The sequence below is a fragment of the Moorella humiferrea genome, assembly GCF_039233145.1.
Classification (GTDB): domain Bacteria; phylum Bacillota; class DSM-521; order Neomoorellales; family Neomoorellaceae; genus Neomoorella; species Neomoorella humiferrea.
In genome coordinates this window covers 2,437,965-2,665,457 of sequence record NZ_CP136419.1, presented here as the reverse complement: position 1 = coordinate 2,665,457, position 227,493 = coordinate 2,437,965, and the positions used below count along the sequence as shown (strand labels likewise).

General features: G+C 56.1%; 243 protein-coding genes, 8 tRNA genes, 1 pseudogene and 3 other annotated features (2 of these 255 running past the window's edge). Of the genes and pseudogenes, 212 read left to right on the top strand and 40 right to left on the bottom strand.

What is annotated here, in order from left to right; translation table 11 throughout:
• The 4 genes in view from MHFGQ_RS13840 to MHFGQ_RS13825 are tightly spaced (at most 27 nt apart) and all read left to right on the top strand, a layout consistent with a single transcriptional unit that may run on beyond the window.
• Positions 1–760, top strand: partial view of a ParA family protein gene (locus MHFGQ_RS13840; protein WP_106005313.1) — the 3' portion only. It extends 2 nt beyond the left edge of the window; only the last 760 of its 762 coding nucleotides appear in the window; only part of the start codon is in view: it crosses the left edge, with 1 base visible at position 1; it ends in the stop codon at positions 758–760.
• Positions 753–1,634, top strand: a complete 882-nt coding sequence (locus MHFGQ_RS13835; protein WP_106005312.1) for a ParB/RepB/Spo0J family partition protein — start codon at positions 753–755, stop codon at positions 1,632–1,634. The genes MHFGQ_RS13840 and MHFGQ_RS13835 overlap by 8 nt, the downstream gene beginning before the upstream one ends.
• 27 nt (positions 1,635–1,661) lie before the next feature.
• Entirely contained in the window at positions 1,662–2,216 is a 555-nt protein-coding gene (locus MHFGQ_RS13830) for a pyruvate kinase alpha/beta domain-containing protein (RefSeq protein ID WP_106005311.1), read from the top strand.
• A gap of 5 nt (positions 2,217–2,221) precedes the next feature.
• On the top strand, positions 2,222–2,908 hold the full coding sequence (locus MHFGQ_RS13825; protein WP_245907829.1) for a DUF554 domain-containing protein: 687 nt from the start codon (positions 2,222–2,224) through the stop codon (positions 2,906–2,908).
• A gap of 15 nt (positions 2,909–2,923) precedes the next feature.
• Here the strand turns inward: MHFGQ_RS13825 and larC are convergent, their stop codons facing one another.
• Both larC and larE read right to left on the bottom strand, forming a co-directional pair.
• Entirely contained in the window at positions 2,924–4,114 is a 1,191-nt protein-coding gene (larC, locus tag MHFGQ_RS13820; RefSeq protein ID WP_106005310.1) for a nickel pincer cofactor biosynthesis protein LarC, read from the bottom strand.
• Between the two features lie 26 nt (positions 4,115–4,140).
• Positions 4,141–5,022, bottom strand: a complete 882-nt coding sequence (gene larE, locus MHFGQ_RS13815; RefSeq protein WP_245907828.1) for an ATP-dependent sacrificial sulfur transferase LarE — start codon at positions 5,020–5,022, stop codon at positions 4,141–4,143.
• A gap of 143 nt (positions 5,023–5,165) precedes the next feature.
• Between larE and MHFGQ_RS13810 the strand changes: the two genes are divergently transcribed.
• Together MHFGQ_RS13810 and MHFGQ_RS13805 are read left to right on the top strand one after the other, a co-directional pair.
• Positions 5,166–5,684: a DUF4446 family protein gene (locus MHFGQ_RS13810; protein ID WP_170066256.1), complete on the top strand. Its 519-nt coding sequence runs from the start codon at positions 5,166–5,168 to the stop codon at positions 5,682–5,684.
• Between the two features lie 67 nt (positions 5,685–5,751).
• A complete protein-coding gene (locus MHFGQ_RS13805) occupies positions 5,752–6,390 on the top strand; it encodes a phosphoribosyltransferase (RefSeq protein ID WP_106005309.1) in 639 nt (212 codons plus the stop codon).
• Between the two features lie 21 nt (positions 6,391–6,411).
• On the opposite strand, the gene yyaC is transcribed toward MHFGQ_RS13805, so the two are convergent.
• Positions 6,412–7,038, bottom strand: coding sequence for a spore protease YyaC (gene yyaC, locus MHFGQ_RS13800; RefSeq protein WP_106005308.1), 627 nt, complete (start codon positions 7,036–7,038; stop codon positions 6,412–6,414).
• Positions 7,039–7,168: 130 nt separating this feature from the next.
• Between yyaC and MHFGQ_RS13795 the strand changes: the two genes are divergently transcribed.
• Entirely contained in the window at positions 7,169–8,170 is a 1,002-nt protein-coding gene (locus MHFGQ_RS13795; RefSeq protein ID WP_170066255.1) for a hypothetical protein, read from the top strand.
• A gap of 203 nt (positions 8,171–8,373) precedes the next feature.
• Positions 8,374–9,258, top strand: coding sequence for a GerMN domain-containing protein (locus MHFGQ_RS13790; RefSeq protein ID WP_170066254.1), 885 nt, complete (start codon positions 8,374–8,376; stop codon positions 9,256–9,258).
• Here the strand turns inward: MHFGQ_RS13790 and MHFGQ_RS13785 are convergent.
• Positions 9,255–9,671 carry an Hsp20/alpha crystallin family protein gene (locus tag MHFGQ_RS13785; RefSeq protein ID WP_106005306.1) on the bottom strand — a complete coding sequence of 139 codons (417 nt, stop codon included), beginning with the start codon at positions 9,669–9,671 and terminating at the stop codon, positions 9,255–9,257. The two genes, MHFGQ_RS13790 and MHFGQ_RS13785, sit on opposite strands and share 4 nt — an antisense overlap.
• Before the next feature lie 82 nt (positions 9,672–9,753).
• Here MHFGQ_RS13785 and selA point away from each other — a divergent pair, with 82 nt between their 5' ends.
• The 27 genes from selA (at position 9,754) to ychF (ending at position 32,711) form a co-directional block, all read left to right on the top strand.
• Positions 9,754–11,178, top strand: a complete 1,425-nt coding sequence (gene selA, locus MHFGQ_RS13780; RefSeq protein ID WP_106005305.1) for an L-seryl-tRNA(Sec) selenium transferase — start codon at positions 9,754–9,756, stop codon at positions 11,176–11,178.
• 12 nt (positions 11,179–11,190) lie between these two features.
• Positions 11,191–13,095 carry a selenocysteine-specific translation elongation factor gene (gene selB / locus MHFGQ_RS13775; protein WP_106005304.1) on the top strand — a complete coding sequence of 635 codons (1,905 nt, stop codon included), beginning with the start codon at positions 11,191–11,193 and terminating at the stop codon, positions 13,093–13,095.
• 76 nt (positions 13,096–13,171) lie between these two features.
• Complete coding sequence (locus MHFGQ_RS13770) at positions 13,172–14,383, top strand: ABC transporter substrate-binding protein (protein WP_106005303.1); 1,212 nt, start codon at positions 13,172–13,174, stop codon at positions 14,381–14,383.
• A 90-nt stretch (positions 14,384–14,473) separates the two neighbouring features.
• Positions 14,474–15,367, top strand: coding sequence for a branched-chain amino acid ABC transporter permease (locus tag MHFGQ_RS13765; protein WP_106005302.1), 894 nt, complete (start codon positions 14,474–14,476; stop codon positions 15,365–15,367).
• 12 nt (positions 15,368–15,379) lie between these two features.
• The gene (locus MHFGQ_RS13760) at positions 15,380–16,324 is read left to right on the top strand and encodes a branched-chain amino acid ABC transporter permease (RefSeq protein ID WP_106005328.1); all 945 of its coding nucleotides are present in this window, start codon (positions 15,380–15,382) and stop codon (positions 16,322–16,324) included.
• Positions 16,311–17,096, top strand: a complete 786-nt coding sequence (locus tag MHFGQ_RS13755) for an ABC transporter ATP-binding protein (protein ID WP_106005327.1) — start codon at positions 16,311–16,313, stop codon at positions 17,094–17,096. The genes MHFGQ_RS13760 and MHFGQ_RS13755 overlap by 14 nt, the downstream gene beginning before the upstream one ends.
• On the top strand, positions 17,080–17,787 hold the full coding sequence (locus MHFGQ_RS13750) for an ABC transporter ATP-binding protein (RefSeq protein WP_106005301.1): 708 nt from the start codon (positions 17,080–17,082) through the stop codon (positions 17,785–17,787). The genes MHFGQ_RS13755 and MHFGQ_RS13750 overlap by 17 nt, the downstream gene beginning before the upstream one ends.
• A 60-nt stretch (positions 17,788–17,847) precedes the next feature.
• Positions 17,848–17,947 (top strand) — tRNA-Sec (locus MHFGQ_RS13745).
• Between the two features lie 54 nt (positions 17,948–18,001).
• A complete protein-coding gene (locus MHFGQ_RS13740; RefSeq protein ID WP_106005300.1) occupies positions 18,002–18,310 on the top strand; it encodes an MTH1187 family thiamine-binding protein in 309 nt (102 codons plus the stop codon).
• 94 nt (positions 18,311–18,404) lie between these two features.
• A complete protein-coding gene (locus MHFGQ_RS13735) occupies positions 18,405–18,596 on the top strand; it encodes a DUF1858 domain-containing protein (protein WP_170066261.1) in 192 nt (63 codons plus the stop codon).
• A gap of 68 nt (positions 18,597–18,664) precedes the next feature.
• Positions 18,665–19,870 carry an HD-GYP domain-containing protein gene (locus tag MHFGQ_RS13730; protein ID WP_106005298.1) on the top strand — a complete coding sequence of 402 codons (1,206 nt, stop codon included), beginning with the start codon at positions 18,665–18,667 and terminating at the stop codon, positions 19,868–19,870.
• A gap of 14 nt (positions 19,871–19,884) precedes the next feature.
• Complete coding sequence (gene pnpS / locus MHFGQ_RS13725; protein ID WP_106005297.1) at positions 19,885–21,324, top strand: two-component system histidine kinase PnpS; 1,440 nt, start codon at positions 19,885–19,887, stop codon at positions 21,322–21,324.
• 657 nt (positions 21,325–21,981) lie between these two features.
• On the top strand, positions 21,982–23,340 hold the full coding sequence (gene radA, locus MHFGQ_RS13720; RefSeq protein WP_245907827.1) for a DNA repair protein RadA: 1,359 nt from the start codon (positions 21,982–21,984) through the stop codon (positions 23,338–23,340).
• Between the two features lie 65 nt (positions 23,341–23,405).
• Positions 23,406–24,569: a PIN/TRAM domain-containing protein gene (locus MHFGQ_RS13715; RefSeq protein WP_106005294.1), complete on the top strand. Its 1,164-nt coding sequence runs from the start codon at positions 23,406–23,408 to the stop codon at positions 24,567–24,569.
• Positions 24,557–25,255: a 2-C-methyl-D-erythritol 4-phosphate cytidylyltransferase gene (ispD, locus tag MHFGQ_RS13710; protein WP_106005293.1), complete on the top strand. Its 699-nt coding sequence runs from the start codon at positions 24,557–24,559 to the stop codon at positions 25,253–25,255. Before MHFGQ_RS13715 ends, ispD begins: the two co-directional genes overlap by 13 nt.
• Entirely contained in the window at positions 25,240–25,737 is a 498-nt protein-coding gene (gene ispF, locus MHFGQ_RS13705) for a 2-C-methyl-D-erythritol 2,4-cyclodiphosphate synthase (RefSeq protein ID WP_106005292.1), read from the top strand. The genes ispD and ispF overlap by 16 nt, the downstream gene beginning before the upstream one ends.
• 25 nt (positions 25,738–25,762) lie before the next feature.
• Positions 25,763–25,993: a binding site (T-box leader), on the top strand.
• Positions 25,994–26,038: 45 nt separating this feature from the next.
• Entirely contained in the window at positions 26,039–26,749 is a 711-nt protein-coding gene (gene cysE, locus MHFGQ_RS13700; protein ID WP_106005291.1) for a serine O-acetyltransferase, read from the top strand.
• Positions 26,697–28,124: a cysteine--tRNA ligase gene (gene cysS, locus MHFGQ_RS13695; RefSeq protein ID WP_106005290.1), complete on the top strand. Its 1,428-nt coding sequence runs from the start codon at positions 26,697–26,699 to the stop codon at positions 28,122–28,124. Before cysE ends, cysS begins: the two co-directional genes overlap by 53 nt.
• A gap of 10 nt (positions 28,125–28,134) precedes the next feature.
• Entirely contained in the window at positions 28,135–28,530 is a 396-nt protein-coding gene (locus MHFGQ_RS13690) for a Mini-ribonuclease 3 (protein ID WP_106005289.1), read from the top strand.
• 1 nt (position 28,531) lies between these two features.
• Complete coding sequence (gene thyX / locus MHFGQ_RS13685; RefSeq protein WP_106005288.1) at positions 28,532–29,221, top strand: FAD-dependent thymidylate synthase; 690 nt, start codon at positions 28,532–28,534, stop codon at positions 29,219–29,221.
• Entirely contained in the window at positions 29,221–29,961 is a 741-nt protein-coding gene (gene rlmB, locus MHFGQ_RS13680) for a 23S rRNA (guanosine(2251)-2'-O)-methyltransferase RlmB (protein WP_106005287.1), read from the top strand. Before thyX ends, rlmB begins: the two co-directional genes overlap by 1 nt.
• A gap of 14 nt (positions 29,962–29,975) precedes the next feature.
• Complete coding sequence (locus MHFGQ_RS13675) at positions 29,976–30,482, top strand: NYN domain-containing protein (RefSeq protein ID WP_106005286.1); 507 nt, start codon at positions 29,976–29,978, stop codon at positions 30,480–30,482.
• Between the two features lie 118 nt (positions 30,483–30,600).
• Positions 30,601–31,251: an RNA polymerase sporulation sigma factor SigH gene (gene sigH, locus MHFGQ_RS13670; protein ID WP_106005285.1), complete on the top strand. Its 651-nt coding sequence runs from the start codon at positions 30,601–30,603 to the stop codon at positions 31,249–31,251.
• 75 nt (positions 31,252–31,326) lie between these two features.
• A tRNA-Tyr gene (locus tag MHFGQ_RS13665) sits at positions 31,327–31,412 on the top strand.
• Between the two features lie 16 nt (positions 31,413–31,428).
• Positions 31,429–31,504 (top strand) — tRNA-Met (locus tag MHFGQ_RS13660).
• A gap of 1 nt (position 31,505) precedes the next feature.
• Positions 31,506–31,581, top strand: a tRNA-Thr gene (locus MHFGQ_RS13655).
• Between the two features lie 56 nt (positions 31,582–31,637).
• Positions 31,638–32,711: a redox-regulated ATPase YchF gene (gene ychF, locus MHFGQ_RS13650; RefSeq protein WP_106005284.1), complete on the top strand. Its 1,074-nt coding sequence runs from the start codon at positions 31,638–31,640 to the stop codon at positions 32,709–32,711.
• Positions 32,712–33,442: 731 nt separating this feature from the next.
• Here the strand turns inward: ychF and MHFGQ_RS13645 are convergent.
• Both MHFGQ_RS13645 and MHFGQ_RS13640 read right to left on the bottom strand, forming a co-directional pair.
• Entirely contained in the window at positions 33,443–34,093 is a 651-nt protein-coding gene (locus MHFGQ_RS13645; protein ID WP_106005283.1) for an NUDIX hydrolase, read from the bottom strand.
• A 24-nt stretch (positions 34,094–34,117) separates the two neighbouring features.
• Positions 34,118–34,471, bottom strand: a complete 354-nt coding sequence (locus MHFGQ_RS13640) for an EamA family transporter (RefSeq protein ID WP_106005282.1) — start codon at positions 34,469–34,471, stop codon at positions 34,118–34,120.
• A 209-nt stretch (positions 34,472–34,680) separates the two neighbouring features.
• Here MHFGQ_RS13640 and tuf (MHFGQ_RS13635) point away from each other — a divergent pair, with 209 nt between their 5' ends.
• From tuf (MHFGQ_RS13635) to MHFGQ_RS13100, 108 genes are all read left to right on the top strand, one after another.
• Positions 34,681–35,883: an elongation factor Tu gene (tuf, locus tag MHFGQ_RS13635; RefSeq protein WP_106006347.1), complete on the top strand. Its 1,203-nt coding sequence runs from the start codon at positions 34,681–34,683 to the stop codon at positions 35,881–35,883.
• A gap of 180 nt (positions 35,884–36,063) precedes the next feature.
• Positions 36,064–36,213, top strand: a complete 150-nt coding sequence (rpmG, locus tag MHFGQ_RS13630; RefSeq protein ID WP_106006360.1) for a 50S ribosomal protein L33 — start codon at positions 36,064–36,066, stop codon at positions 36,211–36,213.
• Positions 36,214–36,227: 14 nt separating this feature from the next.
• Entirely contained in the window at positions 36,228–36,461 is a 234-nt protein-coding gene (secE, locus tag MHFGQ_RS13625) for a preprotein translocase subunit SecE (protein WP_106006359.1), read from the top strand.
• Between the two features lie 8 nt (positions 36,462–36,469).
• Entirely contained in the window at positions 36,470–36,997 is a 528-nt protein-coding gene (gene nusG / locus MHFGQ_RS13620) for a transcription termination/antitermination protein NusG (RefSeq protein ID WP_106006358.1), read from the top strand.
• A gap of 15 nt (positions 36,998–37,012) precedes the next feature.
• Positions 37,013–37,447, top strand: coding sequence for a 50S ribosomal protein L11 (gene rplK, locus MHFGQ_RS13615; RefSeq protein WP_106006357.1), 435 nt, complete (start codon positions 37,013–37,015; stop codon positions 37,445–37,447).
• A gap of 53 nt (positions 37,448–37,500) precedes the next feature.
• Positions 37,501–38,196 (top strand): 50S ribosomal protein L1, encoded by a 696-nt coding sequence (gene rplA / locus MHFGQ_RS13610; protein WP_106006356.1) that lies wholly within the window; start codon positions 37,501–37,503, stop codon positions 38,194–38,196.
• Positions 38,197–38,209: 13 nt separating this feature from the next.
• Positions 38,210–38,353 (top strand) — a sequence feature (ribosomal protein L10 leader region).
• A gap of 13 nt (positions 38,354–38,366) precedes the next feature.
• Positions 38,367–38,897 (top strand): 50S ribosomal protein L10, encoded by a 531-nt coding sequence (gene rplJ, locus MHFGQ_RS13605; protein ID WP_106006355.1) that lies wholly within the window; start codon positions 38,367–38,369, stop codon positions 38,895–38,897.
• Positions 38,898–38,935: 38 nt separating this feature from the next.
• Entirely contained in the window at positions 38,936–39,319 is a 384-nt protein-coding gene (rplL, locus tag MHFGQ_RS13600; RefSeq protein WP_106006354.1) for a 50S ribosomal protein L7/L12, read from the top strand.
• 222 nt (positions 39,320–39,541) lie between these two features.
• Complete coding sequence (gene rpoB / locus MHFGQ_RS13595; protein ID WP_106006353.1) at positions 39,542–42,997, top strand: DNA-directed RNA polymerase subunit beta; 3,456 nt, start codon at positions 39,542–39,544, stop codon at positions 42,995–42,997.
• 3 nt (positions 42,998–43,000) lie between these two features.
• Complete coding sequence (gene rpoC, locus MHFGQ_RS13590; RefSeq protein ID WP_106006352.1) at positions 43,001–46,501, top strand: DNA-directed RNA polymerase subunit beta'; 3,501 nt, start codon at positions 43,001–43,003, stop codon at positions 46,499–46,501.
• Between the two features lie 38 nt (positions 46,502–46,539).
• Positions 46,540–46,791: a ribosomal L7Ae/L30e/S12e/Gadd45 family protein gene (locus MHFGQ_RS13585; protein ID WP_106006351.1), complete on the top strand. Its 252-nt coding sequence runs from the start codon at positions 46,540–46,542 to the stop codon at positions 46,789–46,791.
• Positions 46,792–46,812: 21 nt separating this feature from the next.
• Complete coding sequence (rpsL, locus tag MHFGQ_RS13580; protein WP_106006350.1) at positions 46,813–47,187, top strand: 30S ribosomal protein S12; 375 nt, start codon at positions 46,813–46,815, stop codon at positions 47,185–47,187.
• A 19-nt stretch (positions 47,188–47,206) separates the two neighbouring features.
• A complete protein-coding gene (gene rpsG, locus MHFGQ_RS13575; protein ID WP_106006349.1) occupies positions 47,207–47,677 on the top strand; it encodes a 30S ribosomal protein S7 in 471 nt (156 codons plus the stop codon).
• 90 nt (positions 47,678–47,767) lie between these two features.
• Complete coding sequence (gene fusA, locus MHFGQ_RS13570; RefSeq protein ID WP_106006348.1) at positions 47,768–49,846, top strand: elongation factor G; 2,079 nt, start codon at positions 47,768–47,770, stop codon at positions 49,844–49,846.
• A gap of 89 nt (positions 49,847–49,935) precedes the next feature.
• On the top strand, positions 49,936–51,138 hold the full coding sequence (gene tuf, locus MHFGQ_RS13565) for an elongation factor Tu (RefSeq protein WP_106006347.1): 1,203 nt from the start codon (positions 49,936–49,938) through the stop codon (positions 51,136–51,138).
• 62 nt (positions 51,139–51,200) lie between these two features.
• Positions 51,201–51,509 carry a 30S ribosomal protein S10 gene (gene rpsJ, locus MHFGQ_RS13560; RefSeq protein ID WP_106006346.1) on the top strand — a complete coding sequence of 103 codons (309 nt, stop codon included), beginning with the start codon at positions 51,201–51,203 and terminating at the stop codon, positions 51,507–51,509.
• Between the two features lie 14 nt (positions 51,510–51,523).
• Positions 51,524–52,153, top strand: a complete 630-nt coding sequence (rplC, locus tag MHFGQ_RS13555; RefSeq protein ID WP_106006345.1) for a 50S ribosomal protein L3 — start codon at positions 51,524–51,526, stop codon at positions 52,151–52,153.
• A 4-nt stretch (positions 52,154–52,157) separates the two neighbouring features.
• Positions 52,158–52,808, top strand: a complete 651-nt coding sequence (gene rplD, locus MHFGQ_RS13550; protein ID WP_106006344.1) for a 50S ribosomal protein L4 — start codon at positions 52,158–52,160, stop codon at positions 52,806–52,808.
• Between the two features lie 45 nt (positions 52,809–52,853).
• On the top strand, positions 52,854–53,144 hold the full coding sequence (gene rplW / locus MHFGQ_RS13545) for a 50S ribosomal protein L23 (protein ID WP_106006343.1): 291 nt from the start codon (positions 52,854–52,856) through the stop codon (positions 53,142–53,144).
• 24 nt (positions 53,145–53,168) lie between these two features.
• Positions 53,169–53,999 carry a 50S ribosomal protein L2 gene (gene rplB, locus MHFGQ_RS13540; RefSeq protein ID WP_106006342.1) on the top strand — a complete coding sequence of 277 codons (831 nt, stop codon included), beginning with the start codon at positions 53,169–53,171 and terminating at the stop codon, positions 53,997–53,999.
• Positions 54,000–54,020: 21 nt separating this feature from the next.
• Positions 54,021–54,305 (top strand): 30S ribosomal protein S19, encoded by a 285-nt coding sequence (rpsS, locus tag MHFGQ_RS13535; RefSeq protein ID WP_106006341.1) that lies wholly within the window; start codon positions 54,021–54,023, stop codon positions 54,303–54,305.
• 11 nt (positions 54,306–54,316) lie between these two features.
• Positions 54,317–54,655 carry a 50S ribosomal protein L22 gene (rplV, locus tag MHFGQ_RS13530; RefSeq protein ID WP_106006340.1) on the top strand — a complete coding sequence of 113 codons (339 nt, stop codon included), beginning with the start codon at positions 54,317–54,319 and terminating at the stop codon, positions 54,653–54,655.
• 4 nt (positions 54,656–54,659) lie between these two features.
• Positions 54,660–55,319 (top strand): 30S ribosomal protein S3, encoded by a 660-nt coding sequence (gene rpsC, locus MHFGQ_RS13525; protein ID WP_106006339.1) that lies wholly within the window; start codon positions 54,660–54,662, stop codon positions 55,317–55,319.
• Positions 55,319–55,753: a 50S ribosomal protein L16 gene (gene rplP / locus MHFGQ_RS13520; protein WP_106006338.1), complete on the top strand. Its 435-nt coding sequence runs from the start codon at positions 55,319–55,321 to the stop codon at positions 55,751–55,753. Before rpsC ends, rplP begins: the two co-directional genes overlap by 1 nt.
• Positions 55,743–55,946 (top strand): 50S ribosomal protein L29, encoded by a 204-nt coding sequence (gene rpmC / locus MHFGQ_RS13515; protein ID WP_106006337.1) that lies wholly within the window; start codon positions 55,743–55,745, stop codon positions 55,944–55,946. The genes rplP and rpmC overlap by 11 nt, the downstream gene beginning before the upstream one ends.
• 28 nt (positions 55,947–55,974) lie before the next feature.
• Positions 55,975–56,229: a 30S ribosomal protein S17 gene (gene rpsQ / locus MHFGQ_RS13510; RefSeq protein WP_106006336.1), complete on the top strand. Its 255-nt coding sequence runs from the start codon at positions 55,975–55,977 to the stop codon at positions 56,227–56,229.
• Between the two features lie 32 nt (positions 56,230–56,261).
• Positions 56,262–56,630: a 50S ribosomal protein L14 gene (rplN, locus tag MHFGQ_RS13505; RefSeq protein ID WP_106006335.1), complete on the top strand. Its 369-nt coding sequence runs from the start codon at positions 56,262–56,264 to the stop codon at positions 56,628–56,630.
• Between the two features lie 20 nt (positions 56,631–56,650).
• Positions 56,651–56,977 carry a 50S ribosomal protein L24 gene (gene rplX / locus MHFGQ_RS13500; protein ID WP_106006334.1) on the top strand — a complete coding sequence of 109 codons (327 nt, stop codon included), beginning with the start codon at positions 56,651–56,653 and terminating at the stop codon, positions 56,975–56,977.
• A 22-nt stretch (positions 56,978–56,999) separates the two neighbouring features.
• On the top strand, positions 57,000–57,542 hold the full coding sequence (gene rplE, locus MHFGQ_RS13495; protein ID WP_106006333.1) for a 50S ribosomal protein L5: 543 nt from the start codon (positions 57,000–57,002) through the stop codon (positions 57,540–57,542).
• A gap of 14 nt (positions 57,543–57,556) precedes the next feature.
• Positions 57,557–57,742, top strand: coding sequence for a type Z 30S ribosomal protein S14 (locus tag MHFGQ_RS13490; RefSeq protein ID WP_106006332.1), 186 nt, complete (start codon positions 57,557–57,559; stop codon positions 57,740–57,742).
• Positions 57,743–57,776: 34 nt separating this feature from the next.
• Positions 57,777–58,169 carry a 30S ribosomal protein S8 gene (gene rpsH / locus MHFGQ_RS13485; RefSeq protein WP_106006363.1) on the top strand — a complete coding sequence of 131 codons (393 nt, stop codon included), beginning with the start codon at positions 57,777–57,779 and terminating at the stop codon, positions 58,167–58,169.
• 16 nt (positions 58,170–58,185) lie between these two features.
• Entirely contained in the window at positions 58,186–58,737 is a 552-nt protein-coding gene (rplF, locus tag MHFGQ_RS13480; protein WP_106006331.1) for a 50S ribosomal protein L6, read from the top strand.
• 11 nt (positions 58,738–58,748) lie between these two features.
• Positions 58,749–59,114, top strand: coding sequence for a 50S ribosomal protein L18 (gene rplR / locus MHFGQ_RS13475; RefSeq protein WP_106006330.1), 366 nt, complete (start codon positions 58,749–58,751; stop codon positions 59,112–59,114).
• Positions 59,115–59,132: 18 nt separating this feature from the next.
• Entirely contained in the window at positions 59,133–59,633 is a 501-nt protein-coding gene (gene rpsE / locus MHFGQ_RS13470) for a 30S ribosomal protein S5 (protein WP_106006329.1), read from the top strand.
• Between the two features lie 12 nt (positions 59,634–59,645).
• On the top strand, positions 59,646–59,828 hold the full coding sequence (gene rpmD / locus MHFGQ_RS13465; protein ID WP_106006328.1) for a 50S ribosomal protein L30: 183 nt from the start codon (positions 59,646–59,648) through the stop codon (positions 59,826–59,828).
• A 12-nt stretch (positions 59,829–59,840) separates the two neighbouring features.
• Complete coding sequence (gene rplO / locus MHFGQ_RS13460; protein ID WP_106006327.1) at positions 59,841–60,281, top strand: 50S ribosomal protein L15; 441 nt, start codon at positions 59,841–59,843, stop codon at positions 60,279–60,281.
• Positions 60,282–61,544 (top strand): preprotein translocase subunit SecY, encoded by a 1,263-nt coding sequence (gene secY / locus MHFGQ_RS13455; RefSeq protein ID WP_106006326.1) that lies wholly within the window; start codon positions 60,282–60,284, stop codon positions 61,542–61,544.
• A gap of 19 nt (positions 61,545–61,563) precedes the next feature.
• Positions 61,564–62,217 carry an adenylate kinase gene (locus tag MHFGQ_RS13450; protein ID WP_106006325.1) on the top strand — a complete coding sequence of 218 codons (654 nt, stop codon included), beginning with the start codon at positions 61,564–61,566 and terminating at the stop codon, positions 62,215–62,217.
• The gene (gene map / locus MHFGQ_RS13445) at positions 62,214–62,960 is read left to right on the top strand and encodes a type I methionyl aminopeptidase (RefSeq protein ID WP_106006324.1); all 747 of its coding nucleotides are present in this window, start codon (positions 62,214–62,216) and stop codon (positions 62,958–62,960) included. Before MHFGQ_RS13450 ends, map begins: the two co-directional genes overlap by 4 nt.
• A 26-nt stretch (positions 62,961–62,986) precedes the next feature.
• Positions 62,987–63,271 carry a KOW domain-containing RNA-binding protein gene (locus MHFGQ_RS13440; RefSeq protein ID WP_106006323.1) on the top strand — a complete coding sequence of 95 codons (285 nt, stop codon included), beginning with the start codon at positions 62,987–62,989 and terminating at the stop codon, positions 63,269–63,271.
• Between the two features lie 15 nt (positions 63,272–63,286).
• A complete protein-coding gene (gene infA, locus MHFGQ_RS13435; protein WP_106006322.1) occupies positions 63,287–63,505 on the top strand; it encodes a translation initiation factor IF-1 in 219 nt (72 codons plus the stop codon).
• 25 nt (positions 63,506–63,530) lie between these two features.
• Positions 63,531–63,644 (top strand): 50S ribosomal protein L36, encoded by a 114-nt coding sequence (gene rpmJ / locus MHFGQ_RS13430; protein WP_106006321.1) that lies wholly within the window; start codon positions 63,531–63,533, stop codon positions 63,642–63,644.
• 18 nt (positions 63,645–63,662) lie between these two features.
• Positions 63,663–64,034 (top strand): 30S ribosomal protein S13, encoded by a 372-nt coding sequence (gene rpsM, locus MHFGQ_RS13425; RefSeq protein ID WP_106006320.1) that lies wholly within the window; start codon positions 63,663–63,665, stop codon positions 64,032–64,034.
• Between the two features lie 12 nt (positions 64,035–64,046).
• The gene (gene rpsK, locus MHFGQ_RS13420; RefSeq protein ID WP_106006319.1) at positions 64,047–64,436 is read left to right on the top strand and encodes a 30S ribosomal protein S11; all 390 of its coding nucleotides are present in this window, start codon (positions 64,047–64,049) and stop codon (positions 64,434–64,436) included.
• Positions 64,437–64,477: 41 nt separating this feature from the next.
• A complete protein-coding gene (gene rpsD, locus MHFGQ_RS13415) occupies positions 64,478–65,104 on the top strand; it encodes a 30S ribosomal protein S4 (protein WP_106006318.1) in 627 nt (208 codons plus the stop codon).
• Between the two features lie 38 nt (positions 65,105–65,142).
• Positions 65,143–66,084: a DNA-directed RNA polymerase subunit alpha gene (locus MHFGQ_RS13410; protein WP_106006317.1), complete on the top strand. Its 942-nt coding sequence runs from the start codon at positions 65,143–65,145 to the stop codon at positions 66,082–66,084.
• Between the two features lie 12 nt (positions 66,085–66,096).
• Positions 66,097–66,435, top strand: coding sequence for a 50S ribosomal protein L17 (rplQ, locus tag MHFGQ_RS13405; protein ID WP_106006316.1), 339 nt, complete (start codon positions 66,097–66,099; stop codon positions 66,433–66,435).
• Positions 66,436–66,437: 2 nt separating this feature from the next.
• Positions 66,438–67,268 (top strand): energy-coupling factor transporter ATPase, encoded by an 831-nt coding sequence (locus tag MHFGQ_RS13400; RefSeq protein ID WP_106006315.1) that lies wholly within the window; start codon positions 66,438–66,440, stop codon positions 67,266–67,268.
• A complete protein-coding gene (locus MHFGQ_RS13395) occupies positions 67,244–68,104 on the top strand; it encodes an ATP-binding cassette domain-containing protein (protein ID WP_106006314.1) in 861 nt (286 codons plus the stop codon). Before MHFGQ_RS13400 ends, MHFGQ_RS13395 begins: the two co-directional genes overlap by 25 nt.
• Positions 68,097–68,885 (top strand): energy-coupling factor transporter transmembrane component T family protein, encoded by a 789-nt coding sequence (locus tag MHFGQ_RS13390; protein WP_106006313.1) that lies wholly within the window; start codon positions 68,097–68,099, stop codon positions 68,883–68,885. Before MHFGQ_RS13395 ends, MHFGQ_RS13390 begins: the two co-directional genes overlap by 8 nt.
• A 44-nt stretch (positions 68,886–68,929) precedes the next feature.
• On the top strand, positions 68,930–69,670 hold the full coding sequence (gene truA, locus MHFGQ_RS13385; protein WP_106006312.1) for a tRNA pseudouridine(38-40) synthase TruA: 741 nt from the start codon (positions 68,930–68,932) through the stop codon (positions 69,668–69,670).
• 62 nt (positions 69,671–69,732) lie between these two features.
• Entirely contained in the window at positions 69,733–70,167 is a 435-nt protein-coding gene (gene rplM / locus MHFGQ_RS13380; protein ID WP_106006311.1) for a 50S ribosomal protein L13, read from the top strand.
• Between the two features lie 14 nt (positions 70,168–70,181).
• Positions 70,182–70,574 carry a 30S ribosomal protein S9 gene (gene rpsI, locus MHFGQ_RS13375; protein ID WP_106006310.1) on the top strand — a complete coding sequence of 131 codons (393 nt, stop codon included), beginning with the start codon at positions 70,182–70,184 and terminating at the stop codon, positions 70,572–70,574.
• Positions 70,575–70,589: 15 nt separating this feature from the next.
• Positions 70,590–70,736: a six-cysteine ranthipeptide SCIFF gene (gene scfA / locus MHFGQ_RS13370; protein WP_106006309.1), complete on the top strand. Its 147-nt coding sequence runs from the start codon at positions 70,590–70,592 to the stop codon at positions 70,734–70,736.
• A 74-nt stretch (positions 70,737–70,810) separates the two neighbouring features.
• On the top strand, positions 70,811–72,226 hold the full coding sequence (scfB, locus tag MHFGQ_RS13365) for a thioether cross-link-forming SCIFF peptide maturase (protein WP_106006308.1): 1,416 nt from the start codon (positions 70,811–70,813) through the stop codon (positions 72,224–72,226).
• 93 nt (positions 72,227–72,319) lie between these two features.
• Entirely contained in the window at positions 72,320–73,750 is a 1,431-nt protein-coding gene (locus MHFGQ_RS13360) for a peptidoglycan DD-metalloendopeptidase family protein (protein WP_106006307.1), read from the top strand.
• 163 nt (positions 73,751–73,913) lie between these two features.
• Positions 73,914–74,828 (top strand): thioredoxin-disulfide reductase, encoded by a 915-nt coding sequence (trxB, locus tag MHFGQ_RS13355; RefSeq protein WP_106006306.1) that lies wholly within the window; start codon positions 73,914–73,916, stop codon positions 74,826–74,828.
• Positions 74,829–74,862: 34 nt separating this feature from the next.
• Complete coding sequence (copZ, locus tag MHFGQ_RS13350) at positions 74,863–75,075, top strand: copper chaperone CopZ (protein ID WP_106006305.1); 213 nt, start codon at positions 74,863–74,865, stop codon at positions 75,073–75,075.
• Between the two features lie 128 nt (positions 75,076–75,203).
• Complete coding sequence (locus tag MHFGQ_RS13345) at positions 75,204–76,073, top strand: peptidase MA family metallohydrolase (RefSeq protein ID WP_106006304.1); 870 nt, start codon at positions 75,204–75,206, stop codon at positions 76,071–76,073.
• Positions 76,074–76,177: 104 nt separating this feature from the next.
• A complete protein-coding gene (locus MHFGQ_RS13340; protein ID WP_170066391.1) occupies positions 76,178–77,317 on the top strand; it encodes a S1C family serine protease in 1,140 nt (379 codons plus the stop codon).
• 2 nt (positions 77,318–77,319) lie between these two features.
• Positions 77,320–77,802: a 23S rRNA (pseudouridine(1915)-N(3))-methyltransferase RlmH gene (gene rlmH / locus MHFGQ_RS13335; RefSeq protein WP_106006302.1), complete on the top strand. Its 483-nt coding sequence runs from the start codon at positions 77,320–77,322 to the stop codon at positions 77,800–77,802.
• Between the two features lie 132 nt (positions 77,803–77,934).
• Positions 77,935–79,245, top strand: coding sequence for a putative manganese-dependent inorganic diphosphatase (locus MHFGQ_RS13330; RefSeq protein WP_106006301.1), 1,311 nt, complete (start codon positions 77,935–77,937; stop codon positions 79,243–79,245).
• 86 nt (positions 79,246–79,331) lie between these two features.
• Entirely contained in the window at positions 79,332–80,663 is a 1,332-nt protein-coding gene (locus MHFGQ_RS13325; protein WP_106006300.1) for an MFS transporter, read from the top strand.
• A gap of 55 nt (positions 80,664–80,718) precedes the next feature.
• Positions 80,719–80,995 (top strand) — a binding site (T-box leader).
• Between the two features lie 45 nt (positions 80,996–81,040).
• Positions 81,041–82,087 carry a 3-deoxy-7-phosphoheptulonate synthase gene (gene aroF / locus MHFGQ_RS13320; RefSeq protein WP_106006299.1) on the top strand — a complete coding sequence of 349 codons (1,047 nt, stop codon included), beginning with the start codon at positions 81,041–81,043 and terminating at the stop codon, positions 82,085–82,087.
• Between the two features lie 87 nt (positions 82,088–82,174).
• Complete coding sequence (locus tag MHFGQ_RS13315) at positions 82,175–82,609, top strand: DUF1934 domain-containing protein (RefSeq protein ID WP_106006298.1); 435 nt, start codon at positions 82,175–82,177, stop codon at positions 82,607–82,609.
• A 41-nt stretch (positions 82,610–82,650) separates the two neighbouring features.
• On the top strand, positions 82,651–84,333 hold the full coding sequence (gene argS, locus MHFGQ_RS13310; RefSeq protein WP_106006297.1) for an arginine--tRNA ligase: 1,683 nt from the start codon (positions 82,651–82,653) through the stop codon (positions 84,331–84,333).
• Between the two features lie 30 nt (positions 84,334–84,363).
• The gene (locus MHFGQ_RS13305; RefSeq protein ID WP_106006296.1) at positions 84,364–85,974 is read left to right on the top strand and encodes a CTP synthase; all 1,611 of its coding nucleotides are present in this window, start codon (positions 84,364–84,366) and stop codon (positions 85,972–85,974) included.
• Positions 85,971–87,071 carry a lipid II:glycine glycyltransferase FemX gene (locus MHFGQ_RS13300; protein ID WP_106006295.1) on the top strand — a complete coding sequence of 367 codons (1,101 nt, stop codon included), beginning with the start codon at positions 85,971–85,973 and terminating at the stop codon, positions 87,069–87,071. The genes MHFGQ_RS13305 and MHFGQ_RS13300 overlap by 4 nt, the downstream gene beginning before the upstream one ends.
• 19 nt (positions 87,072–87,090) lie before the next feature.
• Positions 87,091–88,329 (top strand): alanine racemase, encoded by a 1,239-nt coding sequence (alr, locus tag MHFGQ_RS13295; RefSeq protein ID WP_106006294.1) that lies wholly within the window; start codon positions 87,091–87,093, stop codon positions 88,327–88,329.
• 112 nt (positions 88,330–88,441) lie between these two features.
• A complete protein-coding gene (locus MHFGQ_RS13290; protein ID WP_106006293.1) occupies positions 88,442–88,822 on the top strand; it encodes a response regulator in 381 nt (126 codons plus the stop codon).
• 118 nt (positions 88,823–88,940) lie between these two features.
• Entirely contained in the window at positions 88,941–89,594 is a 654-nt protein-coding gene (locus MHFGQ_RS13285; protein WP_106006292.1) for a hypothetical protein, read from the top strand.
• 43 nt (positions 89,595–89,637) lie between these two features.
• Complete coding sequence (locus MHFGQ_RS13280; protein ID WP_106006291.1) at positions 89,638–90,510, top strand: class II fructose-1,6-bisphosphate aldolase; 873 nt, start codon at positions 89,638–89,640, stop codon at positions 90,508–90,510.
• Positions 90,511–90,543: 33 nt separating this feature from the next.
• A complete protein-coding gene (locus MHFGQ_RS13275) occupies positions 90,544–90,696 on the top strand; it encodes a DUF1540 domain-containing protein (protein ID WP_106006290.1) in 153 nt (50 codons plus the stop codon).
• 106 nt (positions 90,697–90,802) lie between these two features.
• Entirely contained in the window at positions 90,803–91,489 is a 687-nt protein-coding gene (gene fsa / locus MHFGQ_RS13270; protein WP_422879857.1) for a fructose-6-phosphate aldolase, read from the top strand.
• Positions 91,490–91,508: 19 nt separating this feature from the next.
• Positions 91,509–92,789 carry a transcription termination factor Rho gene (gene rho / locus MHFGQ_RS13265; protein WP_106006288.1) on the top strand — a complete coding sequence of 427 codons (1,281 nt, stop codon included), beginning with the start codon at positions 91,509–91,511 and terminating at the stop codon, positions 92,787–92,789.
• A 133-nt stretch (positions 92,790–92,922) separates the two neighbouring features.
• Complete coding sequence (locus MHFGQ_RS13260; protein ID WP_106006287.1) at positions 92,923–93,804, top strand: peptidoglycan DD-metalloendopeptidase family protein; 882 nt, start codon at positions 92,923–92,925, stop codon at positions 93,802–93,804.
• Between the two features lie 103 nt (positions 93,805–93,907).
• Positions 93,908–94,108 (top strand): 50S ribosomal protein L31, encoded by a 201-nt coding sequence (gene rpmE, locus MHFGQ_RS13255; RefSeq protein WP_054937470.1) that lies wholly within the window; start codon positions 93,908–93,910, stop codon positions 94,106–94,108.
• A 55-nt stretch (positions 94,109–94,163) separates the two neighbouring features.
• Complete coding sequence (locus MHFGQ_RS13250) at positions 94,164–95,045, top strand: DUF1385 domain-containing protein (protein WP_245907905.1); 882 nt, start codon at positions 94,164–94,166, stop codon at positions 95,043–95,045.
• On the top strand, positions 95,035–96,105 hold the full coding sequence (gene prfA, locus MHFGQ_RS13245) for a peptide chain release factor 1 (protein WP_106006285.1): 1,071 nt from the start codon (positions 95,035–95,037) through the stop codon (positions 96,103–96,105). Before MHFGQ_RS13250 ends, prfA begins: the two co-directional genes overlap by 11 nt.
• Before the next feature lies 1 nt (position 96,106).
• Entirely contained in the window at positions 96,107–96,964 is an 858-nt protein-coding gene (gene prmC, locus MHFGQ_RS13240; protein WP_106006284.1) for a peptide chain release factor N(5)-glutamine methyltransferase, read from the top strand.
• A 31-nt stretch (positions 96,965–96,995) separates the two neighbouring features.
• Positions 96,996–98,066 (top strand): L-threonylcarbamoyladenylate synthase, encoded by a 1,071-nt coding sequence (locus MHFGQ_RS13235; protein WP_245907904.1) that lies wholly within the window; start codon positions 96,996–96,998, stop codon positions 98,064–98,066.
• 16 nt (positions 98,067–98,082) lie between these two features.
• Positions 98,083–98,664: a manganese efflux pump MntP gene (locus tag MHFGQ_RS13230; RefSeq protein ID WP_106006282.1), complete on the top strand. Its 582-nt coding sequence runs from the start codon at positions 98,083–98,085 to the stop codon at positions 98,662–98,664.
• Between the two features lie 5 nt (positions 98,665–98,669).
• Entirely contained in the window at positions 98,670–99,158 is a 489-nt protein-coding gene (locus MHFGQ_RS13225; RefSeq protein WP_106006281.1) for a low molecular weight protein arginine phosphatase, read from the top strand.
• Between the two features lie 70 nt (positions 99,159–99,228).
• Positions 99,229–99,705 (top strand): ribose 5-phosphate isomerase B, encoded by a 477-nt coding sequence (rpiB, locus tag MHFGQ_RS13220; RefSeq protein ID WP_170066390.1) that lies wholly within the window; start codon positions 99,229–99,231, stop codon positions 99,703–99,705.
• Position 99,706: 1 nt separating this feature from the next.
• The gene (locus tag MHFGQ_RS13215) at positions 99,707–100,255 is read left to right on the top strand and encodes a TIGR01440 family protein (protein ID WP_106006279.1); all 549 of its coding nucleotides are present in this window, start codon (positions 99,707–99,709) and stop codon (positions 100,253–100,255) included.
• A 59-nt stretch (positions 100,256–100,314) separates the two neighbouring features.
• Positions 100,315–101,565: a serine hydroxymethyltransferase gene (gene glyA, locus MHFGQ_RS13210; RefSeq protein ID WP_106006278.1), complete on the top strand. Its 1,251-nt coding sequence runs from the start codon at positions 100,315–100,317 to the stop codon at positions 101,563–101,565.
• Between the two features lie 140 nt (positions 101,566–101,705).
• A complete protein-coding gene (locus tag MHFGQ_RS13205) occupies positions 101,706–102,119 on the top strand; it encodes a deoxycytidylate deaminase (protein ID WP_106006277.1) in 414 nt (137 codons plus the stop codon).
• 32 nt (positions 102,120–102,151) lie between these two features.
• On the top strand, positions 102,152–102,466 hold the full coding sequence (locus tag MHFGQ_RS13200; protein ID WP_106006276.1) for a MazG-like family protein: 315 nt from the start codon (positions 102,152–102,154) through the stop codon (positions 102,464–102,466).
• 19 nt (positions 102,467–102,485) lie between these two features.
• The gene (gene wecB / locus MHFGQ_RS13195; protein ID WP_106006275.1) at positions 102,486–103,643 is read left to right on the top strand and encodes a non-hydrolyzing UDP-N-acetylglucosamine 2-epimerase; all 1,158 of its coding nucleotides are present in this window, start codon (positions 102,486–102,488) and stop codon (positions 103,641–103,643) included.
• 98 nt (positions 103,644–103,741) lie between these two features.
• Positions 103,742–104,011: an AtpZ/AtpI family protein gene (locus tag MHFGQ_RS13190; protein ID WP_106006274.1), complete on the top strand. Its 270-nt coding sequence runs from the start codon at positions 103,742–103,744 to the stop codon at positions 104,009–104,011.
• Entirely contained in the window at positions 103,998–104,357 is a 360-nt protein-coding gene (locus tag MHFGQ_RS13185; protein WP_170066389.1) for a hypothetical protein, read from the top strand. Before MHFGQ_RS13190 ends, MHFGQ_RS13185 begins: the two co-directional genes overlap by 14 nt.
• A complete protein-coding gene (gene atpB, locus MHFGQ_RS13180) occupies positions 104,357–105,040 on the top strand; it encodes a F0F1 ATP synthase subunit A (protein WP_211292942.1) in 684 nt (227 codons plus the stop codon). The genes MHFGQ_RS13185 and atpB overlap by 1 nt, the downstream gene beginning before the upstream one ends.
• A gap of 88 nt (positions 105,041–105,128) precedes the next feature.
• Entirely contained in the window at positions 105,129–105,353 is a 225-nt protein-coding gene (gene atpE, locus MHFGQ_RS13175) for an ATP synthase F0 subunit C (protein ID WP_106006272.1), read from the top strand.
• A gap of 82 nt (positions 105,354–105,435) precedes the next feature.
• On the top strand, positions 105,436–105,942 hold the full coding sequence (gene atpF / locus MHFGQ_RS13170; protein ID WP_106006271.1) for a F0F1 ATP synthase subunit B: 507 nt from the start codon (positions 105,436–105,438) through the stop codon (positions 105,940–105,942).
• Positions 105,939–106,475 carry an ATP synthase F1 subunit delta gene (atpH, locus tag MHFGQ_RS13165; protein WP_106006270.1) on the top strand — a complete coding sequence of 179 codons (537 nt, stop codon included), beginning with the start codon at positions 105,939–105,941 and terminating at the stop codon, positions 106,473–106,475. Before atpF ends, atpH begins: the two co-directional genes overlap by 4 nt.
• Positions 106,476–106,744: 269 nt before the next feature.
• Positions 106,745–108,268 carry a F0F1 ATP synthase subunit alpha gene (gene atpA / locus MHFGQ_RS13160; RefSeq protein ID WP_106006269.1) on the top strand — a complete coding sequence of 508 codons (1,524 nt, stop codon included), beginning with the start codon at positions 106,745–106,747 and terminating at the stop codon, positions 108,266–108,268.
• 15 nt (positions 108,269–108,283) lie between these two features.
• Complete coding sequence (gene atpG / locus MHFGQ_RS13155; protein ID WP_106006268.1) at positions 108,284–109,135, top strand: ATP synthase F1 subunit gamma; 852 nt, start codon at positions 108,284–108,286, stop codon at positions 109,133–109,135.
• Positions 109,136–109,150: 15 nt separating this feature from the next.
• Positions 109,151–110,539 carry a F0F1 ATP synthase subunit beta gene (atpD, locus tag MHFGQ_RS13150; RefSeq protein ID WP_106006267.1) on the top strand — a complete coding sequence of 463 codons (1,389 nt, stop codon included), beginning with the start codon at positions 109,151–109,153 and terminating at the stop codon, positions 110,537–110,539.
• Positions 110,540–110,944, top strand: a complete 405-nt coding sequence (locus tag MHFGQ_RS13145) for a F0F1 ATP synthase subunit epsilon (RefSeq protein ID WP_106006266.1) — start codon at positions 110,540–110,542, stop codon at positions 110,942–110,944.
• Positions 110,945–111,015: 71 nt separating this feature from the next.
• The gene (locus MHFGQ_RS13140; RefSeq protein ID WP_170066388.1) at positions 111,016–111,837 is read left to right on the top strand and encodes a YwmB family TATA-box binding protein; all 822 of its coding nucleotides are present in this window, start codon (positions 111,016–111,018) and stop codon (positions 111,835–111,837) included.
• A gap of 58 nt (positions 111,838–111,895) precedes the next feature.
• Complete coding sequence (gene murA / locus MHFGQ_RS13135) at positions 111,896–113,152, top strand: UDP-N-acetylglucosamine 1-carboxyvinyltransferase (RefSeq protein WP_106006264.1); 1,257 nt, start codon at positions 111,896–111,898, stop codon at positions 113,150–113,152.
• A gap of 101 nt (positions 113,153–113,253) precedes the next feature.
• Positions 113,254–114,231, top strand: coding sequence for a stage II sporulation protein D (gene spoIID / locus MHFGQ_RS13130; protein WP_106006263.1), 978 nt, complete (start codon positions 113,254–113,256; stop codon positions 114,229–114,231).
• Positions 114,232–114,285: 54 nt separating this feature from the next.
• The gene (locus MHFGQ_RS13125) at positions 114,286–114,999 is read left to right on the top strand and encodes a M23 family metallopeptidase (protein WP_106006262.1); all 714 of its coding nucleotides are present in this window, start codon (positions 114,286–114,288) and stop codon (positions 114,997–114,999) included.
• Positions 115,000–115,060: 61 nt separating this feature from the next.
• The gene (spoIIID, locus tag MHFGQ_RS13120; protein ID WP_106006261.1) at positions 115,061–115,318 is read left to right on the top strand and encodes a sporulation transcriptional regulator SpoIIID; all 258 of its coding nucleotides are present in this window, start codon (positions 115,061–115,063) and stop codon (positions 115,316–115,318) included.
• Positions 115,319–115,393: 75 nt separating this feature from the next.
• Positions 115,394–116,428 (top strand): rod shape-determining protein, encoded by a 1,035-nt coding sequence (locus MHFGQ_RS13115; RefSeq protein ID WP_106006260.1) that lies wholly within the window; start codon positions 115,394–115,396, stop codon positions 116,426–116,428.
• Between the two features lie 170 nt (positions 116,429–116,598).
• On the top strand, positions 116,599–117,777 hold the full coding sequence (locus MHFGQ_RS13110) for an efflux RND transporter periplasmic adaptor subunit (RefSeq protein WP_170066387.1): 1,179 nt from the start codon (positions 116,599–116,601) through the stop codon (positions 117,775–117,777).
• Positions 117,774–120,896, top strand: a complete 3,123-nt coding sequence (locus tag MHFGQ_RS13105; RefSeq protein ID WP_106006259.1) for an efflux RND transporter permease subunit — start codon at positions 117,774–117,776, stop codon at positions 120,894–120,896. Before MHFGQ_RS13110 ends, MHFGQ_RS13105 begins: the two co-directional genes overlap by 4 nt.
• A gap of 38 nt (positions 120,897–120,934) precedes the next feature.
• Complete coding sequence (locus tag MHFGQ_RS13100; protein ID WP_106006258.1) at positions 120,935–121,516, top strand: TetR/AcrR family transcriptional regulator; 582 nt, start codon at positions 120,935–120,937, stop codon at positions 121,514–121,516.
• A 47-nt stretch (positions 121,517–121,563) separates the two neighbouring features.
• Here the strand turns inward: MHFGQ_RS13100 and MHFGQ_RS13095 are convergent, their stop codons facing one another.
• Positions 121,564–121,749 (bottom strand): hypothetical protein, encoded by a 186-nt coding sequence (locus MHFGQ_RS13095; RefSeq protein WP_106006257.1) that lies wholly within the window; start codon positions 121,747–121,749, stop codon positions 121,564–121,566.
• Between the two features lie 328 nt (positions 121,750–122,077).
• On the opposite strand from MHFGQ_RS13095, the gene MHFGQ_RS13090 reads away from it, so the two are divergent.
• From MHFGQ_RS13090 to MHFGQ_RS13070, 5 genes are all read left to right on the top strand, one after another.
• A complete protein-coding gene (locus MHFGQ_RS13090) occupies positions 122,078–123,037 on the top strand; it encodes an LCP family protein (RefSeq protein ID WP_106006256.1) in 960 nt (319 codons plus the stop codon).
• Positions 123,038–123,128: 91 nt separating this feature from the next.
• Positions 123,129–123,857, top strand: coding sequence for a WecB/TagA/CpsF family glycosyltransferase (locus tag MHFGQ_RS13085; RefSeq protein ID WP_106006255.1), 729 nt, complete (start codon positions 123,129–123,131; stop codon positions 123,855–123,857).
• A gap of 110 nt (positions 123,858–123,967) precedes the next feature.
• A complete protein-coding gene (locus MHFGQ_RS13080; RefSeq protein WP_106006254.1) occupies positions 123,968–127,684 on the top strand; it encodes a S8 family serine peptidase in 3,717 nt (1,238 codons plus the stop codon).
• A 64-nt stretch (positions 127,685–127,748) separates the two neighbouring features.
• On the top strand, positions 127,749–127,994 hold the full coding sequence (locus MHFGQ_RS13075) for a toxin HicA (protein ID WP_062280629.1): 246 nt from the start codon (positions 127,749–127,751) through the stop codon (positions 127,992–127,994).
• On the top strand, positions 127,987–128,355 hold the full coding sequence (locus MHFGQ_RS13070) for a type II toxin-antitoxin system HicB family antitoxin (RefSeq protein WP_106006253.1): 369 nt from the start codon (positions 127,987–127,989) through the stop codon (positions 128,353–128,355). The genes MHFGQ_RS13075 and MHFGQ_RS13070 overlap by 8 nt, the downstream gene beginning before the upstream one ends.
• Before the next feature lie 39 nt (positions 128,356–128,394).
• On the opposite strand, the gene MHFGQ_RS13065 is transcribed toward MHFGQ_RS13070, so the two are convergent.
• The 4 genes from MHFGQ_RS13065 to MHFGQ_RS13050 all read right to left on the bottom strand — a co-directional run bounded on the left by MHFGQ_RS13065 (position 128,395) and on the right by MHFGQ_RS13050 (position 131,412).
• Positions 128,395–129,477, bottom strand: coding sequence for an anti-sigma factor family protein (locus tag MHFGQ_RS13065; RefSeq protein ID WP_106006252.1), 1,083 nt, complete (start codon positions 129,475–129,477; stop codon positions 128,395–128,397).
• An 11-nt stretch (positions 129,478–129,488) separates the two neighbouring features.
• Entirely contained in the window at positions 129,489–130,091 is a 603-nt protein-coding gene (locus tag MHFGQ_RS13060) for an RNA polymerase sigma factor (protein ID WP_422879856.1), read from the bottom strand.
• Positions 130,092–130,357: 266 nt separating this feature from the next.
• Positions 130,358–130,534 (bottom strand): hypothetical protein, encoded by a 177-nt coding sequence (locus MHFGQ_RS13055; RefSeq protein ID WP_170066386.1) that lies wholly within the window; start codon positions 130,532–130,534, stop codon positions 130,358–130,360.
• A 2-nt stretch (positions 130,535–130,536) separates the two neighbouring features.
• Positions 130,537–131,412 (bottom strand): Rpn family recombination-promoting nuclease/putative transposase, encoded by an 876-nt coding sequence (locus tag MHFGQ_RS13050; protein ID WP_245907906.1) that lies wholly within the window; start codon positions 131,410–131,412, stop codon positions 130,537–130,539.
• Between the two features lie 86 nt (positions 131,413–131,498).
• Here MHFGQ_RS13050 and istA point away from each other — a divergent pair, with 86 nt between their 5' ends.
• Positions 131,499–132,986, top strand: coding sequence for an IS21 family transposase (istA, locus tag MHFGQ_RS13045; RefSeq protein WP_106006222.1), 1,488 nt, complete (start codon positions 131,499–131,501; stop codon positions 132,984–132,986).
• Positions 132,983–133,741: an IS21-like element helper ATPase IstB gene (istB, locus tag MHFGQ_RS13040; protein ID WP_106006221.1), complete on the top strand. Its 759-nt coding sequence runs from the start codon at positions 132,983–132,985 to the stop codon at positions 133,739–133,741. Before istA ends, istB begins: the two co-directional genes overlap by 4 nt.
• Before the next feature lie 119 nt (positions 133,742–133,860).
• Here the strand turns inward: istB and MHFGQ_RS13035 are convergent.
• A pseudogene (locus tag MHFGQ_RS13035) lies at positions 133,861–134,034 on the bottom strand (Rpn family recombination-promoting nuclease/putative transposase); the annotation flags it as partial.
• A 164-nt stretch (positions 134,035–134,198) separates the two neighbouring features.
• Positions 134,199–134,552: an efflux RND transporter permease subunit gene (locus tag MHFGQ_RS13030; protein ID WP_106004854.1), complete on the bottom strand. Its 354-nt coding sequence runs from the start codon at positions 134,550–134,552 to the stop codon at positions 134,199–134,201.
• A gap of 302 nt (positions 134,553–134,854) precedes the next feature.
• On the opposite strand from MHFGQ_RS13030, the gene MHFGQ_RS13025 reads away from it, so the two are divergent.
• The 4 genes from MHFGQ_RS13025 to MHFGQ_RS13010 all read left to right on the top strand — a co-directional run bounded on the left by MHFGQ_RS13025 (position 134,855) and on the right by MHFGQ_RS13010 (position 142,403).
• Entirely contained in the window at positions 134,855–136,834 is a 1,980-nt protein-coding gene (locus tag MHFGQ_RS13025; protein ID WP_106004856.1) for an S-layer homology domain-containing protein, read from the top strand.
• Positions 136,835–137,132: 298 nt separating this feature from the next.
• Positions 137,133–139,514 (top strand): copper amine oxidase N-terminal domain-containing protein, encoded by a 2,382-nt coding sequence (locus MHFGQ_RS13020; protein ID WP_106004857.1) that lies wholly within the window; start codon positions 137,133–137,135, stop codon positions 139,512–139,514.
• A gap of 79 nt (positions 139,515–139,593) precedes the next feature.
• On the top strand, positions 139,594–140,715 hold the full coding sequence (locus tag MHFGQ_RS13015; protein WP_245907803.1) for a TolC family protein: 1,122 nt from the start codon (positions 139,594–139,596) through the stop codon (positions 140,713–140,715).
• A gap of 125 nt (positions 140,716–140,840) precedes the next feature.
• Complete coding sequence (locus MHFGQ_RS13010) at positions 140,841–142,403, top strand: S-layer homology domain-containing protein (RefSeq protein ID WP_106004858.1); 1,563 nt, start codon at positions 140,841–140,843, stop codon at positions 142,401–142,403.
• Between the two features lie 414 nt (positions 142,404–142,817).
• On the opposite strand, the gene MHFGQ_RS13005 is transcribed toward MHFGQ_RS13010, so the two are convergent.
• The 7 genes from MHFGQ_RS13005 to MHFGQ_RS12975 all read right to left on the bottom strand — a co-directional run bounded on the left by MHFGQ_RS13005 (position 142,818) and on the right by MHFGQ_RS12975 (position 148,403).
• Positions 142,818–142,961 (bottom strand): toxin-antitoxin system TumE family protein, encoded by a 144-nt coding sequence (locus MHFGQ_RS13005; RefSeq protein WP_425463815.1) that lies wholly within the window; start codon positions 142,959–142,961, stop codon positions 142,818–142,820.
• Between the two features lie 167 nt (positions 142,962–143,128).
• A complete protein-coding gene (locus MHFGQ_RS13000; RefSeq protein ID WP_106004859.1) occupies positions 143,129–143,377 on the bottom strand; it encodes a hypothetical protein in 249 nt (82 codons plus the stop codon).
• A gap of 90 nt (positions 143,378–143,467) precedes the next feature.
• The gene (locus tag MHFGQ_RS12995; RefSeq protein WP_245907804.1) at positions 143,468–144,079 is read right to left on the bottom strand and encodes a TetR/AcrR family transcriptional regulator; all 612 of its coding nucleotides are present in this window, start codon (positions 144,077–144,079) and stop codon (positions 143,468–143,470) included.
• 75 nt (positions 144,080–144,154) lie between these two features.
• On the bottom strand, positions 144,155–145,354 hold the full coding sequence (locus MHFGQ_RS12990; protein ID WP_106004860.1) for an ABC transporter permease: 1,200 nt from the start codon (positions 145,352–145,354) through the stop codon (positions 144,155–144,157).
• A 13-nt stretch (positions 145,355–145,367) separates the two neighbouring features.
• Complete coding sequence (locus MHFGQ_RS12985) at positions 145,368–146,507, bottom strand: ABC transporter permease (protein WP_106004861.1); 1,140 nt, start codon at positions 146,505–146,507, stop codon at positions 145,368–145,370.
• Positions 146,500–147,207: an ATP-binding cassette domain-containing protein gene (locus MHFGQ_RS12980; RefSeq protein ID WP_106004862.1), complete on the bottom strand. Its 708-nt coding sequence runs from the start codon at positions 147,205–147,207 to the stop codon at positions 146,500–146,502. Before MHFGQ_RS12980 ends, MHFGQ_RS12985 begins: the two co-directional genes overlap by 8 nt.
• Positions 147,207–148,403: an HlyD family secretion protein gene (locus MHFGQ_RS12975; protein ID WP_106004863.1), complete on the bottom strand. Its 1,197-nt coding sequence runs from the start codon at positions 148,401–148,403 to the stop codon at positions 147,207–147,209. The genes MHFGQ_RS12980 and MHFGQ_RS12975 overlap by 1 nt, the downstream gene beginning before the upstream one ends.
• Positions 148,404–148,725: 322 nt before the next feature.
• Here MHFGQ_RS12975 and MHFGQ_RS12970 point away from each other — a divergent pair, with 322 nt between their 5' ends.
• The 9 genes from MHFGQ_RS12970 (at position 148,726) to MHFGQ_RS12930 (ending at position 155,526) form a co-directional block, all read left to right on the top strand.
• Positions 148,726–149,727: an Rpn family recombination-promoting nuclease/putative transposase gene (locus MHFGQ_RS12970; protein ID WP_106004864.1), complete on the top strand. Its 1,002-nt coding sequence runs from the start codon at positions 148,726–148,728 to the stop codon at positions 149,725–149,727.
• A 157-nt stretch (positions 149,728–149,884) separates the two neighbouring features.
• Positions 149,885–150,331, top strand: coding sequence for a MarR family winged helix-turn-helix transcriptional regulator (locus tag MHFGQ_RS12965; RefSeq protein WP_106004865.1), 447 nt, complete (start codon positions 149,885–149,887; stop codon positions 150,329–150,331).
• Entirely contained in the window at positions 150,318–151,907 is a 1,590-nt protein-coding gene (locus MHFGQ_RS12960; RefSeq protein ID WP_106004866.1) for a DHA2 family efflux MFS transporter permease subunit, read from the top strand. Before MHFGQ_RS12965 ends, MHFGQ_RS12960 begins: the two co-directional genes overlap by 14 nt.
• 23 nt (positions 151,908–151,930) lie before the next feature.
• Entirely contained in the window at positions 151,931–152,626 is a 696-nt protein-coding gene (locus tag MHFGQ_RS12955) for an HlyD family secretion protein (protein WP_106004867.1), read from the top strand.
• Positions 152,627–152,653: 27 nt separating this feature from the next.
• Entirely contained in the window at positions 152,654–153,853 is a 1,200-nt protein-coding gene (locus tag MHFGQ_RS12950; protein ID WP_106004868.1) for an efflux RND transporter periplasmic adaptor subunit, read from the top strand.
• A gap of 66 nt (positions 153,854–153,919) precedes the next feature.
• Positions 153,920–154,264 (top strand): nucleotidyltransferase family protein, encoded by a 345-nt coding sequence (locus tag MHFGQ_RS12945; protein WP_106004869.1) that lies wholly within the window; start codon positions 153,920–153,922, stop codon positions 154,262–154,264.
• Positions 154,261–154,788: a hypothetical protein gene (locus MHFGQ_RS12940; RefSeq protein WP_106004870.1), complete on the top strand. Its 528-nt coding sequence runs from the start codon at positions 154,261–154,263 to the stop codon at positions 154,786–154,788. Before MHFGQ_RS12945 ends, MHFGQ_RS12940 begins: the two co-directional genes overlap by 4 nt.
• Positions 154,789–154,820: 32 nt before the next feature.
• Positions 154,821–155,126, top strand: coding sequence for a nucleotidyltransferase domain-containing protein (locus MHFGQ_RS12935; protein WP_170066193.1), 306 nt, complete (start codon positions 154,821–154,823; stop codon positions 155,124–155,126).
• Complete coding sequence (locus MHFGQ_RS12930) at positions 155,116–155,526, top strand: HEPN domain-containing protein (protein WP_106004872.1); 411 nt, start codon at positions 155,116–155,118, stop codon at positions 155,524–155,526. The genes MHFGQ_RS12935 and MHFGQ_RS12930 overlap by 11 nt, the downstream gene beginning before the upstream one ends.
• Positions 155,527–155,545: 19 nt before the next feature.
• Here MHFGQ_RS12930 and MHFGQ_RS12925 read toward each other — a convergent pair whose 3' ends face one another.
• Positions 155,546–156,985 (bottom strand): ATP-binding protein, encoded by a 1,440-nt coding sequence (locus tag MHFGQ_RS12925; RefSeq protein ID WP_106004873.1) that lies wholly within the window; start codon positions 156,983–156,985, stop codon positions 155,546–155,548.
• Between the two features lie 245 nt (positions 156,986–157,230).
• Between MHFGQ_RS12925 and mntA (MHFGQ_RS12920) the strand changes: the two genes are divergently transcribed.
• Genes mntA (MHFGQ_RS12920) through MHFGQ_RS12905 form a run of 4 tightly spaced genes read left to right on the top strand, consistent with a single transcriptional unit; the run spans position 157,231 to position 160,455 of the window.
• On the top strand, positions 157,231–157,794 hold the full coding sequence (gene mntA, locus MHFGQ_RS12920) for a type VII toxin-antitoxin system MntA family adenylyltransferase antitoxin (RefSeq protein WP_106004874.1): 564 nt from the start codon (positions 157,231–157,233) through the stop codon (positions 157,792–157,794).
• Entirely contained in the window at positions 157,784–158,134 is a 351-nt protein-coding gene (gene hepT, locus MHFGQ_RS12915; protein WP_170066194.1) for a type VII toxin-antitoxin system HepT family RNase toxin, read from the top strand. Before mntA (MHFGQ_RS12920) ends, hepT begins: the two co-directional genes overlap by 11 nt.
• Positions 158,135–158,138: 4 nt before the next feature.
• On the top strand, positions 158,139–158,744 hold the full coding sequence (gene mntA / locus MHFGQ_RS12910; RefSeq protein WP_106004876.1) for a type VII toxin-antitoxin system MntA family adenylyltransferase antitoxin: 606 nt from the start codon (positions 158,139–158,141) through the stop codon (positions 158,742–158,744).
• A 46-nt stretch (positions 158,745–158,790) separates the two neighbouring features.
• Entirely contained in the window at positions 158,791–160,455 is a 1,665-nt protein-coding gene (locus MHFGQ_RS12905) for an FAD-dependent oxidoreductase (RefSeq protein ID WP_211292859.1), read from the top strand.
• Here the strand turns inward: MHFGQ_RS12905 and MHFGQ_RS12900 are convergent.
• Both MHFGQ_RS12900 and MHFGQ_RS12895 read right to left on the bottom strand, forming a co-directional pair.
• Positions 160,385–160,843, bottom strand: a complete 459-nt coding sequence (locus MHFGQ_RS12900) for a HEPN domain-containing protein (RefSeq protein ID WP_106004878.1) — start codon at positions 160,841–160,843, stop codon at positions 160,385–160,387. The two genes, MHFGQ_RS12905 and MHFGQ_RS12900, sit on opposite strands and share 71 nt — an antisense overlap.
• On the bottom strand, positions 160,840–161,157 hold the full coding sequence (locus MHFGQ_RS12895) for a nucleotidyltransferase domain-containing protein (RefSeq protein WP_106004879.1): 318 nt from the start codon (positions 161,155–161,157) through the stop codon (positions 160,840–160,842). Before MHFGQ_RS12895 ends, MHFGQ_RS12900 begins: the two co-directional genes overlap by 4 nt.
• Before the next feature lie 179 nt (positions 161,158–161,336).
• Here MHFGQ_RS12895 and MHFGQ_RS12890 point away from each other — a divergent pair, with 179 nt between their 5' ends.
• The 6 genes from MHFGQ_RS12890 (at position 161,337) to fdhF (ending at position 170,234) form a co-directional block, all read left to right on the top strand.
• On the top strand, positions 161,337–162,368 hold the full coding sequence (locus MHFGQ_RS12890; RefSeq protein WP_106004880.1) for an alpha-hydroxy-acid oxidizing protein: 1,032 nt from the start codon (positions 161,337–161,339) through the stop codon (positions 162,366–162,368).
• Positions 162,369–162,532: 164 nt separating this feature from the next.
• A complete protein-coding gene (locus MHFGQ_RS12885) occupies positions 162,533–163,198 on the top strand; it encodes an IS607 family transposase (RefSeq protein ID WP_343105513.1) in 666 nt (221 codons plus the stop codon).
• Complete coding sequence (locus MHFGQ_RS12880) at positions 163,161–164,870, top strand: IS200/IS605 family accessory protein TnpB-related protein (protein WP_343105512.1); 1,710 nt, start codon at positions 163,161–163,163, stop codon at positions 164,868–164,870. The genes MHFGQ_RS12885 and MHFGQ_RS12880 overlap by 38 nt, the downstream gene beginning before the upstream one ends.
• A 345-nt stretch (positions 164,871–165,215) precedes the next feature.
• Positions 165,216–165,677 carry an NADH-quinone oxidoreductase subunit NuoE gene (gene nuoE, locus MHFGQ_RS12875; protein ID WP_106005336.1) on the top strand — a complete coding sequence of 154 codons (462 nt, stop codon included), beginning with the start codon at positions 165,216–165,218 and terminating at the stop codon, positions 165,675–165,677.
• Between the two features lie 50 nt (positions 165,678–165,727).
• Positions 165,728–167,503, top strand: a complete 1,776-nt coding sequence (nuoF, locus tag MHFGQ_RS12870) for an NADH-quinone oxidoreductase subunit NuoF (protein ID WP_106005478.1) — start codon at positions 165,728–165,730, stop codon at positions 167,501–167,503.
• Between the two features lie 34 nt (positions 167,504–167,537).
• Positions 167,538–170,234 carry a formate dehydrogenase subunit alpha gene (gene fdhF / locus MHFGQ_RS12865; RefSeq protein WP_106005337.1) on the top strand — a complete coding sequence of 899 codons (2,697 nt, stop codon included), beginning with the start codon at positions 167,538–167,540 and terminating at the stop codon, positions 170,232–170,234.
• 71 nt (positions 170,235–170,305) lie between these two features.
• On the opposite strand, the gene MHFGQ_RS12860 is transcribed toward fdhF, so the two are convergent.
• The 3 genes from MHFGQ_RS12860 to MHFGQ_RS12850 all read right to left on the bottom strand — a co-directional run bounded on the left by MHFGQ_RS12860 (position 170,306) and on the right by MHFGQ_RS12850 (position 172,840).
• Entirely contained in the window at positions 170,306–170,581 is a 276-nt protein-coding gene (locus MHFGQ_RS12860) for a type II toxin-antitoxin system RelE family toxin (RefSeq protein ID WP_106005338.1), read from the bottom strand.
• Complete coding sequence (locus MHFGQ_RS12855; protein ID WP_106005339.1) at positions 170,553–170,804, bottom strand: hypothetical protein; 252 nt, start codon at positions 170,802–170,804, stop codon at positions 170,553–170,555. The genes MHFGQ_RS12860 and MHFGQ_RS12855 overlap by 29 nt, the downstream gene beginning before the upstream one ends.
• A 113-nt stretch (positions 170,805–170,917) precedes the next feature.
• On the bottom strand, positions 170,918–172,840 hold the full coding sequence (locus tag MHFGQ_RS12850) for a sigma 54-interacting transcriptional regulator (RefSeq protein WP_106005340.1): 1,923 nt from the start codon (positions 172,838–172,840) through the stop codon (positions 170,918–170,920).
• A gap of 388 nt (positions 172,841–173,228) precedes the next feature.
• Between MHFGQ_RS12850 and MHFGQ_RS12845 the strand changes: the two genes are divergently transcribed.
• The 14 genes from MHFGQ_RS12845 (at position 173,229) to MHFGQ_RS12780 (ending at position 190,091) form a co-directional block, all read left to right on the top strand.
• Complete coding sequence (locus tag MHFGQ_RS12845) at positions 173,229–173,519, top strand: 4Fe-4S binding protein (RefSeq protein ID WP_211292886.1); 291 nt, start codon at positions 173,229–173,231, stop codon at positions 173,517–173,519.
• A 16-nt stretch (positions 173,520–173,535) separates the two neighbouring features.
• Complete coding sequence (locus tag MHFGQ_RS12840; protein WP_106005341.1) at positions 173,536–174,696, top strand: transketolase C-terminal domain-containing protein; 1,161 nt, start codon at positions 173,536–173,538, stop codon at positions 174,694–174,696.
• Positions 174,697–174,714: 18 nt separating this feature from the next.
• Positions 174,715–175,587, top strand: a complete 873-nt coding sequence (locus MHFGQ_RS12835) for a thiamine pyrophosphate-dependent enzyme (protein ID WP_106005342.1) — start codon at positions 174,715–174,717, stop codon at positions 175,585–175,587.
• On the top strand, positions 175,584–175,988 hold the full coding sequence (locus MHFGQ_RS12830; RefSeq protein ID WP_106005343.1) for a 2-oxoacid:acceptor oxidoreductase family protein: 405 nt from the start codon (positions 175,584–175,586) through the stop codon (positions 175,986–175,988). The genes MHFGQ_RS12835 and MHFGQ_RS12830 overlap by 4 nt, the downstream gene beginning before the upstream one ends.
• Positions 175,989–176,016: 28 nt before the next feature.
• Complete coding sequence (locus MHFGQ_RS12825; RefSeq protein WP_106005344.1) at positions 176,017–177,201, top strand: aconitase family protein; 1,185 nt, start codon at positions 176,017–176,019, stop codon at positions 177,199–177,201.
• Between the two features lie 120 nt (positions 177,202–177,321).
• Positions 177,322–178,590, top strand: coding sequence for an SLC13 family permease (locus MHFGQ_RS12820; protein WP_106005345.1), 1,269 nt, complete (start codon positions 177,322–177,324; stop codon positions 178,588–178,590).
• A 256-nt stretch (positions 178,591–178,846) separates the two neighbouring features.
• A complete protein-coding gene (locus MHFGQ_RS12815; RefSeq protein WP_106005346.1) occupies positions 178,847–180,259 on the top strand; it encodes an FAD-binding oxidoreductase in 1,413 nt (470 codons plus the stop codon).
• Between the two features lie 8 nt (positions 180,260–180,267).
• Complete coding sequence (locus MHFGQ_RS12810) at positions 180,268–181,524, top strand: (Fe-S)-binding protein (protein WP_343105560.1); 1,257 nt, start codon at positions 180,268–180,270, stop codon at positions 181,522–181,524.
• Between the two features lie 116 nt (positions 181,525–181,640).
• Positions 181,641–183,029, top strand: coding sequence for an NAD(P)/FAD-dependent oxidoreductase (locus MHFGQ_RS12805; RefSeq protein ID WP_106005348.1), 1,389 nt, complete (start codon positions 181,641–181,643; stop codon positions 183,027–183,029).
• A gap of 64 nt (positions 183,030–183,093) precedes the next feature.
• On the top strand, positions 183,094–184,377 hold the full coding sequence (locus tag MHFGQ_RS12800) for an adenylosuccinate synthase (protein ID WP_106005349.1): 1,284 nt from the start codon (positions 183,094–183,096) through the stop codon (positions 184,375–184,377).
• 280 nt (positions 184,378–184,657) lie between these two features.
• Complete coding sequence (locus MHFGQ_RS12795) at positions 184,658–186,427, top strand: L-lactate permease (RefSeq protein WP_106005350.1); 1,770 nt, start codon at positions 184,658–184,660, stop codon at positions 186,425–186,427.
• 188 nt (positions 186,428–186,615) lie between these two features.
• Entirely contained in the window at positions 186,616–187,179 is a 564-nt protein-coding gene (locus MHFGQ_RS12790; RefSeq protein WP_106005351.1) for a LutC/YkgG family protein, read from the top strand.
• Positions 187,169–189,331: an L-lactate dehydrogenase (quinone) large subunit LdhH gene (ldhH, locus tag MHFGQ_RS12785; protein WP_106005352.1), complete on the top strand. Its 2,163-nt coding sequence runs from the start codon at positions 187,169–187,171 to the stop codon at positions 189,329–189,331. Before MHFGQ_RS12790 ends, ldhH begins: the two co-directional genes overlap by 11 nt.
• 58 nt (positions 189,332–189,389) lie before the next feature.
• Positions 189,390–190,091 carry a FadR/GntR family transcriptional regulator gene (locus tag MHFGQ_RS12780; RefSeq protein WP_106005353.1) on the top strand — a complete coding sequence of 234 codons (702 nt, stop codon included), beginning with the start codon at positions 189,390–189,392 and terminating at the stop codon, positions 190,089–190,091.
• A gap of 70 nt (positions 190,092–190,161) precedes the next feature.
• Here the strand turns inward: MHFGQ_RS12780 and MHFGQ_RS12775 are convergent, their stop codons facing one another.
• The 7 genes from MHFGQ_RS12775 to MHFGQ_RS12745 form a co-directional block, all read right to left on the bottom strand.
• A complete protein-coding gene (locus tag MHFGQ_RS12775) occupies positions 190,162–190,446 on the bottom strand; it encodes a DUF2442 domain-containing protein (protein ID WP_106005354.1) in 285 nt (94 codons plus the stop codon).
• A 13-nt stretch (positions 190,447–190,459) separates the two neighbouring features.
• A complete protein-coding gene (locus MHFGQ_RS12770) occupies positions 190,460–190,720 on the bottom strand; it encodes a DUF4160 domain-containing protein (protein WP_106005355.1) in 261 nt (86 codons plus the stop codon).
• Positions 190,721–190,875: 155 nt separating this feature from the next.
• A tRNA-Asp gene (locus MHFGQ_RS12765) sits at positions 190,876–190,952 on the bottom strand.
• Between the two features lie 5 nt (positions 190,953–190,957).
• Positions 190,958–191,032: transfer RNA gene (locus MHFGQ_RS12760), tRNA-Glu, on the bottom strand.
• A gap of 7 nt (positions 191,033–191,039) precedes the next feature.
• Positions 191,040–191,115: transfer RNA gene (locus tag MHFGQ_RS12755), tRNA-Lys, on the bottom strand.
• Positions 191,116–191,210: 95 nt separating this feature from the next.
• Positions 191,211–191,633, bottom strand: coding sequence for a type II toxin-antitoxin system VapC family toxin (locus tag MHFGQ_RS12750; protein ID WP_106005356.1), 423 nt, complete (start codon positions 191,631–191,633; stop codon positions 191,211–191,213).
• Between the two features lie 8 nt (positions 191,634–191,641).
• Complete coding sequence (locus MHFGQ_RS12745; protein ID WP_106005357.1) at positions 191,642–191,890, bottom strand: AbrB/MazE/SpoVT family DNA-binding domain-containing protein; 249 nt, start codon at positions 191,888–191,890, stop codon at positions 191,642–191,644.
• A 121-nt stretch (positions 191,891–192,011) separates the two neighbouring features.
• Here MHFGQ_RS12745 and MHFGQ_RS12740 point away from each other — a divergent pair.
• The 6 genes from MHFGQ_RS12740 (at position 192,012) to MHFGQ_RS12715 (ending at position 199,015) form a co-directional block, all read left to right on the top strand.
• A tRNA-Gly gene (locus MHFGQ_RS12740) sits at positions 192,012–192,086 on the top strand.
• A gap of 213 nt (positions 192,087–192,299) precedes the next feature.
• The gene (gene zwf, locus MHFGQ_RS12735; protein WP_106005358.1) at positions 192,300–193,802 is read left to right on the top strand and encodes a glucose-6-phosphate dehydrogenase; all 1,503 of its coding nucleotides are present in this window, start codon (positions 192,300–192,302) and stop codon (positions 193,800–193,802) included.
• Positions 193,789–194,439 (top strand): cyclase family protein, encoded by a 651-nt coding sequence (locus tag MHFGQ_RS12730; RefSeq protein ID WP_106005359.1) that lies wholly within the window; start codon positions 193,789–193,791, stop codon positions 194,437–194,439. The genes zwf and MHFGQ_RS12730 overlap by 14 nt, the downstream gene beginning before the upstream one ends.
• A gap of 132 nt (positions 194,440–194,571) precedes the next feature.
• Positions 194,572–196,653: a sigma-54-dependent Fis family transcriptional regulator gene (locus tag MHFGQ_RS12725; RefSeq protein WP_106005360.1), complete on the top strand. Its 2,082-nt coding sequence runs from the start codon at positions 194,572–194,574 to the stop codon at positions 196,651–196,653.
• 223 nt (positions 196,654–196,876) lie between these two features.
• Entirely contained in the window at positions 196,877–197,335 is a 459-nt protein-coding gene (locus tag MHFGQ_RS12720) for an OsmC family protein (protein ID WP_106005361.1), read from the top strand.
• Between the two features lie 36 nt (positions 197,336–197,371).
• Positions 197,372–199,015, top strand: coding sequence for a sodium:solute symporter family protein (locus tag MHFGQ_RS12715; RefSeq protein ID WP_106005362.1), 1,644 nt, complete (start codon positions 197,372–197,374; stop codon positions 199,013–199,015).
• Between the two features lie 54 nt (positions 199,016–199,069).
• Here MHFGQ_RS12715 and MHFGQ_RS12710 read toward each other — a convergent pair whose 3' ends face one another.
• Together MHFGQ_RS12710 and MHFGQ_RS12705 are read right to left on the bottom strand one after the other, a co-directional pair.
• A complete protein-coding gene (locus MHFGQ_RS12710; protein WP_106005363.1) occupies positions 199,070–199,864 on the bottom strand; it encodes an ABC transporter permease in 795 nt (264 codons plus the stop codon).
• 12 nt (positions 199,865–199,876) lie between these two features.
• A complete protein-coding gene (locus tag MHFGQ_RS12705; RefSeq protein WP_106005364.1) occupies positions 199,877–200,854 on the bottom strand; it encodes an ATP-binding cassette domain-containing protein in 978 nt (325 codons plus the stop codon).
• A gap of 138 nt (positions 200,855–200,992) precedes the next feature.
• On the opposite strand from MHFGQ_RS12705, the gene MHFGQ_RS12700 reads away from it, so the two are divergent.
• Positions 200,993–201,700 (top strand): N-acetylmuramoyl-L-alanine amidase family protein, encoded by a 708-nt coding sequence (locus MHFGQ_RS12700; RefSeq protein ID WP_106005480.1) that lies wholly within the window; start codon positions 200,993–200,995, stop codon positions 201,698–201,700.
• 54 nt (positions 201,701–201,754) lie between these two features.
• Here the strand turns inward: MHFGQ_RS12700 and MHFGQ_RS12695 are convergent, their stop codons facing one another.
• The 3 genes from MHFGQ_RS12695 to MHFGQ_RS12685 all read right to left on the bottom strand — a co-directional run bounded on the left by MHFGQ_RS12695 (position 201,755) and on the right by MHFGQ_RS12685 (position 205,780).
• A complete protein-coding gene (locus MHFGQ_RS12695; RefSeq protein ID WP_106005365.1) occupies positions 201,755–203,194 on the bottom strand; it encodes a carbon starvation CstA family protein in 1,440 nt (479 codons plus the stop codon).
• A gap of 127 nt (positions 203,195–203,321) precedes the next feature.
• The gene (locus MHFGQ_RS12690; protein WP_106005366.1) at positions 203,322–204,080 is read right to left on the bottom strand and encodes a LytR/AlgR family response regulator transcription factor; all 759 of its coding nucleotides are present in this window, start codon (positions 204,078–204,080) and stop codon (positions 203,322–203,324) included.
• On the bottom strand, positions 204,068–205,780 hold the full coding sequence (locus MHFGQ_RS12685; RefSeq protein ID WP_106005367.1) for a sensor histidine kinase: 1,713 nt from the start codon (positions 205,778–205,780) through the stop codon (positions 204,068–204,070). Before MHFGQ_RS12685 ends, MHFGQ_RS12690 begins: the two co-directional genes overlap by 13 nt.
• 166 nt (positions 205,781–205,946) lie before the next feature.
• On the opposite strand from MHFGQ_RS12685, the gene amrA reads away from it, so the two are divergent.
• The 3 genes from amrA to MHFGQ_RS12670 are packed head-to-tail and all read left to right on the top strand — an operon-like array spanning position 205,947 to position 209,339.
• Entirely contained in the window at positions 205,947–207,365 is a 1,419-nt protein-coding gene (gene amrA / locus MHFGQ_RS12680; protein ID WP_343105511.1) for an AmmeMemoRadiSam system protein A, read from the top strand.
• Positions 207,366–207,394: 29 nt separating this feature from the next.
• On the top strand, positions 207,395–208,393 hold the full coding sequence (gene amrS / locus MHFGQ_RS12675; RefSeq protein WP_106005368.1) for an AmmeMemoRadiSam system radical SAM enzyme: 999 nt from the start codon (positions 207,395–207,397) through the stop codon (positions 208,391–208,393).
• A gap of 13 nt (positions 208,394–208,406) precedes the next feature.
• Positions 208,407–209,339, top strand: coding sequence for an aminopeptidase (locus MHFGQ_RS12670; protein ID WP_106005369.1), 933 nt, complete (start codon positions 208,407–208,409; stop codon positions 209,337–209,339).
• Here the strand turns inward: MHFGQ_RS12670 and MHFGQ_RS12665 are convergent.
• Positions 209,336–209,614, bottom strand: coding sequence for a hypothetical protein (locus MHFGQ_RS12665; protein WP_106005370.1), 279 nt, complete (start codon positions 209,612–209,614; stop codon positions 209,336–209,338). The two genes, MHFGQ_RS12670 and MHFGQ_RS12665, sit on opposite strands and share 4 nt — an antisense overlap.
• A 98-nt stretch (positions 209,615–209,712) precedes the next feature.
• Here MHFGQ_RS12665 and MHFGQ_RS12660 point away from each other — a divergent pair, with 98 nt between their 5' ends.
• Positions 209,713–210,900: a M20 family metallopeptidase gene (locus MHFGQ_RS12660; RefSeq protein WP_106005371.1), complete on the top strand. Its 1,188-nt coding sequence runs from the start codon at positions 209,713–209,715 to the stop codon at positions 210,898–210,900.
• A 27-nt stretch (positions 210,901–210,927) separates the two neighbouring features.
• On the top strand, positions 210,928–211,893 hold the full coding sequence (locus tag MHFGQ_RS12655) for a hypothetical protein (protein ID WP_106005372.1): 966 nt from the start codon (positions 210,928–210,930) through the stop codon (positions 211,891–211,893).
• Here the strand turns inward: MHFGQ_RS12655 and MHFGQ_RS12650 are convergent.
• A complete protein-coding gene (locus tag MHFGQ_RS12650; protein WP_106005373.1) occupies positions 211,817–213,046 on the bottom strand; it encodes an MFS transporter in 1,230 nt (409 codons plus the stop codon). The two genes, MHFGQ_RS12655 and MHFGQ_RS12650, sit on opposite strands and share 77 nt — an antisense overlap.
• A 142-nt stretch (positions 213,047–213,188) precedes the next feature.
• Here MHFGQ_RS12650 and argC point away from each other — a divergent pair, with 142 nt between their 5' ends.
• From argC to iorA, 13 genes are all read left to right on the top strand, one after another.
• Positions 213,189–214,229, top strand: a complete 1,041-nt coding sequence (gene argC, locus MHFGQ_RS12645) for an N-acetyl-gamma-glutamyl-phosphate reductase (protein ID WP_106005374.1) — start codon at positions 213,189–213,191, stop codon at positions 214,227–214,229.
• An 89-nt stretch (positions 214,230–214,318) separates the two neighbouring features.
• On the top strand, positions 214,319–215,536 hold the full coding sequence (gene argJ, locus MHFGQ_RS12640) for a bifunctional glutamate N-acetyltransferase/amino-acid acetyltransferase ArgJ (protein ID WP_106005482.1): 1,218 nt from the start codon (positions 214,319–214,321) through the stop codon (positions 215,534–215,536).
• 40 nt (positions 215,537–215,576) lie between these two features.
• The gene (argB, locus tag MHFGQ_RS12635; RefSeq protein WP_106005375.1) at positions 215,577–216,467 is read left to right on the top strand and encodes an acetylglutamate kinase; all 891 of its coding nucleotides are present in this window, start codon (positions 215,577–215,579) and stop codon (positions 216,465–216,467) included.
• Positions 216,468–216,484: 17 nt separating this feature from the next.
• Positions 216,485–217,693 carry an acetylornithine transaminase gene (locus tag MHFGQ_RS12630; RefSeq protein ID WP_106005376.1) on the top strand — a complete coding sequence of 403 codons (1,209 nt, stop codon included), beginning with the start codon at positions 216,485–216,487 and terminating at the stop codon, positions 217,691–217,693.
• A 41-nt stretch (positions 217,694–217,734) separates the two neighbouring features.
• Positions 217,735–218,679, top strand: coding sequence for an ornithine carbamoyltransferase (gene argF, locus MHFGQ_RS12625; protein WP_106005377.1), 945 nt, complete (start codon positions 217,735–217,737; stop codon positions 218,677–218,679).
• Between the two features lie 84 nt (positions 218,680–218,763).
• Complete coding sequence (locus tag MHFGQ_RS12620; protein WP_106005378.1) at positions 218,764–219,972, top strand: argininosuccinate synthase; 1,209 nt, start codon at positions 218,764–218,766, stop codon at positions 219,970–219,972.
• A gap of 311 nt (positions 219,973–220,283) precedes the next feature.
• Positions 220,284–221,660, top strand: a complete 1,377-nt coding sequence (argH, locus tag MHFGQ_RS12615) for an argininosuccinate lyase (protein WP_106005379.1) — start codon at positions 220,284–220,286, stop codon at positions 221,658–221,660.
• Positions 221,661–221,755: 95 nt separating this feature from the next.
• Complete coding sequence (locus MHFGQ_RS12610; protein ID WP_106005380.1) at positions 221,756–222,364, top strand: hypothetical protein; 609 nt, start codon at positions 221,756–221,758, stop codon at positions 222,362–222,364.
• Between the two features lie 108 nt (positions 222,365–222,472).
• Positions 222,473–223,987, top strand: coding sequence for a sodium:solute symporter family transporter (locus MHFGQ_RS12605; RefSeq protein ID WP_106005381.1), 1,515 nt, complete (start codon positions 222,473–222,475; stop codon positions 223,985–223,987).
• On the top strand, positions 223,965–225,263 hold the full coding sequence (locus tag MHFGQ_RS12600; protein ID WP_106005382.1) for a phenylacetate--CoA ligase family protein: 1,299 nt from the start codon (positions 223,965–223,967) through the stop codon (positions 225,261–225,263). The genes MHFGQ_RS12605 and MHFGQ_RS12600 overlap by 23 nt, the downstream gene beginning before the upstream one ends.
• A gap of 87 nt (positions 225,264–225,350) precedes the next feature.
• Complete coding sequence (locus MHFGQ_RS12595; RefSeq protein ID WP_106005383.1) at positions 225,351–225,590, top strand: ribbon-helix-helix domain-containing protein; 240 nt, start codon at positions 225,351–225,353, stop codon at positions 225,588–225,590.
• Positions 225,514–225,873, top strand: coding sequence for a type II toxin-antitoxin system PemK/MazF family toxin (locus tag MHFGQ_RS12590; protein ID WP_106005384.1), 360 nt, complete (start codon positions 225,514–225,516; stop codon positions 225,871–225,873). Before MHFGQ_RS12595 ends, MHFGQ_RS12590 begins: the two co-directional genes overlap by 77 nt.
• 58 nt (positions 225,874–225,931) lie before the next feature.
• Positions 225,932–227,493, top strand: partial view of an indolepyruvate ferredoxin oxidoreductase subunit alpha gene (iorA, locus tag MHFGQ_RS12585; RefSeq protein WP_106005385.1) — the 5' portion only. Its footprint extends 268 nt past the window's final position; only the first 1,562 of its 1,830 coding nucleotides appear in the window; its start codon is at positions 225,932–225,934; its stop codon lies beyond the right edge, outside the window.

Below are 227,493 nucleotides of genomic sequence, written 5' to 3'. Positions count from 1 at the left end.
GGGCAGGGTTATAGCCATTGCCAATCAAAAAGGGGGCGTTGGCAAAACAACGACGGCCGTAAATTTAAGCGCTTTTTTGGCCCAGGAAGGAAAGAAAGTGCTGTTGATTGATATCGACCCCCAGGGAAACGCCACCAGCGGACTCGGTATCGACCGCGCGGGCATAAAACATTGTATCTATGACGTCATAATAAATGAGGCACCCATTGCCGCAACCATTATCCCTACCTCTGTAGCCGGCCTGAATTTAGTACCGGCAACTATAGAGCTGGCCGGCGCCGAGGTTGAATTGGTAACAGCCATTGCCAGGGAAAAGAAACTAAGAAATGCCCTACAGGGTATAAAGGAAAAATACGATTATATCATTATTGACTGCCCTCCTTCCCTGGGATTGTTGACCCTCAATGCTTTAACCGCGGCAGAAGGCGTGTTAATCCCCATCCAGTGTGAATATTACGCCCTAGAAGGACTGGGACAATTGCTGAATACCATCAAACTGGTAACCAGACATCTGAACCCCGATTTAAAAATCGAAGGCGTAGTGCTGACCATGTTTGATCCCCGCACCAATTTATCGATGCAGGTTGTGGATGAAGTTAAGAATCATTTTCCTGAAAGGGTATTTAAAAGCATAATACCCCGCAACGTGCGTTTAAGTGAAGCACCCAGTTACGGGCAGCCCATAAACATCTATGATCCACGCTCGCGGGGGGCCGAGGCTTATAGAGAACTAGCCAGGGAGGTGATGGCCAATGGCTAAAAGGGGTTTGGGTCGGGGGTTGGAAGCTCTGCTGCCCGCCCAAAAGGCATCGGGAGGAGAAGTTGAAGGCATACAAATGTTACTGGTTGAGAAAATAAAACCCGGCCGGCATCAACCGCGCAGAGAATTTGACCTTGAAAAACTGGAGGAGCTGGCCCGATCGATAAAAAGCCACGGTGTAATTCAACCTATTATTGTTAAACCTGTGGGCGGCGGAAGTTATGAAGTAATAGCGGGGGAACGAAGGCTGAGGGCCTGTAAATTGGCCGGAATAACGGAGATTCCGGCAATAATAAAAGAACTTGATGCCCGGGAAACGGCAGAGATTGCCCTTATCGAAAACCTACAACGGGAAGATTTAAATCCCATGGAAGAAGCTGCGGCATATCAAGCCTTAATTAGCGAACATGGACTAACCCAGGAAGAAATCGCCGCCAGGGTTGGAAAGAGCAGGCCGGTAATCGCCAACGCCCTTCGCCTTTTAAATTTGCCGCAGAAGGTCCAGGAAATGGTACGAAGTGGTATAATATCGCCGGGGCACGCCCGCATAATTTTATCCCTTAAAGACGAAGAACAGCAAATAGCCCTAGCAGAAAAGATAGCTGCCACCGGTATAGCCGTTAGGGAAGCAGAGGCTCTGGCCAAAAAGATGCAGGAACAACCTGAAATCCAAAAGTTAAAAAAAGAAGATACAAAAGCCCAATGGGAGGTTAAACAACTGGAAGATAGACTTCAGAGCATTTTAAGTACCAAGGTAAAATTAAAGCACACCAAAGATAAGGGGAAAATAGAGATTTATTACTTCGGCAATGAAGAGTTGGAAAGGATTATAACTGTTTTAACGGGAGAAAATGTTTCACGTGAAACATTTTAAAACTGGATGGCAAGGAGGATGAAGTTAATGACTACATACTGGCAGGAGAAAGGTAAAATAAACACAGAAGGAACGGTGAAACTGGCTTTAGAGCGTGCCCGGCAGCTGGGGTTAAAAGACGTGGTGGTTGCGTCGGCAACGGGGTACAGCGCCCTACAGTGTTTAGGCAACAATGATTTAAATATCGTCTGCGTTACCCACCAGGCAGGTTTTAAAAATCCAGGAGAAATAGAGATGGGTGAAGAAATACGCCGACGCCTGCTAGATGGTGGAATTAAAATCTTGACCACCACTCACCTCCTGGCCGGGCTGGATCGTGCCCTGCGCTTTGCCTTTCAAGGGATTTATCCGGCCGAAATTATAGCCAATACCCTGCGTCTCTTCGGCCAGGGAACCAAGGTGGCCGTTGAGGTGGCAAGCATGGCCCTGGACGCCGGTCTGATACCCGCCGGTGTAGACGTAGTAGCTATGGGTGGTAGCAATGAAGGCGTAGATACGGCTCTGGTGATGCGCCCGGCCCATTCCCAGGACTTTTTTGCCACTAAAATTAAAGAGATAATCTGTAAACCAAGGGAGTTTTAAAGCCGATGGGCCTGTTGGGCACTTTAGTCAACGTTCTGGCGATTCTCGCCGGCGCCTTCGTCGGCATAGTTATTGGCACGCGCCTGCCCCAGCGGCTGATAAAGACTGTTACCCAGGCAACCGGCCTGGGTATCTTACTTATAGGAATGATTATGGCGGTGCAAACAAAAAAGCCGATATTGGTCATTATCGGCCTGGTTGCCGGCGCCGTTACGGGCGAACTTTTAAATCTTGAGGGGCTTCTTAATAACTGCGGCCGGCGCTTGGAAAAGTTCATCGCCGGCCGCAGCGGCGGAGAAATCAGCAGGGCCTTTGTAAGCGCCAGTCTCCTTTACTGTGTGGGAGCCATGGCCATTATGGGTTCGCTGGAGGCCGGTCTTAAGGGCAGTTATACTATCCTGTATGCCAAAGCGGTCTTGGACGGTATTTTGGCGGTTACCATGGCGGCCATCCAGGGATGGGGTATCGCCTTAGCGTCCGTATCCGTGCTCCTTTACCAGGGTAGTCTTACCATTATGGCTTCATGGCTGCAAGGTTATCTTACAGCAGCAGTGGTAAATGAAATTACGGCATGTGGCGGTCTTTTGCTCATTGCTATAGCTTTAGGAGTGCTGGAAATTAAAGAGATGCATGTAGGCAATTTCCTGCCCGCCCTTCTTTTTGTCGCTCTGTTCACCCTTTTGGGGTATTAAAAACGCCATTGACTACTAAAAAGGCACTATGGCCCTGGCGGCGGCAACGGCGGCCGCATATACCTCCTTTACAGGTACTCCTGCCTCTTGGGCGACCCTGCGGCAGGATTCGTATTCCGGAGCCGCGTGAATGTTTTCCCGACCGTCACCGTCGCGATAACGCCCCCACTTAACCGTCACTTTGCCGTAAGGCGTCATTACTTCTGTGAACTGGCGTTCACATGTAATGCGCCAGTCGCGTCTAAAGCGCAGACCCAGGGTGCTGGAATGTCGAAATATGGCGGTGGCAACTGACTGCAAATGATGTTCAGGGCAAATGGCGGTAAAAAGTACGCCCGGTCTGCCCTTCTTCATTTGTACAGGGGTGATATAGGCATCAACGGCTCCCGCCGCCAGCACTTGCTCCTGAAGGTTGGGATAGAATTCGGGGTTCATATCGTCGATGGTGGTTTCAATAACGGTACAGGCCTCATCTGCCGCTACATTATGTGCGGGAATTTCTCCCGTTGCCAGGCGCAGGAGGTTTGGATGGGGTAGAACAGTTTTTCCGGCCCCAAAACCGACGCTGTGGAGCTCCATTGCCGGAAACGGCCCAAAATCGGCGGCCAGGGTGGTGATTAAGGCCGCTCCCGTAGGCGTTACCAGTTCCGCCCTGATATCGGTACCGTATACGGGAAATCCACGGAGCAGGTAGAGGGTTGCCGGCGCCGGCACCGGTAACCTGCCGTGGTGGCATTCAATCCACCCGGAACCCAGGGGCAGAGGTGAGGAGACTATTTTTTCGATTCCCAAAAGGTGCAGCCCTAAAACGGTGCCGACGATATCGATAATGGCGTCGACAGCACCCACTTCATGGAAATGGACTTTTTCCGGTTCGATGCCGTGTACCTGTCCTTCGGCCCGGGCCAGACTGCGAAAAACTGCCGCCGCTTTTTCCCTTACAGGGGCGGGCAGGTCGCTGCCTTCTATTAAATCCAAAATATCATTTAAATGGCGATGGGGCTGGTGGCCGGAAACGAGGACCTCCACGTCTACGGCGGCAATACCGTGCTGTTTTGTTTCGCTGATTTTCAATTCCCAGCCGTCAAGGGGTAGTTTCTTTAAAGGTCCTTCCAGCTCGCTATGGGGAAGGCCGTTGGCAAGTATTGCGCCTAAGCACATATCGCCGCTTATCCCGGAGAAGCAATCAAAATAAGCTACCTTCATTTGGAACCTCCTTTTTATGTCCAACGTTAACGGTGCAAATCCTCTTGCTTTAGTACCGCATTCATACTGCCGCTGCGAAAGCCTTCAAGATCGAGGACAATATAAGTAAATCCCAGGTCTTGAAAGTATTTCACAATTTTTACCCTTATTGCGGCATCGATGAGGAGGGCGAAGGCGGCCGGGTTTACTTCTATACGAGCGATGGTATCGTGGTGGCGCACCCGAACTTCCTTCAATCCCAGGCGGCACAAAAAATCTTCGGCGGCGGCTATTTGACGGAGCTTTTCTGGGGTAATGGCCTGCCCGTAAGGTATGCGGGAGGAAAGGCAAGCCATGGACGGCTTATCCCAATTGGGCAGATGCAAATATCTTGCCAGCTGGCGTATTTCATCCTTTGTCAGCCCAACTTCCTGTAAAGGGCTGCGGACCCCGAACTCACGGGCTGCCCTTCTTCCGGGACGGAAATCGTCTTCATCATCGGCGTTGGCGCCGTCGACGATTGTCTTCAGAGCGTGTTCCGATGCCAGCCGCCGTAATGTAGCAAAGAGCTCTCTTTTGCAGTGGTAACAGCGTTCGGTGGGATTGGCCGTAAAGTTGGGATCTTCCATCTCATTGGTCTTGATAATCTGGTGCTGTACCCCCAAGTCGCGGGCCAGTTGCACCGCCGCGGCTATTTCGGCCTCCGGATAGGTTGGCGAAGATGCAGTTACCGCCATGACCCGGGTCGAAGTCATAGTGGCCGCCTTAAGAAGGAGGGTGCTGTCCACCCCTCCGGAAAAGGCGATAAGGACGCCTTCCATTTCCTCGATTTTTTTTAACAGGTTGTCCAGTTTTTCTTGTAACAAAGGAGATAACATGACCTTCACCACTCCGGCAGAAATTTTGTTTAAATGATCTGCATTCGCCATGGCCCCGACAAATCCTCCCCGCAAAAGTATTCCATATGATAAAAATTTTTTCCTAACAACAATCAGGACGTAAAGGGCGCAGGAAATTGCCGATTCGCGTTGAAATTAATCATTTGTTGTACTTTTAGGGGGAGGAACGCACGTTGAATTCTTTGACCTTAAGCCTGATGCCTTATGCGGGTCCGCTTCTTGTTGGTCTGATAGTCCTGCAGTTCATAATTATCCTGTGGCTATGGCACAACCATGGTGAAATAAGGCGCCTGGAAGGTCGCATCAGACGCCTGCTGGAAACGGGAGAAAGCCTTGATCTTGCGGCTGTCCTCGAACGGTTTCATGATTTGGGGGAAGTTAATGAAGCGATAAATCGGCTGCAGGAAAAAGTCCAGGACTTACAGGTAGGACTGGATAAGAGTTTCAGCCGCATAGGGTTGGTGCGCTTTAACGCCTTTCCTGACACAGGAAGTGATTTGAGTTTTGCCCTGGCCATCTTGAACCGCGAGGGTCATGGTTTTATCCTCTCCAGCCTATATGCCCGCGACGAGACACGGGTATTTATTAAGCCGATCCACAACGGTAGATCTAATTATCGGTTGAGTGAAGAGGAGGAAAAGGCCCTGGCCATGGCCATGGGGCTGATAAACCCGGATAAAGTGGCCGTATAATGCGGTGTATATCCTGCCGCCGACGGGGGAAAATTTTAACAGTACAATTTATTAAGGGGATGGTGCCGTGATTTTTAAAAATCGCGGGGAAGCCGGCAGACGGCTTTCTCAGGCCCTGGAGGAATATCGAGGCCGGCGTCCCCTGGTGCTGGCCGTTCCCAGGGGCGGAGTGGTTGTTGCCGCCCCGATCGTTGCCGCTTTGGCGGGGGAGCTTGATTTAATCATTCCCCGGAAAGTGGGTATTCCCGGCAATCCTGAATTGGCGGCGGCGGCAGTGATGCCCGACGGCACGATAATATACAACACGAAGCTTATGGAAGCCCTGAGAATTAAACCGGCAGATTTGCAGAGGCTGATTTGGCGGGAAATAGACGAAATTAAAAGGCGGATGGAAGTTTATCGCGGCGGTGCGGTCATGCCGGACATCAGCGGCAGGGTTGTTATAGTAGTTGACGATGGAATTGCCACCGGATTGACCATGGAAGCCGCCCTGCGGGCCGTAAGGAAAGAAAAACCGGGAATATTAGTTTTGGCCGTACCGGTGGCACCGCCGGAAACTGCCGCGCGCCTGCGTGGGCTGGTAGATGATTTAATATGCCTCGCCATGCCGGAGCCCTTTTATGCCGTCAGCCAGTTCTATGAAGATTTTGGTGAGGTTAGCGACGAAGAAGTTAAAGAGATTTACAGTAGATATCGGCCTGTATAATTCTATGCTTTTCCCGTCCTTTTATTGGATACCGCGGGCCACGGCGACGCTGCGGTGTTTATAGGCGAGGCACACCCCCTGGTAAATGGCATTGGCGATTTGTTGGGCCATGCGCATGACGATGGAAAGGCGGGTATTTTGCAGCACGAAATATTCCATATAACCGCCGACGTTGACAATACCCGTAAAGTGAATGTCTCCCACCTCCGGGAGATTTTTATTTACACCGGCTCCCGGCTTTAATGCTCCTGGGGCGAGGGTGATGGCCCCGACATTTTCGGCCTGGCCCAGGCAGGCATCGACGGCGATGATTATAGGATTGGCATGGTTGGCTTTGATATAAGCCAGTTTTTCCGTCAGGTTGCTGGCATGGACCGGCTCATCCAGGGTTCCATAGACTGCACAGGGCAGGTCGGGCATACGCAGGAGGTGGGTGCCTACCAGGGGTCCCAGACAGTCACCCGTCGAGCGATCGGTACCGATACAAACGACGACCAGGGGGCAGCTGCCTTCGGGATCGCGCTCTTTAAGGTGGGCGGCCAGGGTTTGGCTTAATTTCTCCACTGCCATGGGGTCTTGATAATAGAATTTTATTTTAGGTGCAGGTATCGTTTCTTGATGCTGTGTAAAAAAAGGTAACGGAGCCATACCTTACCTCCCTTGAGACCTTGTGCCTAGAGTATATGCCAATTTCCTCCTTTTTATACTACTGCTCCCTCGCACCAGCATATTAATATACAAAGGATGGGGGAGGGTGGTCCCGATCTTTTGGAGGGAATTGGCAATAGCGATCGCCGTAGTCGGCACAATGATTGGAGCCGGCTTTGCCTCGGGGCAGGAACTGGTCCGCTTTTTTTTAGTCCTGGGGTCCAGGGCAGATGAAGCCGTAATTTTGATGGGGGGCCTTTTGACTTTCATGGCCGCCTGGGTGCGCCGTCTGGCGTTACAGTGGTGTACCCGCAGTTATCATGATTTTTTGTCCAGGCTCCTGGGAAGCTGGGAAAAACCGGCCGATTTGGCCACCGCCCTTTTTTTATTTGGCGGCCTTGCCGTTATGCTTGCGGGTTCGGGAGCATTGGTTAAGGAATATTTTAGAATAAATCCACTCTTTGGCATGGCGGCCTGCGGTCTTTTATCCCTCCTGGCCTGCCTGGGACAGGGCCGCGGCCTGATCATGTTAAATTTGCTGCTGGTACCTGTAATGCTTATTACAATAGTAACGGTAGTGATAAGTTTAAGTTTATCCTTCGCCGCTTCTTCCCCTCCGGCCGTTCCGGCCCCGGCCCAGGGCCTTATTGGCACGAACTGGCTTCTCAATACCTTCTTATACGTCGCCTATAATATGATCGGTATAACGGTGTTGCTTACTTCCCTGCCATCAACGCAAAAAGGGACTTTGGGAGCGGCTGGCGGCGGCATTTTTATAGGGGTTTTAGCCTTTTTTTTGGTAAAGAACCTGGCAACCATGCCCACCGATGGGTTGGAAGCCGAGTTCCCCTTGCTGTACATGGTTTCCATCCGGCGGGGGGGTTTGGTCAAATTTTATGTTTTGGCCCTCTGGTTGGCCCTGGCGACAACGGCGGCATCCAATCTGTACGGACTGGCTGCAAGGTTCGCTCAGTTTGCACCTTTTATCGGGCGGCGCGCTCCTTTACTGCTCCTCGCTTTTAGTCTGCCCCTGGCGGGGTGCGGGTTTGCCAATCTTATCAGCTGGGTTTATCCTTTTTTTGGTTATATTTGTCTGATCTTTTTGGTTATAGCATGGTTAAGCCGGTTGTAAATTTTGTGACGGCAGGATTTTACTTGCCCTTTGTCGAAAAAAAATTAAAATCGATGGAAGGAGTGAAGGATATGAAGCCAGACCACCCGAAAAATCGGCGTCGGGGGTGGTCGTTTGTCTTATTGCTAACCTTTGTTCTGGTTTTAGCCGGAATAACCGGCGGATGTTTCAGCAAATCCAAACCTGCCCCTCAGGAGGACAAGGTGAGTAATAAGGTGAGACAGCCCCTTCTTTTAACGCGGGAGCTGGGGCAGGTTTTAGTTTATTATTTAACTGAAGATGGCACCTACCTTGTACCCGTTACCATAACCTTTACTCCTACCCGCGAAGTAGCCAAAACTGCCGTGGAAAAGCTCCTTGCCGGTCCCCAGGTGGATGGTTTAAAGGGAGTTATGCCCGAGGGAGTTAAACTGCGGGATATTTATGTTTTGGATGATCTCAATACGGTTTACGTCGACCTCACCAAGGAACTGCTGGCTGTACAAAATAAAGAACAGGCGGAAAAGGCAGTTAAGGCCCTGGTTTTAACTCTGACAAACATAGAGAACGTTAAATACGTCAATATTCTAGTCGAAGGGCAGGCCGTTACGGAGTTGGCCGGCTTAAAACTCAATACGCCCCTTGCCCGTCCGGAAACAATCAACAGCCTGATAAAGAACGGACAGGAGGGTGTGCAGGTATACTTTAGCGACGCCAAAGCCAATTTTTTGGTGCCGGTCACGGTACCCTTACCGTCCGGTGCCACGGCGGGCGACCTGCCCAGGGCGGCGGTTTTGGCCCTGCTGGCCGGGCCGCCGGCCGACAGTAACCTGGTGCGTACCGTTTGGCCCGGTACCAGGTTATTGAATTTCAGCATCGCCGATGGATTGGCCACCGTAGATTTGAGCAAAGAAGTTACGGCCTACGGCGGGGGCAGCGCGGCCGAAACCGCCCTCCTCAATTCCCTCCTTTTCACCCTGACCCAGTTTCCCGGTATCAACAGGGTGCAATTGCTTATAGAAGGGCAAAAGAGGGAATATTTACCCGAGGGTTCGGCCATCGGTGCCCCCTTAACCAGGCCGGAAAAACTCAACTTCCTTAAACGTTAGTGGAGACTGATGGGTATACGCCGTTGCCGCTGGTTATCCCCTTTGGGGAGACGGATTTCCAGGATGCCGTTTTTGTATGTTGCCGTTGCTTTTTCCGGCTCTACCCTGGCCGGAAGGCTAAGGGTACGGGCAAATGTGCCGTAAAAACGTTCGGTTCGATGGTAGTCACGTTCATCGGTTTCTTCGCTGCGGCGTATTTCACCCCTCACGGTAAGGGTGTCTTCGGTAGCGGTGATTTCGACGTCGTCACGGGAAGTAAGGCCCGGCAGTTCTGCGGTGGCCACTACTTCCCTATCGTTTTGGTAAATATCGAAACGGGGGCCGATTTCCCAGGGGCCGGTAAAGAAGTTGCGCAGCATGGCCTCACGGAAATCGGCCAACTCGCTGAAGGGGCGCCAGGGCCCGATACTCATAGGACGACCTCCTCTATAAAATTTTCTTGATGTATATTTTTTAACCGGCAGGCGAGGATTATAACTGGAGGAGGAGAAAATTATGGATCAGCTCCAAAAACGTCTAAGGCAGCTGCCGGCGGTGGACCAAATATTGCAGCACCCCTCCCTTAAGGATCTGGCCTTGGCTGACCATAAGCTGGCGGTTAAATGCACCCGCGAGGTTTTGACGGCCTGGCGGAACCGTATACGGGCGGGGATGGAGCCGCCGGCAACAGATGAACTGGCCCGGGAGATAAGGGACAAATATATAAGCGACAGGCGGGGAAGTCTGCGCCCCGTCATAAATGCTACGGGCACAGTATTACATACCAACCTAGGACGGGCGATTTTAAGCGAAGCCGCCGCTATGGCAGCCTATACGGCGGCCAGGCGCTATACCAATTTAGAGTTCGATCTAGCAACGGGACACCGCGGCAATCGCTACGAGCATGTCTCCACATTGCTCCGGGAGCTGACAGGCGCCGAAGGAGCCCTGGTGGTCAACAACAACGCCGGTGCCGTTTTTTTAAGCCTTTCCGCCCTTGCCGCCGGGAGGGAAACGATTATTTCCCGCGGCCAGCTGGTCGAAATCGGCGGTTCCTTCAGGGTCCCGGAAGTTATGGCCCAGAGCGGCACCCGGCTGGTGGAAGTAGGGACGACTAATAAAACATACCTTAAGGATTATGAAGCGGCCATAGGACCGGAAACGGCCCTGCTGCTAAAGGTTCACCCCAGCAATTATCGTATCCGGGGTTTTACCCACGAGGTCACGACGAAGGAGCTGGTGGCCCTTGGTCGCCGCTATCAGATTCCCGTAATGGAAGACCTGGGCAGCGGCGTACTCTTGAACCTGGAAAGCTATGGTCTTCAAGGGGAACCGACGGTTCAGGATGAAGTCAGGCAGGGAGTGGATTTGTTAACCTTTAGCGGCGATAAACTTTTAGGTGGGCCCCAGGCCGGAATCATTGTGGGGCGGCAGGAGCTAATAGCGGCCATAGCCCGTCACCCTTTAACCCGCGCCCTGCGGGTCGATAAACTCACCCTTGCCGCCCTCGAGGCCACCCTTTTGGCCTATCGTTATCCTGAAAGGGCCGTAAAGGAAATTCCCACCCTCGCCGCTCTGACCATGACGCCGGAGGAGCTGCAAAAAAAGGCCGAGCACCTGTGTGAGCTCCTGGCAAGAGTTTTGGCATCCCGGGCCAGGGTAGAAGTAAAATCCATTACCTCCCAGGCGGGAGGGGGAGCATTACCGTTAGCTGAGTTGCCTTCCTGGGGTGTAGCCGTTATGCCGGAGAAAGTGGAGACTACAGAGCTGGCCCACCGCCTGCGGCGGACTGAGCCTGCGGTGCTAGTGCGGATTCAGGAAGACGCCTTAATTCTAGATGTCCGCACCCTTTTGCCGGGGGAAAACAGGGAACTGGCCGCGGCCCTGGTGCAGGCCTTTGATCTTGTCGGCTTGCCTGACGGGGAAAGTAATAATGCATGAGGGGAGCTGTCTGTGGAGTACATTATCGTCGGAACTGCGGGCCATGTCGACCATGGGAAAACCGTTCTGGTAAAGGCCTTAACAGGCGTAGATACCGACAGGCTCAAGGAAGAGAAGGAAAGGGGCATATCCATTGAGCTGGGGTTTGCCCCCCTGCGTTTACCGAGCGGCCGCCTGCTAGGACTGGTAGATGTGCCCGGTCATGAACGTTTTATTCGCCAAATGCTGGCCGGCGTTGGCGGCATGGACCTGGTAATGCTGGTCGTCGCCGCCGACGAGGGCGTGATGCCCCAGACCAGGGAACACCTGGCCATCATCGATTTGCTGCAGATTAAGAAGGGAATTATCGTTATCACCAAGATAGACCTGGTCGATGGCGAGTGGCTGGATTTGGTGCAGGAAGACGTACGTCGCTCCGTCCAGGGAACGGTGCTGGCCGATGCCCCCATCATTCCCGTGTCTGCCGTAACCGGTGAAGGGATACCCGAACTCCTTAACAAATTGGACGAACTGGCGGCAGTAACTCCCCCACGACCCGCCCGCGGGGGTGTACGGCTGCCCATCGACCGCGTTTTTTCCATTACCGGTTTTGGCACGGTAGTTACCGGCACCCTTTGGACGGGAACCATCAAAGTCGGAGACGATTTAGAAATTCTACCCCAAGGCATAAAAACTAAGGCCCGCAATCTTCAAGTCCATGGCAAAAATGTAAGAGAAGCCCTGGCTGGCCAGCGCGTGGCTGTCAATTTAGCCGGGGTCGACAAAGAAGCCGTGGGCAGGGGAAGCACCCTGGCAACGCCAGGACATTTACCTTCGGCCCGCCGCATAGACGCTACAGTTAAACTGCTGTCCGGCTCACGCACCATTGAAAACCGCAGCCGTATTCGTTTTTATTTAGGTACGGCGGAAATTTTGGGACGGATAATCCTTCTTGACCGGGAAGAGATTAAGGGCGGCGAAAATGCCCTTGTCCAATTTCTCATGGAAGAACCGGTGGTTTCCCTGCGCGGCGATCGTTTCGTCCTCAGGAGCTATTCTCCTATGGAGACTATAGGCGGCGGCGTGGTCATCGATCCGGACGCCCCCCGGCATCGCCGCTTTGATACCAATGTCCTCGCATCTTTGCGCAAGAAATTGGAGGGAACGCCCGGGGAAGTCCTTGCCCAGATTATCAAGGAACACAGGCAGGGCATCAATTTAACGGAAGCTGCCGCCGCAGCGGCCATGAATGTAGATGATGCCCGCGAGCTCCTCCATGGGATGGCCGCAGAAGGGCTTTTTGTTATGCTTCCCTGTGAACACGACTTATATATTGTGGACAGAGAAATAATGGATGCGTGGTGGCGGGAAACAGAAAGGGCGCTGACCGATTTTCATTGCCGTTACCCTTTACGTCCCGGCCTGGGCAAAGAAGAGCTGCGTTCCCGCTGTTTCTCCCAAATACCGGCGCGTGTTTTTCAACCCCTGCTAGAGCAGTGGTCCCGGGAAGGGCGTATCGTTTTTACTGCAGGGACGGTAGCCCTGGCCGGTTTTAAACCGGACCTTACACCTAAACAAAAGGAATTATTAGAAGGCATAGCTGCATATTACCGAACGGCCCGCTGGCAACCCCCTGACTTTAAAGGGGTGGCGGCCAACTTTAAAGTGCAGCCGTCCGAACTGGAAGAACTCCTTCACTATCTGGTGCGGGAAGGTGTGTTGGTAAAGATCAACGAAGAATTTTACTGGCACCGTGAGGCCTTTGAAGAAGCAGTAAATGTGGTGCGGGAACTTGGCCGCACTGGACCCTTTGGGCTCGCAGAGGTAAGGGACGCCCTGGGCAGTTCGCGTAAATTTATTTTACCGTTCTTAGAATACCTCGACAGATTGAAGCTAACCCGCCGCCAGGGGGACAAACGCATTTTCATTGCCAATTGACAGCCGTTTGCCCGACGCTTTATAATTAATTTATACTGTGCCTACCAGATGTAAAAAATCGGAGGAGGTAGCTCAGATGGGGAAGAGTAAGCGGATTACTTTAATCGCCCTCGTTTTGCTCCTGGCGGTATCCCTTTTGGCCGGCTGCGGCCAGGGACAAAAAAGCGGCGGTCAGCAGGGAACTGCAAGCGGTGGTAATGAGATAAACATCGGTGTCAATTACGAGCTTACCGGCAAAGTGGCTACTTACGGCACCAATACCAAAAATGCTATCCTTCTGGCCTTTGAAGAAATTAACAGTAAAGGTGGCGTTTTGGGAGGCAAAAAGATTAATCCTATAGTCCTGGATAACGGCAGCAAGCAGGAAGAATCAATGAGCGTTGCCGCCAAGCTGGTAACTGAAAATAAAGTTGTCGCCCTTTTGGGTCCGGCTACCACCGGCAACACTTTGGCGGCAATACCTGTGGCTACCGACAATAAGGTTCCTTTACTTACCACATCGGCCACCAATCCCGACATTACCGTCGATCCCCAGACAAAAAAGGTGCGCGATTATATATTCCGCATCTGCTTCACTGATCCACCCCAGGCGATAGTTGGGGCGGAATTCGCCGTCAAAGATTTGGGAGCTAAAAAGGCTGCCATTTTGTACGACAACACCAACGATTACAGCAAGGGATTGTATCAGGTATTTAAACAAGAATTTACTAAGCGGGGCGGCCAGATAGTTGCCGAAGAAAGTTTCAATCAGGACGATCAGGATTTTCGTCCTTTCCTAACCCGCTTTAAAAATGCCGGCGCCGACCTTATTTACGTCCCGGCCTATTATGAACAGGTGGGTAAAATCGTCAGCCAAGCCCGGGAATTGGGCCTCAACGTGCCCATGCTGGGCGCCGACGGCTGGGATTCGCCTAAACTGGCCGAATTTGCCGGAGGAGCGGCCAATTTGAAGGATACCTATTTTACCAACCATTATTCGGCCAGCGATCCCAATCCCAAGGTACAGGCCTTTGTTAAGGCTTACAAAGAAAAGTACGGCACTGAGCCCGATGCCTTTGCCGCCCTTGGCTACGATGCTGCTTATCTTTTAGCCGACGCCATCAACCGGGCCGGCAAGGCCGAACCGGAGGCCATCCGTCAGGCCCTTGCCGAAACTAAGAATTTCGAAGGCGTTACTGGCAAAATGAGTTTTGACAGCAATCATAACCCCGTTAAAGAAATCGCCATCATCGCCCTCGTTGACGGCAAACAGACCTTAAAGACGAAGATTCAGCCCACAAGCAATTAACCCGTTTGAGTATAAATTTATCAATATCCAATGGGGGGAACTTTCCCCTCATTGGCCTTTATTAGGCTTTAAGACAGGAGTTGGCGACAGGTGGCCGCTTTTCTGCAACAGATAATAAACGGTCTTTCCCTGGGTAGCATTTATGCCCTCATCGCCCTCGGATATACCATGGTTTATGGTATTATCCAACTCATTAATTTCGCCCACGGCGACATTTTGATGGTGGGGGCTTATGTAGGGTTTCTGGCCGTTGTTTATTTAAAACTCAATATATGGTGGGCCTTTTTTCTTGCCGTGGCATCATGCAGTCTCCTGGGTGTGATCATTGAGAGGATTGCCTACAGGCCCCTGCGCAATGCGCCGCGCCTGGCTGCCCTTATCACGGCCATAGGCGTGTCGCTCCTGCTGGAGAATGGAGGCCTCATGGTCCTGGGGACTGATATTCGTTCATACCCGGCCGGCACCATTAATAACGTGCAATTGCCCATCACCTTAATGGGCATTCCCATAACCGTCACCACCCTCCAGATAATAATTTTAGCAGTAACGATAGCCATTATGCTTTTTCTCCAGTATATCGTCCGTTACACGTGGGCGGGAAAGGCCATGCGCGCCGTATCTTATGATTCCGACGCCGCGAGATTAATGGGTATCAATGTGGATAACACCATTTCTGTAACTTTTGCCCTGGGATCGGCCTTTGCCGCCGTGGCCGGCATCCTTTTGGGGCTCTATTATAATACGATTCAACCTTTAATGGGCATCATGCCAGGGTTGAAGGCCTTTGTTGCGGCAGTCATCGGGGGCATCGGCCTTATTCCGGGAGCCATGGTGGGCGGCTTTGCTTTAGGCATTTTCGAAACCATGGTCAGCGGCTATTGGAGCAGTAAAATGAGGGATCCCATTGTTTTTCTACTCTTAATTTTAATCCTGCTCATCAAACCTGCCGGCCTCCTGGGCAAAAGCAATACCGAGAAGGTGTAGGTGAATAAGGCGGTGTTCAAACGGAGGAACCTCTTAACTGCGGCCGGTATCCTTTTTATATACTTCGTAGTTTATGCCTTGCAGTCCATGGGGATGATCAGCAAGTTTCAGGAAATCAACTTGATGATGCTGGGCATTAACATTATCCTAGCCGTCAGCTTAAATTTAATCGTCGGGTTTACCGGCCAGCTGGCCCTGGGACATGCCGGTTTTATGGCCGTGGGCGCTTATGTGGCCGCAGTCCTTACCATGAAGCTCCATCAGCCCTTTGCCCTGGCTATTGTCTGCGGTGCCCTGGCGGCCGCCGTAGCAGGAATCATCATTGGTCTACCCACTTTGCGTTTGAAGGGCGACTACCTGGCCATAGCCACCCTGGGTTTCGGCGAAATTATTAAAGGTATGGCCAATAATATCGAGTATATAGGCGGTGCCGCCGGTCTAATCGGCATTCCCCGCCTGACCAATTGGACCATATTATACGTCATGATGGTAATCACCATTGTGGTTATTGTCAATTTTTTAAACTCTACCCACGGGCGCGCCTGCGTGGCCATCCGTGAAAATGAAATTGCCGCCGAAACCATGGGTATTAATACGACCTATTATAAGGTTATGGCCTTTGCCCTGGGAGCCTTTTTCGCCGGAGTGGCCGGCGCCCTCTATGCCCATTATTTTTACCTCATCCAGCCCACCTCCTTTACCTTTTTTCGCTCCTTTGACGTTCTGGTAATGGTAGTTTTCGGAGGCCTGGGCAGTATTACCGGCTCCATTATAGCCGCTGCGGCCATTACCCTGGTCAACGCCGCCCTTCAGGATCTGGCCGTTTTAAGAATGGTTATTTATGCCGTATTGCTCATCGTGATCATGGTCTTTAGGCCCCAAGGTTTAATGGGAAATAAAGAACTCAGCCTTGGCAATAGGATAGCGAAACGAGGTGCTGCCGGTGGCTCTGCTTGAGACTAGGGACCTGACCATCTCCTTCGGCGGTTTGATGGCGGTGGCCAATGTCAACTTAGCCATCGAGCGAGGTGAACTGGTAGGCCTTATTGGGCCAAACGGAGCGGGGAAAACGACGGTCTTTAACCTTTTAACGGGGGTTTACCGGCCTACCCGGGGGGAGATTGTTTTTAACGGCCGCAATATTGAAGGGCTTAAGCCTTACCAGATTACCCGTCAGGGGATTGCCAGAACATTCCAGAATATCCGTCTTTTTGGGGACCTGAGCGTGCTTGACAACCTGAGGATTGCTTTTCACTGGCACAACTCCTACCGTGTCCTAGATGCCGTTTTGCGCCTCCCTGCCTTTCACCGCAAGGAAAACGAGATCCTTGCCAGAAGTAAGGAGCTTATGCGGATATTTCAGTTGGAGGCCTATCAGGATGAAAAGGCTAAAAATTTACCCTACGGCGAGCAGCGCCGTTTGGAGATCGCCCGCGCCCTGGCGGCGCATCCGCAGCTGCTTCTTCTGGACGAACCTGCGGCCGGAATGAATCCCCAGGAGACCAAAAAACTGATGGAATTAATCGAATGGGTCCGCCGGGAATTTGCTTTGACAATCCTTTTGATAGAACATGATATGTCACTGGTCATGGGAATATGCGAGCGGATTTATGTTTTAGATTACGGCCAGGTTATTGCCGAGGGACCTCCCGCCGCCATTCGTGCCAATGAACGGGTTATTGAAGCATACCTGGGCCGGGAGGTGAACGGCGTTGCTACTCAAGGTTGAAGAACTTAATGTCTATTACGGTGCCATCCACGCCCTTAAGGGGATATCCCTGGAGGTCAACGAGGGGGAGATTGTGACCCTTATAGGTGCCAACGGCGCCGGAAAGAGCACCACCTTAAAAACTATATCTGGCCTATTACGTCCTAGGAAGGGTTCTATTATCTACAAAGGGCGGAATATTGTGGGGCTGCCGGCCCAGGAGATAGTTAAGCTGGGGCTTTCCCAGGTTCCAGAAGGTAGGCGCATTTTTGCCAACCTTACCGTAAGGGAAAACCTAGAGCTGGGGGCCTACGTTCACCGCGATCGCGTAAAAATAAGTAAGGGGCTGGAAGAAGTCTTTGACCGCTTTCCCCGTTTGAAGGAAAGGCAGAAACAGATGGCCGGCACTTTAAGCGGCGGTGAGCAGCAGATGCTGGCTATCGGCCGGGCGTTAATGGCCAGACCCAAACTCATCCTTCTGGACGAGCCTTCTATGGGCCTGGCTCCCATCCTTGTCCAGGAAATCTTTAATATTATCAGGGAAATAAACGAACAGGGGACGACTATTTTACTTGTAGAGCAAAACGCCAATATGGCATTAAGTATTGCCCACCGCGGCTATGTTTTAGAAACCGGTCGCATAACCTTGCAGGGCGGTGCCGGCGAACTGGCAAACAGCGAAGCGGTTAGAAAGGCCTACCTTGGAGGGTAATTGGTTTATGGGGTAAAGGGGTCACCTTGACTTCTGTTTTTCCCGGGCGTATAATGGCCTGGGGGTGGATCGGGCCTGGTGGCCTGCCTGGACTTCAAATCCAGTCGGCGCGTGGGTTAGACCCGGGCGCGGTGGGTTCGATTCCCACACACTCCCGCCAGCAATTGAGGTTTAAAGGGTAAATTTGGAAAGCAAGGGCTTGGAGGTGCAGGCGGTGGCCATTCTGGAAGTTGTGATAGCACCCCTGGGCACTGGCAGCACCAGCATCAGCCATTATGTAGCCGACGTCCACAGGCTGCTGGCGGCGACGCCGGATATTAAATATCAATTGACGCCCATGGGAACAATTATAGAAGGGGAACTGGACGTTTTATTTCCTTTGCTGCGCAAGCTCCACGAAATCCCCTTTGACAGGGGCGCCCTTCGTTCCATGACCCTTATCAGGATCGACGACAGGCGCGACAAAGAACTTACTATGGAGGGCAAAGTTAAATCTGTGGCAGAAAAACTCGGTTGCTGTTAACTTTACAATGAAATGTTGAACAGTTATAATGTATATCATGAGTATTTGAAAAATCCAGCAGGAGGTGAACCGGGTGGTCGCCATTACCAAGGAGATGAGCATCACCGAGGTCGTCAGCAAATACCCCCAGACGGTGCCAGTTTTTATGGAACACGGTATGGGCTGTCTCGGCTGTGCGGCGGCACGTTTTGAAAACATTGAGCAGGGGGCCCGGGCCCACGGCATCGACGTTGACAGACTGATAGCTGATTTAAATAAGGTCGTTAATAAAGGAACCGGGGAATAAAGGTGATTGTTAGGAATCGCTCTTTATAATAAATAAAGGGCGATTTTTTTATAGGAGGGTTTTAAATCATGGGATGCGGGGCGGAGCGTACCTTCTGCGAGCTTATCGTCGCTTTGTCCAACATTCTGGATGTAGAAGAAAATACAAAGCTTTATCATGCCTGGCGCGTGGCCTTGGTGGCGGGAGAAATGGCGCGAAAGGTATTACCCGAACAGGCAAACCTGGTTTTTTATGCCGGTTTGCTGCACGACATTGGCGGCATGGGCCTGGATGATCATCTGGTACATATTATCCTTAAGGGAGATGGGGGAAAAAATCCAGAAGTCAGGGCCCATCCCCAGAAGGGCGCGGACATAGTGGCGGCAATCCCCGGACTTGGCGAGGAAGCGGCGACCATGGTCCGCCAGCATCACGAACGCTACGACGGTTCAGGCTACCCCGCGGGTTTGAAAGGCAAGGCCATCGATCCCGGGGCCCTTTTGCTGGGCCTGGCCGATGAATTCGATCTGGTTTTGCGCGTACTTCCTGGTCGCCCCTGGTCCACCGTCAAGGAGACCTTGCAAAGAAGGATCGGGGGAGCCATCCCGGCTGAACTGGTAACCGTCCTCGATAAAGTAATGTCCGGCGGCCTCTTTGACGAAGTCGCCACCCTTCCCGCCCTGGAGTTAAAGATGTTTCACACCATTTTAAACTTACCGCCGGTGAATTTTAATATAAATGAGCCGATGATGATTACTATAAACCTTTTTGCCCAGATTATCGACGCCAAGCATACCTACACGGCCGGTCATTCCCGGCGCGTCGCCAGTTATGCCATGAAGCTAGGGCGCTGCCTCGGGATGGACGACGAGGGGATACAACGCCTGGAGATAGCCGGCCTCCTCCATGATTTTGGCAAGATTGCCGTCCCCCGGGCCATTTTAGACAAACCTGGCCGCCTAGACGAACGGGAATGGGAAATCGTACAGCAACACCCGGGACGGACCATAGAGCTGCTGAACGGGGTTACAAGCCTCAAAAGTTTAGCCCGTGACGCCGGGCTGCATCACGAGCGCTACGACGGTAAAGGCTATCCCTACGGCCTGAAGGGGACTGAGATCCCCCTGGGGGCCAGGATTATAGCTGTGGCCGATGCTTTTGATGCCATGACCTCCCGGCGGCCGTATCAACCCACGCGGACCTTTGAAGAAGCCTTGGCCATGTTGGCAAAGGGGAGTGGTATTCAGTTTGATCCGGCGGTAGTGGCCGTGGCAGACTGCCTCTTACATAATTAACGGTGGTGAGGTCAGTGCGTTCTTTAGCTTTAAAAATTACCGTGAATTTTATGGTGCTGCTTTTTTTAAGCCTGACGGCGGCCGGCGTTTTTTTGCGCCAGGCGGTAAAAAGCGTCCTTGATGGGGCTGGCCTCACGCCTTCCCAGGTAAATACGGCGGCGGGACACCTGGAAGGGATTTTGCTGCTATCGGCCGTGGCCATCGTCGTCGTTATGGCCGTGGGCACCTTTCTAATTTCCAGAGAAATCATCATGCCCCTCAGGGCCCTCCTGCCTTTAACCCGACGGATTGCCGAAGGCGACCTGGAACAGCGCCTGGAAGTGCAGAACCATGACGAAATTGGCGTGTTGAGCCATCATCTCAACGTAATGGTGGAAACCCTCAGAAACACATTGCGGGAAATTGTTGAAGAACGCAATAAAATCCAGGCCATTATCGCCAGCATGGGCGACGCTTTGTTGACCGTAGATCAGGTGGGGCGGATCATGCTTTTAAACCCGGCGGCAGAAGCTATGCTGGGAAAAAAGGAAGAAGAAGTGGTGCGGAAATATTTACTGGAAGTAATCCGCAGCCACGAAGTCGATAAAATGGTTAAAGAAATCATCGCCAGCGGCGAACCAAGGGAAATTGAAACGCGCCTGTTCCCGACCACCAACCAGTTTTTTAAAATCAACGGCTCGCCCATCATCAGCACCCAAAAAAGGGTGGTAGGAGCGGCCCTCACCATCCGCGACATGACCGCCATGCGCAGACTGGAAAAAATGCGGACGGAATTTGTGGCCAACGTCTCCCATGAACTACGAACCCCCCTTACTTCCATTAGAGGATTTGTCGAAACCCTCCTCGAGGGCGCTATGGAGGATCCCCAGTTATGCCGCCGATTTTTAAGTATTATCAACAAAGAAGCAAGGCGTCTGCAGCAGTTGATTGACGATCTCCTTACCCTTTCCCGTCTGGAGAGCGGCGGTATAGAAAGATCTCGCGGCATGACTGTCTTTAAGCCGGTTTTGGATGGAGTACTGGCCACCGTGGAACACCTAGCAGCGGAAAAAGGGATTATACTGGAAACGGCAATTGCTGAAGATATACCCCCGCTGGCTATGGGGGAGAATTATCTAAGCCAGGTACTGCTGAATTTAATCGATAATGCCATTAAATATACTCCGGCTGGTGGCCGGGTAACCGTTAGAGCGGCCAAAGAAGAAGACGGCATACGGGTGGAGGTGGAGGATACCGGTATTGGCATCCCTGCGGAAAGTTTGCCCCGCGTCTTTGAACGTTTTTACCGGGTTGATAAGGCCCGTTCCCGGGAAATGGGGGGAACTGGCCTGGGTCTGGCCATTGTTAAACATATTGTTGAAGTCCACGGGGGTAGAGTTGGCGTAGAAAGTCGGCCGGGGCAGGGTAGTCGTTTCTTTTTTATCGTCCCGGCGGCAGAAGAAGGAAAAAATTAACCTAAAATTAATCAAGACGCAATTGATTTTTAACAGTAATGAGTTACAATATCATTGAACATGATACCTGAGGTACTCCAATAAGGTGTCCTCTGACCTCCTTTAACATATATATTTCCTTTTAAAGCCCAGAGGTCCTGGGCTATTTTTTTTAAGCAAATTAAAATGAAGGCCGCTCCCCATAGGAGGACCTTCATTTTAAAGAGCCGGCAAGGACCTTCGCTCCGGCCGCCGCAGCTACCCTTCATTTAAAGCAACTGCAACGACCTTTGCTCGACAATCAAAGCTACCGGAAAGGTCCGCCCTCTGACGGCAACCTTGACCGTCTTAGCTCGACCGGCAACCATCCCTAGCGATCTGTCGGCGGCCCTAAAACCGAAGGCAGATCGTTATCAACGGCTGCCGCTCTTCCCGCCGGCCGCCGCCGAGCCTTCAGACCCGACGGCCACCTTTGGCCGAAAATTACCGAGCCTTTTTAAGACCCGATAATTCTCTGGGCTCAGCCCCTGCCGACCCTGGTATTCCTATCTTATCCCGGCCGGCACATGACTATACGCCCGTTGGTATGAATTTTTTGGCATAGTTTGACCAATATAATTTGGCAGCCCTTCCCATCAAAGGACCTAATGGTGTATAATGCCTGGAGGAGGTGTTTTGTTGGCCAAAATAAAGGAGCGTTTTATCTGCCAGGTATGCGGTTACGAAACATGGAGCTACCTGGGCCGCTGCCCTTCCTGCGGCAGTTGGAATAGTTTGGTGGTAGAAGTTGTAGCGGGAGAAATGGTGAAGGGAAGAGGCAGGAAGGAGGCAGTCCCCTCCCTTTTGACGGAAATCGCCGATATTAAGGGTGAGCGTCTGGTCAGTATGCTGGGGGAATGGGACCGGGTCCTCGGGGGTGGACTGGTTCCGGGCTCTTTGATCCTCGTCGGCGGCGCACCGGGCATCGGCAAATCCACCCTTCTTTTACAGGTAGCCCACAGCCTCGCCGAAAGGTACGGCAAAATCCTTTATATTTCAGGGGAAGAATCCCCAGAGCAGGTAAAACTCCGGGCCCAGCGACTGAAGGCATTGAAGGGGCCGATATATTTCCTGGCCGAAACGGATGTCGAAGGTGTACTGGCCGGAATTGAAGGACTGGACCCGGTAGTAGCCATCATTGATTCAATTCAAACAATGTACCTTCCGGCCATCCAGGCGGCACCGGGTAGCGTTTCCCAGGTCCGGGAGTGTGCGGCGCGCTTTCAGCGCCTGGCCAAAAAAGGAGGCACGGCCGTCATCCTCGTCGGCCATGTTACCAAAGAAGGTTTTCTGGCTGGCCCGCGTGTCCTTGAACACTTGGTGGATACCGTCCTCTACCTTGAAGGAGAACGCTACCAGGCCTACCGTATCCTCCGGGCGGCTAAAAATCGCTTCGGTTCGACAAATGAAATCGGCATATTTGAAATGGATGCCCGGGGGCTGAAAGAGGTGGCCAATCCTTCGGAAACCCTTTTAGCCGAACGGCCGGTCGGCGTTGCCGGCTCCAGTGTGGCGGCCTGCATGGAAGGAACGCGGCCTCTGCTGCTGGAAATCCAGGCCCTGGTAAGCCCGACATCCTTCGGCAACCCCCGGCGGCTGACTACCGGCGTCGATTATAACCGTGCCCTGCTCCTTACGGCGGTCCTGGAAAAGCGGGCGGGCCTAAATTTGGCTGGCCACGACGTCTATCTCAATGTCGCCGGGGGCATTACTATAAATGAACCGGCCGCCGACCTGGCTATCTGTCTGGCCATAGCTTCCGGTTTTAAAGACAGACCTGTAGCCCAAGAAACATTAGTTTTGGGGGAGGTGGGTCTGGCTGGGGAAGTCCGGGCCGTAAGCCAGCTGGAGAGACGTATCGAAGAAGCCATCCGCCTGGGCTTTAAACGCTTTATAATACCCGCGGGAAATAAAAGCAGCCTTTTTTCCCAGAATGATTGCGAATTTTATAGCGTGCGGTCGGTGATTGAGGCCTTAGAAGTCGGCCTGGAAATTTAAACCACGGTATAAGATGGGAAGGGAGAGGGAAAATTGAAAAGGAGCAAAGTAAAGAAGGTGAAGGGATGCTTTATCGAGTTGTAAGGGTTGCCATAGCCCTTGCGGCAGGAGGGGGCGGCTTTTACGCCACGCAGCTGGTCCTGGCCGTCTGGCAGCAGAACTGGGGGACGAGCCCCCTGCCTGGACTTAAGTTAACCCTCCTCGGCCTGGTGACCCTGATGGCCGCATTTATAGGATATGTACTGTCGGGGCGTTTGATAGATTTTGTCACCCAGTCGACACGCTGGCTAGAAGGAAGGCTGCAGCGCCTGCCGGCCCAGGATATAGTAAGCGGGTCCTTGGGACTTATTTTTGGTCTTATCATTGCCAATTTATTGGGGGCTTCTTTTTTTCATCTGCCCTTTGTAGGACCCTACATTCCCATGGCCGGCAGCCTTTTCTTGGGTTACCTGGGCTGGAGCCTGGGTACGAAAAGGAAAGACGAGGTCTGGGGGTTGTTTAATCTCATCCCGAGGCTGGGTGGAAGGGAGCGAGACAGGATCAAGGTAGAAGGTGGCAAGGAGGGCGGCAGAAGCGGGGCCAAAATACTCGATACCAGCGTCATCATCGACGGCCGCATCGCCGATATTTTAAAGAGCGGCTTCCTGGAAGGGACCATGATCATACCGTCCTTTGTCCTGGAGGAATTACGCCATATTGCCGATTCTTCCGATCTGTTAAAACGCAACCGCGGCCGCCGCGGCCTCGATATTTTAAATAAAATTCGCAAGGAAATGGGAGTTAGCGTTAAGGTTCTGGAAGTCGACTTTGATGACCTGTCGGAAGTGGACAGCAAACTGGTCCGCCTGGCCCAAAAACTGGGCGCCCCCATTTTGACCAACGACTTTAACCTTAACAAGGTCGCCGAACTTCAGGGCGTAAGGGTTTTAAATATCAACGAGCTGGCCAATGCTGTTAAACCCGTCGTTCTGCCGGGAGAAGAAATGACGGTCCAGGTTATTAAAGACGGTAAAGAGATCGGTCAAGGCGTAGCCTACCTGGACGACGGTACGATGATTGTCGTTGAAAACGGCCGCCGGTATATCGGCCAGACCATTGCCGTGGTAGTGACCAGCGTTTTGCAAACGGCGGCCGGTAGGATGATTTTTGCCCGTCCCAAAGGTCCGGAAAGGAAGGCCGGCTCCAATCACCAGACCCTGGAACGGGGTGAGTACCAGTGCCTTTCTTGAGTTTCATTATAGCCGCCGCCGGACAGGGCCGCCGTATGGGGGCGGGAGGCAACAAGGTCTACATGCCTTTGGGAGATAAACCCGTCCTGGCCTATTCCCTGGCCGTCGTTGAAGCTTCGCCGCTGGTAGATGAAGTTATTATTGTTACCCGCGGGGAGGATATTCACCTCTGCCGGGAAATAGTGGCCGCAGGTCCCTTCCGCAAGGTCAAAGAAATAGTCGCCGGCGGGGAGGAGAGGCAGGATTCCGTTGCCGCCGGTCTTAAAGCGGTAGCCCCGCCGGCGGAATGGGTGGCCGTGCATGACGGTGCACGGCCTTTTTTAAGTCTGGCCCTTTTGGCACGGGTGGTCGACGCCGCCGGGAAAACCGGAGCCGCCGTGGCGGCCCTGCCGGTCAAAGAAACTATTAAACGGGGAAATGAAGAAGGTATAGTAACCGCCACCCTGGTGCGGGAGGGGCTGTGGTCGGTGCAGACGCCCCAGGTCTTTCGCCGGGAATGGCTTGTCGACGCCTACAGCAAAGCGAAGGAAAACGGCTGGACGGCCACCGACGACGCGTCCCTGGTGGAAAAGGCCGGATACCCGGTGCGTTTAGTCTACGGGGAAGAGATAAATATAAAAATCACCACGCCCGGCGATATGATCCTGGCCCGGGCTATCCTGGCGGGTGAATGGAGTTGCGGATAGGCTGCGGTTTTGACGTCCATCGTTTTGTGCCACATCGCCCTTTAATTCTGGGGGGCGTGACGATCCCTCACGATCTTGGGTTGGAAGGACACTCGGATGCCGATGTACTTCTTCACGCCCTGGCCGACGCCCTGCTGGGGGCAGCGGCCCTGGGGGACATAGGCGGCCACTTTCCTCCGGGCGACCCCCGCTACAAAGATGCCGACAGCCTGTGTCTTTTACAAGAGGTTTATCGTATGGTTAAAAGGGCGGGCTATCGCCTGGGCAACGCCGATACCGTCATAATTGCCGAGCGGCCCAAACTGGCTCCCTTTATCCCGCAAATGCGGGAGCGCATCGCTAAAGCCCTGGAGGTCCCCATAGATAGCATCAGCATTAAAGCCACCACTACCGAGGGTTTAGGCTTTACGGGACGGGAAGAAGGGATAGCCGCCCAGGCCTCTGTGCTGTTACTTGACAGCGATGCGATGCCGGCAGTATAATTAATTTGGCTTAAAATTTACAGTTGCAACGGCAATGAGCAGGAAGAGTAGGCGTACCAAGGGTCAACAGAGAGGGGTCGCCAAAGGCTGAAAGCGGCCCTGGATACCGGTCGCTGAAGTGCTCCTGGGAGCTGCAGGACCGAAAGGACAGTAGGTTCTGCCGGTCGGCCCCGTTAAAGGCCGGGGCAAATTGTTGCCCGCCGAGGGGGAGACATTGTCTCCAAACAGGGTGGAACCGCGGCCTTTCGTCCCTGAGGGGATGAGAGGCCTTTTAATTTAGCCGAGGGGGAGGAATTAAGCCGTGTGGCGGCAGCTCAAAAAAGACATTGAAGTCATTTTTCAGCGCGACCCGGCCGCCCGGAGCATTTTGGAAGTAATCCTCTGCTATCCGGGGTTTCATGCCGTGCTGCTGCACCGCATAGCCCATTTCTTTTACAATCACGGCATGAAGCTGCTGGCCAGGTTTATATCCCAGATAAACCGCTTCCTGACCGGTATAGAAATCCATCCGGGAGCCAAACTTGGAGAAGGCATCTTTATTGACCACGGTATGGGAGTGGTTATCGGCGAGACTGCAGAAATCGGTAACAACGTTACCTTGTACCAGGGAGTTACCTTGGGAGGTACGGGCAAAGAAAAGGGCAAAAGGCATCCCACCATCGGCAACAACGTGGTAATCAGCGCCGGCGCCAAGGTTTTAGGCAATATCACCATTGGCGACAACGTTAAAATAGGCGCAGGCTCGGTGGTATTACGGGATGTCCCCGCCAACTGCACGGTGGTCGGGGTACCGGGTAAAGTAGTCGTGCGCAACGGACGTAAAATAGCCGATGCGGAGGTCAGTGAAATCGATTTGCGCCACGACGAACTGCCGGATCCCGTGGCGGAAATGCTCCTCTGCCTGCAGCGGCAGATTCAACGTTTGGAACGAAGGATTGAGGAACTGGAGGCCGGTAATGATGCACCTCTACAATACCCTGACGGGAAAAAAGGAAGAATTCACTCCGTCTGAGCCGGGCCGGGTGCGGATGTACGTCTGCGGTCCTACCACCTATAACTACATCCATCTGGGTAATGCCCGGCCCCTGGTGGTTTTCGATACCCTGCGCCGCTATCTGGAGTACCGTAATTACGAAGTCGTTTACGTCCAGAACTTCACCGACATAGACGACAAGGTGATTAACAGAGCCCGGGAGGAAGGCGTGCCGGCCCTGAACCTTGCCGAACGTTATATCCGCGAATTTTTTAACGACGCCGATGCCCTAAATGTAAAGCGGGCGACCTTTTATCCCCGGGTAAGCCAGCACATCGGCGACATCATCGCCGCAATTCAAGAGCTGATGCGCCGCGGTTTTGCCTATGAGGTCGGAGGAGATGTATACTTTGAAGTAGAAAAATTTCCTGCCTACGGCCGCCTTTCCAAACGCAGCCTGGGCGAGATGCGGGCGGGAGCAAGGATAGAGATCAATGCGGCCAAACGAAATCCCCTGGATTTTGCCCTTTGGAAGGCCGCCGGCATTGATGAGCCCGCATGGGAAAGCCCGTGGGGACCGGGACGACCGGGCTGGCACATCGAATGCTCTACCATGGCCTTAAAATATTTAGGGCCAGGGTTTGACATCCACGGCGGCGGTGCTGATCTCATCTTTCCCCATCACGAGAATGAGATCGCCCAGGCGGAGGCAATGACGGGCTCCACCTTTGCCCGCTATTGGTTGCATAACGGTTTTATTACTGTAAATCAAGATAAGATGTCCAAATCAAAAGGGAATTTCTTCCTAGTGAGGGATATCATCAGCCGTTTTCGCCCCCTGGCCGTCCGCCTGTTTTTGCTTGCCACCCATTACCGCAGCCCCATTGACTTTGATGACGCCGGACTTACAGCTGCGGAAAAGGGCCTGGAACGGCTGGAAAACACCCGTCGGCTTTTAAACGAAACCCGTGGCCGCTTCGCCGGGATGGGGAGCGTGGAGCTAAACTCCAGAGACAAGACCCTCCTCGAACGGATGGAAGAGCTGCGTCGGGAGTTTTTAGAGGCCATGGAGGACGACTTTAATACGGCGCGGGCCCTGGCCGCCCTCTACGAGCTGGCCAGGGAAATAAACGTCTATCTAGGTGGGACGACCCCTCCCAATCCTTTGGCCGTTGACAGGGCGGCCGTCGTTTATGAAGAATTGGGCGGGGAAGTAATGGGCCTTTTCGGCAGCGATCGCCGCCAGGGTGATGAAAAATTCCTCGAGGGTTTGATGGAAATTATTTTAGATATCCGGCAGGAGGCGCGGCGCCGCAAAGACTGGGCTACTGCCGATGCCATACGCGATCGCCTTAAAGAATTGGGGATAACCATCGAGGATACGCCCCACGGCCCCCGCTGGAGGAAGAGTTAAGGAGCTGGCCATGGACAACGTTGCCGGGTTATCGCCCCTGGTTCTGGCGTACATCGGAGACGCCGTGTATGAACTGATGATCCGCACCCATTTGCTCCGCCGCGGTCCCGCCCGGCCGGTACAGTTACACCAGTCCGCCGTAGCCTTAGTGCGGGCCACCACCCAGGCCCGGCTGGTACCGGCGCTGGAAGCCTATTTAACGGATGCGGAAAAGGATATTTTGCGCCGGGGACGAAATGCCCGACCAGGACATATACCGCGCAATGTTTTGCCCGGGGAATATCACTCAAGCACGGCCCTGGAGACTCTCTTCGGCTATCTGTATCTCAAAGGCGACTGGCATCGGCTGGAAGAACTTACGGGGATAATATTCCACCTAGCGGAATCCCGGGAGGGAGAGGAATAAGATGCAGGTTGAACTAATAAGCCATACCCCGGAGCCAGAGCGCCTTGTGGCGGCGGCAGCCCGTCTCTGTTATTCCCCACGGGGGGCCGGCCAGCTCCTTGCGGCAATGTCCCGGGAAGAAGTTGATAAACTGTTGCGCCTTTTAATTTCCCGGGGCCACGACTCTCCCCTGGAGCATATAACCTTTACCTTTGCCATTGAAGGGGTGAGCCGCGTTCTCACCCACCAGCTGGTAAGACACCGCATGGCCTCCTACTCCCAAAAATCCCAGCGGTACGTAAACGAAGACGGCTTTGAATTTATCATACCCCCCAGCATCGCCGCCGTGCCCGCGGCCCTGGCCCGCTATCAGGAATGCATGAAGGTTTTACAAAGGGCATATCATGAATTACAAGAACTGGTGCCCCGGGAAGACGCCCGCTACCTCCTGCCGAACGCCTGCGAAACGAAGCTGGTCTGCACCTTTAACGCCCGCAGTCTCTTCAACTTTTTCCGGCTGCGATGCTGTCGGCGCGCCCAGTGGGAAATAAGGGAGCTGGCCCTGAAGATGAGGGAAGAAGTACGTAAGGTGGCCCCACTAATTTTCAGCTATGCCGGACCTTCCTGTGAGACAGAGGGGGTCTGCTATGAAGGTTCTGCCAGCTGCGGACGAGCGGCGGTCGTGCGCCGGCGTGTCCGGGAGGAAATGTGATGGAAGATATAATCGCGGGCAGGAATCAAGTTAGGGAGGCCCTGCGGGCCGGGCGCGATTTGCATAAGATTCTCATGGCCGAAAGGCTGGAAGGCGAGATAATCGGGGAGATCTTGTCCCTGGCCCGAACTTGCGGCGTTCCCGTCCAGCGGGTAGACAGAAACGTCCTTGACAAAATGGTGGGGGAACGCCATCAAGGTGTTGTCGCCCTGGCCGCCGCCAAAGGTTATGTTGAGGTAGAAGACCTCTTGGCCCTGGCGCAGAAAAAAGGAGAAGCCCCCTTTTTGATTATGCTCGATCAGGTCACCGATCCCCACAACCTGGGGGCCGTGCTGCGCTCTGCCGAAGCCGCCGGGGCCCACGGCGTGATTATTCCCCGGCGACGTGCGGCGGGATTAACTGCCGCGGTGGCCCGTACCGCCGCGGGGGCCCTGGAATACCTCGCCGTGGCCAGGGTCGCCAATCTGGCCCAGACCATCGTAAAATTAAAGGACAGCGGTCTTTGGGCCATTGGGGCAGAGGGTGACGGCGAAAAGTTGGCCTTCGCCAGCGATTTAACCGTACCCCTGGTCCTGGTTTTTGGCAGCGAAGGGCGCGGCCTCTCGCCGCTAGTAAGGAAACGCTGCGACTTTACCATTCGGCTGCCCATGCGCGGTAAGGTTAATTCATTAAATATTGCCGCCGCCGCAGCTGTTTTGATGTATGAAGTCGTCCGCCAGCGATACTGTGGCTCCTTATAAAGCGAGGTGAAGTCGTGTCGGAGGTTCTTATAATCGACGGCTACAATTTGTTATTTAATTGGCCGGAACTAATCGCTTTAAAAGAAAAGTCAAGTTTTGCTCACGCCCGCGATAAACTAATAGCGGAGTTGATTAATTACCAGGCCTACTGGGGAGGAAAGGTGATCCTTGTATTCGACGCCCTTCATGTCCCCGGCGGGATGGAAAGGAAGGAAAAAATAGGCGGAGTGGAAGTCATTTACAGCCAGGAGGGAGAAACGGCCGACGCCGTTATAGAAAGGCTCGTAAAAAACCTTGGAGAACAGGGACAGGTTTACGTAGCTACGTCCGACGCGGCCGAACAACGCATGATTTTAGGGGGCGGCGCCCTTCGTCTACCGGTAGCCGAGTTAAAGGATTACATTGAAAAAGCCCGCCGGGAAATTGACGAGAAAGGGCAAAGGGATACGGGCAAAAACCTCCTCGACGACTTTCTCGGCGGGGAAACAAGGGAGATATTGGAAAAATGGCGCCGCAGTTAAGTCCAGGTAGCTCTTGCGGTCGGGAGACCTTTCTTGTATAATTATTGATGTTATTGGACAAGATAAGCCTCCTTTATCTTAATATTGTTTAAGGGAAATCCAGGCTGGAGGCGTTGGCATGAGTGTCAATGTGCAGCAGGAACCGTGGCAACCGTATGAAGTTCTAGGGGATGAAGATATTGTTTACCTGGCCCAGGAAGGTGATGAAGTAGCCCAGGAATATTTAATAAACAAATACCGCAATTTTGTCCGGGCAAAGGCGCGTTCCTATTTCCTCGTCGGTGCCGATCGCGAAGATATTGTACAGGAGGGCATGATCGGCCTTTACAAAGCCATTCGCGATTTTCGCGGCGACAAACTGTCTTCCTTCCGGGCGTTCGCCGAACTGTGTATTACACGCCAGATTATTACCGCCATCAAGACGGCTACGAGACAGAAGCACATCCCCCTGAACTCCTATGTATCCCTTAACAAACCTATCTATGACGAAGATTCGGACCGCACCCTGCTGGACATTATTTCGGGCTCGAAAATTACCGACCCGGAAGAGTTAATTATCAGCCAGGAAGAATTCGTTGACATCGAAGAAAAAATGGGCGAAATACTGAGCTCCCTGGAATGGAAGGTATTAATGTCCTATCTCGAGGGAAAATCCTACCAGGAAATTGCCGTTGATTTGAAACGTCACGTAAAATCCATCGACAATGCTTTGCAGCGCGTAAAGCGCAAGCTGGAACGTTATCTGGAACGCCGGGCCCACAGCCAGTAAATACCATAGTAAATTTCCTTGACGCCATTGAGGTGTGATGTTATAATTAATGTTGCGTCTGAAAAAAGGAAATGTGGAGGGGTTCCCGAGTTGGCCAAAGGGGGCAGACTGTAAATCTGCTGGCGCAGCCTTCGCTGGTTCGAATCCAGCCCCCTCCACCATCCACATAAAATACTTTGCGGGGTGGAGCAGCTGGTAGCTCGTCGGGCTCATAACCCGAAGGTCGATGGTTCAAATCCATCCCCCGCAACCATGCCCATATAGCTCAGTTGGTAGAGCGTCGCCTTGGTAAGGCGGAGGTCACCGGTTCAATCCCGGTTATGGGCTCCAGAAATTTTTAAGAAAGGAGCATGACGCTCCTTTTTTTATTGTTGAGGTGAAAAGATTTGGCCTTAAGATGCGGTATAATCGGTCTACCCCTTGTTGGGAAAACTACCTTGTTTAATCTCTTGACCCAGGGCGAGGCGGAAACCTCCACCTTTGCCGGTCGTACGAAAACCAATGTCAGGACGGCCCCCATCCCCGATCCCCGCCTTGATTTTTTGGCGGTCCTGTACCATCCGCGCAAAATAACCCCGGCTTCCCTGGAAGTCATCGACGTTCCCGGATTGACGCGGGGAAGCGGGGCGGCCTTCCTTGCCGCCGTGCGTGAGGTAGACGCTTTAATCCACGTAGTCAGGGCCTTCCGGCGGGATGATGTGCTTCACGTGGAAGGTAGTCTCAATCCGGCGCGCGACCTGGAGATGATAAATGCCGAGCTTCTTCTGGCCGATTTGCAGCTGGTGGAAACCAGGCTGGAACGGATTGCCGCCGGTAAAAAGGTCAAAGGGGAACTGCTGGCCGAACAGAACGCTTTAAGGAAATGTCAGGAAGCCCTGGAGACCGAAAAACCCTTATTAGAGGCCGGCCTGACGCCCGACGAATGGCAGGCCCTGCGCCATATGGGATTTTTAACGACCAAACCCATGCTGATAGTGGCCAATATAGACGAAGAGCAATTAAAGGCGGGTGATTATCAAGGCCGGAAAGAAGTAGAAGAATATGCCGGCGTCCGAGGGATACCCGTTTTAACCCTGTGCGCCGCACTGGAAGGGGAGATAGCCCGCCTGGAACCGGCGGACAGGCAGGAATTTCTGCGAGAAATGGGCATCGCCGAGCCTGGTATAGAACGTCTGGCCCGAGCCATTTACCGTCGCTTGGGCCTGATATCCTTTCTGACGGCCGGGGAAGATGAAGTACGTGCCTGGACCATCAGGGAGGGGACCAATGCTCGGGCAGCCGCTGGTAAGATCCACAGCGATATTGAGCGGGGCTTCATCCGGGCCGAAGTAGTCGGTTTTGACGACCTTAAAGATGCAGGGGATATGAATAAAGCCAGGGAAAAAGGCCTTGTTCGCCTGGAAGGCAAGGATTACATCGTCCAGGATGGCGACATTATAAACTTTCGCTTTAACGTGTAGTGGAAAATTTTGCCCCCTATATTGGGGGCTTTTTTTATGGGTAACTCTATAATCTTTGCGAACATAGAATACAAAGGAGATTCCATATGTCGTGACCATCATTAAAATGGCAGGCGGAACGGGTAGGTTTTCTTGAGGGGGTGACATCATGGCGGAAGTACAAGGCCCGGAGGTCTCGGGTAGGAATATCCTGGCCGATGGCGGTCTTATCTTTCTTTTTATCTTTCTCCTGATAGCCCTCTTTGTCTTTTTTTAATCAATGGTGCCCCTAAAAATGTAACCCTTAAGCTAACTGGGGAATAGATTAAAGTAAAACCTGGATTAACTGGAGAAGGGAGGATAAAAAATGGCAGACGGTATTTTTAACAACAACTGGGCTTTTATCCTTTTCTTGATACTCATCCTACTGTTCTTTGGTAATTAATTTTAGCGCTTTCGCCAAAGGAGGGATATAAAAATGGGCGGCTTCGGGCCGGGATTCAATAATGGTTGGGCTTTAATCCTGTTTTTGATCCTTATCCTGCTCTTCTTCGGCAACTAAACCCGTCGTTAGCTTCCTTTAAACTTTAAGGGAAAGGAGGCATTACCATGGGCGGCTTCTTCGGCCCGGGATTCAACAGTGGTTGGGCCTTAATCCTGTTCCTGATCCTTATCCTCCTTTTCTTCGGCAACTAACGGTATAAACTGAAGGGCGCCGGCGGCGCCCTTTAATAGTGCGTACGGCATGGACATTACCTGCCGGTCATTGCTTCCCTGACAATTTCCAGAAAATGATGCAGCAACCTTGCCGTCATCCCCCAAATTATCCGGCCTTCAAATTCATAGAAAAGTTCCGGCCAGGTTGCCTGCCGCCAGGGGTAGTTGCGTCCGCGGGGAATTTTATCAAAGGGGAAATCTTCCGGCGGCTCTATCTTGATTTTTACTTTGTGATAAAGGGGGTTGAGGGTCAAGAGGCGTTCCAGGGGAACAGTAAAGACTTCCTCTACTTCCTGGGGATTTGGTTTAATGTTTTCAATGCCGTATAGCAGACCGACAAAAGGATGGATGACCAACTGGGAAGGGGTAACCAGCATATCGAGGCCGCCCCAGATTTCCAGTGCATCTGGAGTTAGTCCCAGTTCTTCGCAGGTCTCCCTGACGGCTGCTTCCTGCGGGCTCTTCTCGTCCCTTTTAATGTGTCCTCCGGGGAAACAAACTTCGCCGGGTTGGATTGTCAGGCGATGGGAACGCACTTCAAAAAGGAGCGACAGAGAGCCGCCTGTTATATCCAGCAAGGGCAAAAAAACGGCGGCATGATTGTATCGATGGGCATCCAGAAGCCCGCTTTTGTGTTCCCGAATGCGGGCTTTAATGTTTTTAAAATCGAGATTAAAATCAGGCAAAACGAAGTCACCTCTTTAAAATCCTTAACTGCGGGCGATAAAAAAGATGCCCGTGACGATTAAAACCAGACCGGCAACGCGCAGGGCAGGCAGATTTTCCCCCAGGTAACGCCAGGAATACAGGAAAATGAAGACGTACCCCAGGCTCACCATAGGATAAGCGTAACTTAAGGGAACCGTCGCCAGGATTTTAAGCCACAGGAGGAAGCTGGCGGCAAAGGCCATCAGACCGCCGATGATATAAGGGCTGCCCAAGAGAGCGATGACGCCGGGTATATCAAATTTTAGCGGCGCAGCATGGAGAACCCCTATTTTAAAAGCTATCTGGGCTCCGGATCCAAGAATTACAGATAAGAGAATTAGAAACAGGGGCGGCACATCTCCTCCTCCTCACCGTAATAATTTCATTGTCAAAGTGAACCGTCGGCGGAATTATTTTACAGCATAGGGGCAATAATATACAAGGTACAAGCAGGAAAAGACCGATAAATGTAGAAATATCTTTTGGAATGCCACGCCCGGCTACGTGAAAAGCGCGGCGCAGGAAATTGCAGAGGAAAGCCATGTAAGGAGGAGGCAAAAGGAGAATGGCCAAGCAAAAATTTGAACGCAAGAAACCCCACGTGAACGTAGGGACGATAGGGCACGTAGACCACGGTAAGACGACATTGACAGCTGCCATCACCTTCTGTTTAGCGAAGGCAGGGGGAGCGGTACCGACGGCGTACGACCAGATAGACAAGGCGCCGGAAGAGAGGGAACGGGGCATCACCATTGCCACGGCCCACGTAGAGTACGAGACGGAGAAGCGGCACTACGCGCATGTCGACTGTCCGGGGCACGCCGACTACGTGAAGAACATGATCACGGGAGCGGCGCAGATGGACGGGGCGATACTGGTAGTATCGGCGGCGGACGGACCCATGCCGCAGACGCGGGAGCACATTTTGTTAGCGCGGCAGGTAGGGGTACCGTACATTGTAGTATTCATGAACAAAGTAGACCAGGTAGACGACCCCGAGTTATTAGAGCTGGTAGAGATGGAAGTAAGGGAGTTATTGAGCGAATACGAATTTCCCGGGGACGAGATACCGATAGTCAAAGGCAGCGCGCTCAAAGCCATGGAATGCGGATGCGGGAGCCGGGAATGCGAATGGTGCAGCAAGATATGGGAACTGATGGACGCGGTAGACAGCTATATACCCACGCCGGAGCGTGACGTAGACAAACCGTTCCTGATGCCCATAGAAGACGTATTCACGATCACCGGTCGTGGTACGGTAACGACGGGCAGGGTAGAACGCGGCAAAGTAAAGGTAGGGGACGAAGTCGAGATAATCGGCTTAAGGGACCAGGTACGGAAGACGGTAGTGACTGGTGTAGAGATGTTCCGGAAGATCCTGGACGAAGCGGTAGCGGGGGACAACATTGGGACTTTGCTTAGGGGTGTAGAACGGAAGGAAGTAGAACGGGGGATGGTGTTGGCCAAGCCCGGTTCCATCAAGCCCCACACCAAATTCAACGCGGAAGTATACGTACTGACGAAGGAAGAAGGCGGGCGGCACACACCCTTTTTCAACGGCTACCGGCCGCAGTTTTACTTCCGGACGACAGACGTGACCGGGGTAGTGAAGCTACCGGAAGGGGTAGAGATGGTCATGCCCGGGGACAACATCCGGATGAGCATTGAGCTCATTACGCCTATAGCCATTGAAGAGGGTTTACGGTTTGCCATTCGTGAAGGCGGCCGCACCGTCGGCGCCGGCGTCGTCACCGGGATCGTTGAATAAAAATATTGACAGGACTTTAGGTTTATGGCAAACTAAATAGAGTGTTCAACCGCACGGATATTCCGGCGGTGCGTATTAATTTTACTTAAAAATTAAAAGGGAAAAGACGAAGTGGGAAGGGGATACTGCATAACGGCGGTTTTCCACCTCCCCACTTCATCATAATGGAGGTGGCGGGCAGTGCGGGTTGGTATAACCCTGGCATGCACCGAATGTAAGCAGCGCAATTACACTACCACCAAGAACAAAAAGAACGATCCCGATCGCCTGGAACTGAAAAAATACTGTCCGAGCTGTGGCAGGCACACCGTGCATAAAGAAACCAAATAGGGCGGGTTTTTAAAATGGCAACCAAAACCGTGGCCAGAACTGTAAACAATAAAACGAGTTTAAAAGAGCAGGCCGGTAAATTTTTTCGGGGTTCATGGACGGAGTTAAAGAAGGTTCACTGGCCGTCCCGCAGGGAGCTGGTTATCTATACGTCGGTCGTCGTTGTATCCGTGCTTATGATGGCGGCGTTGATCTGGATCGTAGATTCCGTATTCAGTTTCTTATTGGGTAAATTGATTTTGCGGTAGAGGTCAATATGGAAAAGGCCTGGTTTGTCATTCATACCTATTCTGGCTACGAAAACAAGGTCAAAGCCAACCTGGAAAAGCGCGTCGAGTCGATGAACATGGGGGACAAGATCTTTAGAGTAGTCGTACCCATGGAAGACGAAATCCAGGTAAAAGACGGTAAACGCAAGATAGTAAAGCGCAAAATTTATCCGGGCTACGTTCTGGTCGAAATGATTTTGACCGACGCTTCGTGGTATGTTGTACGCAACACCCCGGGGGTAACCGGTTTCGTGGGTACGGGCAATAAACCCATACCCCTGCGGGAAGAAGAGGCGCAGCAAATCCTGCGGCAGATGGGCGTCGAAGAGCCGCGTCCGCGGATCGATGTGGCTGTGGGCGAGAATGTGCGCGTAACCAGCGGCCCCTTTGAAAATTTTATCGGCACCATTGAAGAAATCGAGCCGGAAAAGGGCAAGATTAAAGTCATGGTTTCCATGTTCGGACGGGAAACACCCGTGGAGCTGGATATAAACCAGATCGAAAAAATCGACTAAAGGAGGTGTTGAGAGTTGCCACCAAAAGCCAAAAAGGTTGTGGCCGTCGTTAAACTGCAGGTACCGGCGGGCAAAGCCACACCGGCGCCTCCAGTTGGCCCGGCGTTGGGTCAGCACGGTGTAAATATAATGGCCTTCGTAAAGGAGTTTAACGATAGGACGGCCAACCAGGCCGGCCTTATTATCCCGGTGGAGATCACGGTTTATGAAGATCGCTCCTTTACGTTTATTACCAAGACGCCTCCCGCAGCCGTTTTGATCAAAAAGGCCCTGGGTATAGAGACGGCCTCCGGAGAGCCCAACCGCAAAAAGGTCGGGAAAATCTCCCGGGACAAGGTACGGGAGATTGCCGAGTTGAAGATGAAAGACCTTAATGCCAACAGCATTGAAGCGGCCATGCGTATGATCGAGGGCACGGCACGCAGCATGGGCGTAGAGGTCGAGGCTTAAAAAGATGGTGTGGGAGGAGTAAATCCGCTTGTACCACAAGGAGGAAAAACTACATGCCTAAACACGGTAAAAGGTACCGCGAGATTAGCAAACTGGTAGACAGGCAACAGCTTTATGAACCGGCAGAAGCAATAGCCCTGGCCAAGAAAACGGCAAGCGCGAAATTTGACGAAACCGTTGAAGTGGCTGTCCGTTTGGGTGTGGATCCCCGCCATGCCGACCAGCAGGTGCGGGGAACGGTGGTTCTACCCCACGGCACGGGGAAAACCCGTCGGGTTCTGGTGTTTGCCAAGGGGGAAAAGGCTAAAGAGGCCGAGGAAGCCGGGGCCGATTACGTGGGCGCCGAAGAACTGGTGGAAAAGATCCAAAATGGATGGCTGGATTTTGACGTTGCCATTGCCACTCCGGATATGATGGGCGTTGTCGGTAAATTGGGCCGCATTTTGGGTCCGAGGGGTCTAATGCCCAATCCCAAAACAGGTACGGTAACCATGGACATTGCCAGAGCCGTCAAGGAAGTAAAGGCCGGTAAAATAGAATTCCGGGTAGATAAAACGGCCATCGTCCATGCGCCCATAGGCAAAGCCAGCTTCCCCGAAGAAAAATTGAGGGAAAATTTCCAGGCCCTAATCGAGGCCCTGGTGAGGGCCAAACCGGCGGCCGCCAAGGGTCAGTATTTAAAAAGCATCAGCGTGGCGACAACTATGGGTCCGGGTATTAAAATTAACACCGTTAAGGCCGTAAGATAACAGTCTTAAAAATTTAATAGCAAGACCTTTACCGTAGACAGCAGGTGCCTTGGGGAAAGGCTTAAATATTTACCTGCCGAGGTAGCGTGAACGTTTGGCTGTAATTTTTTACAGCCGTAGCCCTCGCGTGTCTGCGGAGGGCTTTTTATTTTGGGCATGGAGGTGAAGAAATGAATAAACAGCGGGAAGCCAAGGCCGCGGCGGTCGCCGAGCTTAAAGAAAAACTGGGCAGTTCCATTGTTACCATCCTGGCCGATTACCGGGGCATGAACGTTCAAGAAATGACCCAGCTGCGCCGTAAATTGCGGGAAGCAGGGGTAGAATTTAAAGTTGTGAAAAATACCCTCACCCGCCGGGCGGCCCAGGAGTTAGGGTTGGAAGGCCTCGACGCCTTTCTAGAAGGCCCCACGGCCGCCGCCTTCAGCTTAAACGACCCTGCCGCACCTGCCAAAATTTTGATGGAAGTTATGCGTAACAGCAAAACTTTCCAGATAAAAGCGGGAGTATTGCAGGGTCGTGTGATCGGGCAGGACGAAATCAAGGCCCTTGCCGATCTGCCCTCGCGGGAAGAACTGTTGGCCAAGGTTGTCGGCGGCTTTCAGGCGCCCCTGGCCGGTCTGGTCAACGTCTTGGCCGGCAACATCCGCAATTTGGTTTACGTACTGGAAGCCGTTCGCAAAAAGAAGGAAGAAGCAGCTTAATACACACTAATATATTCTAAAAGGAGTGACCTATAAGAATGAGCAAGGTGCAGGAAATTATCGAAGCCGTTAAAGGTTTAACGGTTCTGGAACTGGCAGACCTTGTTAAAGCCCTGGAAGAAGAATTTGGTGTCAGCGCCGCCGCGCCGGTGGCCATGGCCGTTGCTCCCGGTGCTGCAGCCGCTCCGGCCGAAGCCCAGGCTGAAGAGCAAACAGAATTCGATGTCATCCTCAAATCAGCCGGTGACAAGAAGATTAACGTTATTAAAGTGGTGCGCGAAATCACCGCCCTGGGCCTCAAAGAGGCGAAGGACCTTGTGGATAACGCTCCTAAACCGGTTAAGGAAAAGGTCAGCAAGGAAGAAGCCGAAAGCATCAAGGCCAAGCTGGAAGAAGCCGGCGCCACTGTGGAAATCAAGTAAGCGTTTATTCTATAATGCAAAGCCGGGGACATTCTTGCCCCGGCTAATATTTTATTCTTGACATTCATCGCGGTTTATGATAGCATAACAAAATGCCATTAATTCGCCGATAGATGATTAAGGGTTATCACGAACGGCAATAATAGGAAGCAGGAAACCTAAAAGGGCAAAAGCGAGGTTTTTATTACCTTGCTTTTGAATTTCTTGTAGGGGGGAACAGAGTTGGCCTATCCGCTTAAAGTCGGGACCAGGGAACGCTGGACCTTTGGCAAAATAAGGGAAACCCTTGAGTTGCCCAACCTGATCGAGATCCAGCGCAACTCCTACCAGTGGTTTATTGATGAAGGTTTACGGGAAATTTTACATGACATTTCACCCATCCAGGATTTTACCGGCAACCTGGTCCTGGAATTCATCGATTATTCCCTGGGTGAACCCAAATATACCCAGGAAGAGTGCAAAGAACGGGATATGACCTACGCCGCCCCCCTGCGGGTTAAGGTGCGCTTAATTAATAAAGAAACGGGAGAAGTAAAGGAACAGGAAGTCTTCATGGGGGATTTCCCCCTGATGACGGAAAAGGGCACCTTTATTATTAACGGCGCCGAAAGAGTCATAGTCAGCCAGCTTGTCCGTTCGCCCGGGGTTTATTATACGGAAACTATCGACGCCAACGGTGCTAAAATTTACGGGGCCACCCTTATCCCCAACCGCGGCGCCTGGCTGGAATTTGAAACTGATAATACAGAGAGCATTTATGTGCGCATCGATCGTACGCGCAAAATTCCGGCGACCGTTCTCCTCCGGGCCGTTGGTTATAGCACTAATGCCCGTATCCTGGAACTTTTTGACTTTGATGCCCGTATCCAGAACACCCTGGAAAAGGATAATACCGATTCGGAAGAAGAAGCCCTGGTAGAGATCTATAAACGTCTACGTCCGGGCGAGCCCCCGACGGTTGAAAGTGCCAGGACCCTCTTGGAATCCCTGTTTTTTGATCCCAAGCGTTACGACCTCGGCAACGTCGGCCGCTATAAGCTCAACAAAAAACTGGGCCACGGTATTTTGACCCAGGAGGTCAACGGGCGGCAGGAATACATCCGCTGCCTTACCAAGGAAGACATTATTCACGCCATTAAATACCTGTTGCGTCTGATGGACGGCGAAGTAAAACCCGACGATATCGATCACCTCGGCAACAGGAGACTGCGTTCCGTTGGCGAGCTCCTCCAGAACCAGTTCCGGATCGGCCTTGCCCGCATGGAACGGGTGGTAAGGGAACGGATGACCATTCAGGATGCCGAGGCCATTACCCCCCAGGTTTTAATTAACATCCGTCCGGTTGTGGCGGCCATCAAAGAATTTTTTGGTTCCAGCCAGCTTTCCCAGTTTATGGATCAAACCAATCCTCTGGCCGAGCTGACCCATAAAAGAAGGCTTTCGGCTTTAGGTCCCGGCGGTTTGTCCAGGGAACGAGCGGGTTTTGAGGTGCGGGACGTACATACTTCCCACTACGGCCGCATGTGTCCCATTGAAACGCCGGAAGGACCGAATATCGGCCTGATTGGCTCTTTAAGCACCTATGCAAGGATAAACGAGTTCGGATTCATTGAAACTCCTTATCGCCGGGTGGATAAAGAGAGGGGCGTCGTCACCAATGAAATCCACTACCTGACTGCCGATGAAGAGGACAAGTACGTCATCGCCCAGGCGAACGCCCCTTTGGATGAAGAAGGTCGCTTTATAGAAAAAAGGGTTAATGCCCGCCATGCGGGGGAAATCGTGGTGGTTCCGGCCGAGCGCGTTGACTATATGGACGTTTCTCCCAAACAGATGGTCAGCGTGGCCACGGCCCTCATACCCTTCCTGGAGCATGACGACGCCAACCGCGCCCTTATGGGCGCCAACATGCAGCGTCAGGCCGTACCCCTTTTACGTACCGAAGCACCCCTTGTAGGAACCGGTGTCGAATGGCGGGCGGCCCGGGATTCCGGGGCGGTGGTGCTGGCCCGTAAAAGTGGTACAGTGGATAGGGTTACGTCCAGGGAGATCGTCGTACGCAACGATGACGGCACCCTGGACACCTATCGCTTACAAAAATTTGTCCGTTCCAACCAGGGAACGTGCATAAACCAGAGACCCATAGTTAAAAAGGGAGAAAGGGTAACGGCCGGCCAGCCCATAGCCGACGGCCCTTCAACGGACCACGGTGAATTGGCCCTTGGACGCAACATTTTAGTCGCCTTTATGACCTGGGAAGGTTACAACTATGAAGACGCCATTCTTATCAGCGAAAAGCTGGTCAAAGAAGACGTCTTTACCTCGATTCATATTGAAGAATATGAATGCGACGCCCGCGATACCAAACTGGGACCGGAGGAGATAACCCGCGACATCCCCAACGTCAGCGAGGACGTTTTGAAAGACCTGGACGAGCGGGGTATTATTCGCATCGGTGCCGAGGTGCGGCCGGGCGACATCCTGGTCGGAAAGGTAACCCCCAAAGGAGAAACGGAGTTGACGGCCGAAGAGCGACTGCTACGGGCCATCTTTGGGGAAAAAGCCCGGGAAGTACGGGATACTTCCCTGCGCGTACCCCATGGGGAATCGGGTATTGTCGTCGACGTTAAAGTTTTTTCCCGGGAAAACGGCGACGAGCTGGCTCCGGGAGTGAACGAGCTGGTACGGGTTTATGTGGCCCAAAAAAGGAAAATTTCCGTGGGCGATAAGATGGCCGGCCGTCACGGTAATAAAGGCGTTATTTCTCGTATTCTGCCGGAAGAAGACATGCCGTTTCTCCCCGACGGTACACCTATTGAAATTGTTTTGAATCCCCTGGGCGTTCCGTCGCGAATGAATCTCGGCCAGATTTTAGAAACACACCTTGGCTGGGCTGCCAAAGCCCTGGGGATTCATGTGGCTACGCCGGTTTTCGACGGGGCGTCGGAGGAAGAAATCAAAGCCAAGCTGCGCGAGGCGGGGTTGCCCGAGGACGGTAAAACCATCCTCTACGACGGCCGTACCGGCGAACCCTTCGACCGGCCCATTACCGTAGGCTACATGTACATGTTGAAGCTGGCCCATCTCGTAGACGATAAAATCCATGCCCGTTCCACAGGGCCCTATTCCTTGGTCACCCAGCAACCCCTGGGAGGCAAAGCCCAGTTCGGCGGCCAGCGCTTTGGCGAGATGGAAGTTTGGGCTCTGGAAGCCTACGGCGCCGCTTACACCCTGCAGGAGATTTTAACGGTGAAATCCGACGACGTTGTTGGTCGCGTAAAAACCTACGAGGCCATTGTGAAAGGGGAAAACGTTCCCGAACCCGGAGTGCCGGAATCCTTTAAGGTATTGATTAAAGAACTCCAGAGCCTGGGGTTGGATGTGAAGGTCCTGTCCGAGGAAAACGAGGAGATCGAGATTAAAGAAGACGATGACGACGGGGTAGAAACGGTGCCTGATTTAGGCCTCGAAATTCAAGGGCGGCCTGAAACGGAACCTGAGGAAAACGGTGAAAACGGGGAAGAGGAAGAAGAAGATATTGACTTTGAACCCGTTGAACTCGATGCCGACGCCTTTGAGGAGTTGGAGGTTGACGACGCCGAGCTGGACGACGATTTTGCACCCATAAAGCCCCGGGTCGGCCTCCGGGGAGGCAAATATGAAGGGGGGCAGGAATAAATAATGCTGGATGTAAGCAATTTTGAGCGCATGCGCATCGGCCTGGCTTCACCGGAGCAGATCCGGGCCTGGTCCAGCGGTGAGGTAAAGAAGCCGGAAACCATCAACTACCGCACCCTGAAACCGGAACGCGACGGTCTATTCTGCGAGCGCATCTTCGGCCCTACCAAGGACTGGGAGTGTCACTGCGGCAAATACAAACGCGTGCGTTACAAGGGTATAGTTTGCGACCGCTGCGGAGTGGAAGTAACCCGTTCCAAGGTGCGGCGGGAACGCATGGGGCACATCGAGCTGGCGGCTCCTGTATCCCATATTTGGTATTTTAAAGGCATTCCCAGCCGCATGGGCCTCATCCTCGACATGTCGCCCCGGGCCCTGGAAAAAGTTCTTTATTTCGTATCATATGTTGTAATAGACCCGGGCGACACCCCCCTGATGAAAAAGCAGCTGCTGACAGAAGCCGAGTACCGGGAATACCGGGACAAGTACGGCAATGCTTTCCGGGCGGCCATGGGCGCCGAGGCCATAAAGGAACTTCTCCAGGAGATCGATCTCGACCAGCTGGCCGCCGAACTGCGCCAGGAGTTGAAGGAAAGCAGCGGCCAGCGCAAAATCCGAGCCATCCGCCGCCTGGAGGTAGTGGAGGCCTTCCGCAAATCCGGCAACCGCCCCGAATGGATGATTCTAGACGTCATTCCGGTAATCCCGCCAGAACTTCGACCCATGGTGCAGCTGGACGGCGGCCGTTTTGCTACTTCCGATCTCAATGATCTCTACCGCCGGGTAATCAATCGCAACAACCGGTTAAAAAGGCTTCTTGATTTAGGCGCGCCGGACATCATCGTCCGCAACGAAAAACGCATGCTTCAAGAAGCGGTGGACGCCCTCATCGACAACGGCCGCCGCGGCCGGCCGGTGACCGGGCCCGGTAACCGGCCCTTGAAGTCTTTAAGCGACATGCTTAAAGGCAAGCAGGGACGCTTCCGTCAGAACCTTTTGGGCAAGCGGGTCGACTACTCAGGCCGGTCGGTGATCGTCGTCGGGCCGGAGCTGAAGATCCACCAGTGCGGCCTGCCCAAAGAGATGGCCCTGGAACTCTTCAAGCCCTTTGTGATGAAACGGCTGGTGGACAAAGGCCTGGCCCACAATATCAAGAGCGCCAAGCGCATGGTGGAACGGGTAAAGAATGAAGTCTGGGACGTGCTGGAGGAGGTTATCGCCGAGCATCCGGTACTTTTAAACCGGGCGCCGACCCTGCACCGTTTAGGGATACAAGCCTTTGAACCGGTCCTGGTGGAAGGCCGGGCCATCCAGATCCACCCCCTGGTCTGCACGGCCTACAACGCCGACTTCGACGGCGACCAGATGGCCGTTCACGTGCCCCTGTCGGCCGAAGCCCAGGCCGAGGCGCGCCTTTTAATGATGGCCGCCCATCACATTCTAAATCCTAAGGACGGCAAACCCGTCGTCTCGCCCACCCAGGATATGGTGCTGGGTTCCTACTATCTTACCACCGTCAGCCCCGGCGCCAAGGGCGAAGGCAAGGCCTTTGCCAGCTACGAAGAGGCCTACATGGCCTACATCAACAAAGACATCGACGTCCACGCCCTGATCAAGGTGCGGATGGAAGACGGTAAACTTTTAGAGACGACCGTTGGCCGCCTGATATTCAACAAAGAGATCCCCATCCCCAAGGAGCTGGGCTACTACAACTGCGAAGTCGACAAGAAGAAACTCACGGAGATCATCGACCGCTGCTATAAAATTTTAGGCACAGAAGCCACGGCCACCCTTTTAGACGGCATCAAGAAGGTAGGCTTCCACTACTCCACGTTGGCCGGCTTTACCATCGGCATCAACGACATTGTCGTGCCCCCGGAAAAGAAAGAAATAATAGCCGAGACCGAGACAGCGGTGGAGAAAATCGATCAGCAGTACCGCAAAGGTTTAATCAGCGAAGAAGAGCGTTACCAGAAGGTCATCGCCTTGTGGAACGGCGCCACCGACACCCTGACCAAAAAACTCATGGCCGGCATGGACAAATTCAACCCCGTGTTCATGATGGCCAACTCAGGTGCCCGCGGTAACGTCCAGCAGATCCGCCAGCTGGCCGGTATGCGGGGCCTTATGGCCGACCCGTCCGGACGGATAATCGACCTGCCCATCAAGGCTAACTTCCGGGAAGGCCTGACGGTGCTGGAGTACTTCATCTCCACCCACGGTGCCCGTAAGGGTCTGGCCGATACGGCCCTGCGCACCGCCGACTCCGGGTATCTTACCCGGCGCCTGGTGGACGTAGCCCAGGACGTCATCGTCCGCGAAGACGACTGCGGCACCATCGAAGGCATCGAGGTCGAGGAATTCAGCGAAGGCAACCAGGTCATCGAAAAGATGGAAGAACGCATCACGGGGCGCTACGCCCTGGAGGACATCTACCATCCAGAGACCGGGGAACTCCTGGTTGCCGCCGACACCATGATCAGCGAAGAAGCAGCCCGGGCCATTGTGGCTGCCGGCATCAAAAAAGTAAAGATCCGGTCGGTCCTCACCTGCCGCACCCGCTACGGTGTCTGCCGTAAGTGCTACGGTCAGGACCTGTCGACGGGTAAAGACGTGGAACTGGGCGAAGCTGTAGGCATCATTGCCGCCCAGTCCATCGGCGAACCGGGTACCCAGCTGACCATGCGCACCTTCCACACCGGAGGTGTGGCCGGAGAAGACATCACCCAGGGTTTGCCCAGGGTAGAAGAGCTCTTTGAAGCCCGCAAACCCAAAGGCCAGGCCATCATCGCCGAAGTCAGCGGCACCGTCACCGCCATCAACGAAGTCCGCGGCCGGCGCGGGCGGGAGATCGAAATTACCGACATAAACGGCGAAAAGTTCACTTACACCATCCCCTACGGCTCCCGTTTGAAGGTTAACGAAGGCGACCATGTAGAAGCCGGGGACGAGTTGACGGAAGGCTCCGTCAACCCCCACGACCTCTTGAAGGTAAAAGGCGTGCGCGGTGTGCAGGTATATCTTCTGCGGGAGGTGCAGCGGGTTTACCGCCTCCAGGGGGTGGACATCAACGACAAGCACATTGAAATCATGATCCGGCAAATGCTGCGCAAAGTCAAGGTAGAGGATGAGGGGGATACCGATCTGTTGCCCGGTACCCTGGTGGATGCCTTTGAATTTGAAGAAGTCAACCGCGAGGTAGAGGCCAGGGGCGGCCGACCGGCCACGGCGCGGCCGGTGCTTTTGGGCATTACCAAGGCGTCTTTAGCGACGGATTCCTTCCTGTCGGCGGCCTCCTTCCAGGAGACGACGCGGGTGCTGACGGAAGCGGCTATAAAAGGGCGGGTCGATCCCCTCCTGGGATTAAAAGAAAACGTCATCATCGGCAAGCTCATCCCGGCTGGCACCGGCATGAGCCGCTACCGGCAGCTCCGCTTAATAACGCCGGAGGAAGAAACAGGTGCAGATGCTGCGGCATCTGTTGACACGGCTACCGGAAAATGATAGTATAAAAAAGTGTGACTGCCCAGGGGGGTTGTATTATGTCCTATGAGCGTTTGCGGGTGGCCAAAAAGAAGGTAGTCGGCACCAAGCAGGTCACCAAGGCGGTAATGAAGGGGACAGCCCGGGTGGTCTATATTGCCAGGGATGCCGAGCCCCACGTCACCGGGCCGCTACGTGAGCTATGTCGCGCCCGGGGTGTGGAAATAATAGAAGTAGATTCCATGAAAGAGCTGGGCCGGACCTGCGGCATTGAAGTGGGCTCGGCCTCAGCCGTCATCCTGGAAGAATAACCGGGGAAGGAGGTGGAAGGAGTGCCGACAATCCAGCAGCTGGTACGGGAGGCGCGGGAAAAGGTCGTAAAAAAGTCGACGGCCCCCGCCTTAAAGGAATGTCCGCAAAAACGGGGGGTATGTACCCGCGTCTATACCACGACGCCTAAAAAACCCAATTCGGCCCTGCGCAAAGTCGCCAGGGTGCGCCTCACCAACGGCATTGAGGTAACCGCCTACATCCCCGGAATAGGCCACAATCTACAGGAACACTCGGTGGTCCTGGTACGAGGGGGCAGGGTGAAGGATTTGCCCGGTGTCAGGTATCATATAATCAGGGGAGCCCTCGATGCTGCCGGCGTTCAGAACCGCAACCAGGGCCGCTCCAAATACGGGGCCAAACGGCCCAAAAAGTAGTGGTAAGGGGGGATAAGGGTTGCCACGGCGAGGCAGTGTACCCCGGCGGGAAGTATTGCCCGATCCGATCTACGGTAGCACTAAAGTTACCAAATTGATTAACCAGGTCATGCGCGACGGCAAAAAGTCGCTGGCCCGGCGGATCTGTTACGAGGCCTTTGAAACTATAAAGAAAAAGACGGGGAAGGACCCCCTGGAGGTCTACGAACAGGCCTTAAAAAACGTAATGCCCCTTCTGGAAGTGAAGGCCCGTCGCGTCGGCGGTGCCAACTATCAGGTACCGGTAGAGGTTAGGCCGGAAAGACGGCAGACCCTGGGTATTCGTTGGCTGGTAAACTATGCCCGGGCACGCAGCGGCAAGAGCATGGCCGAAAAACTTGCTGCCGAATTAATGGATGCCGCCAACAACACCGGCGGTGCCGTTAAAAAACGTGAAGACACCCATAAGATGGCGGAAGCCAATAAAGCCTTTGCTCATTACCGGTGGTAGGCGTGGGGGTCAGGGGCCCAGGAACTGGGGGCCGCGCCTCACGGCGGCCACCGGTACCTGAAACCTGATTGATAGAAGGGAAGAAACCATATGGCAAGGGAATACCCATTAGAAAAAACCCGTAACATCGGCATCATGGCCCACATCGATGCCGGTAAGACCACTACCACCGAGAGGATTTTATTTTACACCGGCCGCGTGCATCGCTTAGGAGAAGTCCACGACGGCAATGCCACGATGGACTGGATGGTTCAGGAACAGGAACGGGGTATTACCATTACCTCCGCCGCCACAACGTGCTTTTGGCGTGACCATCGCATCAACATTATTGACACGCCTGGGCACGTGGATTTTACGGTGGAAGTAGAACGCTCCCTGCGCGTCCTCGATGGCGCCATTGCCGTGTTCTGCTCCGTAGGCGGGGTCGAACCCCAGTCGGAAACGGTATGGCGACAGGCAGATAAATACGGTGTTCCCCGGATTGCTTATATTAATAAAATGGACCGCGTTGGTGCCGATTTCTTCCGGGGCGTCAAGATGATCGCCGAGCGTCTGGGTGCAAACCCGGTACCCATTCAGCTGCCCATCGGCGCCGAGGAAAACTTCCGCGGCATGGTAGATTTGATTAGAATGAAGGCCCTTTATTTTCCCGACGAGCTAGGGACGGTTATCGAAGAAGGGCCCATTCCGGCGGATATGGAAGACCTAGTGCGCGAATATCGGGAAAAGCTGTTGGAAGCCGTCGCCGAAAGCGACGAAGAGTTAATGGTTAAATACCTTGAAGGCGAAGAACTGACGGAAGAAGAGATCAAGGCCGGTATTCGCAAGGCGACCATCGCCGTGAAAATGGTCCCGGTACTCTGTGGTTCTTCCTTTAAAAATAAAGGCGTCCAGCCGCTGCTGGATGCGGTGGTAGATTTCTTGCCGGCGCCGACGGATATACCGGCAATCCACGGCATTGATCCGGAAACGGGTGCGGAAGACGAACGCCACTCCAGCGATAACGAGCCCTTTGCCGCCCTGGCGTTTAAAATCATGGCCGATCCTTACGTGGGCAAGCTGACCTTTTTCCGGGTCTATTCCGGCACGATAAAATCCGGTTCTTATGTATACAATTCCACCAAGGGGCGCCGGGAGCGCATCGGCCGGATCTTGCGCATGCATGCCAATCATCGTGAGGAAGTCGACGAGGCCTACGCCGGTGATATTGCCGCGGCCGTAGGGCTGAAGGAGACGACTACGGGCGATACCCTGTGTGATGAACAGCATCCTATTATCCTGGAATCCATGGAGTTTCCAGAACCCGTAATCTCCGTGGCCATTGAACCCAAGACAAAGGCCGATCAAGAAAAGTTGAGTACGGCATTGCAGAAGCTGGCCGAAGAAGACCCTACCTTTAAAATACACACCGACCCGGAAACCGGCCAGACCATCATCTCTGGTATGGGCGAGTTGCACCTGGAAATAATCGTCGATCGCCTCATGCGGGAGTTCAAGGTGGGAGCCAACGTCGGCCGGCCCCAGGTGGCCTATAAAGAAACCATTCGCCGCCCGGTTAAGGCCGAAGGCAAGTTCATCCGCCAGACGGGCGGTCGCGGCCAGTACGGCCATGTAGTTATTGAAGTGGAGCCCCAGGAACGGGGTAAGGGCTATGAATTTGTGAATAAAATTGTCGGCGGTGTAGTGCCGAAAGAATATGTACCGGCGGTAGATGCCGGCATCCAGGAAGCCATGAACAACGGGGTTCTTGCCGGTTACCCGGTGGTGGACGTCAAAGTATCTCTGGTGGATGGTTCTTACCACGAAGTCGACTCTTCAGAAATGGCCTTTAAAATCGCCGGTTCTTTAGCCTTTAAAGATGCCGCCAAGAAGGCCGGTCCGGTGCTGCTGGAACCCATTATGAAGGTGGAAGTGGTGGTGCCGGAGGAATACATGGGCGACGTCATCGGTGACTTGAACGCCCGCCGCGGCCGTTTGGAAGGCATGGAACCGCGAGCCGGCGCCCAAGTCATACGCGCTTTTGTACCCCTGGCTGAAATGTTTGGCTATGCCACCGACCTGCGGTCGCGTACCCAGGGGAGGGGGACATACGTCATGCAGTTCGATCATTATGAAGAGGTACCCCAGAACATTGCCGAGGAAATCATAGCCAAGCGCCAGGGAGCTTAAGCATAAAAGAATTTATACGAAGGCGAAACCGGCCCTTAGCACCTGGCTAAAGGCCGGTACAAGAGTTTTTAGGAGGAGGCAAAAGGAGAATGGCCAAGCAAAAATTTGAACGCAAGAAACCCCACGTGAACGTAGGGACGATAGGGCACGTAGACCACGGTAAGACGACATTGACAGCTGCCATTACCTTCTGTTTAGCGAAGGCAGGGGGAGCGGTACCGACGGCGTACGACCAGATAGACAAGGCGCCGGAAGAGCGGGAACGGGGCATCACCATTGCCACGGCCCACGTAGAGTACGAGACGGAGAAGCGGCACTACGCGCATGTCGACTGTCCGGGGCACGCCGACTACGTGAAGAACATGATCACGGGAGCGGCGCAGATGGACGGGGCGATACTGGTAGTATCGGCGGCGGACGGACCCATGCCGCAGACGCGGGAGCACATTTTGTTAGCGCGGCAGGTAGGGGTACCGTACATTGTAGTATTCATGAACAAAGTAGACCAGGTAGACGACCCCGAGTTATTAGAGCTGGTAGAGATGGAAGTAAGGGAGTTATTGAGCGAATACGAATTTCCCGGGGACGAGATACCGATAGTCAAAGGCAGCGCGCTCAAAGCCATGGAATGCGGATGCGGGAGCCGGGAATGCGAATGGTGCAGCAAGATATGGGAACTGATGGACGCGGTAGACAGCTATATACCCACGCCGGAGCGTGACGTAGACAAACCGTTCCTGATGCCCATAGAAGACGTATTCACGATCACCGGTCGTGGTACGGTAACGACGGGCAGGGTAGAACGCGGCAAAGTAAAGGTAGGGGACGAAGTCGAGATAATCGGCTTAAGGGACCAGGTACGGAAGACGGTAGTGACTGGTGTAGAGATGTTCCGGAAGATCCTGGACGAAGCGGTAGCCGGGGACAACATTGGGACTTTGCTTAGGGGTGTAGAACGGAAGGAAGTAGAACGGGGGATGGTCTTGGCCAAGCCCGGTTCCATCAAGCCCCACACCAAATTCAACGCGGAAGTATACGTACTGACGAAGGAAGAAGGCGGGCGGCACACACCCTTTTTCAACGGCTACCGGCCGCAGTTTTACTTCCGGACGACGGACGTGACTGGGGTAGTGAAGCTACCGGAAGGGGTAGAGATGGTCATGCCCGGGGACAACATCCGGATGAGCATTGAGCTCATTACGCCTATAGCCATTGAAGAGGGTTTACGGTTTGCCATTCGTGAAGGCGGCCGCACCGTCGGCGCCGGCGTCGTTACCGGGATCGTTGAATAATTATCCTGGCAGGGATCAGGCGTTTTGCCTGATCCCGTGCCATGAAGGAGGGAAAACGCCCAATGGCCAGGCAGAAAATCCGCATCCGTCTTAAAGCCTTTGATCACCGCCTGCTGGACCAATCGTCCCAGAAGATCGTCGAGACGGCAAGGCGCACGGGGGCAATTGTTTCCGGCCCCATCCCGCTGCCGACGGAGAAGACCATTTTTACCATACTACGTTCACCCCATGTTAATAAAGATTCCCGGGAGCAATTTGAAATGCGTACCCACAAGCGTTTAATCGACATTCACGAACCGACGCCCAAAACGGTTGACGCATTGATGCGCCTGGATCTCCCGGCAGGGGTTGACATTGAGATCAAACTGTAGGGGGTAGTAACAGGGTGCGCAAAGGTATTTTAGGGAAAAAGCTGGGCATGACCCAGATTTTCGACGAGGCCGGAAGGGCCATACCGGTGACGGTGATCCAGGCCGGTCCCTGCGTCGTGATTCAGAAAAAGACGGTGGAAAACGACGGTTATGCAGCACTGCAGGTCGGCTTTGAACCTGTAAAAGAGAATAAAGTTAACAAGCCGCTGCGGGGGCATTTCAGCAAAGCAGGGGTAACCCCCTTTCGTTATGTGCGGGAACTGCGGCTGGAAGATGCCGAAAATTATCAAGTAGGACAGGAAATTAAAGTCGACATATTCAGCCCCGGCGAAAAAGTCGACGTTACGGGCATATCCAAGGGTAAAGGCTTTGCCGGTGGCATCAAGCGCCACGGTTTTCACCGGGGACCCATGGAACACGGTTCCAAGTATCATCGCCGGCCGGGGTCACTGGCGGCCAAAGGTCCGGCCCGTGTTTTTAAAGGCCGTCGGCTGCCCGGGCATCTCGGCGCAGAAAGGGTTACCGTCCTTGGTCTTGAGGTAGTTAAAAACGATCCGGAACGCAACCTGCTGTTGATCAAGGGTTCTGTACCGGGACCGCGCCGGGGATTGTTGATTATCAAGAATTCGGTTAAGGGAGGCTAAGGCGATGCCCAGAGTAGCCGTGTATAATACGTTAGGCCAGCAGGTCGGGGAGATCGACCTCGACGACCGCGTCTTCGGTGGCGAGGTCAATGAAGCCGTTCTCCACCAGGCGGTCATTATGCAGCTGGCTAGCCGGCGACGGGGTACGGCGTCCACCAAAGGGTGGGCCGAGGTCAGCGGCGGCGGTCGCAAACCCTGGCGCCAGAAGGGTACGGGCCGCGCCAGAGCCGGCAGCATTCGTTCTCCCCTGTGGCGCGGTGGTGCAGTGATTTTCGGACCCAAGCCGCGGGATTATAGTTTTAAATTACCCAAAAAGGTACGCCGCCTGGCACTCAAATCGGCATTGACGGCCAAAGTCCGCGACGGCGAACTAATTGTCCTGGAGGATTTAACACTGACAAAGCCCCGGACCAAGGATATGGTCGCCGTACTAAAGGCCCTGAACGTAAACAACAAAGCCCTTATCGTTACCGCCGGCAATGAGCAAAACGTCGCCCTTTCGGCACGCAACCTGCCGGGGGTTACATGGCTACCAGCCGCGGGACTGAACGTTTACGACATTCTGGCCCACGACAAGCTGGTCATTACTAAAGAAGCCGTATCCAGGGTAGAAGAGGCCCTCTTGCCGGAGGACCAGAAGGCGGTGGCCCAGTAATTTAAAAAACGGTCCTGCCCACAAAACAAAGGAGGTGGCGGCTAGATGCGGGCACCTGAAGAAATAATCCTCCAGCCTCTGGTAACGGAAAAATCGACGGCCCTCATGGCCGAAAACAAATATACCTTTATCGTTGATCGCAACGCCAATAAAATTGAAATCAAAAACGCCATTGAAAAACTGTTTAACGTTAAAGTCCTCAAGGTTAATACTTTAATGGATCGCGGCAAATTACGGCGGGTAGGCCGCTTCGCAGGACGTCAGCCGGACCGGAAGAAAGCTATTGTCACCCTCAGACCGGGCGATAAAATTAAGGTCTTTGAAGGCCTGGAGTAGCTTAAGATCAAGGAGAGAAGCAAGATGGGCATTAAAAAGTTTAAACCGACATCTCCCGGCCTGCGGCAAATGACTGTTTCCACCTTCGAAGAAATCACTGCGGTGGAACCGTATAAACCCCTGGTGGCTCCTTTGAAGAAGACCGGGGGGCGCAACAACCAGGGAAGGCTAACCGTCAGACACCGGGGCGGGGGACATAAACGCCTGTACAGAATAATCGACTTTAAAAGGGATAAAGACGGTATTCCCGGCCGCGTGGAAACAATCGAGTACGATCCCAACCGTTCGGCCAACATCGCCCTGATAAGTTATGCCGACGGGGAAAAACGTTACATCCTGGCGCCGGAAAACCTGCGGGTGGGCGATCAGGTTGTCAGCGGACCGGATGCGGACATCAAAATCGGCAATGCCCTGCCCTTGAGCAGGATTCCCGTAGGCACCCTAGTGCACAACATCGAGCTCAAACCCGGCAAAGGCGGGCAAATGGTCAGGGCTGCCGGAACCAGCGCCCAGCTGATGGCCAAGGAAAACGGCTATGCCCTCTTAAGGCTTCCTTCCGGAGAGCTGCGTAAGGTCAAAGAGGAATGCCGGGCAACCATCGGTCAGGTGGGTAATCTAGACTGGGAAAACATTACCATCGGCAAGGCAGGGCGCAGTCGCTGGCTGGGTATCAGACCGTCGGTGCGGGGCGTAGTTATGAATCCTGTAGACCATCCCCATGGCGGCGGTGAAGGGAAGGCTCCCGTCGGTCGTAAACATCCGGTAACACCGTGGGGCAAGCCGGCCCTTGGCGTAAAGACGCGTAAAAAGCGCAAACCCAGTGACAAGTTGATTGTCAAGCGCCGGAATGGATAAGGGGTGAAAGGAGGTTCCTATATGGGCCGTTCCCTGAAAAAGGGGCCGTATTGTGATGAAAAGCTCCTGAAAAAAATTATCGAAATGAACGAAAAGGGCACGAAACGGGTTATTAAAACCTGGTCGCGCCGTTCGACAATTTTTCCGGAAATGGTGGGACACACCATTGCCGTCCATGACGGGCGCAAGCATGTCCCGATTTATATCACGGAAGACATGGTCGGGCACAAGCTGGGCGAATTTGCCCCCACGCGAGTCTTCCGGGGGCACGGCGCCCACACGGAGCGTTCAACAGCGCTGAAGTAGGGGGTAGACAGATGGAAGCAAGGGCGGTAGCCAAATACATCCGGATTTCCCCGCGGCGCGTCCGCCAGGTAGTCGATTTGATCCGCGGCAAAAGCGTCCGCGAGGCGGAGGCCATTTTAATGGTGACGCCGAAACGGGGGGCCCGGGCGGTGGCCAAAGTGCTGAAGTCGGCCGTCGCCAATGCCGAGCATAATTACGATTTGGACGCCAGCGAATTGGTGGTGACCCGGGCTTACGTCGACGAAGGCCCGACACTCAAGCGCTACCAGCCGCGGGCCATGGGCAGGGCCAATATCCGCCGGAAACGGACCAGCCATATCACTGTGGTGGTTGGGGAAAAGGAGGACTGATTTCGTGGGTCAAAAGGTTCACCCCAAGGGACTACGCCTGGGCATTATCCGCGATTGGGATTCCCGTTGGTACGCCGATAAAGACTATAAAGCTCTGCTCCACGAGGACCTGAAAATCCGCGAGTTCATCAAAAAACGTCTGTATCAGGCCGGTATTGCCAACGTGGAAATTGAGCGGGCTGCCAATCGCGTTAAGGTAATTATCAATACCGCCAGGCCCGGGGTTATCATCGGCCGGGGCGGGTCCGAAGTCGAGGCCTTGCGCCGGGAACTGGAACGTTTAACGGGCAAGCAGATCAATCTCAACATCGTTGAGATCAAAAAGCCGGAGCTCAACGCCCAGCTGGTGGCGGAGAACATAGCCGCCCAGTTGGAAAAGCGGGTTGCCTTCCGGAGGGCCATGAAGCAGGCCGTCAGCCGTGCCATGCGCTTGGGAGCTTTAGGTATTAAAATCGCCTGCGGCGGACGCCTGGCCGGGGCCGAGATCGCGCGGACCGAGTGGTACAGTGAGGGAAAAGTCCCCCTCCACACCCTGCGGGCCGACATCGACTATGGCTTTGCTGAGGCGAGTACCACTTATGGTAAAATAGGTGTCAAGGTTTGGATATATAAAGGCGAAGTTTTACCAGAGAGGGCCAAGGTGCAGGAAGGGGGCCGCAAATAATGTTAATGCCCAAAAGGGTCAAATACCGTAAACCCCACCGGCCGGGCACCAAAGGCAAGGCGACCCGGGGGAACGAGATCCAGTTCGGGGAATACGGGCTGCAGGCCCTGGAGCCCGCGTGGGTTACCAGCCGTCAAATAGAGGCCGCTCGTATCGCCATGACCCGTTATATCAAGCGCGGCGGCAAAGTTTGGATAAAAATCTTTCCCGACACGCCGATTACCGCCAAACCTGCGGAAACCCGCATGGGGAGCGGCAAAGGGGCGCCGGAATACTGGGTTGCCGTAGTAAAACCGGGTCGCATTCTTTTTGAGATGGCCGGTGTCAGCGAAGAAGTGGCCCGCGAGGCAATGCGATTGGCCTCCCACAAGCTGCCAATCAAAACCAAGTTTGTAAAACGGTCGGAACTGGGTGGTGAGGTCAATGAAGGCTAAAGAGATTCGGGAATTGACCACGGAGGAACTGCTGCAGAAAGTAGGTGAGCTGAAGCAGGAACTTTTCAACCTGCGCTTTCAGCTGGCCACAGGACAGATGGACAATCCCATGCGTTTGCGTGAGGTTCGTCGCAGCATCGCCCGGGCCAAAACAATATTGCGGGAACGGGAGCTAAAACAGGGCCGGGCATAAAAATCGATACAGAAAGGGGGCAGGCCTGGTGGAAAGAAACCAAAGGAAAACACGAGTCGGCAGCGTGGTAAGCGATAAAATGGACAAAACCGTGGTGGTGGCCGTAGAGAGCCGCGTGCGCCATCCGCTGCTTGGCAAGATCATCCGCAAGACCAAGAAATTCAAGGCCCATGACGAAAAAAACGAATGCCGCGTCGGCGATAAAGTTTTAATTATGGAGACGCGACCCTTGAGCAAGGAAAAACGCTGGCGAGTAGTTGAGATATTAGAAAAAGCTAAATAACCCCTCGAAAATCGCCGGGAAGGAGGTATAGCATGATCCAGCAGCAGACGATCCTTAAAGTCGGCGACAACACCGGCGCCAGAAAGTTGATGTGTATCCGGGTCCTTGGCGGTTCCAAAAGGCGGTACGCCAGTGTTGGTGACGTCATCATAGCCTCCGTAAAAGAGGCCACGCCAGGGGGCGTGGTTAAAAAGGGAGACGTCGTACGGGCGGTTGTCGTGAGGACAACCAAAGCCATCAAACGCGAGGATGGCTCCTATATCCGTTTCAATGAAAATGCGGCGGTAATCATCAACGAGCAAAACAATCCGCGGGGAACGCGTATCTTTGGCCCGGTCGCCAGAGAGTTGCGGGAAAAGGATTTTATGAAGATCATTTCCCTGGCGCCGGAAGTGTTGTAAGCTAAGGAGGTGGCGCTGGAATGGCTCCAGTTAAAGTCCACGTAAAAAAAGGCGACCTGGTCATGGTTATTACCGGTAAAGACGCCGGAAAGAAAGGAAAGGTCTTGAGCGTCGATCGTACGAAGGGCCGGGTCATCGTTGAAGGGGTAAATATTGTCAAACGGCACACCCGCCCTACGCCGAAAATGCCCCAGGGAGGCATCATTGAAAAAGAAGCCCCGGTGGCCAGCAGTAACGTCATGCTTTTCTGTAGCAAATGTAACAGGCCTACCAGAATCGGCAAACAGTTTCTCGCCGATGGGACAAAGACCAGGGTGTGCAAGAAGTGTGGCGAAGTAATCGATTAGCCCAGGTAAAGGAGGGCTGGCTTTGGCTAGGCTGAAAGAAAAATACCTAAAAGAAATACGCAAACACATGCAGGAAAAATTCGGCTATAAAAATGTAATGGAAATCCCGAAGCTGGAAAAAATAGTCGTTAATATGGGCGTGGGCGAGGCGACCCAGAATCCCAAGGCTATCGACAGCGCCGTGCAAGACTTGATGGCCATAACCGGCCAGAAACCGGTGGTCACCAAGGCGAAAAAATCTATTGCGGCCTTTAAACTCCGTCAGGGAAACAGCATCGGCTGCAAGGTGACCCTGCGGGGCGACAGGATGTATGAATTCCTCGACCGCCTGATTAATGTAGCCCTGCCCAGGGTGCGCGACTTTCAGGGCGTATCGCCCCATGCCTTTGACGGGCGCGGCAATTATTCTCTGGGACTGCGGGAGCAGCTGATTTTCCCGGAAATCGAGTATGACAAGATTGATAAGACCCGGGGACTGGAAATAACCATGGTGACTACGGCTAAAAGCGACGAGGAAGCGCGGGAACTCCTGCGCGCCTTTGGCATGCCGTTCCGGGAGCACTGAAAAGGAGGAAGCCCATGGCCAAGAAGTCATTACGCGTTAAACAAGCACGTCCACAGAAATTTAAAGTACGCGCCTACAATCGGTGCCTGCGCTGCGGTCGTCCCCGCGCCTACATGCGGAAGTTCGGCCTGTGCCGCATATGTTTCCGCGAGCTGGCCTACAAGGGAGAGCTTCCTGGCATAGTAAAGGCCAGCTGGTAAGTGCGGGACACAAGGAAGGGGGTAGCTCAAGTTGATGACCGATCCCATTGCGGATTTCCTGACCCGCATCCGCAACGCCAATATGGTGTACCAGGAAAAGGTAGAAGTTCCGGCATCCAAGATGAAGCGGGCCATAGCCGAAATCATGAAGAATGAAGGCTACATCAAGAACTATGAGTATATAGAAGACGGCAAGCAGGGGATTTTAAGGATTTACCTCAAGTACGGCCCCAACAAGGAAAAGGTTATTACCGGGATAAAACGCATCAGTCGCCCGGGACTGCGCATTTATGCGCGCAAAGGCGAAATTCCCAAGGTACTGGGCGGACTGGGCGTGGCCATAATTTCTACCAGCAAAGGTGTATTAACGGATAAGCAGGCCCGCCGGGAAGGTGTCGGCGGCGAAGTCATCTGCTATATCTGGTAAGGCTGGAGGTGGTTCAGTGTCACGTGTCGGCAGAAAGCCGGTCCAGATACCGGCAGGGGTAGAAGTCAGTATAGACGGCAATACGGTAACGGTCAAGGGCCCTAAAGGACAGCTTACCCGTTCCTTTCCGGCGGAAATTACCATCAGCCGGGATGGGGATCAATTAAAGGTCAGCCGGCCCTCAGATGCCAAGCCCCATCGAGCCCTGCACGGCCTGTCCAGGGCCCTGCTGCAGAATATGGTCGACGGCGTCACTAAAGGATTTCAGAAAAGCCTGGAGCTGGTAGGGGTAGGATACCGCGCCGCCAAACAGGGCAATAAACTGGTGCTCACGGTAGGTTATTCCCATCCCGTAGAAATAGTCCCCGGCGACGGTCTGGAGATCGAAGTACCGGCACCCAACAAAGTGATCGTTAAGGGCATTGATAAAGAGGCTGTAGGGGCGCTGGCGGCCAACATCCGCGACGTTCGTCCCCCGGAGCCCTACAAGGGCAAGGGTATTAAATATGAAGACGAATATATCCGGCGCAAAGTCGGTAAGACCGGCGCCAAGGGCGGTAAAAAGTAGGGGGTAAAGGAATGTTCAAGAGGATAGACCGTAAGGCCACGCGACGGCGCAAACATCTCAGGGTGAGGCGGCGGATTATGGGTACTTCCGAACGGCCCCGCTTAAGCGTCTATCGCAGCCTGCGCCATATGTATGCCCAGATTATAGATGATACCCGCGGCGTCACCCTGGTGGCCGCTTCAACCCTTGATCCGGCCCTTAAAAGTCTGGAAGCTACGGGCAACAAAGAAGCGGCCAAAAAAGTAGGCGAACTCATTGCCCAGAAGGCCCTGGCCAAAGGCATCAAAAAGGTAGTTTTCGACCGCGGCGGTAATATTTACCACGGCCGTATAGCCGCCCTGGCAGAAGGCGCCAGGGAAGCAGGTCTGGAGTTTTAGGGGGGAAGGAGGGGAAAAATGGCGCGCGTTGAAAATAAGGACATGGAATTAACGGAAAAGGTTGTCCACGTCAATCGTGTAGCCAAAGTGGTCAAAGGTGGGCGGCGTTTCAGTTTTTCCGCCCTGGTTGTAGTCGGCGACGGTAAAGGCCACGTGGGCGCCGGATTGGGCAAGGCCAGCGAAGTACCGGAAGCCATTCGTAAAGGCATAGAAGATGCCAAAAAGAATCTAATCAAAGTACCCATGGTGGGTACGACCATTCCCCATGAGATAATCGGCCATTTCGGTGCCGGTAAGGTGTTGTTAAAGCCGGCGGCCCCTGGTACCGGCGTCATTGCCGGCGGACCGGTCAGGGCGGTGCTGGAAGCTGCCGGTATCAAAGACATTCTGACCAAAAGTTTGGGTTCGGCCAACCCCAACAACGTTGTTTACGCCACCCTCGAGGGCTTAAAAGGCCTTAAAAGGGCTGAAGAAGTTGCCCGTCTCAGGGGTAAGACGGTGGCCGAGCTGCTGGGCTAGGAGGAGACGGCATTGGCAAACCTGAAAATTACCCTGGTGAGAAGCCTGATCGGCCGTCCTGAAACCGAAAGGAAAACGGCCCAGGCTTTAGGTCTTAAAAAACTACACCATTCGGTAGTTCGACCGGACACGCCGGCAGTCAGGGGCCAGATTAAGAAACTGGCCCATCTGGTAAAGTACGAGGTAGTAGAGTAGGAGGTGACAGGGATGCGGCTCCACGAGCTACATCCAGCTCCGGGTTCACGGTTTAAGCCTACCCGGGTGGGCCGGGGGATCGGTTCCGGCCTGGGCAAAACCGCCGGGCGGGGGCATAAAGGCCAGAAGGCCCGCTCCGGGGGCGGCGTCCGCAGGGGCTTTGAAGGCGGTCAGATGCCCTTAAGCCGCCGGTTGCCCAAAAGGGGTTTTACTAATAAATTCGCCCGTACCCTGGCCGTCGTCAACGTCGGCGAATTGGAACGTTTCGAGCCAGATACAGTTGTTACCCCGGAGATCCTGGCCCGGGCCGGCCTTGTCAAGCAGGCCCGTGACGGCGTTAAAATCCTGGGCGATGGGGAAATTACCAAGCCCCTTACCGTCAGGGTTCAGGCCGCCAGCCGCCAGGCCATCGCTAAGATTGAGGCCGCTGGCGGTAAAGTTGAGGTGATGTAAGTGCTGAATACCCTGGCCAGCGCCTGGAAGCTGGAAGACCTGCGCAAAAAAATACTTTTTACCATAATGATGTTTATTGTCTTCCGGCTGGGAGCACATGTACCCCTTCCTGGTATAAACAACGCCGTCCTGCAGGAATTGGTGCGCGGCGGCACCATTTTAGGTTTCTTTGACGTCATTTCCGGTGGTGCCTTCAAACGCTTTACCGTATTTGCCATGGGCATTATGCCCTACATCAATGCCTCTATCATCATGCAACTGTTGACGGTAGTTATTCCCGCTCTGGAACGCCTGGCCAAAGAGGATATTGAAGGGCGCAAGAAAATTGTTCAGTACACCCGGTACGGGACAGTTATCCTGGGGCTCCTCCAGTCCCTGGGCATGGCCCTGTACCTGGCACGTTCAGGCGCTTTTTTAAGGCCGGGGCTGCACAATTATTTTGTAGTTGCCGTAATGCTCACGGCGGGCACGGCCTTCCTCATGTGGCTGGGAGAACTGATTACGGAAAGGGGCATTGGCAACGGCATTTCCCTGATTATTTTTGCCGGCATTGTCTCCCGGCTGCCGGCCGGTGCCGTTAGCCTGTACCAGTATTTAGTTTCCGGCGAAGTAAGCATTATATCCCTCCTTCTCTTTGTCGTGATTGCCGTGGTAGTCATTGCCGCGGTGGTGGCCATTCAGCAGGGGGAGAGGCGGATTACGGTCCAGTACGCCAAGAGGGTGGTCGGCAGGCGGATATACGGCGGTCAGAGCACCCATATTCCCCTGAAGGTAAACCAGGCCGGGGTTATCCCCGTAATTTTCGCCATGTCCATCCTGATGTTTCCCAGCACCCTGGCTTCCTGGTTTCCGCACAGCAGTCTGGCCCAGGCCATCGTCAGGTTTTTTGACCCGCGGTCGGCTCTGTATATGTTCCTGTACGCCTTGCTGATTATTTTCTTCACCTATTTTTACACGGCAGTGACCTTTAATCCCCAGGATGTGGCCGACAACATGAAAAAGTACGGCGGCTTCATTCCGGGACTGCGGCCGGGCAGGCCCACTGCCGAATATATTGAGAGGATCTTAACCCGCCTCACCCTGGCCGGAGCCGTATTCCTGGCCTTTATAGCAGTATTGCCCAATATTTTAATGGCCGTCACCGGCATCAACGTATACTTCGGCGGCACCTCCCTTTTGATAGTAGTCGGTGTGGCTCTGGAAACAATGAAACAGCTGGAGTCCCACCTCTTGTTGCGGCACTACCAAGGGTTTATGAAATAAATTTCGGGGGGCCGTAAAAATGCGCTTGGTATTGCTGGGGCCGCCCGGTGCCGGTAAGGGCACCCAGGCGGGCATCATCTGCAAAAGACTGGATATTCCCCACATATCGTCGGGGGATATGTTCCGGCAGGCCATTAAGGAAGGCACGGAACTTGGCCGCCGTGCGGAACAGTACATGCAGAGCGGCAACCTCGTACCTGATGCAGTGACCGTCGGTCTGGTACAGGAGCGCCTGAGCAAATCCGACTGCCGCCGGGGGTTTTTGCTCGACGGTTTCCCGCGTACGGTCCCCCAGGCCGAAGCCCTTGATGCCTGGCTGGAGGATCGCAACGAAAGGCTGGAGGCAGTTATCGACATCGAGGTGCCCCGGGAAGAGCTCCTCAGACGCCTGACGGGGCGCAGAATCTGCAGCCAATGCGGCGCCACCTACCACCTGCAGTATAATCCCCCCCGGGAAGCAGGCAAATGCGATATCTGCGGCGGTGAGCTTATCCAGCGGGACGACGATACTGCGGCAACGGTGGAAAAAAGACTGAATGTATACAGGGAACAAACGGAGCCCCTCGTCCTTTACTATCGCCGCCGCGGCCTTTTACGGGAAATCGACGGCAGTGGGGATATTACGGCCGTCACCACCGCCATAGGCGCCGCCCTGGGAAGAGACTGGCGATGATTATTTTAAAATCGCGTCGGGAAATCGCCCTGATGCGGGAAGCCGGCCGGGTTGTGGCCCTTACCCTGGCCAAGTTGAAAGAGCATATTTCACCCGGGGTGACGACGGCGGAACTGGATCGGATAGCCGAGGAGTATATTCGGAAACATGACGCCGTTCCGGCTTTTAAGGGATACCAAGGTTTCCCGGCCAGCATATGCGCCTCAATCAATGAAGAAGTGGTGCACGGCATTCCAGGTTTAAAGGAACTGGCGGAAGGGGATATTATTAGTATTGACATTGGTGCGGTAAAAAATGGGTACGTAGGTGATGCGGCGGCAACTTTTCCAGTAGGTGATATTGATTCTGAAAAAAAGCACCTGCTGGCGGTTACCGAAGCCGCCCTGTACGAAGGTATTAAGAAGGCCGTCCCGGGAAACCGGCTGACGGATATATCACATGCCATTCAGACTTTCGTCGAAAAGAACGGCCTCGCAGTAGTCCGCGACTATGTAGGCCATGGTATCGGCCGGGCAATGCATGAAGACCCCCAGGTGCCGAATTTTGGTCCCCCCGGTTACGGTCCCCGTCTCCGGGAAGGCATGGTTCTGGCCATCGAGCCCATGGTAAATGCCGGTACCCATGAGGTTTATACCCTGGCCAATCGCTGGACGGTGGTGACCAGGGATAAAAAACCTTCGGCGCACTTTGAGCATACGGTAGCCATCACGGATAACGGACCGGAAATTTTGACGCTGCTCTAGGTCAAACTGGAGGTGGAGGCGAAGATATGCCGGCAGATGAACTCAAGGTGGGACAGCTGGTGTTCTCCCGGGCCGGGCGTGACCGCGGGCGGCCCTTTCTGGTGTGGCGACTGGCCGGCCCCACGCGGGTCTATCTGGTCGACGGCCGCCTGCGGCGCACCGGCAAACCCAAGTTAAAAAATGTCCTCCATGTCCAGCCGGTCAACCGCGTGGCGACGGGGATCGCCGAACGGTTGCAGAAGGGAGAAGACGTTACCGATGCCGAAGTACGGCGGGCTATTGCCCAGCTCTTAGAGACTGAGCAGGCTTGAGAAGGAGGGGTTTATTTGGCCAAAGAGGATGTCATTGAGGTAGAAGGTACGGTAATCGAACCCCTGCCCAATGCCATGTTTCGGGTAGAGCTGGCCAATGGGCACAGGGTGCTGGCCCATGTTTCCGGCAAGATCCGCATGAATTTTATTCGTATTTTGCCGGGGGATCGAGTACTGGTGGAATTATCGCCCTATGATTTAAACCGGGGACGAATTGTGTACCGCTATAAATAAGCTGCAACAGCTGGGAGGGTTTAATTTGAAAGTCAAACCTTCAGTCCGGCCTATTTGCGAGAAGTGCAAGATCATTAAACGCAAGGGCCGGGTAATGGTAATATGTGAAAATCCCAAACACAAACAAAAACAGGGTTAGACAGGGGGTACGGCGTAAATGGCAAGGATTGCCGGGGTAGACCTTCCCCGGGACAAACGGGTGGAAATTGCCCTGACATATATTTACGGGATCGGCAGGCCCATGGCCAATAAGATTTTGGCGGCCACGGCCGTCAACCCCGATACACGGGTCAAAGATCTTACGGAAGAAGAAGTTAACCGTCTCCGCGAATATATCGACAAAAATCTAACGGTCGAGGGAGATCTGCGACGGGAAGTAGCCCTGAACATTAAAAGGCTGATGGAAATCGGATGTTACCGCGGGCTACGGCACCGCCGGGGGTTGCCGGTACGCGGTCAACGTACCAAGACCAATGCCCGCACGCGCAAAGGACCTCGTAAAACCGTGGGTGTACGGCGTAAGAAGTAGGGGGGAGAAGATATGCCACGGAAAACTGCCCGGCCACGCCGGCGGGAGCGCAAGAATATTGAAAGCGGCGTGGCCCACATTAAATCAACCTTTAACAACACCCTGGTAACGATTACCGACAAAAACGGCAACACCATAGCCTGGGCCAGCGCTGGGACGGTAGGATTTAAAGGTTCGCGCAAAAGCACGCCCTTTGCCGCCCAGATGGCGGCCGAAGCCGCCGCCAAACAGGCTATGGAGCACGGAATGCGGGAAGTGGAATGTTACGTGAAAGGCCCGGGAGCCGGTCGGGAAGCAGCCATTCGTTCCCTGCAGGCCGCAGGCCTGGAAGTCAGCGTAATAAAGGACGTAACCCCCATACCCCACAATGGCTGCCGGCCTCCTAAGAGGCGTCGAGTATAAGGTTAATACTCTTAAAAAGCCACTGGCAGGGAGGTAATATTTTGGCAAGGTATAAAAACGCTACCTGTCGCCTGTGCCGGAGGGAAGGCATAAAGCTTTTCTTGAAAGGCGATCGTTGTTATTCAGATAAATGTGCCATAGCCCGGCGTTCTTACGCGCCCGGTCAGCACGGGCAGGCCAGGAAAAAGCTTTCCGAATACGGCCTACAGCTCAGGGAAAAGCAGAAGGCACGCCGCATTTACGGCGTATTGGAACGCCAGTTCAGCAACTACTTTGAGAAAGCCGAGCGCATGAAGGGCGTGACCGGCGAAAACCTGTTGATTCTTCTGGAAAGGCGTTTGGATAACGTCGTTTACCGCCTGGGATTTGCCGATTCCCGCGCCCAGGCAAGGCAGTTGGTGCGCCACGGTCATTTTACGGTCAACGGTAAGAAGGTAGACATTCCTTCTTATCTTGTGCGTCCAGGAGATGTCATTGCCGTCCGGGAAAAGAGCAAGGAGAGCCCCCTTTTCAAGGATATTGCCGCTGCGGCGGCCCACCGGACGGTACCGGCATGGCTGCAGGCCGACGCGGCCGCGCTGGAGGGTCGTGTCCTCGCCCTGCCCAGCCGGGAACAGATCGATGTTCCGGTACAAGAACACCTCATCGTTGAGCTTTACTCCAAGTAAGCGCCTGGCTGGATGAGCTCACGAGAAGGAGGGGAACAATGCTCGAAATAGAACGGCCTAGGATTGAATGCCAGGAGATATCTAACAAGTACGGGCGGTTTGTAGTTGAACCCCTGGAACGGGGTTATGGCATCACCCTGGGTAACTCCCTGCGGCGGGTCCTCCTTTCTTCGCTGCCCGGGGCCGCCGTAACTACCGTAAAAATCGAAGGGGTGCTCCACGAATTTTCTACCATCCCCGGGGTGGTGGAAGATACCACGGAGATTATTTTAAACATCAAATCCCTGGCCCTTAAGCTCCACGGCGACGAACCCCGGGTTATCCGCATTGAAGCCGAGGACGAGGGGGAAGTTACGGCAGCCGATATTATTACCGGCGCCGACGTCGAGATACTAAACCCCGAGCTGCATATAGCCACCCTGGAAAGGGGCGGCCGCCTTTTCATGGAAATGACGGTAGAAAAAGGCCGGGGTTATGTCAGCGCGGAAAAAAATAAAAAGGAAGACCAACCCATAGGGATTATTCCCGTGGATTCCCTTTTTTCACCGGTGCATAAGGTGAATTACCAAGTGGAAAACACCCGGGTGGGCCAGGTAACCGACTACGACAAGCTTACCCTGGAAGTATGGACCGACGGAACCATTGCCCCTGATGAGGCAGTGAGCTCGGCAGCCAAGATTCTTATTGAACACATTCGCCTTTTTTTAGGTTTGACTGAGCGCGTCAGCGATGAAGTCACCATGGTGGAGAAAGAAGAGGATAGCAAAGATCGCCTCATGGACATGTCCATTGAGGAACTCGATCTTTCGGTGCGTTCCTATAATTGCTTAAAGCGGGCGGGCATCAATACCGTCGGCGAGCTTTTGCAGCGGACGGAAGAGGATATGATGAAGGTACGTAACCTCGGCAAAAAATCCCTGGAAGAAGTAACGCAAAAGCTCGCAGAACTTGGCCTGTCCCTGCGGCAAAGCGATGGATAAGGGGTGAATTATATGGGCTACCGGAAATTAGGCCGCCTGTCCGGCCACCGCAAAATGATGCTCCGTAATATTGTAACCTCTTTCCTGCGGGAAGGGAAAATCGAGACGACCGAAATGCGGGCCAAAGAGCTACGGAGTCTTGCCGAGAAGATGATCACCCTGGGGAAAAGGGGGGATCTCCACGCCCGGCGCCAGGCTTTAGCCTATCTTTTAGACGAAGACGTAGTCACCAAGCTGTTTAAAGAGATCGGCCCGCGCTACCAGGACAAAAACGGCGGCTACACCCGGATAATTAAAACCGGATACCGCCAGGGGGACGGCGCGCCTATGGTCCGTATTGAACTGGTATAGCAATGCTTGAGGTCCGGGGCGTTACTTTTTACTACCCGGGCACGGCGTTTCCGGCTGTAGAAAATGTAAATCTTACCGTGGGGCCGGGGGATTTTGTCGCCCTGACTGGGCCCAACGGTTCCGGCAAATCGACCCTGGCCCGTCTCTTAAACGGCCTCCTGCGTCCCGGCAAGGGACGGGTTTTGGTCGACGGAATGGATACCCAAAATGAAGATACCTTAACGGAAATACGCCGTCGGGTAGGCATGGTCTTTCAGGATCCCGATAACCAGATTGTAGCGGCCACCGTTGAAGACGACGTCGCCTTCGGCCTGGAAAACCTGGGGCTTCCTCCAGCCGTAATTCGGGAGCGGGTTGAGGCGGCGCTGGAGGCCTTCGGTTTAAAGGACTTGAAGAACAGGCCTCCCCATCTTTTATCCGGCGGGCAGAAGCAGCGTTTGGCCCTGGCCGGCGTCATGGCCATGGAACCCCGATATCTGGTTCTTGACGAGGCCACGGCCATGCTCGATCCCGTAGCACGAGAAGAAATCCTGCAGAAGGTGATGGAACTCCGTCGGGAAAAAGGGGTGGCCGTAGTTCTGATTACCCATATAATGGAAGAAGCTGCCCTGGCCGGGCGGATGCTGGTGTTAAAGGCAGGGCGGATAATTATGGACGGTCCCCCGGTAGAGGTGCTTGACCAGGTAGAAAAGCTGGCGGCGGCCGGTCTGAAGGTACCGGCAATCGTTGCTTTAAATAAAAGTCTGCGGCAGGCAGGTTTAACCCTACCGCCAGATGTGGTAACAGTAGAGGAGATGGCCCGGGCCTTATGGAAATTAGCCTCCGGGAGGTAGATTTTGCCTACCAGGTGGCCGGGCGCCGGCTGCCGGTACTTGAAAATATTAATATTAACGTCAAGCCCGGTGATTTTTTAGCCGTTGTCGGTGCCGGTGGTTCGGGGAAAACGACCCTGGCCATGGTTATGGCCGGTCTTCTGGAGCCCACGTCCGGTGTCGTCGCCCTCGATGGCCGTCCAATGAAGGGTCGAGGGCGTAAAGGTACGGCGAGCTGGTACAAAGTAGGTATGGTTTTCCAGCAGCCGGAACAGCAGCTCTTTGCCGAGACGGTGGCCGAGGATGTGGCCTTCGGCCCCAGAAATATGGGCCTGAGGGGCGGGGAATTGACGGTACGGGTAGAAAAAGCCCTGAAAATGGTCGGTCTCGATCCCCGCGAAATCGGCAAGGTCTCTCCCCTTACCTTAAGCGGCGGAATGAAGCGGCGCGTGGCCATTGCCGGCATCTTGGCCATGGACCCGGAAATTCTTATCCTGGATGAGCCCACTGCCGGCCTCGACCCTGCCGGCAGGGAACAAATCCTCGGCGTCATTCACTCCTTTTACCGGCGTCCGGGAAAAGCAGTGGTGCTTATTTCCCATAATATGGCCGAGGTGGCTGCAACGGCGAGGGAGATTGTCGTTCTCCACCGGGGAAAGATTGCCCTCAAGGGTACGCCGCGGGAGGTTTTTAGCTGGGGTCATGCCTTAAAGTCTTACGGCCTTCTACCTCCGCCCATCACCCAATTAATGCAGGAGCTGAAGGAGCTGGGAGCGGAGGTGCCCCTGGATGCAATTACCCTGACGGAAGCCAGAAAAGCCATACTGGCGTGGCTGGGGGAGGGGGCGCGTGGTTAACTGGTTGGGTCATTACATTCCCGGTAGAAGCCCGATTCATAAGCTGGACCCGCGGGTCAAAATCGTGGGTCTTGTCCTGTACAGCGTAGCCCTGCTGACGGCACCTACGGCTACGGCCACCGTTGTTTTGGGGGCGTCCATTGTGCCGGCGATTTTTCTGTCCGGCCTGGCCCCATCCTTTATATGGCGGCAGCTACGTCCTATCCTCCTCTTCTTGATGGCAATTTTTGCTTTTCAGGCCGCCGTCACGCCGGGAGAAGTGATTGCCCGGGTAGGTCCCATAGGCGTCACCCGTGAAGGCATCAATTACGGCTTCCTGGGAGGGGCCAGGGTCTCTTATCTTCTGCTTGCCGCCGCCCTGCTTACAGCTACTACCGATCCCCTGACGTTGGCCGACGGCCTGGAAAAGCTGCTCAGGCCAGGGGAAAAGTTAGGCCTGCCGGCGGCCGAGCTGGCGCTGATGTTGACCATGGCCCTGCGTTTTGTGCCTACGCTGCTGGATGAGGCTGAGAGGATCATGCGGGCCCAGCTCGCCCGGGGGGCTTCTTTCCAGGGGGGTAAGATAAAAAACCTTATGCCTCTCATCATTCCCTTGTTTGTCAGCGCCTTTCAACGGGCGGAAGCCCTGGCAGAGGCCATGGAGGCCCGAGGATACCAGGGTAGCAAAGGCCGCACCAGGATGCGGGAACTGCATTTTACACGGGGCGACGGTCTCTTTCTTTTGACTAACGTTCTTCTGGCCTTCGGTTCCCTCTATTACCGGCTTAAGTTCGGGAGGTAATAAGCAGGCGGGAAACAGCCCTTCTCCTTTAAGGGGAGGATTCCATGCCCCATTTAAAGATCACATTGGCTTACGACGGTACCAATTATGCCGGCTGGCAGGTACAGCCGGAGGTCCACGGGCCGACCGTCCAGGGTGTTGTAGCCGCCGCCATAGAGAAGCTGACGGGGGAAAGGGTCTGCCCTGCGGCCGCCGGGCGTACCGACGCCGGGGTTCATGCCCGCGGTCAGGTAATCAGTTTTACCACCTCCAGCCGTATCCCTGTGGAGCGGTGGCCGGCTGCCTTAAACAGCGTCCTGCCGGAAGACATTGCCGCCCTCAAGGCTGAAGCCGTACCCCCCGAATTTCACGCCCGCTACAGCGCCCGGTGGAAATGGTACCGCTATAGCATCTACAATCATACCGTACCCGACGTTTTCAGCCGCCGCTACTGCTGGCAGGTGCGTTATCCTTTGGACTTTGACGCCATGGCAGAGGCCGCCCGTTATTTCATAGGCTACCACGACTTTCGCTCCTTCTGCGCCGCCGGTAGCCCTGTGCGCCGGTTTGAGCGGGAAGTTTTAGAGGCCCGCCTGCACCGCCGGGACCGGTTCATTTTTTTTGACGTGGTAGCCAACGGCTTTCTTTATCATATGGTCAGGATTATGGTGGGGACCCTCGTGGAAGTCGGCAGGGGAAAGCTTTCTCCAGATGACATACCGGGTATTATTCAATCCCGCTCCCGGGAGAAAGCGGGGCCCACGGCCCCGGCCCAGGGATTATGTTTAGAGAGGGTGGCCTACTAATTTTCTTGACTTGCCATAGCTAATTGCTTAAAATAATCTCGTGTAAGAACAGGAGGGAGAAAATGTCCACCTTTATGGCCAAACCACATGAGGTGGAGCGTAAGTGGTACGTCATCGACGCGGCGGGTAAAACCCTGGGTCGCGTAGCCACTGAAGCCGCGCGCCTCCTCAGGGGCAAACATAAGCCTATTTTTACCCCCCATGTGGACTGCGGCGATCACGTCATCGTCATCAATGCGGAAAAAGTGCGCCTCACCGGCAAAAAGCTCCAGCAAAAGCAGTACATCCGCCACAGCGGTTATCCCGGTGGCTTAAAAGTTATGAACTATGCCCAGCTTTTGAAGACCTTTCCCGAGCGCGCCATTGAAAAGGCCGTGAAAGGGATGATTCCCCATAATCGCCTGGGCCGGCAAATGATCAAGAAGCTAAAGGTCTATCGGGGTAACAGCCATCCCCACGCGGCCCAGCGGCCGGAAGTTTGGGAGATTAAGGACTAAAGGAGGGGAAAATTTTGGCCCAGGTTCAATTTTACGGCACGGGAAGGCGTAAAAATGCCGTGGCTCGGGTGTACCTGGTACCCGGCGAAGGTCGGGTGACTGTAAACGATCGCCCCCTCGACGAATATTTCAACCAGGAAATTCTGGCCATGGAAGTACGTCAACCCCTGGAAGTTACCAACAATGCGGGAAGGTTTGACGTAATGGCCAAAGTTAAGGGCGGCGGCATAAGCGGTCAGGCCGGGGCCATCAGGATGGGAATTGCCAGGGCCCTGCTGCAGGCTGACGCTGACCTGCGCCCGGTTTTGAAGAGCCACGGTTTCCTGACCCGGGATCCGCGGATGAAGGAAAGAAGAAAGTACGGCTTAAAGAAGGCCCGCAAGGCGCCACAATTCTCCAAACGATAAAGAGGGGTGTAACAGATGCACATCCGGACGGTATTTACCCCCCGCCTGCAGGAAAACGTCAGGCAGGGAGGTTGTGGCAATTGCCATGTCTCCTGCCAGTCGGCCTGCAAGACTTCTATTACCGTCAGCAATCAGCCCTGCGAGCGTGCTGATAAAAAATAAGCCCCAAGGCCCGGCTCCAACGGTCGGGCTTTTATATTGGCTGTGATATTTATTCCAGGGGGAGGCGACTGCCGTTGCCTGCACTAAATCTTGAAAACGTCGACTGGCGGGGAGACGTCTACTGGTTCGATTTTGAAGAACTCTGTTTGCTTCTGGATGTCAACAGCGGTGCCGTGCATATCATAGATGGGCCCACCAGGGACGTTCTGGAGGAACTACGGGCTGGGGGAAGGAACGGTAAATTTACGGAGAACGACTGGACCACCCTGCTTCCCCGCTCTTTAGGAAAATGGGGGGCCGCTACGGTGGAAGAGGTTTGGACGGAACTGGCAGCCAAGCAAGCAGAAGGCACCCTCTTTAGCGAAGACCGCCTCGGTCCCTCCTACCGTCCGCCTGAGCCCACCCTTCAGGCCCTCTGCCTTCACGTGGCCCATGACTGCAACATGCGCTGCCGTTATTGTTTTGCCGACGGCGGCCCCTTCGGTGGCGAACGGGGTTTAATGAGCCGGGAGACCGGCTATCGTGCCCTGGAACTGCTGCTAAAGGAATCCGGCCGGAGGCCGCGGATAGAAGTCGACTTTTTTGGTGGAGAACCGCTCTTAAATTTCGGCGTCGTTCGGGAACTGGTGGCTTACGGGAGGGAAAAAGCGGCAGCTGCAGGGAAGAGAATAAGCTTTACCCTGACCACCAACGGGCTGGGGTTGACGCCGGAAGTGGAGGAATTCCTGATTACCAACCAGATCAGCGTTATTTTGAGCCTGGACGGCCGGCCGGAAGTTCATGATTTGAATCGACGGACCCCCTCTGGACAGGGCACCTATCATCTCGTCGTACCCAGGGAAAGGCATTTTGTTGCCGCCCAGGGCCACCGTGATTACTGGGTACGGGGGACGTACACCCATCAGAATTTAGATTTCAGTGAAGATGTGCTCCACATTGCCGCCCTGGGTTTTCGTTTCGTGTCCCTGGAACCGGTAGTAGCGGCACCGGAGGCCGAATATGCTATTAGGGAGGAAGATTTAGACCGCCTGGCCGAAGAATACCGCCGCCTTGCCGTGGCTTATTTAGAGGCCGGGGCAGGGGGAAATCCCTTTAAGTTTTTCCACTTCAGCATTGATCCCGAAGCGGGCCCCTGCCTTGCCAAAAGGCTCAGCGGCTGCGGCGCGGGTACGAGCTACCTGGCGGTAACGCCCGGTGGGGATCTTTATCCCTGCCATCAGCTGGTGGGTAAACGGGAATACCGGCTGGGCAACGTCCAGGAGGGGATCACGCGCCCGGAACTGCGGGAGGAGTTTCGCCAGGCCCATGTATACAACCAGCCGGAATGCCGCCGGTGCTGGGCCCGTTTTTACTGCAGCGGCGGCTGCCATGCGGCCAACCTGGCGGCTACGGGAAATTTAAGGGAACCGGCACCCGTAGCCTGCGCCGTTCAAAAAATGCGTCTGCAGGCCGCCATCTATGTGCAGGTTAAAGAAGCCATCGGCGCATAATTTAGGCAGGAATTTCGTCTACAAAGTCGAATAATTAAATTTGGGCGGGGGAGGGAACTTCCTGCCACATACAGGGGGGAGAGGAGGAAAGGCATGCCGCCACCGGGTAAACTGCCGGACATGGCGGCCGCAAGGGGTCGCTGTTTACGGGAACGGACCGAACGGTGGAAGGAGAAGTACCGGAATAAGTACAGAGGAAAGAGAAAGTTCTTTTTAATTAATGCCGTCCTGGCGGGGGGCATCCTGCTGGGAGGGTGGTACTATTTCCTTGCGCCCAACGCATGGGCCGTGATGGTCAACGGCCGGCAGGTGGCCGTGACCGCCGACCGGGCCGAAGTTGACCGCATCATTCAGGATATCCTTGCAGAAAAAATGACGGCGGACTCCATTGGGCTTAAGATCGCAGACCAGGTGTCCTTCCAAAGGGTCCGTATAAGCTCACGCGCGGTTATGGATGCGGAGGGCCTTAAAGAAGCCCTGCAGCAGGCGCTGCATATAACCGCAAACGCCACGGTAATCACCATCGACGGCAGGCCGGAAATTGTAGTAGCCAGCGACAGTGTGGCCGATGCGGTTCTGGAACAATATAAAAAAGACTACCTGCCTCCTCCGGGAAGCGGCGAGATTCAGGAAGTAAAATTCCTTGAAGAGGTAACCTATGAACACCGACCGGCCAGTCCGGAGGAAATATTGACACCGGAGCAGGCCCTGGCCAGGTTAAAGGGCATGAGCGGCAAAAACATGGAGTACGTGGTGAAGCAAGGCGATTCCCTGTGGTCCATAGCCCGGGCCCACGGCCTCCTCGTCGACGATATTAAAGCCGCCAATCCCGAACTTAAAGGAGAGCGCTTGGATATAGGCCAGCGATTGAGGTTGACGGTCGCCCAACCCCTCCTTGAGGTAATGGTCGTCTACAACCAGGAAGTAAGGGAAACAGTGCCCTATGACGTAAAAATAAAGGAAAACGAGGAACTTTTTCGGGGACAGGAAAGAGTTATCCAGTCCGGTGCCGAAGGAGAACGCCTGGTTACCTACCGGATAGTGACCAAAAACGGTAATCAGGTAGAGAAAAATGTAATCGGCGAGCAGGTGCTAAAGGAACCGGTGACACAGGTGGTGGAGCGGGGAACGCGCATGGTACTGGCGTCCCGTGGAGGCTCCGGGATTTTGTCCTGGCCCGTTCGCGGTCCCATAACCTCTCCCTTCGGTTACCGCGGTGGCGAGTTCCATACCGGCATGGATATCGGCGGAAACATAGGGCAGCCCGTAGGCGCCGCGGCTGACGGCAGGGTTACCTTTGCCGGCTATGACGGCGGGTACGGCCGCATGGTCATTATCGACCACGGCGGCGGGCTGGTCACCCGTTACGCCCACCTGTCGGGCTTTAACGTCCGGGTCGGCCAACGGGTAAGCAGGGGGCAAGTTATCGGTTATGTAGGAACGAGCGGCCGCACCACCGGTCCCCACCTTCACTTTGAAGTCCTGGTAAACGGCAATTTCCGCAACCCTGCGGGTTATTTGTAGTAAGTTTTAATATTCTCCGGGGACAAGCCCCCCGGAGATTTTTCTTGCTTTAATATAAAGCAAAGGCGTATAATAACAATAGTATTTTCAGAAGAGATATCCCTCTCTGATTGGCATGGTGGTTATGAGAAAGCAAATAATATAAGGCAGGGAGGTATGGGATATGCCCCATGATTTGCTGATTATAGGCGGCGGGCCGGCCGGACTGACGGCAGCCCTATATGGTGCCCGGGGCGGGCTGGACACCGTGGTCCTGGAGATGGGAGCTCCAGGCGGTCAGGCGGGACTTACCGACAGGATTGAAAATTATCCCGGTTTTCCCGAAGGCATTACTGGTCTTGAACTGGCCATGAAATTCGCCGAACAGGCCCAGCGCTTCGGGGCCAGGCTGGAGACGGCCACCGTTCAGGGTGTTGACTTTACCGGTTCCGTGAAAAAGGTTTTAAGCAGCAGCGGAACCTTTGAAGCCCGGGCGGTAATTATTGCCAGTGGTGCCCACCCGCGTCCCCTCGGGGTACCGGGAGAAGAAGAATTCCGCGGCCGGGGAGTTTCTTATTGCGCCACCTGCGACGGCGCCTTTTTCCGTGACAAAAAGGTGGCGGTTATTGGCGGCGGTGATTCGGCGGTGGAGGAAGCCCTTTTCCTCACCCGCTTTGCCAGCCAGGTGACCATCATCCACCGGCGCGACACCCTAAGGGCGGCTAAGATTCTACAGGAAAGGGCTCGGGATAACCCTAAAATATCCTTTGCCTGGAACACCGTCGTAACAAGGATAAAGGGCGGGGAAAAGGTGGAAGGCCTGGAACTTAAGGACGTCGGCAGCGGCGCCGTCAGGGAAGAGGCGTTCGACGGGGTCTTCATCTTTATAGGCCTCGAGCCAAATACCTCTTTCCTCCAGGGGGTCGTTACCCTCGACGCCCAAGGATATATCGTGACACGCGAGGATCTGGCTACTTCCGTACCCGGCGTCTTTGCCGCCGGCGACGTGAGGGTTAAAGAGTTTCGCCAGGTAAGTACGGCGGTGGGCGACGGTGCCGTGGCGGCCATGGCGGCGGAACGCTACCTGGCCAGTCTTTAGAAGGCCCGCCGGGAAAACAAAGGAGGGGAAGTTTATGGCTGAAGGTACCTTGCGAGTTAAGGGAATGAGTTGTCAGCACTGCCGGATGGCGGTTGAAAAGGCTTTAAAGGGGCTGCCGGGAGTTACGGTGGCCACCGTTGATTTGGCCGCCGGGAAAGCCCAAGTTACTTACGATCCCGCCAAAGTCACCCTTGAGGATATGAAAAAGGCTGTTGAAGAGGCTGGTTACGAAGTAGATCTGGAATAGCCAGCTGTTAATCCGGAGCCCTGGGGCTCCGGATTTTTTACACCCATTACCAGTGAAGTTGGCACTATAGATATAGTATAATCGAAAAAAAGGCCAGAAAGAAAAAGGCCATGGGGGAGGGGAGAGACATGTCGTCCCGCTGGTGGTCGGGAATTGCCGCGGGATTTTTCGCCCTGATAGTGGCCGGCGCAAATCTTGTCCGCGCGCCGGTTTGGCTGCGCACCTCAAGTTATGGAGCGGTAAGATGGGTGGCAGAAGCCCACGCCGCCTGGCAGACCCGTCAGTGGCCGGAAATCGAGAGTCCCCATTTTCGCCTGCGCTACCGGGAACAAGATGCCACCGTGGCGCCTATAGTCCTGGCGGCGGCCGAGGAAGCCTACGCTCCGGTGGAGGAAATGTTAGGTAATGCCCCCCGGCGCCAGACGTTAATCATCCTTTACCCCGACCGGCGAAGCCTGGCATTACAGTTTGGCTGGCCGGCCAGCGAAAGCGCCATGGGCGTATACTGGGGTGGTGTCATTCGCGTCCTTTCCCCCCTTGATTGGATTTCGGCAGAGGATTTGCAAGATATTGCCAGAATTTTCACCACTTCGGGTCCCATGGCCCATGAACTGGCCCATCTCCTGGTTGATGAAAGGGCGCGGGGAAATTATCCCCGCTGGTTGACGGAAGGCCTTGCCCAGTATGTTGAGAAAAAAATCACGGGATTTACCATGCCCGGCTCATTGACGGCGCGGGAATGGTACTCCCTCCGGAGTATGGATTACGGCTACGACGGTCTGCCCGATCAGGCCCTGGCCTACCGTCAGTCGCTGCTCATGACCGAATACATGGTCGATGGTTGGGGCCTGGCGACCGTCCATCGTCTTCTTGACGAGCTTGGGAAGGGTATCACTTTAGAAAAGGCCTTTCAGGAGATCCTGGGAATGGACCTCGAAGCCTTTGCCGCGGCCTTTACCAGGGAATATCCTGTGGAAAAATACGCCCGCAGCCATTAACAAATTTTTGTCCCCCTTGACGTGCGGGGGCTTTTTTTATTTTGCCAGATTATAAAGGAAGGTCCGCCAGGTAATATTAATTAACGGGTAAAGGAGGTATTTTTTTGCGCTACTTCTCCTGGGAAAATGGAAAATATTTACGTATTTTGGGCCTTTTTTTGCTGTTTTTTTGTGGTGCGGCCTTGGGCACCGGCGCGGCCCTGGTGGTAGCACCCCGCCTGTACCAGCGTCCTTTGACGCCGGTACCGGGGACGCCGGCCGCATTGAAGCCTCCAGCAGGACAACCGGTCCAATTCACGGACAGTTCGCCAGTCGTTACAATTGCCAAGCAGGTCGGGCCGACCGTCGTGGGGGTTTCGGCCATGACGGGTCGCAACTTCACCGGCGAAGGCGGGATAAAACAGGGCTCCGGCGTAATCTTTGACGGCGCCAACGGTTACATCGTCACCAACAACCATGTCATCGCCGACGCCGAAAGGATAACAGTGAGCCTCGACCACGATCAGGTCTATCCGGCCACTGTGGTGGGAACAGATGAGCGCAGTGATTTAGCCGTTTTGCAGATTAAGGGGGCCAACCTCCCCCAGGCCCGGTTGGGGGATTCCAGCACCGTTCAGGTGGGGGAGACAGTGGTGGCCATCGGCAATCCCTTGGGCCGTGCCTTCGCCCGCTCGGTTACGGTAGGCGTGATCAGCGCCCTCAACAGGGAGGTTACCGTACCCGGCCCGCGTGGTGTGGAGATCACCCTGCGGACCCTTCAGACCGACGCGCCCATCAATCCCGGCAACAGCGGCGGCGCCCTTGTGAATTTGCGAGGGGAGGTCATTGGCATCAACAGCGTCAAGATAGCGGCCAGCGGGGTGGAGGGGATGGGCTTTGCCATCCCCATCAACGATGTGCGGCCCATCATCGACCAGATATTGACCCGCGGCTATGTCACCCACCCCTTTCTGGGCGTATACAACCTCCAGGATATTACCCCGGAGATGGCCAGGTGGTATAATATACCTGAGGGGGTATATATCGGCGGCGTTTTTAACGACGGCCCGGCGGCCAGGGCCGGGGTGAAGGTGGGCGACGTCATTGTTGCCGTAGACAACAACCGGGTGGCCGACTATGCCGACATTCAGAGCATTATCAATAAAAAAGCCCCGGGGGACAGGGTGATTTTAACGGTCGTACGCCTCGCCGGGAAAAAACAATTCGATGTCGCCGTAACTTTGGGAGAAATGCCGTCGAAGTAAAAATGCAGCATATTGACATTATTGCCGTGGGCCGGCTGCGGGAGCCTTTCCTTCGCGACGGCGTTAGTGAATACTTAAAACGCCTGCGGCCCTTCGCCCGGGTCCGCATCCTGGAAGGGCCCGAAGAAAAAATACCCGAACCCCTGCCGCCGACCCGGGCCAGGCAGATTTTAGCCGCCGAAGGGGAAGGCATTATGCGTCTTATCCGGCCGGGAGCTTATATTATCGCCCTGGACCGCGAGGGCACAATGTTAACCTCGGAAGAACTGGCCGGGCGCCTCGGCGATTTAGCCCTAACCGGTCGCAGTAACCTGACATTTATTATCGGCGGCACCCTGGGTCTGGACCCTGGGGTACTGGAAGCTGCCCACCTGCGCCTTTCTTTCTCCCGCCTCACCTTTCCCCATCAGCTCATGCGCCTTATTCTCCTTGAGCAGCTCTACCGCGCCTTTAAAATACTTAGCGGCGAACCCTACCATCGCTAAAAACCGGCGCTTTAACCGGAATTTTTTCGACAGATCTTGTTTTTTATTCCATCTTCCCATAGAATTTAAAGGTGCCGGGTTGAAACGGAGAGACAAAATATTGCCGAGGTCTTTGGAAAGGAGAGGGAGCCAATGGGGAAAGAAGTTCTGGTAATAGGTCACCAGCGGCCGGATACCGATTCCATCGCTGCGGCCGTGGGTTATGCCGCTTTAAAAAATGAACTGCATCAGGGAGGCTTTCTGGCCGCCCGGTGCGGCAAGCTCAACCGGGAAACGGAGTTTGTCCTGTCTTACTTTCACCTTTCCGCCCCCCTGCAGGTTGAGGACGTCCGCACCAGGGTAAAAGACGTCCTCGACGGCGGGCTCCTTTTTATCCGTCCAGAGGCTACAGTGCGTCAGGCCGGCATTTTCATGCGCCAGCACGGTGTAAAAACCCTGGCCGTGGTCGATGAAGAACGCCGCCTTCTCGGCCTTTTCACCATGGGCGACCTGGCACGCCTTCTTTTGGAAGCCTGGGATACCGGCAACGTTCCCATGGACGAGCCAGTCAGCAAGGTCATGCAGAGGGAGGACCTTGTCGTCTTTCATGAGGACGACCTCATAGCCGAAGTGCGGCAGACCATGCTGGACACCCGTTACCGCAATTACCCGGTTATCGACGACGACCACCGCCTGGTAGGATTAATTGCCCGTTATCACCTGCTGGCCATGCAGGGTAAAAGGGTCATTCTGGTGGACCATAATGAAAAGGGCCAGGCCGTTCCTGGCATTGAAGAGGCTAAAATCCTGGAAGTCATCGACCACCACCGCCTGGCCGATATCGAGACGGCCGAGCCGGTGCTGGTCCGCAACGAACCCGTGGGTAGCACGGCGACCATCGTCAGCAAGATGTATCGTGAGCATGGCATCGTACCGGAAAAAGGCATCGCCGGGATATTATGTGCCGCCATCCTGTCCGACACTTTGCTTTTTAAGTCGCCCACCTGTACCCCTAACGACAGGGAGGAGGCCGGGTGGCTGGCCGGAATTGCCGGCATCGACCTTAACCTTTTCGGACGCGAGATGTTCCGGGCCGCGTCTTCCCTGGCCGGACGCACGGCACGGGAGATCGTCCTTGAGGATTTTAAGAATTTTACCTTCGGCGGCAGCACCGTGGGCATCGGCCAGATAGAAATCGTCGATACGGACACCCTGCCGGTGGGCAGCGATGAGCTGTACGCCGAACTGGAAAAATTACAGGCCGAAAGGAACTACGATTTAATCGTCCTGATGATTACCGACTTGATGCGCAACGGGACGGAATTACTTTTTACCGGCCCCCAGGCCCGGGTTGTGGAGCGGGCTTTTAACGTCGCCACGACGGGGGGGAGGGTATTTTTGCCCGGCGTCATGTCCCGTAAAAAACAGGTCGTTCCTCCCCTGCAGCGCCTCTTGCAAAAATAAGGGGCGCTCATTTTTATCTTTACATCTGACAAGACAGGTGATAAGATAATAGCAACATAAACTGTTTTGGAGGGGGATTTTTTGCTGTGAGCATTGCCCGACGCCTGGAAACATTGCCCCTGGGTCCCTTCCATTACCGCCTGCTCCTTATCTGCGGCATAGGCTGGCTTTTTGACGCCATGGACGTGGGGCTCATTTCCTTTGTCCTGCCGGCGGTGGGCGGGGAGTGGCATCTTACCGCCGCCCAGATGGGGGCTCTGGGGAGCATCGGTCTTCTAGGGATGGGCCTGGGGGCGGTGTTCGGGGGGGCCTTGAGCGACCGCCTGGGCCGGAAGAAGGTCTTTACTTATACTCTGATCTTTTACGGGGCAGCCACCTATTTGGCCGGTACGGCGCCCAATTACACCTGGCTGATGTTCTGGCGTTTCCTGGTGGGGCTGGGGCTGGGGGCCGAGGTGCCGGTAGCCTTCACCTTGATGAGCGAGTTTTCGCCGGCGCGGTACCGGGGTCGCATGACCGTCCTCCTGGAAAGCTTTTGGGCCCTAGGATGGATTGTCGCCGCCCTCATCGGCTACATGGCCGTACCGCGGTGGGGGTGGCGTCTGGCCTTCTTCATCGGCGCCCTGCCGGCGCTATATGCCGCCGTCCTGCGCCGTGCCCTGCCGGAATCACCCCGCTACCTGGAGAAAATAGGGCAGTTGGAGGCCGCCGCAGCCGTAGTGGCCGTGGTGGAAAAGGACAGTGGCGTTCTGAAAGGGGAAGGGCCCTTTGAACCGGTTAAGGATGAAGGACCTGCCTCTGGGGAAACCGTTTGGGACCTCTGGTCGCGGCGCTATTTCCGGCGCACCCTTTGCCTCTGGCTTTTATGGTTCGGGATTAACTTCTCTTATTACGGCATCGTTACCTGGTTGCCCTCCCTTATGGTAGGCAAGGGGTTTGCCATAATCAAGAGCTTTGGCTATGTACTCATCATGACTCTGGGTCAGATACCGGGCTATTTCAGCGCTGCCTACCTGGTGGAAAAAATCGGCCGCAAAACAACCCTGGTGAGCTACCTTGTCTTGAGCGGGGCGGCGGCCTATATGTTCTCCTTAAGCAGCACCACGGGTCAGCTTATTATCTGGGGCCTGGCAGTCTATTTTTTCAACCTGGGTGCCTGGGGCGTCCTCTATGCCTACACGCCGGAACTTTATCCCACGGCCATCCGCGCCACCGGCTCCGGCTGGGCCTCGTTTAGCGGTCGCATCGGCGCCATTCTGGCTCCCCTGATGGTAGGGCAGATGCTGGTTCTTTTGGGCCAGGAGGCGGCCTATCCGGTAATCTTCTTCCTCTTTGCCGCCGTCTTTGTCGCCACCGCCCTGGGGATGCTGATTTTAGGGGTGGAAACGAAGGGCAAAACCCTGGAGGAACTGCATTAAACCCTTGACGCCGGGGCCGTCCTTCTGCTAAAGTATCTTTACAAAACCAGGTAATTTAAATCCCGTGAAGGGGAAAAGTAGGCTTTAGCTGACCGCCCAGCGAGCCGGCGGCGGTGGGAGGCCGGCCGGGAGGCTAGAGCTGAAGTTCGCCCCGGAGGAGCAGGCTGAAGGCCGGTAAAACCGGCTGGGTAGGCCGGGCCGGAGCTCCCGCCGTTAAAAGGGAGGGGGTATCGGAAAGGAGGCAAACGTTTCTTTTCCCGTACCCTGCAATGAGGGGGCTGCTATAGCAGCCAATTAGGGTGGTACCGCGGGTACAACTCCTCGTCCCTAGGACGGGGAGTTTTTATTTTACCCTGCAGGATGGGAGGAATGATAAAGTGATCGTCGTTATGAAACCCGGGGCGACCCGGGAACAGATTGAGGCAGTCAGCAGGCGCCTAGTGGAGCTGGGTTTTAAGACCCATCCCATTTACGGCCAGGAAAAGACGGTTATCGGCGCCATCGGCGATAAAAAGGCCCTCAGTTCGGAGGCCATCATCAACCTGCCCGGCGTGGAAAAAATCGTTCCCATTATGAAGCCATACAAATTGGTGAGCCGGGAACTCAAGGAAACCCCGACCATCGTGCGGATCGGCGGCGTGCCGGTGGGAGGCCGCGCCTTGGTCATTATGGCCGGGCCCTGTGCCGTAGAAAGCGAAGAACAGCTGTTGACTACAGCCATGGCCGTGAAGGCCGCCGGTGCCCATATTTTGCGCGGCGGCGCCTATAAACCGCGCACCTCCCCTTATGCCTTCCAGGGATTAGAAGAGGAAGGCCTTAAAATGCTGGCCCGGGTGAGGGAGGAAGTGGGCATGCCCATCGTCACCGAAGTGCTGGACACCCGGGACGTGGCCCTGGTGGCGGAGTATGCCGACGCCCTCCAGATCGGCGCCCGTAACATGCAGAACTTCCGGCTTTTGAAGGAGGCGGGAACGACCGGTAAACCCATTCTTCTCAAGCGAGGCCTGGCGGCGAGCATCGAAGAATGGCTGATGGCGGCCGAATATATTTTAGACAGCGGCAATCCCCACGTAATTTTATGTGAGAGGGGCATCCGTACCTTTGAAACCGCCACCCGCTTTACCCTCGATTTGGCCGCCGTGGCCGTAGTCAAAGAAAACTCTCACCTGCCGGTGGTCGTTGATCCCAGCCACGGGACGGGGAGCTGGCGCCTCGTTCCGCCCATGGCCCGGGCTGCCGTGGCCGCCGGGGCCGACGGCTTGATAATCGAGGTACACCCGGACCCGGCACGGGCCCTCTGTGACGGTCCCCAATCCCTGCATCCGGAAACCTTCGACCGCCTTATGGGCGAAATCGAGCCTGTGGCCCTGGCCGTCGGGCGCAATTTGGCATCTTCAGGAATAATTAACAACAAGAATTGTTAAATTATCATTAAAAATAAAAAGGAAATTCCTTCTTTCTGGAGAATAACTATTTAAGGACCCCAAAAATCCCGAAGGGAAGTGCGTGGCTTGAAGAAGGACGTACTGGTGAGGGTTAAGGGCACCCAGACCAATGATCTGGGCGAGACGGACACCATAGAGCTGATTACCGAAGGTCGCTTCTTCATCCGGGATCAACACTATTACATCCTTTACAATGAAACCAGCCTGTCGGGAATGGAGGGTACCACAACTGCATTGAAGGTCGAGCCCCAGCGGGTGACTTTAAACCGCATGGGCACGGCCGAGCAGAAGACCACTTTTGAAGCAGGGATTTTAAACGCTTTCTTTTACGTGACGCCCTACGGCACCATGAAGATCGCCGTGCTGCCTTCCAAGGTGCAGGTCGACTTGACAGAAAGGGGCGGAAGTATTAATCTAGAGTATGAATTACAGGTAGATCAAGAAAAGATCAGCGACAACCAGCTAGAAATTACCGTCGAATACCTGGAAAACTACGCTTAAAGGTTTTAGGAAGCTGGAGATAAAAGGAGTTTGGGTAAGGCGTGAACATAATGCAGGAAATGAAAAGGCGGCTGGCGGCGGCCCTGCGGGAGGCCGCCGCATCCGCCCGGGCAGCGGGGGAACTCACCTATGAGACGCTGCCTGATTTTGTGATTGAAGCGCCGCGGGACAAGTCTCACGGCGACTTTGCTGCCAACCTGGCCCTGCTGCTGGCCAAGGCCGCTCGCCAGGCCCCCAGACAGGTGGCCGAAATCATAGTCAGACACCTGGAAATGCCCCAACCCGGGGTGGCCAGGATCGAGGTGGCCGGCCCGGGCTTTATTAATTTTATCCTGGACCGGGGGTGGCTCCTGCCGGTACTGCCGGCCGTCCTCGCTGAAGACGAACATTACGGCTGGTCAAATATCGGCCAGGGGGTCAAGGTCCAGGTGGAATTTGTCAGCGCCAATCCCACCGGGCTTTTACACATGGGTAACGCCCGGGGAGCGGCCCTGGGGGACAGCATCGCCAACCTCCTTACCGCCGTGGGCTATGACGTTACCCGCGAGTTTTACATCAACGACGCCGGCAACCAAATAGAAAACTTCGGCCTTTCCCTGGAAGCCCGTTACCTCCAGGCCCTGGGCGTGGACGCCGAGCTTCCCGCCGACGGTTACCACGGGGAAGACCTCATCGATACGGTGCGGCGTTTTATCGACCGGTACGGGGACAAGTATCTGGATACCGATGCGAAGCTGCGCCGGGAAATGCTGGTGCAGTTTGCCCTGGAGGAAAAACTGGCCGCCATCCGCCGGGTGCTGGAGGATTTCGGAGTGACCTACGACGTTTGGTTTAGCGAACAGTCCCTCCATGATTCCGGAGCCGTGGCCCGCGCCATCGCCGACCTGGACAGGGCCGGCTATATTTACGAAAAAGACGGGGCCCTGTGGTTTAAAGCCACTGCCTTCGGGGCCGAGAAGGACGAGGTGGTAGTGCGCAAGAACGGCCTGCCCACCTATTTTGCTGCCGACATCGCCTACCACCGCAACAAATTTGAGCGCGGCTTCGCGCGGGTGATCAACGTCTGGGGCGCCGATCACCATGGCCATGTGGCCCGCCTGAAGGGAGCCCTCCAGGCCCTGGGTTACGATCCCAACCGCCTGGAGATCGTGCTCATGCAGCTCGTGCGCCTTTACCAGGGCGGCGAGATCCTGCGCATGTCCAAGCGTACCGGCCGTTATGTAACGTTAGACGAGCTGATTGAAGAAGTCGGCCGGGATGCCGCCCGTTATTTCTTCGTCATGCTCAAAAGCGACAGCCACCTGGAATTCGATCTGGACCTGGCCCGGTCCCAGACGGCGGACAACCCTGTTTTTTACGTACAGTACGCCCACGCCCGGATCTGCAGCATCTTGCGTCTGGCCAGGGAAAGGGGCCTGGAAGTCCCTCCGGCCCGGGAAGCCCGGCTGGAATTGTTACAGGAAGAAGCCGAGGTGGCATTAATCAAGCAGATTGCCGCCCTGCCGGATACGGTGGCGGGGGCGGCCCAGGCCCTGGAGCCCCACAGGCTCACCCGTTATGCCCATGAACTGGCCAGCCTGTTCCACAGCTTTTATACCAGCTGCCGCGTCCTGGCCGATGACCCCGAACTGCGCAAGGCACGGCTGGTGCTGGTGGAAGCCGCCCGCATAACCCTGCGTAACGTCCTGCACCTTCTGGGGGTCAACGCCCCGGAAAGGATGTAACTTTTAAGCCACGCTTTGATGGAGGAGAACATGTCTGCGAAATTTATCTTTGTAACCGGCGGTGTCACCTCTTCTTTGGGAAAGGGGATAACCGCCGCTTCTTTAGGTAGACTTTTAAAAAGCCGGGGTCTCAAAGTGGCCATCCAGAAGTTTGACCCCTATATCAACATCGATCCCGGGACCATGAGCCCGTATCAGCACGGTGAGGTCTTCGTCACCGAAGACGGCGCGGAAACCGACCTCGATCTGGGACATTACGAGCGTTTTATTGATATCAACCTTACGCGCGCCAGCAACGTCACCGCCGGAAAGATTTACTGGTCCGTCATCACCAAAGAGCGCCGGGGCGATTACCTGGGAGGCACTGTCCAGGTAATACCCCACATAACCAACGAAATCAAGGAACAGCTCTACCGCGTGGCTGAGGAGAGCGATCCCGACGTAGTCATCACCGAAATCGGGGGGACGGTAGGCGACATCGAATCCCTGCCCTTCCTGGAAGCCATCCGCCAGATGAAAAGCGACATCGGCCGCGACCGTGTCCTCTACATCCATGTAACCCTCGTACCTTATCTCAAAGCCGCCGGGGAGGCCAAAACCAAACCCACCCAGCACAGCGTAAAAGAACTGCGCAGCATCGGCATTCAACCGGACATCATCGTCTGCCGCACGGAACGTCCCTTTTCCCGGGAGATGGAGGAAAAGATAGCCCTTTTTTGCGATATCGATCCCGATGCCGTCATCCAGGCCTGGGATGCTGATTCCATTTACGAAATACCCTTGATGATGGAAAAGGAAGGCCTGGACAGCATTGTAGTAGAACGTCTGAAACTGGAATGCGGCCCTCCCCGGCTGGATGACTGGCGCGCTATGGTCGAACGCATGAAAAGCATAACCCGCAAGGTAGAGATAGCCCTAGTGGGCAAATACGTCACCCTGCCCGACGCTTATTTAAGCGTCGTCGAGGCCCTGCGCCATGCCGGTTTTTACCACGGCGTTCAGGTGCACATTCGCTGGATCTATTCCGGCGATCTGGAGCAGGAGGGGCCGGAACAGCTTAAAGGAGCAGCAGGGATACTGGTGCCGGGAGGTTTTGGGGACCGAGGCACGGAAGGCAAAATTTTGGCGGCCCGTTATGCCAGGGAAATGAAGGTACCTTATCTCGGCATCTGTCTGGGGATGCAGCTGGCGGTGGTCGAGTTCGCCCGCCATGTCTGCGGCCTGAAAGGGGCTCACAGCGCGGAATTTAACCCCGAAACCCCCCACCCGGTAATCGATCTGTTGCCGGAGCAGAAAAACGTAGCGGAAAAGGGCGGCACCATGCGCCTGGGGGCCTATCCGTGCCGGCTGCGGCCGGGTACCAGGGCCTATCAGGCTTATGGTACGGAAGAGATCTATGAACGCCACCGCCATCGCTATGAATTCAACAACAACTACCGGGAGGAATTGACGGCCAGGGGTATGATCGTCAGCGGCACTTCCCCCGACAACCGCCTGGTGGAGATTATCGAGCTCAGCGATCATCCATGGTTTGTCGCCTGCCAGTTTCATCCGGAATTTAAATCACGGCCCAACCGTCCCCATCCCCTCTTTCGCGACTTTATCGGGGCGGCCCTGGCCGGGCAAGGGGGAGCGTCATGAATCGCCGGGCAAGGCTCATCGGCCCCGAAGAAGAGAGTCGTTTCGACGCCTTTATTGCCGGGCACCCCAAGGGCCACTTCCTCCAGTCCTACGGCTGGGGCGAAGTGAAGGCGACTACCGGCTGGCGCCCTTTGCGCCTCGTCCTGGAAGAAGGGGACCGCATCGTGGCGGCCGCCAGCCTCTTGAAGAGACGGCTGCCTTACATTGGTCGCTCCATCCTCTACGCCCCCAGGGGACCCGTGGTGGATTTTCACAACGGCGAACTTTTCGATGAGCTATTGAAAGCCATCGACGAGGTGGCCCGGCAGGAAGGGGCCATTTTACTGAAAATCGACCCCGACATACCCGATGAAGATGAAGCTGTAAAAGGGATGTTGCGCGCTAAAGGTTTTCGCCTGGCCAACAAGGGAGAGGGTTTTGAGGGTGTGCAGCCGCGTCATGTGTTTCGCCTTGACATAACTCCCCAGCCGGAAGAGCTCCTGGCTAGAATGCACGGTAAAACCCGCTACAACATCCGCCTGGCCCAGAAAAAAGGGGTGGTCATTAAGGACGACTGCACCCTGGATGATTTGCCGGTTTTCTACGAACTGTTAAAGGAAACAACCCTGCGGGACCGTTTTTTGGTGCGGTCCTACAGTTATTTTGTCACCATGTGGCGGGAAATGGTGGAGCGGGGGTACGCCAAACTCTTTCTGGCATACTATCAGGGAGAAGCCATCGCCGGCACCCTGGCCTTCATTATGGGCGATAAGGCCTGGTACCTTTACGGCGCCTCCGGCAACCGGCACCGCAACGTCATGCCCAATTATCTCCTCCAGTGGGCCATGATTCTGTGGGCCCGGGAGCGGGGGTGCACCCTTTACGATTTCCGCGGCGTGCCCGGGAAGCTTGATGAAGACAATCCCCTCTACGGTCTCTATCGCTTTAAAAAGGGTTTCGGCGGCGTCTTTACCACCTTCATCGGCGAGTACGACCGCGTCTACTCCCCCTTTTATTACTGGTTGTGGCAGTCGGCCATACCCCTTTATTCCCGTGGTTTCCGCCGCCTTTTATTCTGGCGAAAAAAGGCCCGGGAAGGTGCGGCGGTCGAGGCATAAAATTGGCAGGAGATGGAGTATGGACTTAAAAGAACTGACCGGTCTGGTTGGACCCCGCTGGATTGAGATCGAAGCTACGGCCCTGGCCCACAACCTGCGCGCCGTCAAGGGCCTGCTACTTCCAACTACCCGCCTTATGGCCGTGGTCAAGGCCGACGCCTACGGGGCAGGTGCCGTGGAAGCGGCCAGGATTTTTGTAAACGCGGGTGCGGATTACCTGGGGGTTACCACCCTGGCTGAAGGGGTGGAACTGCGCCGGGCCGGTATAACCGCCCCCGTACTCGTAATGAGTCCCCTGTTGCCGGAAGAACTGCCCGGGGCCTTAAAGGCCGACCTTACCGTTACCGTCTGCAGCCGCAGCGGGGCCGAGGCCGTCGCCGCCGCCGCAACTGCTTCAGGGTACCGGGCCAGGGTCCATTTAAAAATCGAAACCGGGCTGCATCGTACTGGCTTGCACCCGGAGGAAGCGGCGATTCTAGCCGGGGAAATGCGGGACTGGACCGGCGTGGAGATAGAAGGGATTTACAGTCATCTGGCCGAAGCCTCCCGTCCGGAAGCGGCCCGCAGGCAGTTTGAGCTCTTGCAGAAGGTCATCGCCGCTCTGGCTGAGAGGGGGATACATCCCCCCTTAAAACATATATGTAACAGCACCGGTATACTGCAGCACCCGGAAATGCACCTCGATATGGTCCGCGCGGGTACCCTGTTATACGGTCAGTTCCCTTACCGCGCTCCCCGGCGAAACCTCGACCTGCGGGAGCCCTGGCGTTTTAAGACTCGCATCCTGTTTATCCACGAGGTGGCGGCCGGGACGCCCGTCGGTTACGGCGGCGACTACGTAACTAAGAAGGATACCCGTTTGGCCGTTATCCCCGTTGGGTATGCCGACGGCTTTGCCTTAACACCCGTCGGCCGTCCCAAGAACTTAAGCGATTTAGCCCGTTACCTGGTCAAAACAATTTTGGCCTACTTGGGGCGCGGCGGCGGGGAAGGGACAACGGTAACCGTCGCCGGTCGGGAAGCGCCGGTGGTAGGCCGGGTGGGGATGCAGCTTTCCATGGTAGACGTCGGTCATCTCGGAGAGGTAAAGGTGGGGGATGAAGTAGAAGCGGTCCTCCGCCGGCCGACGGCCAGCGCCCGCCTGCCCAGGGTATACTGCCGGGAGGGACGGCCATACCTTGTGCGCCTGCCGGGCGGGGAGCTATTGCCGGTGGGGTCCCCTGCAGCCGGTAAAACCGAGTGGGCGGCAGGAATTTAAAAAGAAATGGCAAAATAATTTATCTAGCGAAGCCGTGAGCGAAGCTTGGGGATGAAAGGGGGGCTAACAAGGCCGCGATTGGAGGTGAGCTGGTCTGATAGGTGAGAAAGTATTGATAATAGACGACCAGCCGGGTGTACGTCGTTTGCTTTGCGAAGCTTTAAAACAGCTGGGGTATATTCCTTGCGAAGCGAAGGACGGGGCGGAAGCCCTGGAAAAAATTAAAAACGAAACCCCTGTATTGGTAATTCTTGATCTTAAAATGCCGGGCATGAGCGGAGTGGAGTTTTTAAAGAACGTGAGGCGCCTTGCCGTCCACCTGCCGGCAATTGTGATTACGGCCTACAATGAGCTGGACTTTAGGTGCCAGCTTGAAGGACTCGGCGTGCGCTATATCCTGCAGAAGCCCTTCGACATCCGGCAGCTGTACCGGGCGGTAGAGGAGGCACTGCAGACGGGAAAATATAATTTGCAAGGAGCGGGACCAATATAGTTTAAAAATTCGCGGAAACGCACAGGCCTGCCGGCTGGCGGGCCTTTAAATTTATCCGGGTGCAGGAATTTTTCCGGCGGCGGCGAATTTATGGAAGGGTGAGGGGGATTAAATAAAAGTGATCATCCACACCTTCAATGTGGTAGCAATACGTTGCCCTTCCTGTGGCCGCCTGGAGTTTCGCGGCTTTTCCCTTTTTGATTTCGGCGGCGATAGAATGTGGCAGATCGACTGCAGTTGCGGTACGCCGTTGATGAAGATGGAAAAGAAGAAAGGTAGGACATTCTGCCTCCAGTACCGCTGCGGCATGTGCGACGGCCTTCATTTAATGCGGCTTACCCATGGAGAACTGTGGGCGCGGCGGCTTTTAACCCTGACGTGCAGGGAAACAGAGCTGGATGTCGGTTTTATCGGCCCCCGGGAAAAGGTGCAGCGGGCGGTCCAGCGTCATGACCGCAGTCTGGTCGAAGCCGCCCGGGACCTCGGCTACGACGATTTTTTTGAAGAGCCGGAGATCATGTATCAATTGCTGTCCCTTATTTACCAGAAGGCCGAGGAAGGCCGGGTACGGTGCGGCTGCGGCAATGAAAACATCGAAGTAGAAATTTTTCCGGGACACCTTAAGCTGCGCTGCCAGGCTTGCCGGGCGGAAAAGACCCTTCCTGCCCTAACCTATACCGATCTGGAGCAGGTGGAAGAACTCCAGGAAATCCGCTTGCCCGGAAGAACCAGGCAGCGCACCCGTCGCCGGCGCCAGAAAACGCGGGTATAACAGAAGGTGCCGGGAGGAACAATTTTTTTAAGGAGTTGAGCTTATGCCGTTAGTTACCCTCGCTGAAGTTCTCCAGGAGGCAGACGCCAAAGGATATGCCGTCGGCGCTTTCAATTGTAATAATATGGAGATAGTCCAGGCCATCATCGGTGCCGCCGAGGCGGAAGGGGCGCCGGTCATTATCCAGGCCAGCCAGGGGGCCATTAAATATGCCGGACTTCAGTACATAACTTCCCTGGTGCGTACGGCGGCCGCCGGTACTCGGGTGCCGGTGGTCCTGCACCTCGATCACGGCACCGACTTCGAGCAGGTGCTGCGCTGCCTGCGGGCCGGTTTCACTTCGGTTATGATTGATGGTTCCAAATACCCCCTGGAAGAAAACATCGCCTTGACCAGGCAGGTAGTGGAGATTGCCCACGCCATAGGTGCCTCGGTGGAAGGGGAGCTCGGCAGGATCGGCGGTACCGAGGACCATGTCAGCGTATCCGAACGTGAGGCCACCATGACCGTCCCTGAAGAGGCCGCCCGCTTTGTCGCGGAAACGGGCGTCGATGCCCTGGCTGTCGCCATTGGGACGGCCCACGGCCGCTACAAGGGTAAACCGCAGCTGGATTTCGAACGCCTGGCCGCCATCGACGGGCTGATAAACACCCCCATCGTCCTCCATGGCTCTTCCGGGGTTCCCGATGAAGATATACGCCGGGCTGTAGCATTGGGTGTGCGCAAAATCAACATCGATACCGACATTCGCATCGTCTTTGTAGAGGCCATGCGCCGGGCACTGGCAGATAACCCGGAAGAGATCGATCCTAGAAAAGTGCTGGGGCCGGCCAGGGACGCTGCAACTTCCGTCATTCGCCACAAAATGCGGGTCTTTGGCTCTGCCGGCCGTCTGCATAATTCTATCCCGGGGTGAAAACCTATAAAAAAACCCCGAGGAGGTTGGAAAATGGCCCAGATAAAGTGCGGTGTAGAAGAATGCCATTTTTGGGACAACATGATCTGCACCGCCGATGCCATTGAGGTCCGGTCGAGCGGCGACCGCAAGGTCACCACATCCGACGGGACGGCCTGCCATACTTTCCGTCCCAAAAAGAAATAGGCTTCTCCGTTTTACCGCAGGGCCCGGGGCCTTAAACCGCCGGGCCCTTATCCTAAATACCAAATTTTTTGGAGCAGTTGGCAGGATTTTGCTAACGGCATGATGAATGTTTTTTACTATCACGTTGTGGAGGTGCCGGCGACAGGTGCGCATTTTTATCGATTCTGCCAATATCGAAGAGATTAAAGCTGCCAGGGATCTGGGTATAATTTCAGGTGTAACCACCAATCCTTCCCTGATAGCCAGGGAAGGCCGCAACTTTCGCCAGGTGGTGCAGGAAATAGCCACCCTTGTAGACGGGCCCGTCAGTGCCGAGGTAATCAGCACGGAAGCCAGTGGCATGGTGGCGGAGGCCCTGGAACTGGCGGCCCTTGCCGAAAACATCGTCATTAAGATCCCCATGACGGCCGAAGGCTTGAAAGCCGTTAAAAGGCTTAAGGAGAAAAACGTTAAAACCAATGTCACCTTGATTTTTTCGGCCAACCAGGCGCTGCTTGCCGCCCTGGCCGGGGCTACTTACGTGAGTCCCTTTGTGGGACGCCTGGACGATATTAACCATTACGGTATGCAGGTCATCGCCGATATCGTCCCCATCTTTGCCCAGCACGGGCTGGAAACCGAGGTTATTGCCGCCAGCATCCGCCATCCCCTTCACGTCCTGCAGGCCGCCCGCCTGGGTGCCGACATAGCTACCGTTCCCTACAAAGTCATCATGCAGATGGTGAACCATCCCCTTACCGAAGCCGGCCTAGCCAGATTTTTAGCCGATTGGAATAAGGTCAAGGATAAGTAATTATGGAGGTTATATACATTTGAATACGGCCGAATTAGAAAGCAAGACCATGGTTGAGCTTTACCGGATAGCCCGGGAGCTCAATATAAGCGGTTATTACCGCTTACGCAAGAAGGAACTGGTCTTTGAAATCGCCAAGGCCCTGGCCCAGAAGGAACAGCAGGAACAGGAAAAGGAAGAGCAGCTTCAGGCCCAGGGCATTCTGGAAATCCTGCCCGACGGTTACGGGTTTTTACGCCCCTTCGGCTACATACCCAGCGGCGACGATATCTATATATCCCCTTCCCAGATCCGCCGCTTTGACCTGCGTACCGGTGACAAAGTAGCCGGTTTGGTCCGCCCGCCCAAGGATAACGAGCGCTTTTTTGCCCTGCTGCGGGTGGAAAAGGTCAACGGAGAAAACCCGGAAACCTCACCGGAACGCCTCCATTTTGACGCCTTAACGCCTATTTACCCCTACGAACGTTATACCCTGGAAACCGACAACGGCGACCCTTCCACCCGCATTATCGACTTGATTGCCCCCCTGGGCAAAGGCCAGCGCGCCCTGATCGTTTCCCCTCCCAAGGCCGGCAAAACCGTGCTGCTGAAAAAAATCGCCAATGCCATCACCACCAACTATCCCGAGGTTGAACTGATAATCCTCTTAATTGACGAAAGGCCCGAAGAAGTCACCGACATCGAGCGTTCAGTGCGCGGCGAGGTCGTCAGTTCCACCTTTGATGAGCTGCCGGAAAACCACGTCAAGGTGGCCGACATGGTCCTGGAACGGGCCAAGCGTCTGGTAGAACATAAAAAGGATGTAGTCGTCCTTCTAGACAGCATAACCCGGCTGGCCCGGGCCCATAATCTCGTCGTTCCCCCCAGCGGCCGCACCCTTTCCGGCGGTGTCGATCCGGCCGCCCTGTATAAGCCCAAGCGCTTTTTCGGCGCTGCCCGCAAAGTGGAAGAGGGGGGGAGCCTCACCATTGTAGCCACGGCTTTGATCGAAACCGGCAGCCGCATGGATGATGTAATCTTTGAAGAATTCAAAGGTACGGGCAATATGGAACTGATCCTGGACCGGCGGCTGGCGGAACGCCGCATTTTTCCGGCCATAGACGTCAAGCGTTCCGGGACCAGGCGGGAAGAGCTTTTGCTTAGCCCCGAGGAATTGGAACTGGTATGGCATTTCCGGCGGGTCACTAGCGGCATGGGCCCTGTGGAGGTAGCCGAGGTACTCATCGAGTCCATGAAGAAAACGAAAAGCAATAAAGACCTCCTGCGGGCCCTTCCGGCCATGTTCCCCCGGGAGCACTAACGGTTCCGGTAGATACCTCTAAACCATTCCCCGTTCTCCACGGGGTATATTTTTGTTTTTATATGGCTAAAATAAAAGTCGGATGGGAGAAGAGGAAACTAATACCATATATGAGAAGAACAGGAGTGAAAAAATGTTTTACAAAAAGGTGGCGGTATGCCTGGCCCTGGGGTCGGTCCTGTTATTTAACAGCCTTTTCGCCCTACCGGCGCAGGGGGCCGTCATCGATGATCTGCGGCAGGTGGCGGCGGCTGCGGCGCCGGAAACTTATCAGGAGCTTGCCGCGCGCTTAAACAGCTATACCCGCATCTACCGGGTGGAAGAGGGGGACACCTTCGAGGGCATCGCCCGGCGGTACCAGACGGAACCAGAACTCCTGGCGGCCATGAATTATATGGAACCCGAGGCCACCCTGGAACCGGGACAGTTCTTGGTATTGCCCTATGAAAGGGAACGGCTCTATACGGTGGCCGCCGGAGACACCCTGTGGGCCATTGCGCGGCGTTTCGGTACCAGTGTCGAAGACCTAGCCGCATCAAATGGCATTGTCGACGCTAAAAGGCTTCGGCCCGGTACGGTTCTTACCGTTCCCGCTGCGGGAAGCGTTGTAACGACAACCCGTCCGGCTTCCCGGAGCCTTAATCCGGTTTCCTTGTTCTGGCCCCTGTTCGGCTCCATTACTTCCGGCTTTGGCTGGCGGGATAATGAATTTCACCACGGCCTCGATATAGCTGGCAGGGTGGGAGATTATATTCGCGCCGCCTGGTCGGGGATAGTCACTTTTTCCGGATGGGGGAACGGCATTTACGGTAACATGGTAAAGATTGACCACGGCAACGGTCTCGAGACGGTTTACGCTCATAACTCCCGTAATCTGGTAAAAAGCGGCGAGTACGTCCGGGCGGGTGAGGTCATCGCCGAAGTAGGCGCCACGGGGAACGCCACCGGCCCCCACCTCCATTTTGAGGTTCGGGAAAAGGGCAGGGCTGTAAATCCGGAAGGCTTTTTAAAATAGAACGGCCGGTCGTGACGCCGGCCCTTTTATTTTTTTCTTTGCACCTTGTGCCCTTTCATGTTATACTGAAATGAGTTTGATTTACCCGCGGAGGTGAAAAGGCGTGAAACCGGACATCCATCCCAATTACGACAAAGCGCGGATCATCTGTGCCTGCGGCAATGTCATTGAAACACGCTCGACCAAAAAGGAGATACGGGTGGAAATTTGCTCCCAATGCCATCCCTTCTACACCGGCACCCGGCAGAGGGTAGTTGAGCGTGGCGGGCGGATTGAACGCTTCCGGCAGAAATATGGTCGCTAGCAAAAAAAGGCGGAGCCGAGGGCTCTGCTTTTTCCTATTGGCGGCGGCAAGTAACGTGCAGTACGGCGGCCAGGCCGTCATTGAAGGGGTTATGATGCGTGGTCCCCGCAAAACGGCCGTGGCCATCCGCAAGGCAAACGGCGAGATTTTGGTCCGGACCGATTTAAACGACGGCATCTTCGGCCGCCATCCCCTGTTTAAAATGCCCTTGCTCCGCGGCGTTGTAGCGCTTTTTGAATCTTTAATTTTAGGCATCCGCTATTTGACCTTCTCGGCCAACGAGGCAGTGGAGGAAGAAGGAGAAGAGTTGAGCACCAGGGACCTGGTCCTAACGGTGATCGTGGCCCTGGCGGCGGCGGTAGGAATTTTCGTCCTGTTGCCGGCCGGAGCCGCCCTTCTCCTCCACGACCATCTGTCTATATTATGGCAGAACGTGGTCGAGGGTCTTTTAAGAATGCTTCTTTTTTTAGGCTACGTGGTGGCCATCGGCCGGGTTAAAGATATAGAACGCGTTTTCCAGTATCACGGCGCCGAGCACAAAGCAATCAACGCCCTGGAGGCGGGGGCCGCTTTGCGGGTAGAAACGGTACGGCCTTATTCCACCCTTCATCCCCGTTGCGGTACTAGTTTTCTCCTGTTGGTCCTCATATTAACGATTGTTTTCTTTTCCGTGGTCGGCCGGGGCGGGATCCTTTGGCGCCTGGCCTCGCGGCTGGTATTGCTCCCGGTAATCGCCGGGTTGGCTTATGAAATGCTTAAATTTACCGGCCGTTATTTAAACGTGCCCCTGGTGCGAGCCATAGCCGCTCCCGGCCTCTGGCTGCAGAAGTTGACTACGCGGGAACCGGACGACGGTATGCTGGAGGTGGCTCTGGCCGCCCTCAAGGCGGTTATGGAAGAGCCGCCGGGGACGGAGGTGAATGCAGATGTTCGATAAATTGGAGCAAATCGAAGCAAAGTATGAAGAACTGGGAAGACTTATGGGGGATCCGGCAGTAATATCCGATCCGGAGCAGTTGCAGAAACACGCGCGGGCCCATGCCGCTCTGGAAGATATCGTGATGACCTTTCGCCGTTACCGCCGGGTGACGGCCGACCTGGAAGAAAGCCGCGATTTGCTGGAAGAAGAGAAGGACTCCGAGTTTCGTGAGTTTTTATCGGGTGAAATTAAGCGTTTGGAGGAAGAGAAGGAGGAGCTGGAACGGCGCTTGAAAATCCTCCTTCTGCCCAAAGACCCCAATGACGAAAAGAACATTATTATGGAGATCCGGGCCGGGGCCGGCGGTGACGAGGCGGCCCTCTTTGCCGGCGACCTATTCCGCATGTACCAGCGTTATGCCGAAAAGAAGCGCTGGCGTACGGAAATTATCGATGCCCATCCCACGGAGCTGGGGGGATTTAAAGAGATAATTTTTATGATTGAAGGCCAGGGGGTTTACAGCCGCTTAAAGTTTGAAAGCGGCGTTCACCGGGTGCAGCGCATACCCGCTACCGAGTCCGGCGGACGTATCCACACCTCGACGGCGACGGTGGCCGTATTGCCGGAGGCCGAAGAGGTGGACGTTGAGATTAAACCCGAGGACCTGCGGATCGATATCTTTTGTTCCAGCGGCCCCGGAGGCCAGTCGGTGAACACCACCTATTCGGCGGTGCGGATCACCCATCTGCCCACCGGCCTGGTCGTTTCCTGCCAGGACGAGAAGTCCCAGCTCAAGAACAAGGAAAAGGCGCTGAAGGTCCTGCGGGCGCGGCTTTTAGATATGGCCAGGGCCGAGCAGGAGGGAGAGCTGGCGGCGGAGCGGCGCTCCCAGGTGGGTACCGGCGACCGCAGCGAGCGCATCCGCACCTACAATTTTCCTCAGAACCGGGTGACCGACCACCGCATCGGGCTGACGGTCCACAACCTTGACGCCGTCCTGGACGGCGAACTCGACGAGATCATCGATGCCCTGGTTACCAACGATCAGGCCGAAAAGCTGAAAAACATGGAGGCTTAAGGTGGCGACGACTCTCGGGGAAGCCCTGCAGGTCGCGAGCCGGCAATTAAAAGCGGGTGGCGTGCCCCGCCCTCGCCTGGAAGCAGAGGTGCTCCTTTCCTGGGCCGGCGGGTACGGCCGGCCCGGCCTCCTGGCCCGGCTCGATGAGGCATTGGATCCAAACGTTGCCGCCAGGTTCTGGCCGGCCGTGGCACGCCGGGCAAAGGGATATCCCCTGCAGTATATAACCGGCCGCCAGGAATTCATGGCCCTGGAATTCAAAGTTACCCCGGCGGTCCTGATTCCCCGGCAGGATACGGAAGTAGTGGTGGAAGCCGTCCTGGCGCGCCTTGATAAGGTAGGGCATTATACAATAGCCGACTGCGGCACGGGAAGCGGGGCCATAGCTTTAAGCCTGGCCCATTACCTGCCCAATGCAAAAGTTTATGCCACCGAAATAAGCCCGGAAGCCCTCGAGGTGGCCCGGTACAACGCCCGTGCGCTGGGCCTTGAGGGCCGGGTTGTTTTTCTTCAAGGCGACTTTTTAACCCCCCTTAAAGGCCTCAGACTGGACGCCCTGGTGGCCAACCCGCCGTACATACCTGCTGCCGAACTGGACAGGCTTCCGCCGGAAGTAAGGGCCGAACCGCACCTGGCTCTGGACGGCGGTCCGGACGGCCTTGGGGCCTATCGCCGTCTGTTGCCGGGGGCGGTTGCAGTTTTAAAGGGCGGCGGGCTGGTGGCCCTGGAGATAGGCCACAACCAGGGCCGGTCCGTTTTAGAGCTGGCGGCGGCCACCGGTGCCTACCGGGATATGACGATTTTGCCCGATTATGCCGGGCGCGATCGTTGTTTCCTGGCCTATCGCCGGGAAGAATAATAAATGCCATTTGCACATAGAGGTGAAATGGGTGGTAGCAGGTAAGCGGACAAAATACTTGAAAATCGATCCCCGGGTACCGGAACTGCATAAAATTCGCCTGGCGGCGCGGATATTAAACCGCGGCGGCGTGGTGGCCTTTCCCACGGAAACGGTCTACGGCCTGGGGGCCAACGCCCTGGACGCCAGGGCCGTGCGCCGCATATTTCGCGCCAAGGGAAGGCCGAGCGACAATCCGTTGATCGTCCACATCGCCAGCTTCCGGGACGTTCAAGATCTGGTGGCTTACCTGCCGCCGCGGGCGACGCTGCTCATGCAGCGTTTCTGGCCCGGGCCCCTTACCCTGGTGCTGCCGCGCAGTGAGGTTATTCCGGACGTCGTTACCGCCGGACTGGATACGGTCGGTATCCGCATGCCGGCCCATCCGGTAGCCCAGGCCCTCATCCGTGCCGCCCGCCTGCCCATAGCCGCGCCCAGTGCCAATATTTCCGGCCGGCCCAGCCCGACCACGGGGCTTCACGTCCTTAAAGACCTGCGGGGCAAGATTGATGCCGTCGTCGACGGCGGCCCGGCCACCGTAGGCGTGGAATCTACGGTTCTGGATCTGACTGCTCCGGTGCCAACGATACTGCGGCCCGGAGGCGTTACTTATGAGGAACTTGCCTCGGTTCTGGGTGAAGTGGCCATTGACCCGGCAGCCCTGGGTGAGCAGGCGGAACAGCCGCGGGCCCCGGGGATGAAATATAAACATTACGCCCCCCGGGGAGAGGTTTTCGTCGTCACCGGTGAGATAGAACGGGTCACGGCCAAAATTCGGGCTTTAGTGGCCGACTGGCAGCGCCTCGGGTACCGGGTGGCCGTCCTGGCCACCCAGGAAACGGCTCCGGCCTACGAGCAGGAACCCCGGCCGGACCACCTGGAAATCCTGGGCAGCCGCTCCCGGCCGGCCACCATCGCCGCCAACCTCTTTGCCGCCCTGCGCAACTGCGACCGCCATCAGGCCGACATCATCCTGGCTGAAGCCATTGCCGAAGAAGGTTTGGGCCTGGCCATAATGAACCGCCTGCGCAAGTCGGCGGCCAACCGCATTATCCATGCTTAAAGCCGGAGGTAATCCTATGGAACCTGTAGGTCTCATCCTGGTGGCCATGGCCCTGGGCACCGACGCCTTTTCCCTGGCCACGGGTTTGGCCCTGGGCGGCCTGCGCGGGCGCCAGGCGCTGCTGTTTGCCGGCACGGTAGGAATTTTTCACATTATAATGCCCCTGACCGGCCTGTATTTAGGCCTGTTGCTGGGGCGGCTTCTGGGAAAACTGGCGGCCGTCGTCGGCGCCATGATTCTGGCGGGAATGGGGGGCATGATGCTCTGGGAAGCGGCGGCCTCCCCGGGCGAGGGCGGACTGGCCGGGCAGATGCTTAAAGCAGTACCGGGACGCAGGGGGATACTTGGAGGTCTGGCGGCAATGCTCTTTATGGCCGGGAGCGTCAGTATGGACGCCCTAAGCGTCGGGTTCGGCCTCGGCGCCATCAGCGTCAATATTCCCCTGACGGTGCTGACCATGGGCATTATTGCCGGGGTTATGACGGCCCTGGGGCTCTTGACGGGGCGGCGCCTGGGCGCCTATCTCGGCGGCCGTGCCGAAATCGCCGGCGGCCTGATCCTCGTCGGCATCGGTTTAAAAATGTTGTTGGGGGTGTAGGGCTGATGCCGGGCATTCTCTTTATCTGTACCGGCAACACCTGCCGTAGCAGCATGGCGGCGGCCATTGCCCGCCGCCTGAACGAGGAGCGGGGTTTCAACATCTCCATTGCTTCGGCCGGCCTGGCGGCCCGGGAAGGCGACCCGGCGACGGCGGAAGCCGTCCAGGCCGTTGCGGAAATGGGCATCGAACTGGGGGACCACCGCGCCCGCCGGGTTACGGAAGAAATGATAGAAGATGCCGAACTGATTTTAACTATGACCAGGGCCCACAAAGAACTCCTCCTGTACCTTTACCCCGCCGCCCGGGATAAAACCTATACTTTGAAGGAGTACGTCCGCCTGGAAGGGGGCAAAAACGGGGAGGACTATGATATTCCTGATCCTATCGGGGGCCCCCTTGAAGTATACCGGGCCACGGCTTCTGTCCTCGCCGAACTCGTCGGACAGGCCTTGGAGAAATTTGTGCGGGATCAAAAAGGGACGTCTGCGTAGGAGGAATTTGCATTTATATGGCGAATTGATTAAATAGTACTTAATATATGCCGCAGGAGGTGAAGTCCAATTGCGCATAGCCCTGGGCAGCGACCACGGCGGTTTTCATCTCAAGCAGGCGATTAAAGAATATCTCGATAGCCGGGGTATTATTAATCATGATTTCGGCACCTACGACGCCGGGGCCGTAGACTATCCCGACTACGCCCGGGCGGTGGCGGAAGCCGTGGCCAGGGGTGAATACGATCGGGGCATTCTCTGCTGTGGCACGGGAATCGGCGTCTGCATCGCGGCCAACAAAGTTCCGGGCATCCGTGCCGCCCTCTGCCACGATACTTTTTCGGCCCGCGCGGCGCGGGAGCATAACGACGCCAATATCCTGACCCTAGGCGGGCGCGTCGTCGGCCCTGGTCTGGCCCTGGAAATCGTCGCCACGTGGCTGGATGCAGAATTCAGCGGCGGCCGTCACGCCCGCCGGGTGGCCAAGATCAGCGCCATAGAAGACGTCTATTCGTGCCGCAAAGGACAGGGCGGAAAGGAAGGGTAAAATGGCCGATTTAAACGCCATTACCGCCGCCGTTAAAGCGGCCGCCACGGAACTCATTACCGTTGCCGCCTTAAAACCATGCCAGATACTGGTGGTGGGCTGCAGCACCAGCGAGATCGCCGGGCGACAGATAGGAACGGCCTCTTCCCTGGAGGTTGGCCGGGCCGTCGTGGCGGGCCTCCTTGAAGCTGCTGCAGCGGCCCAGGTATATGTGGCGGCCCAGTGCTGTGAGCATTTAAACCGGGCCCTGGTTATCGAGGCCGGCGCCGCACGTCTGTATAACCTCCCGGTGGTAACCGTGGTACCGGTGCCAAAAGCCGGCGGTTCTCTGGCCACGGCGGCCTTCGCGGCCATGCACCGTCCGGTGGTCGTCACCGGAATTAAGGCCCATGCCGGCCTGGACATCGGCGCCACCCTGATCGGCATGCACCTGCAGCCGGTGGTCGTTCCCGTGCGCCTCCAGGTCAAATACGTCGGCGACGCCATTGTTACGGCGGCGCGGACGCGGCCGCCTTTGATCGGCGGAGAACGTGCCGTATACAGGCTGTAGGGACCATATTAGAACGGCGGCCGGAGAAAGCTCTCGAGCCAAGAACAGGAGGTATTTTTATGAACCTAGAGGTCGTAGCCCAGGTGGATCCTGAAATAGTGGAGGCCATAAAGGGCGAGTTGCAGCGCCAGCGCACCCATTTAGAACTCATTGCTTCGGAAAATTTTGTCAGTCCGGCGGTCATGGAAGCCTATGCTTCGGTCCTGACCAACAAGTACGCCGAGGGCTACCCGGGCCACCGTTACTACGGCGGCTGTGAGTGGGTGGACGTGGTGGAAGAGCTGGCCCGGGAGCGGGCCAAGGTCCTCTTCGGCGCCGAACATGCCAACGTCCAGCCCCATTCCGGCAGCCAGGCCAACACGGCCGTCTACCTCGCCGTCCTCAAACCGGGCGATAGGGCCTTGGGGATGAACCTGGCCCACGGCGGCCATCTCACCCACGGCAGCCCGGTAAGCATATCCGGCCGCTACTATAATTTCTCCTTTTACGGCGTCAATCCCGATACGGGGCGGATAGATTACGATGAAGTATTAAGAATCGCCCGGGAAGTAAAGCCCAGGCTTATTGTCGCCGGCGCCAGCGCCTACCCGCGGGTCATCGATTTTGCCCGCTTCAGGGAAATAGCCGATGAGGTCGGCGCCCTCCTCATGGTGGACATGGCCCACATCGCCGGACTGGTGGCCGCCGGCATCCATCCCAGCCCCATACCTTACGCCCATTTTGTTACGACGACCACCCACAAAACCATGCGCGGCCCCAGGGGAGGCATTATTTTCACTACCCGGGAATACGCCAAAGAAATCGACAAGGCCGTCTTTCCCGGCATCCAGGGCGGCCCCCTGATGCACGTCATTGCCGCCAAGGCCGTGGCCTTGAAAGAGGCTATGCAGCCGGAATTCAAGCGCTATCAGGAACGGATCGTGGCCAACGCCCGCGCTTTGGCCGAAGCCTTGTTGGGTTACGGATTTAACCTGGTGTCGGGCGGCACCGACAACCATCTGATCCTCGTCGACCTGCGCAATAAAGGCCTTACCGGTCGGGCGGCCGAAGACCTGCTCGCCCGGGTCCAGATTACCGTCAACAAAAACGCCATCCCCTTCGATCCGGAGAAGCCCAGCGTGACCAGCGGCATCCGCCTGGGTACGGCCGCCCTGACTACCAGGGGTATGGACAACGACGCCATGCGGGAGGTGGCCCGGGCCATAGATCTCGCCCTTTCCTACGGCGCCGACGAACAAAAACTTGCGACGGCTCGGGGCATCGTCGCCGAGCTCTGCCGGACCTATCCCCTTTACCCCGAACTCCCTTAAAGATGCCGCTTAAAAAAGCTAGTAGGGCGGTAAAAATTATGCTAAAATAGGCGCGGGATACGCGCGGTACAGTCCATATTTCTGGCGGGTATGACCCGCCAATATTTTAGCCGTTTAACCGCGCCTCCCGGGGGAAGACCATGCGTAAAAGCTGGGACGAATACTTTATGGACATCGCCTTCCAGGTGGCTGGCCGCAGCACCTGCAACCGCCGCGCCGTAGGCGCCGTGGTGGTCAAGGACAGGCGCATCAAAGGCACGGGCTACAACGGCGCGCCCCACGGCTTGCCCCACTGTCTGGACGCCGGCTGTCTCCTGGAAGGGGAACACTGCCAGCGGACCATCCACGCGGAAGTAAACGCCCTGCTGGAATGCTCGCCGGAAGAGCGAGCCGGGGCCACCCTGTACGTTACCGATTATCCCTGCGAGAGGTGCGCCTTGATCATCATCCAGGCCGGCATCAAGAGGGTCGTTTATGCCCGGCCCTATGCCGTCGCCCGCGACTGGCTGCGGGAGGCCGGGGTGGAGATAGTCCACCTTCCTTGTAAAAAATAAACCTCCGCGTAGACGGCGGGGAGGGGAAAATTTTGCAGCAAAAGATCATCGCCTTGCCCAAACTGGACAATTTGACGCCCACCATGGAATCTACCGCCTTAAAGCTCATGGAAGAAGCCGGGGAACTGGCCCAGGCCATCGGTAAGCTCCGGGGCTTGAGCGGGGAAGAGGTCATGATGGACCAGAAGGCCGTTCTGGCGGCCATTACCCGGGAGCTGCTGGACGTGGCCCAGACGGCGGTTTCCCTCATGTTCGTCCTGGAAGACCAGTACGGCGTCGACATCCAGCAGGCCCTGGCAGAACATATCAACAAGCTTCGCGCTAAAAAATACCTTAAAGACTGTTAAAGACCCCGGAGGAAGATCCATGCCGCCTGTAAAGGTTTTAACTGTCTTTGGCACCCGGCCCGAGGCCATCAAAATGGCGCCGGTGGTAAAAGAGCTGAATCGCTTTCCTGAAGAATTCTCCTGCCAGGTGGCGGTCACGGCCCAGCACCGCGAGATGCTGGATCAGGTCCTGCGCCTGTTCCGGATCCGGCCGGCCTACGACCTGGACATCATGCGTCCCCGTCAGTCCTTGGAAGAAATAACTACGAGAGCGTTAAACGGGTTGGCCGGGGTTTTAGAAGAATCCCGGCCGGACATCGTCCTGGTCCACGGCGACACCACCACCACCTTTGTGGCGGCCCTGGCCGCCTTTTACCGGCAGGTTCCCGTCGGCCACGTGGAAGCGGGCTTAAGGACCGGCGACCGCTACGCCCCCTTTCCGGAAGAAATGAACCGCCGCCTGGCCGGGGTGCTGGCTGACATCCACTTCGCCCCTACGGCCACCGCCCGGGACAACCTTTTGCGGGAGGGCGTGGCCGCCGAACGCATTTACGTTACCGGCAATACCGTAATCGACGCCCTGAAAGCCACCGTGCGACCTGAATATACCTTCACCGATCCCCGCCTGAAGGAATTGGATATGACACGGCTGCGCCTCGTCCTGGTCACCGCCCACCGCCGGGAAAACTGGGGCGAACCTATGCGAGAAATATTCACCGCCCTGGCAGAACTGGTGCGACGCCATAATGACATCGCCGTCGTCTTTCCCGTCCACTACAACCCCCGCGTCCGCGAACTAGCTGGGGAGATTCTGGGGGAACAAGAGCGTATCTACTTAATCGACCCCCTGGACTACGAGCCCTTCGTCAACCTTATGGCCCGTTCTTACCTGGTGCTGACGGATTCCGGCGGCCTGCAAGAAGAGGCCCCGGCCTTGGGCAAGCCCGTGCTGGTTTTGCGGGAGGTCACCGAGCGCCCGGAAGCCGTCGCCGCCGGGACGGTACGCCTGGTGGGCACCTCCTACCATGCCATCCTTGCGGCGGCCGAAGAGCTTCTGACGGACCACCGGGCATACCAGCGCATGGCCCACGCCGTAAACCCTTACGGTGACGGACAGGCCTCCCGGCGCATCCGCGGCGCCCTGCGCCACTATTTCGGCCTTTCCGTAGCAAGACCCCAGGATTTTGCACCGGTATAAAAAATAAACATTTATAAGGCAGGATTTCTCTTGTGAAAAGAGAATACATTTTACGGTACCGGGTATAAATTTATCCTGCGGGCGCATTTTAACATCAAATGACCGACAAAAAACGTCAATACTGGGACTACGCACGCTTCGCCAATCTGGCCTTTTCCTTCGGGGTCACCATGACGGCTGCCATCCTTTTAGGCCTTTACGGCGGGATGTGGCTGGACAGGCGCCTGGGCACGTCGCCCCTCTTTCTGGTGGTGGGCGTGCTTGGAGGCGTAGGTGTCGGTTTTCGCTCTATTTTAAGCGAGCTGTGGATTTTAGAAAAAGAGCCGCCGCAAAAAAACCATGGGCAGGATAAGATTGACCCGGATTGAAAAGGGCATGCTAATGCTGGCCGCCGTGGCGGCGGTGGCAGGGGTGGGCGGCGGATATTATGCCTATGCCGCCGGCGTAGGGATGGCTTTGCCAGTCTCCCTGTTGCTCCTGCGCTGGCAGGCGGCCGCCGTAGAAAATCTGGACAACCTGCCGCCGGGTAAGGCCTTTAATCGTTTCTTCGGCCGCGCCCTCGCCCGCTCTCTGCTTGCCGTAGCCGTTCTCGGGGCGGCCGCGGCGGGGGGGATCGCCTTTCTTTTTGGGGTGTTGACGGGACTGATCCTTGAGGTCCTGGTCTATATGGGCGAGGCCGTGCTCATCATCTGCCGGAAAGGAGGGATGAAGTAATGGGACTGCGGGCCTTAGGGGAAATAATGGCCCACGTGCGGCCCCATGAAGTTTTTTACCTGGGGCCGATACCGGTCTATTCCACGGTGGTTAATACGTGGATCATCATGGCCGTCCTGTTGTTGGGGGTTTTTCTGGCGACCAGGAAATTGACCTTTATCCCCCGGGGTGTCCAACACCTTTTCGAGATGCTTCTGGAATTTTTATACGGCCTTTTGGAGGAGGCCATGGGTAAGGAAGGCCGTCGTTACTTGCCCCTGGCGGCTACCCTCTTTATCTTTATTTTAAGCCTCAACCTTTCCTGGTTCATCCCCGGGATGAAACCCCCGACCATGGACCTTTCCACCACGGCGGCCTTTGCCGTCACCACCATCATCATAGTCCAGCTGATAGGCATCCGTAAAAAAGGCCTGATCGGCTACATCAAACACTTCTTTCAGCCGGTGCCCTTTCTCTTTCCCCTGAACGTACTCGAAGAACTGGTCAAACCCGTTTCCCTGTCCCTGCGTCTCTTCGGCAACATGTTCGGGGAAGAGATGGTGGTTACCATCCTCTTTATTATGCTTCCCTTTTTGCTGCCGACGCCCATTATGATCCTGGGCGTCCTTATGGGCTTGATTCAGGCCTTTGTTTTTACCCTGCTCACAGTAACCTATATAGCTAGCTTTGTCCACGGGCACTAATGGTGCTTAAAGAATAAAAAGGCGGCCGGCGGTGACGGTCGGCCTGAATGAAGAGGAAGCCATACTTAAAAGGAGGAATTGATCGAAAATGACGGCATTAGGTTTCATCGGCGTAGGACTGGCCATCGGCCTGGCGGCCCTGGGTTCGGCCCTGGGACAGGGTTATGCCTCCCGGGGAGCCATGGAAGGTATCGCGCGCCAGCCCGAAGCCAGCGGCAACATCCGCACCACGCTGCTTTTGGCCCTGGCCTTCATGGAAGCCCTGACCCTCTTTTCCTTCGTTATTGCCATCCTCATGTGGACCAAGCTGTAAAATATAGCGCAGGGCGGGTAAGGCGCGCGAACGCCTTATTCCGCCCCGCCGTTTATCGGCACAGCGAAAGGAGGGTGGCCACGTGCAGGGCATCTTTCAGGCTCTTAATTTCAACGGTTGGACATTTTTATTCCAGGTCGTCAACCTCCTGGTAGTTATGGGGGTTCTCTATATCCTCCTCTATAAACCCCTGGGCAAGATCCTGGCCGACCGCGAAGCCAAAATCGAAGGCGACTTGAAGGAAGCGGCTGCGGCCAAACAAAAGGCGGAGGAGATGCTCACCGCGTATGAACAGCAGCTCCACAACGCCCGTCGGGAGGCCCAGGAGATCCTCGAGCGGGCCAACAAGATGGCCGAGGAAACGCGGGCGGAAATTGTAGCCAGGGCCAAAGAAGAGGCCGGCCGGGCTCTGGAACAGGCCCGGGCCGAAATCGAAGGCGAAAAGAGCAAGGCCCTGGCCGCCATCCGCAGCGAGGCGGCTACTCTAGCGGTGCTGGCGGCGGGGAAGGTGCTGGGGCGCACCCTGACCCCTGACGATCAGGAACGCCTGGCCCGGGAAGCCCTGGCCGAGGTGGAACGACTGCAATGAGCGGCCAGACAATAGCCCGGCGTTACGCCCGCGCCCTTTTCGAGATAGCCCGCCAGAAAGGCGCTACGGAAGCCTTCGCCGTCGTACTGGAAGAAGTCGGTCGGGCCCTGGGGGAAAACCAGGAACTGCGCCGCGTTCTCTATCACCAGCTCATTCCCGTCCGGGAAAAACAGAAAATAATGGATTCCCTTTTCCCGGACATCGATCCAATCCTTAAAAACTTCTTGCACCTGGTCTTGGCCAAAGGCCGGGAACGTTATTTGCCGGAAATGGCCGTCCAGTTCCGCCGCCTGGTGGACCGGGAAAACAAGGTGCTGCCGGTGGAAGTTCAGGTGGCGGCGCCGCCTTCGGCGGAGCTCATTGCCGCCCTGCAGGAAAAATTGAGCCTGGTTACGGGACAGAACGTCCGCCTGCATACCAGGATAGAACCTTCCCTCCTCGGCGGGATGGTCATCCGCATAGGCGATCGCGTCCTCGACGCCAGCTTGAAGAAAAAGCTGGAACTTTTGGGCGAACACTTGAAAGGCGCGTAAGAAAGAAGTTTCTTTAATAGCGCTGTTTTAATGTTTAAAGGCTGGTGTTGTTTGGAGTGAGCGACTTGACCCGAGCGGCCAAGGGGATGCGGCGAAGCCGAAGGACGAGGGCGGGGCCGAGGACAGGAGGTCCGAGGCCGGCCTTTGAGGCAAGGATGCCGAATAGGCCGGGAACCCCGCCCGAGCCGGAGGCTGAGCCGTAGACCGCTCCGCGAGGGTCACGGAGCGAACGAAAACAACCCAGGCGCGCAAAGGGGTGAAAAACAGTCTTGAGCATCCGGCCCGATGAAATAACCAGCATTCTGAAGAACCAGATCGAGCAGTACCAGCTGGAAGTAGAAGTGGCCGACACGGGCATCATCACCCAGGTCGGCGACGGCATCGCCCGTATATATGGCCTTGAGCGGGCCATGGCCGGCGAGCTCCTGGAGTTTCCCGGCAACGTCTACGGCATGGTCCTCAATCTGGAAGAAGACAACGTCGGCGCCGTCGTCCTGGGTCCCTACACCCACATTAAAGAAGGGGACCGGGTCAAGCGTACGGGGCGCATAGTCGAAGTCCCGGTGGGCGAAGCCCTGATCGGCCGGGTAGTCAACGCCATGGGGCAGCCCATAGACGGCAAAGGGCCCATCAAGGCAGACAAATTCCGGCCGGTGGAATCGCCGGCCCCCGGCGTCGTCTACCGCCAGCCGGTGAATACTCCCCTGCAGACGGGCCTTAAAGCCGTCGATTCCATGATCCCCATCGGCCGCGGCCAGCGGGAACTAATCATCGGCGATCGCCAAACGGGCAAGACGGCCATCGCCGTGGACACCATCATCAACCAAAAAGGCCAGAACGTCATTTGCATTTACGTGGCCATCGGCCAGAAGGCCTCCACCGTAGCTGGCGTCGTGCAGCGCCTGGAGGAAGCCGGGGCCATGGAATACACCATCGTCGTTTCGGCCACGGCCAGCGAACCGGCCCCCATGCTCTACATTGCTCCCTATGCCGGCTGCGCCATGGGCGAGTATTTCATGTATGAGCAGCACCGGGACGTCCTTTGCGTCTACGACGACCTTTCCAAGCACGCCGCCGCCTACCGCGAGCTGTCCCTGCTCCTCAGACGCCCGCCGGGACGGGAAGCCTATCCGGGCGACGTCTTCTATCTGCACTCCCGCCTGCTGGAACGGGCGGCACGTTTGAGCGACGCCATGGGGGGAGGCTCCCTGACGGCCCTCCCCATTATCGAGACCCAGGCGGGGGATGTTTCGGCCTACATTCCCACTAACGTCATCTCCATCACCGATGGCCAGATCTACCTGGAGTCCGACCTTTTCTACGCCGGCCAGCGTCCGGCCGTCAACGTGGGCCTGTCGGTGTCCCGGGTAGGGGGCGCGGCCCAGATCAAGGCCATGAAACAGGTGGCCGGCCGCCTGCGCCTTGACCTGGCCCAGTACCGGGAGCTGGCGGCCTTTGCCCAGTTCGGCTCCGACCTGGATAAAACCACCCAGGCACGGCTGGCCCGCGGCGAACGTATGATGGAGATTTTAAAACAGGACCAGTACCAGCCCATGCCGGTGGAGGAGCAGGTGGCGGTTCTCTATGCCGCCGTCAACGGTTTCCTGGACGACCTGCCCTTAGAAAGGGTGCGGCCCTTTGAAAGGGAATTCCTGCGCTTCCTCCACAGCGTCCATCCCGAGGTTTTGCAGGGCATCCGGGAAAAGCGCCAGCTTGACGGCGAGCTGGAGGAAAAGTTAAAGAAGAGCATCGAAGAATTCAAGGGCAGCTTCACCGCTGCCGCCAAGGCGTAAAGGTGGTGAGGCGTCATGCCCAGCATGCGTGACCTGAAGCGCCGTATCCGCAGCATCAGGAATACCCAGCACATCACCCGGGCCATGAAGATGGTGGCGGCAGCCAAACTGCGCAAGGCCCAGGCCCAGGTCACGGCAGCCCGGCCCTACACCGAGAAACTGGAAGAAGTCGTCGGCCGCCTTATGGGAAGTGTGGACCTTATGAGCCAGCCCCTGGCGGCACCCCGGGAGGTCAAAAAGGTCGGTTACGTGCTGATTACCGGCGACCGCGGTCTGGCTGGGGGATATAACGCCAACCTCATCCGTCTGGCCGAGGAACGCCTGCAGACGGAGACGCGCCCGGCGGCCCTGGTGGCCGTAGGCCGTAAGGGTCGGGACTATTTCCGCCGCCGTCAGGTGGAGATCGTGCGGTCCTTCACCGACATCGGCGACGAACCCGACATCACCCAAGCCCGCGAGCTGGCCCGCCAGCTGGTGGACCTTTATCTTGCAGGCACCCTGGACGAGATAAATCTCATTTACTCCCGTTTTTATTCCGCACTGCGCCAGGTGCCCCGCGTCGACCGCCTGTTACCCATTGCGGCCGACGACGCCAGGGGGGGCGGAGTTGAGGATTATATCTACGAACCGTCTCCCGCAGCGGTGTTGCAGAGTCTGTTGCCGCGCTACTGCGAGATCAAGGTCTACCGGGCCCTTCTGGAGGCCAAGGCCAGCGAGCACGGCGCCCGGATGACGGCTATGGACAACGCCACGGAAAACGCGGCCGAAATGATCGACAAATTAACCCTATCCTTCAACCGCGCTCGCCAGGCGGCCATTACCCGGGAGATCGTCGAGGTAGTGGCCGGGGCGGACGCCCTGAAGTAAAGGAGGGGATATGGATTGAACGAAGGACAGGTAGTACAGGTAATCGGCCCGGTAGTAGACGTAGAGTTCGCCAGCGACGAGCTACCCGACCTGTATAACGCCATTGTCATCAAGAACGACAGGCTCAATATCACCATGGAAGCCATGCAGCATCTGGGAAACAACACGGTGCGCTGCGTGGCCCTTTCCTCGACCGACGGCCTGCAGCGGGGGATGAAGGCCGTGGATACCGGCGCCCCCATCACCGTACCGGTGGGCCGGGCGACCCTGGGCCGGCTCTTTAACGTCCTGGGCGAGCCCATTGACAACCAGGGCCCGGTGGAGGCTACGGAACGCCTGCCCATTCACCGGCCAGCGCCCTCCTTCGAGGAACAGCAGCCGTCCACAGAGATTCTGGAGACGGGCATCAAGGTAGTCGACCTCCTGGCGCCTTACGCCAAAGGCGGAAAAATTGGCCTTTTCGGCGGCGCCGGCGTGGGCAAGACGGTGCTCATTATGGAACTCATCCGCAACATAGCCTACGAACACGGCGGTTTTTCCGTCTTTGCCGGTGTCGGCGAGCGCACCCGTGAAGGCAACGACCTCTACCTGGAAATGAAGGAATCTGGGGTTCTGGAAAAAACGGCCCTCGTATTCGGCCAGATGAACGAACCCCCGGGGGCCCGTCTGCGGGTGGGCCTTACAGGTCTGACCATGGCCGAGTATTTCCGGGACGCCGAAGGTCAGGACGTCCTCCTCTTCATCGACAACATCTTCCGCTTCGTCCAGGCCGGTTCCGAAGTGTCGGCCCTCCTGGGACGTATGCCCTCGGCCGTCGGCTACCAGCCCACCCTGGCCACGGAGATGGGCGCCCTGCAGGAGCGCATTACCTCCACCAAGAAGGGTTCCATCACCTCCGTTCAGGCCATATACGTGCCGGCCGACGACCTGACGGACCCGGCGCCGGCTACCACCTTCGCCCACCTGGACGCCACCACGGTGCTGTCCCGGCAGATAGCCGAGCTGGGCATCTATCCGGCCGTGGATCCCCTGGATTCCACCTCCCGCATCCTCGACCCCAGAATCGTGGGCGAGGAACACTACCAGGTGGCCCGGGGCGTGCAGCGCATCCTGCAGCGCTATAAAGAGCTCCAGGACATCATCGCCATCCTGGGCATGGATGAGCTCTCGGAAGAAGACAAGCTCATTGTGGCCCGGGCGCGCAAAATCCAGCGCTTCCTGTCCCAGCCCTTCCACGTGGCGGAAGCCTTCACCGGACAGCCCGGCGTATACGTGCCGTTAAAGGAAACCATTCGCGGCTTCAAGGAGATCCTGGAAGGGCGCCACGACAACTTGCCCGAACAGGCCTTCTATATGGTGGGCACCATTGATGAAGCCGTCAAGAAGGGGCAGGAGATGATGTAAATGCCCCTCCTGCAGCTGGAAGTTATAACTCCCGAAAGGCCGACGGTAAAAACGGAGGCAACGGAAGTCATCGCCCCGGGAATCCTGGGGTACCTGGGCATTCTGCCCGGCCACGCCCCTCTCATCACCCCCCTTAAACCCGGGGTGGTGACCTATCGCCGGCAGGACGGCGGCGAAGAGCGCCTGGCTGTGTCGGGCGGCTTCCTGGAAGTCGGGCCGGAGCACGTGGTCATCCTGGCCGACACGGCGGAAAGGGCGGCGGAGATCGACGTGGAACGGGCACGGCGGGCCAGGGAGCGGGCCGAAGAGCGCCTCAAAAACCGGCCCCCCGGACTGGATGTGGCCCGGGCCGAAGCCGCCCTGCAGCGGGCCACGGCGCGCCTCAAGGCCGCCGGCGCCCTTTAAAGAATAGTTTAATGCGACGGTCCCCCGGCAAGAATAGGTATGTACCTATTCTTGCAAGGGGGCCTTTTGCTTTGCGCTTTTATTTTAAACTCGGTCTGTTCATAATTTTCATCCTCGGTTTCCTCGGTGGACTGGGGTCAGCCCGCAGCCTCCCCAGACCGGCCCACAGGGAAGATTTAGCCCTGAAAAAAGCTACCGCTACGGCTGAAGAAGATCGGGTGCCCGGCCTTTTACTCGACGCCCTCCAGGCGGGCGGGGCCAGACTGGATACCGTGACCCTGGAAGCCTGGGCGGTAGTCAACGGGGCATTTGTAGACGCCGGTGCCCTTTACGAAATGGCCCGGCAGGCGGCGGCCGCCCTGGGAGTAGATGGTGATAAAGGCACGAACTTCACCGCCCAGGACGGAGAAGGTTTTCACGCCGTGTACTGGCAGGGGGAAGTGCAGCCGGGGACGGCCCTGTTCTTTTCCCTCCAGAGCCTATCAGGTTCGGGGGGTGAAGGAGAAACATACCTCCTTATAAACGTTTCCGGACGTCCCCGGGAGGGGGAGCGGGAGATCCACGCCTGGCTGGCAAAGATGCGGGCGGCCTTCAGCCCCTGGCAGGCCGAGCCCCGTCTGACTTACACCATGACGGGGTTCGTTCCCGGCAGGCTCGCGTCCACGGAAAGGGAGCGGCGCGCGGAGAATATCCTCAAAACCCTGGAGGCGCAGAAGGTGGAGGGGATAGAAGACGGTGAACTCCTTTCCGTAAGCGCCTACACCTCCAGGCTACCCGATTTTCTGGAAGTGGCCGGCCGGAAGGTAAACGTCAACGTGGCCCTGAGGTATCATGCCGTCGAAGGCAAAACATATATTTATTTAGGATGTCCCCTTTTAGGTGGCGAGTATTAACTTGTATATGCTATAATAAATTTTAAATAAGCTTTATCGCCAAAGGGGCCAAGGGAAATTGGAGGCTATCGTCATAAAAGGCCGTGCGCGCCTGGAAGGCCGGGTGGTCGTCAGCGGCGCCAAAAACGCCGTACTGCCCATCATCGCGGCCTGCCTGCTTACCGAAGATGAATGCTATCTGGAAGACATTCCCCGCCTAGCCGATGTGGACACCATGTGCGGGGTTATCGGCGAGTTGGGCGCCGAAGTATACCCTGAAGGGGTAAAAAATTTAAGGATAAAGGCCGCTTCTTTAGAGCGGGTGGAACCGCCCTATGAATTCGTCCGCCGCATGCGGGCGTCTTTTCTGGTTATGGGGCCGCTCTTGGCGCGCCTGGGCCGGGTGAAGGTATCCCTGCCCGGCGGCTGCGCCATAGGCGCCAGGCCCATCGATCTGCACCTTAAAGGTATGGCCGCCCTGGGCGCCTCCCTTAAGGTTAACAACGGTAATGTAGAGGCCGAGGCCGGCCGGTTGAAGGGCGCTTCTATTTATCTGGATTTTCCCAGCGTCGGGGCCACGGAAAATATTATGATGGCCGCCGCCCTGGCCGAGGGGACCACGGTGATAGAAAACGCCGCCGGCGAGCCGGAGATCGTCGACCTGGCCAACTTTATCAACGCCATGGGCGGCCGCGTCAGCGGCGCCGGCACCAGGGTCATTAAAATCGAGGGTGTTAGGGAACTCCACGGCGCCCGCCACGCCGTGATCCCCGACCGCGTCGAGGCCGGTACCTTCATGATTGCCGCGGCCGCCACCGGCGGCGACGTTTTGCTGGAAAACGTCATTCCCACCCACCTGAAGGCCGTCATGGCCAAGCTGGCCGAGGCGGGAGCCGAGCTCTGCGAAGAAGACGGCGGCATCAGGGTGCGGTCGCAGCTGCCCTTAAAGGCGGTAGATATTAAGACCATGCCCTATCCCGGCTTTCCCACCGACATGCAGGCCCAGTTCATGGCCCTCCTTGCCACCGCCAGGGGCAGCAGCGTAGTGACCGAGACGGTATTTGAAAACCGCTTCATGCACGTCAATGAACTGAAACGCATGGGGGCCGACATTATTATTGAGGGCCATTGCGCCGTGGTCAAGGGCAAGGAAAAACTCACCGGCGCGCCGGTTAAGGCTACCGATTTACGGGCCGGCGCCGCCCTGGTCATTGCCGGCCTCACAGCCGAAGGGGAGACGACGATTTCCTGCGTCCACCACATCGACCGGGGCTACGAAGATCTGGTGGGCAAACTCCGGGCCCTGGGAGCAGATATAACACGGAAAGATAGATGAGGCCGACCGCCCTTTAGAGGGCGGTCTTTTTTTGGTCAAGCCCTCATATACATGGACAGTAGGGGTGGACAAATCCCGTAAACCCGCCGGAGGGAGAGCATATGCGTAAACTGCTGGGGATTTTCATCATCTTTATTTTTGCGGCCGTGATCATCCTGCCGGCCGTCATCATCGAGGGGCTCAGCCTTTTCCGGCCGCCGGTGCAGGTCCAGGAAGGACGGCAGCTGGTAAGGGTTTACTTTCACCAGACCGGCACCGTACAGATCCTTCCCCTGGAGCAGTATATAGCCGGGGTGGTGGCCGGGGAGATGCCGGCCGAATTTGCCGTGGAAGCCCTTAAAGCCCAGGCCGTGGCCGCGCGGACCTATACCCTGAAAAAAATAGAGGAAGCCAGAGTTAAACCCGACGAACTCCATCCCCATGCCGACATCTGCACCGATCCCGCCCACTGCCAGGCCTATGCTGATGATGACGTTCTAAGGCGGCGCTGGGGCCTTTTCAATTACTGGCGCTATAAAAATAAAATCCAGGAGGCCGTACGGGCCACCCAGGGAATGGTCCTCACCTACCAGGGCAAGCTCATCGATCCCGTGTACCACGCCAACGGCGGTGGCCGGACCGAAAGGGCGGCGGACGTCTGGGGCCGGGACCTGCCCTACCTCCAGAGCGTGCCTTCCCCTTGGGATAAAGACGCGCCGCGCTACCAGTCCACTGTGGCCATGACTTTGGAGGATCTGGACCGCAGGCTCGGCGTAAGCTTAACCGCCGTGCCGGCGGCATCTTTATCGCCTGGCGGCGGCGCCATTAAGGTTCTGGAAAGGACGGCAACCGGTCGCGTCAAGACTATAAAAATCGGCGGCAAAACCTTTGCCGCCACCGAACTGCGGCGTCTCCTGGGCCTGCCGTCGACGGACTTCACCTGGCAGGTTCAGGGTGATAACCTTATCTTCACCGTAACCGGCTACGGCCACGGCGTGGGCATGAGCCAGTACGGTGCCAACGGCATGGCCCGGGAAGGCAAAAACTTTGCCGAGATTCTTGCCTATTACTACCGCGGCACCAGGATTGAAAACCGATAACAGGTATAAAAAACCAAAAATGGGGCAGAATCCAAGCTGAGGTGATGAAACCCTATGCTGAAGATTCTGGCCTCATGGAAAAAACTATTATCATTGCAGGGGCTGGCGCGGGCTTTAAGGCGTCGCGGCGTTTACCTTTTGTTGCTGGCCCTTGTCTTCGGCGGCAGCTACTACTTGGTGACCAACGACGCCGTCTTCAAGAAGCACGCCGTGGAAACCTTTACCCCCGGCGGGCAGGTGGCGCTTCCGGGGGAGGCGCCGGCTCCTAAAGAAATCCCGGCGGGCTCCACCACCGTGCCGCCGGAACTCCAGGGACAAATGGGGGTCCACGCCGCCCCGGCAACGACGGCGGAAGGGGATCAATCCCGGGACCTTCCCGACCTCGCCTTGCCCGTCACGGGGAAACTCACCAAAGGTTACGGTTTTAGTTACGCCCCGGCCTTCGGCGACTACCGCTTCCACAGCGGGGTAGATATCGAGGCGCCGGCGGGCAGCGAGGTTAGGGCCGCTGCCGCCGGAGTGGTCAGGCAGGTGGAACACAGTGACGCCTGGCGCTACCGGTTGACGGTCGACCTGGACAACGGCTACCAGCTCGTCTACGCCCATTTGAACAGCATCAAGGTAGCCAAGGGCGATAAGATCCAGGCCGGCGCCGTCCTCGGGGAAGTGGGCGAACCGGGTACGGCCGAAGCGGGTACGCCACCGCACCTGCATCTGGAACTGCTAAAAAACGGCAGCGCCCTTGATCCCGTTTCCGCCCTGCAGTAAGTTCTTTTTTCGGCAGCCTGCCAATAAAATTATAGCGGAATTGAAAATGGGAGGCTGCCCCATGCAGGACTACATCCAGGAGAGGGTATTGAAAATAGCCGCCTACATTGTGGAGTACAAGTGTACCGTCCGCAGGGCGGCTACTGTTTTTAATGTTAGTAAAAGCACCGTGCACAAAGACGTGACTGAGCGCCTGCCGCGCCTCGACCAAAAACTGGCACGGGAAGTCAGAGAAGTCCTCAACGCCAACAAGGCCGAGCGGCACCTGCGGGGCGGGGAAGCTACGCGAAAAAAATACAAAGAAAACCAGGTTTCTTAAATAAACGAAAGGAATCTTTTCCTCTCCTGGAGAATAATTAAGCCGATTGCCATGGGAGAGGAAGGGAGAAGCTTAATGTTCCGCCTGAGCTTTCAGGACATCGGCATCGATTTGGGGACAGCCACAGTTCTGGTGTACGTGCACGGTAAAGGCATCGTCCTCAGGGAGCCGTCGGTAGTGGCCATCAATCGGGAAAGCGGCCAGATATTTGCCGTGGGTGAAGAAGCCCGGCGCATGCTGGGACGCACCCCGGGCAGCATCGTCGCCCTGCGGCCCTTAAGGGACGGAGTGATAGCCGATTACGACAGCACCGAAAAGATGCTGCGTTATTTTATTGAAAAGGCCTGCGGCCGCCAGGGGTTATTACGGCCGCGGGTAATGGTCTGCATCCCCACGGGGGTTACCAGCGTAGAGGAGCGGGCGGTGCGCCAGGCGGCCCTTCAGGCCGGGGCCAGGCAGGCTTTCGTCATCGAAGAGCCCCTGGCGGCGGCCCTGGGCGCCGGTCTGGACATATCCGAACCCAGCGGTTCCATGGTGGTGGACATCGGCGGCGGTACCACCGACATCGCCGTCCTTTCCCTGGGGGGTATCGTCTGCAGCACCTCCATCAGGGTAGCGGGTGACAAGTTCGATGAAGCCATCGTCCGCTACATACGCCGCGAACACAATTTGATGATCGGCGAGCGTAGCGCCGAAGAACTGAAAATCCGCATCGGCACGGCCCATCTAGCTTCCAAGGTGGAGGAAAAGGCCATGGACGTCCGCGGTCGCGATTTGGTGACGGGCCTGCCCAAAACGGTAAAAATAACGGCCGAGGAGATTTACACCGCCATCCAGGAGCCATTGCAGCAGATCGTCGGTGCGGTCAAGGAAGTTTTAGAAAAGACCCCGCCGGAGCTGGCCGCCGATCTGGTGAACAAAGGTATTGTCATGACCGGCGGGGGTAGCCTTCTCCACGGCATAGACATGCTCATCAGCGAAGAAACGGGGCTGCCGGTTCACGTGGCCGAAGACCCAGTTTCCTGCGTGGCACTGGGAACGGGCAAGGCCCTGACCATGCTCGATGCGCTGGGGCGGGACGGCGGTATAAAGGCGATCCGGCGCGGCTAAAAACGCCGGGTAAAAAGACAGGGGCAGGTAACAGGCTCATACCTGCCTTAATTTTTTGCCGATGTCTGAGATTGCCGACTACCATGAGGATGCTGTATAATGGAAAAAGTGACCGACCGTCCGGTCGGAATTGAAAAGGAGAAAATTGCAGAGGAGAGGGGAACAGGGCAGTGAACAGGGGACGGAGAAAGGCGTTTTTTTGCATCATCGCGGCCGTCATGCTGGCCGCCATCCTCGGGGGATGCGGCAGCAAAAAGCAGGCCGGCGCGACGGCAGTTCCGCCGGTGGCGGTGGAGCTGGCGCAGGTCAAGCGAGGCAGCATCGCCCAAATGGTAAGGGTAACGGGCATCGTCCGGGCCGGGACCACGGTCCAGGTGATGGCTGCCGCCACAGGCAAGGTAAAGGCCGTTTATGTAAACGTCGGTGATAAAGTAAGCCAGGGCCAGGTAATAGCCGAACTGGACAACGCCGTCCAAGCGGCGAGTCTGGAGCAGGCCCAGGCGACCCTGGAGCAGGCGCAGCTGGGCCTGGAGCAGGCCGGGGCCGCCCTGAAGCAGGCCGAAGCCCAGGCGGCCATGGACGCGGCCAACCTGCAGCGCATCCAGACCCTCTACGATCAGGGGGCCGCTTCGCGGCAGCAGCTGGACGCCGCTAACTTGGCAGCCACCGTCAGCCGGGAGAATCTGGCCGCCGCCCGCGCTTCCATGGAGGCCGCCCGTGCCCGGATTGCCGCCGCCGAGGCGGGGGTGCGCCAGGCCCAGACAGCCCTGGATAATACATATGTGAAGGCGCCCGTCGACGGCGAGGTGGCGGCGCGTCTGGTGGAACCTGGGGCCCTGGCCCAGGGGCCCCTGGTCACCCTGGTAACTACCGGCAGTCTGCAGGTGGAGATCGGCGTCACCGAAGAAGACGTCAACTACCTTAAACCCGGCGGGGAAGTAAACGTGGAAATCCCGGCGGTGGACGGGAAGCTCCAAGGCCGTGTGGCAAGTGTAGGTCCGGCGGCCGAAGAAGCTTCGCGCGTCTTCAAAGTGAAGATCGATCTTCCCGATCCCCCTGCAGGGGTTAAGCCGGGAATGACCGCCACGGTTACCTACACCACCAGGCGGGTTGACAATGCCCTTCTCGTTCCCAAAAACGCCGTCGTCAAAAGGGGCACCCAGGACGTGGTCTATACCGTCGTTGACGGTAAAGCAGTAGGCCGTCCCGTCACCACAGGTGTTGCCGGCGACGAAAAGGTGGAGATAGTTAAAGGCCTGACCGCCGGAGACAGCATTATCGTCAAAGGACAAGACTTCATCAGCGAAGGCCAGCCGGTAGAAGTGGTGAACGGGGGTGCCAAGGAATGAACTGGCTTGAGGCCCTGGTCAAACGCCCGGTGGCCGTAACCGTGGCCGTCATCGTGGCCCTCCTCCTGGGGAGCATGGCCCTTGCGCGCCTGAGCATCGATCTTTTGCCCAACTTAAATCTTCCCTATGCCGCGGTGATCACTTCTTACCAGGGGGCAGGGCCGGAAGAAATTGAAAAGGCGGTGACCAGGCCCCTGGAAGACGTACTGGGCACGGTCCAGGGCGTTAAAAACATACTGTCGTACAGCATGTCCGGCACTTCCATCGTCCTCCTGGAGTTCGAATGGGGCCAGGATATGGATTTCGCGGCCCTCAACATGCGGGAAAAGGTGGACCAGGTGGAGCGCTTCCTGCCGGATGCCGCCGAGAAGCCGACGGTCGTCAAATTCGACCCCAACATGATGCCGGTGATGACCCTGGCCCTCTATGGTGACATGGACGAGGAACGTCTGAAAGACCTGGCCGAGAACACTGTTAAAGGCCGCCTTGAACGCTTGAACGGCGTGGCCGCCGTTAACATCACCGGGGGGCTGGAGCGGGAGATCCAGGTGCTGGTCGATCCGGCCCGGCTGCAACTTTACGGCCTTTCCATCAGCCAGGTGGTGCAGGCCCTGCAGTCCGAAAACAACACCTTTTCCGCCGGCAAGGTGGCGGACGCCGGCAAGGACGTCCTGGTCCGCGTGAACGGCGAGTTTCAGGACCTGGAAGAGATTCGCCGGATATCCATCTCGACCCCCTCTGGGCCCGTGCGCCTGGGGGATATAGCCGAAGTGCGTGACTACCATGCCGAGCGGCAGCAATATGCCCTGTACAACGGCCGCCCGGCCGTCGGCATTTCCATCCAGAAGCAGACCAGCGGCAACACGGTGCAAATCGCCCATGCCGTCAAACAGGCCGTCCAGGAGCTGCAGAAGGAACTGCCCCCGGGGGTGACCCTCACTCCCGTGGTCGACCAATCTCAATATATTGAGAGGGCCATCGGCGGCGTCTACCGGGATATGTTCCTCGGCGGTCTCTTAGCCATGCTCATCATTTTCATTTTCTTACGCCATTTGCGCGCCACCCTGGTCATCGGCCTGACCATTCCTATTTCGGTAATTACGACCTTCGTCCTGGTCTATTTCGGCAAGATGACTTTAAACATGATGACCCTGGGCGGCCTTTCCCTGGGCATAGGGCGCATGGTCGACGACGCCATCGTCGTCTTCGACAACATCTACCGCCACCGCCAGGAAGGAAGGGACCCCTTTACGGCGGCGGTGGCGGGCACCCGCCAGGTCCTGACGGCCGTGGTGGCCTCCACCCTGACCACCGTATCCGTCTTCCTGCCCATTGCCTTCGTCGAAGGCATGGCCAAGCAGATTTTCGGCCCCCTGGCCCTGACGGTAGCCTTTTCCCTCATGGCCTCCCTGGCCGTTTCCATGACCGTTACGCCCACGGTGGCGGCCCGCCTGTTGGCCGGCGATCTACCCCCCGAACCTGTGGAGGCCCGCAGCTTCTGGCACGGCTTGGTTAACGGTCTGTGGATGGTGCGCTTGAGCGGCGCCTACAGCCGCTTTTTACGCTGGGCCCTGAGGCACCGCAAGCTGACGGTGGCGGCGGTGGCGACTGTGTTCATCGCCAGCTTGGCCCTGGTGCCGGCCGTCGGGGTGGAATTCCTGCCGGCTACCGACGAAGGAACAGTCACCGTCACCATTGAACTGCCGAAGGGCACCGGCCTGGAAACCACCGCCGCGGTGGCTGACGAGGTAGCAAACATCGTCCGGCAGCAGCCGGAGGTTCAGAGCATCTACCAGCAGATCGGTAGCTCCGGAGGTACGCATACCTTTATGAGCGGCGAGACGCCGGAGGCGGCCAGCCTTAATATCAACCTTGTGCCCCTGGAGCAGCGCCGCCGCAGTGCCGCCGAGGTGGCGGAGGCAATCCGCGTTCAGACCAGTAAAATTGCCGGCGCCAAAATAAACGTGACCGCCACCTCCAGCTTCGGCGGTTCCATGAGCGGGGCCCCCATCCAGGTGGATATTCATGGATCTGACCTCGAGCGGCTGAAAGAGCTGGCCGAAAAGGGACAGCAGCTGGTGGCCGCCGTACCCGGAACCGCGGGCGTGGAAAACAGTATCAGCAAAGGGCGGCCCCAGGTGGAAATCATCGTCGACAGGGAAAGGGCCGCCCTGTACCGGCTGGGGGCCGGACAGATAGGCGCCGCGGTAGCCACGGCCGTCGGCGGCACGGTGGCCACCCGCTACCGCACCGGTGGTGAAGAGTATGACGTCCGCGTCTCCCTGCCAGAAGGCCTGCGTCACAGCATCGCCGATCTGGAAAACCTGACGGTCCTGTCACCCCTGGGAGTACAGGTGCCCATAAAGGCCGTTGCCGATTTGAAGCTGGACACCACCCCCAGCACCATCTACCGCTACAACCAGGACCGGGTGGCCAGCATCACAGCCAATTTGAACGGCACGCGGCCACTGGCGGCGGTGTTAAAAGACGTGCAGGCCCAGATGGCCCAGCTCCAGCTGCCGCCCGGCTACAGCGTCGACTACACCGGCCAAACGGAAATGATGAACGAAACCTTCGGCCAGCTAGGGTTGGCCCTCATTATGGCCGTGGTCCTGGTATATCTGGTCATGGCGGCCCAGTTCGAATCCTTCTTCCATCCCTTCATCATCATGTTTTCCATTCCCGTATCCCTGACGGGGGTGGTGGCCGCCCTTATGTTTACGGGCAGGACCTTTAACGTCGTCGCCTTTATCGGCGTCATCATGCTGGCCGGCATCGTCCTTTCCAACGCCATCATCCTCGTCGACTACATCAACGTCCTGCGGCGGGAAGGAATGCCGCGGGAAGAAGCCATCCTGGCGGCCGGCCGCACCCGCCTGCGGCCCATCCTCATGACGGCCCTGACCACTGTCCTGGCCATGCTGCCCCTGGCCGCCGGCATCGGCGAAGGGGCGGAAATGGAAGCCGGCCTGGCCACCGCCGTCGTGGGCGGTTTGCTCGCTTCAACGGTGCTGACTCTCATCCTGGTGCCGGTCCTTTACACTATTTTTGAGGACCTCGGCCGGGGACTAAAGCATCTTTTCGGTTCCCCGGGGCGCCGGCGGGGGGTAGAGGTGTAGGAGATATGGCAACAATGGACAGAGGGGAGGGGAGGAGCGTGAACCGGGGCGCGGAGGACAAACGCCAGCAGATCATGGCGGCCGCCGTCGGCGTTTTTGCCGAGCGGGGGTTTTACCAGGCCAAAATAGCCGACATCGCCGCGGCCGCCGGGGTGGGGAAGGGGACGGTCTACGAGTATTTTCGCAGCAAGAAAGACCTCTTCCAGCAGCTGCTGCTCCAGCTCCTCAAAGACCACCTGGACCATCTCCAGGAAATCACGCGCGAGCCGACCTTAGCGGATTTTTTGCAGCGTTTTTTTCGGGAGAACCTCGCCTACTTTCAGGAGAACCGGGAAATTGCCAGAATTCTCTTAAGCGACTACCCGCCCATCGACGCCGCCACCCACCGGCTGCTCCTGGCCGCCAACGAGGAACTGCGCCGCCGCCTGGAAATATACCTTAAGGGCGCCGCGGAACGGGGCGAGATGCGGCCAGTGCCTCCGGAGCTTGCGGCCGCCTTTATCACCGGATTTATACTGTCCCTGGGCCACCGCCTCGCCTTTTACGGCAAAGAAACCTTAAATGTGGAGGCCGTCGCCGCCGAAGCGGCGGCAGTGGTCTTAAAGGGAATCGGCCGTTAATAAAAGCGAAAAAGCGCGGTGGAAAACCGCGCCTTTTCTTACTCCTCCTAGACCACATTTCGCTTGGGAAGCCTGGCCCGGGGCCTGCTCTTTACTTTACCCAGTTCGAGCTGCTCGTCAATGTCCATGATCCTGACAAGCAGGTGGGGCCGATCCTTTTCCGAAGCGTAGGCCCACTGCTCCAAGAGCGCCTTGCGTTCGCGGAGGAGATTGCGCTGGATGTCCTTTAGCATTGCTGGTGCCTCCCTTCTTCGTTATAAATAAGTAAACGGGGGCTATGGCAGAAAACTATATTCTTTTGTTAAATAGTATCTCTCGTTTCCCCCGTTTTTATTATAGCATAAAGCCGGGTACTTTGTGAATTATAGCTTGAAAAAAAATTGCAATTATTTCTCCTCGTCAGGACAAAAAAGTGACGAAAGGAATCGCGGCCTTTGTGTCGAATTTAAAACTGTTATGGCGGCAACGGCATAAAGGGGCGTATGACAGCGCCCCTTCTTTATCAACCACGTTGAAACCTTTCAGGGACGCAAAACGTCTATAAAGTCTGGAGGAAAGTCCATGGCAACGTCAGAAAGGCCGCAAACAGAGTTTTGGGGTGAAGGGGCGGCCCTGGCCAAGGGGCGCCGTAAACGCACTTTCCCCCTGGTTTTAAGCCTGACCGTGCTGGCCCTTTTTATCTTTGCCGCCTTCGCCTTCGCCGGTTACCATCTGGCCGCCCTGTGGATTACTGGAGACTTAAGCCTGGGACGGAGTGACAAGACGGACGGCGTGGCCGAGGCGGCACCTAACCGGCCCCAGACCATCCTCCTCATCGGGGTTGATCGCCGTCAGGCCAACGAGCCCTCTCGCTCCGACACCATCATCCTGGCGGTCCTCGATCCCCAGAAACCCGGGGTCGACCTCCTCTCCATTCCCCGGGACACCCGGGTGAAAATCCCTGGTCACGGCTATGATAAAATCAACGCCGCCCACGCCTACGGCGGCCCCCAGCTATTGATGGACACCATCAACGATTTCCTCGGCACCCACGTCGATAAATATGTGGAAGTGGACTTCCAGGGGTTCGCCAGGATCATCGACATCCTGGGCGGGGTCGATATCGACGTGGACAAGCGCATGTACTATCCGGAGGAAGGCATCAACCTCCGGCCGGGGTTCCAGCATTTAAACGGCCACGACGCCCTGGGATATGTGCGCTACCGTTTCGATCCTGAAGGGGACATCACCAGAATCGGGCGCCAGCAGAAGTTTTTAAAGGCCTTGGTCGACCAGACTTTAAAGCTTGGCACCATCCCCAAGATCCCCAAATTGATCAACGAAATCAGCAAGGAAGTCACCACCAATTTGAGCGTAAAGGAAATGCTATCCCTGGCCCTCAGCATGAAGGATTTAAACGGCAGCGCCGTCAACGCCCACACCCTGCCTGGCGAGGGGCGGTACTTAAACGGCATCAGCTATTTTCTAGTAGATCAGGCGAAGTTGGCGGAAACCCTGGCGGCCATTCCTAACCTGAGGTAAAGGCCGTGTCGTCCGGGAACCGCCACCGCTCGGCGCGGGCGCAGGCGGGCGGGATGAAGTTTGCTATTTGGCAGAAGGAGCCTTCGGTTTTATGTCAAGTTGCTATATTCTGGGCAGCCGGGTCGACGTCCTCACCCTGGCCGCGGCCGTAGACCGGGTGAAGGAGTTTATCGCCGCCGGTACCCCCCATCACATAGTCACTTTGAACGCCGAAATCGCCTACCGGGCCTCCCGTGAGCCGGAGCTGCAAGCCGTCATCAACCGCGCCCATCTCGTGACGGCCGACGGCGCCGGCATCCTCTGGGCGGCAAGGAAGCTCGGGACGCCTCTGCCGGAGCGGGTAACGGGCATCGACCTCCTCCAGGCCCTGGCCGCCGAAGGCGCCCGGCAGGGCTGGCGCTTTTTCCTTTACGGCGCCGCTCCGGGCGTGGCGAAGGAGGCGGCGGCAAGACTTCAGAGGGAAAACCCCGGCCTGGTGATTGCCGGCACCGCCCACGGCTACCTGTCGCGTGATGAGATGCCCCGCCTTATCGCGGACATCAAGGCGGCGCGGCCCCACATCCTCTTTGTGGCCCTGGGAGCCCCACGGCAGGAGTACTGGATCGCCGCGCATCTCAAAGAGCTCGGCGTGCCGGTGGCCGTAGGCGTTGGCGGCAGCTTCGACGTCCTGGCCGGAAGGGCGAAGCGGGCGCCGGCCTGGGTGCAGAGGCTGAATTTAGAGTGGCTGTACCGGGTGCTCCGGGAACCCGCCCGGGTCAAAAGGACTGCGGCCCTGCCGAAGTTTATGATGGCGGTGATGCGGCAGGCCAAAGGGGGCTAAAGGCCCGTGCCCGTCATGGGCCTGGGCCCTTGGGCAATTGTCCTCGGCACCATTATATAACGGGCACCGGCCTTACCGCAGGGCTCAATTTGCCTGGGGGAGTTATACATATGAGCAAAGAATCTTATAGTTTACATAAAACAAAGAACGTTGTCGCTCTCCTTTACCTTTCTTTATCCTTGCTCCTTTTAGTCCTCCTGGGACATCCCCCCGGGCGGCAGGGCCGGGGCTTCCTCACCGACCGCGCCGCCGATATTATCGGGGCCCGCCCCCTTGCGGCGCCCGGTCTGGTGGCGCCGGCCGGCCTTACCGGTCGGGGCGAGATTGTCGGTCTGGCCGACAGCGGCCTGGATGCCGGGAGCATCAGCGACATTCACCCCGACCTGCAGGGCGCTCCCGGCCAGATGCCCAAGGTGGTCATGCTCAAGAGCTGGGCCGACCGGGAAAGGGCCGACGACCCTGTCGGCCACGGCACCCACATGGCCGGCATCATCGCCGGCACCGGTGCCGCCTCAAACGGCCAGTACCGCGGCATCGCCCCAGGGGCGAGCATCTATTTCCAGGGCCTGTTGAACTCCAGGGGCGAAATGGCGATCCCTGAAGACCTTTCCCGCCTCTTCCGCCCCGCCTACGATGCCGGCGTCCGCATCCACGTCGACGGCTGGGGCGGCGGCCCCAACGCCTACCGCGACGCTGCTGCCCAGATTGACAGCTTTGTCCGCCTGCATCCCGATTTCCTGCCTATTTTCGGCGCCGGCAACAGCGGGCCGGTCCAGGGGACCCTGACGACAGAGGCCAACAGCAAGAACGCCCTGGTGGTGGGGGCGAGCGAATCCGTACGGCCGGCCTTCAGCCCCGACGCCAACGACGCCCGGCGCCAGGCCGACTTTTCCAGCCGCGGTCCCACCGGCGACGGGCGCCTTAAACCCGACATCCTGGCACCAGGCACGGGCATCGTCGCCCCCCGCTCCCGCCAGGTGGAAGGGAACTTCCCGGCCAACGAAAGCTATACGGTCCAGGACGGCACCAGCCAGGCCGCGGCCGTGGCCGGTGGAGCGGCGGCGGTTTTGCGCCAGTATTTGAAAAGCATAGGTTTCGCGGACCCCTCGGCCGCCCTGATGAAGGCCGCCCTGGTAGGCTGCGCCTGGACGCCGCCGGAGGGACCGACGGACGCCTTTCCCGGCATCCTGGATCTGGCCGGGACGGTCCTGGCCCTGGAAGAAAAGACCATGCATCTCGTCGACTACGGCGACGGCCTGGCAACGGGGCAGGAGATGACCTTCCAGGTGACGGTGACTGATACGGCGGCGCCCTTCCGGGCCACCCTGGCCTGGACCGATCCGGCCGGAACACCCGGCGAGGCCGCCCTGGTCAACGATTTGGACATGGTGGTAATTGCGCCCGACGGCCGGCAGTTTTTCGGTAATGATTACACCGGTGCCGGCAAAGCCGATCGCCGCAACAATCTGGAGAAAGTTTACATAAAAGACCCGCCCCCTGGCACTTACATCGTTAAAGTACAGGCCGTAACCGTCAACAAAAGCGCCCTGCCCGGCACCGGACAACCGGTCCAGGATTTTGCCCTGGCCTTCGGCCAGCCCCTGGAGCGGGGGGTTGTCGCCGTTGCTGCCGGCAGCAGCGTAACTTTAAGCGACGGTCGCACCATTACCGCACCGCCCGGGGGCATCAAAAACTGCGTCGACGGCGTAGCGGTGCCGGCCGACGCCGCCCACATCCTGCCGGGCTCCGACGTCTACCTGGGGCCGCAAACCCTGTATATAGCAGGCCGGAGCTGGCAGGCCGCCGGCGTCCAGGCCCTGGAGACCGGCCAGGGTAACCTGTTCCTGAAAATTAATAGCCAGGCCCGCACCGGCGGCTACTACTTCAATCCCGCCGGGAGTCTTTCCGTCAACAACCGTTCCGGCGGAGCCGCGGACCTGCCGCCTGGCTTTTCCCTGGCCGCCACCCTCAATCCGGCTACCCAGACCCTCTGGCGGGTTCTGGTCGGCTACCAGGAAAAGGAAGGCATTCTCGCCCGCATTGACCTGGAAAAGCGAGAACTCTGGCTCCTGGGACGCGATGCCCCCTATACCTTCAGTCCCGATGTCGCCGTTACCTTTGCCGACAAACTGGTCGACGCCGGCAGGGCCGACCTGCCTTACGGCGCCGCCGGGCGGGCCGAACCAGGGTCCCTGGTGCCGGGTATGGCCGTGCGCTTGGTTCTCGACCCGACAACGGGCCTGGTGGAATACATCGCCGTGAAAAGGGAGCTGGCTCTGGGACAGGTGACCAGGGTAGACGGCAATAGCCTTACCCTGGCCACCGGTGCCACCTATACCCTCTTCCCCGGCGCGCCCATAAAGCGCGACGGCGAGCCGGCGCAGATGGCCGCTGTCCGCCCCGGCGACTGGGCGGTCCTGAACCTGATGCCCGGCAGCCGGGAGACTATAGCCCTGACGGCCTACAGCACCGTCACCTACGGCCGCGTCCTTTATGTGAGCCCGGACCGGCGGCGCCTCTACCTCATGGATTACGCCAATCAGTTCCGCCTCTTCGAGCTGGACGACGGCACCCAGGTCTTCCGCTGGGGCCTGCCGGTTGACGCCGTAACCTTAAGTACGGGGGACTGGGTGCGCCTGACGGCGGTGCCCGGCCAGGAAAAAGCCTGGCGGGTGGATATAGCTAGCCAGGTTACCGAAACCGAAAAAGTCCTGGCGAGCGTCGACGGGCGGCAGGGCCTCCTGCGCACCGCCGACGGCAGCAGCTACACTTTAAGCGAGCGCACCCTGGTCACCATAAACGGCTATCGGGTGGACGCCGCCGGCCTGCCGGCCTGGGTACCCGTAAACCTTACCCTGCTGGACGGGCTGGAGGGGTCCGTCCTGGCGCAGGTGGCGGCGACGAGCCTCCCCGGCGCCGCGCCGCCGCAGCTGGCCGTTTCAGTCCTGCCAGGAGTAGGGGGCATCATCCTGAAAGGGACCACCACCGCCGACCGCCTGTACTTGAACTATGACGATGGCGGGCAGGAGATCATCCTCCCGGACGCTAGGGGGAATTTCCAGCGGCCCCTGCCGTCCGGGGAAAAGGGCATTCTCCTGGTCGCCCTGGACCGGGCGACGGGCGGCGTGACGGGACGGAAAATCGACCTGCAAAGCGCGGCGGGAGAGGGCTTCTGGGATACCGTTGGCCACTGGGCGGAAGCGGACATCAAAAAAATGACCGCCCGGGGTATCCTGGCGGGCTACGAGGACGGCAGCTTCCGGCCGGACATTCCGGTAAGGCGAGTGGAGCTGGTGGCCATGCTGGCCCGGCTGGCGGGCTGGGCGTCCGGCGGCGGAGAAGCCCCGACCTTCAGCGATGCGGCGGCCATCCCGTCCTGGGCGCGGGGCGCTGTGGCCGCGGCGGGGGCCAAAGGCCTTGTCGCCGGCTACGAGGACGGCACCTTTCGTCCGGAGCGGCCCGTCAGCCGCGTGGAGGCGGCGGCCTTTTTCACCCGTTACCTGGAGATAGTAAGTAAAGGCACCGGGAACGGCAGCGCCGCAGACGCGGCCACCCCTCCCTCCGGAGCGAGCGCGCCGCTCCCGGCGGCATCCCCGGCCGGGAAGGCGGGATCTTCTCCACTGGGTACATTTGGTACGCCCGTCTCTTCTACTCCAGCGGTAGCCGATATCTTCCGCGACTGGAACGAAATCCCGACGTGGGGCCGGGAGGCCGTGGCCAGCGCCTGGACATACGGCCTCATGCGCGGCGTGGCGCCGGACGTCTTCGCCCCCCTCTCCCCCCTCACCCGCGCCCAGGCAGCGGCTGTGCTGGCGCGGGTGAAATAAATATTTATTGCAGCATGCTATCTTATATGCTATCATAATTTAAGGACCGGAGGGATAATGCTTCATGGGTAAGCTTGAAAAATTGCTAGAAAAGATTAAAAGAAACCCCAAAACGGTCCGCTTTGACGAGATAGATAAGCTTTTGCAAAAAGCTGGTTTTATACGATCTCAGCCAGGTGGAGGATCAAGCCATTACATATACAGAAAGGGAAAATATAAGTTAGTAATACCTTATCGGCAGCCATACGTATTACAGAGCTATGTAATTAGGGCTATTAAGCTTTTAGAGGGGGCTGATGAAGATGAATAAAGATCTTCAATATTACTTGCAATTGCCCTATAGAATAGTTCTTTACCCTTCGCCTGAAGGTGGTTATGCGGTCGAAATACCTGAGCTGCCAGGGTGCCTTTCCCAGGGGGAGACAAAAGAAGAAGCCCTGGCAATGATTGAAGATGCAAAACGTTGCTGGTTGATCGATGCCCTGGAACATGGTGATCCAATTCCAGAGCCAGCATCCGATGAGGAATATAGCGGCCGTATATTAATCCGGACTACTAGGTCTTTACACCGGGCGCTGGTTGAGAGGGCTAGAGAGGAAAATACCAGCCTTAATCAATTCATCAATTACCAGTTAGCTCGTGGAATTGGGTATAAGCCTGAGAAGAGATAATGGATGGCGTATATAATTTAAGGGACCCTCGCGGGTCCTCTAATTCGTCTCCAGCCATAATATGATCGTGTGCTGCTTTGTTTCCTGGTCCCAGGCGCTTAGCTGCTCTTCAAGGGCCTTCGCTTCCCGGGTGAGCTTTTCCTTTTCCACCGAATCGGTGGCGGCGTTCACCTGGGCCACCTTGGCCTGATACTGCTCCAGGGCGGCGCTGAACTGCCGGGAGAGGTCCTGGACGTTGGTATTTTGGGCGGTCACCTGGCCCACCTGGCCCAGGGCGGACAGGAGGGACGCGGCCCTACCTTCCGCGACCTTAAGGAGATAGATGGCCCGCTTATCCCGGCCGTCGTCCTGGTCGGCTATCGTCTGGACCGCTGCGCCGCTGGCGGCCGCCAGGCCCAGGGCCTTCCTCTTGGCCCCGGCCATATCCTCGACGGCGATTTTCAGCATGGTGCTGGTCGCCTGGCGCCGGTCGCTCAAAAAGGTGCGCGCTACGTAGGGCTCGGCGCCGGCCACCCGGGTGGGCCGGTCGCCGCTGCCGCCGCCCGTCGGGGTGCCGGCCCCGGCGGGGGGTTCGGCCCCGCCTTTATTGCCGACAGCATCAGCGGGCGCCGTCCCCTTTTCAGGAGTTGCCCCCTCGTCCGGCTTGGTCCCGTCCTGTTTTACCGCCGGGCCGGTGACCCCGCCTGGCGTCGCCGGCACGAATGTATCGGCTCCCGTACCCGGCGGGAGGTCGACGGCGGCTGTTTTGCCGCCGTCATCTTGTTGTATGCTGGCTACGGTTACAGGCAAGTGCTGCCACAACCCCCGCGCGGCATAGCTTAGGGAGCCGGCCGCCAGCAGGACCACGGCCGCGGCGGCGGCCGCCAGGCGCCGCGCGCCCTGCCAGGTCCTCCCCTTTGTCCGCGCCGCCAGCCTGGCATTAACCGCCGCAGCAAAGCCCGACGGCGCCGCCACCGGCGCCTTCATCTCCCGTAAGGCGCGGGAGATCTCCTGCCACCGCTCCCACTCCGCGCGGCAGGCCGGGCATTCCGCCAAATGCCGCTGTAATGCTTCCCTTTCCCCCGCGGCGAGCTCCCCGTCCAGCCAGGGCGAAAAGAGCTCCCGCGCTTCATTGCAGAACATAACCCCTCACCTCAAGGCCGCCTGTGCTCAGGCGGCTTCTCCTCAGCCATCTGCATTACTTTCTCTTTCATGGCCTGCCGCGCCCGGTTGAGGCGCGACTTCACCGTCCCGGGGGGACAGCCCAAAATAGTCGCGATTTCTTCATAGCTGTAACCCTGGAGTTCCCGCAGCACCAGCACCGCCTGGTATTCCGCCGGCAGTTGCCTTAAGGCCCTGCGGACGTAGTCTTTTAACTCCAGCTCCTCTACCGCTTCCTGGGGATCGCCCCCCGTGGCGGCCACCTCGCGGGTCACCTCGCCCTCGCCCGTATCCAGGGGGGCGTCCAGGGAAACCGCCGGGTGGCGGGCCGTTTTCCGGCGCAGGTTTAAAAATAAATTTACGGTGATGCGGTGCAGCCAGGTGCCCGGGTCGGCCTCGTACCGGAACTTATCCAGCCCCATGTAGGCCCGGACAAAAACCTCCTGGGCCAGGTCCTGGGCATCGGTGTGATTGCCCGTCAGTTGGTAGCTCAAATTATATACCCTATCCTGATAGGTCAGGACCAGTTCTTCGAAGGAAACGGCGCCATTCTTTTTGCCAGGCGCTTTTTTGCTCCCAAGGTTCAAGAAAAACACCCCTGGAGGCCCAGATTCCCCGGACACTTATTAGACAACATTGAAGGACAAAAAGTTCCCATTTTGCATTTCTAGTATATTATAGCCGCGGGCCTCCTGCAATCTGGCAAACAATGTATTTAGCTTTTCGCCATGCCGTCAAATTTCTCCTAATATACTTTGTATTTATTACCCTGTTAAATATAATTTAATTGCTGATCCGGACCCACACCGTACCCTCTCCGCTTTCACTCCGTTTTATGAACTATTGAGCCATAAAGTTATATTTAATTTTGTTCTATGCAGCCATAAAAACAAGGGACCTCGCGGTCCCTCATAGTGACTAAAGCCAATACCTGTCTCTGACCCGCTTCATCCCACGCGGCCAGTTGCTGATCCAGGGCCTTCATCTCTCCGGTGAGCTTTTTCTTTTCCACCGGGTCGACGGCTTTGACCTGCGCCATCCTCAATTTTCCAATTGCCTTCTCAGGGCATTTATCTCTTCCGGGCCAAGTCCGGTAGCCTTGATAATGGTGTCAATGTCTATGTTGAGCAGCAGCAAGTTTCTGGCTATTTCCTGTTGAGCTTCCAGCTTGCCTTCCAACTTGCCTTCCAACTTGCCCTCCAACTTACCCTCAATCTTGCCTTCCATTTTGCCTTTCAATAAAGCCTGCTGCTGCATCTCTGCCAGGGTTAATTCCAGGTTGTAAATCATCCGTTCCACCTCCCAGGGATTGCTCTCGTTCAGGATGCCGTCGATTTTGGCGCTGAAATCTCCGGGCATTCTCGGCTTGACGACGTTCTTCAGCCAGGTAATGAAATGGCGGAATTCATCAGGTGTTAGCCGCCTTAAAACACCCGCCAGCTTCTGCAGCCGTCCCACCAGCTCTTCCGGGCGCATCTTCTGGTCCAGGAGAAAGACACCGGCGATCAGGTTTGCCGCCCTGATAAGTTCTTCTTCGCTGTAACGGTTGACGTCAAAGAGAAGATAGCGGAAGTCCAGGAGATGCCCGCTGAAATCCTGGTAACTGTCCAGCATTTCTTTGAAGGAGAGCGCCGCCGTCCAGGAGCCGGCTCCGTTGTAAAGCACGGCCGGGATGATGGGCGGCAGGCGGAAAGTCTTGCTCTCCCGCTCACCCTGCGGGGTGTTGTTGTAGATTTCCCGCCAGATCTCTACCATGTAAAGCAATAGACGGAAGGGTATCAGGTAGTCTACCGTTGACTGCAGCTCCAGCAGGACGTAAAAGATGACGTTTTTATCCCTTTTTTTAAGCCTGTAGACGACATCGGCTTCTTTCTCGCTGAAATCCTGGAGGACGTAGTGTAGATCGTAAAATAGAATTGACCCTAGATCGTCAAATAAAACTGACCCACCTAATCTTGTGATAAAATCCCCCCTGAGAGGGGGAGGAACAAGAGGTGGTCAGCATGTACAAATGGCAGCGCATCAAGGCACTGCATGCTCAAGGGGTCGGCATCAGGCAAATAGCCAGGGATGTTGGGGTGTCCAGGAATACCGTCAGGAAGTACCTGAAAGAAGCCGGCCCGCCCCAGTTTAAAGCTAGGGAGTACGTTAAAGAACTGGACAAGTTTCTGGAAGAAATCAAGATTATGCTTGCCAAGGGATATATCGGCACAAGGATTTACAAAGAACTGAAAGATAAGGGCTATCAAGGCTCCCTAGCCAGCGTCCACCGTTATCTTAGGTCCATAAAGGCAGAAGATAATGCAGCTAAATTAGCTACCACCCGGGTGGAAACCGGCCCGGGTAAGCAGATGCAGTACGATTGGAAGGTGTGGACGTTACCGGTAGACGGGAAGCCCCTGAAAATATATCTCCACGAGGTGGTCTTATCCTTTAGCCGGATGAAATTTTATACCTTCTCTTTAAGCATCACCACCGCCGACGTGATCCGGGTTCTGGTTGAGGCCATTGACTTCTTCGGCGGTTATGCCCCGGAGTTGGTGATAGACAACGGCAAGCAAATGGTCATCACCCACCAAAAAGACGGTATCGTCCGGTACAATGATGAGTTCCTCAAATTCTGCGGGCTATATGGCATCCAGCCTTCGGCTTGCGCCAACTACCGTGCCCGGACCAAGGGAAAGGTGGAACGCCCCTTTTACTATGTCCAGGAACACCTGCTACGGGGCCTGGAGGTGGGGGACTTGAACGAATTCGCTGTAAAGCTTTCCGAGTTCCAGGAAGCCTACAACAAGAGGCCCCACAGCAGCTTAGGCCGACCGCCGGAGGAGATGTTTGCCGAGGAAAAAGGATGCCTTCTCCAAATACCTGCTGTCGAACCGGCCTTCTTACACCATAAAGAACCCCGGAAGGTGAGCAATGACGGCTATATATCCCATGACGGCAATCTCTACCCCGTACCTATGCGCTACTGCTTAAGGAGGGTGTGGGTCGAAAACATCTACGGCCGGCGCCTGAAGGTATATGACGAGGCAGGTGCGCTTTTAGGGGAGTTCGACCTTGACCTTAAAAAACAAACCGCCCGTCCCCTTCACCCCGAACACGAAACCATCAACCGTCAATACCAGGAAAAGAAACTGAAACTGCGCTCGGCCCTGGTGGAGAAGTTTATCAGCGCCTTCGGCGAAGACGGCCAAAGGTATCTGGAAGGCCTGCGTGATAAGAACGGGGCCAACCTGTACTGGCACCTGGCAGAAATCTTAAGCTACCAAGACATATACAACCGGGAAGATATCATAGCAGCCATCAAAGAATGCTTGAAAATCGGCTCTTATCACAAAAACAGCGTAAAAAGGCTCTTAGAGCAGAAAGCAGTCGCCCCGCTTTCTTATACTTGTGACCCCGCAAGTGTCAATATGCCGCCAGGTAAAATCAAACGGGACCTCTCCTGTTATGCCCTAAAGGAGAGCGAGGTGGCGGCAGTATCATGAGCAACAAATTAACCTGTTATCTGGAAAATCAGATGCAGGCCTTAAAACTAAAGGGGATGCTCGCCCATTACCAGGAGGTAACAGAGAAGGCTTCGCAAAACAACCTCTCTTATACCGAATACCTCTCCCTCCTCTTTGAAGAGGAGTTAAAAAGGAAAAACGAAGGCACGGTCAAGACGAAAATCAATAAAGCACGTTTCCCCTTTATCAAAACCCTGGAGGAATTTGACTTTAGCTTTCAACCATCCATCCGGGAAAAAGAAATTATCGCTTTAGGCTCCCTGGATTTTGTGGAGAAAAAGGAGAATATCATCTTCCTGGGTCCCCCTGGGGTCGGCAAGACGCATCTGTCAGTGGCCTTAGGTATCAAGGCCTGCATGGCTAAATATCGGGTAGCATTTATCACGGCCCAGAAGCTTTTAGAAGAACTACTTTTGAGCGCCAAAGACGGCAGCCTCCTCGACAAGCTGCTGAGTTACTCCCGGCTGAACCTTTTAATCATCGACGAACTCGGCTACATGCCCGTAACTAAAGAACAGGCCAACCTCCTCTTCCGCCTGGTCTCCATGCGTTACGAGAAGGGGAGCATTATCCTGACCAGCAACTATAACTTCAACGAATGGGGGGAGATATTTTCCGACCAAGTGGTGGCTGCGGCCATAATTGACCGGCTTGTGCATCACGCCCGCATTTTCTATATTAACGGCACTAGCTACCGGCTCAAAGGTAAACTGAAAGCAGCCAACGACCGTTAATTCGGCAGCGAGACTATACCTTCATTCCCTTTGGCGCATGACTTGAAGCTTATTATTTTTGTTCCCAAGTGGGTCAATTTTATTTGCACATAGTGGGTCAATTCTATTGACAATCAACAGACGTAGGATTTGTTCACCAGGATGAGGTCGTCGGCATCAATGGTTTCTACCCATTTTTCCCGGACGAAGGTCTTTATGAGTTCCAGGAACACCCTTTTGTCGGATAGAAGTTGCTTGTAACCTTTGTCATGGGGGTGATAGGGATGCCCCGCCTGCCCTTCGTTTTCCGGCATGGAAACACCTTCTTCCGGCTATCATTATACCATATCTTTGGGGCAAAAGATACTTTCAGGAAACCCTTAAATAACAAGGGATCTCTTGCTCCCTTATTGCATCTCCAGCCGCCGGCCCAACGCCGTACCCTTTTCGCTTTCACCCTATTTTGCATGGCCATCTTTTAAACCCCAACTGACGAGCCGGTATAGGCACGTGTATGGACTTTCTGCCTGGCTGTCAGGCGCCGATCGGGGTCGTCAAATAGGGTGGACACTACCGGGACGACGACCAGCGTGAGGAAGGTAAAAAAGGTCATGATCCCGATGACCACAACAGCCGTGGCCGCCTGGGCCTCAGAGCTTTCCTCGAACGCCAGACTTAAAGGTATAAGGACAAATATGGTAGTTAGGGAGGTCATTAAGATCGGGCGCAACCTTACCGGCCCGGCCTCCAGAACGGCGGAGTAATACCCGGAAAGATTATAGGGCAGCTCCTGCTGGATCCTGGCCAGCTCCGCCTTGACATTGTAGGCCATGACCACCGTATTGGCGTCGCTTTGTTTAAAGACGGCCAGGGTTACGGAAGGCTTGCCGTTGAGAAAGGCGTAGCTGTCCTAGCGGGCGAAAGTATCCTTTACCTCGGCCATGTCCTTGAGATGGACGTACCCACCTCGGACAAGGGGGATGGAGACGTTTTCAACTTCCCTTGCGGCCTGGTAACGCACTTATTTTTTCATTGCCGTTAAAAAGTTCGTTATGGTAAAATGATCATGGCCGGGATAATTCTGCCACGACCGATTTCTCCCGGCCGGAGGACAAACCGGAGGAAGGGGAAACGGTGAAAAACGCAAAGCGTTTATTATGCCTGGCGCTGCTCTTCGCCCTGCTGCCGGCGGCCGCATGGGCCGCAACGCCCAGCTTCAACGATATCCAGGGCCATTGGGCCAGGGATTACATCCTAGCTTTTGCCGCCAAAGGCCTGGTCCACGGCTACCAGGACGGGAGCTTCCGGCCCGACCGGCCCATCAGCCGGGCGGAATTCATCTGCATCTTGCTCAATTGCCTGGGGATCACCCCGGCGCCCGGGGCCAAGACCTCGGCCTTCAGCGACACCGCCAACCACTGGGCCCGAGCCCAGATCGCCGAAGCGGTGCTGCGGGGCATCCTCGTCCCCGGCGAGTATCCCGACGGATTGAAGCCCGACGGCCCCCTCTACCGCAGCGAAGCCGCCGCCATGATGGTCAGGGCCCTGGGGAAAAAACCTGCCACGACCCCGGCCACTTTTAAAGACAAAGCCCAGGTAGAGAAGAGCATGTACAAGGGCTACATCAAGACGGCCTTTGACGAGGGGCTGATGCACGGCTACCCGGACGGGACTTTCCGTCCCTTCCAGGGCGTGACCAGGGGTGAAGCCTGCGCCATGCTGACCAATTTGCTGGGTAAGTTCGGCACCCCGTCCGCCCCGCCCGCGGCGACCAATCCCTCTAGCGGCGGCTCCCTGACGACCCTGAACATTAAGGGCAACCGTTACAGCCTGGGGAACACGGCGGTCTACCTCAAGCGGGACATGACCAACATACCCATCTCCTCCCTGAGCGTAGCAGGGGGCCTGCTCTTCATCAACAACGCCTACACCTATCCCCTGGGCGCCACCGTGAACAATCCCGATCTGGTTGTCAACAACGTCCGCTATGTCAACTGCCGCCTCAGCGCCGCCGGCGGCGAGGTGGCGGCCGAACCGGATGCCGTTGTGGTGGACAGCTTCACCTACGACGGCCGCAAATACTACGCCGATTACGTCAAACTCTACATAGGCAACAAAAACGGCGACTACTACCTCTCCGACGCCGCCGTGCTCGATGAACACACCATCAGGGTCGCGGGCGGCGACTACGACCTCGCCACAACCCCCGTGGCCGTAGCCCTGGGCGAAAATTTCTATGCCGTCACCAAGATCTATTACGACGGTGACAACATCGGCCTGGACCTGGTACCCACCGCCCCGGTGGTGCGGAAAGGGCTTGATCTATCGGACATCTCGGCCATCTTTATAGACAATAGGTCTATAAGCCTTGACAACGTCAGCAGCCTCTTCTTCATTATCGACGGCACCGCCTACGATCTCGGGGAAGCTGTCGTCGACGCCTCCGGCAGCTTTAGGGCGGACGGCAAGAATTACCCTCCCGATCAGGTAACCGTCGTCCTGAATAAAAGCTTCTACAAGCTGAAAGATGCCAGGAATATGGACGGCAAGTTTGTTTTCTACTGCACGTCCAGTCCCGTGGCCGTCTGGGCCAAGGTGAACGGCAAGTACCGGGACGCCGGCGCGATCCAGATCTTCGTCGGGAGCAACACCTACGACCTGAAGGACGTCCTGGTGGTGCAGCGCAACGTGATCCGTGTCGGCGGCCGCCAGTACAAGCTGAGCGATGTGGCGGGATGCCGCATTGACGGGAAGTTCTACGCCCTAGAAGAGGTCGACTACGACACCGATCTTGACCTGGCCACCCTGGAAGTGAGCGAAAGCAGCGGCACCTGGATCGGTGGCCTCACCAACCGGCCGCAAAGATATGTATTCTATCTCAACAACACCCTCTACCGCGACGGTGCCGGCGACGACGTGGCGATTTACGCCGCCGGGGACTGGCGGACCCTGGACCTCATCACCTTTGCCGATCCCTCCCATTTCGTCTACGACAACACGACCTACGATCTTATAGGAGCGCAAATCAAGATCGGCGACACCACCTTTAAGGTGACCGACGCCGCCTGGCGGGTGGGAACGCAGACCCTGGAGGTTTACCTGCAGGCGCCCTAAAATTTTCCCCGGAAATTTTTCCGGCGGCGGGAACTTTTTGCCGTGACCGGGTGTCTAACTAACTGGTTGGGCGAGGAAAGGCCGTCCAAACCAGCAGGAAAACTGGACGGCCGTGTAGAATATTCCTCCCCTGGGGAGTTTCCCCCAATCACAGCATCAATCGCAGCTTCCAGACGCAGCAACGGTCGCAAAACCAACGGGAAAGGAGGGATGGGCCGGGTGAATGGGGCCGCCCGGGCCGAAAGAGAAGCAACATAGCGCCCTACATACGGGCAAAAATCTCAAGGAGGGAAAATAGTTGCTAAAGACGAGGAAGAAATGGATTTCCATCCTGCTCACCCTGGCCATGCTGGTGGGCCTGATGGTACCCTTCGCCGGGACGGCAGGGGCCGTAGGTACTGTCTATACTGCCTTAGAAGTACCTACAGTTGAAGATGATACCACTACTAGCCTTGGAAAATTCCAGGTTGAGATTGATCCTGCTTATATTACTACTACTACTACACCTGATCTCCAACAATATATGGCATGGGTTGAACTGCCTTCTGATTTTGAAATTAAAGGCTTGACTGTAGCTGGTACACAAGCCACTAGTATTACATCTACAACTACAGTAACAGGATATGCTTATAATGGCAGCAATCCAGGGGCCGTAGTTACTGCCTCCGACTTTACTGCTGATGGCAATGGATTTAAACTTTCTGTGGGCTATGATAATAATGTAGTAACTAGTGCTAATGCATTTAATGGGCAAAAAATGCGCTTCGTTATTTCCTTCGATAGCGTAAAAGTTCCTGCTGGCTACAGCGGCGATATTCCGGTAACAATTTCCTACATTAAAGGTCAGCTTGTGAACGGCAAAGTTGTTGTCGCCCAGGTAGGGGCTGGCGCCCTTAAGGTCAGCGCCGTGAAGACCGAATCTTTCTCCGATGCGGGCGGCAACGTAAAGATCCGCGTTGAAGAAACTGTTGCAGGCAAAATGAACGCTACAGACCAACTGAAATTAGAGCTTCCCGACGGCTTTGAGTGGGGAAATGTCTCTACTACTACTATCAACGATTCTACGGAGACTGGTGCAAAAATTTTATGGGGCGATATAGCGGCTAATAACACTGCCAATATTATCATTACATCTGATGGCGATACATTGAAGATTAAACTAGCCTATGCTGATACTAATAATGATAAAAATAATGACTATGAATCTACCCAAAAGTCCGCTTTCGAATTCTGGGCGCCGATTAAGGTAACTGACCCGGACGATGCGAAAGTTGGCGACATTGTTGCCAAAGTTAAAGGCGACTACGACGTCAGCCCGACCGAGCTGGTAGTAGGCACCTACGGAGATTATGAAGCCACCATTGAGGCCGAAGACTCCAATGTGACGGCTACTGCCGGCATGAACGACCAAGACATCAGCGACATCAAGATTAAAGAAGTCCTTTCCGGCAGCTTAATTCCTGGCCGGACGATAACGTTAACTTTACCTGAAAACGCCCGCTGGGTTAAGATTGACGATCAGTACGTGAACCCGGACGACAACAAATCCGAACTTAAGATAAACGATATAATTGACAGCGATCAAAATTTGAATCTTGTCTTCTCAGGGCTGCAGGGCACCGATGACAGGACTGCCAAATTCACCATTACGGGCCAGGCAACCAGCGGAGACAATGAAGCTGAACTGACGATTGAGAACTGCACTGTCGCTTTGAAGGCTGGCGTTACCGGCGACCTGAAAGTTACGGTTGGCGGTAGCCAGGGGCTCACTGGCGAGATTACTGTTGCCAAAGTTGTTGCTCCTATCACCGTAACCGCCGATAAGACGAACGTGCAAATCGGTAAAGCGGCTCAAGCCGCCGGCAAGATCGTTATCACTGAAAGCGAAGCTGGCGCCATCGACAGCGACGGTGCTCTGACCGTCACCCTGCCGAAGGATATAGAGTTCAACGGAACGCCTGACGTAAAAGTTACTAAGGGCGATCTGGAAGTCACCGACGTGAATGTAGTAGACAGCGCGTCCGGCCGCAATGACGTGCTGGAGATCAAGTTCAAAGACGACAGCAACGAGGCAAGCACCATTGAGATCAGCAACATCAAATATGATATCAACCGCGTGCTGGGCGAAGGTGACGTCGTAGTTAAGATCGGCGGCAGCGCTGTAGTCGAAACTAATTATCAGGGATACTGGGATACGAACAATGGCGGTACAGATAAATGGGATACTGAAGACCCGTTCTTCAAGAGCAACGATTACGCTGCTAAGGTCGTCAACGCCGTTTGCGTAACCCCGGCTCCCGGTGGTGCTAAATACTCCGCTTCCTTCGTGATCGGCAGCACCGCCTACACTGTTAACGGCGTTCAGTACACCATGGACGTCGCCGCTTACACGAAGGATGGCCGTACCTACCTGCCGGTGCGCTACGTGGCCTACGCCCTGGGCATCGCTCCGGAGAACATCCTCTGGGACGGCAAGACCGCAACCTTCATCGGAGAAGGTCGCGTAGTCCAGCTCACCCCGGGCAGCTCGATACTGACCATCAACGGCGCGCCCGTTAACATGGACGTGACCACTGACCTGGTCAACGGCCGCGTGATGGTGCCCTTCCGCTGGGTAGCCCAGGCCTTCGGCGCTCAGGTGAACTACGACGAGGCCACCCAGACGGTGAGCATCAACTAACAAATATCCTGCTGTAAACGACGGCAAAGGGAACCCGGATCCAAATGGATCCGGGTTCCGATTATAGAGGTGAAAAACGATGCGCAAAATACTTCGCAAGATTCTCACAGCATTTGTTGGAGCTTTGTTGATTATAGCTTTTGCCGTTCCAACGGCCATAGCGGCATCAAGCAAAGACGGCAACGGCACCGGGGAAGTTATTTCCCTGCAGCAGGCCGTAGACATGGCGATCAAGAATGATGAAACCTTGAAAAGCGCCCTGGCGGAAATTGACCGCACCAGGGCACTGCGTGAAAATGCCCAGGAAAATATGAGTTTTACACCGGTCGAGGGCGGGTACAACGGCGCCTACGGCCCGCAAATAGAAGCCAGTTGGCTCAGCCTTCTCGGCGCGGATTTAAACTATCGAGCGAGCCAGCGTACTTATCAAGCCAACCTGGACACCCTGGCGCTTAAAGTCTGTAAAGCCTACTGGGACGTCCAGGTAGCCAGGGAAAAGGTGGCCCTGCAGGAAAAGGTCATGCAACAGGCCCTGTTGAACCTTCAGAACGCGCGCGCTGCCGTGCAGGCCGGGACGGCCGCTGCGTCAACCCTGACTGCGGCCGAGAGCGCCTGGAAACAGGCTGAAGACAGCCTTACCGCCGCAAAGCACACCCTTGACAGCGCTTATACCACCTTCAACAACCTGGTGGGCCTTGACGCCGGCGCCCGGCCGTTACTGCAGGAAGAGCCTGCCTATTCACCATTAGATATAGCCAACCTGGAATACGAGGTGCAGCGGGTGCTTGAGAACGACCCCAACGTCTGGAAAGCCCAGCAGAACATTGACGTTAAACGCTGGAGCGCAACGATGATGTACAGCTCAGGATCCTATACCCCCTATGATGCCCGACAGGCCGAGCTGCAGCAAGCTGAATATACCCTGGAAACAGTTAAAGAAGCGACGGCCCTGAAAACCCGGTCCCTTTATTACCAGATTAAAAGCCTGGAAGAGAACTACAGCGCCGCCCAGGCAGCGTTGAGCGCCGCCCAGGAAAAGCTGCGGGTGGAACAGGCCAAAGCCCAGGTGGGCATGAACACCAAAGCCGATGTTATCGCTGCGGAAGTAGATGTCGCCAAAGCCCAGGAAGCCCTTGACGAGCTGGTGCGAAACCATGCTTACTTGAAACTTGCCTTTGAAAAGCCCTGGGCCATGTCTTAGGGAGATCGGACCACCCAGAAACGGTCTGAAAAACTTAAGGAAAGAACCGCAGGGGCAGGCTTTCCCCTACGGTTTTTATTTTCCCGTCGCAGTTTAAAAAATATCAGGGTAAAAGGAGGGGGAAAATGGGAAACCGTTCATTGGCACATTATAAAGCGTTTCTTCTGGCCATCCTGATGGCAGTCGCCGCCCTGGTCTTCTTGCAGCCGGGAACCGCCCTGGCTGGAGACGAAGAGGATAAGAGCTACAATGAGCAGGTTATAGACGACCTGATGTACTACAAATACTCCTTTGAGCAGGGAAACATTGATGTAGGCGCCATGATTGACCACCTGCAGGACGCCCTGGATAAGCTAAACTTAAGCGATGTCCAGGACTACATGCGGGACGATATCCGCCAGGTGGTCAGGATGGTTGCCGCTGGTATGGCCGACCTTCCTGCCGGCAGCATATCCGCCAGGACCACCAAAACCAAGGTCATCATTTCCCTGGGTGAGAAAACCCTGCCAGAGCATTACCGCAACGTAATTTTAAAAGCGGAAAAGCTCTACGACCGTCTTGCCGCCATCGGGTTGGACGACATGGTCCAGCTTTTGCAGGAAAGCAGGCCCAAAGACGTAATAGGGTTGACCATACCGGAAGGTTACACTAGGGAAGGCGTCCAGGTAATTTTGCCTTTGATAAACGTCGACGACTTTGAAGGTCTTGAAGGTTACAGCCTATTGGTAAAAGGTAACGAAGTCACTTTCAAAGTTCCTTTGAAGATTTTGCGTTCCAAGGAAGGGGGCGGCAGTTTAAGCTTCTCATACAAAACCATAGAGCCGGCGCCGCTGTCGATCCCCGGCCCCAACGCCTTGAAGAGCGCTGTGTACGATATTGATATTTACTGGCAGCGGCCGGACGGCTCCCGGGTGGATAAACAGACCAGCCAGGTAATGCTGACGCTGCCTTACCGGCAGGGTGAAGTTGCTGATCCCCTCTATCTCGGGGTCTTCACCTATAACGAAGCTGGATGCGATTGGAATATCGTCCAGGGATCTTTTAGCTCGCCTGGCCAGGTTGAGATCTCCCTGGTCAACCCTGGAAAATATGCGGTCCTTGAGTATAAGAAAACCTTTGCCGACATTGCCGGCCACTGGGCGGAAAAAGATATCGTCTACATGGCTTCCAGGCAGATCGTTCAGGGACTGCTGGATGACCTCTTCCTACCCGACAACCCCGCCACCCGGGCGCAGTTCGCGGCCATGGTTCTCAGGACCTTTGGCGGGATGGAAATAACACCAGAAAAACCCACCTTCGTTGACGTGATACCCGACAGCCGGTATTTCGGCGCGGTGGAAGGCGCTTACAGGGCCGGGCTGGTTGCCGGTATCGACCAGGACCATTTCGCGCCGGGCCAGAACATCACCCGCGAAGAGATGGCGGCGATGATCGCCAGAGGGCTGGGCACGGGATACAAAACCACAGCCGATTTGAGTGGTGCCCTGGAGAAGTTGAAAGAATTTAAGGACTACGACGATCTTTCGCCCTGGGCCCGGGAAAGCATGGCCCTGTGCTATCAACTGGGGATCATTAAGGGTACGCCGGAGGGGTTTATCCTGCCCAAAGCGTACGCCACACGCGCCGAGGCGACGGCCATGCTGCGGCGGGTCCTAAATATCCTGGAGGCAGACAAATCCACCCTTTAAAGCCAGGTAATAAGGAAAAAGCTGGCCGCAGGATCGACATCCTGCGGCCTATTTGCGGTGCGCCCGAGATGGGCGTTAATTTGTTGGTGAAAGTCCACTACAGGCGAGGTAGGTAAACGTCAAATACAACCTACCATTTGCCAAAGAATAAAAAATAACCCCAACCTTGCATCTTAAATTATTAATCCGGCAGAAAAAAGACAGGGTTTTCGACCAGGGCAACAAAGGGCTTAATGGATAGTACACTACAATTGTATAGAGTTCCTGACGACAGTCATACTAGTAAGTGAGGTTTTTATCCCTCTGGCAAAGGTCATATAAACCGCCCGCTCACCTTATAGAGGTAAAAAGTCCGTAAAAGCAGGGAATCTAGAAGTTATTCTCTATTATCTTTAAAATTTCAATTAACGTAGTTTATATAAAGGGTTTAATTTGATCCTCTTCGTGAATATGATGCGGACTTGTTTTAATCTCTGGATGATGGGGAGCATTATCCCATCTTTTTATCGGTTTCTTATTTTCATCCTGCCAGTGATAGGAATAATCCATTTTATACAAACGAGCATCTACATGCTCAAAAACATGGAGTTCAGATCCATCAACAAACTTGATAATAAACCTGATGAAACCTCAATTAAGAGCAATCACTTCCTTAATAAGTCGAAATTCCTGGGTTAAAGCAAATGTGATGGCGATTTTCTTTAGGAAGTCGAAGTATTCCTGGATCATTTTAATACCCCAAGCAAGGTTTCTTTTTCTATTTTTAGTTCATCTAGCATATCTTTTGTTGCTTTCCACTCAAAAAAATCCATATTATCATCCAGACTACCTTGAACAAAGGCCTGATAAAATGCTTCGGTACTCATCCCGTATTTCCTTTCAAAGTAGCCAAGGCTTTTTTTAAGTTCTTCAACAGTACGATTTATTTCTTCTAACTTAGTGATCAAAGTTTTCAGAACAACTCTTTTAACCATTTTCTCACTGGCGCTTATTTTATCCGCATCCAGAGATATATAAAATATTATATCACGCCCCGGGAGATGGGAAGAAGCCTTTAGAGCAGGTCACGCGACGATGTGGTTTAAAATCAGATCAGTAATATGCTTGAGTCTCCTTTCCATATTGCCGGGGCTCAAGGGGTCCTCTTCCCAGAGGATGGCCAGAATATCCTTGTTGGTGAAATAGCCGGAACAGAGGGTGGTGATGCTGGCCAGCACCTGTTTGAGGTCCAGGTCGGGGCGGAAAACGCCCCGGGAAATGCCTTCGGCGAGGATGGCCTTGAGGCTGGGCAGCCCCTGTTCCCACACCTCCGGCAAAACTTTACGGGCGTACTTTCCGCCCTGGAGGGCTTCCCAGGCCATAAGGCGGGGGTAGTTGGGGTTGGCGGCCAGAAAATAAAAGTAATTGCGGATGGCCGCCGCGACCTGCTGCTTGATATCACCCTTCTCGCGGAAGGCCTTTTTCCCAGCGGCGAGGCTTTTTTCGAAATTCACCTTGAGGACGTAAGTATACAGTTCTTCTTTGCTGTTGAAGTAGTGATAGAGCATGCGTTTATTTACCCGCGCCAGGGCGGCGATTTCATCTACCCGCGCGCCATCTATGCCTTTGGCGGCGAAGACTTCTTCGGCGGCAGCCAGGATGCGTTCCCGGCTGCCTTTTGCGCTCCTTTCCATCATTTGCTCACGCCTTACCTGTCAGGTTTACAGACTAAATTTTACCCCATTTTTTCAGGTCCAGCCAGGGTTCCGGGGTTATTTCCAGCGGGAGAGATACGAGGGGCCGTTGTTTATCGCCGGCCCGCCGTTCGGGGGCGGGTTGAGCCGCTTGGGAAAAGTGACGGCGGCCAGCACCGCCAGGAAAGCCATCAGGCTCAAGGCCCGGATGTGCGGCAGGATATAGCTCAACTCAAGCTCCTTCAGGGCGACCTGGCGAAAGCCCAGCATCATCCAGGTGGAAGGCAGCAGCCGGGCCAGGAAATTGATAAAAGCCGGTATATGGGTCCAGGGCCAGGTAAAGCCGGAGATCATGAACAAGGGGACGGACAAAAGCATCACGTACCTGGTAACCTGCAGAGAGTTGGGTGCACGGGTGGAAATAAAAAAACCGGCAGCGGTGATGATCAAGTCGTAGAGCAGGCCGAGCAGGATAAGCAGGGTCAGGGAACCGCCGAACTTCAGGTGGACGAAGCGGGCGGCGAACCAGAGCAGGAGGACGTAATTAAAGAAGCCAGCGAGGAAATAAGGCAGGGCCTTGCCGGCGAAGATTTTCCACGCCGGCACGGGTGCGCTCAAGAACTGCAGCCAGGTCCGGCGCTCTTTCTCGCGGGTTACGGTCAGGCTGACGCTGAGGAGGCCGATCTGGTGCAGGATAATCATGATTAACCCCATGTATAAAAAGTTGGTGTAGCTGAAAGTAGGGTTGTACCAGACTTCGGTGTTCAGGGAAACCGTGTCCATAATGGCGCGGACCTCGTTTTTAGTATAACCCAGCCCCGCCAGGTAGGATGCCGCCCTGCCGGCAATGAAATCGTTAAACACCTCGCGGATGTACTTGCGGGTATTGTACCCCCAGATTAAATTGGAGCCGTCGTAAACGGTCAGTACCCGCGTCAAGGCGTGCTGGGCCATATCCTGCTCAAAGTGTTCCGGGATGACCACGCCGGCCCGTACCTGGCCGTTTTTCATCCCCTCCTGAAGCTCTGGATAAGTCTTTATGTCGTCGACGACCTTGAAGTGGGGGCTGTTGGCGAAGGCAGCGGCTATTTCCCGGCTGAGCTTCGAGTCATCCAGGTCGACGATGGCTACAGGCACGTTGTTCAGGATGGCGCTGACATAGGTGGCGCCGAAAAGGGCGGCGTAGCCGAGGGGTACCAGGAAAACCATTAAAAAAAGGATTTTCTCTTTAAAAATATGGAGCATTTCGTAGTGGGCGATGTTGAGGATCTGCCGCATGAGCCTTTTCCCCTTAACTCCGCGCGATAAAGACGGCCGCTGCGCCATAGCATACGGCGGCGACGGCCAGCATGGCTAGTATATAATGGGCCATCAAATTCCAGCCGGCGTTTTTGAAGGCAAAGTAGTTTATCCCCTGGAAGAACCACGTCTGGGGCAGTATCCAGGCAACCTTCTGCAGGTAAACCGGCATGGGTTCCAGGGGCCATGTATAGCCCGACAGCACAAAGGAAGGCAGGGCGATAATCATCCCGAACCTGGCGGCGTCGACGGCGTTGCGGGCGAAACTGGACGCCAGGGTGCCGATGCTGTGGATGGCTACGGCGAAGGCCAGGGTGAAGAGGAGAAGGGCCGGTAAGCTGCAGTTGAGGGGCAGCCTAAAGACGCCGAAGGCCAGGACATACACGGGCAAGACGACGGCCATAAAAATAAATATCTGGGCCATCGATTTGCTGGCGAATAATCTAAATTTGGAAATGCCGCAGGCCTTGATCTGCAGCCAGCTTTTCATGCCCCTTTCGCCGATGACGTTCAGGCACGCCGCCAGGGTGCAGCACTGCTGCCAGATGTTTAAAGCCAGGGCCAGCACCAGGAAGTAGGCGTAGTTGAGGGCCGGGTTGAACCATGCTTCCTCGCTGATGTCGATGGCCTGGTAGGCTTCTTTGGCTTGTTGCAATTGGACCCCCCGGGCCACCAGGGCGCTGACGCCGGCCTGGGCGCTGAGGGTGCGGGTGACGGTCAGCAAAGCCGCGGAGGCGTTGGTGGCATAGATCATGTTGCTCCCGTCGATAACTGCCAGCACCCGCGCCTGCCGGCCGAGGGCCAGATTCCTGCCGTAGTTTTCGGGGATGACGACGCCCACGACGGCTTTCCCCTGCTTGATTAACTCCTGCAGGTCGTCGTAACTCGTGACCGAGGCGACTAGCTTTAAATATTCCGCCTTGCCTATCTTGTCCACCAGCTCGCGGCTGGCGGCGGAGTTGTCCAGGTCGACGACCGCGGTGGGGATGTCTTTTAATACCTGGGCGCTGTAGACGGCGTAGAAGAGCAGCAGCCCCAATATAGAGCCGCAGAAAAGGATATAGCGCAAGCCCCTGTCGCGCCAGAGGTAAAACACCTCGCGCCGCATAATGGCCAGGCACTGTCTAAGCATCGCCGCCACCGCCCTGCCCGGTGATGGCCTGGAGCCGGGCGTTCCACCGCGTCAGGGCTTCAGCGGGCGGGTAGGAGGCGATTTTACCTTTCTCCAGCCAGCCTACCCGGTGGACGTGGTGCATAAACTCGGCGTTGCTGAAAGCCCAGATACAAGTCCCGCCCCCGGCAAGAAAGTTATTTAACTCTTGCAAGATAATGCGGCGCGAATCCAGGTCGATGGCGCCGAGGAGCTCGTCGGCGATGAGCAGTCGGGGGCTGTTGAGGAGGGCGCAGGCCAAGGCCAGGCGCTGGTACGGGCCCGCCTCCATGTGGCCTACGGGTTGATTTAACACTTCGCCCAGTTCCAGCCGCTCAATCAGCCGGTTGATATTATCCCGGCCGGCGTTTTTCAGCGCGGCGATAAAGTCGAGGTTTTCCGCCGCGTTCAGATCCTGGAAAAGGCTGCGCTCCTGGGTGACCAGTCCCAGGTATCTTTTAAACTTCTCGGTCCTGCGGATATCCATCCCGGCTATCTCTACTTTTCCGGAATTGAACCTGTCGATGCCGGCCAGGATGTGGAGGAGGGCCGTCTTGCCGCTGCCTTTCATGCCGAAGATGCCCAGGCATTCCCCGGCCCTTACTTCGATGTTCAGGCCGTCCAGGACGGTTTTTCGGCCGATTTTTTGCGTCAGGTCTTTAACGGCGACGATTGTCTCCATTACTGCCGCTCCCCTTCCAGGATCTTTACCCTGGCCGTCATACCGGTTTTTAAGATCAGATCCGGGTTGGGGACGTCAATTTTAACCTCGAAGCTGCGGATGTCATGGTCGTACTGATCATTAATCGCCTTTTTGACGGCAAACTCGCCGGCGTCGTTGATCCACACCACTTTGCCTTTAAAGGTTTTGCCCGGGAAGGCGTCTACCGTGATCTCCGCTTCCTGGCCGAGGCGGACGCGGCCGATCTTCTTTTCGCTTATGTAAACTTTGACGTAGGTATGGAGCAAATCGGTGATTTCAAAGACGGGCGTCCCGGCGTTGACCATTTCGCCCTGCTCGAGGTATTTCTGGGTGATGAAGCCGGTTATGGGGGCTTTTAAAACGGCGTCGGCCAGGTAGGCCTTTGCTTCCTCTAGCGCACCGCCGGCCTGCTTGGCCTGGCCGGTGGCGGCTTCTTGCTGGGCCTGGGCCACCGCCACGCCTGTCCGGGCCGAAATAGCCTGGTCGAGAAGGGCGCGGGCCTCCTGCAGCTTCTTTTGCGCTGCCTCGTAGGCGTTCCGGGCTCGCTCATAGCTGATCTGGGCTGCGTTGTAGGCGTTCTGGGCCCGCTCGTAGCCGATTCTGGCTTCTTCCAGTTTGCGGTCATCTATGGCCCCCTGGTCATGCAGGAGACGGAGGCGTTCGTAGAGGTCTTGGGCATTGTTTAGCTGATCTTTTGCATCTTTAACGCCTACCTCGGCTGCGTTTACCTGATCTTGAGCGTCCTTAACGCCCACCTCGGCTGCGGCGACGCCTGCCTCGGCCTGCTTGATCTTGGCTTCAATTTGCTGGCTCTGTAAGGTCACGTTATGGCTGGCCTGGTTAACCTGCCCCTGGGCGGCGGCATAGGCCCCTTCGGCCTGGGCCAGCTTGGCATTGAGCTCGCTGCTGTCCAGGCGGGCCAGCTCCTGGCCCTGCTCCACCCTGGCGCCCTCGTCGACGAGAATGGTTTCGATCCTGCCGGGTATTTTAAAGGCCGCCACGGCGGTCCTGGCTTCTATGGTCCCGGTGGCGATGAGGCTGTCGCGCTCTTCGGCGATTGCTACCTGCTGCTTATAAAAGTAGTTGTGAAAGATAAAGACGGCTGCGGCGACTATGCCTGCCAGCAGGAAGGTTACTGCCGTTTTTTTGAGTTTGATGCGGGTTAAAACGTCCACAGTGGTCACCCCTTTGTATTGCTTAAATGCTTGGGACTGCCGGAACATGGCTGTATACTAACTAGTTAGTTACTTATCTACTATTATCTATATAGCCTGACGTATGCGGTGTCAAACACGAAAAATACTGCCCTGGACCAACGATCTACCTTGTTTACCAATTCCTTCCCTCTAAAGGCTTGAAGCAGGGTTTTACAAATTTACAGCATCACGGGCAGGTAAGGTCTTCATTCACAGGTAAACCCTTGCTAGCCGGCTTTTTCCGGTGTAAACTTTAAGTAAAGATAAATGGGAACAGGAGTTACGGGAGCGGCTGAAGCAGATGCTGCATAATCATATCGACCACGACAGGTTATTTAAAGAACTGCTAGAAAACTTCTTCGCCGAGTTCATGCAGCTATTTATCCCGCTGGCCAGTAGGGTTATTGACTTTGAACACGTAAAATTTCTGCAACAGGAGGTCTTTACCGACGTAACCGCCGGGGAAAGACATATCGTTGATCTCCTGGTGGAAACACGACTTAGAGATGAGCCGGGCTTAATCTTGGTCCATATAGAACCGCAAAGCTACGTGCAACAAGACTTTAACGAAAGAATGTTTATTTATTTTAGCCGGCTTTATGAAAAGTACCGGCTTAAAATCTTGCCCATAGCCATATTCAGCTACGACCAGATACGGGACGAACCGGATAATTTTACCGTAGATTTTTCTTTTTTGGAAGTGCTAAAGTTCCGTTTCTACAAGCTGGAACTAAAAAAGCTTTACTGGCGGGATTATATTAACAGTGATAATCCAGTAGCGGCTGCCCTGTTAAGCAAGATGGGCTTTAAGCCGGAAGAAAGAGTAAAAGTAAAGGTAGAATTCATGCGGATGCTTACGCGCCTTCAAATCGACCCTGCCCGCATGGAATTGCTGGGCGGTTTTTTTGAGAGCTACTTAAAACTAAATCAGAAAGAAGAAGAGGAATTTTATCGGGAATTGGATAAGATTGACAGGGAGGAGGCCGATAAGATCATGCAGATTACTACTAGCTGGCACGAAAAAGGCAGGATGGAAGGCAGGATGGAAGGCAGGATGGAAGGTAGGATGGAAGGCAGGATGGAAGGCAGGATGGAAGGCAGGGTTGAAAAGGCCCGGGAAGTGATTAGCAAGTTTTTGTCCCGCAGGTTCGGCGACGAAACAGGCGACCTGCAACAAAAAGTGCAGGAAGAGAACAGGCTGGAAGTTCTGGACCGGGTCCTGGAAGAACTTTTCGCGGTTAATACCCTGGAAGAGGCCAGGGCGATTATCCTGAAAAACCTATCTTCCAAGGCGCTACAATAAAAGCTGTATAGTTCAAAAACGTCTCTTCAACAAACCTAAAATGGGAAGAAGCCTTTATCAAAATTTGTAACGGTTGACAGGGCACCAAGAAGGTGCTATTATTTTTACCGTCATTGTTTCGATCTCGTAATATTCGGGTTCAAAGCGGGTGGTGGGAATGGAGGAAATCCAGCTTCTGGAGCTTTTCAGCCAGGTGCACCGGCGGTTGGTGCGCCGCCTGGCGCCCCTTTTCCAGGCGGAAGGGCTTTCCGGGACGGAAATCCTGGTCCTCTGGAAGGTGCGGAAAAGGGGTTCATTGCGGGTGACGGAGGTGGCCGGGCTTACGGGGATCCCGCCCAGCACCTTCACCGGCATCCTCGACCGCTTGGCGGCCAGGGGGCTCTTGGAGCGGCTGCCGGATCCGGGGGACCGACGCGGCACCCTGGTGCGGGGCACTCCCGCCCTGGCCGGGATGATGGATCGGTTGGCGGCGGCCCTGGAAGGCGAGTTGAGGCGCATCTTTGATCACCTGCCGGATGAAATCAGGCGGCGGCTGGTAGCCGATCTGGAAACCCTCAACAAATACCTGGAAAGGGAAGAAGGTGAATGCCATGGCCGGGCGTGAGCGAGGTGAAGCCGCTAAAGGCGCAAGCCGCCCGGGGGATGGCGGCGGCAGACAGGGGTCCTGGGTCATACCCGTCCTGGTGGCCCTCATCGGTGCTTTCATGTCCATCCTGGACTCCAGCATCGTCAACGTGGCCATCCCGACGATTATGCATGTTTTCAACACCGATACCAGCACGGTGGAGTGGGTGGTCACCATTTACATGCTGGCCCTGGGGGTCGTCGTCCCCTTAAGCGGCTGGCTGGGTGACAAGCTGGGTTTTAAAAGATTGTACATCCTCGCCCTGGCGCTTTTTACCTTCGGTTCGCTCCTGTGCACGCTAAGCTGGAACGTCGATTCCCTCATTGCGGCCCGGGTGGTCCAGGCCCTGGGCGGCGGCTTGATTATGCCCACCACCATGGCCATGGTTTACCGCATGGTGCCCCAGGAAAGGATCGGCAGCGCCATGGGCGTGCTGGGGATCGCCCTCTTCGTGGCCCCGGCCATCGGGCCGACCCTGGGGGGCTACCTGGTGGAATACGTTGACTGGCGCTGGATCTTTACCATCAACCTGCCCATCGGCGTGCTGGGGGTGCTCCTTTCCCTGGTGTACCTGCCCGATTTTCCCCCGGCCGGGGCGGGCAGCCTGGATATCGGCGGCGCCGTAACCGCAGCGGTCGGCCTTTTCACCCTCCTCCTGGCCCTGAGCAAAGGAGCGGACTGGGGCTGGACTTCGGAAGCCATCGTCCTCCTATTTTATACCAGCGCCGTTTCCCTGGGACTTTTCGTCTACCTGGAGCTTACCTGTCCCAACCCCTTGTTGGAGCTGCGGGTGTTCCGCTATCCGGCCTTCACCCTGGCCAATCTCATGGTGGTGGCGACCACCATCGGCCTGTTCGGGGGCATCTTTTACATTCCCCTTTTTCTCCAGACCGTCCGCGGCCTGGGGGCCATGGAGACGGGCATGCTCTCCATGCCCGGCGCCCTGGCCTCGGCGCTGATGATGCCGGTGACCGGCCGCCTCTACGATCGTATCGGCCCCCGCCTGATGGCCGTTGCCGGGCTATTGGTGGCGGCCCTGACGACCTACCAGTTCCATAACCTGGACGTCATAACTCCCGACCGGGTGCTCGTCACCTGGATGGTCCTGCGCAGCATCAGCATATCCTTTGCCTCCATGCCCGCCCAGACGGCGGCCCTGGCCGGTCTACCGCCGGAGCTGGTGGGCCGGGCTTCAGCCATGACCAACATCATCAACCGGGTGTCGGGATCCTTTGGGATAGCCATCCTGACCTCGATTTTGAACCACCGCACGGCCCTGCATTCCATGCAACTGGCCGGCCAGGTTACGGCAGACAACCCGGCCGTCGTGGACTTTTTCCAGCGCGCCGGCGTTTATCTGGGGGGAGGGGCGGCGGAGCAGGTTAAAAGCCTGGCCACCACCTACCTTGCGGCCAAGGTGTCCCAGGCGGCCTTCGTGCGGGGTATAGACGACCTGTTCATCATCATGACGACCTTCACCCTGGTCGGCGTCCTTCCGGCCTTTTTCCTGCGCAAAGGGTCCGGCGGCCGGCCGGGAATTGGGGTTAGCGAGTAAAGAAAGCGGGGAGTGAGCGGCAGTTGTCTAGGAAGCTGATAATCCTCCTGGTGCTGGTCCTGGCCCTGGCCGGCGCCGGTGCCATCGCCTTTTACTACTACTATGAAAACGTCAACTATGCCAGCACCGACGACGCCCGGGTGGCGGCGGACACGGTGACGGTCACCCCGGAAATAGCGGGGAAGCTCCTGGAATGGCGCGTCAAGGAAGGGGATGAAGTAAAGGCCGGCCAGGTCCTGGGCCGGCTGGACCTCGAAGCCGCCCTGACCTCCGGGGCCGTCAATCCCCAGGTTCTGGGGGCTACCGGCGGCGTTATGGCCGGCAAGGCGGAAATCCAGGCGCCGATAAACGGCCAGGTGCTGCAGTCCAAAGCGGTGGTGGGCCAGATGGCGGCGCCGGGCACGGCCCTGGCCGTCATCGCCGACACCGGCAACCTTTACATCAGCGCCAATATAAAGGAAACGGTCATCGCCAAGGTCAAGGTCGGGCAGGCGGTGGACGTGCGCATCGACGCCTACCCTGGCCGGGTTTTCAGCGGCCGGGTGACCTCCGTGGGCCGGGCGACGACGTCGGTGTTTTCCCTGCTGCCGGCCCAGAACGCCGGCGGTAACTACACCAAGGTCACCCAGGTCATACCGGTGAAAATCCAGCTCGTCGACGCCGCCGATGCCCAGTTGATGCCGGGGATGAACGCTTCAGTACGGATTCATATTAGATAAAGAAACTATCGCGGAGGGGAACGAGCCATGCGAGTTTGGGGGAAGAGGGCGTGGGCCCTTTTGCTCGTCTTGTTCCTGGTAGTTGGCGCCGCGGGATGCGGTGCCGGGCCCGGGGACGGCGGGCAGGTGAGCGTGAAAACCGCTACCGCCGCTAAAGGGAAGCTGGAGGCGACGCAGACGATAAGCGGCGCCCTGGCGCCGGCGCGGGTGGCCAATGTGGTAAGCAAGCTGGCCGGTCAGGTCCTGGCCGTGAAGGCCGACGTCGGCGACCGGGTGCAGGCCGGTCAGGTCCTGGTGGAGATCGACACTAAAGAGCTCCAGGCCCAGTTGCAGCAGGCCGAGGCCGCCGTCGACAGCGTCCGGGAACAGGCGGAACAGGCACGCCTGAGCATGGAAGCGGCGCAAGTTGCCGTGGCCAACGCCAAAGTGGCCCTGGACGCTGCCCAGAAGTACTACGACCGCATTAAGGCCCTGGTCGACGCCGGTGCGGCATCCCAGAGCCAACTGGACGACGCCCAGACCAAGCTGGACCAGGCCAAAAACGGCTATGCGGCCGCCGGCAAGCAGTACGAAGTGGCCAAAAAGCAGTATGAAACGGCTTCGGGTTCCGGTCTGGCCCAGGCCGAAGCGGCGGTCAATACCATTAAAGTTAATATGAGCAATGCGGTGATTACAAGTCCCATCACCGGCGTGGTCACCAACCGCAACATCAATCCCGGGGAAATGGCGGCTCCCACCAGCCCCCAGCCCCTGCTGATCATCGCCGACACCGCGACCTTGAAACTCGAGGGTACCGTCGGCCAGGAGGCCGTTCCGCTGCTGGCGGTCGGGCAGAAGGTGACGGTCACCCTGGATGCCCTGCCGGGACGGGAGTTTACCGGTACGGTGACCCAGGTGGGGCCAGTGGCGGCGGCCACGGGCCAGCGCTTCCCGGTGGAGGTGAGCCTGGCCAATCCGGGCGAACTGAAGGCCGGCATGACGGCCCGCGCCGTGTTTAAGCTGACGGCGCCGGAGGGCGTCGTCGTCCCGCTTGCGGCCGTGCGGACGGAAGGCGGCAGTGATTATGTTTTCGTAGTGAAGGACGGCAGGGTGGAGCGGCGGCCGGTAACCCTGGGCCTGAAAAACGAGGAACAGGTGATGGTCCTCAAAGGCCTGGAGGCCGGCGAGCAGGTGGCCGTCACCAACGTGGGCGTGCTCCAGGACGGCATGGCCGTGAAGGTGGAATGACGCTCCCCGTCGGGATTGACGGTACAATGGGCTGATGATAAGATGTAAAATAAAGGAATGTTTACAATGCCAGGAGATTTTACCCGGTTAAAGCGGCTTCTTGACAAGAAACGCGAAGAAGAGCTGGATAAGCGCCGGGCCCTGGCCTGGCAGAAGGCTCGGCAGGTGGCTTCCCTTTTACGGGAGACTTACGGGGTACGGGAAGTCATCCTTTACGGCTCCCTGGCCCGGGGCGATTTTCGGGAAGGGTCCGACATTGATCTTTATGTCAAGGGTTTTACAGGACCCTACTGGCAGATGCTGGCCCGGGCTGAGCGTCTTGCCACGCCCTTTGAAATCAGCATTGTCTGCGAAGAAGACGCCCTGCCGTCTTTACGGGAAGAAGTCGCCCGGGAAGGGGTGGAACTTTGATCCCTGAAAAATACCTTTTGCTGGAAGTACGTATTCGTAAAGAAGTTTCCAACCTGGAAAGGCTGGAAAGGGAGCTGGCGCGGTACAATTTATTTCCCAGGATTCAGGCAGATTCCTTAGGGGGTTTCGGCCTTGCCGATGAAGCTTCCTTACGAATTATAGGTTCCATCCTGCACGATTACTATACGGCCATAGAAAAGATTTTTAGGATTATAGCGCGGGATATCGACTGTTCCGTCCCTACCGGCGAACAATGGCATAAAGAGTTGCTGGATCAAATGACCCTGGAGGTGCCGGGCCTGCGCCCGGCGTTGCTGGACAAGGAAACGGCCCGGAAATTGGATGAACTCCGGGCCTTCAGACACGTTTTCCGTAACATTTATGGTTTTAGCCTGGACCCGGATAAAATCCACCAGCTCCTGGAGGGATTGCCGGAGCTGGCTTCAGGTTTTAAAAAGGACCTTTACCTTTTCAACCTGAAAATGCGCCGTTTTCTCGGTCTGGACGACAGTGGCGAAAGGTAAAGGAGAAAATTTAAACTAAGGGGGAAATTGTTTTGGAAGAAATTCTCAAAGATGTAATAGACAAAATAGTAAAAACCGCAAATCCTGATAAGATAATCCTTTTTGGGTCAAGGAGTAAAGAGAAAGCTGGATTTGACAGTGATTATGATCTCCTGGTGCTGAAGCGCGGAATAAATAATCGCCGTGCCTTAGCTCAACTTCTGTATAAAAACCTGGTTAACGTTCCTGCGGCTGTAGATATAATTGTAGAGACGCCGGAAAAAATAGAAAAATACCAGACATTACACGGGTTGGTTTATGCTGAGGCTGCCAAAGGGCTGGTAGTTTATGAGCGATGAATTATGGCGGCTTTGGTTGAAAAGAGCAAAAAGTAATCTCGCGAGGGCAAAACTCGGCAGGCAAACACCTGATATACTATACGAGGATCTTTGTTTTGACGCCCAGCAGGCTGCCGAAAAGGCCCTTAAAGGTGTTATGGCATATTTGGGCATTAATATCCCCAGAACCCATTCTATTGGGTACCTCTTAAAGTTATTAGAAGATTCAGGGCGAATTGGAGTTGATGAAAATCTCAAGGAAGCCGCTATTCTAACCGATTACGCAGTTACAACTCGCTATCCGGGTGACTGGGATCCCATAGATGAAGTTGAATATAAATGGGCCGTATATCTTGCTGAAAAGGTTTACCGATGGGCGATATCACTCATCAAAGAAAAAACCATGCTCGAAAAAAAATAGAAATTCGCCCGGAGAGGTGTTATTCCAGCTCTCCCCGGAGATAGTCGACGAACTGCCGGGCGGTGCGGCCGGAGGTGCCATTTTGGTAGAGGGCCCACTGCAGGGCGCGGCGGCGCAGCTCGGCCGGTTCTATTTCCAGACCTTCTTTCCGGGCAAGCTCTTCTACAATGTTCAGGTACTGCTCCTGGTCCGGACTTAAAAAAATGACAGTCATACCGAAGCGCTCCGCCAGGGAGAGCTTTTCCTGGACGGTGTCCTGGAGGCGCACCTCGCGGTCGGCGGCGGGGGCCCGGTCGGAAAGGAATTCCTTCACCAGGTGGCGGCGGTTGGAGGTGGCGTAGACCAGGACGTTGGCCGGCCGTACCTGCAGGCTTCCTTCCAGCAAATACTTAAGTTCCTTATATTCCGCCTCGCCCTCCTCAAAGGAAAGGTCGTCGATGAAGATGATGAACTTCTGCGGCCGGGGGGCGAGGATTTTTAGTATTTCCTGGTAGTCCCCCAAGAACTTTTTAGGCAGTTCTATCAGCCTCAGCCCCTGGGCGCCGTAGGCGTGCAGCAGGGCCTTGACCGTCGAGGATTTGCCCGTGCCCCGGGCGCCGTAGAGGAGGATGTTGACGGCGGGCAGGCCTTTCAGGAACTTTTCGGTGTTGCGGATTATTTCGCCCCGCTCGGCTTCATAGCCCACCAGGTCGGAGAGCTGGATGGGATCGGGCCGGTCGATGCCCACAAGCCTCCCGCCTGCCGGACCGCCTTCCCAGCGAAAGGCCCAGTACATGCCCAAGATTCCCGTGCCCCAGGTGCGGTGGTAGTCGGCCAGGAGCTTGATACCTTCCCGCCCCCAGTCGGCGGCGGCCAGGAGCTTTTCTTTGATTTCCTTCCGGACGGCCTGGGGTGGTTGAAGGGGCTGAAGTGGGTCGAGGGGCTTAAGCTTTGTCCAGTCGGGAACGGAAAGTTGGTCGCTGGGGAAGACCGTAGCGCCGTTGGCATCATAGGTAGTCGCTGTAGAGGAGGCCAAGCGGGCCAGTGCCGCGTTGTAAGCGGCGGAACCCATTCCGGCCAGGGCTTGAAGATGGCGCAGGTCCTGGCCTACCGCGTCTTTAAGAGCATCGCTAAAGAATTCCCACTTAATCTGCCCGGCCTTCAGGGTGAAGGTATTTTCCGCCAGGATGATGCGGTCGAGGAGGTAGTTCTGCCAGGGATCGCCGGTAAAAGGGCCCTGATAAAGCTCGGTGTAATCTGCCAGCAGCCGGAAGAAACGGCGGCAGGCGGCGGCAAGCGCTTCGGCACTGTTGCTGTCGGCGGGGGGATAGGCTATACAGGCGGCCCGGGTATCCCTTTCGCCCAGGAGCCGGCAAATTTCTAAAAAAGCGGCGACGACGGGATCGTCTTTTAGATCGTTATAGATGATAAGGTCGCTGTTCTGGCGGTAGATGCTTTGAAATGTGGCGTGTGCATGCATTGTCGAGAAGACCACCTCACAGTTGAACGCCTCGTGATATATAAAAATTACACTACATTTCCTGTCTTAAGGCAAGGCTTTTTTACCGGGTGCGCCGGGAATTTCCTTCCGGCAGGGAGGGCTCGGACCGCCTTGCTTACATGAACCGTCACGGGGACGTGAATTCTGGTATTCGCCGGCAGGCACGGTCTTTTATTGCTTAAAATGGTTATATACGGTAGAATTAAGGGCAAGGTGATATGAAGATGCGGAAAATTAAAGTCCTAAAAGAGCCAGAGGGGTTGACACCGGAGAAAATCGCTGCGATTAAAGATAAACTAGCGGAAATTTTAGCTTCCACGCATGTTTTACTGGTCTACCTTTTTGGCTCAGCAGCCCGAAATTTAATGACGGGACGACAGGGCAAACTTAGCGACGTCGATTTGGCCGTCCTGCTGGCTAATGAAGGACGAGTGGATGATTTATCGGAGACGATTCTTAACCTGATGGAGATTTTTTGCAGGGTTTTTGGGCGTGAAGATATAGATTTGACAATTCTTAATACCTCCTCTCCCGTTATAAAAAATCGTGTTCTACGTGAAGGTATGCTTTTATATGCCAGGGACCGGCAGACAAAGATCGATTTTGAAACCGTGTCCAGACGTGAATACCTGGATACCCAGCCTTTGCGGGCCTTTTACCGGCGCCAGTTTATCGATAAAATCAAGAAAGGGGAAGCCGGCCGTGGATTTAGAGCGGGTCTTGAGGCGCCTCAAGAAGCTCGAAGAATACGTGAATTTCTTAAAGGAATATCAAAAGGTGAACCTTGATGAGTTCTTGAGTAACCATCAAATCTATTCCACGGTCGAAAGGGACATGGAGCTGGCGATTACCTGCATCATGGATATAGGTAATCACATTATCAGCGCTATGGATTTACCGGAACCGGAGACCTATGCCGACATCCCTTTGATCCTTGGTAACGAAGGGATTATCCCTAAAGATCTGGCCCGGAAGCTCGTCGGAGCGGTACGTTTTCGCAACATCCTGGCCCATGAATATATGGATATTGACCGCCGCCTGGTGTATAAACACTTACAAACCGGCCTGGACGACCTGGTGGAATTTATTTATGGCATTGGTAAATTTTTAGGGATACAGGGGTTATAGAAAGATGAAATATTTGCCGGCCGAAGCGCGTTTGGATAAAGCAATAGCTAATGCCATCATCGAGTATCTAAATCAATGCCGGGATGTGGTGGCGGCGTACCTTTTTGGTTCCTGTGCCCGGGGTACCGGCAGGGAGCGCAGCGACATCGACGTGGCCGTTTTATTTGCCGGTAGTGAAGGTAAATTGCATCGTTTTGACCGCCGGCTGGAAATAATTATGGACCTGGAAAGGGTTACGGGGAAAAAGGTGGACGTCATTGACATTCAGGCGGCGCCTTTACTGCTGCAGCATCAGATAATAAAGGACGGGATTTTACTGGTCGATAAAGATCCCCGCTACCGGGTGGGATTTGAAGTTTGGTCCAGGCGCACTTATTTTGACCTGCAACCTCTTCTGGAGAGGCGTAATAAAAAATTTATCGCTAAGGTCCTGGAGCGTGGTATGATGGTTGATATGGAAGTTATAAGGCACCGCCTGGCTTTGTTAAGTGAGTATATAGCTGACCTTGAAGCAGAAAAGGACGTCGGCTTAAAAGAGTTCCTGGCAGACAAACGGCTGCGACGCTACATTGAACGGACTTTGCACCTGGCTGTAGGCGACTGGGAATAAGCTGATGCTTAAACGGTTGTTGTTACTTTTGGCGGCGTTATTTTTTATGTTAACTTTAACGGGCGGCGGGATCCGGCCGGAGGGCTGGCCCCTGGCGGCGCCATTGGTGCGGGCGGATATCGTCGTTTACGGCGGCGGCCTGGCCGGCTGCGCGGCGGCCTGGAAGGCGGCAGCCACGGCGCCGGACAGGTCGGTAGCCTTGGTGGTCCCCTACCCCGAGCACCAGTACGGCGGCCTGGCCACGATCGGCGGCCAGAACTTCTGGGACGTACGCTACTGGGCTGGGGACGGGAGGCTGGTCCAGGGAGGGTCTTTTGCCCACTGGTTTAATGCCGTGGGACCCTTTTACCGGCCGGCAGATCTGGCGGCGAGGATAGCCGCCGACCTGGGCGGGCTGGCAAATCTTGAGACATACTGGGCGATGGATATTACTGCCGTCCGGAAGGACAGGCGCGGGCGGCTTAAGGGGATTGCCCTGCGGGGCCTGCAGCGGGATGCCGCCGGGACGGTAATCTGGGGTGAAGAGAGCCTAATACTAACCGCGTCCATCTTTGTCGACGCTTCGGAAGACGGCAGGCTGAGCCGCCTGAGCCGGGCCGGGGTGACGGTTGGCCGGACGGACTGGCCGGCTGAATTCCTGGTCGGGGACTTTGTTCGCCTTGAGGGTAGAATTGAGCTCTGCCCGCGCCAGCAGGCGGCCACCCTCATGTTCAAGGTGCGCAGGGTGCAGCCCGACCGTTACCGGGATATGATTTTTCGCCAGGAGCGAGGTGTATGGGCGGCCTACGGCGGCAGAGAAGTTTACATAAATGATCCGGTAGTCACCGCCTTTAACGACCGCTACGGCCCGGCGGGCTTCGCGTTAAAGCCCTTAAACGCCGTTCAGGACGGGGCGGGCAGTTCCGATTGGTGGGTCAATGCCCTCCTCATCTTTAACGTTGACGGACGGGCGAATGGCCGCGACCGGAGGCACGATGCTTATCCGAGGGATATGGCGCCCGGAGCCCTGGATACGGACACGGCCTGGAGAAAAGCGCGGGAGATGCTGCTAAATCCTGATTTTATTCGGGCCCTGCGCCGCTTTGACGGTTTCCAAAATGCGGAGTTGGTGCTGGATGCCGGGGGTGGACCGGTTACCGGCGGGATGCTCTATCTGCGGGAAACGGTACATACGGTGGTGGATCCCCGGGAAGCGGGACCGGGGACGGAGGACAGCAACTACGCCATGACCGCGGCGGCCACTCATGGGGCAGGGTCTGGCCCGACAGAGGGCAATGATCTCGGGAATTATGTAAACCGTATCGGCCTGGGCTTTTACTGGCAGGATATCAACGCTTATCGCTTTGAAGACCTGAAGGGTGCGGACGGCCGCTACCGCTGGCCGGTGACGCCTTTCTTGCGGCCTGATTATCCCTGGACCACGCCGGGACCTGGCGGGTGGCCGCAGAACCCGGTCTATATCCCCTTTAACACCCTCCTTAGCCGCCCGGTGCCCAATTTGCTCATCCCCGGCTATGCGGCCAGCATTTCCTCCCTGGCCTGGGCTGAGCTGCGGGTCCTACCGAATCAGTGCGTCTTGGGGGATGCCGCCGGCGTGGCGGCGGCCTACGCCGTGACGAAAGGTCGCGAGCCCGGTACCTTCACCGATGCCGACGTGGCGGCCGTCCGGGAGATTCTGGTACACCGCTTTGGCGCCCGGGTGGATAAGTAAGGTAGTCTTGAACGGCCTGGATAAACTTTTCCGCTTCTCTTAGGAGCTCGAGGGCGTCTTCAACTGTTACAGGCGTAATTTCACCATAATCCCCTTGTTGCCGGATTTCAAAAGCGCGATGGAGCGCTTTGCTAAATTCCTTTTGGAATATCCCTGTCTTGACGAAATAGCGATCAAAGAGGGCGATAACCCCGCTATGTTTGCTTGAGCCTTGGTCGATAGTGACTAGAAGAGCGAGGGTCGCATAAAACATGGCATAATAAGTACGATTGACTATACTACGCGGGCTGCCCTGGGTTGCCAGCAATTTTTGTGCGTCGGCCAGCACTTCACACGCCTCATTTAACCTGTAATTAATCAAAGTGCGTTTGCGGTTATCTTCTTTCATACCTTAATCCCTTCGTTTTTTATAGATCGATACAATGTTGAAATTGAAAAAGGCCCGTTAAGAACTTCGCTTCGCTCAACTGCCAGAGGCACTATAACGATATCGTTTTCAAATCCAACTTCCCAGACGATATCGCTGATTAAACGTCTTTCTTCCCGTGAAAGAGGCCCCGTCTCTAAATAAAGATCAAGATCCGAGTCGGGAGTGGCTTGACCACGTGCTCGAGAGCCAAATAAACGTACTTCGTAAAGGGGGATCTTTTCTGCAAGACGCTTTTTTATTTTTCTGGCAATAGCCAGGTCCCTGGCGTTCATTATCTATACTCCTTCCTCATTTATTTGTTTATCATATTAACAGTTATTGGGAAAAAGATCAATGCAAAGTGAGCAGGAAAAGCGTATACACTACCGAACAATCAACCTCAACAAGCATTGAAAAGGCCTGTCTGTGATGGCCCTATATGATGGTATTTCCCGGAAAGGAGAAGCGGCTTATGCAGCCAAGTCTTGCGTCTATTCGTGAACGGGCCAGGGTGCTTCTCGACGGCATCTGCCGCGTCTGCCCGGTGTGCGACGGGTGGCGCTGTCCCTCGGGCGTGCCGGGCATGGGCGGCATCGGCACCGGAGCGGCTTTTCGCAACAACATTGCCGCCCTGGCGGCCTGGCAGGTCAACATGCGCGTTCTCCACGACCATAAGGATCAGGACTTGAGTTTAAGGCTCTTCGGCAAGAGGCTTGCCTTTCCCATCCTGGGGGCGGCCGTGGCCGGGGCCAGGGTCAATTTTCAGGGCCGCGTGAGCGAGGAGGAGCTGGCCCGGGCCTTCGTCCTGGGGGCAGTTGAAGCCGGAAGCCTGGCATTTACCGGCGACGGCCCCCTGCCGGAGCTCATGGACGCCGGGCTTAAAGCTATCAAGGCCGTCGGGGGGCGGGGGATTCCGGTCATCAAACCGTGGGAAGACATGGAAATAATGGCCCTCATCCGCCGCGCCGAGGACGCCGGTGCCGTAGCCGTGGGGATCGACGTTGACGCCGCCGGTCTGGTGAACATGACCCGCGCCGGCCAGCTGGTGGAACCCAAGACGGTGGAGCAGATTGCTAAGATAGCGGGTGCTACTTCCCTGCCCCTGATCCTAAAGGGCGTCATGACGGTGGCCGATGCCGAGGCCGCGGTGGAGGGCGGGGCGACGGCCATCGTCGTTTCCAACCATGGCGGCCGCGCCCTGGATCACACTCCGGGGACGGCGGCGGTGCTGCCGGAGATCGCCGCGGCGGTGGGCGATAAAATAATCGTCCTCGCCGACGGTGGGGTGCGCTCGGGCGTAGACGTTTTGAAAATGCTGGCCCTGGGTGCCCGGGCGGTCCTGGTTGGCCGGCCCCTGGCCGTGGCCGCCATTGGCGGCGGTGCCGTGGGCGTGCGGTTGCAGCTTGAAGCCCTGGCCGACGATTTGGCCGTAGCCATGCGCCTCACCGGTTGCGGCGATCTAAATGATGTTTCAAAGGGGCTGCTGCGCCCCATCCATAATTAAATATACAAAATAGTAAAATTTAGAGCAAAGAATTAACTCACTATTACCCAGAATTAATGTTATAATAACAATAAATTGCGATAACAACGTTAAGGAGGTATGTAGCAGTTACCAACAGATTAATAAATAATAACAAAACATAACAAAAAGCTTACCATAAAGTTATGGAACTATTAACCATCAGCAAAGCGGCAAAGAAACTGGGCGTCCATCCTAACAGCCTGCGCAACTGGGAAAAGCGGGGCTTAATCAAGCCCGTGCGTTTTCCTGGAGGCCAGCGCCGGTACTCCATGGATGAACTCAATAAGCTTCTACAGTCCGGCCAATTGACTGGCGAACGCGAGGCAGTCGTGCTGTACGCCCGGGTGTCCACCAAAAAGCAGGCCGACGCCGGCAACCTGGAGCGGCAGATGGAACGGCTGCGCCAGTATGCTGGAGAACACGGGTTTACCATCAGGGCGGAATTTGCGGACGTGGCTAGCGGCTTGAACCAGAAGCGCCGTGGCCTGGCCAACGTACTCAAGTTAGCCGAGCAGGGTGAGTATAAGAAACTTATTATCGAGTACCCCGACCGACTGGCCCGTTTCGGATATTCGTACATTGAGCGTCATTTAAAATATTGCGGCGTAGAAATAATCGCCATAGCGGAAAAAGAGCCGGAAGACGCTCAAAGCGAATTGGTGAAAGATTTGCTGGCCATAGTCACGTCATTTTCTGCCCGGTTATACGGGGCCAGGGGCGGCAAAAAAGTGAGGCAGGGGTTTCGGGAACTAATCGCGGGAGTGGAGCTGGATGAAGAAACAGCGAAAGAACAAAAAGAGAATGAGTGAACTTAACGGCGGTCTTAAGTATACCATCTGCGGCGAGTGGTTTCCGGAAGCTTACCCCGCTTACCGGTCCAAGAAATGGGGCCGGGGGGATGAAGACCCGCTGGATACTGAGATGCGGCTTTTCTGCGCCTGCGAGCGCTGGGCCTTCAACCGGCTTATGGAAGGCCGTTCCCGGGAAGAACTCAAACAAGAAGGCCAGCGGGTATTCGGCTTAAACTCCCGCTATTGTGACGACGCCATACTGAAAGCGAGGGCTGTCATAGAATCGCAAAAGGAACTCCTAGCGTTAGAAATCGAGGAAACAGAAACCAAACTGAGCCGGGCCAAAAAGAAACTCCGCTGGGCTGCAAAGGTCCTGGACAAAGCGATCAAGGCCAAAGACCCGGCAAAAATCGAGAAAACCAAACGTATTCTCCACGGCCGCAAAGCCCGGGTCAAAAAGCTTGCCGCCAAACTGGCCGAACTCCAGAAACATGAAGCCAACGGCACTATCCCCAAGGTAGTATTCGGGGGACGGGCCTTATGGCGGCAGATCTGCCGGGGCAAGGCCGGCCGGGAAGAATGGCGCCACACCCGGCAGAACCGGTTATACGCCCGGGGCGACGAAACAAAAGGCGGCAACCCCAACATGAAGGTGGCTTACCAGGAGGGGAGATTTACCCTGGCAGTCACTATTTCCCATTTATCCGAGCAAAAAGGTACTGACAGCAAAGGAAGGCCCATAATGACCAGGGCACCGCGGGTGGAAGGAGAGCTCTGGCTGCCGGAAAAACACCGGCTCAAGGTGTGGGGGTTGCTTCTTTCCGGCGCACCCTATAACGTTGAATTGATTAGATGCCGGGACGACCGGTACAGGGTTCATATCGTCTTCACCATGACGGCGCCTGAATTGGTGACCGACCCCAACCGCGGCTACCTTGGGATAGACACCAACCCAGATGGGGTAGCTCTGGCTAACGTTAATTATTTTGGCCAGCCCGAGCCCTGGCCGGAAGGCTTTACTGTTCCTTATCCCAAAGCCTTGCACAAGTTTGCCGGAGAGTTTCAGACGATAGTACACCCGAACGGTTTCCTTTACCTCAAGATACCGGAACTGGCTTACAGCCGCAGTTTTAGACGTACTTACCTCATCGGCGTTCTGGCCCAGGTAGTGGTGAACATCGCCAGAGTTTTAGGCAAATCTATCGCTATAGAAGACCTGGGCTTCGGCAAAGACCGGCTGGACACCGATAAAAAGTTCAACCGCATGGCGGCCAATTTTCCTTACCGGAAGATAACCGAAGCTATTATCCGTAAAGCCTACAAAGAAGGCGTCGGCGTAAAGCCGGTCCGGCCAGCTCACACTTCCACCATCGGCTATTGGAAATACATGGAGCGGTACGGGGTAACTATCCACCATGCCGCCGCATTGGCAATCGCCCGCCGGGCAATAGGTTTTAAAGAACACATCACCAAAGAGTTAAAACAAAAAATCCAAGCCATTAAAGAAAAGCTGAACCAAAAGGCGAATTCCTTACCTGGGGAAGGAAAAGGGATGACCCGAAAGGTGAAGCAGCAAATCATGCGGCTGGGCGAAAAGGTTTCCGTTCATAACGGCTTAGACCGCTATAAACAGGAATCCTTTTATTCTGTCTGGCACGACTTGAAGCAGCTCGCTTTATCAAGTAGGTGACCCCGTTAGCCGGTATCGGACAAACCGGTAGGCCGCATCTAACAGATCGCGCGGAGGCGTCCGGCACCTGAAAGAATAAAGTGCTGGACCACTTGACGGTCAACGCAAGGCGAGAACTTTTATGGTTCTCCTTAAGGCCGCGCCTTGCGCCCGTGAAGTGCCGTTCTCCCGTCCGGGTGAGACTCCCGGGGCCGAGGTCTCCCTGTCGCGCAGCCTGCTCCCAGGGGCAGGCAAATCAAATCCGAAAGGAGCGAAAAGCCTGGTCATGGGGAGGCCGCCTAATAATGATTGGCACAATGTGTCAGTAATTGTTAGGTTTTTTGAACCAGGTCTAAACGGGTTGTGATGGATGGGAGCGCCAAGGCCGGGGCTCTGGAGGAGGTTCTGGCGCGCTATGCTGCTACAGAAGGCGCGCTGATCCCCATTCTCCAGGAGACCCAGGAGATTTACGGCTATTTGCCGGAGGAGGCCATGCGGGTGATCGCCCGGAGGTTGAAGATACCCTTCAGCCGGGTTTACGGGGTGGCGACTTTTTACACCCAGTTTCATTTAAAACCCCGCGGCCGCAACATCATCCGCGTCTGCCAGGGGACGGCCTGTCACGTCCGGGGCGGGGCCAAGCTTTTAGAAGCCATTTCTAAAACCCTGGGAATAGGTAAGAATGAAACTACTGCCGACGGCCGCTTTACCCTGGAAACGGTGGCCTGCTTGGGGTCCTGCGGCCTGGCTCCGGTGATGATGATCAATGAGGAAACCTACGGGAGGCTGACGCCGGAGCAGATCCCGGCCATCCTGGAAAGGTATTAGGGAGGGGTGAAGGAGGATTGCAGGAAGCCAGACCCGTTATTACCGTGGGAATGAGCACCTGCGGCCAGGCCGCCGGGGGCGCCAGGGTGATGGCGGCCTTGGAGGAGGAAATAAAGAGGCTGGGCCTCCAGGTGGATGTGGGGCAGACGAGTTGCATCGGCATGTGTTACGCTGAGCCCATTGTAGAAATAACCCTGCCGGGAAAGCCCCGGGTGTTTTATGGGGACGTTGCGCCGGAACGGGTGCCGCCCCTGATTTCCGGGCATGTGGTGCAGGGAGAACCAGTGAGGGAGTGGGCCCTCATCCAGATCCCCGGAGAAGCGTCACCTTATGACGGCATTCCGGTCATGGACGCCTCCCCTTACTACGGTCGCCAGGTGCGGGTGGTCACTTCTCGCCTTGGCCTGACCGATCCCGAGAGCCTGGACGGATACATTGCTACGGGAGGATATGAAGCCCTGCGGAAGGTTTTAGGCTCCATGACCCCGGAGGAGGTTATCGAGGAAATTAAGGTTTCGGGGCTGCGCGGCCGGGGCGGCGCTGGTTTCCCCACGGGGCTAAAATGGAGCTTCACCCGCCAGGCGGCAGGTGAAAAAAAATATGTAGTTTGCAACGCCGACGAAGGCGATCCGGGCGCCTTTATGGACCGCAGCGTCCTGGAAGGCGATCCCTTTTCCGTCATCGAGGGGATGACTATAGCCGCTTATGCCATAGGCGCCGATGAAGGTTACATTTACTGTCGCGCCGAGTATCCTTTAGCCCTTAAACGCTTGAAGGTGGCCATTGCCGCGGCCGAGGCCCGGGGCTTCCTCGGCCGCAACATTCTGGGTTCGGGCTTTAACTTCGAGTTGCATATCAAGGCCGGGGCTGGCGCCTTTGTGTGCGGCGAAGAGACGGCCTTGCTGGCTTCCATTGAGGGCCGGCGGGGCATGCCCAGGGTGCGCCCTCCCTTCCCGGCCCAACAGGGGCTCTGGGGCAGGCCAACCAACATTAATAATGTGGAGACCTATGCCAACGTGCCTTTTATTATCAAAAACGGCGGCGCCTGGTTTGCCGCCATGGGCACGGAAAAGAGCAAGGGCACCAAGGTTTTCTGCCTGACGGGCAAGGTCAAGAAGACCGGCCTCATCGAGGTACCCATGGGCATAACTTTACGGGAGATAATTTTTGATATTGCCGGCGGCATCCAGGACGACAAACGCTTCAAGGCCGTCCAGATCGGCGGTCCCTCCGGGGGCTGTCTGCCCGAGGACAAACTCGACCTGCCGGTGGATTACGATTCCCTCAACCAAGCGGGGGCCATTATGGGTTCCGGCGGCATGGTGGTCATGGACGAAAACACCTGCATGGTGGATGTGGCCCGCTTTTTCCTGAATTTTACCCAGGCGGAGTCCTGCGGCAAGTGCACCCCCTGTCGTGAGGGTACGAAAAGAATGCTGGAGATCCTTACCCGCATCTGCGAGGGAGAAGGTAAAATAGAAGATTTGGATACCTTGGAGAGATTGGCCCGGGTGGTGAAAAACACGGCCCTGTGCGGCCTGGGACAGACGTGTCCCAATCCCGTCCTCTCCACCCTCCAGTACTTCCGCCATGAGTACGAGGCCCACATTATAGAGAAACGCTGTCCGGCCCATGTCTGCCAGGCTCTGCTTATTTTTACCATTGATGCCGAAAAATGCACCGGCTGCGGTGCCTGTGCCCGGGTCTGCCCGGCGGGGGCCATTAGCGGCGAAAGAAAACAGCCGCATCATATCGATCCGGCCCTGTGCATCAAGTGCGGCAGTTGCTTGGAGAAATGCAAATTCGGGGCCATATCCAGGCAGTAGCCCTGTCGACATTTTTAGTTTTGGGGGGAAAGCAATGGCTGACGTCACCCTGACCATAGATGGTAAGAGGATTACCGTGCCGGCCGGGACGACGGTCCTCCAGGCCGCCCGGGACAACGGCATCTTTATTCCCACCCTCTGCCACGATGAGAGGCTTTCGCCCTGGGGAGGGTGCCGCCTCTGTGTGGTGGAAATTGAAGGTATGCGCGGCCTGCCGGCTTCCTGTGTGACCGCCGTCGCCGAGGGTATGGTGGTGCGCACGGACACGCCGGCAGTGATTGAGGCCCGCAAGATGATGCTGGAACTGTTGCTGGCAAACCATCCTGCCGACTGCCTCACCTGCAGCAAGAGCGGCGCCTGCAAGCTCCAGGATTACGCCTATTATTACGGTGTAAGGGGAGACGAATTCCGTGGGGAAAAGCACGACTACCCCCTGGAAGAAGACAACCCCTTCATCGTTCGCGATCTCAACAAATGCGTCCTCTGTGGCAAGTGCGTCCGCGTCTGTACGGAAATCCAGGTCAACGACGCCATTGATTTTGCCCATCGCGGCTTTAATACGAAGGTCACACCGGCCATGGACGCCACTTTAAAAACCTCGGAGGAATGCGTTTTCTGCGGCAACTGCGTTCAGGTGTGCCCGGTGGGGGCCCTGACGGAGAAGGCCTCATTATGGCGGGGGCGAGAGTGGGAGCTGACCAAGGTGCGGACCACCTGTACCTTCTGCGGTGTGGGTTGTAACCTGGAAGTGGCCGTGAAGGACGACCGCGTGGTGCGCGTCCGCGGCTATGATAATCCTTTGGTCAACAACGGCTGGCTCTGCGTCAAGGGCCGCTTCGGCACCGATTTTGTCGAAAGCCCAGACCGCATTACCCGACCCCTAATACGCGTCGGCGCGCGGGGTGAGGGGCGCTTCCGGGAAGCAACGTGGGACGAGGCCCTGGCGTTTACTGCCCAGAGGTTGACGGAGATCAAGGAGCAGTACGGCAGCCGGGCTATAGGCGCTTTGAGTTCGGCCCGGTGTACCAACGAAGAAAACTATTTGATGCAGAAGTTCATGCGGGCGGTGATCGGGAGCAACAACGTCGATCACTGCGCACGGACTTGACACGCCCCTACCGTGGCCGGTCTGGCCATAGCATTCGGTAGCGGCGCCATGACGAACTCCATCGCCGAAATCGAGCATAACGACGTCCTGCTGATTATCGGCTCCAACACCACGGAAGCCCACCCCGTTATCGGCCAGAAGATGAAGCAGGCCGCCCGGCGGGGGGCGAAGCTCATCGTCGTCGATCCACGTCGGATCGAACTGGTGGAGCACGCTTATCTCTGGTTGCCCATCAGGCCGGGGACCAACGTGGCTTTGATTAACGGCCTGATCCACGTTATCATTAAAGAAGGCCTTGTGGATAGGAAGTTTATCGAAGAGCGGACGGAAGGATTTGCCAACCTCGCCGCCGTTGTCGAGAACTACCCGCCGGAGCGCGTGGAGGAGATTACCGGGGTGCCGGCCGAGAAAATCCGCGCTGCGGCACGCCTCTACGCCACAACAGAGAGGGCGGGCATCTATTATACTTTGGGGATAACCGAGCATACCAGCGGTACCGACAACGTCATGAACCTGGCCAACCTGGCCATGATCACCGGGCATGTGGGCAAAGAGTTCAGCGGCGTCAACCCCTTGCGCGGCCAAAACAATGTCCAGGGGGCCTGCGACATGGGCGCCCTGCCCGACGTCTTCCCCGGTTATCAAAAGGTGGCCGACCCGACGGTGCGGGAACGTTTTGCCGCTGCCTGGAACTGCCAGTTGGACGCCGTGCCGGGCCTCCGCATCCCGGAGATGATCGATTTGGCCGCCGAAGGATATATCAAAGCCATGTACGTCATGGGCGAAGACCCGGCCCTGACGGACCCGGACATCACCCATGTGCGTAAAGCCCTGGCCAACCTGGAATTTCTGGTGGTGCAGGACCTCTTTATCTCCGAGACGGCGAAATTCGCCGACGTCGTCCTGCCAGGGGCGAGTTTTTTGGAGAAGGACGGCACCTTTACCAGTACCGAGCGCCGCGTGCAACGGGTGCGGCGGGCTCTGAAACCCAGGGGCGATTCCCGGCCCGACTGGCAGATCATCTGCGACCTAGCGACGCGGATGGGCTACCCCATGCACTACGATTCCCCGGAGCAGATCTTCGCCGAAATGGCCGGCCTTACCCCCAGCTACGCCGGCATGAGCTACGCCCGGCTGGAAGGGGACGGGCTGCAGTGGCCCTGCCCTGCTCCCGATCATCCGGGGACGAAGTTCCTCCACGCCGGTAGTTTCCCCCGGGGCAAGGGTCTTCTCCAGGGCATCGAGTATCGGCCGCCGGCGGAATTGACGGATGAAGATTATCCCATTTTGATGACCACTGGCCGGATGCTCTATCACTACGGCGTTACCACCCGCCATTCACCCTCTTTAGAAAGTTTCCGGCCGGAAGAGTACGCGGAAATCAACCCAGTCCAGGCGGCCAAACTGGGAGTGCAGACGGGGGATAAGGTAACGGTGGTTTCTCGTCGCGGCCGGTTAGTGACGAAAGTCAAAGTAACGGACCGGGTGCCGCCGGGGATCATGTTCATGACCTACCATTACAAAGAATCGCCGGTGAACATCCTGACCAACGCCGCCTTCGATCCTATAGCCAAGACGGCGGAATACAAGGTGACGGCGGTGCGGTTGGAGCCGGTCGGCTGATTATGCCGACAGGGGCGTTGGAGACAGGCGGACAAAAATAGGGGGATCATCAACCTGATGATCCCCCTATTTTAGTATTCAAAATCGCCTTTAGGTCCGAAGGCAAGTATATGGACCGCCCGCTCCTCGATATTAACTGTGAATTTAAGCCTGTAACCTCCGATTCTGCGCCGGTAATGTCCGGGTTTACCCTTAATAGTTTCAATGTCACCGGTAAAAGGATTAACAGACATGTCTTCCAGGATTGCAAGTATTCTCTCTTGCCATTTCCGGTTGAGTCTCTCGATGTACCTGGCGGGCTGTTTGGCGAGGATTATCTTAAATTTCGAGCCTTTTTCTGAGTTCATTGAGCGGTACTCCCTGGCCTGTTTCTATCTCCAGTTGCGACTTTTTAAATGTTTCTTCTTCTTCTTTAGTTGCCGGGGGACCCTCTGGAATAAAGTAAAGTTTACCATCTAGCTCTATCCACTCCCCGGGCGGGCCGGCTATTACCTTCTTCAGGAATTCGATTTTTTCTTGCGTAGTTAAAGATATGAATTCGTCGGCGAGTTTTTCTATGGCCAGCGACATGTCGGAGGCACCTCCTTGCATGTATTCCCTCAAGCTCTTCGTTTATCCGGTCCCTTATTCCTCATACTTCTCCCATGAATATTCTAAACTATTTATCTTGACCCGGTCAATGCTTACGCGCCTTTATTTTCTCCCTTCAACTTCCGCCAGAGGGTGGTGCGACTGACGCCCAGGCGGCGGGCGGCTTCAGCTTTATTTCCCCCCGTTTCGGCCAGGACCCGCAAAATCAAGCTGCGCTCCAGGATGTTGACCTGGCCGGCGAGGTCAGTGCCCAATCCTTTCCCGTCGCCGCCGGAACTTAAATTTTCAACTTCCGGGGCGGATTCCAGCCCCAGGGCCCGGCGCACGTCGATGGCGCTGACGGTCTTTTCCCGGCAGCGCAGGGCCAGGCGCTCCATGCAGTTGCGCAGTTCCCGGATATTTCCCGGCCACCGGTACTGGAGGAGCTCCCTGGTCGCCTCCGGCGAGAGTTTGACCACCGGCCGCTGCAACTGGCGGCAGAATTCCTGCAGGAAATGCTCGGCCAGGAGCAGGACGTCGGAACCGCGGTTGCGCAAGGGTGGAATTTCCAGGTTCAAGACGTTGATGCGGTAGTAGAGGTCTTCCCGGAAGGCCTGCTCCTTGACCATCTGGGCGAGGTTGCGGTGGGTGGCCGCAATTACCCTCACGTTGACGGGGATGATGCGGTCGTCCCCCAGGCGCATGATCTCGCCCTCTTCCAGAACTCTGAGGACACGGGCCTGGAGGCGGGGAGACATTTCGCCGATTTCATCGAGAAAAATCGTCCCCTCGTGGGCCAGCTCGAAAAGGCCGGGCTTGCCCCCTTTACGGGCGCCGGTAAAGGCCCCTTCGGCGTAACCGAAGAGCTCGCTTTCCAGGAGGTTTTCCGGCAGGGCGGCGCAGTTGACGGCGACAAAGGGGCCGTCGCGGCGGGGACCGGCCAGGTGGATGGCATGGGCGAACATTTCCTTGCCCGAACCTGTTTCACCGTAGATGAGGACCGTCGACTGCACGGCGGCGTATTCCCGGGCCAGGCGTACGGCTTCCTTTAATTCCGGGCTTTCACCGAGGATGTCGTTAAAGGAATACTTTGCCACATGGCCGCGACCGGCCAAACGACGCCGGACCTTGTGTTCCAGGCTCTGCAGGCTTGAGATATTCTGGAATGTGGTTACCACGCCGACTACGCGGTCGTCGACGATAATAGGCACCCGGTTGGCCACGACCCGCGTGCTGCCTATTTCCAGGAGCTCGCCGAGCTCCGGTTTTCCCGTTTTTAAAAGGATGTGGCACTGGGCCGCGGGGATGACCTCGGTTACCGGCCGGCCGATGGCGTCTTCAGCCCGCCAGCCGGACAGTTTTTCCGCTACGGGATTGAAGACGGTGATGCGTCCTTCTTCATCCAGGGCAATTATTCCGTCGTAGGCAAAATCAAGGATAGCTTTAAGCTGCTCGGCCCGGCGCTTTTCCTGGCGGCGGACCTGGAGGACCCTTTCGGCCTCTTTCAAGGCTTGAATGACCGCTTCCTTGCCGGAGGTGATAATTACGCTGTTTAAACCGAAGTTGCGGGCCTCGCGGGCCATGGCTATTTTGCCGATGACGACCTCGGCACCGGCTTCTTTAAGGGCCATAATGCCCCGTCTGATGTCGTCCTGCTGATCTTTTAAAGTGTATTTGATAAATGTTTCCCCCAGAATAGCCTCCAGGCTCTCCAGGCCCTGGATGACGTCGGGAACGTCGGCGATACCGATGGGTCCGCCGAACTGCTTGGCCTGGTAGTAGGCCCGCAGGATGTCATAGCCGCCGATGGGCACGTCCACCACCGGCAGATCTACGGCCTGCTGGATCAGCCAGGCCGTGACCCCGCGGCTGACGATGACCTGACAGCCGTTTTTTTTGGCCAGGGTGCGGGCCAGTTCGGCCCCATCCTGGACCCTGGCGACGTAGACGTCTACTTCCAGCCCGAGTTCATGGCTTACCTGGCGGGCGATGTGGGCCAAATCTTCATAGGGTGCGATAAAGGCGATGTCGGCCATGGAAAGCCCCTCCCTATAATGTTACAAAAAAGCAACGCAGAGACGTTCCATATTATATTCGACGATGAAACTTAATATTCCTGTCGATATGTTAAAAAAAGATATGGGATACGGCATATATTAGAAAAACGTTTTACCCCATAGAAGGAAATGGGTTAAAAAACATCTGCAACACAATTAAACGTTTACAACATATCAGAAAGTAACATAAATGAAACACCATGACAAAGGGTCTTCCTTTAACGAGAACCTGCCTATTTGCCGGTAGGCCTGTAACGGTAAGGGCTACGGGTTCTGCAAAAATTTTATTTTAAATTTTGTATGGTCTGGCATGAAATTTGCAATGTTTAATTAATGTCTGTTGCTCTGAGGGAGGAGGCGATTGGAAGTGGCAGCAAAAGAATTACCGGTTGTCCCATCGGCCCGGCCGGGGACCATGGCGGCGGCGGATATGTCCCGTTTGCGCGAACAGCGGCCCGTGATCGACATGGGGAAATGCAACCTCTGCCGCGAGTGCCTGCTGTACTGCCCGGACGCGGCACTGAGGGAAGATAAAAATGAAATAAAAGTATATTTGCAGTTTTGCAAAGGCTGCGGCATCTGCGCCCTGGAGTGCCCCACCCAGGCCATAACCATGGTGGGAGAGTATGCCGGCAACAGGGGTTTTATCGACAAGTAAACAGGGAGTGAAGAAGATGCGCCTTTTACTGAACGGCAACGAAGCGGCCGCCCATGCCGCCCGCCTGGCCAGGGTGGAAGTACTGGCTTCCTACCCCATTACCCCGGCGGCGCCGGTCATGGAGAAGATAACCCAGTTCATAGCCGAAGGCACCATGCGCTGCAATTTTGTGCGGGTTGAATCCGACCACAGCGCTATGGCCGCGGCCCTGGGGGCGACCATGGCCGGAGCCAGATCGTTTCTCATCACCAATTCCCAGGGCCTAGCCTATATGAGCGAGGTGCTCTATCATACCTCTGGCCTACGGCAGCCGGTGGTCATGGCCGTCGTCAACCGGGCCCTGGCGGCTCCCCACAGCCGTTTTCCCGAGCACGGCGACGTTGTGGCCCAGGAAACCAGCGGCTGGATCCAGATCTTCTGCGAAAACAACCAGGAGGTTTTGGACAGCATCATCCAGGCCTTCCGTTTGGGGGAAGACGAACAGGTACGCCTTCCTGTTATGGTTAACTATGAAGGCTACATCCAATCCCACACCCGGGAAACCGTAGATATGCCGGAACAAGAAAAAATCGACGCCTTCCTGCCCCTGGTGCGGCGTCCGGTATTGGACGTCGACAATCCCCTGGCGGTAAATACCGTGACGGGACCGGAGCTTTATATGGACTATAAATACCACCAGGATGCCGCTCTGCAGCGGGCGGGAACGCTGCTTGGAGAAATCAGCGAGGCCTATGGCGCTGTGACAGGCCGCAACTGGGGCGGTGCCGTGACGGGCTACCGGCTGGAGGATGCCGAAGTCGTCCTGGTGACCATGGGTTCCCTGGTCAGCACGGCCAGGATTGCCGTCGACGCCCTCCGGGCCGCAGGAGAAAAGGCGGGGCTGTTGAAAATTCGCCTCTTCCGGCCCTTCCCGGCGGAGGCGGTGCGGGAGATGTTAAAACCCGCCCGGGCGGTAGTGGCCCTGGACAAAAATATCGTTTACGGCGCCGGGGGTGCCCTGGGCCGGGAACTGCGGGCCGCTCTCTATGGATTTACGAACGTCCCGGTTTACAGCTATATCCTCGGCCTCGGCGGGCGGGATGTAGGTGTGGAAGATTTAACTGCCATTTACCGGCAGGTAAACGAAGGTCTTGCCGCCGGAAAGTTTCCGGCGCTCTATCAATGGTACGGCCTGTAGGGCCGGAGGTGAGAAGATATGGAAGTTTACAAGACATTGGCCGAAATACCGCAAGACGAGCTTTTTACCGGGGGCCACGGCGGCTGCCGTGGATGTGGGGCGGCCTTGGCCGTGCGCCAGGCCATGAAGGCTTTGGGGCCCCGGACTATCATCAACATCCCCGCCTCATGTATGGCGACCATCGGCGGCTCGGGTTTGACCACCGCCTGGATGGTTCCCTTCTATCATTCCCTTTTCGAGTGCGCCCCGGCCGTCGCTTCCGGCATCAGGGCGGCCCTGGACATTCAGGGCATTAAAGACGTAAACGTGGTGTCCTGGGCTGGCGATGCCGGCACGGCCGACATCGGTTTTCAAGCTTTGACTGGGGCGGCCGAGCGCCAGGAAAACATTATCCACGTCTGTTACGACAATGAAACCTATATGAATACCGGCGGTCAGGCCGGCAGCGTCACCCCCTATCAGGCCGTCACCCCGGACACGCCAACCGGCAAGCCGACGCCGCGCAAAGATATGCTGGCCATCATGGCCGCCCATCGTCCCGCCTATTTGGCGACGGCTTCAGTTGCCTATCCCCTGGATTTGATCCAGAAGTTCCAGAAGGCCAAGGCCATCCAGGGGTTCCGCTATATCCACATCCTGGCACCCTGTTTCAGGGGCTGGGGCATTCGCGAAGACCAGACGGTGCAGCTGGCCCGTATGGCCGTGGAGTGCGGCCTGTGGCAGCTTTATGAAGAAGTCGACGGTCGGCGCCGCGTAACGGTGATCCCTGAGCGGCGCATCCCGGTGCGGGAATATCTTAAACTTCAGGGACGCTTTAAAAATATAGACGAAGCTACCGTCGCGGCCCTGCAGGCCGAGGCCGACCGCCGCTTCCGGGAGGTGCAGTCATGATCGAGATTCGCTTCCACGGCCGTTACGGCCAGCCAGTGGCCGCCATTGCCGGCAAGTTGGCCCAAGCCGCCCTGGCGGCGGGAAAATACGTTCAGGTATTCGAAAACTTCGGGGCCTACCGGCCCGGGGCCGCGATGCATGCAGTGGTACGCATCGACGATGAGTTCATTCGGGAGCGCTCGGCTAATGCCACCCAGCCCGACGTCGCGGTGGTTCTGGACAACAGCGTAGCAGCAGTCGTGGATGTTACGAAGGGCCTGAAGAAGGGCGGCACGATAATCGCCGCCGCCTCGCCAGACGATCTGGGGATAAAAGCCGACGATTTTAAATTTATCCCCATTGCAGCCGGGGGAGATAAATTAGAGGCCCTCTTGGCAGCACTAGAGGAACTCTGGAAATAAAAGACGAATTTAGGAGGCCGGGCGTACCGTGGATTACTTGTATAAGACCCTGGCGGCCGCCGCCGGGCGCGGACGGGTAGAGCCGGGCGAGGAGATAAACGTAAACGTCGACCTCATCCTGGGCCATGACGGCACCGCCGGCAAGGTACTGGCCGCCTGGCCTGGGGAGGCCAGGGTGGCTTCTCCGGAACGGGTGGTGTTTACCCTGGACCATGCCCTGCCGGCGCCATCAATCGCCGCGCGTAGCCTCCATCGGGAGATGGCGGCCTTTGCCCGTACCCATGGCGTCCATCTCTTTGCTTCAGGGGAAGGGGTGTTACACCAGGTGGTGGCCGAGAACTTCAATCCCCGGCCCGGAATGGTCATCGCCGGCGCCGACGGTCATGTGGCCACCGCCGGCGCCTTCGGCGCCGTAGCCTTTTCCCTGAAGCCGGAAGAGCTGGTGGGCGTAATGCTTACCTCCCGGCTTACCCTCAAGGCACCGGCGACGTACGGCGTCCAGGTAATAGGGAAAATGCCGCCGGGAGTAGGGGGGCGCGACCTCGCCCTGGCCGTAATCGGACGCCTTGATAAGGAAAAGGTAAAGGGGAAAGCCTTGATCTTCTGGGGAGCGGGATTGGCGGAATTAAACCGCGCCGAACGCATGGCCCTGTGCAATATGGTCGGTGAAACCGGGGCGATGACGGGTTTGATCCTACCGCCGGAAGAGGCACCGCCGGAAGGAGGGCCGGAACTGGAGGTGGTCCTCGACGAGCTGGAGCCCATGGCGGCCTGTCCTCCCTCCCCCTTTAACGTCAAACCCTTAAAGGAATTGGAAGGGCTGCCTATTACCCAGGCCGTAGTCGGCGGCTGCTCTAGCGGCAGGTTGGAAGACATGCGTGCCCTTTTGTCCGGCCTTGGCGGCAGGCGGGTGCACCCCGGCGTGACTTTGCTGGTGACTCCCGCTTCGCGACAGGTTTTGCATCTTATGGAGGAGGAAGGGCTTACCCGGGAGCTCCGCCGTTTGGGAGCCCTCATCCTCCCGCCGGGATGCGGTCCCTGTCCGGGGACCCACCTGGGACTGGCAGCGCCGGGGGATCGGGTCCTGGCGGCCTCGGTGCGCAACGTACCGGGCCGTATGGGTGCGGAAGAAAGCGAGATTTACCTGGCCGCGCCGCGGGCCGTAGGGGCCGCTGCGGCCGCCGGCGCCATAGCGGCGGCCGTAGAGTTTTGACCAAAAAGTGGCCTGCGGGAGGTGGTAGGGTAAGGCGTAGCATAAGGCGAAATTATATGAAAAGGGCAGAAAAGTAAGCTGGAACCCAATATTTTAACAGTTGAGGAGGGAATGTTTCGGATGTCCGTACCGGTAATTTCTCTTTTGGCACTAATCTTCATCATTGTAATTAGCTGTATTATGCCCCTTAACATCGGCGCTATGTCCCTGGGTCTGGCCCTGGTGGTGGGGCACTATATCGGCGGTTTAAAGGTCGCCGATATTCTGAAGAGTTATCCGACCAATATCTTAATTATGCTGGCCGGTACCACCTATTTATTTGCCCTGGCCCAGGTTAACGGCACACTTGATAAAATTGTAAAATATACGTTAAAAGGCGTTAAAGGAAATGCTGCCATTCTTCCCATAGTTTTCTTCTTTCTGGCTTTCGCCCTGTCGTCCATGGGCCCCGGTCAGATCACGATAGCCGCTTTGATGGCGCCTATGGCCATGCTCCTTGCCGAGAGGGCCGGCATCAATCCTCTCCTCATGGCCATCGTAGTCGGTAACGGCGGTCAGGCGGGGGCCATGTCGCCCATCGCCCCGGCTGGCGTCGTCGCCGCCGGTTTGACCCAGAAGATGGGGCTGACGGGTGTCAGCGGCATCCTGTGGATGAACCAGCTCCTCGGTCACCTCATCGTTTCAATTTTTGCCTATATAATTTACGGCGGCCTCAAGCTGTGGCGTAACAAAGGGGCGGGCGAACAGCAGGGTACCATTGAATTGGATGTCGAGCCCTTTAACCGCAACCAGCTCATTACCCTCGTGGCCATCCTGGTGTTCATTATCGGCGCCCTCTTCTTCAAAATGGACGTCGGCTTGGGCGGTTTCTTGATCGGTACCATCCTGGCCTTGTTTAAAATCGCCGATGAAGGCAAGGCCATCAAGCAGATGCCCTGGGGTACTATCCTGTTTGTCACCGGCGTCACCGTCCTGGTGGATCTCATGAGCAAGATCGGCGGCATGGACCTTTTCGCCAGCATAATCGCCCAGGTTTCCACCCCCTTCACCCTGACCCTGGTAACCGGTTTCCTGGCGGCAATAATTTCGGCCTATGCCAGCACCCTGGGAGTTATTCTGCCGGCCTTCATCCCCATGGCTCCCATGCTCATCGAAAAGGTAGGTGCGCCGCCGACGGATTTGATCCCCCTTCTTTCCACCATTGTCGTCTGCGGTTTCTTGACGGACCTGAGTCCCCTTTCCACCACCGGCGCCATCTTCTACGCCAATGCCGGCGAGAAGACCAACAAACAGAAACTGTTCCGGGATATGTTGATCTGGGGTATATCCATGTCGGTGGTAGGGGCTGTGGTCAGCTGGCTGGCCTTTACTGTCCTGCGCCTTCCCTAAAAATAGAGATAATAAATCGAGTGTTAAATACCTCGGGACTGCCTGCCGTACAAGGCGGGCAGTTGCTATTTTTGGACGCCCGCGCGTAACATTATAATTGCAATAATGAAACATAGATGGGAAAAGAAGACGACGTATATAGCAGGACAAATAAAGCATAAGGCTGTTTACAGGTTTTGGGTACAGACGTTTTTGACGTGGCATAATTTTTGCAAATTATTCTTAGGGGCAATATTTTTAGGATGGAGGGAATGCGATGCTGGCACAAGAATTGCTAAAAAAGATCCAAGATGTCGTCGGCCCCGAAAATTGCTTAAGGGATGAGGCCGACCGTTTTTGCTATGCCTTCGATTCTTCCCTTTTATCCCAGATCAACAACTGGGTACCAGATTTAGTTGTAAGGGTAAAAACGACGGAACAGGTGGCCACCATCCTCAAGCTGGCCAATGAATACCGGGTGCCGGTGGTGCCCAGGGGCGCGGGGACGGGCCAGTGTTGCGGTTCTGTGGCCTGGCGCGGCGGCATAACTTTAGATCTCAGCGGCATGAACCAGATTTTATCTTTTGATCTGGAAAACCTGCAGGTGGTCGTCCAGCCGGGCATTGTCCATGCCGAGTTGAATAAAGCCCTGGCTCCCCACGGCTTTTTCTTCCCCCCCGATCCCGGGAGCACCAAGATGTGCACCCTTGGAGGGATGGTGGCCTTTAATTCCAGCGGGCAGCGCTCAGTTAAATACGGTACGACCAAACAATACATCCTTGGGCTGGAGGTAGTTTTGCCCACCGGTGAGGTTATCACGACGGGCGGCGCCAAGTCGCGGGCGTTGAAGTCGGTGGCCGGCTATGATTTGACGGGTTTGTTTGTAGGGTCCGAGGGTACCCTTGGCGTGGTGACGAGGATCCGCCTGAAAGTGTTGCCCATACCCGAAAAACGCGGTCTGGTGGTAGCCTTTTTTGACGAGCTGGAGGCTTCAGGTAAGGCCGTCGTCCAGATTTTCCGCGGCAGGCTGCTGCCGTCGGCCATTGAGATCATGGACCGAACGGCCATGAAGGCGGCAGGCATGTATAAACCCGATCTAAACCTGCCCGACGCCGAGGCCATGCTCCTCTTTGAAGTCGACGGATCGCCGGTGGATGTAACCTACCAGGCCCAAAAAATTGCCGAGATATGCCGGCAGTTTACCCAGAGGGTGGAGTGGACCGACGATCCCAAGCGTTTGGGGGAACTATGGGCCGCCCGCGGGGTGGTGGGCGCCGCCGCCGGCAGGGTGAAGGAGGGAGCCACCCGGGTATATATCGGTGAGGACATCTGCGTGCCCGTTGTCATGGTACCGCAGGCTTTAAAGAAAATTCAGGAGCTGAGTGTAAAATATAACATCCCCATCGTCACCTACGGCCACATCGGCGACGGTAACCTCCATGCCGCTCCCGTTATTAACACCTATGACCAGGAAGAAATTGAAAAGGTAAAAAAGTTAGGGGATGAAATCCACCGCATGGCCCTGGCAATGGAGGGGACGACGACGGGAGAACACGGCGTGGGCCTGACACGGGCCCAGTATATGGAAGAAGAGCTGGGCCTTTCCCTTGACGTAATGCGGCGCATCAAGAAGCTCCTCGACCCCAACAACATCCTGAATCCAGGGAAAATGGCCCTGGAGGGGGAATGATGGGGGTGATGGCGGTGGATAAAAACGACCTCAACAATCTGCCGCGGCTGCTTTTGCCCTGCGTGCGCTGCGGTCAGTGCCGCTCGGTTTGTCCGGTGTTTTTGGCCAAAGGCGTAGAAAGCGATTCTCCCCGGGGGCGGATGACCCTGGTCCGGGCCCTGCTGGAAGGGAAATTAAAGCCGAGCGACCTTTTAAATGAAAAACTGCAGCAGTGTCTGCTCTGCCGGACCTGCGTCATGGAATGCCCCAGCGGGGTTCATGTAGACCGCGTGATCATTGCCGCCCGGGAAAAGCTGGCAGAGAAAAAGGGTATTCCCCTGAAGAAAAAGGTGATTACCAGGTGGCTTCTACCCAACCTCAACCGGCTGGCGGCCTTCATGCCGGCGGCGGCCTTACTGGAGGGCATAGTTGCCGTCCGGGTAAGCGGCGGCTATTACCGGCCGCGCCTGAATTTACCCTTGGTCGGCAAACGTCTGCTGCCGTCCGTAGGGGGCAAAAGGCCGGAGTTCTTAACGTCTTCAACGGGTGGGAGCTTCTCCGCGTCATCTGCCGGGCGGAGGGTCGTCTTTTTTACCGGCTGCATGACGAATATGGCTTACCCCCGGGTGGCCGGAGCCGTGGTAGAGGTCCTGCGGCGCCATGGCGTTGAAGTGGTAATACCGAAAGAACTGGTCTGCTGCGGCCTGCCGATGCTTGCCGCCGGCGACAGGGAAAGTTTTTTGCGGGTTCGGGAAGAGAATATCAAAGTCTTTAAAAAATATCCCGGACTGGCGATAATCACCGCCTGCGCCAGCTGCGGTTCCACCTTGAAGGAATATTACGCCGGGGGTATTGAGGGCAAAGTTTACGATTTTACCGAGTTTCTCCTGGGGGAAGTCGATTTTCAACCGCCCAGGGGGGTGGTGGAGAGGAAAATCACCTACCACGACCCCTGCCACTTGCGCAAAGCCCAGCAAATCAAGGAGCAGCCCCGCCGCCTGTTAAAGAGCATACCAGGCGTGCAATATCAGGAAGTGAAAGAACCCGACCGCTGCTGCGGTTTTGGCGGAACCTTCAGCCTGAGCTTTCCCGACCTGTCCCAGGAAATCGGGATTACCAAGGTTCAGGCATTGATGGACACCGGCGCCGATACGGTGGTAACGGCTTGCCCGGGATGCATGCTGCAACTGGCCGACGGTTTATACAATCGGCAGAGCGCGGCTGCAGTCATGCATGTGGCGGAAGTGCTGGCCGCCGCTTACCGGGCGGAAGAGAGACAAAATTAGAAAGGATTTTCCTTGACGCCCCGCGAAGGGTCTGGTAGAATTATAATGTTGTTCTGGCTAATCCCGTTGCAGGGGCTATTTTTTTGCCCGGAAACAGGTTTGAGGAGGGGAGACGGATGGCTGGAAAATATGATGTGGTCATCGTCGGCGCCGGCCCGGCGGGGATTTTTACCGCCCTGGAGCTGGTACGGCAGGAAAGCGGCCTTAAGGTGCTTATCCTGGAGAAGGGACACGGTTTAAAACGCCGGGTATGCCCGTCCAAGGAGACGCGTTCCAGCTGTTTGCACTGCAACCCCTGCTCGGTAGTATCCGGCTGGGGAGGAGCCGGTGCCTTCAGTGACGGTAAATTAACCCTGTCGCCGGAAGTGGGCGGCTGGTTGAGGGAATATATACCGGAAAGGGAAGTCACGGCCTTAATCGAGTATGTCGACGGCGTCTACCGCCATTTCGGGGCGCCGGATAAAGTTTACGGCAGCCCTGACGATGAGCGGATAGCTGACATTCAGCGCCAGGCCATTTTGGCCGATTTGAAGCTCATCCCGGCCCCCATTCGCCACTTGGGGACGGGACGCACCCAGGAAATCCTTCAGGCCATGAAGGATTATTTAGAGGAGCATGGCGTCGAGGTGCGCACGGATACACCGGTGGAAGAAATCCTGGTAAAGGATGGCCGGGTTAGCGGCGTGGTAACTCGTAAGGGAGAAGAAATAGGCGCTCGCTATGTGGTCCTGGCTCCCGGGCGGGAAGGTGCCGACTGGCTGCGCCGGGTGGCCGCCAGTTTAAACCTGAAGCTGGCCGTAAACCCGGTGGACATTGGTGTGCGGGTGGAAGTGCCGGCGGCCGTTATGGAGCATTTAACCAGCGTTATTTATGAATCCAAGTTCATCTTTTATTCCCGGAAATTCGACGACCGGGTACGGACCTTCTGTATGAATCCTTACGGCGAAGTGGTGCTGGAGAACAATGAGGGTCTGGTGACGGTAAACGGCCATTCTTACGCGGATAAAAAGACCGACAACACCAATTTTGCCCTGCTGGTGAGCAAAACCTTCACCGAACCCTTTAAGGAACCCATAGCCTACGGCCGTTATGTGGCCCAGCTGGCCAACCTCCTGGGAGGAGGCGTCCTTGTCCAGCGCCTGGGCGACCTTCTGTCGGGTAGGCGGACCACGGCTGACCGTCTGGAAAAGGGCCTGGTAACACCGACCCTGACGGAAGCCACTCCGGGGGACCTTTCCCTGGTCTTTCCCTACCGGCACCTTACGGCCATTGTAGAGATGCTGGCGGCTATGGATAAAATAGCTCCCGGCGTTTACTCCCGGCACACCCTTCTTTATGGCGTGGAGGTCAAATTTTACTCTTCGCGGTTGAGTTTGAGCCGGGAACTGGAAACAAATATCCGCGGCCTCTATGCGGCCGGCGACGGTGCCGGGGTTACCAGGGGTCTGGCCCAGGCTTCGGCGGCCGGCGTCATTGCCGCCCGGGCTATTATGACCGGCGACTGAGGGCGGATTGTTGGGTGACCTCTATGGCGATAATAGATAATAACCTTTGAAAGGCGGTGCTTGCATGGCGGCGGTAGTCCTGGTGGGAGCCCAATGGGGCGACGAAGGCAAGGGTAAAATTACTGATTACCTGGCGGAAAAGGCGGAAGTGGTTGTCCGCTACCAGGGAGGTAGCAACGCCGGCCATACGGTAATGGTCGAGGAACAGGAATTCAGACTGCACCTGGTCCCTTCCGGCATCCTCTATCCCGGCAAGCTCTGCCTTATCGGCAACGGCGTGGTTGTCGATCCGGCCGTTCTAGTTAAAGAGCTGGACGGCCTGGCGGAGCGCGGCGTTGATACGGCGGCATTAAGGATCAGCAATCGGGCCCACCTTATTTTACCGTATCATAAAGGGCTAGATGTTGCCGAGGAGGAACGCCGGGGCGACGCAAGGATCGGTACCACCGGTCGGGGCATCGGACCTGCCTACGTAGATAAAACGGCCCGGACGGGCATCCGGGTGGGCGATCTCCTTGACTGGGATGGATTTCGGGAAAAACTGGCCCGCAACCTGGCCGCCGCCAATGAAGTGATGGAGAAGATTTACGGCCGGCCGGGTTATGACCTGGACGCAGTCCTCGAAGAGTATGCCGGTTATGCCCGGCGCCTTAAACCCCTTATCGCCGACACCGTGCGCCTGATCAACGATGCCCTGCGTGAGGGCCGCCGGGTCCTTTTTGAAGGAGCCCAGGGTACACTTTTGGACCTGGATCAGGGGACTTATCCCTTTGTGACTTCTTCCTATCCGACGGCCGGCGGTGCCTGCATCGGCGCCGGTGTCGGCCCGACCAGGATTGACAAGGTACTGGGGGTGGCCAAGGCCTATACCACCCGAGTAGGCGCCGGTCCTTTCCCGGCCGAGGCGAAGGACGATATCGGGGATATGCTGCGGGAACGTGGCAGGGAATATGGAACGACCACCGGGCGGCCGCGGCGCTGCGGCTGGCTGGATGCGGTTATCTTGCGCCATGCCGCCGAAGTCAACGGTCTGACGGGTCTGGCTTTGACCAAACTGGATGTGCTGACGGGTATTGAGCCTTTGCGCATCTGCACCGGTTATCGTTATGGCGGCGAGGTGCTGAAGGACTTTCCTGCCGCCCTGAAAGTCCTGGAGCAGTGCCAACCGGTCTATGAAGAACTTCCCGGTTGGCAGGAAGACATCAGCAACGCCAGAACCTTAGCCGATCTACCGCCTGCCTGCCGGGGTTATATCCGCCGGGTAGAAGAACTGACTGGCGTACCCGTGCAGATCGTGGCCGTGGGGCCGCAGCGGAAACAGACAATTATTTTAGAAGATCCTTTTTAAAGCCCGTGTTTTTGATGGCCGGCCCGAGGAGGCCGGTTTTTTCTTTCCAGGTATGTGAAAAGGAAGACAAGCATTAAATGTATCAGGTATTGAAATTGCCTTAAAAAAGGTTTAACATAAAACTTGCCTGACAATCCAGTCAGGTTGTTCTAAAATTATAATAAGGAGGTGTTGGAGGAGGGGTATCCATTTGCTGGATACATTTTTTAAGAGTTTTCTGGTCTGATCACCTGGACATCTTAGCAGTAAATTCAGAAATATCCGGGAGGTACTAACGATAATGCCCTGGGTGCAAGTTTATGATCCGGTAAATAATCTTGCCCTTTCAGCCCTGTTGGCGGCGCTACCTATTCTTTTCCTCTTTTACGCTTTGGCGGTGCAAAAAATGAAGGGCCATATTGCCGGCCTCTTGACGGTAATTGTAGCCATTGTCGTCGCCGTTGTCGGTTATCGTATGCCTCTGAACCTCGCCCTCCTTTCCTTTATTGACGGCGGGCTTTACGGTTTGTTTCCCATTGGTTGGATTGTGGTAACGGCGGTATTTTTATACCAAATAACTGTAAAAACCGGACAGTTTGAAATTATTAAGGATTCCATTGCCGGAATTACCGAGGATCGCAGGCTGCAGGCTTTGCTTATCGCCTTTTCCTTCGGCGCCTTCCTTGAGGGCTCGGCCGGTTTCGGCGCGCCGGTGGCCATTACTGCCGCCATGCTGGCCGGTTTGGGCTTTAACCCCGTTTATGCCGCCAGCATCTGTCTACTGGCCAACACCGCGCCCGTGGCCTTTGGGGCCATTGGGGTACCCGTCCTGACCCTGGGCCAGGTAGCGGGGATAGATCCGATGCTTTTGAGCAAAATGATCGGCAGGCAGCTCCCCTTCCTCTCCATTCTGGTACCGTTCTGGCTGGTGGCCATCATGTCGGGATGGAAGGGCGTTAAAGAAACATGGCCGGCCTGCCTGGTAAGTGGCGGTTCCTTCGCCGTAGCCCAGTGGTTTTCTTCTAACTATTTAAGTCCGATGCTGCCCGACATTATTTCTTCCCTCTTCTCCCTCGTCTGCCTCATCTTGCTCCTGCGGGTCTGGCAGCCCCGTAATATCTGGCGTTTCACCAATGAACGCGCTTCGGAAAAGTTCACTCGCCATTCACCCGGTGCCATTCTTAAGGCGTGGGCTCCCTTCATCGTTCTTACCTTGATGGTGGCCGACTGGGGTACCGGACAGGTAAAAGCCGTGCTGGATCAGGTCACCCTCAAATTCCCCATTCCGGGGCTGCACCAGGCCGTCGTTAAGGCGGGCGGTGAGCCCATGGCGGCTATCTTTACTTTTAACTGGCTGTCCGCCCCGGGTACGGGAATCTTGATTGCCGCCTTTATAACCATGTTGCTTCTCAACATGCGTTTCGGCGAGTGGCTGCGCCTTTTCGGCGAAACGCTGCATGAACTCCGTTACGCCATCTTGACCATGTTTTTGGTGTTAGGTTTTGCTTATATTGCCAACTTTTCCGGGATGAGCACCACTTTGGGACAGGCACTTACGGTAACCGGTAAGGTGTTTCCCTTTGTAGCGCCATTCCTGGGCTGGCTCGGGGTCTTCATTACCGGAAGCGATACTTCGGCCAATGCCCTTTTTGGAAAACTGCAGTATGTTACCGCCCAAAACATCGGCGTCGATCCGGTGCTTACAGTTGCGGCCAACTCCTCGGGCGGCGTCACGGGAAAAATGATCTCGCCCCAGAGCATTGCCGTGGCTACAGCGGCTACGGGTCAGGTGGGACGGGAAGGAGAGCTTTTCCGTTTCGCCATAGTTCCCAGCTTGTTAATGACAGTGTTTATCAGCATCATTACCCTTCTCCAGGCTTACGTCTTTAGGTGGATGATCCCGGTCCACGGCGAGCTGTCCCCCCAGGCGGCTGTTGTTGCCGCGGCCAGCAAATCCGAAGGCATAATGATCCTTGCTGGCACCCTGGTGGTGATTGTCTTTTTGGCATTAATCGTAGCCTTCAGCAATCGCCATATGACCCGGCGCGAGGTATATACACCGGGTAAATAAAAGTATCAAGCTTGCCCCGCTGAGGCGGGGCTTTTTTGCTTTCTGCAGGAGAAAAACAAAAAAGATATATTGAATTGTAGCAAAAAAATGTTATAATAAAACCATCAGGTGGTCAGGCCGGACGAAAATGTCAAATCTTTTTGAGCCTTACGACATTGTGAAGACATCCACAAATGGGGGGTTGCTTCTTGGCCCAGGAAGATTTAATTGCCGCCTTTACCCGTCAGGCCGGAGTTATGGGAGCCCAGATTTTGCCGGTAGAAGGCAGACGGGAATTAGGGAAGGCCCTTGCCGAGGCATTAAAGCCCTGCGGCCGACGCGCGGCGTTGTTTGCTTCGCCCCTCGTCAGGGAAACAAACTTAGAGGAAGCCTTGACGGCGGCCGGGTTTACCGTGGAAAAGGATGGTCCTGATTTCGCCCGCGAGGCGGACGTCGGTATTGTAGAATTCGATTACGGTATCGCTGAAACGGGGACGCTGGCCATGGACGCTACCGCTTTAAAGGCGCGCCTAGCAGCCATGTTGCCCCTTACCTGCGTTGCTCTGCTACGGACGAAACGGATAAGGGCCAATTTGACCGAAGTGATAGAAGCTTATCTGGAACGGGGCAGTTGGCCGGGGTATTTCACCCTGGTTACAGGCCCCAGCCGTACGGCCGATATTGAACGCAGCCTGACGATCGGCGTGCACGGGCCGGAGCGGTTACTGATCGTTCTGGTGGGAGACGAGGGAGGCGACGACCGTGGCCGCTAAAGAATTTAGAGAACGGCTCCATAAGGCCTTGAATAATGCCAGCCTGCGGGGCGCCCTGGAACGTTTTGCCGATTCCTATATCATTTCCCGGGAAGAGGTTTATAGGGGCAAGGATTTCGCCGCCCTGCGGGAAAAGATTGCCGCCATCAAGGGCGACGCCGCCGGACGTTATGAAGAACTAGCCGCCCAGTTTACCCGGGCGGTGGAGGCCAGGGGAGGAAAGGTATTTCGCGCTCACGATGCTGCGGCCGCGCGGGAGTATATTTACCAGGTGGCTAAGGAACACGGGGTAACTGACGTCGTAAAATCAAAGTCCTTCGCTTCGGAAGAGATCCACCTCAACGAGTATCTTCAGGAGCGGGGTATCACCCCCCATGAAACCGATCTGGCAGAGTGGATTTTGCAGCTCATGCCCGGGGAACGACCGTCCCATATGGTCATGCCGGCCATTCACCTGCCCAAGGAAGAGGTGGCCCGGGTCTTCAGCCGTTACCTGGGAGAGCCGGTGGAGCCGGATATTAAAAATATGGTGCGCATCGCCCGGCGCGAGCTCAGGAAAAAGTTCCTTACCGCCGGTATGGGTATCAGCGGCGCCAATATTGCTGTGGCCGAAACGGGAACTATAGTCATCTGCACCAATGAGGGCAATGCCCGCTTGGCCACCACCGTCCCTCCGGTCCATGTGGCCATCGTCGGCTACGAAAAGCTGGTGCCGAAGCTAAAAGACATCGTGCCCATCCTTGAGGCCCTGCCCCGCAGCGGTACGGCCCAGCCCATTACCAGCTACGTAACCATGATAACCGGTCCAGTGCCGGCCCGGAAGGGCGACGGCGAGGGAATAAAGGAACTGCACGTGGTCCTTTTGGACAACGGCCGTACCCGCATGGCGGCTGATCCCGTCTTTAAGGAAGCCCTCCAATGCATCCGCTGCGCCTCCTGCACCAACGTCTGTCCCGTCTTCCAGCTCGTCAGCGGGCAGGTATACGGTTATATTTACAGCGGCGGCATTGGCAGTATTCTAACGGCCTTCTTCAACTCCCTGGAGGATGCCGCCGACCCCCAGAGCCTCTGTATCGGCTGTCGACGCTGCGCCGAAGTCTGCCCGGCCAAGATAAACATTCCGGATCTCGTCTTAAAACTGCGGGAGCGGGTGGTGGAGAAACAGGGGCTTTCCAGGGCGTATCGTATTGCCCTCCACGGGGTGGTGGCCAAACCGAGGCTTATGCACACCATGCTGCGGGCGGCTTCCCGCCTTCAGGGGCCGGTGACCCACGGCCGGCCCTTCATCCGGCACCTCCCCCTTTATTTCAGCAGTTTTACCGAGGGGCGGAGCCTGCCGGCCATTGCCCGGGTACCCCTGCGGGACAGGGTGAAAAACCTGGAAGGTGCTTTACGCAAGTCCCGCCTGCGGGCGGCCTTTTACAGTGGCTGCGTCATTGATTTCGTCTACCCCGAAATCGGGGAAGCCGTTTATAAGGTGCTGGGACGGGAAGGGGTGGAGGTGACCTTTCCCCAGGGGCAGGCCTGCTGTGGCGCGCCCGCCATTTATGCCGGCGATCGGGAAACAGCGGTTAGCTTGGCCAAGCTCAATATTGCCGCCCTGGAAGAAGCCAAGGCCGACGTAATCGTTACCGCCTGTCCTACCTGTGCCGTGGCCCTGAAGAAAAACTTTATCGAGCTTCTGGCCGGGGACCCGGCCTGGGAAGGGCGGGCAAAAGACTTGGCGGCCAGGGTTAAAGACTTCACCCAGCTCGTCCATGAGCTCAAGAAGAGCGAAGGGTCTGCCCCCGAAGGCAAAGGACGAGACAGGGGCATCGTTAAAGTCACCTATCATGATTCCTGCCATTTCAAGCGACACCTGGGGCTGGACAGGGCGGCGCGAGAGGTTTTGACAAGCCAACCCGGCATCGAATTGGTAGAGATGCGGGAGAGCGACCGCTGCTGCGGTTTCGGCGGTTCTTACAGCGTCAAATATCCGGAAATCAGCCGCCCTATCCTCGAACGCAAACTTAAAAATATCATGGCGAGCGGGGCGGAAATAGTGGCCACCGACTGTCCGGGCTGCATTCTCCAGCTCCGCGGCGGCCTGGATCAGACGGGTAGCGATATTCAGGTCAAGCACACGGCGGAAATACTTGCAAATAAAGATTGAAAAACGGTAAAATGGGCTTCAAGAAAAAGACGTTTGGGGTGCCTGGGGTGGGGACGTGGTGGAGTTAAAGCCTATCCGGCCTAAAAAGATCTACGAAGAGATCGTCCGGCAGATAAAAGATCTCATCGGCGAAGGCAATTTAAAACCCGGCGATCGTCTGCCTTCAGAACGGGAACTGTCCGAGCGTCTGGGCGTCAGCCGCGCCTCTGTGCGGGAGGCCTTAAGCGCCCTGGCGGCCATGGGGGTTATCGACATTCGGCCCGGGGAAGGTACCTTCGTGCAGAACGTTCGTCGCGAGGCCATCGTGGAACCCCTGGCCATGGCCCTGCTCATGGACCGCCAGGCGGCCATGGAGCTCCTGGAAGCGCGCCAGGCCCTGGAAGGCGAGGCCGCCTATCTTGCGGCCTGCCGCGCCGGCCCGGAAGATATAGAAAAAATGGCCGCTATCTTAAAAGAAATGGACGGCGACCTTAAGAAAGGCACTTTGGGAGAAGAGGCCGACCTGCGCTTTCACCTGGCCATAGCTGAGGCGGCCCGCAATTCGGTTCTCGCCAAACTCATGCATACGGTTTCCGACACCATGCGTCAGGCCCTGCGTACCAGCCGTCAGCGCCTTTATACCACTCCGGGCAATCCCGAACTGCTTTTCGAGCAGCATAAACAAATTTTCGAAGCCATAAAAAATCAAAAGCCCCGGGCAGCCCGGCGGGCCATCTGCCAACACCTGCGCTTTGTCGAGCGAGAATTGCAAAAGGAATAGGAGAACTGCCGGCCGGACCTTCTTTAGCGGGATAATATGCATTAGACCCACCGGGGACATCCAGGTGGGTCTAATGAATCATATCGCTGGTTATGTCTTCGGCATTATATAATGTCCAGGGATCAATGGTCAGGCAGTTGGTTTCATCCCTTTTTCCGGTTAAATCCCAGGCCGCAGTATTATCCAGGATCGTTAAAGTGTTTTTAAAAACCTCTTTATCTCTTAAGGGTTCAAAAACTCCGTATAAAAGTTTTTTCATATCGTAACGGGTCACTTTGCCGTCCACGAACTGGCAGATAATGGCGTAATCCCTTTCTTTATCAGCATATACTTGGATTAATGCAGGGGGGATCATTTTTATCACGCTCCTATCTGAGGGGATCGATTTTAAACAGCTCTTTTTTATGATAAGCATTATGCCAGTTATCCATTAATTCATCCTGGTGCAGAAAGGTCCAGGCTATAACCAAACTCGCCTGTTTTTTTGGAAGCTGGCCTTTAATAATTACCGCCTTTTGAATATCAACAATGGCATGGTATTCTCCGTATTCTACGTGGAAATGAGGTGGTAAATGTTCGTCATAAAACATTGAAATCTTGATGCCATAGAACCAGCTAATTTGTACCATAGAAAACACCTTCCCGCATTGCCTGCAAACCCTGCCGGTACATTCTCGAAAATTATTACAGTCTCATCATTCCCTAAAAACTGCTTATGCCTGTACTTTTATTATACCATGCTATACGTATCAAAAAAGCCCCTTCCCGGGGCTTTTAAATATCCTGGCGGAGCCGACGGGAATTGAACCCGCGATCTCCGGCGTGACAGGCCGGCATGTTAGACCGCTACACTACGGCTCCTGGTTTGGTGACCCGTGGGGGAATCGAACCCCCGTTACGAGCGTGAAAGGCTCGTGTCTTAACCTCTTGACCAACGGGCCATATATCTGGTGAGCCATGGTGGATTCGAACCACCGACACCCTGATTAAAAGTCAGGTGCTCTACCGCCTGAGCTAATGGCCCACAGGTTAGTATATTACATGCTTATTTCATCCCTGTCAAGAGGAAATCGGCTGCATGGCAAAAGATGTGGCCGTCTAATTTTAAAAGCTGGTACCTTAAACAGGAGTAGCGTTACCTATCCAGATAATCTCGAAAGCAAGTTTTGGTGCCAACTTGCGGATTTCTGGATCACCGGTTATAATCGGTGCTTGCAGCTCTTGGGCCAGGGAAACAGCGAATGAATCGGCATAGGATAATCCCCCGAGGGCCTTTACCCGGGCTGCTTCTTTAATCCTTGTCCAGGGGCAGTCAATTAGGGTTATGCTTTCATCGGCGCAAATAGTTTCGATTAATTCACTGGCAGCTTTTTCACCTTTTTTCCTCAGGACTATATAATAGGCCTCACCTAAATTGATAAGGCTCAAGAAGCTCATCTTTGTATCGTCGCTTATAATATCCGCTACTACTTGGGCACCGGGTTCATCTTCCAACAAGGCCAGAATAGCATACGTATCGAGAACAAATTTTGTTATTTCCATAAACCGCTTTACCTTCTTTCGCGGGATCGCTCAGCAGTTCTTTCTTTTATCAAAGCTGTAGTAAGCTTGTCGGCAGGATTACTGCTTTTATATTTACCGCGCAACTTCAGGAGGGGGTGCCTGGGAAGCGGTCGCAGGATTATAACACCATTACTATCTTCCACCGCCAGCTGGTCACCTTTTTTAAGACCATAATTTTTACGTATTTCCAGGGGAATAACAATCTGGCCTTTTTGGGAAATGGTTATTTTATACATTGTTCTTACCACCTTTATTTGTCTTACTAAAGAAATTATACTACTGACTTAAACGTTAAGCAAGTACTATACTTTAATCTTGACACCCTCAAGGTAAGGGAGTAAAATATAAATGTAAAATGCGGAAGTAGCTCAGTGGTAGAGCATCGGCTTCCCAAGCCGAGGGTCGCGGGTTCGAATCCCGTTTTCCGCTCCACAATAATAACGTTATCCAGTCGGTCTACCTAGAAAAGGGTAGACCGACATTGTTATTAGGGGGGCAAAAAGCTTCCCTGGCCTACCTGCTGCTGGCCGTCCGGGGGCGAGGGGCAAGGGTTTCTAAAACCATGTCGCAGCGCGCTTAATACTATAAAAATAGGGCCCATGGAGCAAAATAGTTAGAAAGCTGTGTTAAGGAAGGCGATTGGACATGGGCCTGGGAAAGCCGGATAATTGCGTGCTGGTGATTTTCGGGGGTACGGGGGATCTGGCCCGCCGTAAGCTTTATCCGGCCCTATATAACCTTCATGTCGACGGGTTTCTGCCGGACGCCGTGGGGATCATTGCCGTGGGGCGGCGCGGGTTTACGCGGGAGAGTTTTCACGATGAGATAGTCTTACCCTCTCTTAAAAAATTTTCCCGCCGCGCCTCTGAACTGGATGCTTTTTTTAAGGATTTCGCCGACCGTTTATACTATTTCCAGGCCGATATTTATGACGAGGAAGGCTATAAACGCTTTAAACGGTTCCTGACAGAACTGGAGGATGCGACCGGTTGCACAGGGAATCGTATTTTCTACTTAGCTGTGGCGCCGGAACACTTCGGCCCTGTAGTGCGGGGTTTGCAGGATGCGGAAATGATACCGGCGCCGGGATGGCAAAGGGTCGTTATTGAGAAACCCTTCGGTTATGATCTGCCTTCGGCGGCGGAATTAAACCGCCATCTGCGGGCGGCCTTCAGGGAGGAAGAAATTTACCGCATTGACCATTATTTAGGCAAAGAAATGATTCAAAATATAATGGTCATCCGCTTCGCCAATACCTTTTTTGAACCGGTTTGGAACAATAAATATATCGACAACGTTCAGATTACGTCGGCGGAAAGGGTGGGGGTAGAAGATCGGGGCGATTATTACGACAGAGCGGGAGCCTTGCGGGATATGGTGCAGAACCACCTCCTGCAACTGGTAACCCTGGTGGCTATGGAACCGCCGGCCAGCCTGGCTACGGAAGACATCCACGACGAGAAGGTAAAGGTGCTCCGCTCTTTAAGGCCCATGGATGAAGGGGCAGTCAACAGAAACGTCGTTCGCGGTCAGTACGGGGCCGGAGAAATAAACGGGCAAAAGGTGCTTCCTTACCGTAAAGAAAAGAAAGTATCTCCCGTTTCCAATACAGAGACCTTTGTCGCTTTAAAACTTTTTATTGAAAACTTTCGCTGGGTCGGTGTTCCCTTTTACCTGCGCACGGGCAAGCGCTTACCGGCCAAGGTGACGGAGATCATCATCCAATTTAAATCCCTCCCAGACATCCTTTATTTCAAGGAATACGGCGAGCTGCGCCCCAATCTTCTGGTCATCCGCGTTCAGCCTCTGGAAGGCATTTATGTTCAACTTAATGCGAAACGCCCGGGGAATAATAATTACATCATACCTATCCGGCTGGATTTCTGCCAGAACTGCGAGGTGGGGGTCAATTCCCCCGAGGCCTATGAGCGGCTGCTTTACGATGTAATGCGGGGAGACCCAACCCTTTTCACCCGCTGGGATGAGGTAGAGGCGGCATGGCGCTTTGTAGATCCCATCGCCGCCGCCTGGGCTGCGAGACCCCCACTTTTTCCCAATTACGCCGCCGGCCAGTGGGGACCACCGGCGGCCCAGGAACTTGTAATCCGGGATGGACGTTACTGGTGGCAGGAACATGAGATGCAATAGGAAGGATGAAGACGTGCCCATCTACGATATATCCATGCCCGTATATTACGGCATGCCCGTATATAAAAATAGGGCGGAAAAACAGCCGCAGGTAGAAGTAACCCGCAACTACGAAGAGGGCGTTAGGGAAACCAGGTGGCTTCTTGACAGCCATACCGGCACCCATATCGACGCTCCTGCCCATGTATTCGCCGGGGGTATGACCATCGATGGGTTAGATTTGTCCCTTTTAATCGGATCCTGCCGGGTGCTGGATTTGACGGCGGCTAAGGAGCGAATATCGGCAGCGGCTTTGGAGGGTCAAGATATCCGTCCGGGCGACTTTATTCTTTTTAAAACCAAAAACTCCTGGGAAACCGGCAATGAATCCAGTTTTGTGTACCTGGACGCTGGGGCCGCCGTCTATCTTGTGAAAAAAGGGGTGCGCGGCGTCGGGCTTGATGCCCTGGGGATAGAACGCGATCAGCCGGGTCATCCCGCCCACCGCATTTTGTTGGAAAATGGAGTTATAATTATAGAGGGACTGCGTTTAAAAGACATACCTGCGGGCGTTTATCAAATGGTTGCTCTACCGCTTCTCCTTAAAGGGGCAGAAGCCGCGCCGGCCCGGGTGGTACTGTGCGCCTGGACTATATAACAGTGTTCCTGGAGTGGGAAGTGGCCGGTTTGGTTATGGTCCATTTCTGAACCACCTGCTATAATAGGGGTAGCCTCAAGGGGTACAGTAGTACCCGGGCTATTCCTATTTTTTTAAGGGCAGGTGCCTTCGATGCAGGTCAAACAGGTCATGCTCGACAATCCGGAAACGTTGTATTACTGGCAGACTTTATCGGAGGCCGTAGACCTCTACCGGCGTCAGGAAGTTAACTGCGCTCCGGTGCTGGACGCCGATGGCGAAGTGGTGGGGATAATTACCGTTTTCCGCCTCCTGGAAGCCCTGCAGGAAGGGGCCACCATGTCTACGCCCATTGAAGAGGTTATGGAGCGCAAACTCGTCTGCATTGATGAAGAAACGGGTTTTGAACAGGTGGCCAATCTACCTATCGACCGCCTGATTGTTTTAAACAAGGAACGGCGTCTAAGCGGCGTCCTCACCCGGATTGGTCTTATTAATAAGGTACACCGGGCTTTGGAAAAGACGGAAAGGGAACTGGCGGCAGTACTAGAGGCCGTGCCGAACGGCATCATTGCCGTCGACCGGGAGGGGAAGATATGCCACATCAACCCTGCGGCGGCCCGCTTGCTGGATCTGCCGGCGGGAGCGGTACTAAAGCGACCGGCGGAAACCGTCCTGGCTGCTTCCGGTTTGAACCGCTTTCTTAACCAAACCGTAGGCGACCGGTTTCATAAGGCGCGTGTGGGCCCCAAAACCCTGGCCATCAGGCGCAGCCCGATTACCAGGGACGGTAGGGAACAGGGGATGGTGCTGGTTCTCCAGGACATTTCCGAACTGGAGGCCGTCTCCAGCGAATTAAAGGCGGTCAAATCGTTGAACCGGCAGCTTAAGAGCGTCATCGAAGCCTGCTATGACGGCATGGTTATTGTCGATGGGCAGGGACTGGTTTTAGGGGTAAATGAAGCGTACGGACGCATAATGGGGCCGGAGGAAGGGGCCCTTGTAGTCGGGGAAAAGCTGCGTGGGGAAGCCGACCGGGCTGAAGGGCAGTTGTACCAGCTTTGGAAGCTTGTTCATAGCGGAGGTAAAGCCGTAACGGTCATGTATCAAACGCCTGCCGGCAGGGAGGCCATTCTCACCGGCAGTCCCGTCTTCAATGAGGAGGGGGGCGTTTCCCAGGTTGTCATCACCGTTCGCGACATGACGGAACTGCGCCATCTAAAGGAAGAGGCCCAGCGGGCCGCGGCGGAAATCCGGGCTTTAAGGGCGCAGAACCTGGCTGCTTCCGGGTTAGTATGCGAGAGTCCGAACATGCAAAAGGTGCTGGAACAGGCCTTAAGGGTGGCGGCCGTGGATTCTACCGTCCTTATAACCGGTGAATCCGGCGTCGGCAAAGAAGTCCTTGCCAGGTTTATACACCAACACAGCCACCGTAGCAAAGGGCCTTTTATCGAGATAAACTGCGGCGCCATACCGGAAAACCTGCTGGAATCCGAGCTATTTGGTTATGAGAAGGGCGCCTTTACCGGGGCCAACCGCGAGGGGAAATTAGGCCTCCTGGAGGTGGCTAATAATGGTACGATTTTCTTGGACGAGATAGGGGATTTACCCCTGGGCCTGCAGGTAAAGTTGCTGCGTTTTCTCCAGGAGCAGGTGATTTACCGCCTGGGCGGGCGACAGGCCGTGAAGCTAAACGTTCGGGTTATTGCCGCGACTAATAAGGATCTGGCCGCTATGGTCAAGGAAAAGACCTTCCGTGAAGATTTGTATTATCGTTTAAACGTGGTACCCATAAGGATTCCTCCTTTGCGGGAACGGCGGGAAGACATTTTGCCTCTGGCGAAGTATTTTCTAGAAAGGTTTAACCAAAAGTATGGCACGACAAAACAATTGTCCTTTAAAGCCTGCCGGGTTCTTGAAGCTTACACGTGGCCTGGCAATGTGCGGGAGCTTCAGAACGTCATGGAGCGGGTGGTGATCATGGGTGAAGGGGACGCAATTCTCCCCGAACATTTGCCGATAGATTGCCGGGAAGGAAACGACGGTATTGAGAAGGGTCTGCAGATAAAAGAGATTTTGCCCCTGCAGCAGGCGAGGGAAATGCTGGAACGGGAGCTCATCAACTTGGCCGTTCAAGAGCACGGCACCTTGCGCCGGGCCGCCCGGGCTCTGGGCATTTCCCATTCAACACTTTTGCGTAAAGCCCAGGCTTACGGCCTTCTGGTGCAAAAATGAACCGATATGGTCTGAAAATGAACCGGCTAAAGCCCAAAAAACCTGTCGAATAATAGGGAAACGGAATAATTGTGGTACATGGATAGACCAAAAAAAGAAAATTAACTTCAGTTTATCCCCGCGATTTTAAAGAAGAAGCGGGGATTTTTGTATCCTGGCATGTTTTTTGCAAAACGAAGTATGTGCTTGCGATTACAAGAATAACTGTTGGGAGGAGACCTTTATGGGAAAAGTAACAGTTAACTGGATAGGCAAAATGCAGTTTGTTGGTGACGACGGTGCCGGCCACCAGGTGGCCATGGACGCCAGTCCTGTTTACGGCGGAGAAAACAAAGGCACCCGCCCCATGGACCTGATGCTTATTGCCCTGGGAGGGTGTACGGGCATTGAGGTGACTCACATTTTGCAGAAGATGCGTATTGCCTTTGACCAACTGACGATTACGGTAGAAGGTGAAAGGGCGGAAGACCATCCCAAGATTTTCACCCGTATGCGGGTTGTTTATGAATTTGTAGGCAATAATATTCCCCCGGAAAAAGTAGCCCACGCCATTAAACTGGCCGACGAGGTCTATTGTTCGGCGGCCAATATGATGAAAACGGCCGGAACTATTGAGTACGCTTTCAAAATTAACGGGGAAGAGTATCCCTATCCTTATTTGAAAGAAGCCAGCGCAAGTTAAAGAAAACAATAATAAAGCAGCAGGAGGGAACTGGGCATGAACGCTTATGCCTTTTGGATACTGTTTATGGCGGTCATCTACACCCTGGTTCTTATTATTGCCGGCAACGTGGCCCGGAGCCGGGCCGCCCGTGGCGAAGATTTTTGGGTGGGCGGCCGTAAATTCAAACCCTGGATGGTGGCCGTCTGTATCACCGGTCTTTTTTCCGGGTCTTCATATATTGCCATCCTTGAGCTCGCATATACGACGGGGATCTCGGCGGGCTGGTATGGCGTGGCCGAATTAATCCATGTGATAATTATCGCCCTATTTTTTGTCGTCCCCTTCCGCAAGCGCCTGGTGGTGACCGTTTCGGGTTTGATAGGCGACCGTTATGGGCGAACGGCCAAAGCCATCGCCGGCGCGGTTACGGCCTTTACCTTCCCCATGTACGCTACGGCCAATGCCCTGGCCTTTGCCGCCGCCATGAGCGCCTTTACCGGCATGTCCCTGTCTACCTGGGTAATTTTCAGCGCCATTCTCCTCCTTATCTATCTTCAGGCTGGAGGCATGTGGTCGGTGGTCTTTACCCAGACGGCCAACACCGTAGCCTTTACCTTGATGTTCATCATCGGACTTATCGCCTTCTTTATTAAACCGGGCTTTGCCGGCCTGGCCCAGCTGGCGGCAGACAAACCGGCCATGTTCGGCCTGACCACCGTCGGCCTGCAGACGATACTGGCATGGTTCGGCACCTTCCTGGTCAACGTCTTCCTGGCCCAGGCGGCCTTCCAAATGGCCCTTTCCTGCCGCACCCCGGAAGAAGGGCAGAAGGGTCTCCTGTGGGCGGCTTGGTTTAATATCGTGTTTATCGTCCTGGGGGTCCTCTTCGGTATGGCGGCGGCCGTGGTGGCTCCCGGAGTCGGCCGCGGTCTGGTGGCCGTACCCAAATACCTGGCTCAGGTTTTACCGGCGCCGCTGGTGGGTATTTTCTTCATGGGTATCTGGGCCTGCGCCCTGGGTTGGGGGGCTCCCTGCCAGTTCTCCGGCGCCACCAGCCTGGGAAGGGATGTGGCCTCCTCTTTAAATCCCAATATAAGCGATAAGCAGATGGTCCTCTACACCAAGTGGGCCCTGGTTATATTGACCGTTTTGATGATTATCTTCGGTTTCCTGCGTACGGAACAGGCCGCATGGTGGAACGTCCTGGCTTGGACCTGCCGGAACGGAGCCACCTTTGCCCCCATTATCGGCGTGCTCTTCTGGCCCCTGGCCACCCGCCGGGCGGCAGTCTCCGCCCTTATTGCCGGTTTTGTTTCCGGGATAACTTGGTATCATCTGGGCGGCTGGCATCCGACGAAGTTTTACCTTAACATTCACCCGGTATGGATCGGAATGATCTTTAACGTTTCCGCTTTAACCCTGGTGACTTTGATTGAGCGGGCTGGCACCTACCGCTGGGCGCTGCCGGAAAAAGGCACGGCCAAAAATGTGGGTCTGGGGGCCGTAGTTGCAGGTGTGCTGCTGGCGTTCCTGGCCGTAAAGGAGTTTACCTGGCTTTATACTAAGGGCGTCTTCGGTATGGTTCTATTCCTAATCTTCATCTGTGCCTTCTGTACGGTGATTGCCTTTACGAAAGAAAAAGAGGAAAGCGTAGTATTAGGAGAAGCCACTCCCCAGGCGGGACCTGCGGGCAAATAAGCATAAAGGATTCGTGTTAGTAAATAGGCGTCCGGAAAACCTCCGGACGCTTTTTTATTCCTGGCGGCTAAAGGATATGGAGCCCAGAAAACCCAAGAAAATGGTTAAAGCCGTTACTACGGCCAGATCAAACCTTAAACTATAGTGGACCAGGTACTCCAGAACCCGGGGGTCGGTGCCGGCATAAATCAGGCGCCTTAAAGCATCGACACCGTAGGTTAAGGGATCGATTTTCATTAAAAAACTCATCCAGCCGGGCAAATTTGTCATGGGGAACATAGCACCGCTTAAGAAAAACATGGGATTGACCAGGAAATTCATAAACATCTGGAAGCCTTCCATGGTGGCCATACGGCTGGCAATGGCAATGCCCAGGAAGGTCAGACCCAGGGAGATTAAAAATAAAATTCCCAGGACCTGAAGAATTATAACCGGGCTGAGGGAGACGTTTATTAAAGGGGCAAGGAGCAGCATAATGACGGCCTGAATGATGGCCACCGTGCTGCCTCCCAGGGCCTTACCTATTGCGGTGGCCCAGCGGGGTACGGGGGCCACCAGTACTTCTTTTAAAAAGCCAAATTCCCGGTCCCAGATGATGGATACCCCGGAAAAGATGGAGGTGAAGAGGACGGACATGGCCAATATACCGGGGTACATAAACTGGACGTAGTTAACGGGGATGCCGGCGGGAACGCCCCGGAAGCCCATGGCTGCCGAGATGCCCTGACCGACGATGAGGAGGTAAAGGAGGGGCTGGCCGATCATGCCGATTATACGGCTGCGTTCGCGGATAAAGCGGATAAATTCCCGATACCAGATGGTATATATGGCCCGCAGTGCGGCTTCCATGGTTTTTCCTCCTTAGTGCCGCCGGCGTCCGTGGCGGCGGTTTAAGCGCATAAGTTCTGTTGCAGATATTCTGTCTTCCCGGATAGCGCGTCCCGTAAGGCTTAAAAAAACGTCGTCCAGGGTGGGCCGTCGTAAACTGATGCTGCTGATTTGTCCCCTGAAGTCGGCGGCTAGTTGCGGGATAAAGGCGGCCCCGTCTTCCACCTGAAGGCGCAGGCCTTCTTCCTCTTTTATAACATTTACGTTGTAGCGGGCGGCGATCTCTTTCTGGAGACGGGCGTCGTCGGCGGTTTTCATAGTTATTACATCGCCTCCCACCAGACGTTTTAAATTCTCCGGCGTGTCCAGGGCCTGGATGCGGCCGTGGTCGATAATGGCGATGCGGTCGCAGTTTTCCGCCTCGTCCATATAATGGGTGGTCATAAAGATGGTAATGTTTTTCTCACGACGCAGACGGTGGATGTGCTGCCAGATGGCGTTGCGGGTCTGGGGGTCGAGGCCGACGGTCGGTTCATCAAGGAAGAGAACACGGGGGTGATGGAGGAAGCCGCGGGCGATTTCCAGTCGCCTCCGCATGCCGCCGGAAAAGGTGCGGACGATATCCCGGCGGCGGCCCTCAAGATCCACCATGGCCAGGACTTCCTCCATGCGTTCTTTTATGGCATCACGGGAAAGACCATAGAGAAGACCGTGGAGGAGCAGGTTTTCTTCAGCCGTCAGGCGGTCGTCCAGGGTATTGTCCTGAAAAACCAGGCCGATGGCGCGCCGGACGGCGTCGGGCTGACGGGCGATGTCCAGACCGGCCAGTACGACTCGTCCGGAGGTAGGCTTTAAAAGGGTGCAGAGGATTTTGATGGTCGTCGATTTTCCGGCGCCATTCGGCCCCAGAAAGCCAAAAATCTCGCCTTCTTCAACGTCAAAAGTCACTCCATCGACGGCGGGAATGTCATTAAAGCGTTTAACCAGGTCCTGGACTATGATTACGGCCATAATTTATCTTCCCTTCAGATAGAAGTAGCCGTCGGGCTTTTTTAGTCTTAGTATAACATTGGGGGTATCAAGGAGGAAATAGTTCCCTGGCTTAACGAATTGATCGAGGGCATATTTTTTACGGGGGAGGGCGGGCGAATGGTACGGCGCAAAGCTGATTTATGGCGGCGCGTTTTAGCGGTGGCATTCATTCTACTGACGGTTGCCGTCGTGGTTTCCGTTTTAGGCCGCTACCGGGAATTAAAAAGCGAGCGGGCCGTTCAGGCCCTGTCCTGGGCGGTGGCCGGTCAAGTAGTGGTGGTCGACCCCGGTCACGGCGGGATCGATTCTGGTGCATTGGGTCCTGGAGGGACCCGGGAAGACCAGGTAAATCTGGCCATCAGCCGGTATTTGGCCGAATTTTTAACCCAGGGTGGGGCCCGCGTCTACCTCACCCGCCAGGATGAAAATGTCAACGAAGGGGATTCCGGCGATGATATGGTGGAAAGGGTTGAGCTGGCCCGGAGAGTCGGGGCGGACCTGTTTGTTTCCATTCACTGCAACGCCTTCGACGGCCGGGAAAGCGGGGCCCAGCTGTTTTATGATCCCAAATCGCCGGAGGGCAAGAAACTTGCCGAGGCCATCCAGGCGGAAATCAGGCGCCGTCTGGCCAATACCGATCGAGTGCCTTTAAGCATTGACGCCTATGTTCTGCGTAACCAGAAGATACCGGCCGTTATTGTGGAAGTCGGCTTTATTTCCAATCCCCGGGAGGAAAAGCTCTTAAGGGATCCCCGCTATCAGCGCCAGATGGCCTTTGCCGTATACGCCGGTATTATCGATTACCTTCTCAGCAACCATAAATAAAGGGGCCCGTGCCGGCCGGGCACGGGCTGTCGATTTCTTTGGGCTACTTCATTATTATTTTATAATTTTTGGGTTTACTGCGTCCGAAACGACTTGCCGTCCGTAGGCCCGCCACAAGAAGGCTGCCAGCGCCAGGAAGGCGGCGGCCAGACCCACCGGATAGGAAATGGTGGTGCTCAAGCGCAGGCCTTCGGGGGCCTGAAGGATATAGGTGATGCTGACGGCTGTCATAAAGGTTGCCGGCAGGGTGGCAATCCAGTGGAATCTGCCCTGGCGCACCAAATACAGGGCGGCGGTCCACAGGGCGATCATGGCCAGGGTCTGGTTGGACCAGGCAAAGTAGCGCCATACAATGGTAAAGTCGATTTGACTTAAAATAAAGCCTACGGCGAAAATGGGTACGGCGATTTTATAGCGATTTATGACGGGACCTTGTTTTAAGTTTAAAAATTCGGCGATGGTGAGACGCGCCGCCCGGAAGGCGGTATCGCCGGAAGTGACGGGTAAGACGACGACACCCAGGATGGCCAGAACGCCGCCGACGGTCCCTAGAAGGGTAAAGGAGGCCTTGTTGACTACGCCGGCCGGTCCGCCCAGGTTTTTAAGTCCGTCGGCCAGGCCGCCGGTACTGCCGAAAAAGGCCATGGCTGCTGCGGCCCAGATAAGGGCGATTATCGATTCGGCGATCATGGCTCCATAAAAGACCCGGCGTCCGTAGCGTTCATTTTCTAAACAGCGGGCGATGAGGGGGGACTGGGTGGCGTGGAAGCCGCTAATGGCGCCGCAGGCGATGGTGATAAAGAGGAGGGGCCAGAGGGGTGCGCCCTGGGGATGGAGGTTGACCAGGGTCAGCTCAGGAATGTGATATCCCTCGATCATAATCCCCCCGATAACACCTACGGCCATTATAATGAGGATTGCTCCGAAAAGGGGATAGATCCTGCCGATAATTTTATCAATAGGCAATACCGTGGCCAGGAAATAATAAGCTAAAATAACACCCAGCCAGAAAGAATAATTTAAGCTTTTGGGTGTCAGATTGGCCAGGAGCTGGGCCGGCCCGGTCATAAAAACGGTACCGACCAAAATAAGGACGACGACGGTAAAGATATTTACGAATTGCTTCATTTTTGGGCCGAGATAGCTGCCGACCATGGCCGGTAAATTGGCGCCGTCATGGCGCACGGAAAGCATGCCGACGAGGTAATCGTGAACGGCCCCGGCAAAGATGCCGCCTAACACGATCCAGATAAAGGCAACCGGGCCCCAGAGGGCTCCCTGGATGGCACCGAAAATGGGGCCCAGGCCGGCGATATTTAAAAGTTGGATGAGAAAATCGCGTTTCCAATCGATGGGAACGTAATCAACGCCGTCGTTTAACCGTACCGCCGGGGTGGTCCGGTCGGCCTGGGGGGCGAAGACCTTTTCCACAAAGGCGCCGTAAAGGGCGTAACCCACCAGGAGTATAACTATAGAAGCCCAAAAAGTAATCATGAAGCCTTATACCTCCTCTGGCTGTTTTTCTTTTTTGTAATTTTAAGGCCAGAGGGGTGACCGGGCCAGCAATTTTGCCTCAACGACGCTATTTCATCCTGAACGGCGCCGGTAAAACTTTAAGATTTTAAAATCCCAGGACGGAACGTACGTCTTTAAGATATGTGCGGCCGATGGGGATTTCGGTCTTCTCCTCGTCTTTTAAGAGCAGTCTGTAGGTGCCGTGAAAATAGGGTGCCACTTCTCGAACGTGGTCGAGGTTGACAATAAAACTGCGATGGACCCGTAAAAATCTCCTGTCCAGCTTATCTTCCAATTCCTGGAGGGTGCCGGGAAAACGCAGTATGCCCTGGTGGGTTTTTAATAGGACGTGATGGCCCTGGGCTTCGGCGTAAATTATCTCCTCCGGATCGACCACGAGCAGCCGTTCTTCCCTCCAGGCGGCTATTTTAGCAGTTTTACGGTGGGCCGCCAGCTGGGCGAGGAGTCCGGCCAGGGGCGGCGCGACCTGCTGCTGGATGAGATGGCGTATGCGGTCCAGGGTGGTGGCCATCCTTTCAGCGTTGAAAGGTTTTAACAGGTAATCGACGGCGTTCAGTTCAAAGGCCTGTACGGCATAGTCGTCATAGGCTGTGGCAAATATGATTAAGGGAGGGGCCGCCTGTTTTAACAGCAGCCGCGCCACCTCTACCCCGTCCAGATCCCAGAGCTCAATGTCCAGGAAGACGACGTCCGGCCGCAGGGCAGAAGTCAGCTCCAGGGCCTCCCCGCCGCCTGCGGCCTCACCAATTACAGTGAAATCGGCGTCCTGCTCGAGGTAATAGCGTAGCTCCTGCCGGGCCGGCTCTTCGTCGTCGACAATGAGGGCCTTGATTAAACGGCGCAATTGACAACCTCCTTAACGTCTACCCTGCCCGGCCGCGGCAGGAAAAATTCTACCCGCGTACCGCCCTCAGGGTTGGAACTTAACCTTAGACCCGCTTCCGGACCGTAGAGCAGGCGCAGGCGCTCATTAACGTTTACAAGACCGACATTATTGCCTTTGTCTGCCTCACCGGTTAATAATCTATTTACCTTATCGAGATTTATACCTACGCCGTTGTCGCTGACGGTTATATGGGCCTGGCCTCCGACTTCACGGGCGGTGATGGTTATCCGTCCGCCTTCCCGACGGGGTAAAAGGCCGTGTTTGACGGCATTTTCCACCAGGGGCTGGAGGGTAAAGGGCGGCAGCAGGTAGTTGGCCGCATTCGGATCTACTTCAATAGTTACCTCCAGGCGGGGGCCGAAGCGGGCTTTTTCAATGGCCAAGTAAGAACGTACATGCTCGATTTCCGTAGCCAGAGTAATAGGTCGGTCAGGGTGCTGCAGGTTGCGGCGGAAAAAGTCACCGAGGTATCCCAGGAGCTGACGCGCCTTATCCGGGTCAAGGCGGCAGACGGACATGATGGTGTTTAAGGCATTAAACAAGAAGTGGGGGTTAATTTGAGACTGCAGGGCACGGATCTCGGCCCTGGCCACAAGTTGTTCCTGGCGATCGATTTCCGCAAGCTCCAGCTGGGTAGAGAAAAGGTGTCCCAGGCCGGCCGCCAACTCGAGGTCGAGGGGTCCAACGGCATTGGCCCGGGTATGATAAAGCTTTAAGGTGCCGATGACTTTACCCCGGGAGTGAAGGGGAACGACTACGGCTGCTTTAAGGGGGCATTGCCGATGGTGGCAGCCGATTTCGGTCGCCGCCTGGGCCACCTGGATTTTCCCTGTGGCCAGGGCCTGCAGGGTGGCGTTGGTCAGGACCTTTTGTCCCGGACGGTGGTGATCGTCTCCGGCACCAATGTGGGCGAGGATCTCATCGCCGGCGGTGATGGCTACGGCCTCAAACCCGGTGATTTCCCTAATTATCATTGCCGTTTGGCGCGCGGAAACGTTATTTAATCCCACTCGCAGGTAAGGAAGGGTTTTATTGGCTATTTTTAAGGCCTTCTGGGCCTGAACGGCGCCGGCCAGTTCCTCCTCCCGCAGGACGTTTTGGATGATAATTACTGCCAGGGCGATGCCGGTGGCATTAACCAGCATCATGGGCCAGGCGATGATCTTTACCAGGCTCCAGGCGGCGGTAAAGGGTCGGGCCATGGCCAGGATAATCAGCATCTGCAGCCCTTCGGCTATAAATCCGGCGGTAAAGGCTACGGTCCAGGGCAGGGGGCGCCTGGGGTAAATGCGGGCTATCAAGCCTCCTAGCAGTCCTTCCACCGTGGTGGATACGCCGCAGGCAAGGGCGGTAAAGCCCCCTAGAAAATAACGATGGCCGCCTGCTATTAAGCCGGAGAAGAGGCCGACCAGGGGACCGCCGAAAAGGCCGCCGACCATGGGGGCCATCACCCGGGAATTGGCCAGGGCGTCTTGAACGGGAATGCCGGTGTAGCTGCCGAAGATTCCGAGTAAGCCGAAGAGTATAATGAGGAGCGTTTTTTGATAAGGCGTCGCCTGCTCCTGAAGCAATTTCCGGAAAATACGGGAACGGGTCAGGACGAAGGCCAGGGTTATCACGACGCTCATGCGTTCTACCAGAGATATAAAAAGGGGCATTTTCTATCAACTCCGGCACGTAAATAGACAGTAAAATCTGTATCAATATTTATTCTAACTTAAAAGACGTGGTCGGCACAATAGCAGAAGACACCAGCCTTTATAGGCTTTATTATCCCCCCTGTGAAAAGAATGGCAAATGTGGTAAAGTAAACCCAGGAGGTACATGAAAGGATGGCCGGCGGGTCATATTAAAAGGGGTGATTTTATGGGACGCCTGCTGGATGTTGTCTTTATGCCCCATCCGCCCATTATGGTGCCGGAAGTGGGTGGACGGGAAGTAGAAAAAATAGCCGCCACAGTCAAAGCGGCGGAGGAGGTGGCCACCAGGGTAGCGGAGCACAGGCCGGAGGTAGTGGTGATTATTTCCCCCCACGGACCTGTCTTCCGCGACGCTGTGGGCATCTGGGCCGTCCCGGAGCTGCGGGGTGACCTGGGGGCGTTCGGAGCCGGAGTAGTAAAATTCGCGTATTCTTTAGATTTAGACCTCAGCCGGGCCATAGCCGGGGCGGCCCGGGAAAAGGGGCTGCCCGCCGTCCTGCTGGATGGGGACGCCTGTCGTCGTTACGGGCTGATCCCGGAATTGGACCACGGCATGATGGTGCCCCTTTATTATCTGCGGCGGGCGGGCATTGATACCCCCCTGGTAGCCATGGGTATGGCCTTCCTGGAACGGCAGCAGCTCTATGCCTTTGGCGCCAGTCTGGCCCGGGCCATTGAGGCCGGTCCCCATAGGGTTCTCCTGGTGGCCAGCGGCGATTTATCCCACCGGCTTCAACCGGGCGCTCCCGCGGGTTACGACCCCCGGGGCCGGGAGTTTGATCGCAGGGTGCAGGAACTTTTGGCCGGTCTGGACGTGCAGGGCTTTCTGGCCATACCCGAGGAGCTGGCGGAAGGGGCCGGTGAGTGCGGGCTGCGTTCCTTTATAATGGGCCTGGGGGCCCTGGACGGCTGGAAAGTGCGCGGCGAGGTTTTATCCTATGAAGGTCCCTTTGGTGTGGGGTATCTTATTGCCCACTATGAGCCGATGCAACGAGATCCTGGACGGAGCCTGATTGCCGGGGTGAAGAGAGGGAGGGAAGAATCCCTGCCGGTGCGTCTGGCCCGGCAGAGCCTGGAGCATTACCTGCGGACCGGGAAAGTTTTGCCAGTGCCCGTTCCCCTGCCTCCGGAGCTGGCCGGCAGGGCCGGTGCCTTTGTTTCCATAAAAAAACACGGCAATTTAAGGGGATGTATCGGCACCATCGGTCCTACCAGGGCCAACCTGGCCGAGGAGATTATTTACAATGCCCTGGCCGCCGGCCTGGAAGACCCGCGTTTCCCTCCGGTTACAGTTGAAGAACTGCCGGAATTGACATATTCCGTTGATGTTTTGGGTGAGCCCGAACCGGCTACCATGGCCGATTTGGACCCCAGGGTTTACGGCGTCATCGTCAGCTGCGGTCGGCGCCGGGGGCTGCTCCTTCCGGATCTGGAGGGCATCGACACCGCTCAAGAACAGGTGGCCATTGCCCGCCAGAAGGCAGGTATTAAACCCAATGAACCGTATCGTTTGGAAAGGTTTAAAGTCACCCGCTACCATTAGGTAAAGGCAAACCCGCGAGGAGGTCGGCCATGACCGCAAAGGAAGCCATGTATTATGTAAAATTACCCGGGGGAAAGGTCGAATGCCACCTCTGCCCCCACACCTGCGTTATTAACCCCGGCGGCCGGGGTGTCTGCCGGGTAAGGGAAAACCGGGAAGGGAGGCTTTATACCCGCAATTACGGCCGCTGTTCTTCCCTGGCCCTGGATCCTATTGAAAAAAAGCCCCTCTATCATTTTTATCCCGGCAGCCTTATCCTTTCGGCCGGAACGGTCGGCTGCAATTTTCGCTGTGAGTTCTGCCAGAACTGGGAGATAGCCCAGGATGAGCCGGAAACGGTAACCATTACTCCCGGGGATCTCGTGCATAAAGCCAGGGAAACAGGTAGCTTGGGAATCGCCTATACCTACTCCGAACCCCTGGTCTGGTATGAATTTGTCCTGGACACGGCGCGCCTGGCACGGGAGGCGGGGTTAAAAAATGTGATGGTTACCAACGGTTTTATCCGACCGGAACCTCTGGCCGGCCTTCTCCCCTGGATCGATGCCTGGAACATCGACGTCAAGGGTTTCAGCCTGGAATTCTATCGTAAAATCGTGCACGGCGATTATCGCCCTGTCCTGGAAACCGCGGCGGCGGCGGTTAAAGCCGGCGGCCACGTGGAGATAACGACCCTTTTGGTGACGGGGTTAAACGACGCCCCGGAGGAACTGCAAGAGCTGGTGCTGTGGATAGCGAATAATCTGGGCGTAGATACGCCCCTGCATTTTTCCCGCTATTTCCCCCGCTATCGCCTGCAGGCGCCGCCCACTCCCGTGACGATACTGCGACGCGCCTGGGAAATGGCCCGGCGGTATTTGCATTATGTTTACCTCGGCAACGTGGACGATCCGGAGGCCAACAACACCTACTGTCCGGTCTGCGGGGAACTGGTTATCCGGCGGACGGGTTATCATGTTTCCCTGCCGGGCCTCGCCGGGCGCAGTTGCCGTAGCTGCGGAAGCGAGCTGGCCATTATTGTGAATTAAAGGAGTTGTTAATATGCCGGATTTAGCTGCAGCCTGCCGTCTGGCCCTCATGGAATGCCTGGGGGTCAGGGCCGGAGAAACAGTTCTCGTCGTCACCGATACCGAAATGCAGCCAATTGGCGACGCCTTTTTTGCGGCCGCCAGGGAGCTACAAGCTGAAGTGGCTCTTATCACCATGATACCGCGTGACAACCACGGCCAGGAGCCGCCGTCGGCGGTGGCGGCGGCCATGGGGAAAAGCCGGGTCGCCGTCCTGGCTACTTCCCGCTCCTTATCCCATACCCGGGCCCGCCGGGAGGCCAATGCCGCCGGCGCCCGTATTGCCTCCCTGCCCGGCGCTACGGCCGATATGCTGGAACGGACCCTGTCCGTAGACTATAAAGAATTGGCCGCCGTTTGCGAAGAATATGCTGCCCTTTTGACCGATGGCCGGGAGGTTCACCTGACGACTGCGGCGGGTACGGATCTTACCTTCAGCATAGCCGGTCGTAAGGGGCATCCCGACACCGGTCTGTACACCCGGCCGGGGAGTTTCGGCAATTTGCCGGCAGGGGAGGCGTATGTGGCCCCGGTAGAAGGAACGGCCCGGGGGTTCCTCGTTATTGACGGTGCTCTGGCCGGTATCGGTATTTTGGAAAAACCCCTGCACATAAAAGTAGAAGAGGGACGGGCCGTCGCTGTCGACGGCGGGCGGGAAGCTCGGTTGATCGAGGAGATTTTTGCCAAATACGGTCCGGCCAGCCGCAACATTGCCGAGCTGGGCATCGGCCTTAACCCCCTGGCCCGCCTGACCGGTAACGTCCTGGAAGATGAAAAGGTGCGCGGTACCGTACACGTCGCCCTGGGCGACAACAGTACCTTTGGCGGCAACGTGGAAGCCCCCAGTCACCTGGACGGCATCCTCCTCCGCCCCCGGCTCGAGATAGACGGGCGGCATATCCTTTAATAAGCGGTACGACCCGACGGACCCCCGCCGTCCTTGAAACGTTCGCCCCTGCCGCAGGCGGGCACGTCGCCCTGGTAGCGGCGATGGGGGAAGGTGGCGAAATTGGGGGGCAAAATCTCCGCCGGTAAAATGGTAGCCCCCGTAAGAACGTTTTTTCCCCGGATGCGAAAAGGACAAGGACCCATATATCCCCCCGTCCCCCCCGTCATGCCTTCCAATTCGCACCCTTCGCCGTAAAAGTACGGGCAGGGATGGTTGCAGGTTGCGGGGAACATGCGCGTTCCTCCTTTTGTTTATCCTTTTTCATTTCCCCTTTTGAAGCTTATTATTCCCCGCAGTAAACAACTAATTTGTTGATGCAGGGAGTTTTGCTATGCATGCCCTCAAAGAAAAAATGGCCCACACAATTGAAGCTTTAAAAGAGCAGATTATCGACGTAGCCGAGGCCATATACGACCATCCGGAAACAGGCAACCAGGAATACTTTGCCGTAGAGCTTTTGGCGGGCATCCTGGCGGCGCGGGGTTTTAAGATTACCCGCCCCCTCTGCCAGCTGCCCACGGCCTTCCGGGCCGAGCTGGAAGGCGGTATCGGACCGCGGGTGGCCCTCATCGCCGAATACGACGCCCTGCCGGGGCTGGGCCATGCCTGCGGTCATAATTTGATAGCCGCCGCCAGCCTGGGGGCGGCCCTGGCCCTGGCCGAAACAATTAAAGAGCTGGGGGGTACCGTTGTCCTTTTGGGAACTCCGGCCGAAGAAACCTGCGGGGCCAAGGTGGCCCTGGTCCGCCAGGGCGTTTTCAACGATCTGGATGCAGTTATGATGTTTCATCCCGGCGATACCAACGCCGTCGAGGTTTATTCCCTGGCCCTGGAAGCTTTGGAATTTATTTTTGAGGGGCGTGCCGCCCATGCCGCCGCCTGCCCTGAGGAAGGCATTAACGCCCTGGAGGCGGTGATCCAATTCTTTAATAACATCAACAGCCTGCGTCCATATTTGCAGGATGGGGCCAGCATCCAGGGTATTATCGCCGAAGGAGGGACTTCTCCCAATGTCATTCCTGAAAGGACCGTGGCTCGCTTTTACGTGCGCGCCCGTACCCGGAGCGCATTAAATAAGGTTGTCCAGAGGGTGGAAAACTGCGCCGCAGCGGCGGCCCTGGCGACGGGTTGTCGCTACTGGTATCACAATTACGAACCTTCTTATGAACCTATGGTGACCAACCGGGCCCTGGCCGCGGCATGGCGCGAAAATTTAAAGAAGCTGGGCGTAACGGATTCCGGTTCTCCCTGTTACAGCCGTGGTTCCCTGGATATGGGCAACGTCAGCCAGGTGGTGCCGGCCATCCATCCTTACCTGTCCCTGAATGTCGGCAGGCTTGCACCCCACACTCCCCAATTTGCCCGGGCCGTCCGGGGTGAAGCCGGGCGAAGGCTTGTAATCCTGGCGGCCACGGTTCTGGCCTGGACGGCGGCCGACGTTATCCTCGATAAAAAATTGCTGCGGCAGATGAAAGAAGAATTCGCCGGCGCTATTCATACACAGCGTTTCGACGCATAAAAATTTAAAAGGATGGAGGGAGGGGACATGGATAATCGCCGGCGATGGTTTCGGGCATTGATAATCCTTGCCCTGGCGGCAACCATCTTTTGGCAGCGGACGGGCGCAGGAAAAATCAATGCCTATGAAGCCCGGGCCCTGGCCGTCATGGGCGAAGGGAGTCGGGAAGGAAGGGAACTGCTGCAGGAAATTGCCGAGGGCCGGAAAACCGGAGTATATCATCTCCAGGCCGAAGGGGACATCGTCCCCAATGCCGGTACGGAGAAGGTCATCGGCCTGACCGTTTCCAAGGATCGCGGCCTGCTGGGCGTTTTCGGCACGGAGGGGAACCGGCAGGTTATGCTGGCCTGCCTGGACACTCTGCCCTTACAGGAAGTAAAGGTAGTTCAACTGGAGGCCGGGCAGAATGCCGTCTTAATCCGGGAGCTCCTTGACGAGCGCTTCGGAGGTTACTTTTTGAGCAGCTTTTATGCTTTATATAACTGGCAGGGGAATGGTTTGCAGGAGATCTGGCGAAAAATAGCCGGCAACGAAGAGCGCTGGCAAAAGAAATGGCTGGAGCAGGGGGAGGGCTGGCAGGGCGTCAGCGAGCAGGTGACTACGGATTTTAGCCGGGAGAACGGGCGGCTGGTGATTAAAACCGTTAGCAGCCAGACCCTCTGGTCGGCGCCGGAAGCAAACGGACCTCGGACGAACCTCCAGAGCCGCACAGTAGCCCATACCTATCGCTGGGAACCGGCCTGGGGGGCCATGGTCATGGCCGTCGGCAAGGTCAACCAGACGACCCCTTTCAAAGAGCGCCGGGGGAATAAATATATCGACGTTTTTAATTTGCCCTCCGGAGAGGAAGTAGCCGTTTTGGAAGATGAAGACCTGCTGGCATGGCTGAAGGCCGGAGAACCTTCATACTGGCGGGTCAAGACGAGGACCGGTCGTGTCGGCTATGTTTTGAAGTCCCATGTAGATCTTTCACTTCCCGCCACACCCAGATAAAGTTAAGGGCCAGGAGGATACTGGCGACGTAAAAGATCGATCGCAGTCCCAAAAGGGACGCCCAGAACCCCCCGGCCAGGGGGCCGGAGAAGTTGCCCAAAAAGAAGGCGCTCTGGGTGAGGCCGTAAACCCGCCCCCTTTTTGCGGAAGGGGTAAAAAGGGCGATGAGGGCATTGGCCATCGGCAGCAGTCCCCCGAGAAAGAGCCCCTGGATGAAACGCAGGGCGATTAGGGGGGAAACCCGGGCGACCATACCCTGGGGGAAATAAAATAACGCCGAACCTGCCAGACAGATGAGGAGGCAGCGTTTGTAACCCCAGGAACGGGCGTGGCGGCCGAGGACGGTGACGGCTATCACCTGGGCCAGGCCGGTCATGGCCACGGTAAGGCCTACCAGGGTGTTGATGTTGACGTTGTTGCCGGCCAGTTCCCGGACGTACAGGGGCATGAGGGGTTCCACGCCCCGCGTGGCAAACTGGGAAAGGAAAATAACGACAAACATGATATAAATGGTAAGCGGCCAGGAAAGCAAGCCGACCAGGCCGTTTTTTTCTTTTGGTTCAGTTGGCGGTGTGGCGACGGGGTGAAAGTCTTCGTGGACCATGGTCGCCGCCAGAAGGGCGCCGATAAGACCGAGGCAACCCGCGATAATAAAAACGCTGCGGAGGGGGAAGCGATCAGCCAGCACGCCGCCGATTAAAGGACCCAGCACTAGACCCAGAACCTGGCCCGTCTGTAGCCAGCCTAGGGCAAATCCCAGATAATTTGCCGGGGTGATGCTGGCGGCCAGGGCCAGGGCCGCAGCCGAATAACCGCTGAATACACCCATGAGGATGCGGCAGATTAAGAGTTGATAGGGGCTGGTGACGAAGGCCGGCAACATGGTAAATATGGCAATGCTCGCCGATGAACGGACCAGCATGGGCTTGCGGCCGTAACGGTCGGCGAAGCTGCCCCAAAGGGGTGACATTAGGCCGGTAAAGAGGGCGTTGACGCCGAGGAGAATGCCGGACCAGCTTTGCAGGTGGCGAGGGTCACTCACCCCCAGCTCGTTGACGAAGAAGGGCAAAAAGGGTGTGGCGATATGAAAGGTCCCTGTGACCAATGTTTGAACGGCGACCATGAAGTAGAGGTTGCGCTGCCAGAGGGGCATGGCTTTTCTTCCTTTCACCTTAATCTATCATAGTTTTCATGGCAATCATTGTCAACGAAAATAAAATATTTTTTGCCGGGTATTGCATTAATATGCATTAGAGATGTATAATTATAACATCACCTCAAGGAGGTTCCCGCCGTTGGTCAAAGTAGGTATCATTGGCGCCACAGGGTATACCGGCGCCGAGCTGGTGCGGATCTTAAGCAGGCACCCGGAGATAGAACTGGTGGCTTTGACTTCCCGGCATTATGCCGGTGAGGAGATGGCCGACGTTTATCCTGCCTTAACAGGTTATGTGGCATCCCCTTGCGAAGACTTAACACCGGAGGACGTCCTGGAAAGGGCGGAGGTTGTTTTCATCGCCCTGCCCCATGGGCACGCGGTCAAGGTGGCCGGCCGGGCCGTTGAAATGGGAGTGAAGGTCATCGACCTGGGGGCCGATCTGCGCTTCCGGGACGCTGCGGTTTACGAGGAATGGTATAAAGTATCCCACGCCGATCATGAACTGGCGGCAAATGCCGTCTACGGCCTGCCGGAGATCCATCGCGAGGCAATACGCAAGGCCCGGGTGGTGGCCAATCCCGGCTGTTACCCTACAAGCGTCATCCTGGGCCTGGCACCCCTCCTTAAGGCCGGTTACATCGATCCGGCGACCATCATCATCGATGCCAAATCGGGGGTGTCCGGGGCCGGCCGCGAGGCCAGGGTAACCAGCCTTTTTGTGGAATGCAATGAAAATATCAACCCCTACGGCGTGGCCGGCCACCGCCATACCCCGGAGATCGAGCAGGAACTGAGCTTACTAGCCGGCCGGGAAGTTAAGGTGACTTTTACGCCCCACCTCCTGCCCATCAGCCGGGGGATCTTAAGTACCATGTACGCCGCCTTGGTTCGACCGGCGACGGAAGGGGAACTCCGGCAGGTTTACCGGGATTTCTATGCCGGGGAACCCTTCGTCCACCTACTGCCCAGGGGCACCTGGCCCCACACCCGCTGGGTTTACGGCAGCAACAACTGCCATATCAACTTGACGGTGGACGGCCGCACCGGCCGGGTGGTTGTCGCCAGCGCTATAGATAATCTGACCAAGGGCGCATCAGGCCAGGCAGTGCAGAACTTTAACCTCATGTGCGGTTTTGCGGAAAGTACGGCCCTGGCCGCCCCGGGACTATGCCCTTAAATACGGAAAAGCCTTTCGCGGCGGCAAGGCCGGGCGTTAAAGCAGGAAATACCGTCCTGAGAAAGATTTGTATCTGGAGGAAGGAAAGGATGACAGGAGATATCCAGCCGGTTGCCGGCGGCATTACCGCTCCCAAAGGGTTCGTCGCCGCCGGCGTCCACGCCGGACTAAAAAAGGAAAAGATGGATCTGGCCCTGATTGTCAGCGAGGTGCCGGCCACGGCCGCGGCCGTTTACACCAGGAACCGGGTAAAGGCCGCCCCCCTGCTGGTTACCAGGGAGCACCTCAAAAGCGGGATCGCCCGGGCCATCGTCTGCAACAGCGGCAATGCCAACGCCTGTACGGGAGAGCGGGGTTACCGCGACGCCCGGGAGATGGCGGCCCTTACCGCCGCCGCCGTGGGTTGCGAACCCTGGCAGGTGGTGGTGGCCTCCACCGGCGTTATCGGCGTACCCCTGCCCATGGATAAAATCAGCGCCGGCATCCGGGCGGCAGCAGAAAAGCTGGCAGTGGACGGCGGCAGTGATGCCGCGGCGGCCATTATGACCACCGATACTATAAAAAAGGAAATTGCCGTTCAGCTGTCCCTGGGAGGGGTCACGGTCACCATCGGCGGCATCGCCAAGGGTTCCGGCATGATCCACCCCAACATGGGAACCATGCTCTGCTTTTTGACAACCGATGTGGCCATGGAAAGGGAAGATCTGGAGCAGGCCTTGAGGGCGGTAGTGGACCGGACCTTCAACATGGTCACGGTGGACGGCGACACCAGCACCAACGACATGGCCGTCATCCTGGCCAATGGCTGCGCCGGCAACCCGCCCTTGACCATTGAAGATCACGCCGCCTTTCGCGCCGCCCTGGAATACGTCTGCCGGGAGCTGGCCCGCCTGATTGCCCGGGACGGCGAGGGGGCAACCAAGCTCATCACCGTCAAGGTGCGGGGAGCGACCAGCGAGGGAGAAGCCCGTTTGGTCGCCCGGACCGTGGCCGGTTCTAACCTGGTAAAGAGCGCCGTTTTCGGCGCCGACGCCAACTGGGGACGCATTATCTGCGCCGCAGGATACTCCGGGGCAGAAATAGATCCGGACAGGGTAGACATTTACCTGGAAAGCCGTGCCGGCTGCGAGCAGATGGCTAGAGACGGTGAGGCGTTGCCCTTTTGCGAAGAAAGGGCGGCGGCCATTTTACGGGAAGAGGAAATTACCATAATCCTTGACTTGAAGCAGGGAACGGCTGCGGCCACCGCCTGGGGCTGTGACCTGACCTATGATTATGTAAAGATCAATGCCTCTTACCGGACTTAAGTAGCCTTCTCCTCTAAAAAGTTTACCGGAGGAATGCAATATGCCCCTTTCCCCCCTGGAAAAAACGGAAATCCTCATTGAAGCCCTGCCCTACATCCGCCAGTTTTACGGCAAAACGGTAGTTATCAAGTACGGCGGCCACGCCATGACCAACTGCGATCTTAAAAGGGCCGTCATGCAGGACGTCGTCCTCATGCACCTGGTGGGCATGCGGCCGGTAATCGTCCACGGCGGCGGACCGGAGATTACCGGTATGCTGAAGCGTCTGGGAAAACAGTCGGAGTTTGTCCAAGGCCAGCGCGTAACCGATGCCGAAACTATGGAGATTGTGGAAATGGTCCTGGTGGGGAAGATTAACAAGGAGATCGTTACCAACATCCACCGTTACGGCGGCAAGGCGATAGGTCTGTGCGGCAAGGACGGCGGCCTTATAGAAGCCCAGAAGCAGATGGCCCGCGTCCTGCAGGAAGATGGAAGCGAGGTAGACCTGGATCTGGGATTCGTCGGCCGGGTGGAAAGGATCAATCCCGGTATTATTGAAACCGTCATCGCCGAGGGCTACATCCCTGTGGTGGCGCCCATCGGCGTCGGACCGGACGGGGAAAGCTACAATATAAACGCCGATCTGGTGGCGGGGGAACTGGCCGTGGCGTTGCAGGCCGACAAGCTGGTGCTGCTCACGGATGTGGCAGGGATTTTAGCCGACCGTAACGACCCCGATTCTTTGATCTCCGCCCTGGAGGTCGGCCGGGTGCCGGAGCTCATCCGCCGGGGCGTTATCGAAGGCGGCATGATCCCCAAGGTCAACTGCTGTATCCGCGCCTTGGAGGGCGGCGTCAAGAAAACCCACATTATTGATGGGCGTATACCCCACTCCATTTTGCTGGAAATATTCACCGATACCGGTGTAGGCACCATGGTGGTGCCATAAAGACGGAGGTGGCCGGCATGGATAATGCAGCTATTGTCGCCCTGGGAGAAAAATATGTAATGCGGACCTACGGCCGCTACCCCGTGGCCCTGGTGCGGGGCGAAGGGACTAGGGTTTGGGACGCCGACGGCCGGGAATACCTTGATTTTGTAGGCGGCCTGGCGGTCAACTCTTTGGGACACTGCCATCCCCGGGTGGTGGCGGCCATCAGGGAACAGGCGGGGAAGCTTCTCCACTGCTCCAACCTTTACTGGATAGAACCCCAGGTGGAGCTGGCGCGGCTACTGGTGGAAAATTCGGCCCTGGATAAAGTCTTTTTCTGCAACAGCGGCGCGGAGGCCAATGAAGGGGCCATCAAACTTGCCCGAAAATTTGCCAAGGAACACAGGGGGCCGGAAAGCTACGAGATTATCACCATGCGCCGTTCCTTCCACGGCCGCACCCTGGCCACCCTGACGGCTACCGGCCAGGAGAAATTCCACCGCGGTTTTGCTCCCCTGCCGCCGGGTTTTCGCTATGTTCCCTTTAACGACCTGGCCAGCCTCCGGGCGGCGGTGGGGCCCCGGACCTGTGCCGTCATGCTGGAACCCGTCCAGGGGGAAGGCGGTGTCTACGCGGCCAACAAAGATTACCTTCAGGCGGTGCGGGCCCTCTGCGATGACGAAGGTTTGCTTCTTATTTTCGACGAAGTGCAGTGCGGCCTGGGCCGGACAGGTTACCTCTTCGCCTACCAGTATTACGGCGTGGAACCAGATATCATGACCCTGGCCAAGGCCCTGGCCGGCGGGGTGCCCATCGGCGCCATGCTGGCCAAGGAAAAGGTGGCCGCCTCCTTCGCCCCCGGCGATCATGCCTCTACCTTCGGCGGCAATCCCCTGGCTACGGCCGCGGGGGTGGCGGCCTTTAAGGCCCTGCTGGAAGAGGGACTGGTGGATAACGTCCGCGTTATGGGGGAGTATTTCCGTGGAGAGCTGGAGAAGCTGGTACGGGAATTTCCCCAATTGATAGAGGTCAGGGGCCGCGGACTGCTCCTGGGACTGGAAATGGACGGTCCGGCCGACGCGGTGGTGGCCGCCTGCATGGAGCGGGGCCTGCTAATCAACTCCCTCCACGGCCACGTCCTGCGTTTCCTGCCTCCTCTAAATGTTACCAAAGAAGAAATTGACCGGGCTGTTGCGATTTTAAAAGATGCTTTACAGGAAGTTTTAGGGCAAAAGGCGAATTAATGGAAAAAGGTAAATAACCTAAAGTGAAAGGAGAGTTTTTAATGAATGACATCGCCAAAGGGTTAAAAGGTCGTGATTTTATTTCCCTCAAGGATTTTACCACCGAAGAGATCCTCTATCTTCTGGATCTGGCCGACGAGCTCAAAGCCAAATTGAAAAAGGGTGAACCCCACCCCCTTCTGGCCGGCAAAACCCTGGGCATGATCTTCACCAAGCGTTCCACCCGTACCCGGGTGGCCTTTGAAGTGGGTATGTACCAGCTCGGCGGTTACGCCCTGTTTCTTACCAAAGACGATTTGCAACTGGGCCGGGGCGAGACCATTGCCGATACGGCCCGGGTTTTATCACGGTACCTGGACGGCATTATGATCCGTACCTTTGCCCATAAAGATGTGGAAGAACTGGCGGCCCACGCCACCATTCCCGTCATCAACGGGCTGACGGATTTATTACATCCCACCCAGGCCCTGGCCGACATCATGACCATCCGCGAATGGAAGGGCAAGATTAAAGGCTTGAACCTTACCTTTATCGGCGACGGCAATAACGTGGCCCATTCCCTCATGTACGGCGGCGCCAAGGTAGGTTTAAACGTGACCATCGCCTGTCCTCCAGGTTATGAGCCCCTGCCCCAGGTGGTGGAAGAAGCCCGGCGTATAGCCGCCTACAACGGCTGCCAGATAGCGGTGACCAACAATATCCGGGAAGCCGTCGAAGGAGCCGACATTTTATATACCGACGTCTGGGCCAGCATGGGCCAGGAAGAAGAGGCGGAAAAACGGCGTCAGGCCTTCCAGAAATACCAGCTTAACAGCGAAGTGTTGAAGCTTGCCAAACCCGACGCCATGGTCATGCACTGCTTGCCGGCCCACCGGGGCGAGGAGATTACCGACGAGGTGATCGACGGGCCGCAGTCGGCCGTCTTCGACGAGGCCGAAAACCGCCTCCACGCCCATAAGGCCATTATGGCGGCCCTGATGGGCTAAATTATAAAAATACAAGCTCAAGTAGAAGGCAGGAGAGTACAGGCTGGCAAAACCCTATTTTCCCAGGAGGAAGGAGTTTCTACTATGGCGGAGAAAGTAGTCCTCGCCTATTCCGGCGGGCTCGATACATCCATTATCATTCCCTGGCTCAAAGAAACCTACGGCTACGAGGTTATTGCCATGGCCGTGGATCTCGGTCAGGGAGAAGAATTGGCACCCCTGGAGGAGAAGGCCATCAAAAGCGGGGCCAGCAAGATATACATCCTCGATAAGAAAAAGGAGTTCGTGGAAGAGTACATCTGGCCCACGTTAAAGGCCGGGGCCATCTATGAAGGCAAATATCTCCTCGGCACCTCCTTTGCCCGCCCCCTCATCGCCAAGTGCCTGGTAGAGGTGGCGGAGAAGGAAGGAGCTACCGCCGTGGCCCATGGCGCCACCGGCAAAGGCAACGACCAGGTGCGCTTTGAGCTGGGGGTCAAGGCTTTAAACCCCGATTTAAAGGTCATCGCCCCTTGGCGCATCTGGAATATTCGTTCCCGGGAAGAGGCCATCGACTATGCCATGGCCCGCAACATCCCCGTTCCGGTGACGAAAGACCGGCCCTACAGCATGGATCGCAACCTCTGGCATTTGAGCCATGAGGGTGCCGACCTGGAGGACCCCTGGAACGAGCCCCAGGACGATCTATATTTAATCATTACCCCACCGGAAAAGGCGCCGGACAAACCCACTTACGTAACCATCGATTTTGAAAAGGGCATCCCCGTGGCCGTGGACGGGGAGAGGCTGGATGCCGTGGCCCTGGTGGAAAAATTGAACGATCTGGCGGCGGCCAACGGCGTCGGCATCAATGACATGGTGGAAAACCGCTTGGTGGGCATGAAGTCCCGGGGCGTCTATGAAACCCCCGGAGGGACCGTCCTTTACCTTGCTCACCGGGAGCTGGAAGCCATCACCCTGGACCGCATGACCATGCACTTCAAGGAAATGGTGGCCGCAAAGTACGCCGAGCTGGTCTACGACGGCAACTGGTTCTCGCCCCTCAAAAAAGCCCTGGACGCCTTTGTCGACAGCACCCAAGAAACGGTCACAGGCAGCGTGCGCATGAAGCTGTACAAGGGCAACTGCACTCCCGCAGGGGTCAAATCCCCCTATTCCATCTACAGCGAGGATCTGGTGACCTTCGGTGCCGGCGGCGACTACGATCACAAAGATGCCAGCGGGTTTATCAATCTCTTCGGCCTGCCTTTGAAGGTCCGGGCGTTGATGGAAAAGAAGACGGGTTTGAGGTAAAGAGAGGCCGTAAGATTACGGGATAGGCCGGATATATCCCTCCGCTGCTCAGAAGTTACGCGCCGACAGAACGACGGCTCGGTTCGGACCGTTGCCATGCCGCCTGCGGATTGCCCATGATCAGGCTTCTGATTCCACAAACTTATATCCTTCTATGAGTTTCGTCTATTACCTCTCATAGGCATATTCAGGCGTGCCTTAAGCGGCAGCAACGGTAACCTCACCTCGCCTGTTCTGTTACCGGCGCTTCACTATTCGCAGCTTCGGGATATATCCGGCTAAATATGTCGCATAAAGGAGAATATATTGCGATGAAACTCTGGGGCGGACGTTTTACCAGGACGACCGACCGGCTGGTGGAGGACTTCCATTCCTCCATCAGCTTCGACCGGCGCCTTTACCGGCAGGACATTGCCGGGTCTATAGCCCATGCCCGGATGCTGGCAGCGGTGGGGCTCATCACTCAGGAAGAAGGAGAGACCATCATCAAAGGTTTAGAAGAAATCCGGGCCGACATCGAGGCTGGGCGGGTGGAATTTGATGTTGGCGCCGAGGACATCCACATGAACATCGAAAAGCTCCTCACGGAACGCATCGGCGAACCCGGCAAAAAGCTCCATACGGCCCGCAGCCGTAACGATCAGGTGGCCCTGGATCTGCGCCTATATTTAAAAGAAGAAATCCGGGAGGTTAAAAAACTCCTGGCCGGCCTGCAGAAGGTCCTGGTGGACCTGGCAGAGAAGCACATCAACACCATCATGCCCGGCTATACCCACCTGCAGAAGGCCCAGCCCGTCACCCTGGCCCACCACCTCCTGGCCTACTTTGAAATGTTTTACCGCGACCAAAAACGCCTGGACGGCTGCCTTGAGCGGGTGGACGTCATGCCCCTGGGCGCCGGCGCCCTGGCGGGGACGACCCTGCCCATCGACCGGGAGATGGTGGCCCGGAAGCTCGGCTTTAAAGAAATCAGCGCCAACTCCCTGGACGCTGTGGCCGACCGCGATTTTGTAGTAGAATTTCTGGCGGCGGCTTCCCTCATCATGATGCATTTAAGCCGCCTGGCGGAAGAGATAATCCTCTGGGCCAGCGAGGAATTCGGCTTCATCGAGCTGGACGACGCCTACAGCACCGGTTCCAGCATGATGCCCCAGAAAAAAAACCCCGACGTGGCCGAGCTGGTGCGGGGGAAAACGGGGCGGGTGTACGGGCACCTGATAGGCATGTTGACGGTACTGAAGGGTTTACCCCTGGCCTACAACAAGGACCTGCAGGAAGATAAGGAAGCCCTTTTCGACGCCCTGGATACGGTGAAGGGCTGCCTTATGGTCTTCACCCCCATGCTGGCCACGGCTAAATTCAAGGTTGAACGAATGCGGGAGGATGCGGAGCGGGGCTTCGCTGCCGCCACCGACGTGGCCGAGTACCTGGTGCGCAAAGGGCTCCCTTTCCGCGAAGCCCACGCCGTGGTGGGTGCCCTGGTCCTCCATTGTTTGGAAAGTGGCAAATCCTTCTACGACCTTACTTTAGATGAATGGCGATCCTTTTCTCCATATTTCTCGGAAGACATTTTTAGCCACATTACGTTAGAAGCCTGCATCCGTGGCCGCGACCTCCCTGGCGGACCCGCCCCGGCCGCAGTCAAGCAGGCCCTGGAACGGGCCAGAAGGATTCTGGCGACAATTTAAAAATTATAGCCCGGTTTGAGATAAAAGGCCGGGCTTTTATGTTTTTCTTGTCTGGTTTTTGCTGCCATGGTAAGATTTTATAGGGGGGAGAAAAGGTGGAGGAACAAAAAGTTTTTTTGCTACTGGAAAATATCCAGGCGATGGTGAAAGCCAGTTTGGAAGGGCAAAAGGCTTTTGAAGAGGCCTTTGCAAGGCGCCTGACGGCATTGGAAGAAGGCGTTGATTGCCTTAAAGAAAAGATGCAATGGGCCGCTCATGCTGTCAAAGAACTAAGGCAGGAAGTAGGTACAATTCAAGGAGATATAGTATCCCTTAAGGGAGATGTCGCCGAGCTGAAGACCGAGATGGCAGTCGTCAAGGCCGACGTGGCCGAGCTGAAGACGGAGATGGCCGCCGTCAAGGCCGACGTAGCTGAGTTAAAGACGGAGATGGCGGCCGTAAAGGCCGATGTTGCCGAGTTAAAGGCGGAGATGGCCGCCGTCAAGGCCGACGTAGCTGAGTTGAAAACGGAGATGGCAGCCGTAAAAGCAGATGTAGCTGAGCTTAAGGTGGAAATGGCGCGGGTTAAAGAAGGGATGGCCGACATGCGTGCCGAAAATACGGCCCAACATAAAAAACTCGAACGGCAGTTAAATGTTCTCGCAGGTGAATTTGGCCGTCAGCATATTGAAATTGAGATGCTAAAAGCCAGTACTGGATGGTAATAAAAAATGTTAGCATTTAAAATTTAATTCTACCGGAAGGATTTTGGTGTTTATTGTGGAATAAATAACGACGTCACTTACTTCAAGGCAGAACGGGAGGATGGCAGGATGAAGTTTTTTCTTTTGGGGCTTTATTTTGCAACACTGATTGCCATCGGTTTTTACAGCTTAAGAAAATCGCGAGACGTCGGCGGGTTTTTTCTGGGTAACCGGACCGTGGGCCCCTGGATCTCGGCCTTCGCCTACGGGACGACCTATTTCTCCGCCGTTATTTTTATCGGCTACGCCGGTAAAGTGGGTTGGGGCTTCGGCCTTTCGGATTTATGGATCGTCATCGGCAACGCTTTTATCGGCAGTTTCCTGGCCTGGAAGGTGCTGGCGCGGCCGACACGGGAAATGACGGTGCGCTTAAATGCCATGACCATGCCTGAGTTCCTGGCGGCACGCTACGACAGCCCGGCCTTGCGCACGGTCGGGGCGTTGATAATCTTCATTTTCCTGGTTCCCTATTCCGCCTCTGTGTATATGGGCTTGAGCTACCTTTTTGAGCAGGTCTTCCAGATAGATTTTGCCACGGCCCTCGTCATTATGGCCGCTTTTACGGCCCTCTACCTGGTCCTGGGCGGCTACATCGCCGTTACTTTGACTGATTTCCTGCAAGGCCTCATAATGATCGCCGGCGTGTTTGTTTTGATATATTATGTCATCACTGCCCCTCCGGTGGGCGGTCTGTTTAGCGGGATCAGCCGCCTGGCAGCCATCAATCCCGCCCTGGTTTCCCCGACGGGGCCCAATTGGTTCGCCCTTTTATCTTTAGTGCTTCTCACCAGCCTGGGGCCCTGGGGTCTACCCCAGATGGTACAGAAGTTCTATGCCATTAAGGATGAGCGTTCCATCTGGCCGGCGACGGTGGTTTCCACCCTGTTTGCCCTGATTATTGCCACCGGCGCCTATTTCACGGGAGCCTTTGGCCGCCTTTTTTTCAACAACCAGATGCCCTTACTTAACGGCAAACCCAATCCGGACCTGATAATGCCCCAGATTATCAACCAGTACCTGCCGTCCTGGGTCGGGTTGCTCCTGCTCTTACTGGTGCTGGCGGCCTCCATGTCCACCCTGGCTTCCCTGGTGCTGGTATCCAGTTCGGCCGTGGCTATTGATTTAATCCAGTGGGTCGTGCCACAGATTTCCCGGCGGACGGTCATGTTTCTTTTGAGGTTTTTGTGCGTCTTCTTTATCGGACTTTCTGTTTATATCGCTTTAAAGCCCACCATTATCCTGGTCCTCATGTCCCTGTCCTGGGGCACAGTGGCCGGGGCTTTCCTGGCACCTTACCTGTATGGCCTCTACTGGCCCCGCACCACCAAAGCAGGGGCCTGGGCGGGACTGGTGAGTGGGCTTATAATTTCCCTGGGTTTATCCTTTTATTACCACCTTGACGGCGGCGTCATTCCCACCATCGGCACCCTGGCCATGCTCATCCCCCTGGGTGTCGTTCCCCTTGTCAGTCTAATGACTCCTGCCTTTTCCTGGGAGCATTTGGCCAAAGTTTTCGGCCCCGGCAGGGTGGAGATAGAAAAAGCAGAGGGATTGGTGTCCAATGATCTGGGATTCGGCAAATGAATGTCGTCCCCGGGCGGAAATCGAGGCTCTGCAGCTGGCCAGGCTCCAGGAAACGGTGGCCAGGGTGTACGAGAGGGTTCCTTTTTACCGCCAGGCTATGGATGCCAAAGGTATAAGGCCTTCTGACATCCGTACCCTGGACGACGTCCGCCTCCTGCCCATGACCACCAAGGACGACTTCCGGCGCAATTATCCTTATGGCCTTTTCGCCGTGCCTTTAAAAGAAGTCGTTCGCCTTCACGCCTCTTCCGGTACAACCGGTAAACCCATCGTCGTGGGTTATACTCGTCGCGACCTAGAGACCTGGACAGATCTCGTGGCGCGTTTAGGTGCTATGGCCGGGGTAACGGCGGATGACGTAGTCCAGATAGTTTTCGGCTACGGCCTTTTTACCGGCGGTTTCGGCCTGCACTACGGCATGGAACGATTGGGGGCGACGGTGGTACCGGCGTCGGCCGGGAACTCCAAGCGGCACATCATGTTAATACAGGATTTCGGCACCACCGTGCTGGTGGGAACGCCTTCCTACGTCCTCCACCTGGCCGAGGTGGCGGAACAAGAGGGTATAAATCCGCGGGAACTTCCCGTTCGCCTGGGGTTGTTCGGCGGCGAAGCCTCCAGCCGCGAAATGCTCAAAGAGATTGAGCGCAGATGGGGGATGCTGGCCACCGACAACTACGGCCTGTCGGAAGTCATGGGGCCCGGCGTTTCCGGCGAGTGCCAGTATCAGGACGGACAGCACGTGGCAGAAGATCATTTCCTGGTGGAGATCCTGGACCCGGTAACTGGGGAGCCCTGTCCGCCGGGTGTCAAGGGTGAAGTGGTCATAACGACCTTGACCAAGGAAGCCCTGCCGGTGCTGCGTTATCGCACCCGGGATGTTTCCTCTTTAAATTTTGAGCCGTGCCGCTGTGGCCGCACCACGGCGCGCCTGGCCAAAATTACCGGCCGCACCGATGACATGCTCATTATCCGCGGCGTTAACGTTTTTCCCTCCCAGGTGGAAAGCGTCCTTATGGAAATTGAAGGGGTGGCCCCCCACTACCAGCTTATCGTCAGCCGGCGCAACTATCTAGATGAGCTGGAAATCCGGGTGGAAGTTAACCCGGAGTTTTTCAGCGACCGCTACCGGGAACTCGAGGAACTGGAAGAAAAGGTGGCCGATCGCCTGCATACGGTGCTGCAGTTAAAGGCGCGGGTGCGTCTGGTGGAGCCCTATAGCATTCCCCGGAGCGAGGGCAAGGCCCGGCGGGTTATTGACCTGCGGCCGAAGTAAGTTAATAATGCCTTATTGACGTCCGGATTATTAATATTTATTATGATGTTGAATAGATTCCACATAAAGTTAGGGGGTGGCGACTCCATGCGTACTATCCAAATTACTATAGATGAACCTATGTTAATAGAGGTAGACCGGGTTACGCAACAGCTTGGCATAACGCGGTCGGCCTTTATTCGCCACGCCTTACAACTCGCTTTAAAGCAGCAAAAAATCTCATTGTTGGAACGCAAGCACCGCGAGGGTTATGCCCAAAAACCTGTTGAAGCAGGTGAATTTGATATCTGGGAAGCCGAACAGGAGTGGGAGAAACTATTCCTTTAAGCCGCCGGATAAAAGGCGGCCTGTTTTAATTTTAACCCGTAATTCAGCTATTTCTTTCCTTAATGAGGTAACCATTGCTCCTGTAACGTCAAATATCCGGGATATACCTTCGGAAATAGTAATCGGTCCCGAAGACGGCATGCCCTATCGTTGCGCGGTAAATTTTGATCATATCCAAACTGTAGCCAAAGATAGATTAGGGGAATTGATCACAACCCTTTCAGATGATAAAATGGCTGAAGCTGGTGTAGCTATATGCTTCGCCCTTGGTATTGAGATATAGAACAAAAAAGCCTTCTGGGCCTTATGACTGCAGGCCTGAATAATGGAGAGGTGAAACTGTGCGGGAACTGTTAATCGGCAACCATGCCCTGGCCAGGGGCGCCTGGGAAGCAGGGCTTAAGGTCGCCGCGGCCTACCCGGGCACGCCTAGTACAGAAATAATCGAAGCCCTGGCCGGGTACCCGGAAGTATACGCTGAATGGGCACCCAATGAAAAGGTGGCCCTGGAAGTGGCTATCGGCGCGGCCATCGGTGGGGCCAGGGCCCTGGCGGCCATGAAACACGTCGGTGTAAACGTCGCCGCCGATCCCTTGATGACCCTGGCCTACACCGGCGTCAACGCCGGCCTGGTACTGGTATCGGCCGACGATCCCGGACTTTTTAGTTCCCAGAACGAGCAGGACAACCGCTTTTACGCCCGCATGGCCCAGATACCCTGCCTGGAACCGGCCGACAGCCAGGAAGTCAAAGATATGACCATGTTGGCCTTTGAGCTGAGCGAAAAATTCGATACGCCGGTAATGCTGCGCCTGACGACGCGTATCGCCCATTCCTACAGCTTGGTGGAACTGGGGGAGCGACGGGAAGTACCCTTAAAGGATTATGTCAAACAGCCTGCCAAATACGTCATGCTGCCGGCCTTCGGTAAGAAACGCCACCTGGCGGTGGAAGAACGGCGGCATAGGCTCATGGAATATGCGGAAATAACCCCTTTAAACCGGGTAGAGTGGGCCGACCGGCGGGTAGGCGTTATTACCAGTGGCGTCGCCTACCAGTACGTCAAGGAAGCCCTCCCCGGAGTGTCAGTGCTTAAGTTAGGATTGAGCTACCCGCTGCCGGAAAAGTTAATTCGCGATTTTGTGTTTGGCGTAGAAACCTGTTATGTAGTGGAAGAGCTGGAGCCTTTTCTGGAAGACCAGATCCGCGCCCAGGGATTGCCCGTGACCGGCAAGGAACTTGTACCGCGGGTCGATGAGTTGAGCAGCCTCATTATCGCCCGGACGGTGGGGGCACATGTAGCCGCGACAGCGCCGGAACTGGTCGCCCCGGAATTTTTGCCTGCGCCCGCAGCTACGGCCGTGGGACCGGTCAGGCCGTTAGCGGCCGCCGGGAAGACGGCAGAACCTACTCCTCCTCTTCCCGGCCGGCCACCCCTGATGTGCCCCGGCTGTCCCCACCGCGGCGTGTTTTACGTACTCAAAAAACTTGACCTCGTAGTAGCCGGGGACATCGGCTGCTACACCCTGGGTGCCACACCACCCCTTAATGCCATGGACACCTGCATCTGTATGGGGGCCAGCCTGGGGGTAGCCATGGGTCTGGAGAAGGCGCGTGGGACGGAATTCGCCCGACGGGTGGTGGGTGTTATCGGCGATTCCACCTTCCTCCACTCGGGCATGACCGGCCTTTTGGACATGGTTTACAACGGGAGTAAAGGCACGCTGATTATTTTGGATAACGGGACTACGGCCATGACCGGACACCAGGATCACCCCGGCACAGGTTATACCGCTGCCCACCGGGAGGCACCAAAGGCCGACCTTGAAGCGATCGTCCGGGCCCTGGGAGTGCGACGGGTGCAAGTGGTCGACAGCTACGACCTGGAGGCGGTGGAAAAGGC

Bases quoted from the DNA above. Each gene is read 5' to 3' on its own strand.
- rplR (WP_106006330.1), top strand. From the start codon at position 58,749: ATGTTCAAGAGGATAGACCGTAAGGCCACGCGACGGCGCAAACATCTC.
- map (WP_106006324.1), top strand. From the start codon at position 62,214: ATGATTATTTTAAAATCGCGTCGGGAAATCGCCCTGATGCGGGAAGCC.
- MHFGQ_RS13410 (WP_106006317.1), top strand. From the start codon at position 65,143: ATGCTCGAAATAGAACGGCCTAGGATTGAATGCCAGGAGATATCTAAC.
- MHFGQ_RS13345 (WP_106006304.1), top strand. From the start codon at position 75,204: ATGTCGTCCCGCTGGTGGTCGGGAATTGCCGCGGGATTTTTCGCCCTG.
- larE (WP_245907828.1), bottom strand. From the start codon at position 5,022: ATGGCGAATGCAGATCATTTAAACAAAATTTCTGCCGGAGTGGTGAAG.
- nuoF (WP_106005478.1), top strand. From the start codon at position 165,728: ATGAGCACCTGCGGCCAGGCCGCCGGGGGCGCCAGGGTGATGGCGGCC.
- nusG (WP_106006358.1), top strand. From the start codon at position 36,470: ATGGAAAAGGCCTGGTTTGTCATTCATACCTATTCTGGCTACGAAAAC.
- MHFGQ_RS12655 (WP_106005372.1), top strand. From the start codon at position 210,928: ATGGATAATCGCCGGCGATGGTTTCGGGCATTGATAATCCTTGCCCTG.
- rplJ (WP_106006355.1), top strand. From the start codon at position 38,367: ATGAATAAACAGCGGGAAGCCAAGGCCGCGGCGGTCGCCGAGCTTAAA.
- tuf (WP_106006347.1), top strand. From the start codon at position 34,681: ATGGCCAAGCAAAAATTTGAACGCAAGAAACCCCACGTGAACGTAGGG.
- rpsH (WP_106006363.1), top strand. From the start codon at position 57,777: ATGACCGATCCCATTGCGGATTTCCTGACCCGCATCCGCAACGCCAAT.
- MHFGQ_RS13735 (WP_170066261.1), top strand. From the start codon at position 18,405: ATGAGCATCACCGAGGTCGTCAGCAAATACCCCCAGACGGTGCCAGTT.
- MHFGQ_RS12990 (WP_106004860.1), bottom strand. From the start codon at position 145,354: ATGCGGCAGATCCTCAACATCGCCCACTACGAAATGCTCCATATTTTT.
- prfA (WP_106006285.1), top strand. From the start codon at position 95,035: ATGTTCGATAAATTGGAGCAAATCGAAGCAAAGTATGAAGAACTGGGA.
- MHFGQ_RS12730 (WP_106005359.1), top strand. From the start codon at position 193,789: ATGAGATGCAATAGGAAGGATGAAGACGTGCCCATCTACGATATATCC.
- MHFGQ_RS13085 (WP_106006255.1), top strand. From the start codon at position 123,129: ATGTCAAGTTGCTATATTCTGGGCAGCCGGGTCGACGTCCTCACCCTG.
- MHFGQ_RS13225 (WP_106006281.1), top strand. From the start codon at position 98,670: ATGCCGGGCATTCTCTTTATCTGTACCGGCAACACCTGCCGTAGCAGC.
- MHFGQ_RS13330 (WP_106006301.1), top strand. From the start codon at position 77,935: ATGGGGAAAGAAGTTCTGGTAATAGGTCACCAGCGGCCGGATACCGAT.
- MHFGQ_RS12880 (WP_343105512.1), top strand. From the start codon at position 163,161: ATGAAGAAACAGCGAAAGAACAAAAAGAGAATGAGTGAACTTAACGGC.
- alr (WP_106006294.1), top strand. From the start codon at position 87,091: ATGGACTTAAAAGAACTGACCGGTCTGGTTGGACCCCGCTGGATTGAG.
- rpsK (WP_106006319.1), top strand. From the start codon at position 64,047: ATGCCACGGAAAACTGCCCGGCCACGCCGGCGGGAGCGCAAGAATATT.
- trxB (WP_106006306.1), top strand. From the start codon at position 73,914: ATGCCCCATGATTTGCTGATTATAGGCGGCGGGCCGGCCGGACTGACG.
- MHFGQ_RS12650 (WP_106005373.1), bottom strand. From the start codon at position 213,046: ATGCCCCTCTGGCAGCGCAACCTCTACTTCATGGTCGCCGTTCAAACA.
- mntA (WP_106004874.1), top strand. From the start codon at position 157,231: ATGCGGAAAATTAAAGTCCTAAAAGAGCCAGAGGGGTTGACACCGGAG.
- wecB (WP_106006275.1), top strand. From the start codon at position 102,486: ATGCCGCCTGTAAAGGTTTTAACTGTCTTTGGCACCCGGCCCGAGGCC.
- rplO (WP_106006327.1), top strand. From the start codon at position 59,841: ATGCGGCTCCACGAGCTACATCCAGCTCCGGGTTCACGGTTTAAGCCT.
- amrA (WP_343105511.1), top strand. From the start codon at position 205,947: ATGAAAGGATGGCCGGCGGGTCATATTAAAAGGGGTGATTTTATGGGA.
- MHFGQ_RS12970 (WP_106004864.1), top strand. From the start codon at position 148,726: ATGCTGCATAATCATATCGACCACGACAGGTTATTTAAAGAACTGCTA.
- glyA (WP_106006278.1), top strand. From the start codon at position 100,315: ATGAACCTAGAGGTCGTAGCCCAGGTGGATCCTGAAATAGTGGAGGCC.
- MHFGQ_RS12710 (WP_106005363.1), bottom strand. From the start codon at position 199,864: ATGGAAGCCGCACTGCGGGCCATATATACCATCTGGTATCGGGAATTT.
- spoIID (WP_106006263.1), top strand. From the start codon at position 113,254: ATGCGTAAACTGCTGGGGATTTTCATCATCTTTATTTTTGCGGCCGTG.
- MHFGQ_RS12630 (WP_106005376.1), top strand. From the start codon at position 216,485: ATGGATAATGCAGCTATTGTCGCCCTGGGAGAAAAATATGTAATGCGG.
- MHFGQ_RS13305 (WP_106006296.1), top strand. From the start codon at position 84,364: ATGTCTGCGAAATTTATCTTTGTAACCGGCGGTGTCACCTCTTCTTTG.
- rlmH (WP_106006302.1), top strand. From the start codon at position 77,320: ATGCAGCATATTGACATTATTGCCGTGGGCCGGCTGCGGGAGCCTTTC.
- MHFGQ_RS12855 (WP_106005339.1), bottom strand. From the start codon at position 170,804: ATGTCGCTGGCCATAGAAAAACTCGCCGACGAATTCATATCTTTAACT.
- truA (WP_106006312.1), top strand. From the start codon at position 68,930: ATGCCCCATTTAAAGATCACATTGGCTTACGACGGTACCAATTATGCC.
- MHFGQ_RS12820 (WP_106005345.1), top strand. From the start codon at position 177,322: ATGTCCGTACCGGTAATTTCTCTTTTGGCACTAATCTTCATCATTGTA.
- zwf (WP_106005358.1), top strand. From the start codon at position 192,300: ATGGGCCTGGGAAAGCCGGATAATTGCGTGCTGGTGATTTTCGGGGGT.
- MHFGQ_RS13055 (WP_170066386.1), bottom strand. From the start codon at position 130,534: ATGGCGCAGGTCAAAGCCGTCGACCCGGTGGAAAAGAAAAAGCTCACC.
- MHFGQ_RS12700 (WP_106005480.1), top strand. From the start codon at position 200,993: ATGGTACGGCGCAAAGCTGATTTATGGCGGCGCGTTTTAGCGGTGGCA.
- MHFGQ_RS13230 (WP_106006282.1), top strand. From the start codon at position 98,083: ATGGAACCTGTAGGTCTCATCCTGGTGGCCATGGCCCTGGGCACCGAC.
- fsa (WP_422879857.1), top strand. From the start codon at position 90,803: ATGTTTTTTACTATCACGTTGTGGAGGTGCCGGCGACAGGTGCGCATT.
- rpoC (WP_106006352.1), top strand. From the start codon at position 43,001: ATGCTGGATGTAAGCAATTTTGAGCGCATGCGCATCGGCCTGGCTTCA.
- rplX (WP_106006334.1), top strand. From the start codon at position 56,651: ATGGCTCCAGTTAAAGTCCACGTAAAAAAAGGCGACCTGGTCATGGTT.
- atpE (WP_106006272.1), top strand. From the start codon at position 105,129: ATGACGGCATTAGGTTTCATCGGCGTAGGACTGGCCATCGGCCTGGCG.
- MHFGQ_RS13115 (WP_106006260.1), top strand. From the start codon at position 115,394: ATGTTCCGCCTGAGCTTTCAGGACATCGGCATCGATTTGGGGACAGCC.
- spoIIID (WP_106006261.1), top strand. From the start codon at position 115,061: ATGCAGGACTACATCCAGGAGAGGGTATTGAAAATAGCCGCCTACATT.
- rlmB (WP_106005287.1), top strand. From the start codon at position 29,221: ATGGAAGATATAATCGCGGGCAGGAATCAAGTTAGGGAGGCCCTGCGG.
- MHFGQ_RS13015 (WP_245907803.1), top strand. From the start codon at position 139,594: ATGCGCAAAATACTTCGCAAGATTCTCACAGCATTTGTTGGAGCTTTG.
- MHFGQ_RS13090 (WP_106006256.1), top strand. From the start codon at position 122,078: ATGGCAACGTCAGAAAGGCCGCAAACAGAGTTTTGGGGTGAAGGGGCG.
- selA (WP_106005305.1), top strand. From the start codon at position 9,754: ATGGATCAGCTCCAAAAACGTCTAAGGCAGCTGCCGGCGGTGGACCAA.
- MHFGQ_RS13075 (WP_062280629.1), top strand. From the start codon at position 127,749: ATGGGTAAGCTTGAAAAATTGCTAGAAAAGATTAAAAGAAACCCCAAA.
- MHFGQ_RS12965 (WP_106004865.1), top strand. From the start codon at position 149,885: ATGGAGGAAATCCAGCTTCTGGAGCTTTTCAGCCAGGTGCACCGGCGG.
- argJ (WP_106005482.1), top strand. From the start codon at position 214,319: ATGACAGGAGATATCCAGCCGGTTGCCGGCGGCATTACCGCTCCCAAA.
- MHFGQ_RS12985 (WP_106004861.1), bottom strand. From the start codon at position 146,507: ATGCTTAGACAGTGCCTGGCCATTATGCGGCGCGAGGTGTTTTACCTC.
- MHFGQ_RS12890 (WP_106004880.1), top strand. From the start codon at position 161,337: ATGCAGCCAAGTCTTGCGTCTATTCGTGAACGGGCCAGGGTGCTTCTC.
- MHFGQ_RS12885 (WP_343105513.1), top strand. From the start codon at position 162,533: ATGGAACTATTAACCATCAGCAAAGCGGCAAAGAAACTGGGCGTCCAT.
- rpmC (WP_106006337.1), top strand. From the start codon at position 55,743: ATGAAGGCTAAAGAGATTCGGGAATTGACCACGGAGGAACTGCTGCAG.
- amrS (WP_106005368.1), top strand. From the start codon at position 207,395: ATGACCGCAAAGGAAGCCATGTATTATGTAAAATTACCCGGGGGAAAG.
- MHFGQ_RS13690 (WP_106005289.1), top strand. From the start codon at position 28,135: ATGGACAACGTTGCCGGGTTATCGCCCCTGGTTCTGGCGTACATCGGA.
- MHFGQ_RS12705 (WP_106005364.1), bottom strand. From the start codon at position 200,854: ATGGCCGTAATCATAGTCCAGGACCTGGTTAAACGCTTTAATGACATT.
- fusA (WP_106006348.1), top strand. From the start codon at position 47,768: ATGGCAAGGGAATACCCATTAGAAAAAACCCGTAACATCGGCATCATG.
- MHFGQ_RS13825 (WP_245907829.1), top strand. From the start codon at position 2,222: ATGGGCCTGTTGGGCACTTTAGTCAACGTTCTGGCGATTCTCGCCGGC.
- MHFGQ_RS12605 (WP_106005381.1), top strand. From the start codon at position 222,473: ATGAAGTTTTTTCTTTTGGGGCTTTATTTTGCAACACTGATTGCCATC.
- MHFGQ_RS12900 (WP_106004878.1), bottom strand. From the start codon at position 160,843: ATGAAAGAAGATAACCGCAAACGCACTTTGATTAATTACAGGTTAAAT.
- rplL (WP_106006354.1), top strand. From the start codon at position 38,936: ATGAGCAAGGTGCAGGAAATTATCGAAGCCGTTAAAGGTTTAACGGTT.
- MHFGQ_RS13205 (WP_106006277.1), top strand. From the start codon at position 101,706: ATGCGTAAAAGCTGGGACGAATACTTTATGGACATCGCCTTCCAGGTG.
- MHFGQ_RS13080 (WP_106006254.1), top strand. From the start codon at position 123,968: ATGAGCAAAGAATCTTATAGTTTACATAAAACAAAGAACGTTGTCGCT.
- istB (WP_106006221.1), top strand. From the start codon at position 132,983: ATGAGCAACAAATTAACCTGTTATCTGGAAAATCAGATGCAGGCCTTA.
- MHFGQ_RS12770 (WP_106005355.1), bottom strand. From the start codon at position 190,720: ATGGTACAAATTAGCTGGTTCTATGGCATCAAGATTTCAATGTTTTAT.
- MHFGQ_RS12665 (WP_106005370.1), bottom strand. From the start codon at position 209,614: ATGTTCCCCGCAACCTGCAACCATCCCTGCCCGTACTTTTACGGCGAA.
- cysS (WP_106005290.1), top strand. From the start codon at position 26,697: ATGCACCTCTACAATACCCTGACGGGAAAAAAGGAAGAATTCACTCCG.
- MHFGQ_RS13770 (WP_106005303.1), top strand. From the start codon at position 13,172: ATGGGGAAGAGTAAGCGGATTACTTTAATCGCCCTCGTTTTGCTCCTG.
- atpB (WP_211292942.1), top strand. From the start codon at position 104,357: ATGGGACTGCGGGCCTTAGGGGAAATAATGGCCCACGTGCGGCCCCAT.
- MHFGQ_RS13585 (WP_106006351.1), top strand. From the start codon at position 46,540: ATGTCCTATGAGCGTTTGCGGGTGGCCAAAAAGAAGGTAGTCGGCACC.
- MHFGQ_RS13715 (WP_106005294.1), top strand. From the start codon at position 23,406: ATGCTTTATCGAGTTGTAAGGGTTGCCATAGCCCTTGCGGCAGGAGGG.
- rpsS (WP_106006341.1), top strand. From the start codon at position 54,021: ATGGGCCGTTCCCTGAAAAAGGGGCCGTATTGTGATGAAAAGCTCCTG.
- MHFGQ_RS13010 (WP_106004858.1), top strand. From the start codon at position 140,841: ATGGGAAACCGTTCATTGGCACATTATAAAGCGTTTCTTCTGGCCATC.
- MHFGQ_RS12715 (WP_106005362.1), top strand. From the start codon at position 197,372: ATGAACGCTTATGCCTTTTGGATACTGTTTATGGCGGTCATCTACACC.
- MHFGQ_RS12980 (WP_106004862.1), bottom strand. From the start codon at position 147,207: ATGGAGACAATCGTCGCCGTTAAAGACCTGACGCAAAAAATCGGCCGA.
- MHFGQ_RS12750 (WP_106005356.1), bottom strand. From the start codon at position 191,633: ATGGAAATAACAAAATTTGTTCTCGATACGTATGCTATTCTGGCCTTG.
- MHFGQ_RS12850 (WP_106005340.1), bottom strand. From the start codon at position 172,840: ATGGCCGACATCGCCTTTATCGCACCCTATGAAGATTTGGCCCACATC.
- MHFGQ_RS12840 (WP_106005341.1), top strand. From the start codon at position 173,536: ATGCGCCTTTTACTGAACGGCAACGAAGCGGCCGCCCATGCCGCCCGC.
- MHFGQ_RS12660 (WP_106005371.1), top strand. From the start codon at position 209,713: ATGCATGCCCTCAAAGAAAAAATGGCCCACACAATTGAAGCTTTAAAA.
- MHFGQ_RS13065 (WP_106006252.1), bottom strand. From the start codon at position 129,477: ATGTTCTGCAATGAAGCGCGGGAGCTCTTTTCGCCCTGGCTGGACGGG.
- secE (WP_106006359.1), top strand. From the start codon at position 36,228: ATGGCAACCAAAACCGTGGCCAGAACTGTAAACAATAAAACGAGTTTA.
- MHFGQ_RS12600 (WP_106005382.1), top strand. From the start codon at position 223,965: ATGATCTGGGATTCGGCAAATGAATGTCGTCCCCGGGCGGAAATCGAG.
- MHFGQ_RS12905 (WP_211292859.1), top strand. From the start codon at position 158,791: ATGTTAACTTTAACGGGCGGCGGGATCCGGCCGGAGGGCTGGCCCCTG.
- MHFGQ_RS13095 (WP_106006257.1), bottom strand. From the start codon at position 121,749: ATGCTAAAGGACATCCAGCGCAATCTCCTCCGCGAACGCAAGGCGCTC.
- rplV (WP_106006340.1), top strand. From the start codon at position 54,317: ATGGAAGCAAGGGCGGTAGCCAAATACATCCGGATTTCCCCGCGGCGC.
- argH (WP_106005379.1), top strand. From the start codon at position 220,284: ATGAAACTCTGGGGCGGACGTTTTACCAGGACGACCGACCGGCTGGTG.
- MHFGQ_RS13190 (WP_106006274.1), top strand. From the start codon at position 103,742: ATGACCGACAAAAAACGTCAATACTGGGACTACGCACGCTTCGCCAAT.
- MHFGQ_RS13440 (WP_106006323.1), top strand. From the start codon at position 62,987: ATGCCGGCAGATGAACTCAAGGTGGGACAGCTGGTGTTCTCCCGGGCC.
- ispF (WP_106005292.1), top strand. From the start codon at position 25,240: ATGGAGTTGCGGATAGGCTGCGGTTTTGACGTCCATCGTTTTGTGCCA.
- mntA (WP_106004876.1), top strand. From the start codon at position 158,139: ATGAAATATTTGCCGGCCGAAGCGCGTTTGGATAAAGCAATAGCTAAT.
- MHFGQ_RS13145 (WP_106006266.1), top strand. From the start codon at position 110,540: ATGCCCCTCCTGCAGCTGGAAGTTATAACTCCCGAAAGGCCGACGGTA.
- copZ (WP_106006305.1), top strand. From the start codon at position 74,863: ATGGCTGAAGGTACCTTGCGAGTTAAGGGAATGAGTTGTCAGCACTGC.
- MHFGQ_RS13300 (WP_106006295.1), top strand. From the start codon at position 85,971: ATGAATCGCCGGGCAAGGCTCATCGGCCCCGAAGAAGAGAGTCGTTTC.
- rplA (WP_106006356.1), top strand. From the start codon at position 37,501: ATGCCTAAACACGGTAAAAGGTACCGCGAGATTAGCAAACTGGTAGAC.
- MHFGQ_RS13830 (WP_106005311.1), top strand. From the start codon at position 1,662: ATGACTACATACTGGCAGGAGAAAGGTAAAATAAACACAGAAGGAACG.
- larC (WP_106005310.1), bottom strand. From the start codon at position 4,114: ATGAAGGTAGCTTATTTTGATTGCTTCTCCGGGATAAGCGGCGATATG.
- MHFGQ_RS12620 (WP_106005378.1), top strand. From the start codon at position 218,764: ATGGCGGAGAAAGTAGTCCTCGCCTATTCCGGCGGGCTCGATACATCC.
- MHFGQ_RS12950 (WP_106004868.1), top strand. From the start codon at position 152,654: ATGCGAGTTTGGGGGAAGAGGGCGTGGGCCCTTTTGCTCGTCTTGTTC.
- atpG (WP_106006268.1), top strand. From the start codon at position 108,284: ATGCCCAGCATGCGTGACCTGAAGCGCCGTATCCGCAGCATCAGGAAT.
- MHFGQ_RS13730 (WP_106005298.1), top strand. From the start codon at position 18,665: ATGGGATGCGGGGCGGAGCGTACCTTCTGCGAGCTTATCGTCGCTTTG.
- MHFGQ_RS12775 (WP_106005354.1), bottom strand. From the start codon at position 190,446: ATGATCCCCCCTGCATTAATCCAAGTATATGCTGATAAAGAAAGGGAT.
- rplD (WP_106006344.1), top strand. From the start codon at position 52,158: ATGCCCAGAGTAGCCGTGTATAATACGTTAGGCCAGCAGGTCGGGGAG.
- MHFGQ_RS13105 (WP_106006259.1), top strand. From the start codon at position 117,774: ATGAACTGGCTTGAGGCCCTGGTCAAACGCCCGGTGGCCGTAACCGTG.
- MHFGQ_RS12685 (WP_106005367.1), bottom strand. From the start codon at position 205,780: ATGCCCCTTTTTATATCTCTGGTAGAACGCATGAGCGTCGTGATAACC.
- MHFGQ_RS12670 (WP_106005369.1), top strand. From the start codon at position 208,407: ATGCCGGATTTAGCTGCAGCCTGCCGTCTGGCCCTCATGGAATGCCTG.
- rpsM (WP_106006320.1), top strand. From the start codon at position 63,663: ATGGCAAGGATTGCCGGGGTAGACCTTCCCCGGGACAAACGGGTGGAA.
- MHFGQ_RS12595 (WP_106005383.1), top strand. From the start codon at position 225,351: ATGCGTACTATCCAAATTACTATAGATGAACCTATGTTAATAGAGGTA.
- MHFGQ_RS12810 (WP_343105560.1), top strand. From the start codon at position 180,268: ATGGCGGTGGATAAAAACGACCTCAACAATCTGCCGCGGCTGCTTTTG.
- MHFGQ_RS12930 (WP_106004872.1), top strand. From the start codon at position 155,116: ATGAGCGATGAATTATGGCGGCTTTGGTTGAAAAGAGCAAAAAGTAAT.
- MHFGQ_RS12835 (WP_106005342.1), top strand. From the start codon at position 174,715: ATGGAAGTTTACAAGACATTGGCCGAAATACCGCAAGACGAGCTTTTT.
- MHFGQ_RS12815 (WP_106005346.1), top strand. From the start codon at position 178,847: ATGCTGGCACAAGAATTGCTAAAAAAGATCCAAGATGTCGTCGGCCCC.
- sigH (WP_106005285.1), top strand. From the start codon at position 30,601: ATGAGTGTCAATGTGCAGCAGGAACCGTGGCAACCGTATGAAGTTCTA.
- MHFGQ_RS12795 (WP_106005350.1), top strand. From the start codon at position 184,658: ATGCCCTGGGTGCAAGTTTATGATCCGGTAAATAATCTTGCCCTTTCA.
- rplN (WP_106006335.1), top strand. From the start codon at position 56,262: ATGATCCAGCAGCAGACGATCCTTAAAGTCGGCGACAACACCGGCGCC.
- MHFGQ_RS12925 (WP_106004873.1), bottom strand. From the start codon at position 156,985: ATGCATGCACACGCCACATTTCAAAGCATCTACCGCCAGAACAGCGAC.
- MHFGQ_RS12945 (WP_106004869.1), top strand. From the start codon at position 153,920: ATGCCAGGAGATTTTACCCGGTTAAAGCGGCTTCTTGACAAGAAACGC.
- nuoE (WP_106005336.1), top strand. From the start codon at position 165,216: ATGGATGGGAGCGCCAAGGCCGGGGCTCTGGAGGAGGTTCTGGCGCGC.
- MHFGQ_RS12830 (WP_106005343.1), top strand. From the start codon at position 175,584: ATGATCGAGATTCGCTTCCACGGCCGTTACGGCCAGCCAGTGGCCGCC.
- MHFGQ_RS13275 (WP_106006290.1), top strand. From the start codon at position 90,544: ATGGCCCAGATAAAGTGCGGTGTAGAAGAATGCCATTTTTGGGACAAC.
- atpH (WP_106006270.1), top strand. From the start codon at position 105,939: ATGAGCGGCCAGACAATAGCCCGGCGTTACGCCCGCGCCCTTTTCGAG.
- MHFGQ_RS12745 (WP_106005357.1), bottom strand. From the start codon at position 191,890: ATGTATAAAATAACCATTTCCCAAAAAGGCCAGATTGTTATTCCCCTG.
- MHFGQ_RS13835 (WP_106005312.1), top strand. From the start codon at position 753: ATGGCTAAAAGGGGTTTGGGTCGGGGGTTGGAAGCTCTGCTGCCCGCC.
- thyX (WP_106005288.1), top strand. From the start codon at position 28,532: ATGCAGGTTGAACTAATAAGCCATACCCCGGAGCCAGAGCGCCTTGTG.
- MHFGQ_RS13215 (WP_106006279.1), top strand. From the start codon at position 99,707: ATGGCCGATTTAAACGCCATTACCGCCGCCGTTAAAGCGGCCGCCACG.
- rplW (WP_106006343.1), top strand. From the start codon at position 52,854: ATGCGGGCACCTGAAGAAATAATCCTCCAGCCTCTGGTAACGGAAAAA.
- MHFGQ_RS12695 (WP_106005365.1), bottom strand. From the start codon at position 203,194: ATGATTACTTTTTGGGCTTCTATAGTTATACTCCTGGTGGGTTACGCC.
- yyaC (WP_106005308.1), bottom strand. From the start codon at position 7,038: ATGGCTCCGTTACCTTTTTTTACACAGCATCAAGAAACGATACCTGCA.
- rplM (WP_106006311.1), top strand. From the start codon at position 69,733: ATGTCCACCTTTATGGCCAAACCACATGAGGTGGAGCGTAAGTGGTAC.
- MHFGQ_RS12805 (WP_106005348.1), top strand. From the start codon at position 181,641: ATGGCTGGAAAATATGATGTGGTCATCGTCGGCGCCGGCCCGGCGGGG.
- MHFGQ_RS13000 (WP_106004859.1), bottom strand. From the start codon at position 143,377: ATGGTTAAAAGAGTTGTTCTGAAAACTTTGATCACTAAGTTAGAAGAA.
- tuf (WP_106006347.1), top strand. From the start codon at position 49,936: ATGGCCAAGCAAAAATTTGAACGCAAGAAACCCCACGTGAACGTAGGG.
- MHFGQ_RS13360 (WP_106006307.1), top strand. From the start codon at position 72,320: ATGCCGCCACCGGGTAAACTGCCGGACATGGCGGCCGCAAGGGGTCGC.
- MHFGQ_RS13280 (WP_106006291.1), top strand. From the start codon at position 89,638: ATGCCGTTAGTTACCCTCGCTGAAGTTCTCCAGGAGGCAGACGCCAAA.
- MHFGQ_RS13395 (WP_106006314.1), top strand. From the start codon at position 67,244: ATGGAAATTAGCCTCCGGGAGGTAGATTTTGCCTACCAGGTGGCCGGG.
- MHFGQ_RS13125 (WP_106006262.1), top strand. From the start codon at position 114,286: ATGCTGAAGATTCTGGCCTCATGGAAAAAACTATTATCATTGCAGGGG.
- MHFGQ_RS13490 (WP_106006332.1), top strand. From the start codon at position 57,557: ATGGCCAAGAAGTCATTACGCGTTAAACAAGCACGTCCACAGAAATTT.
- MHFGQ_RS12720 (WP_106005361.1), top strand. From the start codon at position 196,877: ATGGGAAAAGTAACAGTTAACTGGATAGGCAAAATGCAGTTTGTTGGT.
- argB (WP_106005375.1), top strand. From the start codon at position 215,577: ATGCCCCTTTCCCCCCTGGAAAAAACGGAAATCCTCATTGAAGCCCTG.
- MHFGQ_RS13400 (WP_106006315.1), top strand. From the start codon at position 66,438: ATGCTTGAGGTCCGGGGCGTTACTTTTTACTACCCGGGCACGGCGTTT.
- MHFGQ_RS12895 (WP_106004879.1), bottom strand. From the start codon at position 161,157: ATGAACGCCAGGGACCTGGCTATTGCCAGAAAAATAAAAAAGCGTCTT.
- MHFGQ_RS13785 (WP_106005306.1), bottom strand. From the start codon at position 9,671: ATGAGTATCGGGCCCTGGCGCCCCTTCAGCGAGTTGGCCGATTTCCGT.
- rpsJ (WP_106006346.1), top strand. From the start codon at position 51,201: ATGGCCAGGCAGAAAATCCGCATCCGTCTTAAAGCCTTTGATCACCGC.
- rpsE (WP_106006329.1), top strand. From the start codon at position 59,133: ATGGCGCGCGTTGAAAATAAGGACATGGAATTAACGGAAAAGGTTGTC.
- rplQ (WP_106006316.1), top strand. From the start codon at position 66,097: ATGGGCTACCGGAAATTAGGCCGCCTGTCCGGCCACCGCAAAATGATG.
- MHFGQ_RS12590 (WP_106005384.1), top strand. From the start codon at position 225,514: ATGCCCAAAAACCTGTTGAAGCAGGTGAATTTGATATCTGGGAAGCCG.
- MHFGQ_RS12995 (WP_245907804.1), bottom strand. From the start codon at position 144,079: ATGATGGAAAGGAGCGCAAAAGGCAGCCGGGAACGCATCCTGGCTGCC.
- MHFGQ_RS13260 (WP_106006287.1), top strand. From the start codon at position 92,923: ATGTTTTACAAAAAGGTGGCGGTATGCCTGGCCCTGGGGTCGGTCCTG.
- scfA (WP_106006309.1), top strand. From the start codon at position 70,590: ATGCACATCCGGACGGTATTTACCCCCCGCCTGCAGGAAAACGTCAGG.
- rplB (WP_106006342.1), top strand. From the start codon at position 53,169: ATGGGCATTAAAAAGTTTAAACCGACATCTCCCGGCCTGCGGCAAATG.
- MHFGQ_RS12725 (WP_106005360.1), top strand. From the start codon at position 194,572: ATGCAGGTCAAACAGGTCATGCTCGACAATCCGGAAACGTTGTATTAC.
- MHFGQ_RS12800 (WP_106005349.1), top strand. From the start codon at position 183,094: ATGGCGGCGGTAGTCCTGGTGGGAGCCCAATGGGGCGACGAAGGCAAG.
- MHFGQ_RS12960 (WP_106004866.1), top strand. From the start codon at position 150,318: ATGGCCGGGCGTGAGCGAGGTGAAGCCGCTAAAGGCGCAAGCCGCCCG.
- MHFGQ_RS12860 (WP_106005338.1), bottom strand. From the start codon at position 170,581: ATGAACTCAGAAAAAGGCTCGAAATTTAAGATAATCCTCGCCAAACAG.
- argF (WP_106005377.1), top strand. From the start codon at position 217,735: ATGAATGACATCGCCAAAGGGTTAAAAGGTCGTGATTTTATTTCCCTC.
- MHFGQ_RS13070 (WP_106006253.1), top strand. From the start codon at position 127,987: ATGAATAAAGATCTTCAATATTACTTGCAATTGCCCTATAGAATAGTT.
- rplP (WP_106006338.1), top strand. From the start codon at position 55,319: ATGTTAATGCCCAAAAGGGTCAAATACCGTAAACCCCACCGGCCGGGC.
- MHFGQ_RS13030 (WP_106004854.1), bottom strand. From the start codon at position 134,552: ATGGCCTACAATGTCAAGGCGGAGCTGGCCAGGATCCAGCAGGAGCTG.
- istA (WP_106006222.1), top strand. From the start codon at position 131,499: ATGTACAAATGGCAGCGCATCAAGGCACTGCATGCTCAAGGGGTCGGC.
- MHFGQ_RS13450 (WP_106006325.1), top strand. From the start codon at position 61,564: ATGCGCTTGGTATTGCTGGGGCCGCCCGGTGCCGGTAAGGGCACCCAG.